General features: G+C 65.9%; 239 protein-coding genes, 1 tRNA gene and 3 pseudogenes (2 of these 243 cut by a window edge). 142 read left to right on the top strand and 101 right to left on the bottom strand.

Annotation, left to right across the window (positions count from 1 at the left end; translation table 11 throughout):
- Positions 1–1,560 carry the 5' portion of a Glu-tRNA(Gln) amidotransferase subunit GatE gene (gene gatE / locus G9465_RS09455; RefSeq protein WP_166969311.1) on the bottom strand. Its footprint begins 315 nt before the window's first position, so the window shows 1,560 of its 1,875 coding nt (coding positions 1–1,560); it begins with the start codon at positions 1,558–1,560; its stop codon lies beyond the left edge, outside the window.
- An 81-nt stretch (positions 1,561–1,641) separates the two neighbouring features.
- On the opposite strand from gatE, the gene G9465_RS09450 reads away from it, so the two are divergent.
- Positions 1,642–2,430 (top strand): hypothetical protein, encoded by a 789-nt coding sequence (locus tag G9465_RS09450; RefSeq protein ID WP_166969309.1) that lies wholly within the window; start codon positions 1,642–1,644, stop codon positions 2,428–2,430.
- A gap of 110 nt (positions 2,431–2,540) precedes the next feature.
- On the opposite strand, the gene G9465_RS09445 is transcribed toward G9465_RS09450, so the two are convergent.
- A complete protein-coding gene (locus G9465_RS09445; protein ID WP_166969307.1) occupies positions 2,541–3,947 on the bottom strand; it encodes an aspartate ammonia-lyase in 1,407 nt (468 codons plus the stop codon).
- 432 nt (positions 3,948–4,379) lie between these two features.
- Between G9465_RS09445 and G9465_RS09440 the strand changes: the two genes are divergently transcribed.
- From G9465_RS09440 to G9465_RS09425, 4 genes are read left to right on the top strand one after another with little or no spacing between them, the layout of a single operon-like run.
- Positions 4,380–4,682: a hypothetical protein gene (locus tag G9465_RS09440; RefSeq protein WP_166969305.1), complete on the top strand. Its 303-nt coding sequence runs from the start codon at positions 4,380–4,382 to the stop codon at positions 4,680–4,682.
- A 7-nt stretch (positions 4,683–4,689) separates the two neighbouring features.
- Positions 4,690–5,760: a carbohydrate ABC transporter permease gene (locus G9465_RS09435; protein WP_166969303.1), complete on the top strand. Its 1,071-nt coding sequence runs from the start codon at positions 4,690–4,692 to the stop codon at positions 5,758–5,760.
- The gene (locus tag G9465_RS09430) at positions 5,757–6,683 is read left to right on the top strand and encodes a carbohydrate ABC transporter permease (protein WP_166969301.1); all 927 of its coding nucleotides are present in this window, start codon (positions 5,757–5,759) and stop codon (positions 6,681–6,683) included. Before G9465_RS09435 ends, G9465_RS09430 begins: the two co-directional genes overlap by 4 nt.
- 18 nt (positions 6,684–6,701) lie before the next feature.
- Positions 6,702–7,844 (top strand): ABC transporter ATP-binding protein, encoded by a 1,143-nt coding sequence (locus tag G9465_RS09425; RefSeq protein ID WP_166969299.1) that lies wholly within the window; start codon positions 6,702–6,704, stop codon positions 7,842–7,844.
- A 27-nt stretch (positions 7,845–7,871) separates the two neighbouring features.
- Here the strand turns inward: G9465_RS09425 and fen are convergent, their stop codons facing one another.
- Positions 7,872–8,852: a flap endonuclease-1 gene (fen, locus tag G9465_RS09420; protein ID WP_166969297.1), complete on the bottom strand. Its 981-nt coding sequence runs from the start codon at positions 8,850–8,852 to the stop codon at positions 7,872–7,874.
- An 80-nt stretch (positions 8,853–8,932) separates the two neighbouring features.
- Here fen and G9465_RS09415 point away from each other — a divergent pair, with 80 nt between their 5' ends.
- The gene (locus G9465_RS09415) at positions 8,933–9,739 is read left to right on the top strand and encodes a hypothetical protein (RefSeq protein WP_166969295.1); all 807 of its coding nucleotides are present in this window, start codon (positions 8,933–8,935) and stop codon (positions 9,737–9,739) included.
- On the opposite strand, the gene G9465_RS09410 is transcribed toward G9465_RS09415, so the two are convergent.
- Positions 9,736–10,260, bottom strand: a complete 525-nt coding sequence (locus tag G9465_RS09410; protein WP_166969293.1) for a GNAT family N-acetyltransferase — start codon at positions 10,258–10,260, stop codon at positions 9,736–9,738. The two genes, G9465_RS09415 and G9465_RS09410, sit on opposite strands and share 4 nt — an antisense overlap.
- Before the next feature lie 79 nt (positions 10,261–10,339).
- Here G9465_RS09410 and G9465_RS09405 point away from each other — a divergent pair, with 79 nt between their 5' ends.
- Positions 10,340–10,921, top strand: coding sequence for a class I SAM-dependent methyltransferase (locus G9465_RS09405; protein ID WP_166969291.1), 582 nt, complete (start codon positions 10,340–10,342; stop codon positions 10,919–10,921).
- A 20-nt stretch (positions 10,922–10,941) separates the two neighbouring features.
- Positions 10,942–11,361, top strand: coding sequence for a DUF3054 domain-containing protein (locus G9465_RS09400; protein WP_166969289.1), 420 nt, complete (start codon positions 10,942–10,944; stop codon positions 11,359–11,361).
- An 84-nt stretch (positions 11,362–11,445) separates the two neighbouring features.
- Here the strand turns inward: G9465_RS09400 and G9465_RS09395 are convergent, their stop codons facing one another.
- Positions 11,446–11,613, bottom strand: coding sequence for a hypothetical protein (locus G9465_RS09395; RefSeq protein WP_166969287.1), 168 nt, complete (start codon positions 11,611–11,613; stop codon positions 11,446–11,448).
- A 511-nt stretch (positions 11,614–12,124) separates the two neighbouring features.
- Between G9465_RS09395 and G9465_RS09390 the strand changes: the two genes are divergently transcribed.
- Both G9465_RS09390 and G9465_RS09385 read left to right on the top strand, forming a co-directional pair.
- Positions 12,125–12,346 carry a hypothetical protein gene (locus G9465_RS09390; protein ID WP_166969285.1) on the top strand — a complete coding sequence of 74 codons (222 nt, stop codon included), beginning with the start codon at positions 12,125–12,127 and terminating at the stop codon, positions 12,344–12,346.
- 83 nt (positions 12,347–12,429) lie between these two features.
- Positions 12,430–13,427: pseudogene (locus G9465_RS09385) on the top strand (ornithine cyclodeaminase family protein).
- Here G9465_RS09385 and G9465_RS09380 read toward each other — a convergent pair.
- From G9465_RS09380 to srp19, 3 genes are read right to left on the bottom strand one after another with little or no spacing between them, the layout of a single operon-like run.
- Positions 13,424–14,431, bottom strand: a complete 1,008-nt coding sequence (locus tag G9465_RS09380; protein ID WP_166969283.1) for a presenilin family intramembrane aspartyl protease PSH — start codon at positions 14,429–14,431, stop codon at positions 13,424–13,426. The pseudogene G9465_RS09385 and the gene G9465_RS09380 overlap by 4 nt on opposite strands.
- A 60-nt stretch (positions 14,432–14,491) precedes the next feature.
- The gene (locus tag G9465_RS09375; protein ID WP_166969282.1) at positions 14,492–14,719 is read right to left on the bottom strand and encodes an H/ACA ribonucleoprotein complex subunit GAR1; all 228 of its coding nucleotides are present in this window, start codon (positions 14,717–14,719) and stop codon (positions 14,492–14,494) included.
- On the bottom strand, positions 14,716–14,994 hold the full coding sequence (gene srp19 / locus G9465_RS09370) for a signal recognition particle subunit SRP19 (RefSeq protein ID WP_166969280.1): 279 nt from the start codon (positions 14,992–14,994) through the stop codon (positions 14,716–14,718). Before srp19 ends, G9465_RS09375 begins: the two co-directional genes overlap by 4 nt.
- A gap of 101 nt (positions 14,995–15,095) precedes the next feature.
- Between srp19 and G9465_RS09365 the strand changes: the two genes are divergently transcribed.
- Positions 15,096–15,890: a CAP domain-containing protein gene (locus G9465_RS09365; protein WP_166969278.1), complete on the top strand. Its 795-nt coding sequence runs from the start codon at positions 15,096–15,098 to the stop codon at positions 15,888–15,890.
- A 68-nt stretch (positions 15,891–15,958) separates the two neighbouring features.
- Complete coding sequence (locus G9465_RS09360; protein ID WP_166969276.1) at positions 15,959–16,222, top strand: hypothetical protein; 264 nt, start codon at positions 15,959–15,961, stop codon at positions 16,220–16,222.
- Here the strand turns inward: G9465_RS09360 and G9465_RS09355 are convergent.
- The gene (locus tag G9465_RS09355) at positions 16,219–16,650 is read right to left on the bottom strand and encodes a MaoC family dehydratase (RefSeq protein WP_166969274.1); all 432 of its coding nucleotides are present in this window, start codon (positions 16,648–16,650) and stop codon (positions 16,219–16,221) included. The two genes, G9465_RS09360 and G9465_RS09355, sit on opposite strands and share 4 nt — an antisense overlap.
- 60 nt (positions 16,651–16,710) lie before the next feature.
- Complete coding sequence (gene coxB / locus G9465_RS09350) at positions 16,711–17,478, bottom strand: cytochrome c oxidase subunit II (RefSeq protein WP_166969272.1); 768 nt, start codon at positions 17,476–17,478, stop codon at positions 16,711–16,713.
- A 188-nt stretch (positions 17,479–17,666) separates the two neighbouring features.
- Between coxB and G9465_RS09345 the strand changes: the two genes are divergently transcribed.
- The 7 genes from G9465_RS09345 (at position 17,667) to G9465_RS09315 (ending at position 28,776) form a co-directional block, all read left to right on the top strand.
- Entirely contained in the window at positions 17,667–19,079 is a 1,413-nt protein-coding gene (locus tag G9465_RS09345; RefSeq protein WP_166969270.1) for a heme o synthase, read from the top strand.
- Positions 19,076–19,762, top strand: coding sequence for an ABC transporter ATP-binding protein (locus tag G9465_RS09340; RefSeq protein WP_166969268.1), 687 nt, complete (start codon positions 19,076–19,078; stop codon positions 19,760–19,762). Before G9465_RS09345 ends, G9465_RS09340 begins: the two co-directional genes overlap by 4 nt.
- A gap of 33 nt (positions 19,763–19,795) precedes the next feature.
- The gene (locus G9465_RS09335; RefSeq protein WP_166969266.1) at positions 19,796–20,026 is read left to right on the top strand and encodes an Rdx family protein; all 231 of its coding nucleotides are present in this window, start codon (positions 19,796–19,798) and stop codon (positions 20,024–20,026) included.
- 49 nt (positions 20,027–20,075) lie between these two features.
- On the top strand, positions 20,076–21,017 hold the full coding sequence (locus G9465_RS09330; protein ID WP_166969264.1) for an ABC transporter ATP-binding protein: 942 nt from the start codon (positions 20,076–20,078) through the stop codon (positions 21,015–21,017).
- Entirely contained in the window at positions 21,014–21,754 is a 741-nt protein-coding gene (locus tag G9465_RS09325) for an ABC transporter permease (protein WP_166969262.1), read from the top strand. Before G9465_RS09330 ends, G9465_RS09325 begins: the two co-directional genes overlap by 4 nt.
- Before the next feature lie 354 nt (positions 21,755–22,108).
- Entirely contained in the window at positions 22,109–26,953 is a 4,845-nt protein-coding gene (locus G9465_RS09320) for a glycoside hydrolase family 97 catalytic domain-containing protein (protein WP_166969260.1), read from the top strand.
- Positions 26,950–28,776 (top strand): PQQ-binding-like beta-propeller repeat protein, encoded by a 1,827-nt coding sequence (locus G9465_RS09315; RefSeq protein WP_166972991.1) that lies wholly within the window; start codon positions 26,950–26,952, stop codon positions 28,774–28,776. The genes G9465_RS09320 and G9465_RS09315 overlap by 4 nt, the downstream gene beginning before the upstream one ends.
- Positions 28,777–28,879: 103 nt before the next feature.
- On the opposite strand, the pseudogene G9465_RS09310 reads toward G9465_RS09315, so the two are convergent.
- Positions 28,880–29,459 (bottom strand): annotated as a pseudogene (locus tag G9465_RS09310) (DUF420 domain-containing protein).
- A gap of 74 nt (positions 29,460–29,533) precedes the next feature.
- Positions 29,534–30,748: a proteasome-activating nucleotidase gene (locus G9465_RS09305; protein ID WP_166969258.1), complete on the bottom strand. Its 1,215-nt coding sequence runs from the start codon at positions 30,746–30,748 to the stop codon at positions 29,534–29,536.
- A 153-nt stretch (positions 30,749–30,901) separates the two neighbouring features.
- Between G9465_RS09305 and G9465_RS09300 the strand changes: the two genes are divergently transcribed.
- Positions 30,902–31,639 carry an NAD(P)/FAD-dependent oxidoreductase gene (locus G9465_RS09300; protein WP_166969256.1) on the top strand — a complete coding sequence of 246 codons (738 nt, stop codon included), beginning with the start codon at positions 30,902–30,904 and terminating at the stop codon, positions 31,637–31,639.
- Between the two features lies 1 nt (position 31,640).
- Here G9465_RS09300 and G9465_RS09295 read toward each other — a convergent pair whose 3' ends face one another.
- Positions 31,641–32,681 (bottom strand): M48 family metalloprotease, encoded by a 1,041-nt coding sequence (locus G9465_RS09295; protein WP_166969254.1) that lies wholly within the window; start codon positions 32,679–32,681, stop codon positions 31,641–31,643.
- Between the two features lie 108 nt (positions 32,682–32,789).
- Between G9465_RS09295 and G9465_RS09290 the strand changes: the two genes are divergently transcribed.
- The 20 genes from G9465_RS09290 to hpt all read left to right on the top strand — a co-directional run bounded on the left by G9465_RS09290 (position 32,790) and on the right by hpt (position 51,838).
- Complete coding sequence (locus G9465_RS09290) at positions 32,790–33,797, top strand: DUF4129 domain-containing protein (RefSeq protein WP_166969252.1); 1,008 nt, start codon at positions 32,790–32,792, stop codon at positions 33,795–33,797.
- Positions 33,794–34,570 carry a hypothetical protein gene (locus G9465_RS09285; RefSeq protein WP_166969250.1) on the top strand — a complete coding sequence of 259 codons (777 nt, stop codon included), beginning with the start codon at positions 33,794–33,796 and terminating at the stop codon, positions 34,568–34,570. Before G9465_RS09290 ends, G9465_RS09285 begins: the two co-directional genes overlap by 4 nt.
- Positions 34,567–35,877 (top strand): DUF58 domain-containing protein, encoded by a 1,311-nt coding sequence (locus tag G9465_RS09280; RefSeq protein ID WP_166969248.1) that lies wholly within the window; start codon positions 34,567–34,569, stop codon positions 35,875–35,877. Before G9465_RS09285 ends, G9465_RS09280 begins: the two co-directional genes overlap by 4 nt.
- The gene (locus G9465_RS09275; protein ID WP_166969246.1) at positions 35,874–37,376 is read left to right on the top strand and encodes a hypothetical protein; all 1,503 of its coding nucleotides are present in this window, start codon (positions 35,874–35,876) and stop codon (positions 37,374–37,376) included. The genes G9465_RS09280 and G9465_RS09275 overlap by 4 nt, the downstream gene beginning before the upstream one ends.
- A gap of 39 nt (positions 37,377–37,415) precedes the next feature.
- Positions 37,416–38,594 carry a bifunctional phosphopantothenoylcysteine decarboxylase/phosphopantothenate--cysteine ligase CoaBC gene (coaBC, locus tag G9465_RS09270; RefSeq protein ID WP_166969244.1) on the top strand — a complete coding sequence of 393 codons (1,179 nt, stop codon included), beginning with the start codon at positions 37,416–37,418 and terminating at the stop codon, positions 38,592–38,594.
- Positions 38,595–38,734: 140 nt separating this feature from the next.
- Positions 38,735–39,733 carry a monovalent cation/H+ antiporter subunit E gene (locus G9465_RS09265; protein WP_394353977.1) on the top strand — a complete coding sequence of 333 codons (999 nt, stop codon included), beginning with the start codon at positions 38,735–38,737 and terminating at the stop codon, positions 39,731–39,733.
- Positions 39,726–40,001: a cation:proton antiporter gene (locus G9465_RS09260; RefSeq protein ID WP_166969240.1), complete on the top strand. Its 276-nt coding sequence runs from the start codon at positions 39,726–39,728 to the stop codon at positions 39,999–40,001. Before G9465_RS09265 ends, G9465_RS09260 begins: the two co-directional genes overlap by 8 nt.
- Positions 39,998–40,318: a monovalent cation/H(+) antiporter subunit G gene (mnhG, locus tag G9465_RS09255; RefSeq protein ID WP_166969238.1), complete on the top strand. Its 321-nt coding sequence runs from the start codon at positions 39,998–40,000 to the stop codon at positions 40,316–40,318. Before G9465_RS09260 ends, mnhG begins: the two co-directional genes overlap by 4 nt.
- Positions 40,315–40,854, top strand: coding sequence for a DUF4040 domain-containing protein (locus tag G9465_RS09250; RefSeq protein WP_166969236.1), 540 nt, complete (start codon positions 40,315–40,317; stop codon positions 40,852–40,854). The genes mnhG and G9465_RS09250 overlap by 4 nt, the downstream gene beginning before the upstream one ends.
- Complete coding sequence (locus tag G9465_RS09245; protein ID WP_166969234.1) at positions 40,851–41,321, top strand: Na(+)/H(+) antiporter subunit B; 471 nt, start codon at positions 40,851–40,853, stop codon at positions 41,319–41,321. Before G9465_RS09250 ends, G9465_RS09245 begins: the two co-directional genes overlap by 4 nt.
- Positions 41,318–41,686, top strand: a complete 369-nt coding sequence (locus G9465_RS09240) for a cation:proton antiporter subunit C (RefSeq protein ID WP_166969232.1) — start codon at positions 41,318–41,320, stop codon at positions 41,684–41,686. Before G9465_RS09245 ends, G9465_RS09240 begins: the two co-directional genes overlap by 4 nt.
- Positions 41,679–43,208 carry a monovalent cation/H+ antiporter subunit D family protein gene (locus G9465_RS09235; RefSeq protein WP_166969230.1) on the top strand — a complete coding sequence of 510 codons (1,530 nt, stop codon included), beginning with the start codon at positions 41,679–41,681 and terminating at the stop codon, positions 43,206–43,208. Before G9465_RS09240 ends, G9465_RS09235 begins: the two co-directional genes overlap by 8 nt.
- The gene (locus G9465_RS09230; RefSeq protein ID WP_166969228.1) at positions 43,205–44,899 is read left to right on the top strand and encodes a cation:proton antiporter; all 1,695 of its coding nucleotides are present in this window, start codon (positions 43,205–43,207) and stop codon (positions 44,897–44,899) included. Before G9465_RS09235 ends, G9465_RS09230 begins: the two co-directional genes overlap by 4 nt.
- Complete coding sequence (locus G9465_RS09225; RefSeq protein ID WP_166969226.1) at positions 44,899–46,692, top strand: Na(+)/H(+) antiporter subunit D; 1,794 nt, start codon at positions 44,899–44,901, stop codon at positions 46,690–46,692. Before G9465_RS09230 ends, G9465_RS09225 begins: the two co-directional genes overlap by 1 nt.
- A gap of 142 nt (positions 46,693–46,834) precedes the next feature.
- Positions 46,835–47,317 carry a type IV pilin gene (locus G9465_RS09220; protein ID WP_166969224.1) on the top strand — a complete coding sequence of 161 codons (483 nt, stop codon included), beginning with the start codon at positions 46,835–46,837 and terminating at the stop codon, positions 47,315–47,317.
- Between the two features lie 122 nt (positions 47,318–47,439).
- Positions 47,440–48,012 carry a hypothetical protein gene (locus G9465_RS09215; protein WP_166969222.1) on the top strand — a complete coding sequence of 191 codons (573 nt, stop codon included), beginning with the start codon at positions 47,440–47,442 and terminating at the stop codon, positions 48,010–48,012.
- 268 nt (positions 48,013–48,280) lie between these two features.
- Positions 48,281–48,760 (top strand): type IV pilin, encoded by a 480-nt coding sequence (locus G9465_RS09210; RefSeq protein ID WP_166969220.1) that lies wholly within the window; start codon positions 48,281–48,283, stop codon positions 48,758–48,760.
- Between the two features lie 92 nt (positions 48,761–48,852).
- On the top strand, positions 48,853–49,338 hold the full coding sequence (locus G9465_RS09205; RefSeq protein ID WP_166969218.1) for a hypothetical protein: 486 nt from the start codon (positions 48,853–48,855) through the stop codon (positions 49,336–49,338).
- A complete protein-coding gene (locus G9465_RS09200; RefSeq protein ID WP_166969217.1) occupies positions 49,335–51,224 on the top strand; it encodes a hypothetical protein in 1,890 nt (629 codons plus the stop codon). Before G9465_RS09205 ends, G9465_RS09200 begins: the two co-directional genes overlap by 4 nt.
- A 44-nt stretch (positions 51,225–51,268) precedes the next feature.
- A complete protein-coding gene (hpt, locus tag G9465_RS09195) occupies positions 51,269–51,838 on the top strand; it encodes a hypoxanthine/guanine phosphoribosyltransferase (RefSeq protein ID WP_166969215.1) in 570 nt (189 codons plus the stop codon).
- 243 nt (positions 51,839–52,081) lie between these two features.
- Here the strand turns inward: hpt and G9465_RS09190 are convergent.
- From G9465_RS09190 to G9465_RS09180, 3 genes are all read right to left on the bottom strand, one after another.
- Positions 52,082–52,156, bottom strand: a tRNA-Met gene (locus G9465_RS09190).
- Positions 52,157–52,224: 68 nt separating this feature from the next.
- A complete protein-coding gene (locus G9465_RS09185) occupies positions 52,225–52,716 on the bottom strand; it encodes a GtrA family protein (protein ID WP_166969213.1) in 492 nt (163 codons plus the stop codon).
- Positions 52,713–53,480, bottom strand: a complete 768-nt coding sequence (locus G9465_RS09180; protein ID WP_166969211.1) for a glycosyltransferase — start codon at positions 53,478–53,480, stop codon at positions 52,713–52,715. Before G9465_RS09180 ends, G9465_RS09185 begins: the two co-directional genes overlap by 4 nt.
- Before the next feature lie 114 nt (positions 53,481–53,594).
- Here G9465_RS09180 and G9465_RS09175 point away from each other — a divergent pair, with 114 nt between their 5' ends.
- Positions 53,595–55,913 (top strand): DUF2298 domain-containing protein, encoded by a 2,319-nt coding sequence (locus G9465_RS09175; RefSeq protein WP_166969209.1) that lies wholly within the window; start codon positions 53,595–53,597, stop codon positions 55,911–55,913.
- A gap of 18 nt (positions 55,914–55,931) precedes the next feature.
- Here G9465_RS09175 and G9465_RS09170 read toward each other — a convergent pair whose 3' ends face one another.
- Entirely contained in the window at positions 55,932–56,204 is a 273-nt protein-coding gene (locus tag G9465_RS09170) for an HAH_0734 family protein (protein ID WP_166969207.1), read from the bottom strand.
- Positions 56,205–56,348: 144 nt separating this feature from the next.
- On the opposite strand from G9465_RS09170, the gene G9465_RS09165 reads away from it, so the two are divergent.
- From G9465_RS09165 to G9465_RS09140, 6 genes are read left to right on the top strand one after another with little or no spacing between them, the layout of a single operon-like run.
- Entirely contained in the window at positions 56,349–56,627 is a 279-nt protein-coding gene (locus G9465_RS09165) for a 50S ribosomal protein L44e (protein WP_166969205.1), read from the top strand.
- A gap of 2 nt (positions 56,628–56,629) precedes the next feature.
- Positions 56,630–56,803: a 30S ribosomal protein S27e gene (locus G9465_RS09160; protein WP_166969203.1), complete on the top strand. Its 174-nt coding sequence runs from the start codon at positions 56,630–56,632 to the stop codon at positions 56,801–56,803.
- 1 nt (position 56,804) lies between these two features.
- Positions 56,805–57,605 carry a translation initiation factor IF-2 subunit alpha gene (locus tag G9465_RS09155; RefSeq protein ID WP_166969201.1) on the top strand — a complete coding sequence of 267 codons (801 nt, stop codon included), beginning with the start codon at positions 56,805–56,807 and terminating at the stop codon, positions 57,603–57,605.
- A gap of 2 nt (positions 57,606–57,607) precedes the next feature.
- Positions 57,608–57,790: an RNA-protein complex protein Nop10 gene (locus G9465_RS09150; RefSeq protein WP_166969199.1), complete on the top strand. Its 183-nt coding sequence runs from the start codon at positions 57,608–57,610 to the stop codon at positions 57,788–57,790.
- A 5-nt stretch (positions 57,791–57,795) separates the two neighbouring features.
- Entirely contained in the window at positions 57,796–58,554 is a 759-nt protein-coding gene (locus G9465_RS09145) for a proteasome assembly chaperone family protein (RefSeq protein ID WP_166969197.1), read from the top strand.
- Positions 58,555–58,594: 40 nt separating this feature from the next.
- Positions 58,595–59,194 (top strand): J domain-containing protein, encoded by a 600-nt coding sequence (locus G9465_RS09140; protein ID WP_166969195.1) that lies wholly within the window; start codon positions 58,595–58,597, stop codon positions 59,192–59,194.
- On the opposite strand, the gene G9465_RS09135 is transcribed toward G9465_RS09140, so the two are convergent.
- The 3 genes from G9465_RS09135 to G9465_RS09125 all read right to left on the bottom strand — a co-directional run bounded on the left by G9465_RS09135 (position 59,195) and on the right by G9465_RS09125 (position 61,676).
- Positions 59,195–59,980: a hypothetical protein gene (locus G9465_RS09135; RefSeq protein ID WP_166969193.1), complete on the bottom strand. Its 786-nt coding sequence runs from the start codon at positions 59,978–59,980 to the stop codon at positions 59,195–59,197. It abuts the gene before it with no gap.
- A gap of 68 nt (positions 59,981–60,048) precedes the next feature.
- On the bottom strand, positions 60,049–60,507 hold the full coding sequence (locus tag G9465_RS09130; RefSeq protein ID WP_166969191.1) for a DUF6653 family protein: 459 nt from the start codon (positions 60,505–60,507) through the stop codon (positions 60,049–60,051).
- A gap of 41 nt (positions 60,508–60,548) precedes the next feature.
- A complete protein-coding gene (locus G9465_RS09125; RefSeq protein WP_166969189.1) occupies positions 60,549–61,676 on the bottom strand; it encodes a pyridoxal-phosphate dependent enzyme in 1,128 nt (375 codons plus the stop codon).
- A gap of 82 nt (positions 61,677–61,758) precedes the next feature.
- Between G9465_RS09125 and G9465_RS09120 the strand changes: the two genes are divergently transcribed.
- Positions 61,759–63,018 (top strand): NAD(P)/FAD-dependent oxidoreductase, encoded by a 1,260-nt coding sequence (locus G9465_RS09120; RefSeq protein ID WP_166969187.1) that lies wholly within the window; start codon positions 61,759–61,761, stop codon positions 63,016–63,018.
- A 29-nt stretch (positions 63,019–63,047) separates the two neighbouring features.
- On the opposite strand, the gene G9465_RS09115 is transcribed toward G9465_RS09120, so the two are convergent.
- Together G9465_RS09115 and G9465_RS09110 are read right to left on the bottom strand one after the other, a co-directional pair.
- Positions 63,048–63,203: a hypothetical protein gene (locus tag G9465_RS09115; RefSeq protein ID WP_166969185.1), complete on the bottom strand. Its 156-nt coding sequence runs from the start codon at positions 63,201–63,203 to the stop codon at positions 63,048–63,050.
- A gap of 102 nt (positions 63,204–63,305) precedes the next feature.
- A complete protein-coding gene (locus G9465_RS09110; protein WP_166969183.1) occupies positions 63,306–63,986 on the bottom strand; it encodes a metallophosphoesterase in 681 nt (226 codons plus the stop codon).
- 83 nt (positions 63,987–64,069) lie between these two features.
- Here G9465_RS09110 and G9465_RS09105 point away from each other — a divergent pair, with 83 nt between their 5' ends.
- From G9465_RS09105 to G9465_RS09070, 8 genes are all read left to right on the top strand, one after another.
- Positions 64,070–64,840, top strand: coding sequence for a winged helix-turn-helix transcriptional regulator (locus G9465_RS09105; RefSeq protein ID WP_166969181.1), 771 nt, complete (start codon positions 64,070–64,072; stop codon positions 64,838–64,840).
- Between the two features lie 33 nt (positions 64,841–64,873).
- Entirely contained in the window at positions 64,874–65,053 is a 180-nt protein-coding gene (locus G9465_RS09100; RefSeq protein ID WP_166969179.1) for a hypothetical protein, read from the top strand.
- A gap of 60 nt (positions 65,054–65,113) precedes the next feature.
- Positions 65,114–66,277, top strand: a complete 1,164-nt coding sequence (locus G9465_RS09095; protein WP_166969177.1) for a thiolase family protein — start codon at positions 65,114–65,116, stop codon at positions 66,275–66,277.
- A gap of 152 nt (positions 66,278–66,429) precedes the next feature.
- A complete protein-coding gene (locus G9465_RS09090; protein WP_166969175.1) occupies positions 66,430–67,554 on the top strand; it encodes a pyridoxal phosphate-dependent aminotransferase in 1,125 nt (374 codons plus the stop codon).
- A gap of 178 nt (positions 67,555–67,732) precedes the next feature.
- Positions 67,733–68,011, top strand: coding sequence for a winged helix-turn-helix domain-containing protein (locus tag G9465_RS09085; protein WP_166972989.1), 279 nt, complete (start codon positions 67,733–67,735; stop codon positions 68,009–68,011).
- A 43-nt stretch (positions 68,012–68,054) separates the two neighbouring features.
- Positions 68,055–68,351 carry a hypothetical protein gene (locus tag G9465_RS09080; protein ID WP_166969173.1) on the top strand — a complete coding sequence of 99 codons (297 nt, stop codon included), beginning with the start codon at positions 68,055–68,057 and terminating at the stop codon, positions 68,349–68,351.
- A gap of 58 nt (positions 68,352–68,409) precedes the next feature.
- Positions 68,410–68,781, top strand: a complete 372-nt coding sequence (locus G9465_RS09075) for a hypothetical protein (RefSeq protein WP_166969171.1) — start codon at positions 68,410–68,412, stop codon at positions 68,779–68,781.
- Between the two features lie 58 nt (positions 68,782–68,839).
- Positions 68,840–69,694, top strand: coding sequence for a UbiA family prenyltransferase (locus G9465_RS09070; RefSeq protein WP_166969169.1), 855 nt, complete (start codon positions 68,840–68,842; stop codon positions 69,692–69,694).
- On the opposite strand, the gene G9465_RS09065 is transcribed toward G9465_RS09070, so the two are convergent.
- Positions 69,691–70,869 carry a redox-regulated ATPase YchF gene (locus G9465_RS09065; RefSeq protein WP_166969167.1) on the bottom strand — a complete coding sequence of 393 codons (1,179 nt, stop codon included), beginning with the start codon at positions 70,867–70,869 and terminating at the stop codon, positions 69,691–69,693. The two genes, G9465_RS09070 and G9465_RS09065, sit on opposite strands and share 4 nt — an antisense overlap.
- An 89-nt stretch (positions 70,870–70,958) precedes the next feature.
- The gene (locus G9465_RS09060) at positions 70,959–71,999 is read right to left on the bottom strand and encodes a polymer-forming cytoskeletal protein (protein ID WP_166969165.1); all 1,041 of its coding nucleotides are present in this window, start codon (positions 71,997–71,999) and stop codon (positions 70,959–70,961) included.
- 144 nt (positions 72,000–72,143) lie between these two features.
- Here G9465_RS09060 and G9465_RS09055 point away from each other — a divergent pair, with 144 nt between their 5' ends.
- The 3 genes from G9465_RS09055 to G9465_RS09045 all read left to right on the top strand — a co-directional run bounded on the left by G9465_RS09055 (position 72,144) and on the right by G9465_RS09045 (position 74,056).
- Complete coding sequence (locus G9465_RS09055; protein WP_166969163.1) at positions 72,144–72,341, top strand: DUF5800 family protein; 198 nt, start codon at positions 72,144–72,146, stop codon at positions 72,339–72,341.
- A gap of 165 nt (positions 72,342–72,506) precedes the next feature.
- Positions 72,507–73,673 (top strand): beta-ketoacyl synthase N-terminal-like domain-containing protein, encoded by a 1,167-nt coding sequence (locus G9465_RS09050; RefSeq protein WP_166969160.1) that lies wholly within the window; start codon positions 72,507–72,509, stop codon positions 73,671–73,673.
- Positions 73,670–74,056 carry a Zn-ribbon domain-containing OB-fold protein gene (locus G9465_RS09045; RefSeq protein WP_166969158.1) on the top strand — a complete coding sequence of 129 codons (387 nt, stop codon included), beginning with the start codon at positions 73,670–73,672 and terminating at the stop codon, positions 74,054–74,056. Before G9465_RS09050 ends, G9465_RS09045 begins: the two co-directional genes overlap by 4 nt.
- 10 nt (positions 74,057–74,066) lie before the next feature.
- On the opposite strand, the gene G9465_RS09040 is transcribed toward G9465_RS09045, so the two are convergent.
- The 7 genes from G9465_RS09040 to G9465_RS09015 form a co-directional block, all read right to left on the bottom strand.
- Positions 74,067–75,008, bottom strand: coding sequence for an alpha/beta fold hydrolase (locus G9465_RS09040; protein ID WP_166969156.1), 942 nt, complete (start codon positions 75,006–75,008; stop codon positions 74,067–74,069).
- Between the two features lie 154 nt (positions 75,009–75,162).
- Positions 75,163–76,203: a methylmalonyl Co-A mutase-associated GTPase MeaB gene (gene meaB, locus G9465_RS09035; RefSeq protein ID WP_166969154.1), complete on the bottom strand. Its 1,041-nt coding sequence runs from the start codon at positions 76,201–76,203 to the stop codon at positions 75,163–75,165.
- Positions 76,200–76,622 (bottom strand): cobalamin B12-binding domain-containing protein, encoded by a 423-nt coding sequence (locus tag G9465_RS09030; RefSeq protein ID WP_166969152.1) that lies wholly within the window; start codon positions 76,620–76,622, stop codon positions 76,200–76,202. Before G9465_RS09030 ends, meaB begins: the two co-directional genes overlap by 4 nt.
- 78 nt (positions 76,623–76,700) lie before the next feature.
- Positions 76,701–76,835, bottom strand: a complete 135-nt coding sequence (locus tag G9465_RS26060; protein ID WP_255491979.1) for a hypothetical protein — start codon at positions 76,833–76,835, stop codon at positions 76,701–76,703.
- A 48-nt stretch (positions 76,836–76,883) separates the two neighbouring features.
- Entirely contained in the window at positions 76,884–77,306 is a 423-nt protein-coding gene (locus G9465_RS09025; RefSeq protein WP_166969150.1) for a hypothetical protein, read from the bottom strand.
- A 42-nt stretch (positions 77,307–77,348) separates the two neighbouring features.
- A complete protein-coding gene (locus tag G9465_RS09020) occupies positions 77,349–79,841 on the bottom strand; it encodes an alkaline phosphatase PhoX (RefSeq protein ID WP_166969148.1) in 2,493 nt (830 codons plus the stop codon).
- 217 nt (positions 79,842–80,058) lie between these two features.
- Entirely contained in the window at positions 80,059–80,346 is a 288-nt protein-coding gene (locus G9465_RS09015) for a hypothetical protein (RefSeq protein WP_166969146.1), read from the bottom strand.
- A 60-nt stretch (positions 80,347–80,406) separates the two neighbouring features.
- Between G9465_RS09015 and G9465_RS09010 the strand changes: the two genes are divergently transcribed.
- Together G9465_RS09010 and G9465_RS09005 are read left to right on the top strand one after the other, a co-directional pair.
- Positions 80,407–81,861, top strand: a complete 1,455-nt coding sequence (locus G9465_RS09010; RefSeq protein ID WP_166969144.1) for an HTTM domain-containing protein — start codon at positions 80,407–80,409, stop codon at positions 81,859–81,861.
- Positions 81,862–81,919: 58 nt separating this feature from the next.
- Complete coding sequence (locus tag G9465_RS09005) at positions 81,920–82,219, top strand: helix-turn-helix transcriptional regulator (RefSeq protein WP_166972987.1); 300 nt, start codon at positions 81,920–81,922, stop codon at positions 82,217–82,219.
- A gap of 1 nt (position 82,220) precedes the next feature.
- Here the strand turns inward: G9465_RS09005 and G9465_RS09000 are convergent, their stop codons facing one another.
- Positions 82,221–83,363 carry an acyl-CoA dehydrogenase gene (locus G9465_RS09000; RefSeq protein ID WP_166969143.1) on the bottom strand — a complete coding sequence of 381 codons (1,143 nt, stop codon included), beginning with the start codon at positions 83,361–83,363 and terminating at the stop codon, positions 82,221–82,223.
- An 85-nt stretch (positions 83,364–83,448) separates the two neighbouring features.
- The gene (locus tag G9465_RS08995; RefSeq protein WP_166969141.1) at positions 83,449–84,306 is read right to left on the bottom strand and encodes a 3-hydroxyacyl-CoA dehydrogenase family protein; all 858 of its coding nucleotides are present in this window, start codon (positions 84,304–84,306) and stop codon (positions 83,449–83,451) included.
- A gap of 267 nt (positions 84,307–84,573) precedes the next feature.
- Between G9465_RS08995 and G9465_RS08990 the strand changes: the two genes are divergently transcribed.
- The gene (locus tag G9465_RS08990) at positions 84,574–85,449 is read left to right on the top strand and encodes a class 1 fructose-bisphosphatase (protein ID WP_166969139.1); all 876 of its coding nucleotides are present in this window, start codon (positions 84,574–84,576) and stop codon (positions 85,447–85,449) included.
- Here G9465_RS08990 and G9465_RS08985 read toward each other — a convergent pair.
- Positions 85,443–87,455 carry a PKD domain-containing protein gene (locus tag G9465_RS08985; protein WP_166969137.1) on the bottom strand — a complete coding sequence of 671 codons (2,013 nt, stop codon included), beginning with the start codon at positions 87,453–87,455 and terminating at the stop codon, positions 85,443–85,445. The two genes, G9465_RS08990 and G9465_RS08985, sit on opposite strands and share 7 nt — an antisense overlap.
- A 112-nt stretch (positions 87,456–87,567) precedes the next feature.
- Between G9465_RS08985 and G9465_RS08980 the strand changes: the two genes are divergently transcribed.
- Positions 87,568–89,343, top strand: a complete 1,776-nt coding sequence (locus tag G9465_RS08980; protein ID WP_166969135.1) for an acyl-CoA carboxylase subunit beta — start codon at positions 87,568–87,570, stop codon at positions 89,341–89,343.
- Positions 89,344–89,347: 4 nt separating this feature from the next.
- Here the strand turns inward: G9465_RS08980 and G9465_RS08975 are convergent, their stop codons facing one another.
- From G9465_RS08975 to G9465_RS08960, 4 genes are read right to left on the bottom strand one after another with little or no spacing between them, the layout of a single operon-like run.
- Complete coding sequence (locus G9465_RS08975) at positions 89,348–89,557, bottom strand: molybdopterin-binding protein (protein ID WP_166969133.1); 210 nt, start codon at positions 89,555–89,557, stop codon at positions 89,348–89,350.
- Positions 89,558–89,613: 56 nt separating this feature from the next.
- Entirely contained in the window at positions 89,614–90,024 is a 411-nt protein-coding gene (locus G9465_RS08970; RefSeq protein ID WP_166969131.1) for a DoxX family membrane protein, read from the bottom strand.
- A 43-nt stretch (positions 90,025–90,067) separates the two neighbouring features.
- Positions 90,068–90,913, bottom strand: coding sequence for a CPBP family intramembrane glutamic endopeptidase (locus tag G9465_RS08965; protein WP_166969129.1), 846 nt, complete (start codon positions 90,911–90,913; stop codon positions 90,068–90,070).
- A 2-nt stretch (positions 90,914–90,915) separates the two neighbouring features.
- The gene (locus G9465_RS08960) at positions 90,916–91,365 is read right to left on the bottom strand and encodes a MaoC family dehydratase (RefSeq protein ID WP_166969127.1); all 450 of its coding nucleotides are present in this window, start codon (positions 91,363–91,365) and stop codon (positions 90,916–90,918) included.
- A gap of 88 nt (positions 91,366–91,453) precedes the next feature.
- On the opposite strand from G9465_RS08960, the gene G9465_RS08955 reads away from it, so the two are divergent.
- The 4 genes from G9465_RS08955 to G9465_RS08940 all read left to right on the top strand — a co-directional run bounded on the left by G9465_RS08955 (position 91,454) and on the right by G9465_RS08940 (position 94,661).
- Positions 91,454–91,876, top strand: coding sequence for a hypothetical protein (locus tag G9465_RS08955; protein ID WP_166969125.1), 423 nt, complete (start codon positions 91,454–91,456; stop codon positions 91,874–91,876).
- Positions 91,877–91,941: 65 nt separating this feature from the next.
- Positions 91,942–92,778, top strand: coding sequence for a CoA ester lyase (locus G9465_RS08950; protein ID WP_166969123.1), 837 nt, complete (start codon positions 91,942–91,944; stop codon positions 92,776–92,778).
- 74 nt (positions 92,779–92,852) lie between these two features.
- Positions 92,853–94,109: a Glu/Leu/Phe/Val dehydrogenase gene (locus G9465_RS08945; protein ID WP_166969121.1), complete on the top strand. Its 1,257-nt coding sequence runs from the start codon at positions 92,853–92,855 to the stop codon at positions 94,107–94,109.
- A gap of 66 nt (positions 94,110–94,175) precedes the next feature.
- A complete protein-coding gene (locus G9465_RS08940) occupies positions 94,176–94,661 on the top strand; it encodes an SRPBCC family protein (RefSeq protein WP_166969119.1) in 486 nt (161 codons plus the stop codon).
- On the opposite strand, the gene G9465_RS08935 is transcribed toward G9465_RS08940, so the two are convergent.
- The gene (locus tag G9465_RS08935) at positions 94,658–95,200 is read right to left on the bottom strand and encodes a hypothetical protein (protein ID WP_166969117.1); all 543 of its coding nucleotides are present in this window, start codon (positions 95,198–95,200) and stop codon (positions 94,658–94,660) included. The genes G9465_RS08940 and G9465_RS08935 overlap by 4 nt on opposite strands.
- A 133-nt stretch (positions 95,201–95,333) precedes the next feature.
- Here G9465_RS08935 and G9465_RS08930 point away from each other — a divergent pair, with 133 nt between their 5' ends.
- Both G9465_RS08930 and G9465_RS08925 read left to right on the top strand, forming a co-directional pair.
- Positions 95,334–95,885, top strand: coding sequence for an NAD(P)/FAD-dependent oxidoreductase (locus tag G9465_RS08930; RefSeq protein WP_166969115.1), 552 nt, complete (start codon positions 95,334–95,336; stop codon positions 95,883–95,885).
- Positions 95,882–96,772: a DMT family transporter gene (locus G9465_RS08925; RefSeq protein WP_166969113.1), complete on the top strand. Its 891-nt coding sequence runs from the start codon at positions 95,882–95,884 to the stop codon at positions 96,770–96,772. Before G9465_RS08930 ends, G9465_RS08925 begins: the two co-directional genes overlap by 4 nt.
- Here G9465_RS08925 and G9465_RS08920 read toward each other — a convergent pair.
- Positions 96,765–97,562: an RIO1 family regulatory kinase/ATPase gene (locus G9465_RS08920; protein ID WP_166969111.1), complete on the bottom strand. Its 798-nt coding sequence runs from the start codon at positions 97,560–97,562 to the stop codon at positions 96,765–96,767. The two genes, G9465_RS08925 and G9465_RS08920, sit on opposite strands and share 8 nt — an antisense overlap.
- Before the next feature lie 78 nt (positions 97,563–97,640).
- Here G9465_RS08920 and G9465_RS08915 point away from each other — a divergent pair, with 78 nt between their 5' ends.
- Both G9465_RS08915 and G9465_RS08910 read left to right on the top strand, forming a co-directional pair.
- Positions 97,641–98,780, top strand: a complete 1,140-nt coding sequence (locus G9465_RS08915; protein WP_166972985.1) for an acyl-CoA dehydrogenase family protein — start codon at positions 97,641–97,643, stop codon at positions 98,778–98,780.
- 76 nt (positions 98,781–98,856) lie between these two features.
- Positions 98,857–99,135, top strand: coding sequence for a hypothetical protein (locus G9465_RS08910; RefSeq protein WP_227015765.1), 279 nt, complete (start codon positions 98,857–98,859; stop codon positions 99,133–99,135).
- Between the two features lie 29 nt (positions 99,136–99,164).
- Here G9465_RS08910 and G9465_RS08905 read toward each other — a convergent pair whose 3' ends face one another.
- Both G9465_RS08905 and G9465_RS08900 read right to left on the bottom strand, forming a co-directional pair.
- Complete coding sequence (locus tag G9465_RS08905) at positions 99,165–99,575, bottom strand: universal stress protein (RefSeq protein ID WP_166969109.1); 411 nt, start codon at positions 99,573–99,575, stop codon at positions 99,165–99,167.
- Positions 99,576–99,630: 55 nt separating this feature from the next.
- Complete coding sequence (locus G9465_RS08900; RefSeq protein WP_166969107.1) at positions 99,631–101,091, bottom strand: RtcB family protein; 1,461 nt, start codon at positions 101,089–101,091, stop codon at positions 99,631–99,633.
- A gap of 216 nt (positions 101,092–101,307) precedes the next feature.
- Between G9465_RS08900 and G9465_RS08895 the strand changes: the two genes are divergently transcribed.
- The 3 genes from G9465_RS08895 (at position 101,308) to G9465_RS08885 (ending at position 102,726) form a co-directional block, all read left to right on the top strand.
- Positions 101,308–101,832 (top strand): DoxX family protein, encoded by a 525-nt coding sequence (locus tag G9465_RS08895; protein ID WP_166969105.1) that lies wholly within the window; start codon positions 101,308–101,310, stop codon positions 101,830–101,832.
- Between the two features lie 15 nt (positions 101,833–101,847).
- On the top strand, positions 101,848–102,135 hold the full coding sequence (locus G9465_RS08890; RefSeq protein ID WP_166969103.1) for a hypothetical protein: 288 nt from the start codon (positions 101,848–101,850) through the stop codon (positions 102,133–102,135).
- Positions 102,136–102,261: 126 nt separating this feature from the next.
- Positions 102,262–102,726 carry a redoxin domain-containing protein gene (locus tag G9465_RS08885; protein WP_166969101.1) on the top strand — a complete coding sequence of 155 codons (465 nt, stop codon included), beginning with the start codon at positions 102,262–102,264 and terminating at the stop codon, positions 102,724–102,726.
- Here G9465_RS08885 and G9465_RS08880 read toward each other — a convergent pair.
- The gene (locus tag G9465_RS08880) at positions 102,723–103,256 is read right to left on the bottom strand and encodes a GNAT family N-acetyltransferase (protein ID WP_166969099.1); all 534 of its coding nucleotides are present in this window, start codon (positions 103,254–103,256) and stop codon (positions 102,723–102,725) included. The two genes, G9465_RS08885 and G9465_RS08880, sit on opposite strands and share 4 nt — an antisense overlap.
- 112 nt (positions 103,257–103,368) lie before the next feature.
- On the opposite strand from G9465_RS08880, the gene nth reads away from it, so the two are divergent.
- Positions 103,369–104,055, top strand: a complete 687-nt coding sequence (gene nth / locus G9465_RS08875) for an endonuclease III (protein ID WP_166969097.1) — start codon at positions 103,369–103,371, stop codon at positions 104,053–104,055.
- Positions 104,056–104,073: 18 nt separating this feature from the next.
- On the opposite strand, the gene G9465_RS08870 is transcribed toward nth, so the two are convergent.
- The 3 genes from G9465_RS08870 to G9465_RS08860 are packed head-to-tail and all read right to left on the bottom strand — an operon-like array spanning position 104,074 to position 105,352.
- Complete coding sequence (locus tag G9465_RS08870) at positions 104,074–104,592, bottom strand: universal stress protein (protein WP_166969095.1); 519 nt, start codon at positions 104,590–104,592, stop codon at positions 104,074–104,076.
- 39 nt (positions 104,593–104,631) lie between these two features.
- Positions 104,632–104,820, bottom strand: a complete 189-nt coding sequence (locus tag G9465_RS08865; RefSeq protein ID WP_166969093.1) for a hypothetical protein — start codon at positions 104,818–104,820, stop codon at positions 104,632–104,634.
- A 49-nt stretch (positions 104,821–104,869) separates the two neighbouring features.
- Positions 104,870–105,352, bottom strand: coding sequence for a hypothetical protein (locus G9465_RS08860; RefSeq protein WP_166969091.1), 483 nt, complete (start codon positions 105,350–105,352; stop codon positions 104,870–104,872).
- A gap of 86 nt (positions 105,353–105,438) precedes the next feature.
- Here G9465_RS08860 and G9465_RS08855 point away from each other — a divergent pair, with 86 nt between their 5' ends.
- The 8 genes from G9465_RS08855 to G9465_RS08820 all read left to right on the top strand — a co-directional run bounded on the left by G9465_RS08855 (position 105,439) and on the right by G9465_RS08820 (position 110,625).
- Positions 105,439–106,308 carry a hypothetical protein gene (locus tag G9465_RS08855; RefSeq protein ID WP_166969089.1) on the top strand — a complete coding sequence of 290 codons (870 nt, stop codon included), beginning with the start codon at positions 105,439–105,441 and terminating at the stop codon, positions 106,306–106,308.
- A gap of 61 nt (positions 106,309–106,369) precedes the next feature.
- Positions 106,370–107,035 (top strand): halocyanin domain-containing protein, encoded by a 666-nt coding sequence (locus G9465_RS08850; RefSeq protein ID WP_166969087.1) that lies wholly within the window; start codon positions 106,370–106,372, stop codon positions 107,033–107,035.
- Complete coding sequence (locus G9465_RS08845) at positions 107,035–107,454, top strand: hypothetical protein (protein WP_166969085.1); 420 nt, start codon at positions 107,035–107,037, stop codon at positions 107,452–107,454. The genes G9465_RS08850 and G9465_RS08845 overlap by 1 nt, the downstream gene beginning before the upstream one ends.
- Position 107,455: 1 nt before the next feature.
- Positions 107,456–108,316, top strand: coding sequence for a ubiquinol-cytochrome c reductase iron-sulfur subunit (locus tag G9465_RS08840; protein ID WP_166969083.1), 861 nt, complete (start codon positions 107,456–107,458; stop codon positions 108,314–108,316).
- A 3-nt stretch (positions 108,317–108,319) separates the two neighbouring features.
- On the top strand, positions 108,320–109,123 hold the full coding sequence (locus tag G9465_RS08835) for a cytochrome bc complex cytochrome b subunit (RefSeq protein ID WP_166969081.1): 804 nt from the start codon (positions 108,320–108,322) through the stop codon (positions 109,121–109,123).
- Between the two features lie 4 nt (positions 109,124–109,127).
- On the top strand, positions 109,128–109,895 hold the full coding sequence (locus G9465_RS08830; protein WP_166969080.1) for a cytochrome bc complex cytochrome b subunit: 768 nt from the start codon (positions 109,128–109,130) through the stop codon (positions 109,893–109,895).
- A gap of 126 nt (positions 109,896–110,021) precedes the next feature.
- A complete protein-coding gene (locus G9465_RS08825; RefSeq protein WP_227015764.1) occupies positions 110,022–110,360 on the top strand; it encodes a hypothetical protein in 339 nt (112 codons plus the stop codon).
- Positions 110,353–110,625: a hypothetical protein gene (locus G9465_RS08820; RefSeq protein WP_166969078.1), complete on the top strand. Its 273-nt coding sequence runs from the start codon at positions 110,353–110,355 to the stop codon at positions 110,623–110,625. The genes G9465_RS08825 and G9465_RS08820 overlap by 8 nt, the downstream gene beginning before the upstream one ends.
- A 149-nt stretch (positions 110,626–110,774) precedes the next feature.
- Here the strand turns inward: G9465_RS08820 and G9465_RS08815 are convergent, their stop codons facing one another.
- Genes G9465_RS08815 through G9465_RS08805 form a run of 3 tightly spaced genes read right to left on the bottom strand, consistent with a single transcriptional unit; the run spans position 110,775 to position 113,298 of the window.
- Positions 110,775–111,236, bottom strand: a complete 462-nt coding sequence (locus G9465_RS08815) for a hypothetical protein (protein ID WP_166969076.1) — start codon at positions 111,234–111,236, stop codon at positions 110,775–110,777.
- A 51-nt stretch (positions 111,237–111,287) separates the two neighbouring features.
- The gene (locus G9465_RS08810; protein ID WP_166969074.1) at positions 111,288–112,007 is read right to left on the bottom strand and encodes an NAD(+)/NADH kinase; all 720 of its coding nucleotides are present in this window, start codon (positions 112,005–112,007) and stop codon (positions 111,288–111,290) included.
- Between the two features lie 55 nt (positions 112,008–112,062).
- Positions 112,063–113,298, bottom strand: coding sequence for a digeranylgeranylglycerophospholipid reductase (locus G9465_RS08805; RefSeq protein WP_166969072.1), 1,236 nt, complete (start codon positions 113,296–113,298; stop codon positions 112,063–112,065).
- Between the two features lie 126 nt (positions 113,299–113,424).
- Between G9465_RS08805 and G9465_RS08800 the strand changes: the two genes are divergently transcribed.
- Positions 113,425–114,579, top strand: a complete 1,155-nt coding sequence (locus G9465_RS08800) for a hypothetical protein (protein ID WP_166969070.1) — start codon at positions 113,425–113,427, stop codon at positions 114,577–114,579.
- A 4-nt stretch (positions 114,580–114,583) separates the two neighbouring features.
- Here G9465_RS08800 and G9465_RS08795 read toward each other — a convergent pair.
- Positions 114,584–115,951, bottom strand: a pseudogene (locus G9465_RS08795) (cryptochrome/photolyase family protein).
- A 385-nt stretch (positions 115,952–116,336) separates the two neighbouring features.
- Here G9465_RS08795 and G9465_RS08790 point away from each other — a divergent pair.
- On the top strand, positions 116,337–116,612 hold the full coding sequence (locus G9465_RS08790) for a hypothetical protein (protein WP_166969066.1): 276 nt from the start codon (positions 116,337–116,339) through the stop codon (positions 116,610–116,612).
- Here the strand turns inward: G9465_RS08790 and G9465_RS08785 are convergent.
- Complete coding sequence (locus G9465_RS08785) at positions 116,609–117,472, bottom strand: 2-oxoacid:ferredoxin oxidoreductase subunit beta (RefSeq protein WP_166969064.1); 864 nt, start codon at positions 117,470–117,472, stop codon at positions 116,609–116,611. The two genes, G9465_RS08790 and G9465_RS08785, sit on opposite strands and share 4 nt — an antisense overlap.
- A complete protein-coding gene (locus G9465_RS08780) occupies positions 117,469–119,247 on the bottom strand; it encodes a 2-oxoacid:acceptor oxidoreductase subunit alpha (protein WP_166969062.1) in 1,779 nt (592 codons plus the stop codon). The genes G9465_RS08785 and G9465_RS08780 overlap by 4 nt, the downstream gene beginning before the upstream one ends.
- Before the next feature lie 142 nt (positions 119,248–119,389).
- On the opposite strand from G9465_RS08780, the gene G9465_RS08775 reads away from it, so the two are divergent.
- The gene (locus G9465_RS08775; RefSeq protein WP_166969060.1) at positions 119,390–120,025 is read left to right on the top strand and encodes an FAD-dependent oxidoreductase; all 636 of its coding nucleotides are present in this window, start codon (positions 119,390–119,392) and stop codon (positions 120,023–120,025) included.
- A 44-nt stretch (positions 120,026–120,069) separates the two neighbouring features.
- Here the strand turns inward: G9465_RS08775 and G9465_RS26055 are convergent, their stop codons facing one another.
- The gene (locus G9465_RS26055; RefSeq protein WP_255491978.1) at positions 120,070–120,195 is read right to left on the bottom strand and encodes a hypothetical protein; all 126 of its coding nucleotides are present in this window, start codon (positions 120,193–120,195) and stop codon (positions 120,070–120,072) included.
- Between the two features lie 90 nt (positions 120,196–120,285).
- On the opposite strand from G9465_RS26055, the gene G9465_RS08770 reads away from it, so the two are divergent.
- Entirely contained in the window at positions 120,286–120,576 is a 291-nt protein-coding gene (locus G9465_RS08770; RefSeq protein WP_166969058.1) for a transcriptional regulator, read from the top strand.
- A gap of 31 nt (positions 120,577–120,607) precedes the next feature.
- On the opposite strand, the gene G9465_RS08765 is transcribed toward G9465_RS08770, so the two are convergent.
- Positions 120,608–121,024: a Rieske 2Fe-2S domain-containing protein gene (locus tag G9465_RS08765; protein ID WP_166969056.1), complete on the bottom strand. Its 417-nt coding sequence runs from the start codon at positions 121,022–121,024 to the stop codon at positions 120,608–120,610.
- Between the two features lie 98 nt (positions 121,025–121,122).
- On the opposite strand from G9465_RS08765, the gene G9465_RS08760 reads away from it, so the two are divergent.
- Both G9465_RS08760 and G9465_RS08755 read left to right on the top strand, forming a co-directional pair.
- Positions 121,123–122,181 (top strand): trans-acting enoyl reductase family protein, encoded by a 1,059-nt coding sequence (locus tag G9465_RS08760; protein WP_166969054.1) that lies wholly within the window; start codon positions 121,123–121,125, stop codon positions 122,179–122,181.
- A 263-nt stretch (positions 122,182–122,444) separates the two neighbouring features.
- Positions 122,445–123,743 carry an alpha-amylase domain-containing protein gene (locus tag G9465_RS08755; RefSeq protein WP_166969052.1) on the top strand — a complete coding sequence of 433 codons (1,299 nt, stop codon included), beginning with the start codon at positions 122,445–122,447 and terminating at the stop codon, positions 123,741–123,743.
- Positions 123,744–123,798: 55 nt separating this feature from the next.
- On the opposite strand, the gene G9465_RS08750 is transcribed toward G9465_RS08755, so the two are convergent.
- From G9465_RS08750 to G9465_RS08730, 5 genes are read right to left on the bottom strand one after another with little or no spacing between them, the layout of a single operon-like run.
- Positions 123,799–124,671, bottom strand: coding sequence for an aminotransferase class IV (locus G9465_RS08750; RefSeq protein ID WP_166969050.1), 873 nt, complete (start codon positions 124,669–124,671; stop codon positions 123,799–123,801).
- Positions 124,656–125,324, bottom strand: a complete 669-nt coding sequence (locus G9465_RS08745) for an aminodeoxychorismate/anthranilate synthase component II (protein WP_166969048.1) — start codon at positions 125,322–125,324, stop codon at positions 124,656–124,658. The genes G9465_RS08750 and G9465_RS08745 overlap by 16 nt, the downstream gene beginning before the upstream one ends.
- Positions 125,321–126,793, bottom strand: a complete 1,473-nt coding sequence (pabB, locus tag G9465_RS08740; RefSeq protein ID WP_166969046.1) for an aminodeoxychorismate synthase, component I — start codon at positions 126,791–126,793, stop codon at positions 125,321–125,323. The genes G9465_RS08745 and pabB overlap by 4 nt, the downstream gene beginning before the upstream one ends.
- A 48-nt stretch (positions 126,794–126,841) precedes the next feature.
- Positions 126,842–127,309 (bottom strand): helix-hairpin-helix domain-containing protein, encoded by a 468-nt coding sequence (locus tag G9465_RS08735; protein WP_166969044.1) that lies wholly within the window; start codon positions 127,307–127,309, stop codon positions 126,842–126,844.
- Between the two features lie 50 nt (positions 127,310–127,359).
- Positions 127,360–128,157, bottom strand: a complete 798-nt coding sequence (locus tag G9465_RS08730) for a shikimate dehydrogenase (protein WP_166969042.1) — start codon at positions 128,155–128,157, stop codon at positions 127,360–127,362.
- Between the two features lie 138 nt (positions 128,158–128,295).
- Here G9465_RS08730 and G9465_RS08725 point away from each other — a divergent pair, with 138 nt between their 5' ends.
- The 7 genes from G9465_RS08725 to G9465_RS08695 all read left to right on the top strand — a co-directional run bounded on the left by G9465_RS08725 (position 128,296) and on the right by G9465_RS08695 (position 134,954).
- Positions 128,296–129,657, top strand: coding sequence for a sodium:calcium antiporter (locus G9465_RS08725; RefSeq protein WP_166972979.1), 1,362 nt, complete (start codon positions 128,296–128,298; stop codon positions 129,655–129,657).
- Positions 129,657–131,012, top strand: coding sequence for a D-aminoacyl-tRNA deacylase (locus G9465_RS08720; protein WP_166969040.1), 1,356 nt, complete (start codon positions 129,657–129,659; stop codon positions 131,010–131,012). The genes G9465_RS08725 and G9465_RS08720 overlap by 1 nt, the downstream gene beginning before the upstream one ends.
- A gap of 103 nt (positions 131,013–131,115) precedes the next feature.
- Positions 131,116–132,276 (top strand): cell division protein FtsZ, encoded by a 1,161-nt coding sequence (gene ftsZ / locus G9465_RS08715; protein WP_166969038.1) that lies wholly within the window; start codon positions 131,116–131,118, stop codon positions 132,274–132,276.
- Between the two features lie 123 nt (positions 132,277–132,399).
- Complete coding sequence (locus G9465_RS08710; RefSeq protein WP_166969036.1) at positions 132,400–133,938, top strand: methyl-accepting chemotaxis protein; 1,539 nt, start codon at positions 132,400–132,402, stop codon at positions 133,936–133,938.
- A gap of 69 nt (positions 133,939–134,007) precedes the next feature.
- Positions 134,008–134,274 carry a hypothetical protein gene (locus tag G9465_RS08705; protein ID WP_166969034.1) on the top strand — a complete coding sequence of 89 codons (267 nt, stop codon included), beginning with the start codon at positions 134,008–134,010 and terminating at the stop codon, positions 134,272–134,274.
- A gap of 58 nt (positions 134,275–134,332) precedes the next feature.
- Positions 134,333–134,512: a protein translocase SEC61 complex subunit gamma gene (locus tag G9465_RS08700; RefSeq protein WP_166969032.1), complete on the top strand. Its 180-nt coding sequence runs from the start codon at positions 134,333–134,335 to the stop codon at positions 134,510–134,512.
- A 4-nt stretch (positions 134,513–134,516) separates the two neighbouring features.
- The gene (locus G9465_RS08695; protein ID WP_166969030.1) at positions 134,517–134,954 is read left to right on the top strand and encodes a transcription elongation factor Spt5; all 438 of its coding nucleotides are present in this window, start codon (positions 134,517–134,519) and stop codon (positions 134,952–134,954) included.
- Positions 134,955–135,095: 141 nt separating this feature from the next.
- Here the strand turns inward: G9465_RS08695 and G9465_RS08690 are convergent, their stop codons facing one another.
- Positions 135,096–135,386 (bottom strand): hypothetical protein, encoded by a 291-nt coding sequence (locus tag G9465_RS08690; RefSeq protein WP_166969028.1) that lies wholly within the window; start codon positions 135,384–135,386, stop codon positions 135,096–135,098.
- A gap of 101 nt (positions 135,387–135,487) precedes the next feature.
- Between G9465_RS08690 and G9465_RS08685 the strand changes: the two genes are divergently transcribed.
- Positions 135,488–136,249 carry a PHP domain-containing protein gene (locus G9465_RS08685; protein WP_193571747.1) on the top strand — a complete coding sequence of 254 codons (762 nt, stop codon included), beginning with the start codon at positions 135,488–135,490 and terminating at the stop codon, positions 136,247–136,249.
- Here G9465_RS08685 and G9465_RS08680 read toward each other — a convergent pair.
- Together G9465_RS08680 and G9465_RS08675 are read right to left on the bottom strand one after the other, a co-directional pair.
- Complete coding sequence (locus tag G9465_RS08680) at positions 136,246–136,752, bottom strand: metal-dependent hydrolase (RefSeq protein ID WP_166969024.1); 507 nt, start codon at positions 136,750–136,752, stop codon at positions 136,246–136,248. The two genes, G9465_RS08685 and G9465_RS08680, sit on opposite strands and share 4 nt — an antisense overlap.
- Before the next feature lie 37 nt (positions 136,753–136,789).
- A complete protein-coding gene (locus G9465_RS08675) occupies positions 136,790–137,299 on the bottom strand; it encodes a CinA family protein (RefSeq protein ID WP_166969022.1) in 510 nt (169 codons plus the stop codon).
- An 80-nt stretch (positions 137,300–137,379) separates the two neighbouring features.
- On the opposite strand from G9465_RS08675, the gene G9465_RS08670 reads away from it, so the two are divergent.
- The 6 genes from G9465_RS08670 (at position 137,380) to G9465_RS08645 (ending at position 143,734) form a co-directional block, all read left to right on the top strand.
- Complete coding sequence (locus G9465_RS08670; protein WP_166969020.1) at positions 137,380–137,520, top strand: hypothetical protein; 141 nt, start codon at positions 137,380–137,382, stop codon at positions 137,518–137,520.
- 132 nt (positions 137,521–137,652) lie between these two features.
- A complete protein-coding gene (locus G9465_RS08665) occupies positions 137,653–138,927 on the top strand; it encodes a tyrosine-type recombinase/integrase (protein WP_166969018.1) in 1,275 nt (424 codons plus the stop codon).
- 62 nt (positions 138,928–138,989) lie between these two features.
- Positions 138,990–140,501, top strand: a complete 1,512-nt coding sequence (locus G9465_RS08660; protein ID WP_166969016.1) for a twin-arginine translocation signal domain-containing protein — start codon at positions 138,990–138,992, stop codon at positions 140,499–140,501.
- A 122-nt stretch (positions 140,502–140,623) separates the two neighbouring features.
- Positions 140,624–141,583, top strand: a complete 960-nt coding sequence (locus G9465_RS08655) for a hypothetical protein (protein ID WP_166969014.1) — start codon at positions 140,624–140,626, stop codon at positions 141,581–141,583.
- The gene (locus tag G9465_RS08650) at positions 141,580–143,274 is read left to right on the top strand and encodes a hypothetical protein (protein ID WP_166969012.1); all 1,695 of its coding nucleotides are present in this window, start codon (positions 141,580–141,582) and stop codon (positions 143,272–143,274) included. The genes G9465_RS08655 and G9465_RS08650 overlap by 4 nt, the downstream gene beginning before the upstream one ends.
- 76 nt (positions 143,275–143,350) lie before the next feature.
- Positions 143,351–143,734 carry a hypothetical protein gene (locus tag G9465_RS08645; RefSeq protein WP_166969010.1) on the top strand — a complete coding sequence of 128 codons (384 nt, stop codon included), beginning with the start codon at positions 143,351–143,353 and terminating at the stop codon, positions 143,732–143,734.
- A gap of 236 nt (positions 143,735–143,970) precedes the next feature.
- Here G9465_RS08645 and G9465_RS08640 read toward each other — a convergent pair whose 3' ends face one another.
- The 4 genes from G9465_RS08640 to G9465_RS08625 form a co-directional block, all read right to left on the bottom strand.
- Positions 143,971–144,897 (bottom strand): hypothetical protein, encoded by a 927-nt coding sequence (locus G9465_RS08640; protein WP_166969008.1) that lies wholly within the window; start codon positions 144,895–144,897, stop codon positions 143,971–143,973.
- Between the two features lie 2 nt (positions 144,898–144,899).
- The gene (locus tag G9465_RS08635; protein ID WP_166969006.1) at positions 144,900–145,628 is read right to left on the bottom strand and encodes a hypothetical protein; all 729 of its coding nucleotides are present in this window, start codon (positions 145,626–145,628) and stop codon (positions 144,900–144,902) included.
- Positions 145,625–145,918: a hypothetical protein gene (locus tag G9465_RS08630; protein WP_166969004.1), complete on the bottom strand. Its 294-nt coding sequence runs from the start codon at positions 145,916–145,918 to the stop codon at positions 145,625–145,627. The genes G9465_RS08635 and G9465_RS08630 overlap by 4 nt, the downstream gene beginning before the upstream one ends.
- A gap of 233 nt (positions 145,919–146,151) precedes the next feature.
- Positions 146,152–146,712, bottom strand: a complete 561-nt coding sequence (locus G9465_RS08625; RefSeq protein ID WP_166969002.1) for a hypothetical protein — start codon at positions 146,710–146,712, stop codon at positions 146,152–146,154.
- 221 nt (positions 146,713–146,933) lie between these two features.
- Here G9465_RS08625 and G9465_RS08620 point away from each other — a divergent pair, with 221 nt between their 5' ends.
- The 7 genes from G9465_RS08620 (at position 146,934) to G9465_RS08590 (ending at position 153,949) form a co-directional block, all read left to right on the top strand.
- Positions 146,934–147,200 carry a hypothetical protein gene (locus tag G9465_RS08620; protein ID WP_166969000.1) on the top strand — a complete coding sequence of 89 codons (267 nt, stop codon included), beginning with the start codon at positions 146,934–146,936 and terminating at the stop codon, positions 147,198–147,200.
- Complete coding sequence (locus G9465_RS08615) at positions 147,197–147,388, top strand: hypothetical protein (RefSeq protein ID WP_166968998.1); 192 nt, start codon at positions 147,197–147,199, stop codon at positions 147,386–147,388. The genes G9465_RS08620 and G9465_RS08615 overlap by 4 nt, the downstream gene beginning before the upstream one ends.
- A 451-nt stretch (positions 147,389–147,839) precedes the next feature.
- Positions 147,840–149,006, top strand: coding sequence for a hypothetical protein (locus tag G9465_RS08610; RefSeq protein ID WP_166968996.1), 1,167 nt, complete (start codon positions 147,840–147,842; stop codon positions 149,004–149,006).
- Positions 149,003–150,868 (top strand): UvrD-helicase domain-containing protein, encoded by a 1,866-nt coding sequence (locus tag G9465_RS08605; protein ID WP_166968994.1) that lies wholly within the window; start codon positions 149,003–149,005, stop codon positions 150,866–150,868. The genes G9465_RS08610 and G9465_RS08605 overlap by 4 nt, the downstream gene beginning before the upstream one ends.
- Complete coding sequence (locus tag G9465_RS08600; RefSeq protein WP_166968992.1) at positions 150,865–152,088, top strand: bifunctional DNA primase/polymerase; 1,224 nt, start codon at positions 150,865–150,867, stop codon at positions 152,086–152,088. Before G9465_RS08605 ends, G9465_RS08600 begins: the two co-directional genes overlap by 4 nt.
- A gap of 116 nt (positions 152,089–152,204) precedes the next feature.
- Positions 152,205–152,810, top strand: a complete 606-nt coding sequence (locus G9465_RS08595; RefSeq protein ID WP_166968990.1) for a site-specific integrase — start codon at positions 152,205–152,207, stop codon at positions 152,808–152,810.
- Between the two features lie 17 nt (positions 152,811–152,827).
- A complete protein-coding gene (locus G9465_RS08590; RefSeq protein WP_166968988.1) occupies positions 152,828–153,949 on the top strand; it encodes a pyridoxal phosphate-dependent aminotransferase in 1,122 nt (373 codons plus the stop codon).
- Between the two features lie 191 nt (positions 153,950–154,140).
- Here the strand turns inward: G9465_RS08590 and citE are convergent, their stop codons facing one another.
- The 5 genes from citE to glmS are packed head-to-tail and all read right to left on the bottom strand — an operon-like array spanning position 154,141 to position 159,481.
- A complete protein-coding gene (gene citE / locus G9465_RS08585; protein WP_166968986.1) occupies positions 154,141–155,187 on the bottom strand; it encodes an L-malyl-CoA/beta-methylmalyl-CoA lyase in 1,047 nt (348 codons plus the stop codon).
- Positions 155,184–156,272: a 2-methylfumaryl-CoA hydratase gene (mch, locus tag G9465_RS08580; RefSeq protein WP_166968984.1), complete on the bottom strand. Its 1,089-nt coding sequence runs from the start codon at positions 156,270–156,272 to the stop codon at positions 155,184–155,186. Before mch ends, citE begins: the two co-directional genes overlap by 4 nt.
- Positions 156,269–157,594, bottom strand: a complete 1,326-nt coding sequence (locus tag G9465_RS08575; protein ID WP_166968982.1) for a methylaspartate ammonia-lyase — start codon at positions 157,592–157,594, stop codon at positions 156,269–156,271. The genes mch and G9465_RS08575 overlap by 4 nt, the downstream gene beginning before the upstream one ends.
- A complete protein-coding gene (locus G9465_RS08570) occupies positions 157,584–159,038 on the bottom strand; it encodes a methylaspartate mutase subunit E (RefSeq protein WP_166968980.1) in 1,455 nt (484 codons plus the stop codon). The genes G9465_RS08575 and G9465_RS08570 overlap by 11 nt, the downstream gene beginning before the upstream one ends.
- Positions 159,039–159,040: 2 nt before the next feature.
- Positions 159,041–159,481, bottom strand: coding sequence for a methylaspartate mutase subunit S (glmS, locus tag G9465_RS08565; RefSeq protein ID WP_166968978.1), 441 nt, complete (start codon positions 159,479–159,481; stop codon positions 159,041–159,043).
- A gap of 121 nt (positions 159,482–159,602) precedes the next feature.
- Here glmS and mct point away from each other — a divergent pair, with 121 nt between their 5' ends.
- The 4 genes from mct to G9465_RS08545 all read left to right on the top strand — a co-directional run bounded on the left by mct (position 159,603) and on the right by G9465_RS08545 (position 166,986).
- Positions 159,603–160,793, top strand: a complete 1,191-nt coding sequence (mct, locus tag G9465_RS08560) for a succinyl-CoA:mesaconate CoA-transferase (protein ID WP_166968976.1) — start codon at positions 159,603–159,605, stop codon at positions 160,791–160,793.
- A 260-nt stretch (positions 160,794–161,053) separates the two neighbouring features.
- Entirely contained in the window at positions 161,054–162,964 is a 1,911-nt protein-coding gene (locus tag G9465_RS08555) for a methyl-accepting chemotaxis protein (RefSeq protein WP_227015763.1), read from the top strand.
- A 129-nt stretch (positions 162,965–163,093) separates the two neighbouring features.
- Complete coding sequence (locus tag G9465_RS08550; RefSeq protein WP_166968972.1) at positions 163,094–165,538, top strand: ATP-dependent DNA helicase; 2,445 nt, start codon at positions 163,094–163,096, stop codon at positions 165,536–165,538.
- A gap of 371 nt (positions 165,539–165,909) precedes the next feature.
- Entirely contained in the window at positions 165,910–166,986 is a 1,077-nt protein-coding gene (locus tag G9465_RS08545; protein WP_166968970.1) for a TRC40/GET3/ArsA family transport-energizing ATPase, read from the top strand.
- A 1-nt stretch (position 166,987) separates the two neighbouring features.
- Here G9465_RS08545 and G9465_RS08540 read toward each other — a convergent pair whose 3' ends face one another.
- The 4 genes from G9465_RS08540 to G9465_RS08525 form a co-directional block, all read right to left on the bottom strand.
- Positions 166,988–167,809 carry an SDR family NAD(P)-dependent oxidoreductase gene (locus G9465_RS08540; RefSeq protein WP_166968968.1) on the bottom strand — a complete coding sequence of 274 codons (822 nt, stop codon included), beginning with the start codon at positions 167,807–167,809 and terminating at the stop codon, positions 166,988–166,990.
- Between the two features lie 54 nt (positions 167,810–167,863).
- On the bottom strand, positions 167,864–168,676 hold the full coding sequence (locus G9465_RS08535; protein WP_166968966.1) for an endonuclease V: 813 nt from the start codon (positions 168,674–168,676) through the stop codon (positions 167,864–167,866).
- 1 nt (position 168,677) lies between these two features.
- Positions 168,678–169,631 carry a rhomboid family intramembrane serine protease gene (locus G9465_RS08530; RefSeq protein WP_166968964.1) on the bottom strand — a complete coding sequence of 318 codons (954 nt, stop codon included), beginning with the start codon at positions 169,629–169,631 and terminating at the stop codon, positions 168,678–168,680.
- 75 nt (positions 169,632–169,706) lie between these two features.
- Positions 169,707–170,639, bottom strand: coding sequence for a response regulator (locus tag G9465_RS08525; RefSeq protein WP_166968962.1), 933 nt, complete (start codon positions 170,637–170,639; stop codon positions 169,707–169,709).
- Positions 170,640–171,069: 430 nt separating this feature from the next.
- On the opposite strand from G9465_RS08525, the gene G9465_RS26050 reads away from it, so the two are divergent.
- Positions 171,070–171,204 (top strand): hypothetical protein, encoded by a 135-nt coding sequence (locus tag G9465_RS26050; RefSeq protein ID WP_255491976.1) that lies wholly within the window; start codon positions 171,070–171,072, stop codon positions 171,202–171,204.
- A gap of 52 nt (positions 171,205–171,256) precedes the next feature.
- Here G9465_RS26050 and G9465_RS08520 read toward each other — a convergent pair whose 3' ends face one another.
- Positions 171,257–173,338 carry a hypothetical protein gene (locus G9465_RS08520; protein WP_166968960.1) on the bottom strand — a complete coding sequence of 694 codons (2,082 nt, stop codon included), beginning with the start codon at positions 173,336–173,338 and terminating at the stop codon, positions 171,257–171,259.
- A 131-nt stretch (positions 173,339–173,469) separates the two neighbouring features.
- Here G9465_RS08520 and G9465_RS08515 point away from each other — a divergent pair, with 131 nt between their 5' ends.
- The 3 genes from G9465_RS08515 to G9465_RS08505 are packed head-to-tail and all read left to right on the top strand — an operon-like array spanning position 173,470 to position 176,117.
- Positions 173,470–173,922: a DUF5788 family protein gene (locus tag G9465_RS08515; protein WP_166972977.1), complete on the top strand. Its 453-nt coding sequence runs from the start codon at positions 173,470–173,472 to the stop codon at positions 173,920–173,922.
- 1 nt (position 173,923) lies between these two features.
- The gene (gene polX, locus G9465_RS08510) at positions 173,924–175,660 is read left to right on the top strand and encodes a DNA polymerase/3'-5' exonuclease PolX (protein ID WP_166968958.1); all 1,737 of its coding nucleotides are present in this window, start codon (positions 173,924–173,926) and stop codon (positions 175,658–175,660) included.
- Positions 175,653–176,117: a Mut7-C RNAse domain-containing protein gene (locus G9465_RS08505; RefSeq protein ID WP_166968956.1), complete on the top strand. Its 465-nt coding sequence runs from the start codon at positions 175,653–175,655 to the stop codon at positions 176,115–176,117. Before polX ends, G9465_RS08505 begins: the two co-directional genes overlap by 8 nt.
- Here the strand turns inward: G9465_RS08505 and G9465_RS08500 are convergent.
- From G9465_RS08500 to G9465_RS08480, 5 genes are read right to left on the bottom strand one after another with little or no spacing between them, the layout of a single operon-like run.
- A complete protein-coding gene (locus G9465_RS08500) occupies positions 176,112–176,996 on the bottom strand; it encodes a hypothetical protein (RefSeq protein WP_166968954.1) in 885 nt (294 codons plus the stop codon). The genes G9465_RS08505 and G9465_RS08500 overlap by 6 nt on opposite strands.
- 46 nt (positions 176,997–177,042) lie before the next feature.
- The gene (locus tag G9465_RS08495; protein WP_166968952.1) at positions 177,043–177,906 is read right to left on the bottom strand and encodes a hypothetical protein; all 864 of its coding nucleotides are present in this window, start codon (positions 177,904–177,906) and stop codon (positions 177,043–177,045) included.
- A 38-nt stretch (positions 177,907–177,944) separates the two neighbouring features.
- Positions 177,945–179,084: an ABC transporter permease gene (locus G9465_RS08490; RefSeq protein ID WP_166968950.1), complete on the bottom strand. Its 1,140-nt coding sequence runs from the start codon at positions 179,082–179,084 to the stop codon at positions 177,945–177,947.
- Complete coding sequence (locus G9465_RS08485) at positions 179,077–179,778, bottom strand: ABC transporter ATP-binding protein (protein WP_166968948.1); 702 nt, start codon at positions 179,776–179,778, stop codon at positions 179,077–179,079. The genes G9465_RS08490 and G9465_RS08485 overlap by 8 nt, the downstream gene beginning before the upstream one ends.
- Positions 179,775–181,352, bottom strand: coding sequence for a hypothetical protein (locus tag G9465_RS08480; RefSeq protein WP_166968946.1), 1,578 nt, complete (start codon positions 181,350–181,352; stop codon positions 179,775–179,777). Before G9465_RS08480 ends, G9465_RS08485 begins: the two co-directional genes overlap by 4 nt.
- Positions 181,353–181,449: 97 nt before the next feature.
- Between G9465_RS08480 and G9465_RS08475 the strand changes: the two genes are divergently transcribed.
- Entirely contained in the window at positions 181,450–181,929 is a 480-nt protein-coding gene (locus tag G9465_RS08475) for a DUF5797 family protein (RefSeq protein ID WP_166968944.1), read from the top strand.
- Here G9465_RS08475 and G9465_RS08470 read toward each other — a convergent pair whose 3' ends face one another.
- Together G9465_RS08470 and G9465_RS08465 are read right to left on the bottom strand one after the other, a co-directional pair.
- Entirely contained in the window at positions 181,930–182,967 is a 1,038-nt protein-coding gene (locus G9465_RS08470) for a DUF5787 family protein (protein ID WP_166968942.1), read from the bottom strand. It lies immediately after the preceding gene.
- 95 nt (positions 182,968–183,062) lie between these two features.
- Entirely contained in the window at positions 183,063–183,482 is a 420-nt protein-coding gene (locus tag G9465_RS08465; protein ID WP_166968940.1) for a hypothetical protein, read from the bottom strand.
- 171 nt (positions 183,483–183,653) lie between these two features.
- Between G9465_RS08465 and G9465_RS08460 the strand changes: the two genes are divergently transcribed.
- Positions 183,654–184,016 carry a hypothetical protein gene (locus tag G9465_RS08460; protein ID WP_166968938.1) on the top strand — a complete coding sequence of 121 codons (363 nt, stop codon included), beginning with the start codon at positions 183,654–183,656 and terminating at the stop codon, positions 184,014–184,016.
- An 18-nt stretch (positions 184,017–184,034) separates the two neighbouring features.
- Here G9465_RS08460 and G9465_RS08455 read toward each other — a convergent pair whose 3' ends face one another.
- Positions 184,035–184,475 carry a bis(5'-nucleosyl)-tetraphosphatase gene (locus tag G9465_RS08455; protein WP_166968936.1) on the bottom strand — a complete coding sequence of 147 codons (441 nt, stop codon included), beginning with the start codon at positions 184,473–184,475 and terminating at the stop codon, positions 184,035–184,037.
- 212 nt (positions 184,476–184,687) lie between these two features.
- On the opposite strand from G9465_RS08455, the gene G9465_RS08450 reads away from it, so the two are divergent.
- Entirely contained in the window at positions 184,688–185,020 is a 333-nt protein-coding gene (locus tag G9465_RS08450) for an uS10/mL48 family ribosomal protein (protein ID WP_166968934.1), read from the top strand.
- Between the two features lie 24 nt (positions 185,021–185,044).
- Positions 185,045–186,313 (top strand): amidohydrolase, encoded by a 1,269-nt coding sequence (locus G9465_RS08445; protein WP_166968932.1) that lies wholly within the window; start codon positions 185,045–185,047, stop codon positions 186,311–186,313.
- 40 nt (positions 186,314–186,353) lie between these two features.
- Here G9465_RS08445 and G9465_RS08440 read toward each other — a convergent pair whose 3' ends face one another.
- On the bottom strand, positions 186,354–187,727 hold the full coding sequence (locus tag G9465_RS08440) for a geranylgeranyl reductase family protein (RefSeq protein ID WP_166968930.1): 1,374 nt from the start codon (positions 187,725–187,727) through the stop codon (positions 186,354–186,356).
- A gap of 91 nt (positions 187,728–187,818) precedes the next feature.
- Between G9465_RS08440 and G9465_RS08435 the strand changes: the two genes are divergently transcribed.
- Both G9465_RS08435 and G9465_RS08430 read left to right on the top strand, forming a co-directional pair.
- Complete coding sequence (locus G9465_RS08435) at positions 187,819–188,142, top strand: 2Fe-2S iron-sulfur cluster-binding protein (protein WP_166968928.1); 324 nt, start codon at positions 187,819–187,821, stop codon at positions 188,140–188,142.
- Between the two features lie 184 nt (positions 188,143–188,326).
- Positions 188,327–188,929, top strand: coding sequence for a hypothetical protein (locus G9465_RS08430; RefSeq protein ID WP_166968926.1), 603 nt, complete (start codon positions 188,327–188,329; stop codon positions 188,927–188,929).
- Positions 188,930–188,943: 14 nt separating this feature from the next.
- Here the strand turns inward: G9465_RS08430 and G9465_RS08425 are convergent, their stop codons facing one another.
- Complete coding sequence (locus G9465_RS08425; RefSeq protein WP_166968924.1) at positions 188,944–189,552, bottom strand: stage II sporulation protein M; 609 nt, start codon at positions 189,550–189,552, stop codon at positions 188,944–188,946.
- A 134-nt stretch (positions 189,553–189,686) separates the two neighbouring features.
- Between G9465_RS08425 and G9465_RS08420 the strand changes: the two genes are divergently transcribed.
- From G9465_RS08420 to G9465_RS08410, 3 genes are all read left to right on the top strand, one after another.
- Entirely contained in the window at positions 189,687–190,664 is a 978-nt protein-coding gene (locus G9465_RS08420) for a phosphoadenosine phosphosulfate reductase family protein (protein ID WP_166968922.1), read from the top strand.
- A gap of 647 nt (positions 190,665–191,311) precedes the next feature.
- Positions 191,312–191,875, top strand: a complete 564-nt coding sequence (locus tag G9465_RS08415; protein ID WP_166968920.1) for a PH domain-containing protein — start codon at positions 191,312–191,314, stop codon at positions 191,873–191,875.
- The gene (locus G9465_RS08410) at positions 191,872–192,465 is read left to right on the top strand and encodes a PH domain-containing protein (RefSeq protein ID WP_166968918.1); all 594 of its coding nucleotides are present in this window, start codon (positions 191,872–191,874) and stop codon (positions 192,463–192,465) included. Before G9465_RS08415 ends, G9465_RS08410 begins: the two co-directional genes overlap by 4 nt.
- Here the strand turns inward: G9465_RS08410 and G9465_RS08405 are convergent, their stop codons facing one another.
- Positions 192,466–192,672, bottom strand: a complete 207-nt coding sequence (locus G9465_RS08405) for a hypothetical protein (protein ID WP_166968916.1) — start codon at positions 192,670–192,672, stop codon at positions 192,466–192,468. It abuts the gene before it with no gap.
- A gap of 26 nt (positions 192,673–192,698) precedes the next feature.
- On the opposite strand from G9465_RS08405, the gene G9465_RS25595 reads away from it, so the two are divergent.
- Together G9465_RS25595 and G9465_RS08395 are read left to right on the top strand one after the other, a co-directional pair.
- The gene (locus G9465_RS25595; RefSeq protein ID WP_166968914.1) at positions 192,699–192,905 is read left to right on the top strand and encodes a hypothetical protein; all 207 of its coding nucleotides are present in this window, start codon (positions 192,699–192,701) and stop codon (positions 192,903–192,905) included.
- 112 nt (positions 192,906–193,017) lie between these two features.
- Positions 193,018–194,208 (top strand): MFS transporter, encoded by a 1,191-nt coding sequence (locus G9465_RS08395; protein ID WP_166968912.1) that lies wholly within the window; start codon positions 193,018–193,020, stop codon positions 194,206–194,208.
- 6 nt (positions 194,209–194,214) lie between these two features.
- Here the strand turns inward: G9465_RS08395 and G9465_RS08390 are convergent, their stop codons facing one another.
- Positions 194,215–196,248: an AMP-binding protein gene (locus G9465_RS08390; RefSeq protein ID WP_166968910.1), complete on the bottom strand. Its 2,034-nt coding sequence runs from the start codon at positions 196,246–196,248 to the stop codon at positions 194,215–194,217.
- Between the two features lie 118 nt (positions 196,249–196,366).
- On the opposite strand from G9465_RS08390, the gene G9465_RS08385 reads away from it, so the two are divergent.
- Positions 196,367–196,954 (top strand): GNAT family N-acetyltransferase, encoded by a 588-nt coding sequence (locus G9465_RS08385; RefSeq protein WP_166968908.1) that lies wholly within the window; start codon positions 196,367–196,369, stop codon positions 196,952–196,954.
- 1 nt (position 196,955) lies between these two features.
- On the opposite strand, the gene G9465_RS08380 is transcribed toward G9465_RS08385, so the two are convergent.
- On the bottom strand, positions 196,956–197,429 hold the full coding sequence (locus G9465_RS08380) for a peptidylprolyl isomerase (RefSeq protein ID WP_166968906.1): 474 nt from the start codon (positions 197,427–197,429) through the stop codon (positions 196,956–196,958).
- Between the two features lie 108 nt (positions 197,430–197,537).
- Between G9465_RS08380 and G9465_RS08375 the strand changes: the two genes are divergently transcribed.
- The 3 genes from G9465_RS08375 to mce all read left to right on the top strand — a co-directional run bounded on the left by G9465_RS08375 (position 197,538) and on the right by mce (position 200,145).
- Positions 197,538–199,220 carry a methylmalonyl-CoA mutase gene (locus G9465_RS08375; protein WP_166968904.1) on the top strand — a complete coding sequence of 561 codons (1,683 nt, stop codon included), beginning with the start codon at positions 197,538–197,540 and terminating at the stop codon, positions 199,218–199,220.
- 122 nt (positions 199,221–199,342) lie between these two features.
- The gene (locus G9465_RS08370) at positions 199,343–199,711 is read left to right on the top strand and encodes an SHOCT domain-containing protein (protein WP_227015762.1); all 369 of its coding nucleotides are present in this window, start codon (positions 199,343–199,345) and stop codon (positions 199,709–199,711) included.
- Between the two features lie 44 nt (positions 199,712–199,755).
- Positions 199,756–200,145, top strand: coding sequence for a methylmalonyl-CoA epimerase (gene mce / locus G9465_RS08365; RefSeq protein WP_166968902.1), 390 nt, complete (start codon positions 199,756–199,758; stop codon positions 200,143–200,145).
- Between the two features lie 18 nt (positions 200,146–200,163).
- On the opposite strand, the gene G9465_RS08360 is transcribed toward mce, so the two are convergent.
- A complete protein-coding gene (locus tag G9465_RS08360; RefSeq protein ID WP_166968900.1) occupies positions 200,164–200,931 on the bottom strand; it encodes an NUDIX hydrolase in 768 nt (255 codons plus the stop codon).
- 86 nt (positions 200,932–201,017) lie between these two features.
- On the opposite strand from G9465_RS08360, the gene G9465_RS08355 reads away from it, so the two are divergent.
- The gene (locus tag G9465_RS08355; protein WP_166968898.1) at positions 201,018–201,986 is read left to right on the top strand and encodes a sugar phosphate nucleotidyltransferase; all 969 of its coding nucleotides are present in this window, start codon (positions 201,018–201,020) and stop codon (positions 201,984–201,986) included.
- Positions 201,987–202,001: 15 nt separating this feature from the next.
- Here the strand turns inward: G9465_RS08355 and merB are convergent, their stop codons facing one another.
- Complete coding sequence (gene merB / locus G9465_RS08350; protein WP_166968896.1) at positions 202,002–202,616, bottom strand: organomercurial lyase; 615 nt, start codon at positions 202,614–202,616, stop codon at positions 202,002–202,004.
- 77 nt (positions 202,617–202,693) lie between these two features.
- Between merB and G9465_RS08345 the strand changes: the two genes are divergently transcribed.
- Positions 202,694–203,038, top strand: coding sequence for a helix-turn-helix domain-containing protein (locus G9465_RS08345; protein WP_166968894.1), 345 nt, complete (start codon positions 202,694–202,696; stop codon positions 203,036–203,038).
- Positions 203,039–203,043: 5 nt separating this feature from the next.
- Here G9465_RS08345 and G9465_RS08340 read toward each other — a convergent pair whose 3' ends face one another.
- From G9465_RS08340 to G9465_RS08325, 4 genes are read right to left on the bottom strand one after another with little or no spacing between them, the layout of a single operon-like run.
- A complete protein-coding gene (locus G9465_RS08340) occupies positions 203,044–203,766 on the bottom strand; it encodes a diphthine--ammonia ligase (RefSeq protein WP_166968892.1) in 723 nt (240 codons plus the stop codon).
- Between the two features lie 35 nt (positions 203,767–203,801).
- A complete protein-coding gene (locus tag G9465_RS08335; protein WP_166968890.1) occupies positions 203,802–204,926 on the bottom strand; it encodes a DUF373 family protein in 1,125 nt (374 codons plus the stop codon).
- Positions 204,927–204,969: 43 nt separating this feature from the next.
- Positions 204,970–205,965 carry a signal peptide peptidase SppA gene (gene sppA, locus G9465_RS08330; RefSeq protein WP_166968888.1) on the bottom strand — a complete coding sequence of 332 codons (996 nt, stop codon included), beginning with the start codon at positions 205,963–205,965 and terminating at the stop codon, positions 204,970–204,972.
- Complete coding sequence (locus G9465_RS08325) at positions 205,965–206,705, bottom strand: proteasome assembly chaperone family protein (RefSeq protein ID WP_166968886.1); 741 nt, start codon at positions 206,703–206,705, stop codon at positions 205,965–205,967. The genes sppA and G9465_RS08325 overlap by 1 nt, the downstream gene beginning before the upstream one ends.
- Positions 206,706–206,948: 243 nt before the next feature.
- On the opposite strand from G9465_RS08325, the gene G9465_RS08320 reads away from it, so the two are divergent.
- Together G9465_RS08320 and G9465_RS08315 are read left to right on the top strand one after the other, a co-directional pair.
- The gene (locus G9465_RS08320; protein ID WP_166968884.1) at positions 206,949–207,857 is read left to right on the top strand and encodes an RsmB/NOP family class I SAM-dependent RNA methyltransferase; all 909 of its coding nucleotides are present in this window, start codon (positions 206,949–206,951) and stop codon (positions 207,855–207,857) included.
- Positions 207,854–208,360 carry a hypothetical protein gene (locus tag G9465_RS08315; RefSeq protein ID WP_166968882.1) on the top strand — a complete coding sequence of 169 codons (507 nt, stop codon included), beginning with the start codon at positions 207,854–207,856 and terminating at the stop codon, positions 208,358–208,360. Before G9465_RS08320 ends, G9465_RS08315 begins: the two co-directional genes overlap by 4 nt.
- Before the next feature lies 1 nt (position 208,361).
- On the opposite strand, the gene G9465_RS08310 is transcribed toward G9465_RS08315, so the two are convergent.
- Complete coding sequence (locus tag G9465_RS08310; RefSeq protein WP_166968880.1) at positions 208,362–208,571, bottom strand: dodecin family protein; 210 nt, start codon at positions 208,569–208,571, stop codon at positions 208,362–208,364.
- A 94-nt stretch (positions 208,572–208,665) separates the two neighbouring features.
- Positions 208,666–210,237, bottom strand: coding sequence for a DUF790 family protein (locus G9465_RS08305; RefSeq protein ID WP_166968878.1), 1,572 nt, complete (start codon positions 210,235–210,237; stop codon positions 208,666–208,668).
- 36 nt (positions 210,238–210,273) lie between these two features.
- Between G9465_RS08305 and G9465_RS08300 the strand changes: the two genes are divergently transcribed.
- A complete protein-coding gene (locus G9465_RS08300) occupies positions 210,274–210,474 on the top strand; it encodes a hypothetical protein (protein ID WP_166968876.1) in 201 nt (66 codons plus the stop codon).
- 6 nt (positions 210,475–210,480) lie between these two features.
- Here the strand turns inward: G9465_RS08300 and G9465_RS08295 are convergent, their stop codons facing one another.
- From G9465_RS08295 to G9465_RS08285, 3 genes are all read right to left on the bottom strand, one after another.
- Positions 210,481–211,752 carry a TIGR00341 family protein gene (locus G9465_RS08295; RefSeq protein ID WP_166968874.1) on the bottom strand — a complete coding sequence of 424 codons (1,272 nt, stop codon included), beginning with the start codon at positions 211,750–211,752 and terminating at the stop codon, positions 210,481–210,483.
- Positions 211,753–211,894: 142 nt separating this feature from the next.
- A complete protein-coding gene (locus G9465_RS08290; RefSeq protein WP_166968872.1) occupies positions 211,895–213,229 on the bottom strand; it encodes a DEAD/DEAH box helicase family protein in 1,335 nt (444 codons plus the stop codon).
- A gap of 42 nt (positions 213,230–213,271) precedes the next feature.
- A complete protein-coding gene (locus tag G9465_RS08285) occupies positions 213,272–214,051 on the bottom strand; it encodes a YihY/virulence factor BrkB family protein (protein ID WP_166968870.1) in 780 nt (259 codons plus the stop codon).
- 122 nt (positions 214,052–214,173) lie between these two features.
- On the opposite strand from G9465_RS08285, the gene G9465_RS08280 reads away from it, so the two are divergent.
- From G9465_RS08280 to dnaK, 4 genes are all read left to right on the top strand, one after another.
- Positions 214,174–214,365 (top strand): DUF1328 domain-containing protein, encoded by a 192-nt coding sequence (locus G9465_RS08280; protein WP_166968868.1) that lies wholly within the window; start codon positions 214,174–214,176, stop codon positions 214,363–214,365.
- 51 nt (positions 214,366–214,416) lie between these two features.
- Positions 214,417–215,037, top strand: coding sequence for a hypothetical protein (locus tag G9465_RS08275; RefSeq protein ID WP_166968866.1), 621 nt, complete (start codon positions 214,417–214,419; stop codon positions 215,035–215,037).
- A 42-nt stretch (positions 215,038–215,079) separates the two neighbouring features.
- A complete protein-coding gene (locus G9465_RS08270; protein WP_166968864.1) occupies positions 215,080–215,754 on the top strand; it encodes a nucleotide exchange factor GrpE in 675 nt (224 codons plus the stop codon).
- 156 nt (positions 215,755–215,910) lie between these two features.
- Positions 215,911–217,824: a molecular chaperone DnaK gene (dnaK, locus tag G9465_RS08265; protein WP_166968863.1), complete on the top strand. Its 1,914-nt coding sequence runs from the start codon at positions 215,911–215,913 to the stop codon at positions 217,822–217,824.
- Between the two features lie 131 nt (positions 217,825–217,955).
- Here dnaK and G9465_RS08260 read toward each other — a convergent pair whose 3' ends face one another.
- Positions 217,956–219,030, bottom strand: the 3' portion of a protein-coding gene (locus G9465_RS08260) for a Rieske 2Fe-2S domain-containing protein (RefSeq protein WP_166968862.1). The gene runs 665 nt beyond the window's last position; the window shows 1,075 of its 1,740 coding nt (coding positions 666–1,740); the start codon falls outside the window, past its right edge; the stop codon is at positions 217,956–217,958.

Here is a 219,030-nt window from a genome sequence, read left to right as displayed (position 1 = left end):
AAGGTGTTCGTCGGTGAGCGCCGCGACCGGCACGTCGTCACGGCGCAGTTCGGTCAGCGTGGATTCGAGGGTCCCCGCGGCGAGCGTCGGGTCGACCCCGTCGGCGACGACAGCCTCGAACAGCGGCCAGCGCTGGCCGTAGGCGACTTGCTCGGCCAGTCCCGAGTCCAGTCCGAACTCGCTCTCGTAGCGAGCGACCTTCTCCGTGAGCAGTTCCGGCGTCTCGATTTCGGTCACATCCGGCTCGACCGGCGGCACGTCCGTCTCGGGATACATCCGTGCCGCACCGGGGAGCGGACGGAGGTAGCGGGAGGTGCCGTCTTCGAGCGCGTCGCGCGTCTCCTCGGGGACGCCCTCTAGTGCCGTCTCCGCTCGCTCGACGACGGCGTCGATGGCGAGTTCGGCCGTCTCGGGGTCGTCGGCCACGAGCGCCACGGCGTCCTCCGGACCGGCACCGACCGCCTCGCGGAGCGCTTCGACCTCCGCTTCGGTGACGCCGTAGGCGGGCAGTTCGTCCGTGTGGAAGATGCCGCCCGCGCCGTGTCGCTTGGCGTGGTCGGAGAACTCCGTCCCCAGCCGTCGGTCGGGCTGAATCTCACGACCGACGAGGCCGTCGAACCCTTCCAGGAGGACCGCCTGCACGCGCCCCCCGCTGTCGAGTGCGCCAGCGATGACGCCGGAGTCGGTGTCCTCGAACGTCTCTGTCACGTCCGTCGGGTCGCCGACGGCCGCGTCTCGCTCGGTGAGTTCCTCGGCGATGTCGACGAGTTCGACCTGTCGCCGGACCTCGTTTCGGACGAGGTCGTCGATGTCGTCGAGGCTCTGGACGCCCTTGAGTTCGATGCGGGCCCCCTCGGCGATGGAGACGTTGACGTCCTGCCGGATGGTGCCGAGACCACGTTTTACCTTCCCCGTCGAGCGAAGCAACATCCCGATTCGCTCCGCGGCCTCGCGGGCCTGTTCAGGGGAACTGATGTCTGGCTTGGTGCCGATTTCGACGAGCGGGATACCGAGACGGTCGAGCGAGAAGCGGACGCCGTCGTCGGTCTCCTCGACGCGCTGGCAGGACTCCTCTTCCAGCAGCATATCCTCGATACCGACCGGGCCGTCGCTCGTCTCGATTTCGCCGTCGTTGGCGACCAGCATCGAGCGCTGGAACCCGGTGGTGTTCGACCCGTCGACGACGATCTTCCGCATCACGTTGACCTGATCGACGACGTGCATGTCCATGAGCTGGCCGATCTCCATGGCCGTCTCCATGGCCTCGCGGTCGACCCGGTGGGGCGGTTCGTCGTCCTCCTCTACGAGACAGGTCGTGTCGTACGCGAGGTACTCGAACTCCCGGTCGACCATGCTCTCTTCGAGGGCGGCGTCGTCTATCTCGCCGAGTTCGCTCTTCGTCGGGTGGAGATAGCGAGTGAACGAACGCTCGGACGCCTCCGGTTCGCGCAGTTCCGTCGGGCAGTCACAGAACAGTTTCGTGGCCGTGTCCAGTTGCTGGTGAATCTCCAGCCCGGCCACGAGGCCAAGGTCCTCGTAGTCGAAGTCGGCAGCAGTCATAGACGAGTGTCCGGAACCGGGGGGCAAAAAACGCACCCTTCCGGCCCTCGTGCTTTTGTCCGACGCAACCTTGCACCACGTGTGCGTCGGCATCCGCTACTACTCGCCGGTCTGCTCGTCCTGAGTGCGGGGTGTAGCGGTATCGTCGGTCTCGGTGGGAACCCGGACGAGGTCGTCACGCCGGCGCCGGTGCCCGAGTCAGCGACGGACAGGCAGACGAGTTCCGACCCGCCGTCGGGTATCGGCGAGGCCGGTATCGAGCGCGTCCAGACGCTCGCTGCCGGCCACCGGGTGGCCCTCTGGAACCGGTCGTACACGTTCTACGAACGGTACGAAGAGACGACCGAGACGTCGAACGGCACGGTCACGCTCCTCCGGAACGAGGCGACGCGAGTCGCCGGCCCTCGGCGATATCTCCACCGACTGCACCGACAGCGGTACCGGGCCAACGAGACCCTCGGGCAGTACGAGCAGACCGAGTTCGCCGACGGCGAGCGCTGGTACGAACGCCGGGACGACGGAACCGTCACCGAGACGTCGGGCACGCTTCAGTTCACACAGGACCAGTTCGCCGCCGAAGCCGCGTTCTACATCGAGCGGTACGTCACCGTCAGCGAGAGCCAAACGCGACGTGTTCGCTGGAACGGGGCGGAGTGTTTCCGCGTGACCGGGTCGAACGGCACATCCCCCGCTGGACGGGACGTCCAGTCGTACACCGTCTCTCTCGTCGTCGACAGTGACGGGCTGATTCACCGGCTCGACGTTCGGTATCGGACCGAGACGAGGACGGTGCGGTACAGTTTCTGGTACCAGCGCGTCGGTCACACGGACGTCCCCTCGCCGCGGTGGGTCGGTGCCGACGAAGGCTGAGGAACCATCGCTCCAGTCGTCGCCCGCCCCCCATCCTCCACGGCTCCCGATGGTGGCCGTTCGCTATTCGAGGACCGACTCCCGCACTATCGTTCGGTCGTCGCTCCTCGCTACTCGTCGCCCAGAATCCCTCGCTCGGTCATCTTCGCCGGGTCAAGCACCTCGTCTACCTCGTCTTCGTCGAGGTAGCCCTCTTCGAGGACGACTTCTCGAATCGTCTTGTCCTCGGCGAGGGCCGTCTTCGCCACCTTGCTGGCCTTGTCGTAGCCGATGGCGGGGTTGAGCGCCGTCGCGAGCGCCATGCTCTGTTCGACGCGCTCTGCGCAGTGGTCCTCGTCGGCTTCGAGTTTGGCGACGAACTTCTCGGCGAACACCTCGCTGCCGTTAGCGATGAGGCGGGCAGACTGGAGGAAGTTCGAGGCGAGCACCGGCTTGTAGAGGTTGAGGTCTATCTGGCCCTCGGCGGCGCCGGCAGAGACGGCGGCGTCGTTGCCGACGACCTGCTTGTGGACCTGGTTGACGGCTTCGGCGACGACCGGGTTAATCTTCCCGGGCATGATAGAGGAGCCGGGCTGGTTCTCCGGTTGGTCGATTTCGCCGAGTCCGTTCCGCGGCCCCGACGCGAGTAGTCGGAGGTCGTTCGCGATCTTGTTCAGCGATCCGGCGACGGTGCGAAGCGCGCCGTGGGCCTCGGACATCGCGTCGTGGGCGGCCTGTGCCTCGAAGTGGTTGTCGGCCTCACGGAAATCGACGCCGGACTCCTCGCTGATGTACTCGGCAGCTTTCGCGGGGAACTCGGGATGGGTGTTGAGACCGGTGCCGACGGCCGTCCCACCGAGAGCGAGTTCCGAGAGTCGCCCCTGAACGTCCTGTACGCGCGAGATGCCCTTCTCGACTTGCGTGCGGTAGCCCGAGAACTCCTGCCCGAGCATGATAGGCGTTGCGTCCTGCAGGTGTGTGCGGCCCGTCTTGACGACGTTCTCGAACTCGTCTTCCTTCGCTGCGAGGGCGTCACGAAGCGTCTTCAGCGCGGGCACGACGTCCTTTTCGACGGCCTCCAGTGAGGCGACGTGCATCGCCGTCGGGATGACGTCGTTCGATGACTGCCCGAAGTTGACGTGGTCGTTCGGGTGAATCTCGCGGGTGCCGATTTCGCCGCCGTAGAGTTCCGTGGCACGGTTCGAGATGACCTCGTTGGCGTTCATGTTCGAGGAGGTTCCCGACCCCGTCTGGAACACGTCGACCGGGAACTGGGCGTCGTGGTCGCCAGCGATGACCTCGTCTGCGGCCTCGATGATGCACTCGGCCTTGTCTTCGGGAACCGTCCCGAGGTCACGGTTCGCCTGTGCGGCGGCCTTCTTGACGATACCGAGCGCGCGGATGAAGCGGCGCCCGAAGGTGACGTCGCTGATGGGGAAGTTCTGTATCGCGCGTTGGGTCTGTGCGCCCCAGTACGCGTCGGCCGGAACCTCCATCTCACCGAGACTGTCCCGTTCGGTCCTGAACTCGTCGCTCATACGTACGGTGGGTCGAACGCCCTCTCGTAAAACCCACCGGTACGCACTGGCACAGTCCATCGATTCACGTCGCGCCTGTAGAAAGACCGAGGTACTATTTCAACACAAATTTGCCAAATTCCAGTCGAAACAGGGGTTGCCGAACGCCCGTAGATGAACGGCGGTCGGTCGAGAGTCATACTCGGTATCGAGTAAATAATTCCCAAGTAGGCATCGCCTGAAAATCGGCTCGTTCGGCCCCATAATTCCGATATTCTACACCATGCTACAATCAACCACACGGCGTGAAGATACATTCACTATTTTTCACAATAAATCCCCGAGACTGCTGAATTCGGGCGTATGAGGGGGTGGAAATCATGCATGAATATTCGGAAGCATTAAGTGTTGCGTGTATCCACTTAGGATGAGTTCGACTCCACGGTGACACTCATGATTGACGACCCCGTCACACACCTGTCACGTTCTCGTCCGGTCGGTTCGGGAGCGTCGTCGGGTGCGTGTCCCGTCGTCGGTCGTGACGGCCGCGTGGCCGGCGACCGATACGGCGGAACGACGACGGGCGACAGTGGTACACCAGCGGTTTCGACGGCGGGCAGACGCGTTCACTGGTGGGTGAACGACACGACAGCAGGCAGCGGCGGACCCGTAACAGTGGCGTCCCGCTCGAAGTGTACGCAGGGCGCCCGCACCGCCGAAGTGGTGTACGACGAACTCACGTCCGCGTACGACTGACACAACTATGCGCGAGATACTCAATAGACTCAGAACTGCCGGAGATTCACTCCGGTCGGTGGTATCGAGAGACGAATCGGACGGGCAAACACTTGCGACTGATGGTGGGACCCAAGCGGCGGTGGGCGAACGGCGGCGTGACACCCTCCGGAACTCCCTGCCAGTGCAGTGGGAACTCATCGAATCCGCGCCGTTCTGGCTCCCCCCTGTGCTGCTGGCGGTGTTCTTCGTCTACGGCGCTATCGCCTGGAACGCCGTCCTCTCGCTGACGGACTTCCAGGGGCTCGGAGAGCCGAGTTACAGCCAACTGGACTTCAGCATGTACGTCCGGATGGCGAGCGATGGCGCGTTTTGGCAGGCGACACAGAACACCCTCGTGTTGCTGGTGGTGTTCACCATCCTCTGTCTGGCACTCGGGCTGCTCGTCGCCATCCTCATCGACCAAGGCATCCGGTTCGAGAACACCTTCCGGACCATCTACCTGCTCCCGATGAGCCTCTCGTTCGTCGTGACGGCGACGATGTGGTCGTGGGTGTACAACGCGAAAAACGGCGTGTTCAACCAGTTGCTCCGCCTCTTCAATCTGGAAGGTCTCGTCATCACGCTGTTGAAACCGGCGGCGGTGAACGCCGACGTCATCCAGTGGCTGTCGTGGCACACGACGGCGCTGGCGGCGATCATCTTCGCGCTCATCTGGCAGTTCAGCGGCTACGCGATGGTCGTGTTCCTCGCCGGACTGCGCGCGATTCCCGACGAACACTACGAGGCCGCTCGCGTCGACGGCGCGTCGACGGTGCGGATGTACATGCGCGTCATCATCCCACAACTGCGAGCCTCCGCCGTCTCGGCGTCTGTGGTGCTGATGGTGTTCGCGCTGAAAGCGTTCGACTTCATCTACTCGCTCCGCGGCTCTCAGCCGGGTGCGAACATGGACATCCTGGCGACGATGATGTACCGCGTGGCGTTCGACAGCCTCCGGTGGGCGTACGGGTCGGCCATCGCCATCGTGCTGTTCCTGCTCGCGCTACTCGTCATCGGGCCGTATCTCTACAGCGAATACAAGCGAGGTGAACTATGAGTACGTCTACACGCAACCCCATCGAGTCCCTGCGAGACATGGAGAACAGCCGTATCGGGCTGTACGTCGTCCTACTGTTCGGCATCGTCTTCTATCTCTTCCCGATGGAGACGGCCGTCATGACGATGTTCAAGACGCAAACCGAGTTCGTCGAGACGGTGCCGTTCGCACCGCCAAGCCCCGACGGCTTCACGCTCGGTGCCCTGATGACCGCGTGGAACACGCTCCGGCCGGGGCTCATCAACTCGATGCTGATGGCCATCCCGGCGACCATCTTCTCGGCGATGGCCGGGAGTCTGGCAGCCTACGGGCTGACGACTATCAGTTGGCGGGGACAGGTCGCTGTGTTCAGCATCGTGCTCGCGGGTATCTTCATCCCGTACCAGGCCGTGCTGGTCCCGCTCGCGCAGTTCTGGTACCAGATTCTGCCCGACCTGATGAACGGCTTCGTCAACACCGCTTTTGGCTTTATCACCGGCGGTAACTGGACGTACCCGATCCGAAGCGGGTACATGCAACTGCTGCAGCTATCTATCACCCACGCGGCCTACGGGACGCCGATGTGTACGCTGCTGTTTCGCTCGTACTACAAGGGCATCTCCGACGAGATGATAGAGGCCGCACGCCTCGACGGCGCCACGGCGTTTAGCATCTACAAGAACATCATCCTCCCGCTGTCGCTCCCGATGTTCGCCGTGACGCTCATCTACCAGTTCACGCAGGTGTACAACGACCTGCTGTTCGCACTGGTGCTCGTCAACGAGCCAGCGTCACAGGTGGCGACCCAGCGACTGGCCGCCCTGACTGGCGGTGTCGTCCAGTCGTTCAACACGACGATGGCCGGTGCCATCGTGGCCGCGCTACCGACGTTGCTCGTGTACATCTTCTTCGGAGAACAGTTCGCGAAAGGTGTCGCCGAATAGACGACGGAGGACTACACAATGGCACAACTCACACTCGACGACGTAACGAAAATCTTCCACGACGACGACGAGGGCGAAATCGTCGCCGTCGACGAGGTCTCGGTCGACATCGAGGACGGCGAGTTCCTCTGTGTCGTCGGCCCCTCGGGCTGTGGCAAGTCCACGACGCTCCGGATGATCGCCGGACTCGAAGACATCAGTTCCGGCGAGATTCGACTCGGCGGCGAGGTCATCAACGACCAACCGCCCGCACAGCGTGACGTGGCGATGGTGTTCCAGTCATACGCCCTCTATCCGCACATGACCGTGCGGGAGAACATGGCGTTCGGACTGGAGCAATCGACCGATATATCCGAAGAAGCGATAGACCAGCAGGTCACCGAGGCGACCGACCTGCTCGGTATCGACGACCTCATCGACCGGAAGCCCGGTGAACTCTCGGGCGGCCAGCAACAGCGCGTCGCGCTGGGCCGGGCTATCGTTCGGGACCCGGAAGTGTTCCTGATGGACGAACCGCTGGCGAATCTGGACGCCAAACTGCGTGCGGAGATGCGGACCGAACTCCAGCACCTGCAGGAGCGACTGGGCGTAACCACGGTCTACGTCACGCACGACCAGACCGAGGCGATGACCATGTCCGACCGCATCGCGATTCTCAACGACGGCATCCTCCAGCAGGCCGCGACGCCGCTGGAGTGCTATCACGAACCGAACAACATGTTCGTCGCCGGGTTCATCGGCGAACCGTCGATGAACTTCTTCGACGTCGAGCGGCAGGGTTCGACGCTCGTCGCCGACGACTTCGAGTACGACCTCTCCGAGGAGACGGCGCGTGAACTGGGCGACAAGACTGACCTGACGCTGGGTATCCGTCCGGAGGACATCGAGGTCATCGACAGTCAGTCCGGGCGCCACGACTACGAGGGCGTCGTCGACGTCGTCGAACCACGCGGGAGCGAGAACACGGTCCACATGATGTTCGATACGAGCGACAGCGCGACCTTCATCGCCACCGTCGACGGGATGCGAGACATCGACTGGGGCCAGCACGTCACCGTCCGGTTCCCGGAAGAAGCGATCCACGTCTTCGATACGAAGACCGGCGAGGCGGTTCGGAACCGCAAACTCGACTCCGTCGAGAAAGTCGAACCAGTCGTCTGAACACGCCGAGTTTTTCGCTGTTCGGCCTCAGGTCCAGCGGTCCAATCCCGTCTGGACGACTGATTCCTCGATGCGCTCGAACCCACGAGCGACTTCGTCGGCGTCGACTTCCCACTCCTCGGTGACGAACCGCCGTGCGGCGTCGAGGTCGGGGTCGACGTCGGTCGGAATCTCGTACTCGTCGGTGACAGCGGGGTCGAGGAACAGGGACCGAATTCTGTCGGCGTGGTCGATGTGGTCTCCACGGGCCTCTAGCACGCCGTAGAGGTCGCCGTGTTCGTGAATCTCCGTGACCGCCGTCTTGGGGCCGATACCCGAGATGCCCTCGTTGAAGTCGGTCCCCATGAGGATGGCGGCGTCGACGAGTTGCTCCCACGTGAGGTCGTGTTTCGCCAGCGTCGCCTCGAAGTCCATCAGTTCCGGGTCGCCGCTGGAGGTGAGTTGGCGCAGGGTGTACGGCGCCCCGAAGAGCAGCGCGTCGTAGTCCTCGGTTCCCACGTAATCGACGTCGCCCTGCCGGGCCATGTAGGCCGCTTGCCCCTCGCCCTCGGCCGGGGCGTCGACGACGGGCACGTCGAGCAGACCGAGCAGTTCCCGCGTCGTCTCGACGATGGTGTCGGTGAGCCGCTGGGTTCGAGACTCCAGTTTCGCTACGCGGGTCGCGTCGCCGGCCTCGCGGGCATCTTCGAGTTGGTCCTCGTAGCGCTCACGCTGTTCGCGACGCTTCGCCACCTCGTCGTCCTTGAGGTCGGTGACGGCCCCGTCGAAGACGAACACGGGCGTCAGGTCGTGTTCGAAGAACTTCGGCAACCCCTGCACGACGCCGATGAGGTTCGCCACCTCCGTGCCGTCGGCCGTCGTGTACTTCGCGTCGCTCGTGAACTTGACCGTCGTCGTCAGATAGCGATAGAGCCAGTTGTGGGCGTCGACGGCGACGATGCCCCCGTCTAAGTCCTCGAACGACACGTCTTCGATGACCGCCAGCGAGCGAAGGTCTGCGTTTCCCATTGCCGGCCGTTGGTCAGACAGCGGTTTGAATCTCCCGGGACGAGCAAGATACAAACGGGTGGCTGTCACATCCAATAGATATGACAGTCGTCGACACGCTCCGTCGACCGGAGTACACCGGTGCGAACCGCTGTCTCCCGTGTACGGTCGTCAACAGCCTCGTCGCCGCGGTCCTCTCGATGCTGGCGGCCGGTGTCGCCGTCGAGGTCGGGGCGACGGCACTCGCTGTCCCGGCCGCACTGGCCGTCGCGCTGCCGGCGGCGGCGGCCATCTATCTGCGCGGCTATCTCGTCCCGGGCACGCCGACGCTCACGAAGCGATATCTCCCGACGCGAGTCCTGCGACTGTTCGGGAAGAACCCGACGGAGCAGGCACACAGTCCCGACCCAGTCTCGGAGATAGACGTCGAGAGTGTGCTACTGGAGGTGGGCGCCGTCGAACCCTGCGGTGACGACCTGTGTCTCACCGAGTGGTACAGCGAGGCGTGGCAGGACGCGGTCGACAGTCTCGACCCGGACCGAGCGGCGTTGCTCGAACGACTGGGCGTCAAAGCGTCGTCGGTCGAGTTCGAGGAGTACGGCGACGCGTTCCGCGCGTACGTCGACGAGCGCCACGTCGGGACGTGGGAGTCACGCCCGGCGTTCGAAGCCGACGTCGCCGCAGCGACGGTACTACAGGAGCGGGACGACGACTGGGACACTCTCTCGGTCGAGCAGCGCGGACAGGTGCTCAACGGTCTTCGACTGTTCATCGATACCTGTCCGCGCTGTGGCGGCACGCCGACGTTCGGCACCGAGACGGTACAGTCGTGCTGTAGCGAACACGAGGTGGCAGCGGTCACCTGTGGGGACTGTGAGGCGCGCCTGTTCGAGTCCAACCCGGTCTAAGCGGGCGCGGGAACCACGGCGGGCGGGTCGGCGTCGCGTTTCTCGGCGAGGAACGACGCTTCCGCCTCGGAGAGGTCACGGTCGCGAAACAGGTCGAGTCCGGCCCGATACTGGACAGGGTCACGGTCACCGGGCCATTCGAGTGCCAGTTCCCCGAGACCGCGTTCCTCGCCGCTGAAGCAAAACCCCGCTCGGTACGCCGCCTGATACGAGAACGGGTTGTTGACGCCGATGGTCACCCGGTCGTACCCTCGCTGTACCGCCCGGCCGCGGACGAATCGGAGGAGTTCGGCGCCGAACCGCTCGCCCTGTCGGTCCTGTCGCACGGTGATATAGCGGATACACAGGGTGTCGGCGTCGGTGTGGTCCGCGTCGAACGCCGCCGCCGCCACGACGCCGTCGTCGCCGACGACGGCCTTCCCCGTGGAAGTCATCACGAACTTCCCGGCGTAGGCGAACCGTTCGTAGTCGAGGCGGAGTCGATGGCTGTCATCGGGCCATCCGAGCAGGGCGAACTCCATACGACTACTGGCGTCGTCCAGCGAGTTGTACCCTGCGGACGCCAGAGCTACTTTGTGGTCGCTCGGAGAAAGCGAACGTATGCACGGTGACGTCGGGGCGTTCGACCGGTTCGCTCCGGTGTACGACCTCGTGATGCCGCCGGCGCGGGCGAGCAAGTTACGACGCGGACTCGCGCTGGCGACCCGAGAGGTCGACCGAGTCGTCGACGTAGGTGGCGGCCCCGGGCGGGCCATCAGACGACTCGACCTACCGGAGCGAATCGTCGTAGACGCCGCCCCCGGGATGCTCCGGCGAGCACGCAGTCACGGCCTCGTCGCCATCGTGGGTGACGCCGGGCGTCTCCCGCTCGCGGCCGAGAGCGTCGACGCGGTGCTGATAGTCGACGCGCTCCATCACATGGCGCAGGTCGACGCCGTCATTTCGGAGGCCGCGCGGGTCCTCCGTCCCGGCGGCGTCCTCGTCGTTCGGGAGTTCAATCCCGCGACGCTCCGCGGCCGGGGACTCGTCGCGGCAGAGCATCTCGTCGGGTTCGCTTCGGTCTTTTTCACGCCGGACGAACTGACGCGGCGGGTGGCGACGGCGGGACTGAATCCGACAGTCGTAGAGCGCGGCTTCGGCTACACCGTCGCCGGCGTCAGGGAAAACGAGAGAGAAAAGTGATTCCGGGCCGAATCGGTGCTATGAGCGTCTCGACGGTCGGTCGGAGTCGTATCGAACTGTCGGCCACGTCGGCGGCACTCGCAGTCGGCGACGTCGCCGCGATACTCCTGTTCGTCGCCGTCGGCGAGTACACGCACGGGTACAACCCGTTCGTCGCCGTCGGCCGCGTCGCCGGGACGCTGGCACCGTTTCTCATCGGGTGGGTCCTCGTGGCCGGGGTCGCAGGGATGTACGCCAGTGACGCCACGGTAGACCTCAAGCGATCGCTGAGCGTCACCATCGTGAGCTGGGTCCTCGCCGTCGTCGTCGCACAAGCCTTGCGCGCGACGGCGTACTTCCACGGTGACGCCGCACTCACGTTCGCTGTCGTCTCCGTCGGTATCGGCGGGGCGCTCCTGTGTCTCTGGCGAGCGAGTGCGACGGTCCTCCTCTCGTCGTGAAAATGCGGTATTAAACCAAGCGTGTCGGTGCTGGTGTCCCCTCGTCAGCGGGCCACCGGCCAGTGGCCGAGCGTGGCGCCACGATTATCTAAGCTGGCCTACGTCGAGTGACAGCGTGGACTGAATCCACGCCTGATGGTTCTCTCGGTCGTAGATGACGAACTCCTCGTCACCGATGTTCAGCTCGGCGTATCGCCGTGCCGATTCGTCCGTCCCGGCATCACTCGTGTCGTCCGTGGCGTTCGTGCTCATTGTCCTGATGGCAGTCGGCGCCGCCCGCCTCACTGCCGTGATAATGCGGTATTTCACCGTTGTTAATAAGCACTATCCTCTAGTTATCACTCCGAAAAACCAGCCGATCGGGCATTAATCACGACCAAACGACGTTCTCAAAGACTGAAAACTACAAGTAGAGGCGCATATACTCCGCGAATCCGAGGAGGCGTTCGAACGCCTCGGGTTCGTCCGGTGACCGAAACGAAGCCCGCCCTACTGACACACCTCTCGCTCCGTCGACCCTCCGACAGCCCAGTCCCGTCAGTCGTAGAACAGCTATCGTGTGGCTTTCCCTCACTACTGCTCGCCTGAACAGAAACCAGCGGTACACCTCCTCTAACCGGATATTCCGACGATCTATATCTCCATAAGTTATGGAAATGGCTCAGAAACTCTTTGTACAAAGTATCAGATGCCTACATAGAATACTATGCAAAGATTACGGGAAACACTTATGTGCCCATAGTACGAAGTATAATTCACACTTATGACGGGTTACTACGACGTTGTCCTTGGACTCATCCCGCTCGCAATGGCTGGAATCACCGGTGTCCTCTCGGTCGCTGGCTTCGCCCTGACGACGGCGATTCCGATGGCATCAGTCGTGGCTGTGGGCCTCATCGGCCACGCGATGTTCGTCCGCGCTCCCGTCGACCCGGTTCCGGTCGACTCTCGGGCACAGTCAGACGCCGTCCAGACGGCGGACTGAGAGTACGCACCCGTCACAGATTTCTACTGCTGTCTCCGCGTGTCGCCACCGAGGTTAAGGACCGGTCGGCCGAAGACGGACGTATGTCGACCGACGCGACAGCGCTGTTCCTCACGAGCGACGAGATAGCTGACCTCGCCGGTCCGGACGAGTACGTCGACCCCGTCCGGGCGGGCTACAGAGAACGGGGCCACGGCGCCCAGCGAAACCCGGACGACGCTTTTCAACGACGCCCCGCCGGGATGCTCACGGGCTATCTGGCAATCCTTCCCGAAACGGGGCGATGGGAGGCTACACTTACGCCGCGGGATTCGAGGGCCGTGACGCCCACTTCGCACTCCCCATCTTCGACGCCGACTCGGGCGAACCGCTGGCACTGCTCGACGGCGCGAGCATGAATCCGCTGAAGACCGGGGCGGCGGGCGCCGTCGGTCTCGACGCTCTCGCACGGGCCGACGCCACCGACCTCGCGGTCATCGGAAGCGGTACACAGGCACGAGGGCAGGTCCGAGCGGCCGCGAGCGTTCGGGACCTAGAGCGCGTGGAAGTGTTCTCGCCGACACAGGAACACCGAGAGGCGTTCGCCGCCGAGATGAACGAGGCCCTCGATGCGACGGTGGCGGCCGTCGCCTCCTCTGCCGCCGCTGTCGAGGGCGCCGACGTCGTCGTGACGGCGACGAACGCCAGCGACCCGGTCTTCGACGGCGACGTCCTCGAACCGGGGACACACGTCACGGCGATGGGACAGTACCACCCCGCAAAGCACGAACTCGACACGACGACCATCGAGCGTGCGACCTACGTGCCCGACCTTCGGGCCCGCGTGACCCAAGACGCCGGGTCGTTCATCCACGCGATGGAGGCGGGAGCGGTCGACGAGGACGACATCCACGCCGAGCTAGGCGAGGTACTCGTCGGCGACGCGCCGGGCAGAGAGTCCCCGGAGGACATCACCGTCTTCGATTCGGGCGGGACGGCCATCGAGACGGTGGCCGCCGGCAAGATGCTGTACGACCGCGCCCGCGAGGCCGGTATCGGTGAGGAGATCCCCTTCGCGCCCGCGAGTAGCGCGATGGACTAAGCGAGGTAGGGTGCGATGCCCAGTGCCTCGACGAGCGTGATACCTGCGGCGAGCGACCCGAGGATGTAGCCGGCGATAGTACCGCCGTTGAGCAGCGGTAGCCCGGCGTGCGCTCGGCCTTTCAGGACCATCCAGAGGAGTATCACGAGGCCGACGAAGGTGCCGACCATTGCGGTCACGGCCGGGAGTGGAATGCCGAGTACCATATCGACCGTCGCCGGCGCGAAGAAGGCGGCACTCGCTACGAGTACCGTCGGGATGACGGCGTCGCCGAGGCCGATGAACAGCGCGTCACGGTCGAGCGGCCCGGCGTCCTCGTCGGCCGCGCCGTCCGACTCGTCGCCTGCGTCGCCGCCAGCGGCCGCATCGTCATCGTCGCCCGTCGGGTCCGGCGTCGTCGCATCGAGGAACGAGTACGACAGCGAGAGCGGGATGACGAGGACGACGGGCACCTTGAGGTCCATCACTCCGGACGCCAGCGTCAACATATGTTCGGTGCCGTAGACGCTGATGGCGTCGTAGACGGCAAGTACAGAGAGCAAGACGAGCGCCGGGAGGACTCCGAAACTGATGCCGAACAACCCGGCACCCGCCGCGCCCATCACCGCGCCCGCAGCGTCGATGACGTACCATTCCGGGTGGACGAGCAAGCCGAGCCCCAGCAGGACCGCAAGTCCGACCGCGAGGACGTTGACGTCCTCGACGACGAGGAGCGGCGGAACCAACACGCGAAAGACGTACAGCGAGAGCCAAGCCCCCGAAAAGACGATGAGCGCGCGGATCAACTGGTCGGCCTCGTAGCGAAACGCCAGCAACATCACGGCGGTCGCCACCAGAATGGCTCCGATGTAGAGGATGCTGTTCGTCGGGTCGGAGGGGTCCTCGACGGCCTGATAGCCGGCGGATTTGAACGGCTCGACCAGTGCCAGCGCCCCCAACTGAACGAACAGGAAGATGAGTCCGATGAGTCCACATCCAGCGACGACGCGCCAGCGCCTATCCATGCGACAACCTCCGACAGGACCGGGTTTGAGCGTTACGGAGACGCTTGCCCCCGCAGACGGTCACCGCGCGTACAGCGCCGCGCCGACGAGGGTGGGAAGGTGAACGCCGTCGTCGGGCGAGACGGCCATGTACGGTCGGTCGACGGGGCCGAACACGTCGACTACGTCACCGACCGTCTGGAGTTCCTCGTCTACGAGTGCCGTCCCGAGCGAGGCGTGACTGTCGTCGGGTGAGCGGACGATAGCCAACCCCTGTGCAGTCCTGACGACGGATCCGACGCGTTTCATTCGCGAAGGGCCTGCATGTACGCGGCCACTGCCCCGAGGAGGTCCGTCTTGGTCGCGTCGTCGGCGTCTTTCACGATCACGCGGCCACGCGCCTCGTACTCGCGTGGGTAGGCTTTGTCACGCTCTATGACCGCGTCGTAGCCGACCTGCTGGACGGCCTTTGCTATCTCGTCGACTGTCGGCTCCGTGATGGCGAGGTCACGGGGGACTCGGCGCCCTTCGCTGCGTGAGCGGTCCGCGTCGAACGCTGCGGGCCAGATGACGTTCTCGACCATACCGGGAGTGGCCCCCGCGGGCTTATGTGCCTTTCCGACGGAGGGTCCGAGAACACAGTAGGGGGAAACTTACATTACCAACTGGGATATGAGTGGGAACCATGGTTAATAAATCGGTGTTGGGGGTTTCGATCGTGGTGCTCGTCGCTGCACTCAGCGTCGGCATCGTGGTCGGGATGCAACTCGGCGGGTCGACCGCCGCCCCGCAGGACGAAGGCGGAGCACAAACTGAGACAGCCGGCGACGGCGCGGCCGACGACGGCGACGGCGGTGCCAGTACTTCGACGCCGACCACTGAGACGCCGACGACCGAGACCGCGACGGCGACGGCGACACCGGTGGAGACGTCGACGCCACAGCCGACCGAGCGCGAAGCGTACGTGCCAGCGAGATACTACAACGAGACCAAAATCGAGGAGTTGGTGGTCAAGTTCGTCAACGAAGAGCGACAGGAGCGACGGCTCGACCCGATGTCTGCAGAGGGGCGAACCGCACGCCAAATCGCATCGATGGCCCGAGGCCACAGTGTGGCGATGGCCGGAGAGGGAGCGACTGTCCACGAGATAGACGGCGTCGACAGCGCCGACCGATACCGGAAAAACGACCTCTATACCACCTGTACGTTCCAGGCGGCCGGGAAGCAGTTCACCCGCCGGCCAGACGGCAACGACTTCGAAGCGATCGGAAAGACCGTCGCCGGTCGAACCTACACCGAAGACAACCAAGAGCAGTTCAACGCCGGCAACCGCGAAGTCGCGAAAGCCATCGTCGAGAACTGGTTCGAGACCCGACCGTACCGTGAACGGCTGAGCTACGAGAACGCCGAACGGATGGGCGTCGGCATCAACGTCACCGAACAGGGTGACGTCTACGCGACTGCAAACATCTGCGGATAGGGCGTCGGCGCTCGGACTCGCCGACACGTTTAAGTTCTGGGCACCGAACTATCGTGCTAGACGTTACCATGCAACAACCAACTGGAGACTCTTCGGCCCCGGTCGACCGGGCACTCCTGTGGGCACTCGCCGAGGTCGGGCCGAACTCCCCGACCGTCGCCGCTGCCCGCTGTCCGCTCTCGGTCGAATCGCCGCGGCCTCGGTTCGTAGCACTCGCAGAGCGAGACCTCATAGAGCGCGTCTCACACGAACCGGTCTACCGGATTACCGACGATGGCCAGCAACTACTGGCCGCCGGGAGCGGAACGCCGCAATCGGTCACGGGTGACTAGCGACGGCGCCAGAGAACCTGTCCGATCATCGAGAGAACCGTCTGGTCGGCCTGCGTGGTCGTGGTCACCTCGATGGCGACGCGCCCTCGGTCCTCGTCCCACACGTCCTTTTCGGCGACTTCGGTCCTGACCGAGAGCGTATCGCCCGGGTAGACCGGCGTCGGCCACCGGAGCGAGTCGACGCCGAGCGCCCCCATCGCGCCCGACCCCGATAGCTGATGCTCGACGAGCAGTCGCATCGTCATCGCCGCGGTGTGCCACCCGCTGGCAACGAGACCGCCGAACATGGACTCCTCGGCGGCGTCTTCGTCCGTGTGAAACGGCTGTGGGTCGTACTGGCCTGCGAAGGTGGTTATCTCCTCGCGCGTGACCTCGTAGGCGCCAAACTCCCGTGTGTCACCGGCTGTGAGGTCCTCGAAGTACTCCATGGCGGACACAGTCTGTGCTGCCGCCTAACAGTTGCGACGAACGGATACGAACCGCGAGAATCAGTTACTGGTCTGGTTCTGCTGGCTGCCGTTACCGCTCGACTGCTGGTCGGCGATCCACTGGTCGTACTCGTCCTGTGGCATCACCTGCACGGTACCGAGCATCTTCGAGTGGCCGGAGCCACAGTACTCCGCACAGTAGAGCTGATAGGTTCCGGGCTCGTTCGGCACCGTCCGCAGGCGGTTGTACTGGCCGGGGAACGCGTCGGCTTTCAGGCCGAGGCTCGGGACGTGGAAGGCGTGGAGCCAGTCGCGTGACGTCACCCGCAACACGACTTCCCGATCCGCCGGCAATCGGAGCGTCCCGGTCGACGTCGCTTCGGCGGTGTTACTGAAGCTCGAACCGTTGTAGTAGAACGACCACCCGTAGCGGTACGCCTGCACTTCGATGCGTTCGGGGTTCTCCTGCTGGAGAGCCGCCTGATCACCCGCTTCGGCGGTGACGTAGGGGGTCGCCATCACCTGATACGAGGCGACGCCCACGAACAGGAGGATGATTGCCGTCGCGATGGTCCACGTGATTTCGAGGCGGCGGTTCTCCATCGTCGGGAGCGGTTCGTCCTGATTGCGGAACCGCCAGACGGTGTAGATGAGAATCCCCTCGACCAGCACGGTAATCGGGATAGCGACGTAGAGCAGGTTCAGGTTCAGATCCCAAATCTGTCGTACCGTCGTCGAGGCGGACGGCTGTGCTGCGACCGGTTCGGCGGCGAGCGCGAGTAACGCAGCGCCGAACAGAGCGACCAGACCGGCGCGTCTCCGGGTCATGTGCGCGGCTTAGGATTTCGGGGATAAATAACTGCTGTCTTGCCCTCACCCCGTCTCCGTCGGTGACTCTCTGTGCAGTCGTCTCCCACTCGGAAACGGACCGCTACACCGCCAAATAAAGGGTGTACGTCTGCGGGGGCGGCTGGAAAAGCGAGGAGTCTAAGTGTCCGCCGCCGAAGGCTACACCAATGGCAGAGCGCAGGGCGTTCTCGGGACTGCTGGCCGCCACGGCCGTCGGCGTCTATCTGCTGGTCATCGCCGGTGCGACGGCCGCAATCACCGACGCAGTGACAGCATGCACGACGTGGCCGCTGTGTCAGGGACCAGTCACGCTCGAGAACCCCGACCTGCTGATAGCTCGCGGACACCGACTGACCGCCGCCGCAGTCGGCGTCCTCACGCTCGTGACCGTCGGCGTCGGCCTCCGGACGGCGACCCGACGCCGCGTCAAGGCGGCGCTCGTGACCGGCCTCGCACTGTATCCGGTGCAAGTCGCCCTCGGTGCCTTCGTCGCGACGACCGGCGCTGCGGGACAACTCCCCAGTGCCCACCTCGCTACGGGGATGGCCATCTTCACGTCGTTCGTCCTCGCGCTCGCGTGGCATCTGGAAGCGGAGACGGGCAGCGACGACGACGAACGTGTCGCGAATCCCGAACCCGACCCGATGCCCGACGACGGGGGCGAACCCACACCGACCCCGACACTGTCGGGGCGAGACCGATTCGTCGCCACCGTCGGCGCTTACTTCCGGTTGATGAAACCACGCCTGATGTGGCTCCTGTGTCTCGTCGCCGGAGCGGGGATGGCACTTGCGGCGGACCCGGCACTGACGTCCGGTTCGGGACTCACCGTTCGTACCGTCGTCCTGACCCTCGGCGGTGGCGTCCTCGCAATCGGTGCCTCGGGAACGTTCAACCACGTCCTCGAACGGGACATCGACAAGCGGATGGACCGCACCTCGGACCGCCCCATCGCGACCCACCAGATTCCGGTTCGGAACGCGCTCACCTTCGGCGTTGGATTGGCGCTCGCGGCGCTGGCCCTGTTCTGGCAGGTCAACGTCCTCGCCGCCGCCCTCGGCCTATCGGCGATTCTGTTCTACAGCGTCGTCTACACGCTCGTGTTGAAGCCCAACACCGTCCAGAACACGGTCATCGGCGGGGCCGCGGGGGCGCTCCCCGCGCTCATCGGTTGGGCCGCCGTCGACGGGACCATCGGCCTCCCGGGACTGGCGCTGGCCGGCGTCATCTTCCTGTGGACGCCGGCACACTTCTACAACCTCGCGCTCGCGTACAAGGACGACTACGAGGCCGGCGGGTTCCCGATGATGCCCGTCGTCCGCGGGGAGACGGAGACGCGCAAACACATCGTCTACTACCTCGGCGCGACGCTCGTCGCCTCCGGCGTGCTGGCGTCGCTGACGTCGCTCGGATGGCTGTACGCGCTTACCTCGGCGGCACTGGGTGCCGTCTTCCTCTGGGCCGTGGTGGAACTTCACCGCAAACAGACCGAGGCCGCCGCGTTCCGCGCGTTCCACGCCTCGAACGCCTACCTCGGGATGCTACTGCTCGCCATCGTCATCGACGCCCTCGTCCTATGAGCACGACCACCGCGACCCTCGCCGACGGTTTGCCCGATCAGGAGACGCTCGTCCGGTGGGGTGCCGTTCTCAACACCGAGGTCTTGCTGGTGCTTGCCTACGTGAGCCTCGCTGACGCACCGACCACAGACCCGGTCACGCTGGCGTTCCCGTTCGTCTGGTTGAACGCGGCCGCGCTCGTGTTCGCGACGGTTCGCCCGCCGACGGCGTCGGCGCGGCGCAAGGGGGCGGCTTTCGCCGTCGCGATCGGCTACTGGCTCGTACTGGCGTACGTGGGCGGCGTGTTCGGGACCGGGGGGCAAGGGACCGGCCTCAGGTGGATTCTCGCGGCCCCGCCCGGGTTCTCGCCGGGTCTGGTGTACAGCGGCACGACGCTCGCGGCGGTGGTCCTGCCCTGGAAAGTCGCGGGCTACCTCTCGCTGGCGTACCTACTGTACGTAACCGTGCTGGACGCGAGCGGGGGTCTGGCCGGCGGCATCCTCGGTCTGTTCTCCTGCGTGAGCTGTGTTCTCCCTATCGTGGCTTCGGTCGTCGGCGGTGCCCTCGGCGTCGGGGGTGCGCTGTATCAGGCGGCGATGGCCCAGTCCTACGGCGCGTCCACGCTGGTCTACCTCGTGTCGGTGGGGCTGCTGTACGCCGCCCACCGGTTCGACGTGACGCTGGTCGGCCGCCTCCGGAACTGAAGCCGTTTTGTGCCCGGCCCTCGAAGCCCGGGTATGAGCGAAGTCAGCATCGAGTACTGCGTCCCGTGTGGGTTCCGCGAGCGTGCGTTAGACGTAGAGCGGGCCATCTTGAACGGCGTCGAGGGTGAACTGGACCGGATGAGTCTCGTGATGGGCGACCACGGCGTGTTCCGCGTCGACGTCGAGGGCGAGACAGTGTACGACAAGGACGAGCACGACTACGACGTCGACGACATCGTCCGTCGCGTGCGGGACCGACTGTAACCGCAGACAGAGCGGAACGGCTTTCGGCGGCGGTACCCGACGGTGGGGTATGGACGAGGTACTGGTCGCCGAGGACGTCCGCCGGGCGTACGGCGACACCGTTGCGCTCGACGGCGTGTCGCTCTCCGCGACGGCGGGTGAAGTGCTGGCGCTCGTCGGGCCGAACGGGGCCGGAAAGACGACGCTCGTTCGGGCCCTGACCGGGACGACCGACGCCGAGGGCCGCGTCGAGTTGTTCGGGACGCCACCGACCGCCGTCGAGCGAGACCGTATCGGACTGCTGCCACAGTCGTTTTCACCGCACGAGCGTCTCACTGCTCGCGAACTCGTCGCCTACTACGCGGGTCTGTACGACGAGACCCGGGACGTAGACGCCGTGCTCGCGGACGTTGGACTCGCCGACACCGCAGACACCACCTACGAGAACCTCTCTGGTGGGCAACAGCGCCGGACCTGCGTGGCGACGGCGCTCATCAACGACCCGGACCTGCTGTTTCTGGACGAACCGACGACTGGCATCGACCCCGCCGGTCGGCAGTCACTCTGGGACCTGCTGGAGGGGTTGGCCGACCGCGGCGTCACAATCGTCGTGACGACACACTACATGGAGGAGGCGCGGCGACTCGCGGACCGGGTTGGCCTGCTCTCGGAGGGACGACTCGTCGCGCTCGACGACCCGGAGACGCTGATAGCCGACCACGGCGGTGACAGCCAACTGCTCGTCGACGGCACCTTCGACGAGGGGGTGCCGGACGCCATCGACTACCCCGCTCGGACCGCACTTCGAAACGGAACGCTCGTCGTCTACGGCGTACGCCCCGAGTCCATCGGGAGCGTCGTCGACGAACTCGACGCGGCGGGCGTCGGCTACGACAGTCTGACGTGGACAGAGCCGGACCTCGAAGCGGTCTACCTCGAACTGACCGGCACTGGCGTCGGCCACGGCGGCGAACCGCGCGGTGACGAGGCGACGGCGGGGGGTGCCCGATGAGCAGACTGGGACGACTTCGCTCGGAGTCTCGCGCGGCGGCGCTGGCGTTCCTTCGGCGGCGGACCGCCGTCTTCTTCACGTTTTTCTTCCCGCTCATCATCGTCGTCATCTTCGGCGTCCTCGTCCAGACCCGACCCGGCGGTGGCGGCCTGTTCACCGAACCGCCGGCCTACTACGCGCCGGGCTACCTCGCCGTCGTCGTCCTGTTCACGCCGCTCTCCCGGGTCGGAAGCGAAGTCGCACGACACCGCGACGGGAACCGCTTCGAGAAACTGGCGACGACGCCGTTGACCCGGCCCGAGTGGCTCCTCGCCCAGACGCTCGTCAACGTCGTCATCATCGGCCTCGCTGGCATCGTCCTGTTGGGCCTGATGGTCGTCCTCACCGGGGCGAAGATAGCGTTCTCGCCGCTCCTGCTCCCGTTCGTGGTGCTGGGCGTGGCGCTGTTCTGTGGCGTGGGCGCGATGCTCGGGAGTCTGGCCGACTCACAGGACGGCGTCATCTCTGCGAGCAACGGCATCGCGCTCCCCTTACTCTTCCTCTCGGAGACGTTCGTGCCGCCGTCGCTCCTGCCAGCGTGGCTTCCGACGTGGCTCTCGCCGCTGACGTACTTCTCGCGCGGCGTACGGGCGGTGACGACCGGGGTCGGCGACTCGCTGGTCCCGCTCGCCGTCCTGACGGCGTGTGCCGTCGTCGGGTTCCTCGTCGGTGCGCGACTCCTCCCGCGGACCGACTGAGCACCACCCCGGTGCGTGGTTCCGTGCGGAGCAACTCGCGACGTACCCGACCGACCTCGGCGGCCGCCAGAGGGTGACCGGCATTGCGGTACTCACGCCCCGTCGGAGTCGCCCGAGCCCCGACTGCCTCCTGACACCCTCTCTTTTCTACCGCTCGCTCGTGATTGAGTCGAAGTAGGCCGGCAGACGCGTCTCCGCCAGCGTTGCTACAGATCAATTGCGAAAGCGACCGCTCACTTCCGACGGGTTTCGGATTTTTGTCATCGATATTTTATTTCTGCGTCGGCCCTAGACTGTCATAATCGAACATAACCGTTGGATTTATGTTGCACAACTCGTCTTACTGAGGTGGAAATGGTTAGTAGACAATCCCAACAAACACTAAACGCTCTCGGTCGTCGAGAGTTCCTCGGCGGCGTGGCGTCGCTTCTGGCAGCAGCGGCGTACACGCAAGACGTGCCCGAGGACGTAGCCGCACAGGTCACTGGTGGGGACGACAGTGACACACAGTCGGTTTCGTCACCTGATGGCAGCATCGGGGTGACTGTCGACGTGTCGGGGGGGACGCCGACGTACAGCGTCGCGTTCAACGGCGCGACGTACGTCGACTCGTCGACCCTCGGCTTCGACTTCCAGAATCAGCCGACGTTCGGCGCCGGTTCAGACGGCAGCACTGGTACGAACATCACCGTCACGGGGAGCGAGAGCGGCACCGAGACGGAAAAGTGGACACCGGAGTGGGACCAGTACGCTTCCGTCTCGCAGGACTACAACTACCTCCGTCTCGGACTGGAAGAGACGAACAGTCCGGGGCGGTCGGGGAACCTCGAGTTTCGGGTCTTCGACGACGGCATCGGGTTCCGGTTCGTCTTCGACGACGACTTCGCGGCCAACAGCGGCGCCCTCGTCGTCAGTTCGGAGAACACGCAGTTCAACTTCGCGGGGGACTACACGGCGTGGTGGATCAAAAACGAGTTCGTCAACCCGCGTTTCGAATCGGAGTACACGGAATCGAAACTCAGCGAAATCGACGCCGGGACGCGGACCATCCGGCCCAACGACAACGAGATTCGAACCGGCGCACACACCCCGCTGACCATCAAGGCGGGAGAGAACGCGTACATGAGCGTCCACGAGGCCAACTTAGACGACTACTCGACGGCCTCTATCGTCGCACAGTCCGACAGCGGTGGGACGGACTTCACGACGCAACTCGCGCCGCTTCCGGACAACACGAAGGTGTCCCTGCAGGCACCGAACATGACGCCGTGGCGGACCATCCAGTTCGCCACGAGTCCCGGAGACCTCGTGGAATCCTCGCTCATCCCGCTGTTGAACGCGGACCGCGACGACTCCGCGTTGCCGAGCGACGGCAACGGCGGCGTCGACACGAGTTGGCTGACCCCGAAGAAGTACATCGGCATCTGGTGGACGATGATCGCCGGCAACGCCAAGTGGGAGTACAAGACCGACAGCGAGATATCGAACAACGGCAACGACCCGGCCACGTACATCCACGGGGCGCGCACCGAGCGGATGAAACGGTACATGCGCTTTGCCAGCCAGAACAGCATCGACAGCGTGCTGGCCGAAGGCTGGAACAAGGGGTGGGACTCCTACGGGTCCGACGCCAGCGACACCGGCGCGTCACTGGAGATGGGCGTGGCCGATTCGTACCCTGATTTCGACGTGTCGACGGTGACCAACTACGGGTCGTCCCTCTCGAACCCTGTGGAGTTCACCATCCACAACGAGACGTCGGGGAACATCCCGAACTACGAGACCGAGATACTGAGCGACGGCATCTTCTCGCAGTACGACGACGCCGGCATCCACTCTATCAAGAACGGCTACGTCTCGGACCCCGGCCTGTTCGGGGACAACCAGTCGACGCCGAGTCACAACCAGCACTGTCAACTGGCGGTCAACCACCATCGGACCGTCATCGAGGAGGCTGCCGGCGAACGCCAGATGCTGGAGATTCACGAGGGCATCAAACCCACGGGTGAGCGACGCACGTATCCGAACGTCGCCGCCCGCGAAGTCGTCAAGGCACAGGAGTACGACGGCTTCGGTGCGCTCGGCTCGAACGTCGGCCGGGAACACCACGTCACGCTCCCGTTCACCCGGATGCTTGCCGGCCCGACGAGTTACCAGCCCGGCATCTTCGACATCACGTTCAACGACTCGACCGGCGATCAGGTGCAGACGACCCGTGCGAAGCAACTCGCGATGTACCCCACGTACAACGCGGGCATCCAGATGGCCGCAGACCGGGTCGAGGCGTACATCAGCGACGAGTTCGAGGTCGGCGAGTACGTCCAGGCCCCGTCGGGCACGCTCGACGGAATGATCACCGCGGACGACTGGCGCAACGCCTTCGGGACCCATTACGTCCCGGTCGACCCCAACCGCGAGGCGTCGGGGTCGAAGGTGTCGTTCACGGTGAAGAACGTCCCGAGCGCGGGCACCTATACGCTCCACCTGCGCTATGCCAGCGACGACACGGAGAACGCCCAGCGAGTCATCGACAACGGCAACCCGCAGTTCACGCTCGACGTCAACGGCTCGACACAGACCGTCACGCCGTCGTTCACCGACTACTGGGACGACTGGCAGATTCACTCGGTCGACGTCGAACTCACTCAGGGCGACAACACCGTCGCTATCGTCGTCGACTACGACGACTCCGGCGACACGTTCACGGGCGACGTCGGCGGCATCAACGTGAACACGGTCGGCATCACAGCGAAGGGCGCCAGCGCGCCGTTCCCGGCGACCTACACCGACCTTACCGACAGTCAGGTCGCAAACGAGAACGTCGAGTCCGAACCGGACTTCGAGTACATCGAGGACGTGCCCGCCGGTGGCTGGGACGAGACCGTCGTCGTCGACTCGGCCATCGGCGACTACATCGTCACCGCCCGCCGCAAGGGCGAGGAATGGTACGTCGGCGCGATGACCGACGGTAGCGGGCGCGCGGTGGAGGCGCCGCTTGACTTCCTCGCGTCGAAGGCGAACGGGTGGAAGATGGAGATGTACACCGACGCGGCCGGGACGGACGTCGATACGAACCCGACAGAGATTCGCTACACCGAGTCCATCGTCACCACCGGCGACACGGTACTGGCGACGATGGGTCGCAGTGGTGGGGTCGCACTCCGCTTGACACCGGCGACGTCGAGCGAGGCGTCGAACCTCTCGGCGTACGCCCAACCGACACAGACGATAGACAGCGTCAACTTCACTACGACCCAGCCGGGACTGGGCAAGTCGTTCATCGAAGTCACGGCGTCACACGACGGGAACAACGACTTCGTCGGCGGGACGCCAATCGACATCCAGATCGGTGGCGAGACGGACGCAATCGAGAACATCCGGCTCGCACCCTCGGCGACGGCCGGGGAGACGTTCACCCTTGGCTACAACATCACGCAGGCGGGCTCCTACACGGTCACGCTGGTCGACCGATTGACGGGCACCCAACTAGCCCAACAGAGTATCACCGTCCAGCCGGGCGACCTCGTCGCCGAGTACACAGACCCCGGCGACGACGGACTCGGTGCCGGTTACGGGTTCCCCGAGAGCCAGAAAGGGTCGACGTTCCGTGACGGCGCGTTCGACCTCGAGAAGTTCACCATCTACGAGGACGAGTCGAAGTACTACTTCCAGTACGACGTCGCGAACCTCTACGACGTGTTCGGCGGCGATTTCTCGCCGCACTACTTCGTGCTGTGGGTCCGGGACTCGACCCGGTCTGACGGAAGCCTGACCGAGAACGGGGACATCGGCCTGCAGGCGAACTTCGCGTCGGCGTGGCACTACCGCGTCGCAGTGAGCGGGTTCGCTTCGAGCGCCATCGACAGTGATGGAAACGACCTGACTACCGGCAGTGGAACGGTCAGCATCGATCCGTTCGTCAACCGTGACAGCAACACGGTCATCCTGCCCGTAGAGAAGGCGGCGTTCGACGACATCAACGTCGCGGACATGGAGGTCCTTCCGGTCGTCGGGTCCGAGCGGTTCGGCGGTTTCCGTCCCGTCGTAAACAGCGTCGACGACGTCGGGTTCAGTGACCCCATCGTCGGCGCGAAAGCCGGTGCCGCCGACAACGCGCCACGCGTCATGGACGTACTCGTCCCGCCGCGGTCCGACGAGACGCAGGACGAACTGCTCTATTACGACGACGACACGCGCGCGACCCTGCCGTTCACACAGGTGTACCGAGCGGAACTCGGAACGGACACCGAACGTGTCGCCACGCTGGCCGACGACACCGGCGACCCGTACGGGCCGGCCACGTCCTCCGACGGGGCGAACGCGTTCAGCTACCCCTCGACGGACGACATAACCCCCGAAGACTACGATATGGAACGGGTGGTCGTCTACGACGACGGGTCGAACTACCGGTTCCACGTCCATCTCCCGAAGCTTCGGGACCCGTTCGGTGGGGACTACGGCTACGGGCTCCAGCACATCCAGATATACGTCCGCGATACGGGTGCAACCAACTCGAACACCTACAGTCGAGAGGGCGTCCACGCCGGTGGCAGTGCCGAGAACATCTTCGAGGAGGCCTACCACCGTCGTATCGTCGCACACGGGTTCGCTGCGAGTACCGACGTCCCGAACAGCACCGCGAAGATTCCGGTCGTCGAGGACGGGAGTTGGAACGTCGTCGCCGACGCGGACAGCGGGGTGAGTACGAGAGCGGTCGACCTGTTCTCCGCGATCGAGATTACGGTTCCGAAGTCGACTATCCCGTCCGGCATCCGCGGGGCAGATATCGTCCCGATGATGTTCAGTTACAACGGCTTCGGAACGGCCGGCATCCGGCAGGTGCAGGCGAGTAGTGGCAGCTACGCGTTCGGTGGTGGCTCCAACGGGAACCACAACAACATCATCGACGTCATCCTGCCCGACGGCGTCTCGCAGGCCGACATCCTCGACCCGACGGCAAGCGACATCACCGGCGACGACGACTTCGACGGCTACGACATCCCGTTCGTCGACGGGGACGCTGTCGCGAACAGCATCCGAGAAGCGGTCGCCGGGGCCGACGACGCCCCAGTCTCCAGCACTCACTTCGAGACGGTGCGTGACGCCTACGAGTCAAACAGCGCGGTGCCGGGCACGGGAGGACTGGTACCCGACTACAGCGACCTCCGCGATATCGCCTCGGAGGTGGCGGACCAATGAGCGACGCGCCCGAGCGCAAGCTCCTCGCGCTCTCGGTCGCAGTGCTCGCGGTGTTTGCGATTCCCGCGGGCTTGCTCGCGCCAGTCGGGTCGGCGAGCGCGGTCGGCAACGCGGCCGGCAACTGGCAGACCTTCCAGTTCGACCAGCAAAACACCGGGAACGCCTCCGACGCACCCGACTACGCCAGCGTCACGAGCGGTTGGCGTGCAGGCAATCAGGGAACCGACGTCGCTTCCGGACCGACCGTCAGCGGCGATACGGTTTACGTCGGTGACGGCTCGGCCGTGAAGGCCTACGCCGAAGGCGACGGCTCGCTGTCGTGGGAGACCAGCGTCGACGGGCCGGTGTTCGGCTCGCCCGCCTACGACGGCGGCAGCGTCTACGTCGCGACAGACGGCGGCAGCGTCTATGCACTGGACGCGGCCACCGGTGCCGTCACGTGGCAACGTAGTACCGACAGCAACGGCGCCGACTTCGGCTCGTTCGCCGGTTCCGTCACCGTCGGGGACGGCGGGAGCCTCTACGTCGCGAGCGAGGACGGTCACGTCTACAAGCTATCGAACGACGGCACGCAGGTCAGTGCCGCCTACGACATGGGCAGTCCCGCCGGCGCGATGACGCCGGCAGTGTACGGCGACCGCGTCTACGTCGGTGACCGCAGCGGCACCCTGCACATGCTCTCTGCGGGCGACCTGAGCGCCCAGAGTACGAACGACGTCACGAGCGGGGCGCTGAACTCGCCGGCCGTCACCGAGGACGGCCAGCGAATCGTCGTCACCGCGAGTGACGGGACGGTCGCGGCCTACGACACGGACGGCAACCAGCAGTGGGCCGACACCAGTTCGTACGGCAGTAGCTTCGCCAGCCCCGCCATCCACAAAGGGGTGGCCGTCGTGGGGACGACCGACGGCACCGTCGCCGCACACGATATCGATAGTTCCGGGAGTCAGCAGTGGACCGCGACTGTCGATACCAAAAACACCTTCGGCGCGTCGGTGACGACTGCCAACGGGACCGTCTTCGTGGGTACCGACACCGGTGACGTGTCCCTGCTCGACGCCAGTGACGGCAGTACGAAGGCGCGTGCGACGGCGGCCTCGTCGGCGATGGCGACCGCACCGACCGTGGCCGACGACGCGCTGTACGTCGGTACCGACGACGGCGCAGTCGTGCAGTTCCTCGACGCCAACGCGGCCTTCTCGGTCACGAGCATCAGCGCTCCCGGTGGCGTCACCGAGGGTGATATCGGAACCGTCGAAGCGGACGTCTCGAACGCCGGGACGGCAGACGGGACCTACACCGCACGACTGACCGTCGACGGACAGGTCGTCGACACCGAGCGCGTCAGTATCGCGAAAGGGTCGAGCAAGACGGTGACCTTCGACCACAAGTTCGTCACCGTCGGGTACCCGACGGTGTCGGTCGGGTCACAGTCCACGACGATCACTGTCGCTTCTGGATCGAGCAGTGGCGGTGGTGGCGGTGGCAGTGACTCCGGCGACGACCCGACGACCACCGAGACGTCGACGCCCGAGGGGACGGATGCGACCGCCACGCCGGCCGAACCCGACGACGGCGACGGTTCGGAGACGACGGCGACCGCGACCACCGAGGGTTCGACGGCCACCGAGGCGGTCACGGACACGCCGGAATCGACCGGCACAGCGTCGACTGACACGCCTGATTCTACAGATCAGAACGAGGGATCGGACGACGGCGGTGACGAAGAAGCCACGTCCGGGAGCGGACCCGGCTTCACGGCGGCTATCGCACTGCTGGCCGTAGTGGCAGCGACACTCCTCGCCGCCCGCCGCGAGAACTAATCGGTCAGGCCGTCACCGACGGTCTGCTTTCGACGCTGGGTTCGGAAGTGGCGACACGGCTGTCGGCGGCGACGGAGCGCGGAAAGAACGGAGGTACCGCGACTCAGCGAGGCACCCAGCCGTAGACGTGGTTCAACATCACGTACGTGACCAGTCCGAGGAAGAGGCTCAAGCCCCACGCGGTGACGGCGATGCGACCGACGCGTGCGTGGGCCGTCTCGCGGAGTTCCGCGACGGAGTGAGAGAGCCCTAACACGACGGCGTGGACGACGACGGGAACCGACACCGCCGACAGCAGGATGTGGACGGCCAGCATCACGATGTAGGCCCCCCAGACGAGGCCCTCGGCCTGTATCTCCTTCTCGAAGCCGCCACCGACCTTGAGCAGATACAGCGTGAGGAAGGCGAGGATGAGTGCGAACGCCGTCAGCATCGCCCCACGGTGCTTGCGAATCTGGTCGGTCTTGATGAAGTAGACGCCAGCGACGATAGCACTCAGTGCGGCCGCGTTGACCACCGCGATGGCGTCCGAGAGGAGGATGACTGTCTCGTTGCTTATCGAGGGAAGGGGAGCAGGCCCCGAACGTCCCGAGGACGAGAGCGTAGCCGACGATGGAGACGGTGGCGGTGACGCGTCTCGGAGATGCACGGGCACGCGACTGGAGTCTATCTGCGACGGCCATACTACCACGTGAGAAAGCGAGCGGTTTCTGTGTTCTGGAACCCGATGCGGACCGCGTCTACCGGGCCGCCACAGTCAGGCGAAGGTCCGGGAGATGTCTTCGTCTTCGGTTTCTTCTTGCTGGATCTTCTCCCAGGCGTCGAGGAAGTCGTCCATCGTGACCTCGGTGCGGTCGTCGCGGATGGCGAACATCCCGGCCTCGGTACAGATGGCCTTCACGTCGGCCCCGGAAGCCTCCTCGACGTCTTCGGCGAGACCCTCGAAGTCGACGTCGTCGGCGACGTTCATGCCGCGCGTGTGAATCTTGAATATCTGCTTGCGGCCCTCGAAGTCGGGCTTTGGCACTTCGATGAGGCGGTCGAACCGGCCGGGGCGGAGGATGGCGCGGTCGAGCATGTCGAAGCGGTTGGTGGCGGCGATGATGCGGATTTCACCCCGGTCGTCGAAGCCGTCCATCTCCGAGAGCAGTTGCATCATCGTCCGCTGGACCTCGGCGTCGCCGCTCGTCTTCGATTCGGTCCGCTTGGCGGCGATGGCGTCTATCTCGTCGATGAAGACGACCGCCGGTTCCTCCTGCCGGGCGAGTTCGAAGAGGTCGCGGACGAGTTTCGCGCCCTCGCCGATGAACTTGTGGACGAGTTCGGACCCGGCCATCTTGATGAAGGTGGCGTCGGTCTCGTTGGCGACGGCTTTGGCCAGCATCGTCTTGCCCGTGCCGGGCGGACCGTGGAGCAGGACGCCGCTCGGCGGGTCGATGCCGACGTCCTCGAACATCTCGGGACTGATGAGCGGCATCTCGACCGTCTCGCGGACCTCTTCCATCTGTTCTTCGATGCCACCGATGTCGGCGAACGTGACGTCCGGCGACTGGTCGACCTGCATCACGCGGGCACGCACGTCCGTCTCGTTGTCGAGTTGCTTGACGATAGAAAGAGAGTTGTTGACGGCGACGCGGTCGTCGGGTTCGAGGCCCTCGCGCATCTCGTCGGTGACCTCGGTGAGTGCCTCCTGATTGTTGCCGTGCTGTTTGATGATGACGCCGTCGTCGCTGAGTTCCTGCACGGTGGCGACAAACAGTGGCGACTGCTTGAGCTTCTTGTTCTCGTGGGTCAGCCGTTCGAGCTTCTGCTGGTACTTGTTGTTCTCGGCGTTGGCGTCCAGCAGTTTGTCGCGCATCTCCTCGTTCTGTGCTTCGAGCACCTCGAGTCGCTCCTGCAGCGCCTCGATCTTCTTCTGCTGTGAGGCGTCCTCGTCGTAGGGCAGGTCGACCTCGTCGACGGTGTCGGTCATTACGCCACCTCTAGTGGGTGAATCATTATGAGGCTTCGGGTAGTGCCAGCATTCGATACGGCCATTAGAGGAGCCTAGAACACCGTTCTCGACATTCGAGGAGATTCACACCGAACCGGTAGGTTTCTGTCGCGGGGCAAGCAACCGCCGCGTATGTCCGACGAACCAGAATCGGTCGTCGTGGTCGGCGGCGGCGTCGCCGGCCTCTCGGCGGCGATATACACCGCACGCGCCGGTCTCTCGACCCGAATCGTCTCGACCGGAGAGTCCATCCTGAACCGCAACGCCCATCTGGAGAACTACCCCGGTTTCCCGGCCGGTGTCAACCCGCGTCTCCTGCTCGAACTCATCCGCGCACAGACCCGCCGAGCGGGGGCGTGGTTCGTCGACGGACGGGTCCAGCGAGTCACGGCGACCGACGACGGGTTCGAGACGACCGTCGAGAACGGCGAGACGTTCGAATCCGACTACGTCGTCGCGGCCTCGTGGGCCGACGCGACGTATCTGGACGGCCTCGACGTCGACCTCGTCGACCGCGGGACCAAGGAGTTCGTCGGCGTCGACGACTGCGGGCGAACCGCCGTCGACGGTCTCTACGCGGCGGGCCGACTGGCCGAACAGCACCACCAGACCATCGTCGCCGCGGGCCACGGTGCGCAGGTCGGCCTGACGCTCATCGAGGACAGCGACGTCGACTTCTATCACGACTGGACGGCCCCGGAAGGGTACTTCACCGGACGGGACCGCGAGGTGCCACCGGGCTGTGAAGAGATCGACGAGGAAGAGCGCAAGCGCCGCGAGCAGGAGTCACTGGAGATGATGCAGCGGTACTTCGAGGAACCGATGCCGGGCGAACCGACGATGCACCCCAGCGTCGCCGACGAGGAGTAACTCAGAGGTCCCCGGCTACCTCGCCGAGGCGCTCGATGCGGTCGGCGGTCGGCGGGTGCGAACGTGTCTCGACGTGGAACTCGTCCTCGCCCGAGTCCTCGAACCCGTACGGGAGGAAACAGAGCCCTCGGACGCCGTCGTAGGCCCGTCGCTTGTCGGTCTCCGGGGTCGGCGTCGCGTCGGCGTCGAGCGTCTGGAGGGCGCCGACGAGTGCCGAGGGGTTCCCGGTGAGTTTCGCGGCGCTCCGGTCGGCAGCGAACTCTCGCGCACGCGAGAGCGACCGCGCCAGCACGACGACGGGCGCGGTGAACACGCCCAGCAAGACCCCTCCGAGGACGACTGTCAGGCCGAACACCACGAGGAAGCCGACGGTAAAGGAGACCGACCCGAAGGGGGCGTCGAGGAAGCGGGCGCTGAGGACGTAGGCGACGGCGAGTCCGACCGCCGCGACGAGAAGCCGACTCCCGCGAGCACCCGGGAGCAGGTCGTCGAGCGGGCCGTACTCGCCGTTGGTGAGCGCCGGCAGGAAGTTCGCCAGCGTCATCACCGTCGCGTCACGGTTCGAGACGTGCATCAACTCGTGGGCGAGGACGGCGTCGAGTTCGTCGCCGTCGAGGGTCGCGAGCAACCCCTCGCTGACGACGACGGTCGCACTGCCCAGCGTCCCGACGGCGAAACTGTTCGGCACGTCGCGCTCTGCCACGGCGAGCGTCGGCATCGTCAGGTCTGCCTGCTGACAGAGACGCTGGACCCGGTCGTGGAGGTCGGGGAACTCCTCGCGTGAAACCTCGCGTGCGTCCGCCTCGGCGAGCGTCTGCGCGCGCGTGTACCGTAACTGCGCCCAGACGAACGCGACGAGGGCGGGCGAGACGACCGCGACCCACCACGCGACGCCGGAACCGACCGGGAGAGCCGCCGCGACGGCGTCACGTAGCGGGGAGAGCCACGGCGTCAGGAGGTACGCGACTGTCGCGACGACGGCGACGTCGACGGCGAGCAACAGCGAGAGGGTCAGGAGGATACGGCGGGTGAGTCTCCGCATAGGGCGTACTGATACCTTACTGTCAACACGTCAAAATCCTTCTGGTGGGTTAAGACGAAGCCTGAACAAGGACAATACTTTAGACTGGTTGGCAAGAAATCAAGGGTAGTGCCTTCCAGCCTCATCCGCGCCGCTCTGGCCCTCCTCTGTGCCGGTGCCGTCATCTACGCGACGGCGCTGTTCCCCGCCGCGCTGGACGTGGAACTCCAGCAACAGGCCCCCGTCGACGGGACAGAACCGACACCGACCCCGGCGCCCGACACGCCGACGGCAACGCCGACCCCAACACCGACGGCAACGCAGACGCCAACGCCGACGCCCGCGCCGCCTGACCGAGGCGGTGGCTCCGGCGGCCTGCCGGACCTATCGTTCCTCCCGACGTTGGTCGCCTTGCTCGGTCTCACTGCCGTCGGCTACGTCGGCGTGGTACTCGTCCGGGCCAGCGACGGCTACGGCGGAGCCGACATCACGCTCCCGTGGATCGGACGCGTCTCGCTGCCCCTTGCGGGCGTCATCCAGCGGATTCCGCAAGTCACGACAGCCGTCCTGCTCACAGGCGGGGCTGGCCTCGCTCGAGTCACAGCGGGCGTCGGAACGGTCGTCAGCGGCGTCGGAAGCGGCCTCGCGGCCGGTCTCGTCCCATTCGCCCGGATGGCCGGACGGTCGCTCACCGCTCTCCCGACCGCGCTCGTCGCTATCGCCGTTGTGCCGGTGCGGTCGCTCGCTGGTCTGACCGGCGGTGGCCTGTTCGCGTCGTTCCGGCGTGGGTTCGAACGACCCGAGTTCATGGAACCGGACGACCCGACGACGGAGGACGCCCGGACCGCCTCGTCGGTCCCAGCGGGCACCGACACGGACGACGATCCCGGTCCGCCCTCGATACGGGAGGCCTGGGAACGGTTGACCGACGCCGTCCCCGTCGACAACCCGACTGCGACGACCCCCGGCGAGTACGCACGCAGGGCGACCGACGTCGGCCTGCCGGAAGGGCCGGTCTGGCGACTGACCGAGTTGTTCCGGGCCATCACGTACGGCGGCGAGTCGCCGTCGGCCGGACGAACCGAAGCCGCTCGCGACGCCCTCGAAGACATCTTCGGCGGAGGTGACGACTCGTGAGCGAAACCGTGACCACCGACACACCGACGGAACAGACCACCGACGACGCGCCGGCCTCGGTCAGGGCCACCACAACGGACCCAGACGAGGCCATCACGGCGACGCGGTCGGCACACGCGAGAATCGACGGCACGGTCGAGCGCGACGACCCGGGTCGCTGGTGGCGCGTGTTCGCCGCCGTCGGTCTGGCGTCACTGGTCGCCGCCGTCGCCGTCGCGACGGTGCCAGGTCTGGCCGAATCACTGGTCAGCGTTGGGACGACTGCGACGCTCCGTGCCGCTATCCCAGCGGCCGCCATCGTCGTCGCGCTGGTTGGCCTCTCCGGCGTCGTCAGCCGTGACCACGCCGAGGAGCGCGACCGGGGAGACCCGGTCGAACTCCCGACGGCCAACCCCGAGTCCATGCAGGGACCCACACAGTCCGTCGTCGGCACCGACATCGACGAGGCGCTGGACCGAATCGACGGCCGTGTCGACCCGTACAACGGCATCGAAGCGAGTTACGCCGCCGACGTGCGACGGCAACTCCGCGAGACGGCCGAGCGAACGCTGGTCCGTCGAACCGACGCGAACCTGATCGACGCACGGGCCGCCACCGAGCAGGGGACGTGGACCGAGGACCCCCGCGCCGCGTCGTTCGTCGGCGGCGACGAGGTTCCCGACCCGCCGCTCGGCCTGCAGTTGCGCGACTGGGCCAGCGGCGAGGGGTTCGACCGCAAGGTCGAGGTGACGCTGAACGAGATCCGGCGCTTGCGGGGAGGTGAGCCCGCGTGACCGAGCGACGGCGCGCGCGCCGCGCGGTCGGCCTCTCGGTGGCGCTGGTGACCGGCGCCGTCGGACTCGTCACGGGAAACGCGGCCATCTTCGTCGCGTCGACGGTAGGGCTGGTGTACGCCGCCTACGAGAGCGCGACCCGGCGGCCGGAACCCGAACTGACGGTCGAGCGGACGCTCGAACCGGCCACGCCGCTCCCGGGCGACGAGGTGACGGTGACCGTGACGGTCCACAACGACGGTCGGTCGTATCTCCCCGACGTGCGTATCGTCGACGGCGTTCCCGAACGCCTCCGAGTCGTCGAGGGGGCACCCCGGTTCGGGACGACGCTCGACGCCGACGACAGCGACTCCTTTAGCTACACCGTCAGGGCGCGACGCGGCGAGCATCCCTTCGGCGAGACGACCGTCGTCTGCCGCGACCTCGCAGGGACCGAGGAGTGCCGCGAGTCCGTGACCGTCGAGACGACCATCGACTGCAGCGCCGACGTGGAGTCGATCCCGCTCTCGACACAGATGCTCCAGCGGACGGGACGAACCCGGACACAAGCGGGCGGCGACGGCGTCTCGTTCTACGGCATCCGAGAGTACCAGTCGGCGGACCCGATGCGACGCATCGACTGGAACCGCTTTGCCCGGACGAGCGAACTGGCCACGGTCGAGTATCAGGAGACTGCGGCGGCGACCGTCGTCCTGCTACTCGACACGCGACACCCGGTCGCGCCGCGGCCACGGGACCCCAACGCGGTCCAGTTCTGTACGTACGCCGCCGAGCAACTGGCGCGGACGCTGCTGGCCGAGAACGACCGCGTCGGCGCCGCCACCTTCGACGACTGCGCGTATCTCCGCCCGGCCGGTGACAGGAGTCAGTACCGGCGCCTGTGTGAGTTCCTCGCGGCAGAGAGCGGTGACGATGCAGTAGCCTCCGAGTTCCTCGATGACGCGAGCGGGCGCCACCTCTTCCAGTCGTTCGCCGACGTGGCGAGCGCCGACCCGGTCGCGGACGGTGGCGACCCCGTGGGGACGCTCGACCGTCGCTTCCCCGACGAGGCACAGGTCGTCTTCTGTAGCCCGTTGCTTGACGACCGAGCGGCCGGCGCGGCCAAGCGCCTCGCGGCGTACGGCCACGACGTGACCGTCGTCAGTCCCGACGTGACGGCGTCGGAGACGCCCGGTGGCGCCCTCGCCGGGTTCGACCGGAGCGAGCGCATCGACGACCTCCGCGGGACGGTCCGCGTGGCCGACTGGACGCTGACCGATCCGCTCGCGAAGACGCTCGTGCGGGCCACGGAGCGGTGGTCGGCATGAGCGGTCTCGACACTCGCCCGGTCGAATCCACGGCGGCCCTGACTGGGACGCTCGCGGTGGTCGTCGCACTCGCTATCGGCCTCGGCATCGGTACCCCGGTGCCGGTCGCGACGAGCGTCCTCGGGGGGTTGGCACTCGCCGGCGGCGCATGGTCGCTGGACCAAGAGACGAACGCGCGAATCGCGGCCGGGAGCGTCGCACTCCTCGCGGGGTCGCTCTGTCTCGGTGCAACGCTGTTCCTCGGCCGCGGGAGCTACGCGCTACCCGTGTACGTCGGTCTGGCCGTCGCCGTCGCCGTCGTCGCTATCGACGCCACGACCGGACTGGTCGAAAACGAGCCTCTCGGGACGGCATTGCGCGAGAGCGGGAACGCGCTCCTGATCGGTATCGTCCTCGCCGTCCTGTTGAACCTGAACGCCGAGTTCGGAGTCCTGGTAGCGTTCTTCGGGACACTGCTCGCGGTCTCGGTCGCCACCCCGCTGGGCGCGTTCGTCACGCTCCAGCTAGCAGTCCTCGGCGTCCTCGGCCTGCTGACACGCGTCGTCCCGGTGCTCTCCGGGTGGCTGCCCGACACGGGCACCGACGGACCGCTCGATACGTTAGACGACGTGGCCGTCTCGCCCAGACGACTCCCGAGAGCGGTCTTAGCCGTCCTCGCTCTCGAAGTCCTCGTCGCGTTGAGTCCCGTGGGCCGGTCGCTGTTTGCCCTGTTCCTCGACAGCGTCCCCGTCGTGGGGCCGCTGCTGGAACTGGCGCTCAGTTGGCCGCTGCACGTCCTCGTGGGACTGGTCGGCGCGGCGCTGTGCTGTGTCCTCCTCGCCGATGCCCTACAGGTATGGGTGGTCGACTGGCTTGGCGACGACCCCGCTCGGACGCTGGCGTTACAGGCCGGCGGCTTGCTGACTGTCGCCGTGACCCTTGTCGGTACCACCGTCGCGTCGGTGTTCGGTGTCACGCTCCTGTCGGCGGACACCACGGGTGTGGCGTCACTGGTCGGCCCGGCGGGCATCGTCCTCGGCGGGACCGTCTCACTGCTGTTGCTCGTCGGCATCGTCCTCCAGACGCCGTCGTTGCTGTCGGCCTACGGACTGGTGCCGGCGTCGACGGCCGGATTCGCGACTGGCAGCGCGCTCCTGTTCGTGACGACGCTCGCCGCCGCCGAACTGGGGCTTGCCACGCCGCTGGTCGTCCTCGGTGTCGCCGGGGCGATACTCGTCTGGGACGTCGGCGCACACGCGAAAAGCATCGGTGTCCACCTCGGGCGGGCCGCCGACTCGACGGACAGCCAGTTCGTCCACGTCACCGGAAGCGCACTCGTACTGACCGGTGGGGTCGCCGTGGCGCTCGCCGCACGCTACCTGCTCGTCCCGATACTCGCGCCCGCCGCCGACCCGACGGCCGCGCTCAGGTCGGCCGTCGCGCTCGGACTGGTCGTCGTCACGGTCCTCGCGTTCGCCGCCGCCATCATGGCCCGTGAGGGTCGCCCGACGGCGGAGTGAGGACCGTACCTTTTAGGCCGTGACGGCGAAGGGTGAGTCATGTTGCAGGGAGTCAACGTCGTACTCGGGGTTTCGGGCTCCATCGCCGCGGTCAAGACGGTGGAACTGGCCCACGAGTTACGCCGACAGGGGGCGTCGGTTCGGGCGGTGATGACCGGCGCCGCGACGGGCGTCGTCCACCCGTGGGCCGTCGAGTTCGCCACCGAGAACGACGTGGTGACGGAACTGACCGGCCGGGTCGAACACGTCGACCTGTGTGGCGTCGACGGGTGGGGGGACGTGCTCCTCCTCGCGCCCGCGACGGCTAACACCGTCGGGAAAGTTGCGGCGGCAATCGACGACACGCCGGTGACGACGTGTGCGACGACGGCGCTGGGAGCGGGCCTCCCGGTGGTCGTCGCGCCGGCGATGCACGAACCGATGTACGACCACCCCGGTGTCTTAGACGCCATCGAGCGCGTCGAATCGTGGGGTGTGGAGTTCGTCGACCCGCGCATCGAGGAGGGCAAAGCGAAGATAGCGACGGAGGAGGCCATCGTCACCGGCATTGCCCGTGCCACCGGGGACCGGCCGCTCGACGGCCGGCACGTCGTCGTCACCGCCGGGGCGACCACCGAGTCGGTCGATCCAGTGCGGACGCTGTCGAACCGCGCGTCGGGACGCACCGGACGGGCGGTCGCGCGGGCCTGTTACGTCTATGGCGCGGACGTGACGCTCGTACAGGACGGGCCGGACGTGCCCTACGCCACCGTCGAGCGAGTGGAGTCGGCCACAGAGATGACGGCCGCCGTCTCGAACGTGGCTCCGACGGCCGACGCACTCGTCTCCGCCGCGGCCATCTCCGATTACACCGTCGAGGCCGCAGACGAGAAGATACAGAGCGGACAGGACGACCTGACGCTGACGCTCGAACGGACGCCGAAACTCATCGACACCGTCCGCGAGGACAACCCCGACCTCCCTATCGTCGGCTTCAAGGTGGAGTCGGCCGGTGACGACGAGACGCTGGTCGGCCGGGCCCGCGAACTGCTCGATAGGGTCGGTCTCGCCTTCGTCGTCGCCAACGACGCGAGCGTGATGGGCGAGACTGACACCCGCACACTCCTCGTCCGGGCCGACGAGACGAGCGAGTACGTCGGCGACAAGCAGGGCCTCGGCGTGCGGGTGGCTGGAGAACTCGCTGACGAACTGGGTGAACGCCCATCGACAACCGAATGATTGCGAAATAGTTTTGCGTATCCCGTTGCTCGCTTTCGGTAACGACTGTAGCGCGCGTCAATCACCCAGAGATAGGATTCTCACAAATTACCGTGACTGCATCTGACGCCCACCGTCTACTGGTGCCGGTCGACGACTCCGTGACGCTTCGTAATACCGTCGCCTACGTCGTCGACGAAGCCAAGACGGCGGTCACCGACGGCCCGGTCGAACTCCACTTCGTCGACATCGCCAGCACCCGATCGGTCGACCCGGACGCCCCCGAAGAACTCGCCGAGGCCTCCGAACTGCTCGAGCGAGTCGAGCTGTGGGTCGAAGAGGACCTCGGCGAGGACCCGCCGGCGGGTATCAGCGTCGAGACGGCGGTGCTGGGCGCCGACCGCTATCTCTTCGGTCCCGGCGACTACGCGGACGCGATCCTCGAATACGCCGCCGACGTTGGAGTCGACCGGATCGTCCTCGACCCGGAGTACAGCCCCGGTGGCGCGACGCCGATGTTGCGACCGCTGCAACTCGAACTGACACGTGGCGACGTCGACGTAGCGGAGGCACCCGTCGAGCGGCGGACCGAGACGACCGTCCTCACGCGGGCCGCCTCGCTCCCGAAGTACGTCACCGTCTTCGGCGCGTCGTACCTGTTCTATATGTTGCTGAGCGCGTGGAAGCCGCTCGATTTCCTCACCGGCTTCCTCACCGCGACGCTCGCGGCGGTGCTGTTGGCACCCGTCGCCTTTAGCCAACAGCCATCCGTCGTCCGCGTCGGGAAGCAACTCGCTCGGATGCTGCTGTTCGTCCCGTACCTCCTAAAGGAGATCGCCGTCGCGAACCTCCAGATCGCCTACGTCGTGCTCCACCCGAACCTGCCCATCGACCCGAAGATAGTCGAACTGCGGGCGGCGGTATGGGGTGACGCCCCGGTGACGACGCTGGCAAACAGCATCACGCTCACGCCGGGGACACTGACGGTGAGCGTCTCCGACCGCGCGTTCGACATCCACTCGCTGACCGCCGGGTCCCGCGAGGACCTGTTCGGAGGCAGCTTAGAGCGTGCGGTCAGGTTCGTCTTCTACGGCCGCGAAGCCGCCGCCATCGCGTCGCCCCGCGAACGCGGGGACGGCGGGGAGGGACAGGATGGTTGAGCTTTCGACGGCCCTGCTGGCCATCGCGGCCGCGTTCGTCGTCTTCGCCCTCGTGGCGCTGTACCGGGTGTTCGTCGGTCCGACCATCCACGACCGGGTCATCGCGGTCAACGTCATGGGGACCAACACCGTCATCGCCATCGCACTGGTCGCGGCGGCGTTCGACCAGTCGGTGTTCTTAGACGTGGCCCTGGTGTACGCCCTGCTCAACTTCCTGCTCTCGATAGCGTTCTCGAAGTTCAACGTCGAGCACGGGGGTGTGCTATGACGCCGGTCGAGTGGGGCATCGTCGCCCTCGCGCTCCTCGGCGCGTTCTTCGGTGGGGTCGCAGCGCTGGGCATCGTCCGGTTGCCGGACGTCTACACTCGCGCACACGCGGCGTCGAAAAGCGACACGCTGGGTGCCGTCCTCACCGTCGGCGCCGCCGCGCTGGCCCTCCAGTCGGGCATCTCGACGGCGAAGGCCATCTTCCTCCTCGTATTCATGTTCCTCACGAACCCGACGGCCGCCCACGCCATCGCCCGGGCGGCACAGGACCAGGGTATCGAACCGTGGACGCTCGACGACGGGGAGGGAGAGAGATGACGCTGACCGTCCTCGAAGGCACACTGCTCCTGTTCATCCTAGGGTGTGCGCTCGGGGCTGCCCTGCTCCGTGATACGCTGGCGTCGGTGATGTCCTTTGCCGCCTACAGCCTCGGGGTCTCCATCCTCTGGCTCATCCTACAGGCGCCCGACGTGGGCCTGACCGAGGCCGCAGTCGGGGCCGGCATCATGACCGTCCTGTTGCTCGTGGCACTTGCAAACACCGTCACGCCGAACGCAGACCGTCTGCTCGAGTCGATTAACCCACGGACGCTGGTGCTCGTCGGTGGGTTCGTCCTCGTGATGGGGGCAACAGTGCCCGCGCTGCCGGCCATCGGCGACCCGACGGCGCCCGTCGTCGGCGGCGAGGTCACCCAGTACTATCTCGACAACGCCTACAAACAGACCGACGTGAAAAACGCCGTCACCGCCGTGCTGGCGGCCTACCGCGGGTTCGACACGCTCGGCGAGGCCGTCGTCGTGTTCGCGGCCGGCGTCGCCGCACTGACCGTCCTCCGTCGGGAGGTGTTCGCATGAGCGTCGACGACCGACCCGGACTCTACGTCGAGAGCACCATCATCATGACGACGGTGCGCGTCGTCGCACCGTTCGTCCTCACGTTCGCGCTGTTCATCATGTTCCACGGCGCGGACTCGCCGGGCGGCGGGTTTCAGGGCGGCGTCATCGCCGGGTCCGTCGTGATGATGCTCGCGTTCGCCTACGGTATCGAATCCACGCGACAGTGGCTCGACGTGCGCGTCGTCGTCGCACTCGCGGCCGGGGGCGTCCTCACGTTCGCGTCTATCGGCCTCGGCACCATCGTACTGGGCGGGCAGTTCCTCCAGTACGAGGAGTACGAGGTGCTGCTCTCACACGCCAGCAAGTACGGCATCGAACTGGTCGAACTGGGCATCGGCGGCATCGTCGCCAGCGTCGCCATCGGCCTGTTCTTCCTGCTAGCCGCAGGATTCGGCCACGTCGTCGACGAGGAGGGTGAAGCATGACGCCGTTACAACTGGACCTGCTGACGACGCACTACAACTACTACGCCGTCGTCCTGCTGTTAGGCATCGGTCTGTACATGCTCGCGGAGTCGGCGAACCTCGTGAAGAAGGTCATCGGGATGAACGTCTTCCAGACGGGCATCTTCCTGTTCTTCATCACGCTGGCCTACCGCACCGGTGGAAACCCGCCGGTCATCACCGACGGCGGCGGCCCCTACGTCAGTCCGCTGCCGCACGTCCTCATCCTGACGGCCATCGTCGTCGGCGTGAGTCTGACGGCGGTAGCGCTCGCGCTCATCGTTCGCATCTACTCGGAGTACGGGACGCTGGACGAAGACACACTGGAGCAACTCTACTATGATTGAGCATCTCCCCGTCCTACTGGTCGTGTTGCCCATCGTCGGCGGGACCGTCCCGCTGGTAGCTAGCCTGTTCACCGACCGCGCCGGATGGCTCGTCGCGACGGTGACGGTCCTCGTCCACGCGGCGCTCGCCGGACTGCTCGGCTGGACCGTCTGGACCGAGGGCGTCGTCTCCTACGCCGTCGGCGGGTTCGCCGCACCGTACGGCATCGAGTTGGTCGTCGATGGCCTCTCTGCATCAGTCGTCGTCCTGATAAGTGCCGTCGCGCTGGGCGTCCTCGCCTACGCACGCCACGCTGGCCCGCACTCGAACGCCTTCTACAGCCAGTTCCTCCTGTTGGTCACTGGCCTCACGGGGATGACCGTCACCGGCGACGTGTTCAACCTCTACGTGTTCCTCGAAATCACCGGGCTGGCCGCGTACGGCCTCGTCGCCAGCGGCCGCGAAGCGAGTTCGGCCGTCGCCGCGCTGAAGTATCTCATCATCGGAACCGTCGGGGCCTCGCTGTACCTGCTGGGCGTCGGCTACGCGCTGGCGGCCACCGGGACGCTGAACATGGCCGACCTCGCGGACAAACTGGCGACCGTCGGCTACGACTCGACGCTCGTCCTGACGGCGTTCGGCCTGATGGTCGGCGGCCTCACGGTGAAAGTGGCGCTGTTTCCCTTACACACGTGGCAACCGGACGCCTACGCGAACGCGCCGGACAGCGTCAGCGCGTTCATCTCCGCGCTCGTCTCGACGGTGTCGGCGTACGCGCTCGCCCGCCTGCTGTTCTCGGTGTTCACCGTCGACTTCCTCGAAGCGGTGCCCGGTGCCCGCTGGGCACTGCTGGCGCTTGCCTCGGTGAGTATCGTCGCCGGGAGCGCGCTCGCCGTCTCACAGACCAACGTCCAGCGGATGCTCGCGTACTCCTCTGTCTCGCAGTTCGGCCTCGTAATCGCCGGGTTCACCATCGCGACGCCCATCGCCGTCGTCGGCGCGACGGTCCATCTGCTGGGCCACGCCGTCATGAAGGGCGGCCTGTTCGCCGCCAGCGGGGTCATAGAGCGTGAGACCGGTGCGACCACGCTCGGCGGATACGCCGGCATGGCCGCACGGACGCCCATCGCCGCCGGTGCCTTCGCCGTCCTCGCACTGGCGATGGTCGGCGTCCCGCCGGCCGTCGGGTTCGTCGGGAAGTGGTACATCGTCGTCGGTGCCGTGGAGGCCGGCCTCTGGCCCGTCGTCGCCGTCCTGCTTGCGAGTACGCTGCTGACGCTGGCGTACTTCGCCCGACTGGTCGAACGGCTCTACTTCGCCGAACCGACCATCCGCGAGGAGGCCGCCGTCGCCGACGGCGGTGAGGGGACCGACGGTCCCCGATCCTCGTCTGGCTATCGGCCAGACGGCGGCGCGAGCGTCTCGACGGGGATGATTGCCGTCGTCGTCCTCGCGGCCGTCCTCGCGGTGGCGCTCACCGCCGCCGTCCCCGCGCTCGAACAGTTGCTCGAACAGACGCTCCCCCCACTTCTGAACCAATGACAGACGTCGCATCCATCCGACCGCTGCTCGCAGTGCTCGTGTCGGCCGTCGCCATCCCGATTATCCTCTCGCTGAAGGGGCGACCGAACGTCCGCGAAGGCGTCACGCTCACCGTCGCCGCGGCGAAGTTCGCCATCGTGGCGAGCATGGTTCCGGGCGTGCTCTCGGGGACGGTGTACGTCTTCTCCTTCGGTCAGTTCGCGACGGGCATCCAACTCGCCCTTCGTGCGGACCCGCTGGGCCTCCTCTTTGCCGCGCTGGCGAGTCTGCTGTGGATCGTCACGAGCTTTTACTCCATCGGCTACATGCGCGGGCTTGACGAACACGCCCAGACCCGGTACTTCGCCTCGTTCGCCGCGAGTCTGGCCTCCGCGGTGGGCGTCGCCTTCTCGGCGAACCTGCTCACGCTGTTCGTCTTCTACGAACTGCTGACGGTGTCGACGTACCCGCTGGTCACCCACGACGAGACCGACGAGGCACGTGCGGCCGGTCGGAAGTACCTCGCGTACACGTTCGGCGGCGGCGTCGCCGTCCTCGGTGGCACCGTCCTCGTGTTCTTCCTCACCGGGACGACGGCGTTCACGCCCGGCGGCATCGAGGCGTTGGCGACGGCCGACCCGACGCTCGCCCGCGCGGCGTTCGCACTGCTTGCCGCCGGGTTCGGCGTGAAGGCGGCGCTGATGCCCGTCCACTCGTGGCTCCCGGACGCGATGGTCGCGCCGACGCCCGTCTCGGGCCTGCTCCACGCCGTCGCCGTCGTCAAGAGCGGCGTGTTCGGCATCGCTCGTCTCGTACTGGACGTGTACGGGACGGACTTGATGAGCGACCTCGGCGTCGACCTGCCGTTGGCCGCCGTCGCCGCCTTCACGCTCCTGACCGCGAGCGTCATCGCGCTCCGACAGGACAACCTCAAGCGACGGCTGGCGTACTCGACGATTAGCCAGCTATCGTACATCGTGCTGGGACTCGCTCTGCTCGAAGGGCAGGCGCTCGTCGGCGGGTTGCTCCACATCCCCGCCCACGCGTTCATGAAGCTCACGCTGTTCTTCTGTGCCGGCGCGATTCACGTCGAGACGCACACCGACGACATCAGCGACATGGCCGGCATCGGGACGCGGATGCCGCTGACGATGGCCGCCTTCGGCGTCGCGGCCGCCGGCATGGCCGGCATCCCACTGGTCGCCGGGTTCGTCAGCAAGTGGTACCTCGTCATCGGCGCGTTAGAGGGCGGTGGCCTCGTCTTCGCCACCGCGCTGCTCGTCTCGGGCGTGCTCAACATCGCGTACTTCTGGCCCATCGTTTATCAGGCCTACTTCGAGTCGCCCGGGAGCCACGACGAGAAACCGCTCGTCGAAGCCGTCCTCGGCGGTCGGTCGGTTCGAGCGGACGGCGGTGACGCCGAGACTATCGACCCGGCGACCGAGGCAGACGGTGACGACGAGGATACGCCGGCACCGGAACACGTCGACCACCTCGGGAAACACCACGAGGACGTCGAACACCACGGCGGGCCGCCGGCCAGTGGCTGGGACCAACGCAACTGGCGCGGCGCCGAGAGCACGTGGTTCATGCTCGGCCCCATCCTGACGGCAGCGACGCTCTCGCTGTTGCTCGGGGTCGTCCCACGGGGCGTCGTGTTCCTGCGAATCGTCGAGACTGTCGTCGGGAACCTGCCGGGGGTGGTGCTCTGATGGCGGCCGGACCGCTGACGATGGTGCCGCCAGTGGCCGTCTTGCTCGCGGTCGCCGTGCTGGTGGCGTTTCTGCCGCGACGGGCGGGCCACGCCCTCGGCGTGGCGGCGACTGGGGCAGCGACCGTCTGGGCGTGGGTCGTCCCGTCGGGCGCACACCTCCAGACGACGTTCCTCGGCTTCGAAGCCGTCTTGCTCAACGTCGACGATTTCTCGCGGCTGATGGGACTCATCTTCGGGTTCATCGGTGCGGCCGCCGTGCTGTACTCCTACGCCAGCGAGGCCGAGAACGTCCAGACGGCGTTCGCGCTCTCGTACGTCGCGACGAGTTTCGGCGCCGTCTTCGCCGGGGACTGGCTGACGATGCTGTTCTTCTGGGAACTCATGGCCGTCACCAGCACACTGCTGGTGTGGCACTACCGCGGCGCGGCGGTTCGCGCCGGGTTCCGGTACGCGCTGTTCCACGGCATCGGCGGGACGCTCCTGATGGCGGCCATCCTCCAGAACTACGTGGCCAAAGGGACCTTCCTGTTTGCCTCTGTCCCCGGTGGTCCCGAGACAGCCGGCATCACGGCGGGGCTCCCCGCCGCGCTGGCGGCCGTCGGCATCGGCGTCAACGTCGGCTTCATCGGCCTGCACGCGTGGCTCCCCGACACCTACCCGCGACCGCACGTCGCCGCGAGCGTCTTCCTCTGCGTGTTCACGACCAAGACCGGCGTCTACGGGATGTACCGTGCCTTCCCAGAGGGGAACGTCGCCATCGCGTACATGGGCGGCGGCATGGCCGTCTTCGGCGCGATGTTCGCGCTGTTCCAGAACGACATGCGCCGCCTGCTCTCCTATCACATCCAGTCGCAGGTCGGCTACATGATCGCCGGCGTCGGCATCGGCGGTGCCCTCGGACAGGCGGGCGCGTTCGCCCACGTGTTCAACCACATCCTCTACAAGGGTCTGCTGTTCATGACCGCCGGCGTCGTCATCTACCGGACGGGCGAGCAGAGCCTGAAGAAACTCGGCGGCCTCTGGCGAGAGATGCCGATCACCGCGGGAGCCTTCTCCGTCGCAGCACTCTCTATCGCCGGGTTCCCGTACTTCAACGGCTTCGTCAGCAAGGGCATCGTCATCTCGGCGAGCCACTACCACTTCTCGAAGGGGCCGCTGCCCATCGGCGAGTTCTACACGCTCGAGTGGCTGCTCCTGCTCGGCGGCGTCGGCACGTTCATGTCGTTCATCAAGTTCGGCTACTACGCCTTCTTCCACGGCGAGTACGAGGGCAGCGTCCCCGACGCCAACCGCCTGCAGAGCGTCGCCATGCTGACCGTCGCGGCGCTGTGTGTCTTCTACGGCGTCTTCGACCACGCGCTGTTCGACCTCCTGCCCTTCGACGTGACCGACGGCGACGTGGTCTCGCACGTCTATCACACCTACACCGTCGGCCACATCGTCGAGGGTCTCGCCCTCGCCGTCCTCGGACTGCTCGGCTTCGCGGTGACGAAGAAACCCCTCTCGAAACTCGGCCGTGTACCCGACGTCGACTCGCTGTACAATCCCGCGGTGTTCTACGGCACACGTGCGCTGGTCGTCGGCGTCACGGAACTGTACGCCGCGGTCGACGGCGCAGTCGTCGGCGCGACTCGCGTACTCACCGCCGCAGTCACCGACCCGAACGCGCTCTACGGCCGGGTAGTCGGTGCCGACGAGGACGACCCAGCCTACCCGCTTCGGGCCGGTATCGGATTCAGTATCCTCGTACTTGCGGTCTTCGTCACAGTTGCGTTGCTGCTGTTACCCTGATAGCTACGGGTATTTTCACAGTGGATAATTAGTGCCGTCCATTTATATGCATACGCGCTGTTTACCGGCTAAGGACACTTCGGGACGAGCAGCGCCTCGTCGTTCCCTGTTCATCTCGAACGTGTCGGACACAAGATTAACCATGGACATCAAACGATTCTTCGACGACGACGGCGCCGTCTCGCCGGTCATCGGCGTCATCCTGATGGTCGCCATCACAGTTATTCTCGCAGCGGTCATTGCAACGTTCGTGCTCGGTCTGGGTGACCAGGTCAGCAACACCGCGCCGCAGGCGAGTTTCAGTTTTGATTACACCGAGGAGAGTACGGTGACAGCGTACGACGGGGACACAGACAGCGCAGACGGCTCGCTGAACATCACGCACGACGGCGGTGACAGCATCGTCGCCAGCAACCTCTACGTCCGGGGGTCACAGGACGATGGCGCGTGGGACACACTAACGAAGCCCGGTGGTGCAAGTTGGTACAGTACCCAGTCGAATATCAAGGCCGGTAACCGCATCGCGGTCAACGTCAACAGCGGTGACACAGTCCGCGTCGTCTACGAGTCCGCAGAGGGCAGCAACTCCGCGACGCTCGCCGAGTGGAGCGGTCCGGACGCCTAAACACGTAGCAGCCTTTCTTTCGGGACGGACCGCAGACGGCTAGCGGACCGTACCCATTATTACCGTCGACTCGCATCACTACGACACATGATTCAGGCCGGGCGGAGGGGCGTGACCCGTTCATGAGCCAGCAGGGACAGGCCCACCCGGCCGACGACTCGACGGACGCGCTCTCGAAGGGCGAGATTTTCGACGTGCTCCAGAACGAGCGCCGACGGTACGTCCTGCAGTACCTCCGGGAGAACGGCGGGCCCGTAACTCTGGGCGACCTCGCCTCGCACGTCGCATCGCGGGAGTACGAGTGCGAGTCGGTCGACGTCTCCAGCGCACAGCGCAAGCGCGTCTACACGACGCTCCAGCAGACCCATCTGCCGCGCATGGACGAGACGGGCATCGTCGAGTACGACGCGGACAGCGGCATCATCTCGACGACGCCACAGACGAACGAACTGACGGTGTATCTCGAAATCGTCCCCGGCAGCGAGTTCCCGTGGCGAGAGTACTACCTCTCGTTCGGTGCGATCAGTCTCGCCGTCGTCGTGGTCCTGTGGGTCGGCGTCTACCCCTTCACGCTGTTGCCGCCGCTCGTATGGGCGACGGTGATGGCCGTCGTCCTGACTGGCTCCGCGCTGTATCACACCGTGCTGGGTCGCGAGATGACGCTGACCGAGTTCGTCGACGACGAGGACATGTGACGACGGCCAGTATTCACGAGCAATAATCGGCGGTCGCTCGGACGGTTTTATCTACGCCGCTGTCGAGCCCGGTTTTGCGGTTTACAGGTGGGTCTTGAGGGGTTTCAGGCCGTCCTTGAAGGTCTAAAACGTGGTGTGGGTATAAGTACGCCCACCCCATGGGGATGAGACAGCACACCTTCACGAGCGATACTCCCTCACGTGGTGGGGTTAAGAACGGATTATCGCTCGGGAAACGACACACTGCGGTGTGCGCGGATACATACACATGGATCTGAAACAACTGATCAACGACGACGACGCTGTCTCGCCCGTCATCGGGGTCATCCTGATGGTGGCTATCACAGTCATCCTCGCGGCGGTCATCGCGTCGTTCGTCCTCGGACTCGGCGACCAGGCACAGCAGACGACACCACAGGCGAGTTTCGCCTTCGACTACGACGAGAGCGTCGGGGGAACTGACGAAGGTGTACTAACTATCACGCACGACGGTGGTGACACCATCCAAGGTAACAGCCTCTACCTGCGTGGGAGTGGGTTCGTCTCTAGTTGGGGTGGCCCAGGGATAGACCTAGATGCTTCTAACAGCAGCGATGACTGGCAAACCGCAGAGGGTCTGACTGAAGTGAGCGCCGGTAGCTCTATCGACGCCGCTCTCAACGATGACTACCAGGTTCGTGTCGTCTACGAACCGCCGGAAGGCGACACGTCTGCAACGCTTGCAGAGGACGACGGACCCGAAGCGTAATCGATACGCTTCCCTTTCTCGTATTTTTTCAGCCCGGTAGCGACGGCCACGCCGCGATGCTTTTATTTACACTTCTTCAGAGCTACGTAACGATGGATTACGCGCGCGCCGTCGTGTTGGGGGTGGCGAGCGTCGTCGTCGTTACTGCGCTCGTCTCGGGACCGCTGGTCCCCGGCGTCTCGCTGACACAGGAACGAGACGTCGCCTACGGAACGGGGAACGTGACAGTCGCGGAGGTGCAGTTTCCCGACCGGGTGACGATAGAGCGCGCCTCGTTCGGACAGGACGGGTACTATCTCACCGTCCCGCCAGCGACGGTTCGCTTCTCGACGCTGACGGGGTCACCGACGATGGTGTACCGGTTGGCCATCGACGAACTCGGCTACACCCGGTCGACCGTCCACTTCCTCAGCGAGTCGGTCGGGGAGCGCTACGAGGCGACGATACAGTCCGACAGTTTCGACGAGAACGAACTCACGAACGAGACGTACCACGGTACGGTCGGCGTCGTCGTCGAGGACTCCCGTAGCCGTCGGGTCGTAGCCGAACGGGCCGTCACCGTCGAGGTGGTCGGATGAGCGCAGACACGGTACCGAACCGGCGCTTCCACGCCGACGTGCGGTCGTCGGCGTGGGTGACGTTCCGGTCGGTCCTGTTCGGGGACCGAATCGGCCTGTGTCTCTTCCTCGCGAGCCTCTGTCTGTTCGCCCTGTTCTGGCGGACCACCGTCTTCATCACCGACACCTACACGCTCGCGAACGGGCTGTACAGTCTCTCGAACGGGAACGTCTTCCTGACCGAGGCTGTGTACGGACCGGGGCTGAATACGCCGGGGGCCGAGAAGTACGGCGGGTCCGTGATCGCACGCAACTACGGGGTACTCGTGCTCTCGCTGCCGTTCCTCTGGGGTCTCGAAGCACTCGACGCCGTCGCCGACCTCCGCATCGCGCTCGTGGCGCTCTGGTCGCTGGTGCTGTTGGCACTCATCGTGCAGGTGGGCCGTCTCACAGAGCGCCGCGAGGTCACGGCTGGCGGCGCCGTGGCGGTCCTCTGTCTGTTCGCGTTGAACGTCGCCATCGCCCGGCCGATGGACCCCGCTCCCCACCTCCACGCACTCCAGTTGTTCCACATGGCCGTCGCTGCGTTCGCGCCCGTGCTGCTGTATCGACTGGTCGCGCGGCTACACACCGTTCGAACTGGCTCACTGGCGGCGGTCCTGTTCGTGTTCGGGACCCCGCTCGCGTTCTGGGCGGCGATCCCGAAGCGCCACGTCGTCACCGCGACTGTCGTCCTCGGTGTCGCGTACGCACTCTATCGGAGTCGAACAGCCGCCGACGGCGTGCTTGTGTCCCGCCCACTGGCGTTTCGATCACTCTCGTACGCTCTCGTGGGCCTCTACGCGTGGGTTCACGCGCCGGAATCCCTCCTCTTTGGCGTCGTTCTCGCGGCCATCGACGTACCGACTGCGGCGGACAATCGCCCGCAGACGCTGGCGGTGCTCGCAGCGGCGTTCTCGCTGTCGCTCGTCCCGTTTATCGTGACGAACACACTCGTCGCCGGATCGCCACTTCGCCCGCCGCGACTGATTGCGGCGGCAGGCGAAAGCGGAGCGAGAACCGTAGAGAGTTTCGCTACCGGCGGCGGGTCCGGACGTGGCGGTGCAGTACTCTCTCCGCTCGCACCCGTAGTCGGGCTACTGGAGGCAGGTATCACTCCCCTCGTCGTCCTGCTCCGAGAGTTGTTGGCCGGGGCCAGAGCGCTCGTCACCGACCCCATAGACGTATCGCGGACGTTCGTTCGCTCCGGGACGTTCACCACGAGTTTCAATCAGTCCGACGGCGAAGCAGTCAACCTCTCGTTGCTGGAGTCCGCGCCGCTGTTGGCGGGCGTAGCCGCCGTCGTCCCCGTGCTTCAGACGTGGTCCCGACCAGAGCCGCTGACCGGGCGAACGCTGTCGGCGGCTCGCGTGACCGACGTCTACGTTACGCTCACCGCCGTTTGCGTCGCGCTCTTCTACACGAGTCGACTCCCGATTCACGCACAGGTGACCGTCAGGTACCTGTTCCCCCTGTTCCCGCTGGGCGTCTATCTCCTCGTCCGGTTGCCGACGGTCCGGCGTGTACTGGACGTCCACTGGCGAGCGTTCTGCTGGACGCTGGCAGCCGGGATACTGCTCGGCGGGCAGTTGGTCGTCGTCGCCGTCGCCGTCGGTGTGAACGGTATCGGAGCGGCGTTCCAGTTGCACGCCCTCCTCTCGCTGTCGACGGCACTCGCACTCTCGGCGTGGGCACTCACGGGTCGCACCGAGCGATGGAGTGGGCGTATCGGAGCCGTGCTGCTTGGACTCGCCACGAGTTCGGCAGCACTGTTCAGCATCCTGACTGCGGTGGAGTACTACGCGCTCGGCGATACACACGCGCTCCCGATGGTTCGTGCCCTCGGTGAACTGCTTCGACTCATCTAAGTCGTTGACGACGAATTTTTGTACGGCCTCGCAGTACCGCCAGCATGGACCTGCTAAAGAAGTCGCTCCTCGACGCGCCGATCATCGAAAAGGACGGCTATCACTACTTCGTCCACCCCATCAGCGACGGCGTCCCGATGCTGCGTCCGGAACTCCTCCGCGAAATCGTCATCAAGATAATTCGGAAGGCAGAGCTAGAAAACGTCGACAAAATCGTCACGCCCGCGGCGATGGGTATCCACCTCTCGACGGCCGTCTCCCTGATGACCGACATCCCCCTCGTCGTCGTCCGTAAGCGCCAGTACGGGCTCGACGGCGAAGTCGCGCTCTCTCAGGTCACGGGCTACTCCGAGAACGAGATGTACGTCAACGACGTCTACGAGGGCGACCGCGTGCTGGTGCTCGACGACGTCCTCTCGACGGGCGGTACGCTCGCGGCCCTGACCGGCGCGCTCGAAGACATCGGCGCCGACATCCGCGACATCGTCTGTGTCATCAAGAAAGCCGACGGCGAGAACCGACTCGACGAGGCCGGCTACGGCGCGAAGACGCTCATCAACGTCCGCGTGGAGGACGGCGAAGTCGTCATCGTCGACGAGTACGGCGACGGGTAGCCCCGAAGCCTGCGGTTTTGCAGTCCGTCACGCGGGTACCGGTTCGGTTGCCCGTGGCATAGTTCGAATCTACGCGAACGGTTCGTGGCTCACGGACTTGTGTGCGATAGAATATAGCAGAGAGAGGTTCGAACTGCGAGAACACCCTCGCCATCGCTCGTCTCGTTCGAACTCTATGTGCCGTACACACGCACTAACGTCTCGTCACGTGGACGACGCTTCGGAGCGTAGTTCGCTGAGAAGTAGCGGGAGGTAGATTTGAACTACCGATCTGCGGGTTATGAGCCCGCCGGAATCTCCTGGCTATCCCATCCCGCTACCTGTTCATACCCGAGCCCCCTCATTAAGGGTTGTGATTCGAGTGCCGTCCGTGAATTAGTGACGCGCTATGTGGCCCCGTCGCGGTGGACCTGCCACGTGAACAGACTCTCGAAGACGTAGTTGACGACCATCGCGATGGCGATGGCGATTGGACTCGCAGCGATGAACCAGAGGTCCGTTTCGAAGACGACGAGTTCGATGGCGAGGTACTGTGTCAGGAACCAGTAGACGAGTAGCTGGACCGTGACCCCGCCCGACCGGACGATGTGGGACTTCACCAGTCGCTTCAGGAACGGGCCACGACCGGTGGCACCCATCGTCGAGAACGTCCAGTGTTCGTTGACGAGAAACATCACCAGAATCGCCGTCTCGATGCCGGCCGCCTTCGCCCAGAGGTCGGGCACGCCGAAGACGAGACCGAGGATGGCCAGTACGGTGTTGTCGCTGATCGCGCCGACGACGCCGACGGAGACGAACTGTCCGAAGCGGACGCCGGAGACGAGCGACTCGAAGCGGTCGGGCAGGAAGTGCCGGAGGCGGTCACTCGGTCCGCTCATCGGTCACGTTCGACGAGCGCCGTCGGGTCCTCCCGACGTGCGGCGATAGCGGTGTGGAGGCGGTCGTTACTGAGTTGTTTCGCCCGGTGACGAGCGGCCAGCAGTGCCCGGAAGAGGGCAACAGAGTCCCTGACCGGCGAGACGGTCGACCCCGGTCTGTCCTCCCACGCTATCGGCACCTCGACGACGCGGAGGTCGAGCGCCCCCGCCATGGCCACCAGTTCGACGTCCCACGCGAACCCGGGTTCGTAGATGTGACGCCGGACCTGCCCCCAAGCGTCGGCGTCGATGGCCTTCGCGCCGCATTGATAATCGTACAGTGAGACGTCGAGCAGGCGGCCGGCCAGCCACGCGAACGCGTCGCCGAGGAACCGCCGGGCGAACGTCTGGTGGCTGGCGACCGCAGCGTCGGGGTGGCGTCGGGACCCCACGGCGAGGTCGGCGCCGCCGTCGACGACCGACGACACCACTTCGGCGAGCGAGTCGACGGGGGTCGACCCGTCCGCGTCGGCGAACACGAGCACGTCCGTCGAGAGCGTCTCGAACCCGGCGGTGACGGCGGCGCCCTTCCCCCGGCGGTACGGCACCGTCTCGATGCGCGCCGGCAGGTCGGCCAGTCGCTCGGGCACGTCACGCTTCGGGGCGTCGAGTTCGACCACGATGGTCTCCGGGTCGAGATACTCGTCGATAGCGGTGACGTACGTCCGCAACTGGGCGACGTCTGGGCGGTACGCCGGGACGACGATACCGACGGAACGCGACATCGTGTTAGCTTCCTCCGTGGGTGAGTAAAAACAGTTCGAAGACGCACGACACGGTGCAAAACAGGGGCGGGCGGTGCAAAAGACGTATAGGCCCGCGTCGCACTCTCTCGGGTGATGGAGTACGGCCTCGTCGTCCTCTGGCTTGCGCTCTACCTGTTGCTCTGTTACGTCGGCGCGACGGTCGCCGCCGCCCTGTTCCCGCGATTCGCGAACCGCGGCGTCGCCTTCGGTATCCCGGTGGCGCTGACGATACTGTGGCTCGTCACCTACTTCGTCGGCCGCCTCTCGCTGACCGCCGGCATCTACCTCGGCCTTCTCGTCCTCGTCGCCGCCGCGGTGGTCGCCGCCGTCCGGGGCGTCACCGTCGACGGACGGGCCTACGCGGAGGTCGCGGCCGTGTTCACGCTCGCCTTCGGTTTCTTGGTCGCCGTCAGAGCCCTCGACCCGGCCATCGTTCCCATCGGCGGCGAGAAGTTCCTCGACTACGGCCTGCTGAAATCGCTGCTGCGGGCCGACACGCTCCCGCCCGAAGACATGTGGTTCGCCGGCGAACCGGTCGCGTACTACTACGGCGGCCACCTGCTTGCGGCCATCCTCACGCGTCTCACCGGGACGGCCGGCCAGTACGCCTACAATCTCGCGCTCGCGGGGTTCTACGCGACGCTGGTGACAGCCACCTACGGGCTTGCGGGCGCCATCGCCGCCGACAGAGGCGTCCCGAAACGGCTGGCTGCGGGACTCTCCGCCTTTTTCGTTGGTATCGCCAGCAACCTCTCGACGCCCACGCGGTTCCTCATCTGGCTCCTACCGGACGGTGCCGGGCAGTGGTTGGCCGGTGCCGCCGGATACGAAGTGGAGGGACTGGCAACGAGCCCCGACCGCTTCAGCTACTGGGACGCCAGCCGCGTCATCACCGACGACGCCGGCGACTTCGTGACCTACGACCCCAGTGCGGCCTTCGTCATCGACGAGTTCCCGCTGTTCGCGTGGCTCAACGGCGACATGCACGCCCACATGATGAGTACGGGCTTTCTGCTGCTGGCGGCCGCGCTGTGTTTCAGCTACTACCAGACGCCGGCCGTCGAGTGGCGCCGCCGACTGGCACTCCTGTTCGGTGCGCTCCCGGCCCTCGCTGGCCTGATGGCCGTGACGAACACGTGGTCGTTCCCCTCGGTCGCCGGCCTCGCGATGCTGACTGTCGTCCTCGCCCCGTCGGACCCGACGACGCTGTTGCCCAACGGCGTCAGCCAGCGATTCCGGACGACCGGCCTGACACACGAGGCCGTCCGCATCGGCGTCGCACTCGCCGTCGCCGTCGGCATCGTCGCCCTCGGATTGCTGTGGTCGCTCCCGTTCTGGCTGGGCGCGGCGAGCGGCCGCGAGATAGCCGTCCTCCCGGACCGCACCTCGCTGTTGGAACTGCTCTCGGTTCACGGCATCTTCCTCGTCCCGTTCGGGCTCTACCTCTACGCGCAGGCCGGCAGAGCGCTCGGCACGGACCGGGCGCGGGCAGTCGGCGCGGCGACGGTGGGCGTCGTCTTCCTCGGCGCGACGGTCGACCTCGCCGCGGTCGGGCTACTCGTCCCGCTCGTCGCCGGCGCGTGGCTGTTCGCCCGGTCGCCGTCGCTGAGTCGGTCGCTGGAGTCGGTGCCCGCGCTCACCGACGGCGGCGACCGGACTGTCGACTTCGAAGTCGTCCTGATTCTGGCCGGTGCCGGCCTCGTCTTGCTCGTGGAGTTCGTCTTCGTGAAGGAGAACATCGGCCGGATGAACACCGTGTTCAAGACGTACATGCAGGTGTGGGTGCTGTGGGCGGCCGCCGTCGGTCCCGTATTGGCGTGGCTCCTCGCCCGCTGGCGGCCCGACGGGGAGACGCGCCGAGTGGCGACGACGACCGGCGTGCGCGCGTTCGTTGCCCTGCTCGTCCTCTCGACGTCGGTGTACGGCGCGTTCGCGCTCTCGAACCACGTCGGTGCGGCCGGTGAGCCGACGCTGGACGGAACCGCCTACCTCGACCGCGAGCATCCGCGAGAGGCCGAGGCAATCCGCTGGCTGGACCGGACCGTCGAGGGGCGACCGACCATCGTCACCGCCGCGCCCGCCGGCTACCGGTGGAACCCCGACGAGGGGAAAGGCTCCAGCGCCCCGGCGAGTCTGACCGGACTACCGACGGTCGCTGGCTGGTACCACGAGGCCCAGTACCGCAACGACACGGTGTATCAGACGCGCGTCGAGGACGTCAGGACGATATACACCGGCAGCGCCAGCGACCAGATAGCTCTCTTGCGGCAGTACGACGTGCGGTACGTCTACGTCGGGCCGGCAGAGCGCGCCCGCTACGGCGAGATAACGGTCGACCACGTCTCGGGTGTGACGGCGGTAAAACGGACCGACGGCGTGGTGGTCTACCGCGTCCACCAGGAACAGCTCTGAGAAGCGACGGGGCCGAGTCTAGGCTTCGGCGCTCGGTTCGCCGCGTTCGCGGAGGACCGTGACCGCTTCGGCCTCGACGTCCTCGGTGTCGAGGTGGTTCGGGATGTAGTCCTGTCGTTTGAACGTCTCTTCTTCGTCTTCCTGCCCGATAGTACACCAGAGCTGCGGCCGGTCCGGCCCGTGCCAGTCACCCTGTCGAGCGACGGCGAACACCTCGTACTCGTCGCCGTCGTACTCGATGCGGCCGCCCTTCCGGAGGCCGGGATCCCCGTGGATGATGAGCTTCTTCATGCCAGCCACTTCGAAAACGGCGTACTTAGTGACTTCGAAGGCGAGCGAGAGAACGGTCACCACACGATGCGGGGACGGCGACGCGACTCCGAACCAAACGGGTTTTAAGCGGCCACACCAAATCGCTCCGTAAGGTCGATATCTATGGAGATGCCGCGACGCTTCAATACGTACTGTCCGCACTGTAACGAGCACAACGAACACGAGGTCGAGAAGGTCCGTTCCGGCCGCGAGACCGGGATGAAGTGGATCGACCGCCAGCGCAAGCGCAACTCCGGTATCGGGAACGACGGGAAGTTCTCGAAGGTCCCGGGTGGGGACAAGCCCACCAAGAAGACGGACCTCAAGTACCGCTGTGGCGAGTGTGGCAAGGCCCACCTCCGCGAGGGATGGCGCGCCGGCCGACTGGAGTTCCAGGAGTAATCATGGCTGGAAGCTTCGTCACCGTCGCCTGTCCGGACTGCGAGAACGAACAGACCCTCTTCGAGAAGGCGTCGAGCGAGGTCTCGTGTGCCGTCTGTGGCCACACCCTCGCCCGTCCCACCGGTGGGAAGGCCGCCATCGAAGGCGAAGTGACCGACGTCGTCGAGGCCCGATAGGATGAAATACAGCGGCTGGCCCGAACCGAGCGAACTCGTCGTCGGCAAGGTCGACGAGATCGAGGACTTCGGCGTGTTCGTCGACCTCGAAGAGTACGAGGGCAAGCGTGGCCTCTGTCACATCTCCGAGGTCGCCAGCGGATGGATCAAGAACGTCCGCGACCACGTCAACGAGGGTCAGACGGTCGTCGCCAAGGTGCTAGACGTCGACGAGGAGTCCCAGCAGATAGACCTCTCTATCAAGGACGTCAACGACCACCAGCGCAAAGAGAAGATTCAGGAGTGGAAAAACGAGCAGAAGGCCGACAACTGGATGGAACTGGCCTTCGGCGAGGACCTGGACGACGAGACCTACGGCGCTATCGCGAACGCGCTGTTGGCCGAATTCGGCTCGCTGTACGACGGGTTCGAGGCCGCCGCCATCCACGGCGCCGACGCCCTCGACGAGACCGACCTCGACGAGGACGAAGTCGAAGCCATCGTCCAGACGGCCCGGAACAACGTCTCGGTGCCCTACGTCAACGTCACGGGCTACGTCGACCTCGAGTGCCCGACCCACGACGGCGTCGACGTCATCAAGGAGGCACTGAAAGCGGCCGAAGGGAACGGCGAGGTGCCCGAAGAGATTCAACTCGAAGTCACCTACGTCGGGTCGCCCGAGTACCGCATTCAGGTGCAGGCGCCCGACTACAAGACGGCCGAGGGCGAACTCGAAGAGAGCGCCGCCCGCGCGAAGGCCGTCGTCGAAGAGCACGGTGGGACCGGCGAGTACCACCGCGAGCGGACCGAAGACGACGAGTAGCGATGAAGTCTGACATCCGGGTATGTTCGGCGTGGGACGCCGAACACGACGGCCCGGTGTACACCCTCTCCGATTCCTGTCCCGAGTGTGGTGCCGACGCCGTCAACAGCGCTCCGGCGCCGTTCGACCCGACGGACCCCCACGGCGAGTATCGACGTTCACTTAAGCGCCGCAACCGCACGTAGGCGGTATGGACGAATTCGACATCGAAGTACTCGCCGACCCGGACCTGGAGGACCCCGTCCTCGTCGAGGGACTCCCCGGTGTCGGGCACGTCGGAAAACTCGCCGCCGAGCACCTGCTGGAGGAACTGGACAGCGAACTCGTCCGGCGCGTCTACTCGACGCACTTCCCGCCGCAGGTCAGCATCGACGACCGGACGGCCCAGTTGGCGTGTGCCGAGTTCCACGCCGTCACGCCCGAGGAGGGACGGGACATGCTCGTCCTCTCGGGCGACCATCAGGCACAGGACAGCGAGGGTCACTACGGCCTGACCGACGCGTTCCTCGACGTCGGCGAGGACTTCGGCGTCGAAGAAGTGTTCGCGCTGGGCGGCGTCCCCACCGGCGAACTCATCGAGGAGTACGACGTGCTGGGTGCGACGACCACCGACGAGTTCGCCGACACGCTCGAAGAGTCCGGCGTCGTCTTCCGCGAGGACGAACCCGCCGGCGGCATCGTCGGCGTCTCCGGTCTGTTGCTGGGCCTCGGTGGCCGACGTGACATCACGGCGGCCTGTCTCATGGGCGAGACGTCCGGCTATCTGGTCGACCCCAAGAGCGCACAGGCCGTCCTCGAAATCTTACAGGACGTCGTCGGCTTCGACGTGGACTACGAGTCCCTAGAGGAGCGTGCCGACGAGATGGAAGAGGTCGTCCGGAAGATTCAGGAGATGGAACAACAGAACGCGCCGTCGCCGGCCGACGAGGATCTGCGGTACATCGGATAACAGCGAGAATTTCTTACCTCGGCGTCCCCAACAGGGTCGCGTGCAGGCAGATCCGAGTACGGTACCGGAGTGGTTGGTCCTCGGCGTACTACTCGGTGCCGGCGGGAGCGTACTGGTCGCTGGGTTGTTCGTCGTCGCAGACAGACTCTTCCCCGCCGACCAGCAGTCGCGGCAGGTCCGCGACGGCGGTGAGGAGCGCCGACGCGCGGAGTTACGGGAGTACCTGCAGGCCATCGACGAGCAGTTCGCCGAGAACCACTTCGTCGAGGGCCAGCACGTCGCCTTCTACCTCCCGAAGCGAGACGTGGCCATCACGTTCGACGCCCGGGCGTACTACCGCATCGACCGGTCGCCGACGCGGCCGGTCCTCGTCGAACACGAGATGCCGGGCGTCCATCTGGGGGCGCGCCTCCCCTTCGAGACGCCGGAGGTGTCGCTCGGTCCGGACCCAGAGCAGTCGGCCGACCCCACGCTTCAGGCGTTCGCCGAACTCGGACTCCGACAGACGGCGACGCTCTCGGAGGTGAAGGCGGCCTACCGCGACCGAGTGAAGGAGGTCCACCCGGACCACGGCGGCGACGAGGAGGAGTTCAAGCGAGTCCGCGAGGCCTACACGATGGCGAAACAGCACGCCTCGTAGTCACGGCTCCGGGGACGGGTAGTTCCCTCGACCCGCCTCGGTGTGGCCCGACGCGTTGACCCACCCGTCCCGTGCCCCGGTTGCGTTGGCGTGGACCCGGTCGGCGTAGCTGTTGCCCGTCCAGCCACCGGAGAACCATTCGTTGGAGCCCACGAGCATGACGCTCGCGTCGACGCGAGCGGTCGCTGGCGCGTCGTAGGAGAGAAACACCGGCGCGTCGTAGGTGAAACAGGCCGTCTCGTCGCGGTAGGGGAGCGAACAGTCGGTGAGCGACCGGGTGACCCCGTCGCCGTAGAACGTCGGTGAAGTGCCGACGGGCGTTCGCGTCTCGATGGGGTAGGTGGTGTCCCGAAGCACCGACGTCGAGGTGGTGCGGCGCGTCCGCTTCGCGTGGTTCGGGTTCTCCGGGTCGTACTCGGCCTCGGATATCTTCTCTTGCCGGCCGACGCCGTCCGCTTCGACGTAGCGGTAGTACCGCGTCTCGACGGTGAACTCGTCGGTGGTGAGTTCCAGCATGGGACCGTACTCGGTTTCGACGACGCGCGTATCGAACGTCCCTTCGAACGTACCGTTCGGTGCGACATCTGTCTCCTCGAACGTGGCGTTGCCGTCGACCTGTGGCAACGGCACGCGGATAGTGACGTTCCGGAGCGTCTCGTCGGCATCGACGCCGACGCTGAGGTCGTAACTGCTCGAATAGCTGTCCGGGTTCGGGCCGAAGAACGAACAGCCAGCGGTGAGTGCGAGACAGATAATCAGCAGCGGCAGGAGGAGACGACGGGACATAGTTGATAATCTCAGTGTCACGTCAGTTCCCCCGCGGTTCACAAAACCGTTCGGGCGCTCCGGGGCAGTCACCCACCGGCGCTAGCGTCTCGTTCGGCCTCGTACAGGTGGACCATCTCGGCGACGAACCAGAGTTTCAGCGCCATCGCCAGCGCCGTCGCGAGCGCCGTCTCCGCAGGGCGACGGCGGACGGCGGCGTAGAGTGCGTACAGCGCCGCCACGCCGGTGAGATAGTTCAGGACGGTCGGGTAGCTAGTCGCGTCGTGGTGCCGCTTCGTCCAGAGTCGCTCGCCGTACACCCCCTTGGTCATCCACGCGCTGTCGTCCTCGGGCGGCGCGAACAGGAACGGGTTGACTGCGACGAACGCGAGCGTCAGCGCGAGGCCGCGCCAGTCCCGCCGGTAGAGACAGGTAATCAGGAGCGGTAGCGTCGGAACGCGGGACCACCCGCTCTTCGGGTTGGCGTGGCGCGCCCAGAAATAGCGGTCGAGCGCCGAGTCGTCGGTAGGGAGCGGGGAGTGGGCCATACCGAACGGTCGGCTGGCCCCACCAAATCCCTACCGACGGTTCAGAGACCCTGACTCATGAGGTGTGAGCGCAAGAGGTCGGCCTCCTTGCTCCCGGCGACGGAGTTGACGAGTACCACGTCCTCGTCCGGGGCGAGAGCCTCTCGGTCGGTGAGCGCTCGGACGCCGGCGACGGCCGTCCCGCCGGTCGCGCCGATTTCGGGCCCCATCTCGCACCCGTCGACGGCACCCTGCAACACGTCTTCGTCGGGCACCGCGACCGCCCCGCCGTCGGTCGCGTGCAGGGCATCGATAGCGGCGGTCCCGGCGGCGGGATCGGGGATTTCGAGCGGGCCGACGATCGTATCGGGGTGTTCGACCGGCGTCGGGTCGGCCGCACCGTCGCGCACCGCGTCGGCGATAGGGGCCGACGAGTCTGGCTGGGCCGCGTAGAGTCGAGGCACAGCGTCGACGAGGCCGGCCGCCGCGGCGAGCGCGAACCCGCGTTCGAGGCCGACGACCGTCTCGCCGTGACCGGTCGGGTGGACGACGGCGTCGGGTGCGGTCCACGCGCGGTCGTCGAGGAGTTCCAGCGCCAGCGCCACGCCGCCGGCGACGCGGAACGGGTGGCCGGGCGCGACGGACGTGAACGTCTCGTCGCTGTCCTCGAATGCCGCGACTGCGTCGGGGTACCGGCCCTCGACGACGTACATGTCGCCGCCGTGGACGTTCACCATCGCCTTGTTGAGGAACGGACAGCGCGAGGGGACGAACCCCTTCGAGTCGGCGTCGGCGCGGGCGGCGTACGCCGCGGCGGCCTGTGCGCCGTTACCCGGCGAGGGCGTCGCGACGCGTTCGGCGCCCTGCTGGACAGCCGCCGAGACGGCGAGCGCCAGTTTCCGGTCGGCGAGCGACCCGGTCGGGTTGCGACCCTCGTCCTTGACCGCGACGCTGGCGACGCCGAGTTCGTCGGCCAGCGTCGGCACCGCGACGAGCGGCGTCGCCCCCTCGTCGATGCTGACGGCCGCGTCGGTCGGGAACGGTCGGGCGTCGTCGGCACTCGCCACCTCGTCGGCGTCGTATTCTGGGGCGAGGACGCCGCCGCAGTCGGGACAGCGCTCTTCGTCGGGGTCGGCTGACGCGCCACACGCGGTACAGGAGAGGCCACGGAACGCCGCTGTCGTCTGCATACCCGGCCGTGCGGACGGCATCTACAAGTGTCGTCCGGTCCACTCCAGCATCCTCATGAGCCACGAGTCCGAACCACGGCCCATGACAGACGTGGTCGTCGTCGGCGGGGGCCTCGCGGGACTGGTCGCGGCCCGCCACCTCGCCGAGTCGGGACTGGACGTGACGGTGTTCGAAGCGAGCGACGGCGTGGGTGGGCGGGTCCGGACCGCCCGCGAGGACGGCTACACGTTCGACCGGGGCTTTCAGGTGCTGTTCTCGGCGTATCCGGCGGTACAGCGCGAACTCGACGTCGAAGCACTCTCGCCGCGACCCTTCACCCCGGGCGCGACCATCGCCCGGCCGAACCACCGGTCGGTGCTGTCGGACCCGCTTCGGAACCCGACGGCCGCACCGCAGACGCTGTTCAACACGGACGTCCGGACGGCCGACAAACTCCGACTCTTTACGCTTCAGCGGGAACTGGCGGAGCGGGACCCCGAGACCATCCTCGACGGCCCCGGTGGCGGGCAGACCATCGCCGAGTACCTCGCCGAGAAGGGGTTCTCGAAGCGCTTCGTCGAGCGATTCGCGGCGCCGTTCTACGGCGGCATCACGCTCGACCGCTCGCTGGGCACCGACAGCGCCGTCTTCGAGTACACCTACAAGATGCTCAGCGAGGGCGAGATATTCGTCCCCGCGGCGGGGATGCAGGCGATGCCCGAGCAACTGGCCGACCGGGCCGTCTCGGCTGGGGCGACCATCGAGACGGGCCGCGAGGTGCAAGCCGTCGAGGGCACCGACGACGAAGTGGCCGTCGAGGTGGACGGCGAGACGGTGACGGCGGACGGGGCCGTCGTCGCGACGGACCCGGCGACGGCCACGGAGTTGACCCGGGTCGACGCCATCCCGACGGACACGCTCGGCTGTGTCACCCAGTACTTCTCGCTCCCGACGAGCAAGGCCCCCGACATGGGCAAGCGCATCGTCCTCAACGCGGCCGACGACCGCCCGAACACCGTCGCGCCGATGTCCGCCGTCGCGCCCGAGTACGCCCCCGAGGGGATGGAACTGTACAGCGCGACGTTCCTCGGCGTCCCGGACGGCGACGACGCGGCGCTGGCGGCGGACGTTCGAGAAACGCTGGCGTCGTGGTACCCCGCGGCTGGATTCGACGCGCTCGAACACCGCCGGACCGACCACGTCCCCCTCGCGCAGTTCGCCCAGCCACCGGGGTTCCGGGCGAACCTGCCCGCCCCGGACGCCCCCGACGGAAACGTCGTGCTGGCCGGCGACTACACCCGCTGGTCCTCGATACAGGGCGCGTTGGAGAGCGGGAAAATCGCGGCGGAGCTACTGTTCTAACGCGGTCTGTCAGAACCGTCGCGGCGGGCCTACGCTGCGGGTCCGCCGCTACTCGTGTTTCCCTCGTGACCCTCCTCGTCTTCGAGGAGGACCGCCGAGACGTACTTTATCGTCGCGAAGTACAGCAACAGCAAGCAGAGCAGCGTTATCGCGATAAGCGCGAGCGCGGCACCAGTCTGAACCATATCCGTGCGTCCACCGCGGTAGCCCAAATACCTACCGTTATACGCTCCGATTCCGCGCGTCACCGCGCCGTTCGAGGGCGTCTCCCGCCGGTCGACGCCTCGTTACAGCATCCGCCGGAACTCCCCCAGCGGCGGGAACGACCGGGTCTGGCGGGCGCTCTCGTCCCAGACGATCGGTTCCAGTCGGTCGACGTCGGTGAGAAGCGGCGACTGGAAATCGGCGGCCGACATCTCGTTGACGACGACGCCAGCGTTGAGGCGGTTGAACGAGGGGAGCATCACCACGTCGCTGCCCTCGTACTGCCCCGTCCCGACCAGATAGCACGGGCGGCGCTGGCCCTCGATGACGATGGTCGGGTGGTCGTGGCCGACGACGTAGCGGTCGGCGTCGCTCTCGGGGGCCTCGTGGCCGTGCAGGACGACGGTGTCGCCGATTCGGTACTCTCGCTCAACCGGCCCGTCCCACACCGAGTCCAACATCGTGTCGTGGTTCCCCGGCGTGACGACGAGGCGAGCACCGCCGTCGCGGCACGCGGCTTTCAGGCCCGCCACGGTGTCCTCGACGGTTCGTGGGACCGTCCGGAAGGAGTGGAGCAAGTCCCCAGCGACGACGGCCGTCGCGGGGTCGTGTCGCTCGACCAGCGAGCGGAACCGCTCGACGACGTCGGTTCCCGACCCGACCGGGAACTCGAGGGTCCCGCCGGTGCCTCGGCCCACGTGGAGGTCGGCGACGACGAGTGTGTCGTCGATGACCAGCGCCCTGTCGTCGTATCGTACGTCCATCGGGTCGGCATCGGGGCTACGCGCACATATCGCTGGCGTCCGCAGGACAGAGGTATTTTTAGCTGTGCCATCTACGGACCACTATGGTCGACGTCCTCGAGAACAAACGGGCCGCGACGCGCTTTCGCATCCTCGTGGAGATAGCGGAGCGCCAACCCGCGGTCAGTCAGGGCGAGATAGCTGAGGCCGTCGGAGTGACGAGTCAGGCGGTCAGCGAGTACATCCGGGACCTCGTCGACGAGGGCCTCGTCGAGAAGGAGGGGCGCTCGCGCTACCGGGTCACGAAGGAGGGCGTCGACTGGGTGTTCCAGTCGGCCACCGACATGCGGCGGTTCGTCGACCACGTCACCGACGACGTCCTCGGGAGCGTTCAGGAGGACGCCGCGATAGCCGAGGCCGACTTGGCGGAAGGCCAGACCGTCTCGCTATCGCTCTCCGAAGGCCTGCTCCACGCCGCGCCCGGTGACGACGGCGGGGCGACGGGCGTGACGACGACGAGCGCCGAGGCCGGGTCGGTCGTCGGCGTCACCGGCTTCGAGGGCGTCATCGACCTCGAACCCGGCCACGTCAGCGTGTTGCAGGTCCCGCCGGTCCGGTCGGGTGCCGCCACGGACACGGCCGACATCGCCTCGGCCTGCGAGAACGTGTCTATCGTCACGGCGGCGGGCGTCGAGGCCGTCGCCGCCCTCCGCGAGGCCGGCGTCGAACCGACGACGTACTTCGCGGCGGGCGAGGTGGCCGCCGACGCCGCCTCTCGCGGGATGGACGCCGTCGTCGTCGCGACACAGGACACGGTCGGGCGTGTCACCGACGCCCTGCGGGACGCGAGCGTCGGCTACGACGTCACACAGTGAAACCTTTTCCCGCCGAGAGTCGTCTGGTCCGGTATGAGCAACGGCGACGACAGTTCCGACGACGTGACGGACGCGGTCCAGACGTTCCTCGGCGAGGCCGACGCGGCCTACGAGGAGTACGACAAGGGGTACACCGACGCCGACGCCATCCTCCGCCGTCTGGAGACGGCGATAGAGTCGCTACGCGACGCGACCAGTGACGACGGCGAGTGACCGCCCGGTAGGTTCGCCAACGGGGCCAACAGTATTGTAGCCTCGGCATCATGTCGGGATATGACCGACGTGGTCGTGGTCGACGGCGCGCGCACAGCACACGGGAGCCTCCTCGGCGCCCTTTCAGAGAAGTCGGCGACGGACCTCGGACGAGCGGCCGTCGAGGGCGTCCTTGACCGTACCGGCGTCGACGACGGCCTCGTCGACTGGGTGTGTCTGGGCAACGCCGTGCAGGCCGGCGTCGGGCAGGTGCCAGCCAGACAGGTCGTCGTCGACTCGCCGCTACCCGATCGGTGCCCGGCGACGACGACAAACGAGGCCTCCGGGTCCGGACTCCGAGCCATCGCGAACGCCGTCGACCGCATCGACGCCGGCCGGGCGTCGGCCTGTCTCGCCGGCGGGATGGAGTCGATGTCGAACGCGCCCTATCTCGTCCGGGAGATGCGCGGCGGCCGCCGATACGGCAACACCACGCTGGTCGACGCGATGGTTCACGACTCCCTGTGGGACAGTAACTACGACGCCCACATGGGGACCTTGACCGACCGCATCGCCGAGCGCTTCGATGTCAGCCGCGAGCGACAGGACGAGTACGCCCGGCGGAGCAACCACCGCGCCGGCGAGGCTATCGCCGAGGGCCACTTCGAGAAGGAGATGGTCCCGGTCGAAGCCGGGGACCACCTCGTCACCGAGGACGAGGGGCCACGGCCAGAGACGACGATGGACGACCTCGACAGACTGCCCCCAGCGTTCGGCGAGGATGGGACCATCACTGCGGGCAACGCCTCGAAACTCTCGGACGGCGCGGGAGCGGTCCTCTTGGCCGACGCCGAGACGGTCGACGACGCCGGCCTCGGCCCGATGGCCCACGTCGAGGACTACGCCGTCGCCTACCGCGACCCCGCGGAGTTCTCGCTGGCGGTCTGTGACGGCGTCTCGAAACTGCTCGACCGGAACGGCCTGACCGTCGACGACGTCGACCACTTCGAACTCAACGAGGCGTTCGCCGCCCAGATGGTGTACGTCGCCGACGAACTCGGGATACCCCCGGAGAAGCACAATCCGCTGGGCGGCGCGGTGGCGCTAGGCCACCCCATCGGCGCCAGCGGCGGCATCCTCACGACGACGCTCGCCTACGCGATGGAACGCGAGGACCACGACAGGGGCGTGGTGGGGATGAGCATCGGCGGCGGGGGCGCTATTGCTATGTCGTTGGTACGGTAGGACCGCCCGACGGCGGGACACAGAGCGAGCACCCCGGGCCCTGCGACCGGAGGCGTCCGAGTCTTTTCGAGCGACGACGACTGTGTCGGGCCCGACAGATACGGCTCGGCGAATCGGGAAGAATTATCGGCCACCGGCCGAAGGGAACGAACATGACCGAATTCTCCAGCCGCGTCGAACAGGTATCCATCTCCGGAATCCGCGAGGTGTTCGAGGCCGCCGGCGAGGACGCCATCAACCTCGGCCTCGGGCAACCGGACTTCCCGACGCCGGACCACGCCCGCGAGGCCGCCGTCGACGCCATCCGCTCGGGCAAGGTCGACGCCTACACGTCGAACAAGGGGACACTCGAACTCCGCGAGGCCATCGCCGAGAAACACGACCGGGACAACGACTTAGCCGTCGACCCGGAGGACGTCATCGCCACTTCCGGCGGGAGCGAGGCCCTGCACATCGCCTTGGAGGCCCACGTCGACGCGGGCGACGAAGTCGTCTTCCCCGACCCCGGGTTCGTCTCCTACGACGCGCTGACCCACCTCGCCGGTGGGACGCCCAAGCCCGTCGGTCTGCGCGAGGACCTGACCATGGACCCCGCGACGGTCGAAGACGCCATCACCGAGGACACGGCGGCGTTCGTCGTCAACTCGCCGGCCAACCCGACCGGAGCGGTCCAATCGCCCGAGGACATGCGCGAGTTCGCCCGCATCGCGAGCGACCACGACGTGCTCTGTGTCTCCGACGAGGTGTACGAACATCAGGTGTTCGAGGGCGAACACCGCTCGCCGGCGGAGTTCGACGAGACGGGCAACGTCGTCGTCGTCAACGCCTGCTCGAAGGCCTACTCGATGACCGGGTGGCGACTCGGGTGGGTCACGGGGTCGAACGAGCGCATCGAGCGGATGCTCCGCGTCCACCAGTACGCACAGGCCTGTGCCTCCGCGCCGGCCCAGTACGCCGCCGAGGCGGCGCTCACCGGCCCACAGGACCCCGTGGTCGAGATGCGCGAGGCCTTCGAGGCCCGCCGTGACGTCCTGCTAGAGGGGTTCGAAGAGATGGGGCTGGAGTGTCCCACGCCGAAGGGTGCGTTCTACGCGATGCCGAAGGTACCCGAGGGCTGGGTCGAGGAAGTCATCGACCGCGGCGTCGTCGTGGTCCCCGGCGACGCTTTCGGCGAGAACGGCGACGGCTACGCCCGCATCTCCTATGCGACGGACATGGAGACGCTGAAAGAGGCCATCGACATCATGGCGGAGGCGACGGCCGCGATTCGCGAGTAGTCCGAATTTGGGACAGTCTCGGAAGAGAGTTGTAAGAACTGTTTTGGCCGTGGCTAGCGTCCCTCCGCCCGAACTTGCCGTGGTCCACGCACACGACAGCGACCGGCGGGGCGTCGACGGGCGGGCCGCCGAGAGACAGACCTTTGAGACAGGCACGAACAGTCAGGACACGAGAGGGATGGAGAAAGCGCTCTGGTACCTGCTGACGGCGACGCGCGGCGGTGCCAACAGGGCGCGCATCATCGACGCCCTCACGGAGCGACCGATGAACGCCAACGAACTCGCCGACGAACTCGACGTGGGATATAAGACGATACGCCACCACATGGAGCAACTCGAAGAGCACGACGTCGTCGAGTCCGGCGACGAGGACTACGCCAAACTGTACTTCCTCACGGACCGGTTCGACCAGTACCGGGACACCTTCGAGGACATCGTGGAGCAGATGGACAGATGAGCACGAGGACTCCACACGGACGGCACCCGGGGGCGAGAGACTGATGGCGATGGGGACGCTCATCACCGCCGCGGCGGTGCTCGCGGGTATCAACGTCCTCCTGCTGATACCCCTGCTCGGCGTCTGGGTGCGCAACTACGCTACGTTCCGGACCGGACTGGTCGCGGGGCTGGTGGCCTTTGCCCTCGCGATGCTCGTCGAGAACGCCGTCGCCCTGTACTTTTTCTTCTCGATGCAGAGCTTCTACGCCGGCGACCCACACGTCCAGCAGGCCGTCCTCGTGTTGCGAGCGCTCCAGTTCGTCGCCATCGCCGGTCTGAGTTACACGACGTTACGGTAGCCATCGTCTATCGCAGTAGCCGAAGGGTCGATACGGGCCGGGCCCATACAGTTCTCCGATGGACCACCTCGCACCGTCGAACGTCCCCGTCTACGCGACGCGCGACGAGCAACAGGCACTCTGGGAGCGCTGTGCGAACCGCGGGCAGCCCGTCGTCGCCGTCCGAGAGGCGACGCGTGGCTACATCGTCCGCTACGACCTCCAGCACCTCGACCAGCAACTATCGCCGACCACGCTCCAGCGGTTGCGCGACCGGGTACGCTCCCGTCGGCCGTATCCCACGGGTACCGACCCCATCTCCGAGACGGAGGGCGTCGGCGGCGAGGCCGGTCCGGTCTCCGGTGAACTCCACACCGCCAGCGAGGACGCGGGTCGAGAACTCGCCTCCCACATCGCCTCGTTCGTACTGGACCGCGACAACTGGCAGTAACGCTCCTCGCGGCGGGAGCGCACGAGACTTTTTGACACGCCGGTCCCTGTATCGCGGTATGGCAGTCGCCCGACACGATTCTGGGCCCGTCGCTGCGGGCCGCGCCCTCGCCTCGCAAATTCACCCGGTGTTCATGCTCCCGCCGCTGGCGACGTCCCTGTTCGGTGCGTTGCTCGCTGGCGAAGTCACGATCGCCGTCGCCGCGCTCCACGCGGCGGCGATGTTCTTCGCCGTCTACACCGCTCACGTCAAGGACGGCTACGTCGACTTCCACGTCCGCGGCGAGGACGACGACCACCCGCTTACGGTCGGTGGATGCCGGGGGGCGCTCGTCGTCGCTGGACTCGCCTTTCTGGCCGCCGTCGCCGGCCTGTGGCTGCTGGTCGGCCCAGGCGCGGCTCTCCTGACGCTCCCGACGTGGGTCATCGGTTACACGCACGCGCCCCAACTCGACCTCAATCCGGTGGGGGCGACGATGGGCTATCCGACCGGTATCGCGCTGGCGTTACTGGGTGGGTACTACGCGCAGGCCTCGGCGCTCAGTCCGCGAGTGCTTGGGCTGGCTGTCGTCTTTCTCCTGTTGCTGACCGGCATCAAGATTATCGACGACGAGAAGGACTACGACTACGACCGCTCCATCGACAAACGGACCGTCGCCGTGGTGGTAGGGCCGCAGCGAGCGCGGCGACTGGCCCGGTCGCTGCTCGTCACGGCGATGCTCGGCGTCGTCGGCCTCGCGTTCACGCTGCCCGGGGTCCCACCGAGTGCGGCCGGCGCTGCGGTGGTGTTCGGGGTCGTCGCCGCCGTTGCCCACCGCGCGGAGTCGGAACTGGCGACGAAGCTCCTGATTCGGGGCACCTACCTCTTTCTGGCGGTGCTGGTCGCCGCGGTGTGGTCCCGACCGCTCGCTTAGTTCTCGCTGATTATCTTGACGACCGCCCCCTCTTCGAGTTCCGTCTCGTCGCTGATGCGGCGGTTCTCCCGGGCGTCGACGGCGTGGGTGTAGCCGTCGCCGATGTCCGAGTGGACGGCGTAGGCGAGGTCCTTCGGCGTCGACCCGCGGGGGAGCAAGTGCGCGTCGGGGAGGACGTTCCCCTGTCCGTCGGTCCACTTCGTGTCGTTCTGGACCGGGTACGCCGTGATGTGATCGAGCAGGTCGTAGACGGCGGCGTCCATCGCCTGCTGGACGCCGGTGCCGCCGTACTCGGCCATCACCTCGCGGATGCGGTTTAGCCCCTGTCGCTGCTGGTCGCTCACGTCCCCCAGAATCTCGAAGTCCGAATCCCCGGGGTCGTAGTCGACGACGCCCGCCTCCGCGGCCTTCCTGAGTGCGAGTTCGCCGTCGGCCGTCGCCGGAACGACCATCTCGGCGGCCGCTCGCAGTCGTTCGACGTTGTCCTCGGGCGCGACGTCGGCCTTGTTAGCGACGACCACGATGGGTTTCGTCCGCTCGCGTATCTCTCCGGCCAGCGCCTCCCGGTGTTCGTCGGTCCACGCGATGGGGTCCTCGGGGTAGTCGAGTTCACGCAGCGTGCGGGCCACGTCGAGTTCGCTCGCGCCGACGCCGGCGAGCAAGTCGAGCAGTGCCTCGTCTAAGTCGAAGTCCGGCGAGCGAGACTGGCGCTCGACGGACTCCCAGTTGCGGTCGACGATGCTCGCCAGCCAGAGGTCCATCTCCGTCTCGACGAAGTCGACGTCCTCGACCGGGTCGTGTTCGCCCACTTCGACGGGCTCGCCTTCCTCGTTCGTGCCGCCGGAGGCGTCGACGACGTTCAGGATGACGTCGGCGTTCGTGAGTTCGTCGAGGAACTGATTGCCGAGGCCCCGGCCCTCGTGGGCGCCGGGGACGAGGCCGGCCACGTCGATGAGTTCGACCGGGACGTAGCGCTTGCCGTCCCGACAGTTGTCGTCGCCACAGCGCTCCTCGCGGTCGAGACAGGGGCACTCCGTACGGACGTGACTCACGCCGCGGTTGGCGTCGATGGTCGTGAACGGGTAGTTCCCGACGTCCACGTCGGCCATCGTCGCCGCTTTGTAGAAGGTAGACTTCCCGGCGTTGGGTTTGCCAGCGAGTGCGATAGAGAGCATGCTACCCCCTACCAGTGAGGGCGGAAAGGGGGTTTCGGTTCGAGCGGTCGAATCGGCGGGGCACGCTCGGGGAACCGCGTGGCGCGGTTTCAGTCCGAGGCTTCGGCGGTGTCCTCTCGGTCGCTGGCGTCGGCCGCCGTCTCGGTCTCGTCGGGCGGGTCGTCGCCGGAGTCGTCGTCGTCGCCGTCCTCGGGTGCGCCCACGTCGGTTTCGGTCGGGGTGTCGCTATCGCTCTCCAGTTCCTCGGCCATCTCGGCCATCGCGGCGGCGGACTCGTCGGGCCGGTCGAGCACTTCGTCGGTGTGCATCCGCATGCCCTCGCGGGCGCGAATCTTCCCGTCGACGGTGGCGTTCTCGTGGAGTTCGACGGTCTTCGCGGAGATGTCACCCCAGACCTTCGTGCCGGGACCGACCCGGACGTCGCCGTTGCGGGTCGTCACGTCGCCTTTGATTTCGGTCCCCTTGCCGACGAGGACGTCCTCGCGGGCGCGGAGACTGCCGAAGACGACGTTGTCGCGGCCCACTTCCATGGATTCGGCGCGGATGTTACCGTGGAGGCGGCAGTCGTCGCCGATGGTCGCCGGGGTGGAGACGCGCCACGCGTCGTCGGAGACGCTCGCGCCCCGCGGGACGAGTATCGGGTCGTGGTCGTCCGCGTCGTCGCCGAGCATCTCGTCGACGAGGCTCTGTGCGGCCTCGTCCTCGCCGATGCGCAGGAGTTGCGAGAGGTAGACGAACAGGAAGACGATAGTCGGCATCGGGTTGCGGATGACTATCCAGCCGTTGGCCTCGAACCCGTTCTCGATGTCGACGTCGTCGCCGATGTCTAAGTCGCCGGCGACGCGCAACTCGCCGCCGATGTGGACGCGTTCGCCGATGTAGGCGTCCTCGCCGACGAGGACGTTGTCCTCGACGTCACACCACATGTCGAGGCGGCAGTCGCCCTCGGCCTCGATGTGGCCGCCGAAACGGACGCGTTCGTCGGCGATGACCGAGCGGCCGCGGACGCCGAACTCGACCGTACTCTGCCCGCCGATGATGACGTCGCCGTCGGTGACGAGGTCGTGTTCCTCGACGGTGGTCCCGTCGGGAATCGCGAGTTCGGAGAGCGGGTCAGAGCCGATTGGCACACCATCTAACGCGTTTTCGACGGTCTTAAAGCCTGAGGGCGCGCACGACGCGCGTCTGACGGTCGTCTGACGCGCGTGTGTGACTGATTGGCGAGCACCCCACGAGAGACTACACTTTTATTCTGAACAGCCGTATCTACCGCCATGACTGTTCTCTCGTTCGACGAGCAAGGCGTCGACGTCGTCTACGACGGCACCGAGTTCCGGTTGGAGAAAGAACTCATCGAGGACGCCATCGATAAGTCCTACCCCGACGTCACCGACCACGAAGTGCTCCAGATAGTCGAACCCGACCCGTCGCTCTCCGGAGAGCCACAGCGCATCGCCGAGATCGTCGACTGACCCGCACGCCATAGCGCGATACCCACGAAGGGTATATATCCCTCGTAGGGACCTGTTCGGTTATTTATATAAGTGTCGCAGTCTTGCGTTCTCGGACGGGTGAAATCGTGGCAAAACCCCACACAGTCGGCAGGCATTTAAGAACGCGGGGCCCACTGTGTGGTAATGTCAGACCCACGAGTCGCAGGGGCCGGTGTCACGAAATTCGGGAAACACCCCGAGCGCACGGGTCGCGACCTGTTCGCCGAGGCGGGCCTGGAAGCGCTCGACGCCGCCGGCGTCGCCCCGGACGACGTCGATGCGCTCTACTACGGCAACTTCATGGGCGAACTCGCCGAGCATCAGGGCCATCAGGGGCCGCTGATGGCCGAGGCTATCGGCGTCGACGCGCCGGCAACCCGGTTCGAGGCCGCCTGTGCGTCCGCCGGTGCGGCCGTCCGGTCGGCGGTGAGAGACCTCCGCAACGGCGAAGCGGACGTAATCGTCGTCGGCGGCGCAGAACGGATGACCAACATCGGGACTGCCGCCGCGACGGACGCGCTCGCTATCGCCGCCGACGACCTCTACGAGGTCCGCGCGGGGATGACCTTCCCCGGGGCGTACGCGCTGATGGCGCGGTCGTACTTCGACCAGTACGGCGGCTCTCGGGAAGATTTGGCCCACATCGCCGTGAAGAACCACGAGCACGCGCTGGTCAACGAGCACGCCCAGATACAGAAGGCTATCACCGTCGAGGACGCCATCGAGGCGCCGACCATCGCCAGTCCGCTCGGTCTGTACGACTCCTGTCCGATTACCGACGGAGCGGCCGCCGCAGTCCTGACCACCGAAGCGTACGCAGAGGACCACGACATCGATGCCCCCGTCGCCATCACCGGCACCGGACAGGGCGGCGACAACCTCGCGTTACAGGACCGGCCACACCTCGCACAGACGCCCGCTGCGGACAAGGCCGCCGAGGAGGCGTACGGGGACGCTGGCATCGGCCCAGAGGACGTCGACGTCGCCGAGGTCCACGACTGTTTCACCATCGCCGAGGTTCTGGCTATCGAGTCGCTGGGCCTCTACGAACGCGGCGAGGGTATCCACGCGGCGACGAACGGCGAGACGGACCGCCACGGCGAGATGCCGGTGAACCTCTCGGGCGGCTTGAAGGCGAAGGGCCACCCGGTCGGTGCGACCGGCGTCGCCCAGTTGGCGACCATCGCGTGGGTCTTAGACGGGACGCACCCGCGGGCGGACGCCGTCCCCGACGGCACCGTCGGCGTCGCACACAACGCCGGCGGCACCGTCGCGTCTACCACGGTCCACGTACTGGAGGTGAAAGCATGACTGAACCCGCCCCCGACGGCCAGTACGACGAATGGTTAGACGCCATCGAAGCGGACGACGGGTACTACGTCGAGTGTGCGAACGGCCACGGCTGGCTGCCACCCCGTCGCGTCTGTCCCGAGTGTGGATCCAGAGAGCTGAGCGACGAACCGCTGCCCGACAGCGGCGACATCGTGACCCACACGACCATCACCGTCGCCACGCCGCAGTTCGAGGACGACGCCCCCTACGTCACCGCTATCGCCGACTTCGGTCCGGTGTCGGTGACGGGACTCGTCCGCGGGGTCGACCCCGAAGACGTCGAGATGGGGGCGGTCGTCGGCATCGAAATCGGCGAGCGAGAGACGACCGGCGACCGGGCCGTCGTCTTCCGGCAGCGATAGCCCGACGTCGCTACGTCTCGACGCGAATCCCCTCTGTCCGGCCCCGGACTACGTCGACGAACTCGGCGGGGTGTTCGACGTGCGGGAGCAACAGCGAGTCGCCGAAGACGACCAGCGTCGAGTCGGCCCGTTCGGCCAGATCGCGCCCGTCGTCGAGCGGTGAAATGTCGGCGTCCTCACCCCAGACCAGCGTTATCGGGACGTCGAGGTCCGCCAGCACGTCGCCGAGGTCCTCCTCCGGGTCCAAAAAGCCGGAGAGGAACGACGCCGGTGCGAACCGCGCGCCCTGCTGGTGGCCGCTCTGCCACTCGTAGTCGACGACTTCGTCGGTGAGGTTGGTCATGTCGTAGTAGCCGTGGTCGTCGTGGAAGTGGCGGATGGAAGCCTTCGAGACGACGAGGTTGAACAGCGCCTGTCCGATGACCGGCGACCGGAGCAGCGACCGGACCCAGACGTTCCGGTTGCCCATCGAGGAGTCCGTCGGGCAGACGAGGACGAGTTCGGCCACGTCGACGTCGCGGGCGGCGATAGCGGCGTAGGAGCCCGAAAGCGAGGAGGCGACGACGGTGGCGTCATCGGTCTCGGCTTCGAGGAAGTCGCGGACGAACGTGGTCAGGAGCGACGCCGAGTACAGCAGCGGCGGCCGGTCCGAGTGGCCGTATCCCGGCAGGTCCGGCGCGAGGACGTGGTACTCCTCGGATAACCGCTCGAAGACGGCGTGGAACTCGTGGCTGGAGGCCGCCGCGTTGATGCCGTGCAGGAGGACCAGATCGGGGTCGTCCGGATCCCCGGCCTCCGTGTAGGCGACGTCGAAGCCACGCCAGCGGTAGGTCCGCTGGTCGCCCGGCAACAGCGGTTCGAACTCGTCGGCACGCGACTGGAGGACGCGATTGAGGAGTGCCGTCGTCCCGACCGCACCGACGGCGACACCCAGTGCCTTTCGGAGCTTCATACTCCGGTATACGGGCCGGACCCTGTTTATACGTGGTGGGGAGGGGTCGAAACGGCCCGGACGGTGGATGGGATGTTATAAGGGAACCCCGGAACAATCCCCGTCTGCCGCGCGCTGACGAGGCGTCGTCATCCGCGTGGTTTCCCTTTGCCCCTCACGGGGCGTTCTCGGCGTCGAGACACTCACGGAGCGGCGCGAGAACCTCGTCGACGACGGTGTACGGGTCCGTCTCGCGAGCCATGACGGCGTCGACGGCCGACTCGATGCCGCCGTGGCGGTCGAGTTCGCCGGACACCAGTTCGTTGGCGTCCTCGCGCAACAGCGTCCGTATCTCCGCGGCGAACCGGTCACGGGCCTGTTGCTCTCGCTTGCCGGTCCGGTCGAGGTAGTCCGCGTGGTCCTCCAGCACCGAGATGAACTCCTCGACGCCCTCGCTCCGGTTCGCCACCGTCTCGACGATGGGCGGGTCCCACCGCTCGTCGGCCGCGTCGCCCTCGGTGTCAGGCCCCACCCCGCCCTCGTCCGTGGCCGCCATCGCACCGTGGTGGCCCGCCCCACCGCCCCGGCCCTGTAACATCTCCCGTAACTGCTGGACCGTGCGGTCGGCGCCGTCTAAGTCGGCCTTGTTGACGACGAACACGTCGCCGATTTCGAGGATGCCGGCTTTCAGCATCTGGACGTCGTCGCCGCTCCCCGGCGGGACGAGGACGGCCACCGTGTCGGCGGTCCGGACGATGTCGACCTCGTTCTGGCCGGCGCCGACCGTCTCGACGATTATCACGTCCTTCCCGAAGGCGTCTAGCGCGGTGACGGCGTCCGTCGTCGCCGTCGATAGCCCGCCGAGCGACCCGCGGGCCGACATCGACCGGAAGAACACGTCCATGTCGCCGGCGTTCGAGGCCATGCGGATGCGGTCGCCCAGCACCGCCCCGCCGGAGTACGGCGAGGACGGGTCGATGGCGATGACGCCGACCGTGAGGCCGCGGTCGCGGTACTCGGCGGCCACCTTGTCGACCAGCGTGGACTTGCCGGCGCCGGGACTGCCCGTGACGCCGACGACGTCGGCGTGGCCGGTGTGCTGGTGTAACTCCGAGACGGTTTCCCGGTAGCCCGGCGCGCGGTTCTCTATCTTCGTGATGACTCGCGCCAGTGCGCTGTGTTTGCCCGCTAGCAGGTCCGCGACGAGGTCGCTCATCGATCGGGTGCGTGTTCGCGGATGTACGAGATCATCTCCTCCATCGACGCGCCGGGTCCGAATATCTCGTCGACGCCCAGCCCGCGGAGGTCGGCCTTGTCGTCGTCGGGGACGATGCCGCCGACGAGGACGAGTCGGTCGTCGAAGGCGTCGTACTCTTTGAGGCCGTCGAGAATCTTCGGGACCAGCGTCTTGTGTGCCCCCGAGAGGATGGAGATGCCGACGACGTCTACGTCCTCCTGGACCGCGGCCTGCACGACTTCGTCGGGGGACCGGTGCAGACCGGAGTAGATGACTTCGAACCCGGCGTCGCGGAGTGCTCGTGCGATGACGTGGCCCCCTCGGTCGTGGCCGTCGAGGCCGACTTTCGCGACCAGACACCGGATGGTACGCTCGCCCTGCTCCTGCTCGACACTCATGCCACCTGCTACCACGGCATGCGGTTTGACTCTTGCCCCCGCCCCACGGGGGAAACGAAGAACCGGGTACCCAGCGGACTACGCAGGGAAGACCAGATACGGCGCGACAAACAGCAGGAGAAACAGGAACAGCAAGACGAGGCCGTAGCCCGCGAGCGTTCCGGCGGCGGTCAGCCACGCGGGGTGGTCGAATTGGTCGAGTGTCGTCGACATACCGACGTCGTCGGCCTCGCGTGCTATAGTTGTTCGGGCGAAACGCGGTCAGTCCAGCCCGCGCTCTCGGATGCCACTCCGAATCTTCTCGGCCCGTTTCCTGACGCGGTTGGCGTAGCGCTGGACCTTCTCTGGTTTCGCACCGTAGAAGGACGCCACCCAGTGGACGTCGACGTCGGATTGGGTGAGGAAGTACGCGACCAGCGTGTCGCGACCGGCCTGAATGATCGCCGGCGGGACGCCGCGCTCGCCGGTGCCGGCCTCCTCGAAGCCGTTGACGTCGAAGTAGACGTCGGCGTACAGCGTCGCCGTCTCCTCGTCTTCGAACTCGATACCGCAGTGCTCTGGCGCGTCGAACCGATACCGAGTCTCGCCGGCCGCGGTCTCGTACTCGACGATTCGCACGCCGAGGACGTACTCGCGGGAGAGGGACTCCGTGTCGGTCGTCGCCGGATCGTGAGTCTGGGACATTGAGTGGAGAGGATGGGCTAATCGAGCCCGAGAGGTCGCGTGTTAGTTCTTCTCCGGCCCACAGACGCCGGGACCCTTCCCGGGCTTGTCGTCGGACTGCCCCGGCGGTATCGAGGTGACCTGCCCGGTTCGCCCTTCGACGTCGATAGCGTTACCGTCCTCGTCCGCGAGGGAATCGACGGTGACCGACAGTTCCGTCTGTCCCTTGCTCTGGCCGGTGAGTTCGAGCGTCGCCAGCGTGACGTCCATCGCACCGGCCTGTACGGTACCGACCGGGTCGCGTACGCTGATGGTCGCCGTGGTGCCGTCGCCGCTGACGGTCGCCTCGGCGGCGTCGAGGTCCTCGGGCACCGAGACGCCGGTGATGTCGGCCACCCGAGCGTCCTCGACGGAGACGGTCATCTCGGCGGCGGTGAAACCGTCGGGGAGCGAGGACGCCGTCACGGCCGCCTCGGCCGTCGACTTGATGGCCGTCTCGACGGACGCCACGTCCACGACGAGGTTCGGTTCGTAGACGTACAGGCAGTCGTTGGGGTACGAGCGCGCCGGGCCGCCGAACCCGTCCTCACAGCAGAGGACACGGCCGTCGTCCATCACGTAGAGGTTGTCGATGTTGCGGAGGGCGCCGTCGGCGTCCGCGGGCGCGTCGGTGAAGTCCGGACCGACGATGACCGGTTCGAGCGTCGAGACGTTGTAGTCCGGTTCGAGTTCGGCGCGGTAGACGACACCGCCGTCGACGCGGTCGAGTTGGACGTCGCCCTCGTCGTTCGCGAGGTCGTCGTTGAACTCGGAGATGCCGAAGTAGACGAAGTCACCGGGGCCGGCGCCGTCGATGCTGTCGACGCCCTCGGCCTTGTTGAACTCGATGGACGCGCCGATTTCCTTCGCGGCGGCACGGGTTTCGAGGAACGGAATCTTCCGGAGGTCCTCGTCCACCTTGTCGGGCCCTTTCGACTCGTACTGCTCGGCCCACTCGACGATCTCCTCGTTGGTGACGTAGTTCTGGTTGCCGTTCTCGACGACCGCACGGTCGGCCTCTTCGAGGGCCGCGTCGAGGTCAGACTCCCAGTCGGTCTCTGCGTGCGTTTCGAGGTAGTCGATCTGCGTGATGTCGTCGTACTCGGCGATCCACGACTCGATCTCGCGGTTGCTCGCGTGGCCGAGTTCCAGCCACTCGATTTCGAGCGGCGTGTCGGCCGGCGAGTTGCGGGTGCCTGCCTCGGTGGCGTTGGCAGCGTCGTTCGTAATCTTCGGGGCATAGAGCGTCCCCTCGACGTCCATCGGGTCGTCGTAGCTCGGAATCGGCTCGTCGGCGACGAACTTGTAGATGCCCTTGCTGTCGCCGTCGGAACAGCCGTAGACGGTCTGCTCGTCGGCCTGAATGTTCGGCGACTCCCACGCGGCCCGCCCCATGACGTAGTACTTGATCGGCTGTGGGGTCTCGGCCGTCGGCTCTCGAATGTCGACGTGATACCCGTAGCGGTACGGGTTCGGGTAGGCGTCGCCGATAGGTTCGGTCGTGTTGGCGTCCTCGGCTTGGTCGACCCGGTCGGCGCCCAGATAGTACGCGAGGAACTCGACGCCTTTCATCGCCCAGGAGCCCTGGACGTACCACGACTCGTCGCCGTAGTACTCGTCGACGGCGCTCTGGATGCCGGCCGGGTTCGGGCGGTTCCAGAACTGACACGCGCCGAGCAGGCCCTTGCCGGTGCCGGCCTCGACGACGTCGCCGACCGTCGCGGTCAGGGAGACGCGTACGTGGGCGTAGTTTTCCTCGGAGGAGATCATCGTGTTCCACGGGCTCCGGTCGCCGTAGCAGTTGATTCGGGTCCCGCCGAGTTCCCGGAACGGGTCGGTGTTTGCGAGGTTGATGGCGTTCTCCAGATCGGCCTCCCACTCGCCGTCCTCGGTCTTGCTGAGCGGAATCCGCGAGACGTTGCCAGGGCTGTTCTCCCAGTTGGTGAACAGGTACCCCTCGGTCCCGTCGTCGTTCGACGGGACGAACTGGTTGCAGTCGGGGTTCGTTCCGGCCGCCCCGTACTGACTGCCGTCGAAGTTGTCCCACGAGATGTCGGTGCCGTCGGGCGTCTGTGTGACCCCGAGACGCTCTGCACCACCGTTTATCTCGTCGCGTCCCTGACCGAACAGCGTGTACTCGCCGTCGGCGGCGCGGATCTGCCGCTGTTCCGTGTCGGACTGTGGCGTCGACAGTTCGTCGAAGTCGTCGTTGTCCCCGTCGAGTTCGAACTGGAACCCGCTGAAGTATCCGACTCCGGCCGTGTCGAACGGCGGTTGGTTGTTCTCCGACGGGTGCTGGAGGCTGTACAGCAGCGACCCGTCCTCGAAGACGAACGGACCGGTGACCTCGGCACCGAACGCCGTCGAGGAGAACCGCTTTAGTGACCCCTTCACGCGGGGTGCGCCGGGAGTGTTCGTCTCGGCGACTTCTTCACCGCTCGCGACCCCGGCGACACTTGCCCCCAGTGCCGCAGCGACCGTACTAGAAATCAGTGTCCGTCGAGTCAGATCGACCATGCACGTGTCCGCTGGCCATCGGACGTAAGAATCGTTTATATGACTGCAGTATATGGCTATGGCTGATACGTAGACGAACGTACCTGAATGGTCAGTGCTAGCCGAGCGAAACCGCCAGCCCACGACGGAGTCGGGAGTGACACGGCCCTGATGCGACCGGGTACTGGCGGGACACTCTCAGGGCACATCTCGCAGAAGGGCGCCTCGTATCGGTCGCCTACATCCCCATGTCGGCGGCCGCCTCGGGGACCGGCAGTGCGTTCGGCGATGTCCCGAGCAACTCCGCGGCGTGGTCGAGCGCCATGTCGAACCCGTAGTAGCGTTCGAGTTCGTCGCCGTCGGCGCTGGGCCTGACCTTCAGCATCGCGTACCCCTCGACGTTCTGGGCGATGGCGGCCGTGCGGCCGTCCGCCTCGAACGTGAGCAGTCGCTCCGTCTCGGTCTCTCGATAGCGAGCGGTGATATCGTCGGCCGTCGCTTCCGTCGGGTCCTCGGTGTCTGCCATCGGTTCGACGTTAGGACCACACCCAATGAAATCTGTCGGTGTACGGCAGGTGGAAGACTTATGTCCGCGACTGCGCTGACTCCGGACATCGTGACGTCGACAGTCCGCGAGGCGCTCGCTCGTCGGTTTGCCATCGACCGCCGGGCTCTCGCCGCGTTTCGTATCTCGCTTGCGTTCGTGATCCTCGTCGACCTCACACGCCGCTTGCCGGACCTCGTCGCCTTCTACACCGACGCCGGCGTCCTCCCTCGGTCGGTGTTGGGCGCGCTCTACCCCGGGTGGGACGTCCTCTCGTTACACGCGCTCTCGGGGGCCGCGTGGGTACAGGGACTCCTGTGTCTCGCCGCCGCCGTCGCTGCGCTATCGCTGCTCGTCGGCTATCGGACTCGACTCGCGACGTTCGTTTCGCTCGTCCTCCTCGTCTCGATACAGGTCCGGAACCCGTTCGTGCTCAACAGCGGGGACATACTCTTGCGCCGACTGCTGTTCTGGGGCCTGTTCCTTCCCCTCGGGAGCCGCTGGGCCGCCGACACCACCGAGGGGGCGGCCGACGACCACAGCGTCGTCGGTCCCGCCACGGTCGGGTTGCTGGCACAGATTGTCGTCGTCTACGCCACAAACGCCGTCGTCAAACTCAGAGCCGACGTGTGGCTTCGGGGGGACGCGGTCCGCTATGCCTTCCAACTGGACCACTTCACCGTCCTGTTCGGTGACGTCGTCGCCGGGTGGACGCCGCTCCTGACGCTCGTCGACTGGCTCTGGGTAGGGATGTTGCTGACCTCGCCTTTGCTCGTCGTCCTGACCGGGTGGCGTCGGGCGGCGCTGGTCGGCGCGTTCGTCGGCGCCCACCTCGGGATGATGCTGACGCTCTCTATCGGCGTGTTCCCGCTGGTCTCGGCGACGGGGTTGCTCGCGCTGTTCCCGAGCGTCGTCTGGGACCGCGCCGCGGACCGCCTCCGACCGCTGGCGTCGCTCTCGGCAGTCGGGCCGGAACGAACGCCGCTGGCCGACCGCGTTCCGACGCTCTCTCGCATCGCCCGCGCTCTCGCGGTCTGCTGTCTGGCCGTGATTCTGGTGACGAACGCCGTCGGCCTCGGCGTCGTCGCCGCGCCGGCGGGCACGCCGGACCGACTGACGGACCGTTCGTGGGACATGTTCGCGCCGTCGCCGCCGCTGGCGACGTGGTGGTACGAAGCCCCGGCGAACCTGACCAGCGGCGAGCGCGTCGACGCACTCACCGGGGAGCAGTACGACCGCTCGCGCCCGACCGAGGCCGCGTCGCGGTACCCGAACGAGCGCTGGCGGAAGTTCCTCGACGACGCCCGTACCGAACCCAGACTCCGCCGCTCGCTGGCGACGTTCCTCTGTGAGCGGTGGAACCGAACCCACGGCGACGAGATGACGGCGGTGAACCTGTGGGTGGCGACGGAACGGACGGACCTCGACGGCCCCGAGACGGTCGAACGGGAGCGATTGGGACGCTACCGCTGTGGCGCCGTCCGGCCCGGTCGGTGACCGCCGTGACCGGCGCGAAGTCGAAACACCCGAAGGGGTGCCCGACGTGAGTCCGGCCATGGCGAAGTGGTTCCAGAGCGGGCGGCGGCGGGACATGTGCGTCATTCTCGCCGGGGCCGAGGACGGCGAACTGACGGGCCAGCGTCTCAAGACGCGCCTCGAACGGCGGTACGACGCGCGCATCGAGCCCAAAAGCTTCTACGGGGCGCTGGAAGCGATGGCGGACGCCGGGTTCGTCGAACACCGGACCGACGGCATCGCCGACAAGTACTCGCTCACCGAGGGCGGCGAGCGTCGCCTGCGCGAGCACTACGCGTGGATGGGCGAGAATCTCGGAGAAGCGGGCGGCGAACAGTAACTCAGTCCAGCAACTCGTCGGCGATGGTGTTGCGAAGGATTTCGCTGGTCCCCTCGTATATCTCGTTGAGTTTGGCGTCGCGGTAGAACCGCTCGACCGGGAAGTCCTTCGTGTAGCCGTACCCGCCGTGGATCTGGATGCCCTCGTTGGCGACCTCGCGGGAGACTTCCGAGGCGTACAGTTTGGCCTGTGCGGCCTCCTTGACGAAGTTCTCGCCGCGCATCTTCAGGTCGGCGGCCTGATGCATCAGCAGGCGGGCGGCCGACGTCTTCGTGTCCATGTCCGCCAATTTGTGCTGGATGGCCTGAAAATCGGAGATGGGGCGGTCGAACTGCTCGCGGTCCTGTGCGTACTGCAGGGCTTCGTCCAGCGCTGCCTGTGCGATGCCGACGCCCCGGGCGGCGATGGTGATTCGGCCGCCGTTGAGCGTCTTCAGCGCGTGGACGAAGCCCCGACCCTCGTCGCCGAGGCGGCGCTCCTCGGGGAGGTACATGTCGTCGAAGCGAAGTTCCGCGGTGGGACAGCCCTTGTCGCCGAGTTTGTGCTCCGTGCCCTCCACGATGAACCCGTCGTCCTCCTCGGGGCGGACGACGAACGAGGAGATGCCCTTGTTGCCTGCCTCTGGGTCCGTCTTCGCGAACAGGACGACGGTGTCGGCGACCGAACCGTTGGAAATCCACAGTTTCCCGCCGTTTACGACGTAGCCGTCGCCGTCCGGTTCGGCCGTGGTCGTCATCGCGGGCACGTCGCTGCCGGCGCCGGGTTCCGAGAGCGCGAACGCGCCGACCTCCTCGCCCTCGGCCATCGGCGTGAGGTACGTCTCCTTCTGGGCCTCGTCGCCGAACTCGTAGACCATGTTGCAGGCCAGCGAGATGTGGGCGGCGACGATGGTGCCGAGGCCCCCGCTCCCGCGGGATATCTCCTCCAGTGCCATCGCGTAACTGTGGTAGTCGAGACCGGCGCCGCCGTACGCCTCGGGGATTGGCATCCCCATCAGCCCCAACTCGGCCATCTGGTCGACGAGGTCCCACGGGAACTCGTCCGACTCGTCTATCTCGGCCGCGCGCGGAACCACCTCCTCGTCGACGAACTCCGCGACCATCTCCCGAATCTGACGCTGCTCCGCTGTGGGACTGAAGTCCATGTGTCAAGGTATCGAGGCCCGTGACTTTACTGTTCGGCAACGCCCAGTCGGTTGTCCGCTATCGTATTCCGGCCGCCACGGCGGGTCACTCGTACTCGTAGAACCCGGTACCGGTCTTCTTCCCGAGGTCGCCGGCGGCGACCTTCCGCTTGAGGAGGTACGCCGGCTTGTAGCGGTCCCCGAGTTCCTCGTGGAGCGTCTCGCTCGCGTCGAGGACGACGTCGAGACCGATGTGGTCGGCCAGTTCCAGCGGCCCCATCGGGACGTTCGTCCCGAGGGTCAGTCCGCGGTCGATGTCGGCCATCCCGGCGACGCCCTCGTCGTAGGCCCGGATACCCTCGTTTATCCACGGCATGAGGACACGGTTGACGACGAAGCCGGGTTTGTCGTCGGCCTCCCACGTCTCCTTACCGAGGTCCTTCGCGAACGCGTGTCCCAGTGTGAGCGTGTCCGTGCCCGTCTTCTCGCCGACGACGACTTCGACGCCTTTCATCACCGGGACGGGGTTCATGAAGTGGAGGCCAAGCACTCGCTCGGGCCGGTCGACGACGCTGGCGATGGTGGTTATAGAGAGCGTACTGGTGTTCGTCGCGAGTACCGTCTCGGTCCGACAGGTGACCGAAAGGTCCTCGAAGACGGACTGTTTGACGTCCATATCCTCCGTGACCGCTTCGACTACGAGGTCACAGTCGGACAGGTCGGCGAGGTCCGTCGTCCCTTCGATGCGGTCCCGGGCGCGGTCGGCTTCCGACCGGGTCAGTTCGTCCCGGGCGACGAGACGACCGAGGCTCTCGTCGATGTCGTCGAACCCCGCGGAGACGAACTGCTGTTCGACGTCGCGCATCACGACGTCGTAGCCCGAAGCGGCGGCGACCTGCGCGATGCCGTTGCCCATCGTGCCGGCACCCACGACGCCGACGCGGTCGATGTCGTCGAGTTGCATACCCAGCGGTTCGACCCGTGTTCGTGTAAGTCTGCCGACCTTAGACGAATAGTAACTACCCTTACCATTCAATAAATGTGTGACTAACCACCATGCTCAAACCCAACGAGGGCGAGGCTGCCGAATAATTGACTCGTTCCGTAGTAAATGTCAGCAACAAGATACTTATGGTGTGGGGCAGAAGCAGGGAGTGACGACACACTGGGAATCACTCGCCGGACGACCCCACTCCCGAACTGACCGGCGCGCCACCCAGCCCCACCATAGATGAGCAAATCACTCGACGCCCCGGCCACCCAGGCCGATCGGACGGTCGCACAGGTCATCGACACAATCGCGGACGCGGCGAGCGACGTTCGAACAGCCATCGCGACGGAGCGTGAACACAGCGGTACCGTCAACCCCAGCGGCGACGAGCAACTGGCGGCCGACCTCCGGGCGGACGAACTGTTCGAGGAGCGCATCCTCGGCATCGACGGCGTCGCTACCTACGCCAGTGAGGAACGCACGGAGATGGCGACCAGCGACGGACGCCTGCACGTCGCGATGGACCCCCTCGACGGGTCCTCGAATCTGGAACCCAACAGCGGCATGGGTACCATCTTCGGCGTCTACGACGAGCGCCCGCCGACGACGGGCCGGAACCTGCTGGCCGCCGGGTTCGTCATCTACGGGCCCGTCACGTCGATGGTCGTCGCCCGCGACGGCCGCGTCAAGGAGTACATCCTCGGCGACGAGCAGCGACTCGTCGACGACGACGTGACCATCCCCGAGGACCCGACCGTGTTCGGGTTTGGCGGCGGCGTCGACTCGTGGACGGACGACTTCCGGACGTTCGCCGAGGAGATTCGCCGCGAACTCAAACTCCGCTACGGCGGCGCGATGATAGCCGACATCAATCAGGTTCTCACGTACGGCGGCATCTTCGCGTATCCTGCCCTGCAGTCCCGACCCGAAGGGAAACTACGTCTCCAGTTCGAGGGCCAACCGATGGCCTACATCGTCGAGGCCGCCGGTGGCAGGTCCTCGGACGGCGAACAGTCGCTCCTCGACCTGAACCCCGACGAACTCCACGAGCGTACGCCGCTTCACCTCGGTAACGCGTCGCTCATCGACCGCCTCGAATCCGAGAGCGGTCAGTAACCGAGGTATATCGCCAGCGCTTTTAGAATGCCGTAGACCACGACGACCAGTCCCACGAGGGCGCTCAGTATCGTCCCGACGATACCGCTGGGCCACAGTGCCAGCGGGTTCGGCACGGACGGGAGCGTCGGGACGCCCGGCAGTGCGACCCCGTCACCACCGCTACTGACGGTGGCGACTCGCCGGCTTCCGACTTCGAGTGGACCGCCCTCGGGCAGTTCTCTGGCGAACTCCGTCGTGCGCGCCTCGCCCGCCGGCACCGTCACTTCGCGGGTGGCGAGCGTCGAATCATTCAGGAAGAGGGTGACGAGGTAATCGCCCGTCGCGGTCCCGCGATTCGTGAGATTCACCGTGACGACGGCCCGGTCACCGACCGAGAGGTTGGCGGCGTCGGCGGTGGCGTTCGTGACCCGGATGTTCGGTGTCCCCGCTCGGTCCGTCCGCTCGGTCGGCGTCTCGGTGACCTGTTCGGTCGGCGTCTCGGTGACCTGTTCGGTCGGCGTCTCGGCCGTCACGGCGGCGGTCCGTGATCTGTCGAGGCCCACAGCGAACCGCGAGAGCCCCGGCGCAGTCGCCCGGTAGACGACGCGCGATTCGCCGCGCTCGACGACGGTCGTTTCCAGCGCCGCCCAGCCACCGTCGTCACGGTACAGCGTGACCGCCTCGGGGGCGACGCCGGAGCGGTCCAGCGCCGCCCGGTCGACGGCGAACCGGAGCGTCACGCCCTCGGCCGGCACGCCGCCGTGGTCGATATCGAACAGTGCGAGTCCAGCGTCGCCCGTCGCCGTCGCGAGCGAGGGCGGCGTCCGATTTCGCGCCGCGAGTGCGACCGGAACAGTCCCGTTGTCGGGCAACGAGGCCGTCACTCGCAGCAACGAGGCATTGGTTCCGGACACGAGCGGTCTGTCGTCGGACGGCCCGAGCGTCTGTGCGAACCCCGTCCCGTCGACCGTCGCCGTCGCGTGGGTCGCGTTGACCCGTGTGAGATTGACAGTGCCGGAACTGCCGTTGGCCGTGGCGACAGTCACGGTCTTCGTGGCGACGGCAGTGTTGCCGAACGGGTCCGTCACTTCGACGGCTATCTCGTGGGTACCCGGCGTCGCGAACGCGACGCGAATCGACTCGCCCGGGATGATGGTGCCGCCGTCGACGCGCCAGCGGTAGCGCTCGATTCGCTGGTCGTCCGTGGAGTTGGCCGCAGAGAAGTTCACCGGGTCGCCGACGGTGGCGTTCTCGGGGCCTTCGAGCGTGACGTTCGGCGCGGACCCGTCGTAGCGGAACTTCTTCAACCGGCTGAACCTGATGCTGTTGTTGTAGCGGTCGGTGGCCGACATCCAGAGAACCGCGTACTGCCCCTCCTCCGGGAACGTATAGCGAGCCGTGTACACCGCCGTGTCGCCGACGGATTCGGTGAAGTTCGAACGGTTCAGTTCGTCCGTCGCAGGCCCGCCGATGCTGACGCGGAGGTCGGAGAGTCGTTCGTTCGTCTCGGCCTGAATCTCGACGGTCGACTCGTTCACGCGCCGCAACTCGAACGAGCGATACCGCGGCGTCGTGGAGTCCATCCCCGAGACGGTGACAGTGCCTTCGTCGAGTTCGTTACGCGCACTGTCCTTGATAGCGGCGCCGCTCCGGATGCCGATAGAGACGTTGTTGGTGTCGACTCGGTCGTCGAGAAACAGGGAAACGCGGGCTCCGGTGCGGTTCTTCCCGTCGACGTCGAGTGACGTGACGGAGACGTTCGCGACGGACCCGGCAGTCAGGGCGAAGTCTTCGGCCTGAATGCTCTCGGGGTCCAGCGTGCCGTTGTCGTAGACGGTCACGTGGATAGTCGTCGCGTTCCCCTTCGTCGCGTTCCCCCACTCCGGCGGCGTGGTGTCGGCGGCCGCGACGGCCCCACTTGCGACGACGGTGAGGGCGCCGAGGAGTATCGCCGTGAGGAGACCGAGACGAATCCACCCGGCAGCATGACGGCCTCGCTTCACCCCGACGCTGGCGACGCTCATTGCCAGCCAGTTGCCTACGACCGGTTATCAATCGACCGGCGACATTACGAGCGATGATAATCGAGCCGCGAGCGGGGCAAGGACTGTGACCCCTGGGGCCGTGGGACACGGTATGAAGGTTCGTATCGCCGCAGACGCGAGCCGCGACGAGGCGTCGGCCATCGCCGCCGCCGTCGCCGAACACGTCGGGGAGCGAGTCGAAGTGTACGTCGGCGACAGCGACGACCCCACGTTCGTCGAGGATATCACGGAGACGGCAGCAGTGAGTGACGGGGCCGAGAGGCATACAGAGGCGGCCGACGACTCCGGACCGACCGAGCGCGAGGAGCGACTCCGCGAGGAGATAGCCGACATCGAACAGGGGGGGCCGGAGAAGTACCGCGAGCGCCTCGCCGAACAGGGCAAACTGTTCGTCCGCGACCGACTCGAACTCTGGTTCGGCGAGGACGGACTGGACTTCGAGGACGGCCGGTTCGCCAACTTCGACGCGTGGCACGCCGACAGCCCCGAGGTCGAGGAGTACGACGACGGTACTCGCCTCCCCGCCGACGGGATGCTCACCGGCGCGGCGACGCTGGACGGCCGCAGGGTCCACGTCGCCGCCAACGACTTCACTGTCAAAGCGGGCTCGGTGGCCGAGCGCGGCGTCGAGAAGTTCCTCCGCCTCCAGCAACGCGCCCTCAAGACCGGGCGGCCCGCGCTCTACCTCGTCGACTCCTCGGGCGGTCGCATCGACCAGCAACGGGGCTTTTTCGCCAACCGCGAGGGCATCGGGAAGTTCTACTACAACCACTCCATCCTCTCCGGCGCCGTCCCGCAAATCTGCGTGCTGTACGGCCCCTGTATCGCCGGTGCGGCCTACACGCCAGTGTTCTCGGATTTCACCGTGATGGTCCGCGGGATGAGCGCACTGGCTATCGCTTCCCCGCGGATGGTCGAGATGGTCACCGGCGAGGACATCGACCTCGAAACGCTGGGGGGCCCCGACGTCCACGCCCGACACTCTGGCAGCGCCGACCTCGTGGCCGACGACGAGGAACACGCCCGCGAACTGGTCGCGGACCTCATCACCTATCTGCCGGACAACGCCGAGCAGAAACCGCCGAGTGCGGAGACCGTCGCGCCGACGAAGTCCCCCGAGGGGCTGGACGGCGTCGTCCCGACGGAGCCAAACAAGGGGTACGACATGCATCGGGTCATCGAGCGAGTGGTCGACGGGGACACCTTCTTCGAACTCCAGCCGGAGTACGGCAGGGAGGTTCTGACCGGGTTCGCCCGCATCGACGGCCGCTCGGTCGGTATCGTCGCCAACCAACCGGCCCAGCGTGCGGGCGCTATCTTCCCGGACTCGGCCCGCAAAGCCGCCGAGTTCGTCTGGAAGTGTGACGCCTACAACGTCCCGCTGCTCTATCTCTGCGATACGCCGGGGTTCATGGCCGGGTCGGGCGTCGAGAAAGAGGGGATTCTGGAGGCCGGCAAGAAGATGATCTACGCAACGTCTTCGGCTACCGTCCCGAAGCAGTGTGTCGTCGTCCGAAAGGCCTACGGCGCGGGCATCTACGCCATGTCCGGGCCGGCCTACGACCCGGAGGCGACGCTCGCGCTCCCGAGCGGTGAAATCGCGATTATGGGTCCGGAAGCGGCCATCAACGCCGTCTACGCGAACAAACTCGACGCCATCGACGACCCCGACGAGCGGGCCGAACGCGAACGGGAACTCCGCGAAGAGTACCGCGAGGACATCGACGTCCACCGGATGGCGAGCGAAGTCGTCATCGACGAAATCGTCCCCCCCAGCGACCTGCGGGCGGAACTGGCCGCCCGCTTCGAGATGTACGAGACTGTCGAGAAGGACCGTCCCGAAAAGAAACACGGAACCGTCCTCTGATGCCTCACTCGGCGTCGATCATCACGTCACTGGCCTTCACGACGGCGCTGATCTCGTCGCCCGGAACGAGGTCGAGGCGTTCGGCCGACGACCGAGTGATAGTCGACGTCACGTTCTGTCCGTCGTCGAGTTCGACCACGACTTCGGCCATCACGCCGTCCATCTCGACGGCCGTCACGGTTCCTCGGAGGGTGTTTCTGGCACTGAGCGCCATGTGTCTTGTTGGCTGTTCTACCATATGTGCCTCCCGTCGGGACTCGTATCGCCGCCTCACGAAGACGGCGCCAGTGACCGCACCAGCACCGCCGACGCGAGCGCCGTCAGGCCCACGTCGCGTATCATCACGTCGACGAACAGGCCGCCCTCCGTGACGCCGACGATAGCAAGGTATGCGGTCGTCGCGGCCAGCGAGACGGCCGCCACCGCCGCCGCGGCCAGCGTGTAGCGGTCGGCGACCAACACCGCGCCGAACCCGATTTCGAGGACGCCGTTGACCAGCATGAACTGAACCGGAGTGACGAGGAGCAACGGAGCCAGCCAGTCCACCACGTACGCCGCCCATACGTCCGGCGCGAGGAGTTTGTGGACGCCAGCGAGCACCAACATCGCGCCGAGACCGATGCGGGCGACGGCGTCCGGGTCCAGCCTCTCTGCGAGTGCGGAAGCGCGTGCGGCGGCCATACTCGATTCGAGGACCGCCGGAGAGAAAACCGCTCGGACTGGCTCACCCGTTCCCGAGTGCTCCCCGAGTCAACTCGGGCGTCCCGCGGACCCCGACCACCGCCGTCGCCAACCCGAACGCCAGCGCACCCGCGAGGCCGACCGGACTGGCGACGAGTTCGTTCAACACGGGTCGTTCTGTGACGGCGTAGACGACCACGAGTCCGGCGGAGCCGTTGAACACGCCGTGGAACAGCGCCGCGGCCAGCACAGATTCGGCACGGAGAACGACGTAGGTGTACAGCGGCGAGAACGCCACGCAGGCCACGACCATCACGCCGACGCCGAGGACCGGAAACGAGGGGAAGTTGTAACCGTCGAGGATGATAGGGGCGTGCCAGAGCCCCCAGAGCGCGCCGATGACGCCCGACGCCTTCCAGAACCCCAGCGGTGCGAGTTCCCACAGGAGATAGCCCCGCCAGCCGAACTCCTCGCCGAAGGCGAACACGGCGTTGACGGTGGTACCCAGCGCGAGGACGAGGCCGAAGGTAACGAGGACGCCCGCGACGCCACCGGGTAGTGCGATACCGGGAAGCGCGTCGGCGCTCGGATCGAAGGCGATGCCCGGGACGGCTACCGAGAGCGCCAGCGTCAGTCCGACGAGGGGCAGCGCCAGCAGCGCCGCGACGGCCAGCCACCGGCGGCGACCGACGCGCAGTCCGACGGTCCCCGGGGCGAGGCCGGACGTGAGCGTGGCGAGGAGGCCGGCGACCATCGGTGTGAACATGTACACCGGTGCCAGCGCGACCATCCGGACGCCGGTGCTCAGCGAGACGGCGACGAGGGCCGCCGCCAGACCTACGAGCGTGAGGCCGAACGTGGCAAGTCGCCCGCGGTCGGGCACGGTCATCGTCAGTCCTCGGCGCGCTGGACGAGGGCCGTTCGCTCGAAGGAACACACCAGCGTGTCGTCCTGCTTGTACACGTCGACCCGCATGGTGACGACGCCACGTTCCTCGTCGCTGGTCAGTCGCTTGTCCGTCACCGTCGTCTCGGCGCGGATTGTGTCGCCGTGGAACACCGGCGAGGGATGCTCCACGTCGTCGTACGAGAGATTTGCGACGATGGTGCCGTCCGTCGTGTCGGGAATCGTTAGGCCCACGGCCAGCGACATCGTGTAGAGGCCGTTGACGAGGCGCTCACCGAACTGCGTCTCGGCGGCGAACTCGGCGTCTAAGTGGAGCGGTTGCTGGTTCATCGTCAGGTCGCAAAAGCGCTGGTTGTCGCTCTCGCTTATCGTCCGTCGCTTCGCGTGGTCGATGGTCTCGCCTTCGGTGAACTCCTCGTAGTACAGGCCGCTCATGCGGTGGCCGACGCCCGCCGGTCCCTTAGACTGTGGGGGCGATGAACGATGGCCTACTTTCTTAGTCACTGGGCCGGAATTTTCGAGGGTGTCCCTCCGCTCGATTGCCGCTGGATGGCTCCCCGAGGCTCCGCCGACGTGGGACCAAGTCATCGTGACCGCCCTCGCGTCCGTGTCGACGGCCCTCACTATCTACGAGACCGATGCTGTCTCGTGGGCGGCCCTCGGGGGAGCCTTCGCCGTGACCGTCGCTGTCGCCGGGCCGGTGGCGCAGTCGTCGGTCGGACGGCGACTTCGACAGCGAGCGCCCAGACTCGGGCGCCGCGCCGTGGCCGTCGGTATCGCCGTCTTCGCCGTCGTCGTCTGGGTGACTGTACAGACCATCGCCGTCCCGGCGTCGGTCGTCACAGCGCTTGGAACCGGCATCGTGCTCGGGGTCGCGGTACTGGTGGTGTTTCAGGCCGCCTCCACCGGGACAATCTCCGGGTGGTCGGAGCGGCGACCGAAGTGAGAGGGTCGCGTCGGGCACCACCACCAGCGCCGACACTTACGGGCCGGGGAGCCAAACGAGAGAGTATGCCCCGCAGAAGCGTCCTGTTCTCCCCCGGTGACGAACCCGAGAAGCTACGGAAAGCACCGCGTAGCGACGCCGACGTGGTCGTCTTCGACCTCGAAGACGCCGTCGTCCCCGACGCTAAAGCCGCCGCCCGCGAGACCGTGCGGGACGCACTCGCCGAGGTACTGCCGGCCGACTGCGAGGTCTGTGTCCGGGTCAACCCCGTCGGCGCGGGGGCGGCCGACGACCTCGCCGTCGTCCTCGCCGGGCCAACACCGGACAGCGTGATGCTCCCGAAGACTCGGAACGCAGCGGACGTCGAGTTGCTGGCCGACCTCCTCGAGGAGGCCGACGTCGACTGCCCGATACTCGCCCTCGTCGAATCCGCGGCGGGAATCCTCCACGCCGAGGCTATCGCGGCCGTCGAGGCGACGGACGCGCTGGTGTTCGGGGCCGAGGACCTCGCCGGGGATATCGGTGCGACGGGGAGCGAGGACCGCAGCGAAGTCGCCCACGCACGCCAACACGTCGTCCTCGCGGCACGGGCGGCCGGCGTGACGCCCATCGACACGCACTTTCCCAACTTCACCGACGACGCGGGCCTCCGTCGGGACACCCGCCGGGCGCTCCAGTTGGGGTACGACGGGAAACTCGCCATCCACCCCGCGCAGGCGACGGTCGTCAACGACGTGTTCACGCCCGACGACGACAGGGTCGAGTGGGCCGAGCGGATTCTACGCGCCCGCGACGAAGCCGACGGGGGCGTCTTCGTCGTCGACGGCGAGATGATAGACGCCCCGCAGATTCGACAGGCCGAGCGCGTCCTCGAACGAACGGGCGTCGACCGGTCACAGTAGTCCGGTTCCCACGAAGGCGGGCGCCGACCATGGCCGGCGGCACCCTTTTGTCGCCACTCTTCGACGGAGTACGTATGTCTGACGAGGTGAACCCGTTCGAGAGCTTACAAGAGCAGATCGACGACGCCGCCGCCTATCTCGAGTACTCCACGGACGTTCTCGAACGCCTGAAACACCCCGAACGCGTCCTCGAAACGAGCCTCTCCGTCGAGATGGACGACGGTTCGGTCGAGGTGTTCAGGGCCTTCCGCTCGCAGTTCAACGGCGACCGCGGCCCGTACAAAGGCGGGATTCGGTATCACCCGCAGGTGTCCCGCGACGAAGTGAAAGCCCTCTCCGGGTGGATGGTGTACAAGTGCGCCGCCGTCAACATCCCCTACGGCGGCGGGAAAGGCGGCATCAAGTTCGATCCGCGCGAGTACTCCGACAGCGAAGTCGAACGCATCACGCGGTCGTTCGCGAAGGAACTCCGGCCCATCATCGGCGAGAACAAGGACATCCCCGCGCCCGACGTCAACACCGGCCAGCGGGAGATGAACTGGATAAAGGACACCTACGAGACGTTAGAGAACACGACCGAACCCGGCGTCATCACCGGGAAGGCGCCCGAGTCCGGCGGGAGCGCTGGCCGGGTCGAGGCCACGGGTCGCTCGGTGATGCTGACGACCCGCGAAGCGTTCGAGTACCTCGGCAAGGACGTCGAAAACGCCACCGTCGCCGTGCAAGGGTACGGCAACGCCGGGTCCGTCGCCGCGAAACTCATCGACGATCTGGGTGCGAACATCGTCGCCGTCTCTGACTCCTCTGGGGCCGTCTACAATCCCGACGGGTTCGACGCCCGCGCAGCGAAAGACCACAAGACCGAGACCGGATCCCTCGCCGGGTTCGAGGGGGCGACCGAGGAACTGAGCAACGAAGCCCTCCTGACGATGGACGTCGACCTGCTGATTCCGGCGGCACTGGAGAACGCAATCGGCGAGACGGTCGCCAACGACGTACAGGCCGACATAATCGTCGAAGCAGCCAACGGCCCGCTGACGCCCCGGGCCGACGACGTCCTCTCGGAGCGTGACGTGGCCGTCTTTCCCGACATCCTCGCCAACGCTGGCGGCGTGACGGTGTCGTACTTCGAGTGGGTCCAGAACCGCCAGCGGTTCTACTGGGACGAGAGCCGCGTCAACGACGAACTGGAGCGGATCATCACGACGGCGTTTGGCGACCTCGTCGATACTTACGAGCGCACCGACGCGCCGAACTTCCGAACGGCGATGTACGTCGTCGCCATCGAGCGGGTCGTCAACGCGGCCGAAGAAGGCGGCATCTGGCCCTGATCGGCCGCCTCTCGACGTAGTGTCTGGCACCGCCGCAGTTTTCCCCGTGTCGCCCCAAACCCCGGTATGCCCGTCTTCGAGCGAGAGGTCCGCGTGTCGGCGCCGCTGTCGGAAGTCTGGGAGTTCCACTCGACGGCCGACGGCCTCGTGGCCCTCACTCCGGACTGGATGCACCTCAGGGTCGAGGAGACGCGCGGTCCGGACGGGGAACCAGACCCCGAGGTACTGGAACCGGGGTCGGTCGTCGTCTCCTCGGTCAAGCCGTTCGGCGTCGCGCCGCGCCAGCGCTGGGTCTCCGAAATCGTCGCCCGCGATGAGGGCGAGGACGAAGCGATGTTCCGCGACGTGATGACCGAGGGACCGTTCCCCGAGTGGGAGCACACCCACCGGTTCCGGGCTGACGGCGACGACGCGACCATCGTCCACGACCGGGTGGAGTACGAACTCCCCGGCGGACCGCTCGGACGTGTAGCGGGGCCGCTGGGCTTTTTCGGGATGGAACCGATGTTCCGGTACCGACACCGGGAGACTCGGGCGTTGCTCGAAGCCTAACCGTCCAGATACTGCGTCTCCGTCTCCTCGACGGCGACCGGGACCTCGCGAACCGCCGACCGGCCGTCGAGTTCGACTGTCACAGTCACCGTCCGGGGGGCGACCGACAGCACCCGGTCGAGCGGAACGGTCGGTTCGCTCACGACCTCACCGTCACGATTCCGCGTGATACCGTAGTCGACGGTGACGACGAGTCCGAACACGAGGCTGCGTACCCCCCGACCGAGACCGGCGTCCGGTTCGTCGAGACGGTCCTCGACGGTCGGAACGACTGTCTCGGCGGCGTGTTCGAACGCCGTCCAGCGGACCCATTCACCGAAGGGTTCGGTCCCGCCGTCCTCGCGGACGGCGTCGCGTTCAGGGAGGTACGTGACGGCGTCGGCGTCGACAGTCTTCGTCGTCTCGACCGGGGCACCGCTAGGCCGGTGGAGGGTCCCGTCCGCGGCGATGTCCGCTCTGGTCGCGTCCGCGACCGCGGTGGCACCGACCAGCGCCGCTAGCCCGCCGCCGATGCCGGCGAGGTATCGTCGTCGGTTCATGTCTGTATACTGGACGAATCGGGGAATAAGCCTTCAGATGGGTCAAGCGGCGTTTGTAGCGTCGCTCCGGCACGGTCGCGTACCGGCCACCGGCGGGCGTACATTTATCCACCACTGTGACCCACTGACACACATGACGGACGTACTGGTCGTCGGCGGCGGCCCCGCCGGCCTGAGCGCCGCACTGTTCACTGCCAAGAACGGTCTCGACACGGTGGTCTACGACACCGACGAGACGTGGCTTCACAGTGCACACCTGTTCAACTACCTCGGTATCGAGTCGAAGGACGGAGAGGCGTTCCTCGAAGACGCCCGCGAACAGGTCGAAGGGTTCGGTGTCGACCGACGCGACGGCGAGGTGACGGGCGTCCAGCAGTCCGACGGCGGATTCATCGCCACCACCGAGGACGGCGAGACAGAGGCGACGTATCTCGTCCTCGCGACGGGCACCGACCGGTCGCTGGCGGAGGAACTGGGCTGTACGTTCGACGGCGACGTGGTAGACGTGACCGTCTCGATGGAGACGAGCGTCGACGGCGCCTACGCCACCGGCGCGATGGTCCGCGACCAAGAGTGGCAGGCCATCATCTCGGCGGGAGACGGCGGCGCCGCCGCACTGGACATCCTCTCGAAGGAGGAGGGCGAGCACTTCCACGACTTCGACACCCCGGACGACGCCGAGTGAGCGACCCGGAGATAGATCCCCGAATCGCCCTCGTCGTCGCCGTCCTCGCGGTCAGTACCAGCGCGATTCTGGTCCGAGCGAGCGACGCCCCCGCCAGCGTCGCGGCGCTCCATCGGGTCGTCATGACGACGCTCATAGTCGCGCCGCTGGCGGTGGTACACGACCCCGGCGCGTTCGACCGGCTTGCGCCGCGTGACGTGGTCGCCGCCGCGGCGACTGGCGTGGCGCTCGCGGTCCACTTCGCGACGTGGTTCGAGAGCCTCGCGTGGACGAGCGTGGCGGCCTCCGTGACGCTCGTGCAGTCCCAACCGCTGTTCGTGGCACTCGGGGCGTGGGCGCTGCTTGACGAACGCGTCACGCGGGGGACGACGGCCGGTATCCTGCTGGCCGTCGCCGGCATCGTCGTGATGTCACTCGGCGAACTGCTCGGCGGGGGTGGCGTCGGCGTGAACCCGCTGTACGGGAACGCGCTGGCACTCGTCGGCGGGGTGATGGCCGCCGCCTACGTGCTCGCAGGGCGGTCGCTCCGCCAGCGGTTCCCCTTGCTCCCGTACGTCACCGTCGTCTACGCCGTCGCCGCCGTCTGCTTGCTCGTCTTCGTCGTCGGCAGCGGCCACCCGGTCTTTGCGTACCCGCCCCGTGAGTGGCTCCTGTTCTTCCTGATGGCCGTCGGGCCGGGCCTGTTCGGTCACACCGTGTTGAACTGGGCGCTAGGTCACGTCGAGTCGAGTCTCGTGAGCGTCTCGCTGCTGGGCGAATCCGTCGGAAGCGCGCTGCTGGCGCTGTTGGTGCTCGCCGAGATACCCGGCCCGTGGACGCTCGTCGGCGGTGTCGTCGTACTCGCGGGCATCGGCGTCACAGCCCGGTCCCAAAAGCAGGTCAGTTAGCCCGCTGTTCGACGGCGCCGCGGATGGCGGCCGCGTCGAAGTCGTGGTCCGGGCGGAGGTTCACGAAGTCGAGGAACTCCTCGGCGCCGAGCAGTTCGTCGGCCGAGTAGTATTGTGCTGCCGCGTGGACGACCCGGCGAGCGCCGGTCAGCGGTTCCAGCGCACCCAGCGCGCAGGCGAGGTCGTACGCTCTCGCGTCGTCGATAGCGTCCTCGCGGACGCTGGTCGCGTCGATGAAGTACACCGCGTCGTCGGCGACGAGGACGTTCTCACACCGGAAGTCACCGTGAGCGAGGCCGGCCTCGTGCATCCGGTGGAGGTAGTCGAACACCGTCTCCGCGTGGTGGTCGATAGTCTCGGTCGACAACTCGTCGAGCGTCTGGAAGTCCCGAAGGTACTCGAAGACGAGGACGCCCATCCCCTCGTACTCGAAGGCTTCGATGGGTTCGGGGGCGTTCACACCCAGTTTGCGCATCCGCTCGGTCGCGTCGAGTTCGTGGTCGGCCATCTGGGCCGGCGTCCCGAAGTGTTCGAAGAAACCCTCGGTGCCCGAGGAGAACGCACCGAGGTTCCGGCCGGTCGTCAGGAGCGCGTGGACCAGCGAGTTCTGCTCGGTGATGACCTTCACGAACCAGCGGTCGGAGACGACAAAGGGCGTCGAGAGCCAGTTGTCGGCGTCCAGAAACACCACGCGACCCGACGGTTCGTCGTACCGCTCCAGCACCGCACGGGCGACGCCCTCCAGTTGGCCCCACGGGACCGTTCCCCGGAGGAGTCGTCGAAACGCCATCGTCAGGACGGAAGCGGGGCGGGCAGATAGGGTTTGTGCCCCCCATGGTATTTGATGGCAGGATACGTACCCGGTGGCATGGACTTCACCCTCCCAGCGGAACATCGGATGATTCGAGACTCGGTACGGGAGTTCTGTGACGAGGAGATAGCGCCCATCGCCCAGGACATCGAGGACGAACACCGATTCCCCGCCGAGGTGTTCGACGAACTCGCCCAGTTAGACGTGATGGGCGTCCCCATCGGCGAGGAGTGGGGCGGACTCGGCGGCGATCAGTTGATGTACGCGCTGGTCTGTGAGGAACTGGGCCGAGTCTCCGGCTCTATCGGCCTCTCCTACGCCGCCCACGTCTCGCTGGGGTCGAAGCCCATCGAACTGTTCGGCACCGACGCCCAGAAGGAGCGCTGGCTCGAACCGCTGGCGACCGGCGACCACCTCGGGTCGTGGGCGCTGACCGAACCCGGGAGCGGCAGCGACGCCAGCGACATGGACACGACGGCGGAGAGGGACGGCGACGAATGGGTGCTGAACGGCACCAAGCAGTTCATCACGAACGCCTCCGTCGCCGGGTCCATCCTCGTCAAAGCTGTCACCGACCCCAACGCCGGCTACGACGGCATCTCGACGTTCGTCGTCGGCCCCGAGGACGACGGCTGGGAGGTCACGACGGAGTGGGAGAAGATGGGGCTGAACGCCTCGCCCACCTGCGAACTGCTGTTCGACGACTGTCGGATACCCGAGGACCGCCTGCTCGGCGAGGCAGGCGACGGCTGGGACCAGACGCTCGAGACGCTCAACGGGGGCCGCATCTCCATCGCCGCGCTCTCGGTGGGGCTGGCACAGGGCGCGTTCGAGGCCGCGAAGTCCTACGCCACCGAACGCGAGCAGTTCGGCCAGCCCATCTCGAAGTTCGACGCCGTGCGGGACAAGATAGTCGAGATGGACCGCAAGATAGAGCGCGCGCGACTGCTGACGCACAAGGCCGCGACGATGTACGACGAGGGCGAAGACACGACGCGCATCTCGTCGCTCGCGAAACTCGACGCGAGCGAAATCTGTCGGGAAGTCGCCGAAGACGCCGTGCAAGTGCTGGGCGGGTACGGCTACACCACCGACTTCGCACCACAGCGGTTCTACCGCGACGCCAAACTGATGGAGATAGGCGAAGGGACCAGCGAGATTCAGCGACTGGTCCTCGGTCGCGAGTTGGGCCTCTAGTGGGCCCCAGTTGCGGCCGGATACTATCGGCTTGCCTGCTGCCGGTTTCCGGTAAGTTCCCACAAGAGGAACGCCTATGACGGAAGGCGTAACCTACCACAGCATGGACCTGCCGAACCTGCCACTGCCGAACGCGGACACCCTCGACCAACTCGCGGGGGTCACCGGACTCGGATGGACGACGTCGCTACTGGGCTTTCTCACGACGCTCATCGGGTACGGGAACAGCCTCCTCAGTCGGTTCGCCGCAGAACCGCAGACGCTCCTGTATCTCGGCGTCGCGTTCTTTCTGGCGACACTCGGTCTCGATAAACTCTCCGAGTCGATGCGAGAGCGACGACCGACGTCAGAGTAGGTCCCGTATCTCGTCGGCGGGAGCGTGAGTCACGCGTCCGTATTCGGGACGATAGTGACCGGCACCGACGCCGCGTCGACGACGGAGAAGGCGGCGTCGCCGGACGCGAGTCGCCCTCTGAGCCCCTTCGGTTCGTGGCCCATGACGATGTGGGTGATGTCGACGTCTGCCGCGACTTCCAGCAGTTCCTGTCCGATACGGGTCCCCTCACGAGCGTTCGACCGGCCGACGTGTTCCAGCGCCACCGTCGCGACCACTGTCTCGTCTGCGAGACGATTTCGGAGCATGTCTCGCACCTGTTTGGCCTCCGCGTCGGCGAGTTGGTCGTCCAGCAGGTGAACGACGTACAGTTCCGCATCGAACGCCTCACCGAGTTTGACGGCGGTGTCGAGGACCTCCTCGGACACCGCGTCGTTGGCGACGGCCACGAGGATGGTCATATGCGAGTGCACGAGTCGAGACAGCATAGTAGTTTTCGGCTGGCTAACAGGACTGTCAGGACGTTGCTTTCAGATTGTGGACGGCGTCTAACCACTCCACGACCGCCGCGGTCGGTTCGAGGGCGTCGACGATTCGCCGGGCGTCCTTGTAGGCCATCGGTGCCTCGTCGCGGACGCTCTCGACGACGGACTCGGAGTAGACGTCGGCCATCGCGTCGGCGAAGTCGTCCATATCGACCACGTCGTGGGCCTCGCTCCGACTCATCACCCGCCCCGCGCCGTGCGGGGCCGTCTGGTGGTACGCGTCGTTGCCCTTCCCGCGGGCGAGGACGGACCCCTCGGCCATGTTGAACGGGACGACGAGTCGCTGGCCCTCGCGGGCCGGGGTCGCACCCTTCCGGATGGTCAGGTCGCGGAAGTCGACGTAGTTGTGAATGCTCTGGAACCGGTCGACCGGGTCGACGCCCAGCGACTCACAGATGGCGTCGCTCATCAACTCGCGGTTCCAGCGGGCGTACTGCTGGGCGAACAGCATGTCGACGTAGTAGCCGTGGGCCTCCCGCCCCTCCAACCAATCGAGGTCACTGTCGCGGTCCTCGTCGTCCCCACCCACGTGCGGGCCGAGTGACCCCAGTGCGTCGAAGGCGTCCTCGATGTCGCGTCCGTCGAGTTCCCGGCGGAGTCGGTCCTTTCGGATGTGGGACTCGCCCTTCCCGCCCGTGACCCACTCGTAGAGGTCCGGGTCGCTCACCGTCTGGGGGTCGAACTTCAGGAAGTCGGTGTATCGCTCGGGAATCCGCTCGCGGATAGCGCCGATGGCGCGGCGGTCCGTGGCTTTCGACTGCCAGTACTCGGCGACAGACTTCCCCAGATAGCGCGAGCCACTGTGGACGACCACCCAGTAGTCACCGCTCTCGCGTGCGCGTGCGAACTCCACGAAGTGGTTCCCGCCGCCGAGCGTCCCAGCGCTCTGGATGACGTGTCCCATCCCCTGTCGCTGGTCCGCGAGGACGCGGTCACACAGCGACTCGAAGTACTCGCCGTCGTAGCCGTCGAAGTCGAACTCGATGGGGTCGACGCGCTCGCCGAACCGCTCGGCGAAGGCGTCGTCGAACTGCTCGAACACGCGGTTGGCACGCTCGAACGGGAATTCGTCGACGAGGTGCGGGGCGTCGTCGTAGTCGTGGACGTCTCGTCCCATCGGGACACCCTCGCGGACGCGGCGCTCTCGCTCGGCGTCAGACAGCGGCAGGTCCGGGCCGATGTTCGTCGCCGCCATCCCACACCCCACGTCGACGCCGACGATGTTGGGGACGATGCGGTCACCCAGCGGCATCGTAAAGCCGATGGGCGCACCGGCGCCCCAGTGGGTGTCGGGCATCACGCGAACCGGTTCGGTGAACGCCGGGTGGTCGACGAGACGCTGGATCTGGTCGCGACAGCCGGCCTCGACCAGCGACTCGTCCTCGACCATCACACGCGCCGTCGTGTACGAACCCTCCAACTCCAGTACCATCTCGATGGTGGGTAGTCGAGTCGGTGTGTTGAACCTCACGGTGGGGTGTCGAGCAGTCCCATCCACGTTCGACATAAAAACCCGTAACCGAACGGGGCCGTGTCACCGACCATCCGCAATTCACCATTCTCAGCCGCTCAGAACCGTTTTCAGTCGGTGGGAACGCACTTCTGATTATATCAGTATAGCATGCGGACGTCTATATGTGAGGTAACGATGTCCTATCAAGCAACCAACCCCCTGGCCGACGAGTTCGAACTCGCACTGGACGGGCCGTTGACGGCGTACTGGCTGGCGTTCCTGCGAGTGGTCACCGGATGGTGGTTCTTCCACGCCGGCGTGACCAAACTCATCGAGGACGGTCTGGCCTTCAGCTACGGGCCGGCCTACATGCAGCAGATGACCGGCACCGCGCTGGGTCCCATCCCGGTCTGGATGGGCAACAACCTCGCGTGGCTCATCGCGCCGGGCGTCCCGCTGTTCGAGACGCTCATCGGGCTGGCCCTGATGGTCGGCGCCCTGACCCGACTGGCGGCCTTCGGCGGGGTCATCTTCATGGTCCTGTTCTGGGTCGGCAACGCGGGCTTCGGGCACGGCCTCGTCAACGGCGACCTGATGGGCCTGCTGCTGTTCGCCACGATGATGGTCGTCGGCGCCGGCCGGTACTACGGCCTCGACGCCGTCGTCGAGAAACTGGCGTTCGTAGAGCGCCATCCCAAACTCCGCTACATACTCGGCTAACGAGGTGACAAAACCATGACTGACATAATCGACAAGGCGGCAATGGCACTGAGCGGCGGACTGATGCTGCTGGGCATCGTCGGACTGGGCATCGTGGAGATACTCGCCGGCCCGCCCTACGGGGCGGCCCCAGTGACGAACGACGCGGGCGAAATCGTGGCGACGCCGATGGTCGACCCGACCATCCGGACCGGGCTGGTCATCGCCGGACTGGTCGTGCTGGGCCTGTACGCGGCCTACAAGCTAGCGACTCCGGTCGAGGAGGCCGACACGGCGAAAGGCGCCGAGACGATGGCCGACTGAGAACCGTGCGGCCCGACTACCGGCCCTGATTCTCCTCCGTTATCGCGACGGCGACGAGCGACCGCTGTCCGCCGACCGAACACCACCCGCCCGTAGACTTTTTTCGCCGCCGCGCGTCCGGCCGATATGCTCGACGCAGGTGACCCGGCACCGGACTTCGACCTCGACGGCACTGCCGGTGCCGGTGTCGGTTCGTACCGCCTCTCCGCCGCGAGCGAGCAGGTCCCCGTGGTCGTCGCGTTCTACACCGAGGACTTCGCGCCGGCCTGTACCGAGTACCTCGAAGCCCTCCGTGACACCGACTGGGGGTCGCTGACCGACGCTATCGCCGTCTTCGGCGTCGCGCCCGGCACGCTGGACGACCATCGGGCGTTCGCCGCGGACCTCGACCTCCCGTTCCCGTTGCTGGTGGACCACTCGGGCGTCGACGCCCAGTTCGGCGTCCAGCGACCCGACGGCAGCACGCGCCGGTCGGCGTTCCTCGTCGACGCGACCTGTCGAGTCCAGTTCGCGTGGGCCGACGACCCGGAGCGGCCGTCGGACGCGCCGCCGGACATCGGTCCGGTGCACGAAGCCGTCGCGTCGCTCTAGTCCCGCCACTCCGATTCGAGGAGACCGTAGACGTGGACGTCCTCGTGGGTGCCATCGCGGTACCAGTGGTCCCGAAGCACGCCCTCTCGCTCGAACCCGACCTTTTCGAGGACCCGCTTCGAGGCCGCGTTACCGGCGAAGGCCTTCGCCTGTATCCGGTGCAGACGCAGTTCGGTGAAGGCGTAGTCGGCGAGGGTCCGTGCCGCGTCGGTGGCGTAGCCGTTTCCCCACGCGTCGGCAGCGACGTAGTACCCGAGTTCGCCGATGCCGGCCCGTTCGTCGACGCCGTCGAGGCCGACAGTGCCGACCGGGTCGCCGTCGGCGCAGATCAGGAGGTGTACGTCGTCGGCGTCGGGGCCGGCGACGGAGTCGACCCACTCGCGCTCTGCCTGTGCGGTCTTCGGGCGGGCGAAGGCGAGTCCCGCGCGGACCGCTGGGTCGTTGATAGTCTCACAGAGGAAGTCGACGTCAGCGTCTTCGACGACGTGCAGCGTCACGTCCTCGCCGTGGAGGAAGGCTGGGCCGGGCATACGCCCCACATCGGTGGTATCGGGCAACAACGTTTCGCTGCGGTGACACGGAGCGACACACCAGCCTGCCGCGAACGATAGCCCAAAGAGTGGGCCGTCCCGTCGTGGTACCATGGGAACACCGCTGGCGAGTCGCGAGGCACAGGCCGAGGAAGTCGTCGAGCGACTCCACGAGGAGTACCCCGACTCGACTATCTCGCTGAATTACTCGAACCGGTTGGAACTGCTCGTCGCCGTCGTCCTCTCGGCACAGTGTACCGACGAGCGAGTGAACGAGGTCACGGAAGACCTCTTCGAGAAGTACCGGACCCCGGAGGACTACGCCGCGGCAAGCGAGGACGAACTGGCCGACGACATCTACGGCATCACGTTCCACAACAACAAGGGCGGCTACCTGAAAGGCATCGGCGAGACGATCGTCGCCGAACACGACGGCGAGGTCCCCGACACGATGACGGCGCTGACCGACCTGCCGGGCGTCGGCCGCAAGACGGCCAACGTCGTCTTGCAACACGGCCACGACGTCGTCGAGGGCATCGTCGTCGACACGCACGTCCAGCGGCTTTCGCGCCGTCTCGGTCTGACCGAAAAAGAGCGGCCCGAAGCCATCGAGCAGGACTTACTCGACGTGGTGCCCGAGTCGGAGTGGCAGCAGTTCACCCACCTGCTCATCGACCACGGGCGAGCGGTGTGTGGCGCTCGGTCTGCCGAGTGTGATGAGTGCGTGCTGGCCGACATCTGCCCCTCGGAGAAGGGCGACAGCGACGTCGACCTCGCCTCTGGCGAGGCGTGGAACTAGCGCTCTCGGGGCCGGGGATTACGAGTCTTCGGACCCCTCTTGCAGACGGACGGTCAGGACCGGGACGTCGGCGCTCCGGACGACCTTCTCGGTGACGCTACCCAGCAGGAACCGGTCGATACCGCGTCGGCCGTGGGTCGGCATGACGACGAGATCGACATCGGCGTCCTCGGCGTAGTCGATGATAGCCCGATACGGGTTACCACGACGGACAGACGTGACCGTCTCGACGTCGTGGTCCGCGAACACGTCGGCCGCCGCAGCGACGAGTTTCGTCCCTGCCGCCTCTAGCTCGTCCATCCTGCCGCTTCCCGTCTCGGTCATCCCCGACTCGCGCTCGATCTCGTCGGGTTTGACCATCCCGGAGAAGCCGGTGTCGTCGTCGCGCATCACCATGTGCGAGACTTCGTTCTCGCTGTCCGCCACGTAGAGCACGTGGACCGTCGCCCCGCACAGCGACGCGAGGTCGATAGTCTGGTTCATCGCCGCTTCGGCACCCGGGCTCCCGTCCGTCGGAAAGAGGATTCGGTCGTACATGGGCCGTCACCTAACAGTTCGGCTGGCGTTGTTGTCAACCTACCGTCGTTTCTGCGAGTCCGACCGGCGAATCTGGGGCTGTGGGAGCGCTCCGTACAGAAACATCACGAGTCGTCCAGCGATGTAGACGACATCTTTGACGAGCGTGTACAGTGCCACCGTGCCAACGGCGACCTGCGACAGCGTCGCGGTGTCGACGGTCGCTACGTCCACCGACTCGCCGGCCATACGGTGTCGACGGTCGGCGGCGTCAAAAAGAGGTGGCGAGCGCTCCATCTCACACGACGTAACGCAGGACGTACCGGGAGACGCCGACGACGTACGCCAGCATCCAGAAGATGACGTACCCGAACACGCCGATCCGGAGGCGTGAGCGCCAGTGGCTCATCTGGTCGCCGCCGATTTCGTCCAGCAACAGGTCCTCGTCGTAGTCGTTGTACAGGTCGTGTTCCCGTTTGGCCCGGAAGATACGGACGATACCGGTGCCGCCGAACAACAGGAGGGCGTAGGCCTGCAAGCCGAGGTAGGCGTGGACCGCGGACAGCCCCCCCAGTTGCTCGGGCAACCGTGGAGCCATCCAGACCAGCATCGGTACCGTCGTCAGGACGAGTCCGGTGACGACGAACTTCAGGTGGTGCAACAGGACGTCCCACGTGACCGGTTCCGTCTCGATGATGTAGTACGCGCCGTAGACGAAACAGGGGAAGCTCAGGCTCACCGACACGAGTACGACAGAGGCCACGACGCCGTCCGACACCATATCGCGGCGTTAGGACAGGACGCGCTAAAACGTGCCGGATACGGAAGGTCAGAAGGCGTAAGTCGGAGGAAACCCTACCCTCGCCAATGGCAGACTCCGACTCGACGTCGCCCGAGGCGGACGCTGACGCGGACAGCGACGCCGACCGGTCGCGGCCCGCACAGGCGGCGAGCGAGGGGCGGGAGACGGACGAGATGGACACCGAGGCGCTCCGCAAACAGGTCGAAGAGAAGTACGACTTCGACGACTTCGGTCCGGCCGACATGGCCGAGATGACCGCCGAGGAGTGGGACGTCGCCTTCGACGAGGACTCGTGGATAACCGGCGACGAACTACTCGACCGAGTGACCCGGGACCTCCGGAACCGCGTCTCGACCCGCGACGTGTTCGCGCGCATCGAGCGCCACCAGACCCCGCCGCGAGTGCTCGCGTACTCCGACGAAGGGTACGCCATCGTCTATCCGGACGGGAGCGTCGAGGGCGAGGGGACGGTGTTGCGGGACGTCAAGCCGACCGTCGCGCTCTGCTCGATGGACTCCTACGACGTGCCCGAGTCGGTGCCGGACAATCCGCTTCCGGACCCCGACGCGGTCCCGGAGGGCGGCGGCGAACTCGGCAACCGGATGTTGCAGGTCATCGCCGGCGCCCAGTTGCTTGCCGGCCTCGGCCTCCTCGCCGGTGGCGTCCTCGCCGTCGCGGGCGTCGTCGGCGGCCCGGGGGCAAACATCGTCGCTCTGTTCGTCGCCGGACTGGCGTTCGTCGGCATCGCGCTGGTCCTCTTTTTCACCGTCGCGAACGCTCGGCTCTCTGATAAGTTCCGGGCCGAGGAGTACCGCGACCGACTCAGAGCGGTCGGCCTCGAAGACGGGGAGCGACCCGACTTCGTTCCCGAGCTAGCCCCCAAGAACGGAGGGGAGAACTCGGAGAACGACGAGACGGACGAAGCCGCGGCGTGACGGTGCCTGCGGGCGGTATCCGGTGGGTTTATACAAACACAGTCCTGACTTCGGGACGTACATGAACAGGCGGGAGTTCGTCCGGACTGCAGGGGGTGCCGCAGGCGCTGCGGCCACCCTCGGCGCCGCCGGCACAGCCGCTGCCCAGGAAGAGGGCGGCGGTGACGGCGGCCAGACAGCACCGGACTACGGCGGCTATCTCGATCAGGTCGGGAACTTCTCCGGCCCCGCGAGCACTGTCGACGCGACTGGACAGGACACTGCCACCGTCGAGGTCGGTGTCAACGCGAACGGCGGGGCCTACGGGTTCGGCCCGCCCGCGATTCACGTCGACAACGGCGCGACCGTCCAGTTCGAGTGGACCGGCGAGGGCGGCGGCCACAACGTCAAGTCCGACGGTGACGGCCCGCTGGACTCCGGATCGACAGTCGCGTCCGCCGGCGTCAACTACGAACACACGTTCGAGAACGACGGTATCTACCCGTACTACTGCGCCCCACACGAGGGGCTGCAGATGAAAGGAGCCATCGTCGTCGGGGAGGACTACCCCACACAGACCATCGGTGGCGGCGGACCCAAGGAGGTCAACCCCCACGAGGCGGGGGTGCCGATTCAGCCCCACTACGTCGGCTTCGGCGCCGGGCTGGCGGTCATCATCCCGCTCATATTCACCTTCTTCCAGTTGAAGTACGGTGAATCGCCGCACACCAGCGGAGGGAACAACTGATGGCATCCGAAGGCTCCACCTACGGCGACATCCATCGGTACGAACCGCCACGCGAGAGTACCGCAGCGGCGGTCGGCATCGTCCTCCTGACGGTCATCCAGATCGTACTCGTCGGGTTGTTCACCTACGGGATGCTCACTGGCTGGGCGTCCGGTATCGGGACGTCGTTGACCGTTCGCCTCATCGAGGCCAACATGTTCCTCGGTGGCGTTCTGACCGCTATCTTCCTCGACCTGGCGTTCATCATGCTCCTGTACCGCAAGGAGTTCCTCCCAGACGTGATGATCGTCAAGAAGCGCCGTCGCAAGTGGGAAGACCTCTACATCCGACAGGAAGACGTCGAGGGCGAGACGCTCGCAGACGAAGAGCAGCTAGTCGAGACAATCAAACGCGCAGTCTACCCCTACTACAAGAAGTAATATGCCACTAGACGAAGACAAGTATCCAGCCGAGACGGGTCGGCGTCGTTTCGTGAAGGGCGTCGTCGGCAGCGCGGCCCTCACCAGCGTCGGTGTCGGTGGGGCCGCCGCCGTCGACGCGACGACGGACGCCGCCGGCGAAGGTGGCGGGACGACGACGTTCGTCGGTGTGGAGAACACCGACGGGCCGGCACCGCGCGGGATGCCCATCATCCCCATCCAGATAGACGGCGGCGAACTGAAGGGCCTCTGGCCCGAGTTCGACTCCGAAGCCGGCGTCGCCATCGCTCGGGACTTCGGCGGTAGCGGCATCGACTACTCCTCGGCTTGGTTCCAGTACTGTGGTATCCAGAGTTCTTCGGGTATCTACCCGCAAGCCGATCGAAACAACGCCTTCCTCAACAGTCCCGGTTCGTTCACCTGGCAGGGCGAAATCGAACAGGGCGCTCCGCTCACCGTCGACATGTTCGAGGACTATCAGGAGTGGGGCAACGGCATCGGGAAGACCGGCCTCGGGAAACCGGCGAGCGCCAACTGGCGCGACGGCGATGGCGGCGGCGTCCCGGTACAGCTGATCCGGTCCGTCGAAGTCGAGAAGATGGCAAACGGTGAGGGCAAGTACGGTGACCTCCCGAACAACGTCCAGAGCTTCATCTCGGAGGCCACACAGGACGGGTTCATCGCCTGGCTCAACAAGTGTACGCACTTCTGCTGTGTCCCCGGTTTCAAGACACAGGAAGGGAGTGCGAACTTCGGCGCCGAAGACAGAATCTACTGCCAGTGCCACCAGTCGGTGTACAACCCGTTCAGCCCGGTCCAGAAACAGTTCGTGGCGCTTCCACGCCCGCCACAGGAGGGCTAACCCATGAGCTTAGAACGCAAAGACGAACACGACCACAAAGGCTGGATGGAATCGCGCGAGCTGTCACCACTCGAATCGATATACCTGACCACGCTCATCTGGCTCGATAAGCGCCTGCGCGTCGTTGACTACCTCGAGATTCTCGAGGACCTGTACTACAAGGTCAACATGCAGATGCCGAAGAGCCACACTGAACAGTACAACCTCGACAACAAGTTCTGGTACTGGTACCCACTGTACGCGCTCGGGTCGTTCTCCACCATCGCGTACGTTGTGGCTGCCATCTCCGGCGCGTTGCTCGGGTTCTACTACGCCCCGGCCGCAGCGGCCGCCGACGGGTCGCCGACCGTGGCCTACGACTCGGTGATGCTCATCATGGGCCAGTTGAACCTCGGGTACTTCCTGCGCTCGGTCCACCGCTGGGCCGCGCAGGTCATGGTCGCGGCGGTGTTCCTCCACATGCTCCGTGTGTACTTCACGGGCGCGTACAAGGAGCCCCGTGAGCTCAACTGGCTCATCGGCATCATCCTCATCTCGCTGACGCTGGTGTTCGGGTACACGGGCTACCTGCTCCCGTGGAGCCAGCTATCGTTCTGGGCCGGCCAGATCGGCGTCGAGATGTCACTGTCCATCCCACTCATCGGCGAGTGGGTCGCACAGCTGATGTTCGGAGGGTTCACCCTCTCGCAGGCCACGCTACAGCGGATGTACATCCTGCACGTGTTCTTCCTCCCGTTCATCACGACGGCACTGATCGCCGTCCACATCGGCATCGTCTGGATGCAGGGCATCGCGGAACCACACTGATACAATGAGCACCAACGACACAGACGACGAGGTTCGCACAGACGGCTCGGGCGGCGGTATCGTCGCGCCTGACGACGAGACGCCGACGTGGTCCGAGCGCAAACAGCGGTCACAGGGCCTCTCACGACTCACCTACGAGTACTTCGAGCGGGCCCGTCGTGAGGATCAGGACCTGCGCCAGCAGTCTGACTACGTCGAACGCGACGTCCTCGCGTTCCCGGCGTGGCCCCACGAGATGATTCGGAACCTCGCTCTGACGAGCTTCTTCGTCGGGATGATCCTGTTTCTCGCGGCGACGCTCCCGCCAGAGATGCCGAACCCGGCGAACTCCGCGGTGACGCCGGCCATCATCCTGCCGGACTGGTACCTCTACTGGTCCTTTGGCCTGCTCAAGCTCGGGCCGCTGAACCCCGACCTCTCGATACTGGGCGGACAGAAGCTGATGGCCGACCGAACGTACGGCGTACTGGCCAACGTGGTCGTCGTCGGCTTCGTCGCCATCGTGCCCTTCATCAACAAGGGGTCGGCGCGACGACCGGTCGAGCAGCCCTTCTGGGCCGCCGTCGGGATGTCCGGCGTCATCTTCAGTCTGACCATCGCCGCGCTGTCCATCAAGAACCTCATCCCGATGGACTCGCACCTGCTGTTCGACCTGACGTTCCTCGTCCCCATCGTCAGCGCCACCATCACCTACGCGGTGCTGAAGACGATGCGCGAGGGCTACATGTTCGACCTCAACCGCCGGTACTACCGGCTCCGACCGCCGAAGTAACTCGTCGCCGTTTTCTCCCGCCTTCGTCCCGACGTGACTGCGCTTCGAGAGCGGTCGCCGTCTCCATCGCCGACCGACTTGCCCCGTCTCGCCGCAGTAAAGTACCTCGCGTCCCTAGCTATCGTGATGACCGAGGACCAGTCGGGCGTGCCGACGACAGAGGCCGAGACCACGGAGGACGCCGGGCGGTCCCGGGAGGTCGTGGTCCCGCTTCGCGTCTACAAGACCGTCACGGTGTTCTCGACGCTCATCGCGGTTTTCAGCGTCGTCGGTGGGTTCATCCTAGTCGACGTCGCGACCAACCGAGCGTCGGCACCCGCCTCGGAGATAGACGTCCCGGTGGCTATCGCCGGCATCGGCCTCATCCTATTGGGCACCGTGGTCTATGCCTTCTCGACGCGATTTCGCACCGAAGAGATGGGAAAGTCTAAAGACGACGCTGACGAACTGTCCGATAATGGCTGACGAGTTCATCAAAGGGTTCGCCGCGCTGATGGTCGGCGGACTCGGCTGGATGACCATCGCGGGCTGGTACCGAACACCGAGTTTTGAGGGCGCGCAACTCATCGGCGAACTGCCCCCGGCGGAGACGCGGACGGTGTTCGACAACATGGCCATCGCCATGATGGACGTGTTCTTCTGGTTCGCCGTCCTCGGCTGTCTCACCTTCTGGGTCCTCATCCCGCTGTTCGAGGGGGCCCGCAACTACTTCAGCGAGCGTTCGGCCTGAGGCGATACTTCTCCCCGTTGTCGACACGTCGAGTAGCAGCGGCTACAGTCGGCTGCTGTGGCGAGTCGTCCGGCAGCGTCGGTGCCGTCTGACGATACGTAGCGCGACCGCTGGCGAGCGAGGAAAGCGCGGAGAACGCTGTCGGCCCGTCAGACGATGGCGGACCAGGGGCCCTTGATGACCCAGAAGAGGCTCTGGTAACCGGCATAGAGGAAGGCCACCATCGCGGCGACCAGTGCGCCCTTCGGTCGTTCGAGGGTGAGGTCACGGCGCGCTTCGACCTTGCGGGACTCGAACTCGAAGAAGTCGGTAATGACCACGCCGAGGACGAGCACCGACAGGACCATCCCGCCGTGGTGAGCGAGAGTCAGGTAGTAGAACGACGTGACGACCAACAGAACGTTGCTCACGACGTGGACCGGATGCCGACTGATGGCCTCGGCCCCACCGTCATCGTACTGAGCGGTGTAGCGTCTGTGTGCCAGCATACGCGTCCCGAAGTTGGCGACCACCAGCGCGAGGAGGACGTACTCGACGAGGAGCACGCCACCGGGACCGGTGGTCCCCATGATGGTGTCCAGTGGCCCGAAGAGGGTGACGGATGGCTGCATACGCAATCCTCTGTCCGAGGGCCATTAGTGTCTTTCCAATCTCAGCAGGAATCAGGCGAAGCGGGACCGGCTCTCGGTGACGACGGCGACCCGCATCGTCCCGGTCCGCGAGATGGAGATCGTCTGTCCGCAGGCGACGGTACCCTCGTCGACACCGTCGACGTACAGCGCAACGGTCGCCTCGTCGCGTTCGACAGAGACGGTGAGGTCGTCCAGCGGGAGTACCCAGTGGTCGGGGTTCGTCGCGAATGGCGCGATTGGCGCAGTGACGCCGACCGCTCCCTCCGGTCCCAGCACCGGACCGCCGACCCGGCGGGCGTACTCCGGCGACCCGGCGGGCGTCGCGATAGTGACGCCGTCAGCGCGGAACTGGCCGACTGAATCCGTCGGCGTCGCTACTGCGTACTCGGAGATCCGGGCGGCGTCTGCGGTGACGGCAGTCACGTCCCACACCGCCTTCCCGACCGTGTCGCCGGCGGTCGTGACCGACACGACGGGATGTCGCTCTACCTGGGCGTCGTCCATGGCTCGGACGGCCGCGAGAACGGCGTCCCGTGTCACCGATCTGACGCCGCGCCCGGCGGCGACGGGGAGCAACAGCGGGTCGTGGCCGCTCGTCCCGACCCCACTCACGGCCGTCTGGCCGACGGCGACGACCCGGTCGGTACTCGGCGGGTCCGCCGGCGACCCCGTCACGACGGAGACGCCGACGTCGCGGAGGCGGTCGGCGACGGCCTCGTCTCCGACGACACCGAGCGCGCTGTCGCTCATTGTCAGAGGGTTCGACCGGCCGGAGAAAAAGTTGCCGCACCGGATTCGCCTGCCATCAGCTCGTCAGGCGCCGGCGGGCGTATCTGGCCAACAGCGGGACGTCAGAGAGGTGCGTGAGCTTCGCGATGGCCCGACGGTCGCCGTTGTTTATCTGCGTGAGCGTATCGTCGTCGGTCCGCCGGAGGTCGGCCATCAACTGGTCGTATCGCTCGTTCGGCGCGAGATACAGCAGTTCGGTCATCATCAGGCGCGAGGATTGCTTCGGGGCGACCTGACTGTGCCACAGTTGGTCGTAGACCGACAGCGACTCGGCGGAGGTGTCCGGCGTCTCGGGTGTCAGCGCCGCGTCGACGGTTGCAGCGGCGGCCCGGGCGGACTTCATGCCCTTGTGGATGCCTTCGCCCCACAGCGGGTCGATAGTCGGGACGGTGTCACCGATAGCCATGAAGTTGTCCGTGCTGAGCGACTTCGGCGGCTGGATGTGGGCGGACCCGCGGTGGGCCTGCGTGCCCTCGATCTTCTCGGCGTCCTCGAATCGCGGGTCCGTATCGAGCCAGTAGTCGAGATAGTCGTCGATGCCCATGCCGTCTTTGGCGTACTCGTGGTGAGACGCGTTCTGGATGTAACAGAGGCCGACCTTGGCGGTGTCCTCGCCGGTGTGAAAAATCCACGAGTAGCCGCCGGGCGCGAGGTCGTGGTCCAGTCGGAGCATCATCGCGTCCCGCAGGTCGGCGTAGCCGTCGTGGTTCAGGTCCACGTTCTCGAACTCGTACTCGATGCCGATGGCCTGATGGTCGCGCTTGAGGTCACAGACGCCGAGTTTCTTCGCCAGCGGCGCCGCCGGTCCGGTCGCGTCGATGACGATGTCGGCATAGACCTCTTCGTCGCCGTCGTAGCGGACGCCGACGACTTCGCCGTCCTCCATGATGGGGGCCGACACCCGCGAGTCAAAGCGGTAGGTCGCTCCCTTCTTACGGCTGTCACGGACGAGGAAGCGTTTGAAGTCGGCGAACTCCAGGACGGCCCCGGTCTGGGTTCGGACGTAGTGGTCGTTCGGGGATTCGAGGACCACCTCGTCCGTGTACTGCATGACCACCTCGTCCGGGATGGCAAAAGAGGTCATCGCGGAGGGGAAGGTTCCGGCGGTGGACTTGTTGCTCTGACGCGGGAACTCCGATTCCTGCTCGGTCTCGAGTACCAGCACGTCGTAGTTCCGCTCGGCCAGGTCGCGAGCACACTGCCCGCCAGCGGGCCCGGCCCCGGCTATCACCACGTCAAAGCGGTCGCGCATGATTGTGGGTTACTCGTGTGCGTAATCAGTCTTGCTTTATCCACTTCCGACCCGAAGCAAGCGCCGCCTCTCGAAAGGGTAAAGGAGCCACCAACCACACCAGTTGCCAGACGCGGGAGACGATACATGGTTCTCAAGACAGGTGCTGGCGTACTCGCCGATAGGCCGAGGTTACCGACCGCCGTTCGGTCGGTGCTGGGGTACTACGCCGACTCGGGCGTGTTCGACTACGCTAGCCTCGCACTCAAGTCCGAAATCGACGACCGAACCGAGCGGATGATGGCCGACGTCTACGACCGCGTCGAGACCGCGCTCGAAGCGGAGTTCGGTCAGCCAGTGTCCTTTAAGTACGACACCAAACTCATCCTGCCCGCGCAGTTGACGCTTGGCTACGTCTACCGCGAGGCAAGACGGGCAGCCGACGGCGACCCCGTCACCGAGGAGATAGCGACTGGCGTTCCGCCCGTCGAGAGCGCGGCGCTGAGCGGCGACACGCCGGACCTCTCGCCCCGCGAGATGGTCGTCCGGGCCGAGCAGATGACCCGGCTCTCTATCGAGGCGCTGGTCGACGGCGACATGCGTGATGCCATCAACGACGACGAGTTCGAGGACTTCGAGACGGACGTGGACGTCGACCCCCGACGGGTCGCCGAGACGGCACAGGCGGCACTCCAGTCCCACCTCGACGGCCTCTTAGACGAGATGCCGTCCATCGTCGCCGATGCCTACCAGTGGGCCGTCGACTACTCCGAGGCCCATCAGGACCGGGACGAGCACTTCCGGGCACTGCTGGAAGCGGCCGAAGACGGCAACGAGGACGCACGTGAGGCCATCCGCGAGGAGTACAAGTTCGCCGACTACGAGGAGGAACCGGCGACGCTCACCGACGCCGAGAAGGACCTCCCCTACAGCAAGACCCAGTACGCCCGCGTCGGCGTCATCTACGACGGCATGCTGGACCTCTACCGGCTGGCCGGCATCGACGTCGACGACGACTTCGCGAAGGCCATCGTACTGGCCATCATCGGCGCGCAGGTGTGGCTCGACGACGTGGACGACTACGCCGACGACCGCGCCGAGGGGCAGTTGACGCCGGTGACCGCCGAGTACGTCCTCGCGCCGGACGACCGGGCGGCCTACAACCGCGTCGTCGACGTCACCGAGCAGTATCTGGACCTCGCGAAGGCCTACGCCACCGACGCCGACTCGCCGCTGACCGGCATCGCCGTCGAGTACATCTACCGCTCGGGGGACCCGAGCGTGTTGCCGGGCTACCACTGACCGGCTATCGCTTGCCGAGCGCCCGCTCGAACACCCGCTGGGCGCGCTCGTAGGCGGCGTTTCGGTCCACGATGGGGTGTGGGTAGTCTGGAGCCAGTTCCTCGCGTTCGGCGTCGGAGAGGGTCGGCCAGTCGACGATTTTCGAGGCCGGGACCCCGCGTAGTTCGGGGACGTACTCGGTGACGTAGTCGGCGCCGTCGTCGTACTTGCTCATCTGGGCCACCGGGTCGAAGATGCGCACGTCGACGGAGTCCGTGCCGGTGGAGGCGGTCCACTGCCACCCGGCGGCGTTTGCGGCCGGGTCGTGGTCGAGGAGCCGGTCGGCGAAGTGGCGGGCACCCACCCGCCAGTCGACCAGCAGGTGTTTCGTGAGAAAGGAGGCGACGTTCTGTCGGGGGCGGTTGTGGACGTACCCCTCGCGTTCGAGCTGGCGCATGCCGGCGTCGACCAGCGAGTAGCCCGTCTCGCCGCGTTTCCACGCCGCGACGTGGTCGGGGTCGTTCTCCCACTCGATGGCGTTGGGGAACTGCTTGTAGTTCTCCGTCAGCAGCGTCGGAGTGTAGTACAGCAGGTGGTAGCTCTGCTCGCGCCACGAGAGTTCGTAGCGGTACTTCTGGACGTTGCGCCGGGCGTCGCCGGTGGCCGCCGCGTGGCGCTCGCTGGCGTCGCGCCACAGTTCCCGGATACCGACCATCCCGGCGGCGAGGTACGGCGACATCCGCGAGACGGCCCCGACCGGGCGCTCGACGGCCGCCCGCATGTCGTCGCGGGTGTCGGCGTAGGTGTCGATGCCGTCGGCGAGAAAGCGCTCCCAGCGCTCGCGGGCGGCCTCGTACCCGCGTCGGGAGGTCGATGTCGGCCTCGATATCGGGGCCGTCTTCGGGTCCGAGAAGTCGGCCAGCGAGTCGTCGTCGGCCACCTCGACCGGCGGGCGTTTGTCGTGGGCCTGCCAGTCGTCGTAGAAGCGGCTGTGGTTCTCGTAGCGGGCGTCCAGTCCCGCCGGGTCCACGAGGACGAGGTCGGTCACCGACGCCGTCGGGAGCGCGTCGTCCACCCGGCGCTGGCGGTTACGGCGCGCCGGTCGGTAGTGTTCGTTGTAGTAGACGCGGTCGGTGCCGAACTCGTCGAGGACCGTCGAGAGCACCTCGGCGGCCGGGCCCGTCCGGACCAGAAGGTCGCTGCCGCGTCGGCGGTACGCGCGTTTCAGCTCCCGGAGGCCGGCCATCCAGAAGGCCCGCTGGCGGGTCCCGACCGCACTCAGAACGTCCGAGTCGACGACGTAGACCGGGAGGACGGTGTCGTCGCCGGCGGCGACCGCCAGCCCCCGGTTGTCCGGGATGCGGAGGTCACGCTGGTGCCAGAAGACGTGCATACCGGACGTAGGGCACGCCCGGATATGGCTTCGGTCCCAACGCTGTTGGGTGTGTCACCCGTCCTCCCGGGACCAGAGATAGGCCTCGACGACCCGGAGTTCCTCGTCCACCCGCAGGGTCAGCGTCTCGCCCCCGTGGTCGAAGGTGAGCCGAGCGTCCGCAGGACCTTCAGGCGCGTCTCGTTCCCGAGGACGGCGAACGCCTCGTCGGGCGCCAGCGGCTCGCTGTCGTCGGACATGTCACCGGCTACGAACTACGGGGCGGTAAATCGCAGTCACAGCGCGGTGAAACCTCCGCGGGAGTTACAGAAGGGAGCTTCGGCAAGCGAGTTTACAGAAATATCCGTCAGATTATACTTTTCTGGGCGGGCGTCCATCGTCACGTATGCGCCATCCATTCGACGCCGACGACCGACAGTCGCTGCACGCCCGCCCGACTCTCCGCGGGAGCGTCGGCCTCACGGTGGTGCTCGCGGCCGCGCTCGTCGCGGTCAGTCACCCGCTGCCGACGCTGGCGGTCGGACTCGCAACTGCGGTGGTGCTGTCGACTGCCAGACTGCTGGCCGGGGGCGACGCCGGGGCGCGTCGCCCGGGCCGGTGGTTCGAGGGCCGTGCCGGCCCCGACCGACCGGACCGCGACGGGGTTGACACCCCCGACTAGTAGAACTCTCGCACCAGGTCCATCGCGCCCTCGGGGGCGCCGTCGGGAATCTCGGCCATCGAGCCCTCGACGCCCTCACGCTTCTCGAAGGGCACCGAGTCTTCGTCCTGGTAGAGCACGCCCATGTACTCCTTGTCGCTCTCCAGAATCTTGTCCTTGGCCTGGTCGCGGTTGTTCGAGTCGTGGTCCGTCTCGCCTAGGTCCACGATGGTATCGCGGAAGTAGTCGTAGGTGTCGACGTCGTTGAACGTCACGCAGGGGCTATAGACGTTGACGAAGCCGAAGCCGTCGTGTTCGATGGCCTGCTGGACGATTTCGGCGTGACGCTGGGAGTTCGAGCTAAAGGACTGGGCGATGAACGTCGCGCCCGAGGCCAGCGCCAGTGCCTTCGGATTGACCGGAGGCTGTTGGGGCCCGTCGGGGGTGGTACCCGTCTCGAAGTCCTCGCGCGAGGTCGGCGAGGCCTGCCCCTTCGTCAGCCCGTAGATGCGGTTGTCCATCACGACGTAGCTCATGTCGACGTTCCGGCGCACCGCGTGAATGAAGTGGCCGGCACCGATGGAGTAGCCGTCGCCGTCGCCGCCGGCGACCATCACTTCGAGGTCGGGATTGGCCATCTTCACGCCGATGCCCACCGGCAGGGCGCGGCCGTGGACGCCGTGCAGCGCGTAGCTGTGCATGTACGTCCCGATTTTCCCGGAACAGCCGATGCCGGCGACCACGAACGTGTTGTCCGGGTCGTTGCCCGTCTCGGCCAGCGCCTTCATCATGCCGTTCATCGTCCCGAAGTCCCCACAGCCGGGACACCACGTCGGTTGCTTGTCGGACTTGAAGTCTGTGAATCGAACGTCTGAGCTCATTCTGCTTCGACCTCCGTTGTCGTGCCCGCGTCACCAGCGAGCGTCTGTTTGATCTCGTCTGCCAGCTCGTCCGCCTTGAATCGGACGCCGGTGTACTTGTTGATGCGGTCGACGCGCTCTAAGACGTCGTGTTCGATGACGTCCGCGAACTGGCCTGTGGCGTTACATTCGACGACGATGACGTCGTCGGCCGCTTCGACCTCCTCTGTGAGGTCCGGGCGTGGGAAGATGTACGGCACCGAGATGAAGCGGATGTCGTAGCCGTCTTCCGCTAAGAACTCCAGTCCCTCGCGCATCGCGCCCTCGTTGGACCCCCACGAGATGACCAGCGTGTCGGCGTCTGGGTCGCCGTACTCGCGGTAGTCGAAGTCCTCCTCCTCGCGGGCGGTCTGGACCTTCCGTTCGCGCTTGTCGACCTGTTCGACGCGAACCTCGGTGTCCTCGGTCCGCCGGCCCAGTTCGTCGTGTTCGAGGCCGGTCGTCATGTGTGCGCCGTCGGTGGTGCCGGGGAACGCCCGCGGCGAGATGCCGTCGGCGGCGGGGAAGTGCGCCTGGAAGCGGCCCTTCTCGTCGAGCCACGCGTCGATGTCGTTCTCGTCGACGACCTTGCCGCGGTCGACCTCGACCTCGTCCATGTCGAAGGCCTCCGGCGGGAACGTCTGTTCGGTGACCGCCATCGCGAGGTCCGAGACGAGGAACACCGGCGTCTGGTACTTCTCGGCGAGGTTGAACGCCTCGACGGTCTTCCAGAAGCACTCGGAGATGTTCGTCGGCGCGACGACGAACCGCGGAATCTCGCCGTGGCCGCCGTACAGCGTCATGTTGAGGTCGCCCTGTTCCTGTTTCGTGGGCATCCCCGTCGAGGGACCCGAGCGCATCACGTCACAGATGACCATCGGCGTCTCGCTGGTGGCGACGAGACCGAACGTCTCGGTCATCAGGTCGATGCCCGGCCCGGAGGTAGCGGTCATGGCTCGCGCCCCGGCGCGGGCCGCACCCATCGTCATGTTGATAGCCGAGAGTTCGTCTTCGGCCTGAACGACCTTGCCGCCGAACTGGTCGATACGGCCGGTGAGGTACTCCATCACGTCCGTGGCCGGTGTGATGGGGTAGCCGGCGTAGAACCGACAGCCAGCGGCGATGGCGCCCATGCCGATGGCCTCGTCCCCGTTCAGCAGGACGTAGTCCTCGTCGGTCGTTTCGAGGTCGTAGCCGAACTCGTGGTCGAACTCCTCTTGGACGTACTCCTGACCCATCCGAGCGGCCTGCTTGTTGTTCTCGACGATGGCCTCGCCCTTGTCGCCGAAGCGCTTCTGGAGGCTCTCGTCTAGGTTCTCGATGGGGAAGTTCGTCACTTCGCAGGCCGCGCCCAGCGCGACGACGTTGAGCATGATGGCCCCACCCGCGTCCTCCGCGAGGCGCTTGAGCGGGACTTCCAGCGCCGTGGCGTCGCCGGGCACCTCGACGTCCTGCATCGTGGTGCGCTCGCCGTCGTAGATGATGACGGAGTCGTCGTGCAGTTCGTCCTCGTTCTCGTGGATGGTGCGCTCGGTCAGCGCGATGAGGATGTCGAGGCGGTCGACGACGCTTTCGACGCGGTCCACCGAGGTCCGAACTTTGTACGCGGTGTACCCGCCGCGAATCCGTGAGGCGAAGTCTTTCGACGTGAAGACGTGTCGACCGGCCCGGGAGAGCGCCTGTGCGAATATCTTCCCGGTCGAGTCGATTCCATCGCCGGCCTCCCCGCCGATGGCCCAGTTGAGGTCGTCTGGCATACTACCGCATGGGTAGCAAACCGGGGGTGAAAAGGCTTCTGTGTGTGCCCGCGCGCGTGCCTACTTGGTTTTGAAATAATGTTCGATACATCCGGCAGAACCAACCGAAATCCCCTTATCGGGCCCCAGCTTTGTCGGTGATATGGACGAACGTTCACTCCCCGTCACTGCAGTCAGGTCGGTGGGCCCAGACGCCGTCGCCATCGACATCGAGACGCCGTCGGCCTTCGACGCGCAACCGGGCCAGTTCGTCAAACTGACGCTCTCCGTCGACGGCGAGGACGAGTCACGCTTCTACACCATCTCATCGCCCGACGTCGAGGGAGTGTTCGAGATTACCGTCGGTATCGACCCCGAGGGGGCCGTCGCGCCGTTGCTCGCCGACCTCGACGCCGGCGATTCGGTGCGCATCGCCGGCCCGTTCGGCTCCGACTACTACGAGGGTGAGGCCCGCGCCGTCTTGCTCGCGGGCGGCCCCGGTATCGGTCCCGCCGTCGGCATCGCAGAGCGCGCGCTGGACGAGGGCAACGCGGCGGCCATCGTCTATCAGGACGCAACGCCCATCCACGAGGACCGGTTGGAAGCGCTCGAAGCGGCCGGTGCCGTCGTCCACGTACTGGACGGCGATGCGGACCTGACCGACGCCGTCGCCGACGCCGTCGCGGACGGCGGACAGGTGTTCATCTACGGGTTCGCCGACTTCCTCGACGACGCGACGGCCGCACTGGAAGCCGCCGGCGTCGACACAGACGACGCGAAGGTCGAGAACTTCGGATAAACGAGGGAGACCCCAGTTCGTCACGACTCGCGGCCGTCGCGTCGTCAGTTCGTCGGGCACTGGACCCCGGAGACCGGAACCGCGTGTGGTGAGACATCGCCGGCCTCGCCGAAGCCGAGGGGCGCGTCTCGCTCGTCGGCGTCCATCTCCACCGGCGTCGTCTCGGCCATGCCCGCGTATTGTGTTGGGGAGGTAATAAATATCGGCGGGGGACGGGGTCGGGGAACAAGACCTATTGTCGACGCCTGCCAAGGTATTCCATGCGCGAGGCAAGTCGCACGACGCGCCAGCGCATCGCCGACCGATTGCGCGACGAGGCGATGGCCGCAGGGACGATCGCGAACACGTTCGAGATACAGACCAGCACCGCGCTCACGCACGTCGAACACATCGCGAAGTCACTCGACGCGACAGACGAGCAACTGCTCGTCGCGCCGCCGGAGTGCGAGCGCTGTGGCTTCACGGACTTCGACGACCTGACGAACCGACCGAGTCGGTGTCCGGAGTGTAAGTCCGAGAGCGTCGCCGAACCCGCCTATCGGATCGGATAAGCGAATCGCCGCCGGGTGGCGAGGGGCCGGCTTACTGGCCCGAAAAGCCGATGCGCCCGCGCGAAGACCGGTCGTACTCGCCAGACGGCCCCTGCTGTTCGAACTCGTATCGGTCGTCGGTCAGGTACACCGCGCCGTCGTCGACGGCGACGGCTATCTCTTCGAGGACGGCCCCCTCACACGGCCCGAACGTGCAGGTCCCAGTGTCCGATTCGAACGTCGCGCCGTGTTTCTCACAGATCAGCTCCGCGTCCCGCATCGTTGCACCGCTGCCCTTGTCCAGACGAACGTCTGTCCAGTGGGGGCAGTAGTTCTCGAAGGCGACGACGCCGTCGGTGAGTCGGACCAGAATCGCCTCTTCGGTGTCGAACCCGTCCTGGACGGTAAAGAGGAAACTGCCGTCCTCTGGGACGTCACTGACTGCCGCGATTCGACTGTCCTCGTCCATGCTGCGTCAGGGTATGTGAGTCGTCGGTTTCAATGCCCCGGTCGGAAAACCGACCACGCCGCTACCCTTTATCCGCGCCTCCGCCGAACACCGCGGGCATGGGCGAGTTCGTCATCTACGGGTCCTACGGCTACACCGGGTCGCTCGTCGCGAACGCGGCGGTCGACCGGGGCCTCGACCCGGTGCTGGTCGGGCGCAACCGCGAGAAGGTCGACAGACAGGCCGCCGAACTCCAGTGTGACTTCGAGGTGGTCGGACTGGACGAACCGAAGGTCCTCGACATGGTGCTGGAAGACGCGACGACGGTGCTTCACTGTGCCGGCCCGTTCTCCCGGACGTGGGGACCGATGGTCGACGCGTGTCTGCGGACCGGGACGCACTATCTGGACATCACCGGCGAACTCGACGTGTTCGAGGCCATCCACGCCCGGGACGGCGACGCCGAGGACGCGGCCGTGATGCTCATGCCGGGTGTCGGGTTCGACGTCGTCCCGACCGACTGTATCGCCGCCCATCTCGGCGCACGACTGCCCGACGCTGACACGCTCGAACTCGCCTTCCACGCCGAGGTCGGTCTCTCCCGTGGGACGCTGAAAACCGTCGTCGAACACCTCGACGCTGGCGGGGCGGTCCGCCGCGACGGCCGCATCGAACGGGTCGGTCCGGCCCACGAGACACGGACCATCGATTTCGGCTGGGGACAGGATGGGCTGCATGCCGCCGCCACGCCGTGGGGCGACGTCTCGACGGCCTACTACACCACCGGCATCCCGAACGTCACGGTGTACATGTCGATGCCCGAGAGCGCGGTACGGGTGCAACGGCTCACCGGCACGCTCTCGCCGCTCCTCGGTCTGCCACCGGTGAAAGCCGCGCTGAAGTGGTACGTAGAGCAAACCACAGACGGGCCCGACGCCGAAGAGCGGGCGAGCGAGCAAAGCTACGTCTGGGGCGAGGCAACGACGCCGGACGGGGGCCGTGCGGTCAGTCGGCTTCGAGGCCCACACACGTACGACCTCACCGTCGAGACCGCACTAGCCGTCGTCGACCGAGTCCTCGACGGCGACGCGCCGACCGGGTTCCAGACGCCCGCCGGGGCCTACGGCGCCGATCTGATTCTGGACGTCGACGGCGTCGAGCGAGAAGACGTTGTCTGAGAGGGTGGGGGGCGGGCCCGGCAGCAGCCAGATTTCTCTTGGGTTGTCAACAGTCGACCATCGACGAGTCGAATGGCTCGCCGAAAACGGCCCTCACAGACCATCTAACACGATTCAACAGTCATTCTAGTTGTGAGTTTATTACGTTTGTCTACAAATATATTACTATTAGATTACATCCTCATCTTTAATGTTATGTAGGATTTCATCATAAGTTGTGGTTTGGCAGTCCGAACCACATTCGGCCAAGGGAAACCACGCAGATGACACGACACTTCACAAGGGGAGACGTGAACGTCTCCCGCCGTGACGTACTCAGAGGAATGGGCGCACTCGGCGCGGCAGCGACGGGTGCTTCACTAACGACTGGCGGTGCCGAGGCGGTCGGTTCCAGTGCGGTGTATCAGTACTACCACACCGACTGGAATCAGGTCAAGAGCAACCTCTCGACCATCGCAGACCAGGGCTACGACGCGATTCAGGTCCCGCCGGCACAGTACAGCCGTCTGGACCGGAGTCACCAGCAGGGGGTCACCGACCCGCCACTGGGATATCAACCGGTCGACTTCAAGAACTTCAACAGCGTGTTCGGCACCGAAGCCGAGTACGAGGATATGGTGGCCGAGGCCCACGCACAGGGACTCGACGTCATCGCCGACGCGATTATCAACCACATGGCCGCCAACGACGATTTCCGCGGTGCGCCGGGCATCTCCTTTGCGGACCTGCCGTACTTCAGCGAGCAGGACTTCCACCCCGAGTCGTCGATAGACTACAGCGATCCAGAGTCCGTCGAGAACGGCTGGCTCGTCGGGTTGAAAGACCTCAAACAGGAGTCCTCGTACGTCCGCGGTCAGCTAAAGGACTACGTCGAGAAGTACGCGGCCCTCGGCGTCGACGGCATTCGGTGGGACGCCGCGAAACACGTCCCCGAGTGGTTCTTCAGCGACTACGCCAACCAGTGGGCAGACGACCTGGGCCTCTACAAGGTCGGCGAGGTCCTACAAGGCGACGTGGGCTACTGTCAGGGGTACGCCGACACCGGGATGTCTGTCACGGACTACCCGCTGTACTACACGATGAAGGAGGACGTGTTCCACCAGAACGGTGATATGCGCGCCCTCGACGGCGCCGGACTGGTGAACCAGTCGCCGTTCCAGGCGCTGACCTTCGTCTCCAACCACGACAGCAGCCCGCCGCAGTACGAGAAACTGGCCTACGCGTACATCCTCACCTACGATGGGTATCCGCGGGTCTACAGCAACCGCATCGCCGTCGACGACAGCGACATCCAGAACCTGCTGTGGATAAAGAACAACCTCGCCGGCGGTGCGACCTACACGCGCCACGTCGACCAGAACCTCTACATCTACGAGCGGAACAACAACCTGCTCGTCGGCCTCAACCGTACCGGTTCGTGGCAGAGCAAGTGGGTGTACACCACCTGGACCAGCCAGTCGCTACACGACTACACCGGCAGCTCCGGCGACGTCACCACCAACGGTGACGGCTGGGTCCAGATTTCGATTCCGCCACAGGGGTGGGTCTGCTACGCGCCGTAACGCGCCGATACGCTCTCGCCGGCCGGCGGAGCGGGCCGCCGGCCCGGTTCCGTTTTCAGTAGTGTTCGGTCTCGACGCGTTCGTCGTAGAGCCGCTGGAGCAGTTTCGTCATCGGACCAGACCCGACCTCCATGCCGTCGACGGCCGCGATCGGTCGGATCTCCCACGTCGAGTTCGTGAGAAACGCCTCGTCCGCGTTCCGGACGGCGTCGAGCGAGTAGTGGCCCGTCTCCACCGGGAACTCCTCCTCGCGAGCCAGTTCCATCACGACGTCGCGGGTCACTCCCGGAAGGAGGTCGAGGTCCTCACTCGGCGTCCGGAGACCGTTCTCCGTCACGAAAAAGAGGTTGCTCGTCGCGCCCTCCGCGACGTGTCCGTCGACGGTCCGCATCAGGCACTCGTCTGCGACATCGCCGTCGATGGCGGCCCGCCGGAGTTCGAGTCTGCCGAGGATGCCGTTGAGGTAGTTGTGCGTCTTCACGTTCGCCGGAATCGCCTCGCTGGGGGCCCGTCGGGTCCGCACCGTCTGGACGTCGGCCGGTCCGTCCCACACTCGCTCCCCGTCGCGGCCGCCACGCGGGAGTTCCTTGACGACGACGACTACCGTCGGGTCGACGTCGGGGTCCGGCGTGAGTTTCCCGGGCTGGACCCCTCGCGTCACCGAGACTTTGACGTACGCCTCGGTGAGGTCGTTCGCGTCCAACGTCTCGTCGACACGCTCACGCAGGTCGCCGGGGACGGCGTCGGCAAACCCGAGCGTTTCGGCGGTGTGCTGGAGCCGGTCACGGTGGGCGTCCCACGCGAACGGGTCGCCGCCGTACGCCCGGAGCGTCTCGAACGCCGCGTCGCCGTACATGAACCCGCGGTCGAGTACCGATACCGTGGCCTCGTCGGCCGGAACGACCTCGCCGTCTACGTGATAGTACATAGTTGACAGAAGTTCTCGACCATCTGTTTCCCGTGGTCGGTGAGGATGCTCTCGGGGTGGAACTGGACGCCGACGTGGGGGTGGTCGCGGTGCCGCACGCCCATGACGATTTTCGCCTCGTCTTCGGTGTATGCCGTCTCTTCTAGCACGTCGGGCAGGTCGTCTCGCCGCACCGCCAGCGAGTGGTACCGGCCCACCTTCACGGGGTCGGGGACGCCCTCGAAGACCCCCTCGCCGTCGTGGGTCACGAGCGAGGACTTGCCGTGGACGACGGCCTCGGCGTGGCCGACGGGCGACCCGTTGGCCGCACATAGCGCCTGGTGGCCCAGACAGACGCCGAGCGTCGGATAGCGGAGTTCGGCGAACGTCGGCATCGAGACGCCGGCCTCGTCGGGCGTCCCCGGACCGGGTGAGACGACGATACCGTCCGGGGAGAGGTCGTGTATCTCCTCGACGGTGACGGCGTCGTTGCGCCGGACGACCACGTCGTCCTCGTCACCGCCGAGTCGACAGACCACCTCGCCGACGTACTGGACGAGGTTGTACGCAAAGGAGTCGTAGTTGTCGACGACGAGGACGGTCGGCGCGAGGTCGTCGCTCGGCGGTGTGCCCCGGCCACGCCGCCGGCCCTCGCTCCCGATGGGGTCGCTCATCGCGACCCCTCCACGGAGAGGTCCGCCCGCCGACCGAGCGCTTCGTCGACGGCTGTGACGAGCGCTCGGCCTTTATCGAGCGTCTCGTCGTACTCGCTGTCGGGGTCCGAATCGTGGACGATGCCGGCCCCGACCCGGAGGTGGTACTCCTCGGCGTACCGCACCAGCGTGCGGATGACGATGTTCAGCGTCGCCCGGCCGTCGAACCCGAAGACGCCGATAGAGCCGGTGTACGGGCCGCGACGAGTCCGCTCGACCTCGTCGATTATCTCCATCGTCCGGGGCTTGGGCGCGCCGGTGATGGTCCCGCCGGGGAACACCGCCGCGATGGCGTCTTCGAGGGTCGCTCGCTCGCGCATCTCGCCGGTCACCTCCGAGACCAGATGCATCACTTCGGAGTAGCGGTCGACGCGGCGGTAGTCGGTCACCTCGACAGTGCCAAAGCGACTCACCTTCCCGAGGTCGTTTCGCTCTAAGTCGACCAGCATCGCGTGTTCGGCCCGTTCCTTCTCGTCGTCCAGCAGGTCGGCTTCGAGTCGGTCATCGGCCTCGGGAGTATCGCCGCGGGGACGGGTGCCAGCGATAGGTTCGGTCACGAGGTGGTCGCCGTCGCGGTGGAGCAGTAGTTCCGGACTGGCACTGACGAGGTCCACGCCCGGGAACTCCACGAGGGCGGAGTAGGGGGCCGGATTGACCGCCCGGAGTGCGTCGAACGCCTCGACGGGGTGGACCGCCGCCGGGGCGCTCAGTCGCTGGGAGACGTTCGCCTGAAAGGTGTCGCCGTCACGGATGTACTGTTTGACCGTCCGGACTCGCTCGGCGAACGCTTCGCGGGTGCAGTCGCTCTCGAACCGGGCGGTGTCCGTCTCCACGGGCGGGTCCCCGACGGACGGGTCGCCCTCGACGGCCTCGCGGGCGAGGTCCAGTGCGTGTTGCTTGCCGAACTCGTAGGCCAGTTCGGCACTGTCGTGGTCGTCGAGTCGGGGACAGGCAGTCACGGTGAGCGTCACCGGGCCGTCCCCGCGGGGCTCCGTCCACGCCGCGACGCGGTCGTAGGTCGCCAGCTGCAGCTGTGGGAGCGCCCGGTCGGCGACGGCGCTGTCCGACAGCGTCTCCAGTTCGCGGACGACGTCGTAGGAGAGCCAACCGATGGCGCCACAGGGGTAGGGGACGTCGCAGTCGCCCCGGACCAGCGTCTCCTCGTCGAGCAGTCCGGCGAGCGTTCCGAGTGTGTCGCCCTCGTCGGGAGCCACCTCGGTGAAGTCGGCCGGTGCGGTCGCGAAGTAGCCCCACCCCGACTGCCCTCCGGTGGTCGACAGATAGACGCCACCGACCGAACCGCGCGCCCGGCGATAGGCCTCGAACGGGTCGTCGACGGTTGTCCGGACCGCGACGGGAATCCGGGCCGTCTCCGGCGCGTCCGCTGTGAGGCGCTCGAAGGTGTCCCGGTCGGTCTCGACCGTTGGCATTACGCAGAGAGAACAGGTGCGAGAGTAATTCGCTTGCGGTTCGGGCAGTCAGTACGCCCGGGCCCGTTCTATCCAACCCTCGACTCGGCTCTCTGAGAGGTCCGTCTCGGACGCGATTTCGGCGGCGTCGGCCGCGGCGAGTTCGCCGACCGTCTCGATGTCGAGCCCCGAGAGGCGTTTCGCGTACGCCGGGCCGATGCCCTTGATCTCGGTGACCGGGTCGTCGCTCCCTTCGGGCACCGCGGGTTCTGGCTCTTCATCGGCGTCGTCCGTCGCGTCCGGTTCGGCTTCGGGAACTGTCGCGTCGATGTCCGCTGCCGTCTCGTCGGATTCGGCCGCCCCGACGTCTGATTCGCGCTCGGTCGTCGCCGTCTCAGTCCCTTTGACCGCGTCTTCACTCTCAGTAGATGGTTCGCGCTCGACAGTGACGTCTACGTCACCAGACGACCCCGCCGCAGACGTAGATTCTGCCTCGTCGAGTCCGAGTGCAGATTTCAGTTTCTGAAGGAGACCCATATCCGGTCATACTGCCCCCCGGCACTAATCTCTTGCTGGTACGCTATCGGTTACAGGCCGCTTCGTAACGCCTCGTTCATGGGGTCGACCGGGGCGTCTTCGCCGGTCCACAGTTCGAACGCCTCGACACCTTGATACAGTAACATCCACGCGCCGTCGACAGTCGTCGCACCGACGGCGGCCGCCTCCCGCAACAGACGCGTCTCGATGGGCGAGTACACTGCATCGAGAACCGCGAGGTCGGGCGTGAGTGCCGACTTCGGCACCGGCGTCTCGTCCTCGTCCATCCCGACGCTGGTGCAGTTGACGAGGACGTCGGCGTCGGCGAGCAGCGCATCGAAGTCACCGAGTCCGTGGCCGGTGGCGTTCGGAACCTCGTCCGCCAGCGCGTGGGCCTTCGACGCCGTGCGGTTGGCGATGCGGACCGACATCCCCTCGTCTGCGAGGCCGAAGGCGACGGCGCGGCCGGCCCCGCCGGCACCGACGACGACGGCCGTTCCCGATAGCTCGACCCCGTGGTGGTCGAGCGCCCGGACCGCACCGACGGCGTCCGTGTTGTACCCCCGCGGCGTCTCGCCGGAGAAGTCGACGGTGTTGACTGCGCCGATACGTGCTGCCAACGGGTCCGGGTCGACGGCGTCGAGTACGTCCTGCTTGAACGGAATCGTGACGTTCAGTCCGGCGACGCCGAGTTTGTCGGCTGCCTCGACGGCGGCGGCGCCCTCGTCTGCCGGTGGTTCGAACGTGACGTACTTCGCGTCCAGTCCGAGCGCCTCGTACCCCGCCTCGTGCATCGGCGGCGACAGCGAGTGCCCGACCGGGTTTCCGATGAGACCGTAGACGTCCATACACCCGCCAGCGCGCGCCTCGGATATGAACGCCACGCTCCCGCCCCGCCGGGGGTTCGGTGGTCGTCCGGGCTTTCGCAAGTTTTTCACGCTGACCTGTGCTGTCCTCACCTAGTGAGTCGTCTACGTCATCCCCTGGTGCAGGTCTCACTCGCGGGGTTGCTGACTGTCGGCTGGGTCGGTGTGAGCCTCCTCGGTATCGGCCTGACCACGGTCGCGACTGTCGCGGTGAGTGGACTGGCCGTCCTCGGTGCCTCCTTCCTGCTGGCGTGGGGTGCCGAGACGGCAGAGAAAGACGTCCCGCGTGCGTTCGCTATCGCCGTTCTCGCGGTGCTCGCCGTCGCCCCGGAGTACGCCGTCGACGCGCTGTTCGCGTGGAAGGCCGGCGCCGGCGGGGCGACGACCGAGGCGTGTACGAGGCTCTCGGCTGCCGCTATCGAGGCCGGCGAGACGCCGCTGGCACGGGCCTGTCACGACGCCAACCTCGCCATCGCCAACATGACGGGGGCCAACCGCATCCTCATCGGTATCGGGTGGGCGGGCATCGCCGCGTTCACCGTCTGGCGGGCCGCGACGACGCAGGACCCTGCCGTCGAGAAGCGAGACGGCTTCCTGGCTGACGTCGTCAAACTCGACACCGACATCGCGACGGAGATTACGTTCCTGCTGGTCGCCACGGCATGGGCATTCGCCGTACCGCTGGGCGGGGGTATCGGTGCGCTGGACACGCTGTTCCTCGTGGGACTGTACGTGGCCTACATCGGCCTCGTCCTCAAGTCCGATATCGAGGCACACGACCACACCGTCGGCGTCCCCCGATACTTTCAGGAGTGGTCGCTGCCGTGGCGACCCATCGCCGTCCTCGTGCTCTTTGGCTACTCCGGGCTGATGATTTTCACCGCCGTCGAACCCTTCGCCCACGGGCTAGAGGAGATCGGCCTCCAGATCGGCGTCCCCTCCTTTTTCATGATCCAGTGGATCGCGCCGCTGGCGAGCGAGTCGCCGGAACTCATCGTCGTCGCCGTCCTCGTCAACAAGGCCCGGTCGACGGCGGGGTTCAACGCGCTCATCTCCTCGAAACTCAACCAGTGGACGCTGCTCATCGGGACCATCGCGGTCATCTACTCCATCGCGCTGGGCCGGTACGGCGTCCTCCCGTTCGACGCTCGACAGGCCGCGGAGATCTGGATTACCGCCGGTCAGTCGTTCTTCGCGCTGGCACTCCTCTGTAACTTCGAAATATCCATCCGCGAGGCCGTCGTGCTGTTCGCCCTGTTCATCAGTCAGGTGCTCGTCGAGTTCGCGCTCATCCGGGACCTGCTCGTCTTGCCGATAACGAGCCACGACCTGTTGTTGGGCTACACGGCGCTGTACATCGTCGCCGGCGTCGTCCTGTTCGCGCTGCGGTGGCAGTCGTTGAAACACCTCCTCGGACTGGCCGGTGACGCCTTCCGGACGGCGATAGGCAACGACCCGGTCCACATGGACAAAGCCGACTGATGCTCGCTATCGTCGTCTCCCGGGCCGACGAAGCGTCGACGCACATCGGCGAGCACCTCCTCGAACTCGCGCCGTGGACCGAGACGACCGACGAGGACCGGGCGGACGGCGAGGGCGGCGGGACCGTCTACCGGACGGACGGGGCCGAACTCCGCGAGTTCGACGCGCTCCACCTCGAACTCGACGGCGTCGCAGACGCCTTCGACGACCCGGACTGTCTCGTGTTCGCCTCCCGGCACGCCGGCGAGACGGACGAGTTGCTGACCGCCCACCACGCGGGGAACTTCGGCGCGGCGGAGTTCGGCGGCGAGGGCGGCCACTTCGCCCGCGCGTGTCCCAGCACACACCGTGCGGTCGTCCACGCGCTGACCGACCACGCCCCCGAGGAATATGAGGTGGGCATGGAGTGTACACACCACGGCCCGACCGAGGTGGGCGTGCCGTCGATGTTCGTCGAAGTCGGGAGCGCCGAACCGCAGTGGCGAGACCCAGACGCCGCCCGCGCCGTGGCACAGGCTATCCTCGACATCCGCGGCGTCCCAGCAGACGCCCCGAGGGAGAACGGCACCCGTCGACACCTCGTTGGCTTCGGCGGCGGCCACTACGCGCCTCGGTTCGAGCGCGTGATCCGCGAGACGGACTGGTCGGTCGGCCACGTCGCGGCGGACTGGTCGCTGGACGCACTCGAGGAGTGGGCCGACGACGAGACTGAGCGTGCCGCAGTTCTCGACAGGGCTTTCGACGCCAGTGTCGCCGACTACGCGCTGCTGGAAGACGACCGGCCGGCCCTCGTCGAGACGCTGACGGCGCTGGGTTACCGTGTCGTCGACGAGACGTTCGTCCGGGAGACCAGCGGCGTCCCACTCGACCTCGTCGAGGCGCTTGAAGGGGCGGTGACACCCGTCGGTGACGGCCTCCGCTTTGGCGACCCGGCGACGGAGTACGCCGGCGAGTGGACCGTGGTCGACCTCCCTGGAGACCTGCTCTCGGAGGCCACCGGGATCGACGAGGCGGCGGTCCGGTCGTGGCTCGACGGTCACGCGCTCGCGTTCGACACCGAACAGAACGGGACCGTCGTCACCGGCCCCGTCGTGTTGCCCGCCGACCGCTCGCACGACGACGTCGTCACGGCGCTTGCCGACGTCCTCCGTCAGCGCTACGACAGTGTCGAACGCGACAGCGGGCAGCTAGTCGCTCGGGAGGAACGGTTCGACCCCGACCTCGCACGCACCGCGGGCGTTCCGGAAGGGCCGAAGTTCGGAAAGCTCTCTGCGGGCAAGCCGGTGGAAGTCGATGGTGAAGAGATCGGCCCCGAACGGTTCCAACGTGAACGTATACGCCGATTTACGTTGTAGAAAACGGCCCGCAAAACGCCCGAAGGCGGCGACCAAACCGTCAGACGAGTGTCAGACACAGGGGGAAAACTAATGAGTGTTCGTCTGTAACGGGGATTTAAATATGGACTCGATTATCGACGACGCCATCGACGAGGCCGAGGAGGAACAGGACGTGGCCTCCGACGGCGAGACGGCGACCGAGACGACGCCGAGCAGAGAAGAGATGTCGACTTCGGGAACGATGACCGACGACGAACTCGCGAACGTCGTCAAGGACCTCGAAACGAAGATCACAGTGGTGGGGTGTGGCGGTGCCGGCGGCAACACCGTCACCCGGATGATGGAAGAGGGCATCCACGGGGCGAAACTCGTCGCCGCGAACACCGACGCCCAGCACCTCGCCGACGAGGTGAAAGCCGACACGAAGATTCTCATCGGCCGGAAGCGCACCGGTGGTCGCGGTGCGGGGTCCGTCCCGAAGATCGGCGAGGAGGCCGCACAGGAAGACATCGAGGACATCCAGCAGTCTATCGACGGTTCTGACATGGTGTTCGTCACCGCCGGTCTCGGCGGTGGGACCGGGACCGGGTCCGCCCCCGTCATCGCACAGGCCGCACAGGAGGCCGGTGCCCTCACTATCTCTATCGTCACTATCCCCTTCACTGCGGAAGGCGAGCGCCGGCGGGCCAACGCCGACGCCGGCCTCGAACGCCTGCGTGCGGTCTCGGATACAGTCATCGTCGTCCCGAACGACCGACTGCTCGACTACGCGCCGTCGATGCCTCTGCAGGACGCGTTCAAAATCTGTGACCGCGTGCTGATGCGCTCGGTCAAGGGCATGACCGAACTCATCACCAAGCCCGGTCTCGTCAACGTCGACTTCGCCGACGTTCGCACCATCATGGAGAACGGCGGCGTCGCGATGATCGGTCTCGGCGAGTCCGACTCCGAGAACAAGGCCCAGGACTCCATCCGCTCGGCGCTTCGCTCGCCGCTTCTGGACGTGGAGTTCGACGGCGCCAACTCCGCGCTCGTCAACGTCGTCGGCGGCCCCGACATGAGTATCGAGGAGGCCGAAGGCGTCGTCGAGGAGATATACGACCGCATCGACCCCGACGCCCGCATCATCTGGGGCGCGTCCATCAACAACGACTTCGAGGGCAAGATGGAGACCATGATAGTCGTCACCGGCGTCGAGTCCCCGCAGATCTACGGCCAGAGCGAGGCCGAACAGGAGAAGGCCGCCCAGCAACTGGGCGACGACATCGACTACGTCGACTGAGTGGACCCGTCACGGGCGGCGCTGTTTTCGTCGTAACCGGTCCGCCGTCGAACGACCCGCTCGACGTCCTGTTGGTAATTAGAGATAAGTATTATACGAGTACATCTGGCTTTGTTCAGGTATATGGGAACAGGTCGGTCGGCATCTCACGAACAATCGGACTCGGAAGTTGGCACAGAGGAGACACAAATCACCGGTGGCGGGACAGCCGGCGGCCCGCTGGACTACCGGCTCATTCTCGACCACGTCGATACCCCAATTTTCGTCCTCGACGGCGACGGCGATATCACGCACTGGAACAGGTCTATCGCGGCGCTGACCGGTGAGTCACAGGCCGAGGCCGTCGAACTCGCCGAGGAACACGGCGTCGTCGGGCCGGCGTTCTACCACGACGGCCGCCGGTCGATGACCCTCGCGGAGAAGGTCATCGAGGCACCCGAATCCGCCGACGAGGAGTACGGCGTCCCGCGGATCGAAGACGTCGACTACACGCTCTACGCCGACCAGAGCGTGATGAAGGACGCCCGCGGGGAGGACCGCCACATCCGGTTCAGCGCGGCCCCGATGTACGACGAGGACGGCACGCTCACCGGCGTCGTCGAGATGATACAGGACCGGACCGAGGACGCACGCCGGCAGGACCAACTCCGGGGGATGGTCGCGGAACTGCAGGGGACGATGGCCGACATCGAAGCCGGAAACCTGCAGGCCCGCGCGTCCGTCACCGAGACCGACTACGTCGACGACGAACTGCTCGACGTCGTCGACTCGCTCAACCAGATGGCCCAGCGACTGGACGACATCGTCACCGACGTCGCCGGACGGACCGACAGCCTCCACGACTCCGTCGAGACGGTCGCGGACAGCAGTGAGCGGGTCTCCGAACTGTCGACGGAGCAGTCCGAGACGCTCGCGACCGTCAGTCAGGAGGTCGAATCGCTCTCGGCCACGATAGAGGAGATAGCCTCGACGAGCGACGAGGTCGCCTCGACGGCACGGAACGCAGACGACGCCGCTACGGAGGTCCAGGAGACCGCAGAGGAGACGGAACGGGTCATGCAGGACGTCGGCGAATCCACAGACCGGGTCGCCGACGACGTGTCCGCACTCCGTGACCGCGTCGACGAGATAGACGAAATCGTCGCCGTCATCGACGACATCGCCGACGAGACGAACATGCTGGCGCTGAACGCCTCCATCGAGGCCGCACGCGCCGGTGAGGCCGGCGAGGGGTTCGCCGTCGTCGCCGACGAGGTCAAGAGCCTCGCCGAGGAGTCCCAAGAGCGCGCGTCCGAAATCGAGGCGATGGTCGGGCGAATCAAGGCCGACACGCAGGACACCGTCGAGAACCTCGAAGAGACGAACGAACAGGTCAAGCGTGGTATCGAACAAGTCGAGAACTCGACCGAGGCGTTGACCGACATCGTCGCCGCCATCGAGGAGACGGCGAGCGGCATCGAACAGGTCTCGGAGGCCACCGACGACCAAGCCACGAGCACCGAGGAGATAGCGAGCATGCTTGACGAAGTCGTGCGCCGGGCGGAAGCGGTCTCGACCGAGATGCAGGACGCCGCGGCCAACACGCGCGAGCAGACCAGACAGGTCGAAGAGATAAACGAGACAGTCAGTCGTCTGTCCGACGGACAGTCGACGAACCGCTGACTCGGTCGGCCGTCGATTCCTAACTCGTTAGGTACCCAAGCGAGGTTCGACGACCGTGTAGCACTGTGTATGACCGAAACCGGCACAGACGGCGGTACCGACGTCGGCGACGCGCTATCGGCACTCGGCGACTCGATGGAGCGACTCAGCACCAACACCACTGGTCTCGGAGATGCCGTCGAGCGGTTGCAGGCGTCCACGCAACGGCTGAGCGCTCAGCAGTCCGACATCGCCGAGCGGATGACCGAGACGGCCGACACGCTCGGTCGGGACGACACGACCCGACAGCCGTCGTCGAGGCGTTCGCGCGGTCGGTCGGCGGTTGCGGACGACTGACACCCGCAGGCAGTCGCGCACCACAATATAGAAAAGCCACCAGTGGGTACGCCTCGGTATGGACGTCCCGTACGACCTCACCTCCTACGTTCGCGTACTCAAACTGGCGAGTACGCCGTCCTGGGAGGAGTTCTCGCAGATCGCAAAGATTGCCGGTGCCGGCATCATGCTCGTCGGCCTCGTCGGCTTCATCATCTTCGCCATAATGACCTTCGTCCCCGGCAGCAAACCGGTGTAAACAGATGGGTATCTACGCAGTCAAGACGACGGCGAGTCAGGAACGCACCGTCGCGGACATGATCATCAACCGCGAGGAGCCAGACATCCACGCGGCGCTGGCCCCGGATTCGCTGACGAGTTACGTGATGGTCGAGGCAGACGACCACGCCGTCTTCGACCGTATCTTAGACGAGATTCCACACGCCAACGGCGTCGTGCAAGGCGAGTCCTCCATCGCGGAGGTCGAACACTTCCTCTCGCCGAAACCCGACGTCGAGGGTATCGCCGAAGGGGACATCGTCGAACTCATCGCCGGGCCGTTCAAAGGCGAGAAGGCCCAGGTCCAGCGTATCGACGAGGGCAAGGACCAGGTCACTGTCGAACTGTACGAGGCGACGGTCCCGATTCCGGTCACCGTCCGTGGCGACCAGATTCGCGTCCTCGACTCCGAGGAGCGGTAAGCGAACATCCGGCGGCGACGCCGCCGGGTCACTGTCGACGAGCGACGCGAGTCAGCGGCGTTTTTCCCGCGTGTTTGCGAGAAGGGTTCCAAACAGTCGTCGAAGGCGGCCGAGGAAACCCGACAAAATAAAAATCGGTCTTTAGCCTTCGAGTCGATCGATGACCTCGCTCATGTCGGCGGTGGCCTCGACGGATTCCTTGATGTTCTCACGGCGGCGGACCTCGGCGGCGGAGGCGTCGTAGGCGCGGACGTACTCCGCACGCGAGTGTTCGTCGAAGGCGTGTTTGATGGCGAAGTAACCGTCGGGGACGACGGTCCCACACACCTTACACGAGACGCGGTCGTGTTCGGTCGACTGGTGGACGATGAGGTCCTCGACGCGGTCGAACTGGCTGTCGTCGCCCTCGATGGCGCACTCCCAGCGTGGCATTGCTGAGAGGCAGGCCGTGCGACACCAAAAGCGTTCGCCACGACGCCGGACGACTTCCGTAAATGGAAACCTCTAATTGTGACACCGGGATAGCGAAAGCCGTGACGAGTGAGGGGTTCCACGTCGACCTACACGTCAAGATTATGGACGAGCGTGTCGTCCAGCGAGCGAAGGCACGGGGACTCGACGCCCTCGTGTACGCCCCACACTTCACGCGGTTGCCGGACATCCGTGCGAAAGCCGAGCGGTTCTCCGACGAGGAGTTGACCGTCATCCCGGGTCGAGAGCTGTTCACGGGGACGTGGCAGCGTCGCCGGCACGTCCTCGCCGTCGGCCTCGACGAGCAGGTCCCGGACTTTCTGACCCTCGACGGGACGATGGCCGAGCTAGAGCGACAGGACGCCGCCGTCTTGGTCCCGCATCCCGGGTTCCTGAGCGTGAGCCTCGGCATCGAGGAACTGCGGACGTACGCCAGTGTCATCGACGCCGTGGAAGTGTACAACCCGAAACACCTCCCACACCACAACCGGCGTGCGCGGCGGTTCGCCCGCGAGACGGACCTGCCGACGTTCGCCTCCTCGTACGCGCACCTCCACGGGAGCATCGGCGAGGCGTGGACGGCGTTCGACGAGGCCTTGCAGACGGCCGACGAGTTGGCGCGGGCCCTGCGAGACGAGGTCCCACGCCGCATCGTCCACCGCGACGGCCTGCGCCACACGCTCCGCCGCGGGCTGGAGTTCGCACACTTAGGGTACGAAAACAGTTGGGAGAAGTTCGACCGGGTGATGTTGCAGGGGACGGCACCGACCCACCCGGACCACGTCGCCTACGACGGGAAGTTCGACGACATCAAGGTGTACTAGGCGACGAGCGCCGTGCTCTCGGCGAGTGCCTGTGTCACTTCCGGCGGGAGGTACTGCGGCAGGACGTGGACCAGTACCGCGATGGCCGCGAGTTCGAAGACGGTGATGGCCACCGTGACTATCTCGGCCCGGTCGCTAGACGTCGTGACGCCGGACGGGAAGCCGTACTCCGTGTCCGAGAGCGGGTAGAACAGGGCGATACCCCGCCGCGACCCTAGATAGTCGAGGACGTAGTGGGTCAGCACGCCGAGCCACACCCACTGGAGGTTCCCGCCGTGGTAGATGGGATGTGCGAGAAAGAGTAGCAGGACCGGGAGGTTGTGCAGCGTCTTCCGGTGTTTGCCGAAAGCCGTGTCGACGTCGGGAAACAGCGCTCCCAGCACCACCGGGAGGAACACCTCCGCGATGGTCGCGAACGTCGAGACGTCCCCGGAGGGGTCGAGGACGTACCCCAGCCCGATGCTCAGCAGGACCGCGTTCAGAACGTGCCCGCGTTTATTCATCTACGCGGTCCGATGGCCGGCCGTCCGATAGGTTTTGCTACTCCTCCTGTGTGGCGTCTAACAGGTCCGTGAGCGACTGTCTGGCGATACGGTGCTTGACCTCGGTTCGTGACCCGTCGAACTCGTAGTGAGTGACCGTACAGTCGGAGTCGTTCGTCTCCCACGGCGCGGCGTGCGCGACGGCGATGTAGACGGTGCCGACCGGCGTCTCCGGAGAGCCACCGGTGGGACCGGCGACGCCCGTCGTCGCGACGCCCCAGTCGGTCCCCGCGGTGTCTCTGACCGCTTGGGCCATCTCGCGGGCGACGGGTTCGGAGACGGCGCCGTGGGCGTCGAGTGCCTCGCGGGAGACGGCCAGCAGTTCCTGTTTCGCGCGGTAGGAGTACGAGACGATGGAGCGGTCGAAGTAGTCGCTAGAGCCCGGAACGTCGGTCAACAGCGACCCGACGAGGCCGCCGGTGCAGGACTCGGCGACGGCGACTGTCTCCTCTCGGTCCCGGAGTACGTCGCCGACGCGCTCCTCGATAGGTGTCCCGTCGTCGGTCATAGCCGGTCGTTGTACGCGGCCGGGAATAAGCGTTCAGTCGTCGGCCCCGGACCTTTCCGTCTCTGTCACCAACACGTCGTATGGCCTACCAGACCACGCTCGGTTGGTCGCTCGTCTCCTCCGGTATCGTGACGCTCGTCCTCGGTTCCTGCCCGGTCGGACCTCCTGTGGGGTTGGTACTCCTCGCGCTCGGCGTCCTGACCCTGTACGTCCGGCAGTAACGGAAAGAAAGACGGCCGCGGAGCGTCGAGCGACGGTATGGACTACGAGACGCCACAGTTTTTCCGGGTGCTACACTGCATGTGGCGCAAGTAATCCAAACGATTATGCGCCACCCATGCGATATATTTCGCATGGTCGCCGATAGCGAGAAACCTCGAATCCGCTACGAGAATCAACGTGAGACGATAATCGACCAGTTCACTACGGAGGACGCGGATGCAATCCTCGAATTTCTCGATGCGTACGATCCGAACTTAGAGACGCCACGCCCACCGGAAGGCGACCAGACAAAGGCTATCACGACGCTCTACAACTACGCACGCGACCTAACGAAGGTCGGGGAGTGCATCGACACGCCACTCACTCAAGCGACAGCAGACCACCTTAACGACACGTTCAAAGCACTGTACCGAGGGACGCATCCGGAAGCGAAAGACGGCGGCTACTCGCAGAACACTGTGAGAGCATATCAGAACAACACAGTCAAATTCTACAGCTATTACGACGGCGAACCCGTCGACCCTGACGACCTGTTCCGCTACTCCCGCGACCAAACGCCGGTCGATGAGCGGGATATGTTCACCGAGGACGAGATCGAGGCCATGCGGGATGAGATTGAACACCCACGCGACCGGGCGATCTTCGAGCTGCTACTGAATACAGGCCAGCGTGTGAGTGCGATTCAGAAGCTCCGAGTGAAAGATATCGACGTCGACGAAGGCCTGCTGTATCTGAACCACGAAGAGGGACAGCACAAGAACGCGAGAGGCAAACGCCCGCTGCTCGGTGCCGAACAGGCCTGCCGTGAGTGGCTTCGCTACCACCCTACGGGCGAACCGGACGACTATTTCATCACACAACGGGACGATTTCCGTGGACCGGGCAAGGACCCCGGAAGCCAGCTCCACACGACGAATATCTGGCGAGCAGTGAAGAAAATCGCCGACAAGGCTGGCGTCGAGAAGGACGCGAACCCGCACGCGTTCCGACACAACTTCGCCACGATCTGCGCCGGTGACTACGATATGTCACCGGACACGATCAAGCACCTGCTGGGGCACTCAGACTCAAGCACGACCTTCGAGGAGGTATACAAACACATCTCCGACGGAACGTATGTCGAGAAGGCGGAGGTCGCTGCAGGCAAGCGTGAGGAGAAAGAGGAAGACGACCGACTCTCCCCGAACATCTGCCACTGCGGCCAATCACTCCCGTCCGACGCGAAGGCGTGCCATGCGTGCGGGACTGTGTATGCACCGGACGCACAGGCCGCGAAAGAGCGGTTAGACGATGATACCGACGAGAAGAAGGACACTGCCGAAGACATGGATATCCTCCGGGCGATCGACCGCATCGACCGACTCCGGGAAGAAAACCCCGAACTGCTCGAAGAACTGGGTCTGTAGCCTGCCGAAAATCCCCTGGCCTTCCTGCTTTTTCCTAGTCCAGTCCGTATCTACATCTAGATATGTCGAAGAGCGAAACAGGCGGTACGAGCCCGCTGCACGATCTTTCCAACGAGGAGCTTGAGGCGCTGGCGGAGCTCGCACAGGCACGAGTCGAGCGGCGGGTGTCTCGTCGCGACGTGCTGAAAGGTGCTGGTGCACTCGGCGTCGGGGGGCTGCTGGGCGGCGGCGCGACCTCGGCGGCGTCCGCTGATGCGAGTGATACCGACAGCGTGCCCGACGTCGGGACGCCGTCGAATCCCGTCGACGTGTTCGGCGACGGTATCAGCGCTAATTCGGTCAGTACAGAGAACACGATTAACAACCGCGTTCAGGTCAACCCCAATGATGATCTGCAAACGAGGGTGAATGATGCCGGCACCAATGGGATTCTGGAATTTGAACCGGGGACGTACACAGCCGACCTCGTTACCGCTGCCGACGGACAAACGTGGATTGTCGGCAAGGGCGTTGAGTTCCAACCTTCGGCGGATAACGCCGCGTTCGAGTTCAACGTATCCGATTTCACTGCCTCGGGGACGTTGAGGGTTGCAGACCCGAACAACAACACTACGTCGGCCCCTGGCGTCAAATTCGACGGCACTCGATTCTCTCATTTTGACTTCGTCGATATTTCGGGGACCTTCAAGGGAGCAGTCTTCGACTCCGTGAACCGAGATACGCGCGAGAACAACATTGGCGGCCTCCGGGTCTCAAGCCACCGTAACGGCGGAATCGACGTGCTCGGCGAAACTCACGACAACACCATCAACGCGATTTGGTTGCTCGGGCAGAACGCATCGGGCAACGGCCTCCTCTGGAACACGTCTGGAGTTGACGGAGGGAACCGCATTCACTCCCTACTCGCCTTAGAGCACGGTGGTAACGGCCTCTCGATAGAGGGAGGCGAAATGGAGGCATGGTTCGGGAGTGTACTCACTGACAAGGCCGGCGGATCTGGCGTCTACATCGGCGCTGCTGGGATGCACCGAATTTTTATCGGCCAGCTCTGGGCGTCGACCAACGGGAACAATGGAATCTATTTCTCGCCCGGATCTGGCAACACGATCAGCGAAATCCAGATTTCCCAAGCCTATGCGTGGAACAACACCAATTTCGGCGTGCTGTTCGACAGTGGCACGACGGAGGCGCTGGCAGTCGGCTCTCTCATCGCGCAGTCCAATGACACGGCGGCAAACGGTAATCCGAACGTCCGGGTCGCTGGGACACTTAAAGACTCCTACATCGGCTATCTGCGCTCCTACGGCGCGAGTGGCGTCGATGTGACCGGCACGGTGTCGGACAGCCACATCGTCCGGGAGCACGTCGACGATGGGTTAGAGTTCTCGGCGTTTACGTCGGTCAACGGCGACGAAATGCCGGAGGACCTGACCGCGAGAACAGGGAACTACCCGAACGAGTTCGCGCGCCATGACGGAACAGATGGGACGAACACGAACGCCCCAGAACCCGCATACTGGGAAGCGTCCGCTGGAGAGTGGCGAGGTCTCTACAGCGGCACGGTGATCGCCTGATCGGCAGGTAATGAGACACACTGACCAGAGATCCACACCCGCAATCGCGAAATTGTAACTGCCCCCGCCGTGGTTCTCCCTGGCGTTCTCGTTTTTTACGCTTTTAGGCCGTCTTGTTACGTATGAGTGGGAACCCCACCGAGGCCGGTGATACCTTCACCGAGGCCTTCCGCGAGGGCGGGTCGGCCGCCGAGCGGCGACGACTCCTCGAAGAATCGGACAGTTACAACACGGACGACGACGGCCCCGACCGTGACGACGACGGCGGCGGTGGCGGGTCGAGCGGCGGCGGCCGGGCTACGCCGGTCGCCGGGTCGGACCGCGGCCTGCGTAATCTCGCCGACGCGGCAGCCAGCGACAGCGGGTCGGGCGGTGGTGGGTCGGGTGACGGTGACAGCCAGCCGCCACAGGAACCACCGGGCCTGCAATCCGGCCGTGTCGGCGGGTTCGAGGGCGGTAGCTACGACGACTCGGCGGGTGGCGGTATCGCCGATCCGAACAACGGAAGCGGTGGGGGCGGCAGTGGCCCCGACCGCCCACAGTCCGGGCAGGGTATCGGCGGCCCCGGCGTCACGGACCCGAGCGCCGCGCCGTCGGAAGAACTTGACAGTCCCGAGCGTACGTTTCAGCCAGAAGCCACACAGACGGGCGCGGTCGAGAGTCAGGGCGGCCGTGTCGGCGAGCAGGCCCAGAGTCTGGAGCAAGAGGTAATCGGCCAGCAAATTAGCGACCTGTCGGGCGACCTGCGACAGTCGGGCGCGCAGTTGCGCGAGGAGGACGTCATGGTGACCCGCGAGGGTGACGAGTTACAGGCCACCCTCTCGCCCGTCGGGCGCGAGCGGGTCGAGTTCGTCGCCGAGGGCCAGCAGGCCCAGCAGGCAGAGGTGGCGGTCGAGCGGGAGCTAAACCGGCCGTTCGCCAGTAGTGACGTGACGGTGGGGGCGGGCGGGCAGGTGTCGGTGTCGGGTGACGTGCGGGCCGAGGCGCGGCGGCAGGCCCGTGACGATGCCGCGGCGGCCGACTCGTCGACGGCGACCGCGCCGGCCACGCCGGCCGAACGTGGCGGGGCGGCGGTGGCGTGACGGGCGCGGACGTGCCGGCGGGCGACGTGCTCGCCGAGACGTTCGGTGTCGACCCGGGCGCGGCGGTCGAGCGCGGCCAGCAGGACCGTGATGCCGAGACGGGCGAGGCCTTCGGTGGGCAAGGCGTGGTCGAGCGTGGGTTCCGCGACGTGCTCAACAGCTACGAGGACGCCGTGGTTGACCCGGCCGCCGATACGGCGGGCGATGTGGGCCGGTTCGTCAACGACCCGTCGGCGCGGCCGGGGTTCCTGCAACCAGTCACTCAACCCGGACAGGACCCGGAGGACGTGACAACGGGTGTCGGTATCCCGAATGAGGCACAGGCCGAGGCGGCGGTCCGAACGGTCGGGAACCTGCCGCGCCTCGGTCTCACTCCGATAGAGGCGGGTGAGTTCGTTGTCGAAGGGGCCGAAGCGGCGGCGACCGGCGAGGGCGGCGAGTTCGTCGAGCGGGCCGGGGGCGCGGCCGCCGTGACGGCCGCCGAGATGGGCGTGGCCGCCCAGCAGTCGCCCGACCGGTTCCTGTCGACGCTCGGGGCGAGCACGCTGGGCACGGCCGGGATACTCCGCGGGGCACGTGCGGCCGGCGGTGCGCGTGGGGCGCGGGCGGCGGCGACGACGATACAGCCCGGCGAGGAGCTGGCGATAGCGGCCGCTCGCCGAGGCGTGCCAGGCACGTCACGGTTGGCCGGTGCTATCGGTGACGTGGACGTTCGGCGGCGGGCCGGGGAGTTCCGCCGAGACGAGAGCGGGCAACTCGGCCGGTCGCGTGCCGGTGAAAGTGACGGGTCGAGTGGGTCCGGTGGGTCGAGCGACACGACGCCGACGATCTCGGCCGAGGACCTGTCGGGGTCGCGGGCCACGGTTGACCCGACCCGTGGCGGTCGGTTCGGCACGCGGCCGACTGGCGGCCGGTCGCCGGAGTCGCGGCCGGAGCGCATCGCCGAGGGCGAGCCGGGCGCGGGCAACGTTCGTGGGTTCCGGTCGGCCGAGACGGAACAGCAGCGTGGCGGCGTGGCCGCCGACCGTGGCCGGGTGCCGGATAACGACCTTCGAGAGCGCGCCCAGCGGCCGGAGGTGCGACCGGCGGGCGGGCCGCCATCGCCGCGCGAGGCGCTATTCGGTGCCGTGCGGACCGAGGCGACGACGGACACGGCGACGGACGCCCAGCAACGGACCGAGGCGGCCCAGGAGGCCGAGGTGCGACCCGGCGCGGGTGTCGGGGCCGGTGTCGGGCTGGGGTTGCGGCCGGACGTCGACGTGGGACCCGCCGAGGTTGAGCGGGCGCGGGTTGAGCCGTTTGCCGGGTTGCGGTCCGAACCGCTCGCCGGCACGCGGGGCGAGACGCGGCAGGACACCCGGCAGGACACGCGGACCGAGACGCGGACCGAGACGCGGTTCGACACCCGGAAAGACACGCGGAGCGAGAGTCGGCAGGAGACGCGGGCCGAGGCACGGGCCGAGGCGCGACGGGAACCGCTCGCCGACCCGGTGCGGGGCGGCCGTGGCGACGACGATGAGGAGCGGTCGGGGTTCCTCGGCACGGTCGATGAGATACGGACCGAGTTCCGCAATCCCCTCACTGGCGACGTGCTGCAGGGCGGTTCTGGAGACGCAACCCCCACACCTGACGGGCCGGAAACCGGTCTGCAGCTGCCCGGACTGTCGGGATTCCCGGGCTTTGAGGGGTGACCGATACAGAAAGTGTGTTGATGGATGGCCTGTTTAGGAGTTAACACTAAGGGGGAGTGTTCTGGTAAGTAATCACATGGATGAAATGGAAAATCCAAAAGCATACCGTTGGCATATGTACACTACGATTTTGATTTGGGTTGGTGGACTAATTCTACTGATACCAGTTCTGGCATTTCCAGATTCTGGATTTAGCGATGTTTCGGTGATACTCTACTTACCCCTCGGGCTCGCATTATTTGTAACCAATATTCTGTCACTGGCGGGTTACTACAAGGATGCAAAATACCTGGGGGAGTCGGAGGCCGTCTATAAACCTTGGTGGTTCCTCTGGATATTGGCGCACTTGTTCTTGGGCGCGCCGTGGATTGCTCCCGCCTATCTACTACGGCGGCGAATGAAATTAGGCAAGAACGATTACAGTGGGACTCTGCTTGCCCGTGCCCGCAAGCTGGTGTAGCCTTTCACTTATTCAAGCTACTTGAGCGGGCTACAGTGTTCGTGCGTGCGTGATAGGTGTGTGTGTGTTGTGCGGTTCCCTCCGGCCCTCGACGATGGCGGGTGGGAGAGATCTTCTGCTGTTGTGAGAAAATGACGATGCCCGTGGTGGCGGTCGTTGGTGGCTTTCTGCCAGAAATCAGCATTACGCGCGTTACTATACTAACTGTATGCGCTCCGGCCGTGTGTGTAACCTACCTACGTGTGCTGCTGTAACTCTTCTGTGTCGTATTGCTCTTCAAGCAGACTCTTAACCGTGCGAGCGTCCCGATGTGTGATTTCATACTCAGCCCGGATTAGGTCCGCATTTATATATGGGCGGTTGTTCTGGTTGTGGCGACCGACGACAGCGCCTATACCATCGTTGGCCACCTGTGCGGCCACCTCTTTCACCGTTAGGCCGCCGTCTTCTTCCTCTTCCTCAGCGTCTTCGAGGCTTTCAATCGTCTCTTCGTACACACTATCCTGAAACTCACCCTTCCGCCGTTCATAGGTCGACACAAGTTCGGTATCCTCCGGCGGGGCGAACGTGTTGCGAGTGATTCGCTTCTTGTAGCCGTTCTGTAGGCGGCGAGGATACTTCTTGAGAATATTGCCGCTCGAATCAATCCGGTCCGGGTCGATGAACTTCCACTTGAGCCGAACCCACTCGTCGGGGTTCTTTTTCGTGATTTCGAGCACCGCTTGTAGTCGCCCCTGTGTCTGACTGTCGAGCTCCGAGAGCCGCGGCAGGGTGAAGATGAGGCCGAGATTGTGGCTACGAATGAGCTGCAGAGCCTGGTTCGCGAGAATCTGACTGCGGTCTTGCCACGTTCGCCGGCCGAGCGAGACGCCGGCTTCGTCGAGGACATAGAAATTCCCGGGTTCGTGGTCGCCGTTCTTCAGCACCTTCAGCAGCTCCGCGACGTCGAATATCACGCGGTCGGCGTTGAACGACGGGTCAAGACTGTTTGCGATTTTCAGCGCCGTGTAGCTCTTCCCGCTCCCCTCACGGCCGACGACAGTAGCCATGAAGTGCTCATTGTCACGGTTCACGCGGTCCCAGACGCGGCGGAGCAACCATGCAGTATGGTTCTCGTTGGGCTTCTGTAGCCGTTCTGGCGGCGAATTGGTGCCTGTAGACATGGTTAGAATGCGCTCTCGTCGGGATCGTCTTCGGACTGATAGCCCACGTCGATGCTAATCCCGGCTTGTTGCAGAAATTCGTCAGCGATTCGGACGCTCTTCTCCAACCATTCGCGCCGGAGTGGTGTCTGGACCGTGGGATATACCGTGTTTTGTTCTGGTGGAATCGTGTCGGGATTCGTCGTGATAGCCCACTCTTTTCTGATTCCGTTTGTCTCTAACACGTCATATAGGCCGTGTAGAGTGACTTCCTTCGGTTCCGGCGGGGCGAATGCACGGGAGAACTGGTTGTGTTGATGGCTGGCAATAGCCTCTCGCGTGCTCACATCCGGGCGATAGAACAACGACCAACGGTAGTTGTGTGATTCCCGTCCATTTGCTTTGGATGAGTTTTCAGGCGGATATTTCCCGTCTGGCGGGTATAGCGTCTCTTCAACAACCGGTGCTTTTCGGTAGTAGTACGTGCTATTCTCGACTTCCTCGGAGCGGAGCAGTGGCTCTATGGCCCGGAGATACTGCTTGACCGCTGTGGACCAGATTCGCACGAGCTGAGGGCGTTTCAGCCGCACTCCTTCAAGCGGGGCTTCGACGAAACAGGAGTCTTCCCGTTCGTCGACGCGGTTGCGAGCAGCGATGATTCTGTCCTTGAGTTTCTGGTCGACAGAGCCCTCTTCGTCGCGGACGCGCTTTCCGCCGTCGTCGTTGTCGTCGTTGTCGAAAGGCGGGGTCATAGCAGATAATGCTCCGTATCTGGTTCTCCAAATCCGTTCATCCGGCGCTTCTCCCCATTCACGCACGCAAGACCCGTCTTGAGTTTTGGATCTTCGCCGGGGACGTCGGACTGTACTTCAACCAGTTCGTGAGTGTAGAAGTCGCCCGAGGAGGTTAGATATGGATTCCCACAGTGCGGACACAGTGGCTCTTCGAGGTCGCCGTGCTCCCCGATCTGTTCGGTCTCGTGCTCGTTCGCTATGACCTGCTCGTCGTTGGGGATGAACCACTCGGGCATGTCGTGTTTCATGCCCCTCCTCCCGGAAACACCGGCTCTTCTCCGAGATACTCGGCGCAAATCCGTGCCAGAACTTCGCCCTCGCGTGCGCTGTCTCCCATCTCCTCGCGCGCCTTTCGCTCCGCCTTTTGCCACAGTTCCATTTCCCTGCTGTTACGGTGGACAGCGAGCATTTTTCGCGGCATTACAGCTTACAGTACGTTTACAAGCACCCTAAAACAAGGAGGCCGGGCGGATTGCGTTCCTCAGCCGTTAGCGAGTTCGTCTTCTACGATCTCCAAAGCGCGTTCCCTCTCAGGCCACACATCTTCAAAGAATTCTCTTATCACATCGTCATCTGTCGCACCAACCAGATGCAACACGTCCGTAATCACGGTGGTGACGTTCCGGACGAACATCTCTTGAACTTCCCTTTCCACTTCTTCAGTGTCTTGCCACGACGAGCCGATATCCAAATCTTCCAGATTTTCAGCGAAGTTGTTTATCGTATCTCCGTAGATTTTCGTTTGAGCCCGAACGCCAGAAATCCCGTTCTCGCGGCCTTCTATGGACAACGGACTGAGGACTGCGGTGTTATTGTTTGCGTTTCTAAACACCTTCGCGAAGTCGTCAGATGTCCAATATGGGGATGCTTCTAACAGTGCCATATCTTCGTAGACGCCCGTGATGCTATTTCGTACCCTTTTCTTCCATTCAGATACATTTGAGTAGTCTTCTAAACTCTGCTCGCCGGTTAGCTTCTCTCGGTCCCCCGGGGTCAGGAAACCATTACTACGTGGCATATCTAACACTATAGTGTTACTCATATTTTAATCTTTCCCCAATAACACGCTAAGGTGTTAGACCTGTCTGCTTACAAGCGGCTTACATCCGTTGCTCCAGTTAGTCAGACAGACGCGCCGCTTGTCGGTGCGAGGGTGTGACCCCGCTGGGACGGGGCCGAGAACGACTGTGCATGCGGTAGTTCGTTCTCGTCTCCTAAGAATCCCACCGGCCAGGCCCATTCTGTTCTGGCGAATCCGGAACAATGAGCACGAAACACGAATCTCACGGCCTGACGGCGAACCCTTCCAAAGATGCACCGTCAGACCGCGTTCGGGACGTCCGTGAAGACGCCCAAAATGACGATACGGACGAACAGGCAAATAACCCGCCGAACCACGGCCTCCCCACGCACAGCAGCGCGCGATTCCTGTGGGAGTGCCCGAAGGACACGCCTATCTCCGAACTGGGCGAGGCCTACAAGAAGTGGCAGGGTGGCGAGCAATCCGACCTGACGAGGTGGTCGGAGTGAAAGCGAACCTCACCTGCTACAGGAGTGCGTGTCACGGTGAGTTTGCACCCACCGGCGCGGGCGACGACGCCCTGTATCGGTGCGAACTGTGCGGCGCTGAACTGGAACAGACTGGCGTCGAGCGGCTAGCCGAAGATGATGGACCGGTCGGGCAACTGGCGCAGGTTCTGCTGGAGGGTGCACAATGAGCCTCAGACACAGGCTGGAACGGTTGGGACGCGGTGAATGTCCCGACTGTCGCATCGATCTCCACGGCGACGTCTGCCCGGACTGTGGCACGAGCTGGCCGCTTGTCGGAGGTGACGGCGAATGAGCGGGCCGAACACTGTCGACACGTCGACTACGTGCCCGCGCTGCCGGCGATCCATCTCCGAGCGGTCGAGCAGCCTGGTTGACGACAGTGGTTGCCCATTCTGCCGGGAGGTTGTCGAGTGATGTGTGAGGTTTCTACCTTACTATACCCTTTCGCGGGGGATGAGCGAAGCGAGAGGCTGTTTTATATACCCCCAGCGGACAAGGGTTGTGTTGACGAAGGGATCGCGGGGGCAGGAAGTGTGAGCCCAACTACCTCTATCGCCTCACCCCCCGAGAAAGGGTCTATAGAAACGGCCAGCGTGCCCGTCCGAGAGGGTCCCGTTCATGACTGACGACGAACAGGACCAAAGTAATGCGGACGGTACCCCGGCGGGACGCGCCCGGGATGCGATGAAAACCGCTGTCGGTGAGTTGGAGGAAGCTCACGCGGACGCTGATAACGCGGCAGCGGCGGGCATCGCCGAACAGGAGCAGGTTAGCAAGTTCGTCGATGAGATAGCCCGGGCGCTCGCGGACGGGATGAATCAACCCGTGGGCGCGTTCGCCGGCCCTGTCGCCCAGCAGACCGAGTTTTTCACGAAGACAGATCTGAAACAGCAAATCAAGGACGCGGTTGAGGAGCACCGGGGCGCAGACAAGCAGCCCCTCGACGAATTTGTTGAGGAACGGTTAGAGTCGGTGACGGTCGTCAAGACGACGGACCACCGACAGGGCGCTGAATACATTTGGGATTTCGGGACGTTCAAAGTCGAAACCCGTAGCGGGAAGGACGGGCGCGGCCATTTCGCTTTCCCCCAATTCCGCGATCTAATCCATGAGTCGGGCGGCGTGAACACCGCGAAGCCCGTTCAAGATCGCCGGGGCGGTGAGGAATGGCGCGACTTCATGGCTGAGATGATAGATGCGCGCGGCAGCACGACCTACACGCGCGGCGCTCGAACCAAAGCGTTCGAGACACTCAGGAACAAAATAAAGCGACTCACGGGATACGGAACGCCCGAAAGTGCGCTCGACCATACCGGGATATGGGTTGTCCGAGAGAACTACGACCTGCCCGGGTGGTGGGCGGACCTGCCCGCAAACCCGCTTGCCCCCACCGACGACCGCGACTTACTCGACGGCTCCGTGAAAGAGATCCGCGTCCATGAGTCGGTGATTGAGCCCATCTTAGACGACGCCGAGATAACGCGGGCGGCGTTGTACCACGAGCTGAACGCCCGGAACCTCACCGTCCCCGGAACGTCCGGTGCGTCTATGAGCGAGTGGGTGAACGGCAGCGATGAGCGGTTTTGGACGCTGTTACCGGATATAGGGACGCCACGGACCTACGTACCCGACCCGAACGCAGGCGTTACAGTTCGTCAGGGCTCGGCGTTCCTCGACGATGGACAGGACGATAAACAACAGGAAACTACAGAACCCGTCGAATCGGGCGCTGATGACGCCCAGGACGACGGTGACGGGTTCGATAGCGTTGGTGATACTGCATGAGTGACTTGAGTTTAGACGACATTGAGATTACCGGGATAGACGAGCGCGCGGCGGACGAAAGCGTGAAACTGAACGGGCCGCCCGGGACCGGGAAAACCACGGAAAGCGCGGCGAGAGTGGCCCGACTCCTCGACGACTATGATTACCAGCTTAATGATGTGCTTTGGGCGACTTACCGCCACTCCCTCGCTATGGAAACGCTCGAACGTCTCGCCAATTGGGGGATAATCCCCGAAAGTGAACTGTCCGACCCAACGGACGGACCTACGCGCTACATAGCGACCACTCACGCATGCGCGAACCGTATGGTGGGCGGAGTCGGGGACATGGTGACTTGGTACGATAAAAAGAGCTTCGCAGAGGGGCGTAGCCTGAGGTTCGACAAGCGGAACCCGTGGGACGACCCACCGGGGCAGCTACTCTTTCAGGTCTTCGACTACGCCGCGAACAACTTGTTAGACCTGCATGAGCAAACGGACCGCGAGAAAATCCCCATGATGGACGATCTCAGGGACAAATACCCGGGCAACGTGGCGCGGGCGTTCGACGACTGGCAGGATTGGAAAGCCCAAAACGACAAATTCGACTTTTGGGAACAGCTACGCGCCCCGATAGACCAGGGCGTCCAGGCGAACAAGGACGTGGTTGTTATCGACGAATACCACGACGCTACGCCGCTCATGGCGAAGCTAAGCGAGCGGTGGATAGAGCAGGCAGAGGTGGCGATAGTCGCCGGAGACCCGCTACAGGTAGTCAACACCTATGCGGGGGCGGACCCCGAGTTTTTCGAGCGTTTAGACGTTCCTGAGGTTCTACTACCGAGAGCCCACCAGCGACCCCCTCGACAGCATTGGGCAGCGGCGACGACGGTATTGGAGAACGCCCACATCCGCCCGCCCGTCGAGATCGACAATTCTGGTTCGTTCCACACTGGCAGCTCGCCCCGGTTCAGTCACTCGGGCGAAAACGGGTGGAACGTCCCAAGCCCCGATACACCGCGTTCACCCGCGCACATGGTAGAGAACTACGGAACGGATATGATGTTTCTCAGTCGGACCCAGCGACAGGCGGCAGGCGTGGCCCGTGCGCTGGAAAAGGCGGGGATACTGTTTGAGGTTCAAAACAGTATGGACGTGGACGGTTGGGGCGCGAAAGAGGAAATGGCGGAACGGACAGCGCTCTATAACGCCTTACAGCGTCTCGAAGGTGTAACACCGGGGAGTAGCGGTGGCTCGGGGCTAATGGCCTACAGTGACAGCGACAGCGGCAGTATGACCCCATCAGACGTGAGGCTTCGAGCGCGTGAGGCAGCCGCTCTCCTCGACCATACGAACCACCAATATCTGAGCGAATCCCGGTCCGATGTTACCCAGGCGGCTAATGAGATCGTGGGCGCTGAGGTGGTGGTCCACGGTGACGAACTAAACGAGTACGTCGAGGCGGAGTTTTGGGATGTCTACACACGCGGCAGCGGGACAGTCCGGCACCTGAACAATTCGGGGGCGTCCGACATGGGCAGCGCCATAGACGACCGGGACCGTGAGGCGATGAAAGCCGCCCTGAACAAGAATGACGACCCCGTTAGAGGTGTCGAGACGAAAGTGTACACAATCCACGCCTCGAAGGGTAGCGAGGCGAAGAACGTCGTTGTGTACGATGGGATAACCCGGACGATTGAGGAGGGGATGTTAGAAAGCGAGAAAACGCGAAAGAACGAGTACCGGACTTGGTACGTGGCGCTAACCAGGTCCCGTGCTAATCTGTTCGTGTTGCGGGACGGGTTCGAGTGGACTAGCCCGTTTCTGCCCGAGACGCTGTTAGAGGCGGCTAAAGACGCCCATGAACAGGGGGCAAACGCATGAAATTCCCGTTTGAAGACTTGCATTACCTCAAGGCACGCGGCGACGGGAGCAAAAGACCGGCCGAAGCGTGGGGCGGCTACGGTACGCCACTCGCCGAAAACGACAAGGTGTATAGCCACGGCGATGTTGAGAAATTCCCGCGCGAGAGTTGGTTACTGAACGGTATTCGGGACAGAGAGCACATGAGCCACAAGTTGCTTGTATTCGACTTAGATATCCACAAAGCGCCCGACAACTTCGACCCCGGGCGTGTGGGCGTGCCCGAAGATACGCCGGTCGTTAGAAGCCAAAACGGCGGGTTTCACGTCTACTTTGTCGTGAACACCCCCGAGACGGGGCAAGAGTCTGACTTTCGGACGGTCGACGAGCTCCCGTTTGGTATAGACGTTCGGGGTGAATACGTGAAACATCACGTTGTGGCACCGGCCGATATACCGGGCGTTGAAAGCAACTACGAGATAGTGAACGACGAGACGATAAAGCACTATTTCGACCCGGCCGAAGCGGCCGAACGCATCACTCTCGACGGCGAACCGGCGCTAATCCACGACTCGGGCTATTCCGGTGCTGGGGGATACGAGCGCGACGAGATCGACCCGCCCGCGGACCTGCCGAAGTGCTACGCCGCCGGTCTGTCGCTTCGAAAAGAGGCCCCAGACGACGAGAATCTAAACACCCACAAAGTGAACGTGCTGACCGGTATGCTGGGACTTGCGGCCGGGTATAGCGTCGACGACGTGGTTACGCACTTCGTCGAGGATTATTACCCTGGCGGCCCCGACGACGCCGACCGCGAGCGGACGACGTACCACGTCGAAGATATCGCCGAACGGCTTGATAACAGGTACTCGCCGCCGGCCGTCTCGACACTCAAAGAGTACGGCATACTCCCGAAAGACGAGTCGTGCACCTGCGGCCTCCCAGGCCATACGCAGGAGAATATGGCCAAATCCGACTATTACAACGCCGGACTCGAAGGCGTGGCACGGGCGGAGGGTTACGGTGACCCGTTCGAGGACAACTTGGCGATGTTGAAAACCTGCCTCAAAGTCCGGGAAGAGACTGGATTAGCAGACGCTAAGCCGCCTTACTCAGCGCTACAGGCTGTCGCAGACCATTGCGGGCTGAACATGGAGGACCGCGAAGAGGGCATCTTAGGAAAGTCGAGTTACAAAGTAGCGCGGAGAATATTCGACGACTTGGCTCCCGGCGACCTGTGATAGATTTTGCGCGTTTCCCCACAAGCGCGCAACAGTAGCCCCGACACACCCCGATATCGGAGTGTAACACGTCCCCGGCCGTCTGGACTTTTGCACGTTCCCCATGAAAAGCACGTATGCGAACTGTGCGGAACAAAGACGGCACCTGGAACGTGTGGATGAGCCGCGACGAGTACCGCGAGCTGCCGAGAGCGACCGACACGTTTCAGCAGGAAATCGCTCTTCGCTTGATGGGCGACTGTGGCCTGCGCGTGGCCGAAGTTCTCGACGTGACGCCAGCACACATCTCCCGCCGGTCCGACGGTCGGCACTTCGAGCTGGAAGTGGTCGCTGGAAAGGATACGACAGGCGAATACCGTGGGGGTAAGCACCGCGAGACGTGGCTTCCACGGGAGTTTGAAGCGCAAATCAACCGCTACCGGCAGGAGAAAGAGATAGCCGACGATGAGCCGCTGGTCGACCGGGCGAAGCGAACCGTGCAAGATTGGGTAGACCGAGCGGCCGACCAGGCCGCCGACAGCACAGGAGACGACGACTACCGGCGCGTGTCGAGTCACGATCTCCGGCGGTGCTGGGCGAACCACCTACTCGTCGAGGAGAACGTATCGCCGAGAATCGTGATGGCGCTCGGTGGGTGGTCGAGTTACGACGCCATTGAACCGTATCTGGCGGCACCCACGGAGGACAACATTAACGACTCCATGGCCCAAGTGTCACTGTAAGGGAAACGCCGAAATCTATGGATACATACCGCAAACCCCAGTTTTTCCGGGTGATGCAGTACGCGGCCCGGGCCGACCGAGACGTGGTCGACATGGTCTCGGGCAACCCCGACTGGGACCCGCCCGAGGGGCTCCGGGACGGCCTCCGAGACTACGCCGAGGCCGACGCCGACGAGTTCCAGTACGCGCCGAGTCGTGGTCTCAAGGGACTCCGCGAGGAGATAGCCGCCAGACGCGACGTCGCCGTCGACCGCGTCGTCGTCACGAACGGGGCGGGCGAGGCCAACCACCTCGCGATGACCGGTGGGTTGGACCACTTCCCCGGCGGCGAGATTCTGCTGACCGACCCCGTCTACCCGTACTACGCCGGCCGGGCGAACTTCCTCGACGCCGAGACGACGTTCGTCCCCGTCGCCGGGGACGGCCACCTCGAACCGGACGCCGTCCGGGCCGCCGCCAGCGAGGAGACGAGCGTCCTCGTCGTCAACTCGCCGAACAACCCGACCGGCGCGGTGTACGGCGCCGACGCCATGGCCGAGTTCGTCGCAATCGCCGAGGAGTACGACGCCCTCCTCGTCAGCGACGAGGTGTACGACCACTTCGACTACGCCGGACGGTTCACGTCGGCGCTGGAACAGGACTCGCCGAACGTCGTCGCGACCAACTCCTTCTCGAAGTCGATGGCTATCACCGGTTTCCGGGTCGGCTACGCCGTCTTCCCGTCGCCCGACGGCCCGACCGGTGATATCGTCGACCGCGCCGGCACACGACACATGCTGACCAACGTCAGCGGGAGTCGCCCCGCCCAGTACGCCGTCGAGCGAGCCTTGCAGACCACCTCGCCGGAGTACTACGCGAAGTGCCGCCGCCGCCTCGAACGGCGCATCGATACGTTCTGTGCGGCGCTGGACGCCGCAGGCGCCGAGTACAATCGACCCGAGGGCGGGTTCTACGTGATGGCTCGCTTCCCGGAGTTCGCCGGCAGTTTCGAGAACGTCTACGAACTTATCGACGACGCCGGCGTCGCGGGGATGCCCGGCGAGGCGTTCGGCGAGTCGCGGTCGGACTGGATACGGTTCGCACTGGTAACGCCCCGCGTCGAGGAAGCGGCCGAGCGACTGGCGGCCTTCTTCGAGTAGGTCAGACGGCCTCGACGCGGACCACGTCACCGACCAGACCGTCTTTCAGCGAATCAAGCGCATCGAGTGCGACGACGCTGCCGTCGTCGACGGCCACGAGGTCGCCGGAGGCCGCGTCAGTCCGTCCACCGCGATGGCGTTCATCGACGGCTAGAAGCGCTGGACGGGCTTGAGGGTTGGTCCGTCGGCGGTCAGTTGAAGACGAGCTCCACGTCGAGTGCGCGCTCCAACAGGGCGTCGTCGTAGTACTCGCCGGTCTGGTCCGGGTGAGTCTCGTCGATGGCTCGCACCGTCAGGACCGTGTTGGCGAAGTTCTTGTAGGTCGCTTCGTCGACCATCTGACCGTCGACGACGACGGCACCGGTGCCCTCTCGCTTGGCCTCGTTGAACGACTCGATTTTCGAGAGGTCCCGGTCCAGTTCCTCGGTACTGGGCATGTGGATACGGTTGGCCTGCGCGGTCTGTTTGGGGTGGAGCGACCACGACCCGTCGATACCGATGGTCGCCTCGTGTTCGACTTGGTCGGCGTACCCCTCGGCGTTGTAGTAGGTGACGCCCGCGCGCTCGTGGAACAACTGGTCGAACGGGCCGCCGATGGAGACGATGCCCGCGGCGCTCGTCTCGTTGGACATCGCTTCGAGTAGCCCGTCCCAGCGTGGACGCTCGCCGTGTAGCGCCCGGCCGCCGAGTTCCGCCGTGTAGTCGACGGGGCCGAAGACGATGCCCGAGAGTCGGGAGTCGGTGGCGAACTGGCAGATCTCCCGGAGGTCCGAGCGGGCGGCCGCGGTTTCGAGGATGATGGCCATCTCCAGCGACCCGTCTTCCAGACCCGCCTCGCGTTCGGCGTCGGCCAGCACCCCGGCGGCCTCGCGCACGTCGTCGAGACGGCCGACCTTCGGGAAGACGACGCCGTCGAGGTGCTCGCCCACCTCGTCGGCCAACCGGCTGACCTGCTCGGTCCCGCGCTCGCGGAACTGTGCGCCGTCGTAGGCCCACTCTACGCGCGGGAGAATCTTCCCGGCGAACTCCGGCGCGTGATCGGGGACGCGCTCGACGATGTTGTCGACGGCCTCGTCTTTCATCGACGGCGCGGTTCCGTCCTCGATGTCAGGCACCAGCCAGTCCGGCGTGTTGAACCCATCGCTGGTGAGGCCGGATTCGAGGAACTTCGCGCTGTCGTCACGCGGGACGGCAGCGGGTGCGGTCTGGAACGTGCGGCAGAGTCGTGTGTCTGTCATTGGTATCGCTGAACGAGTGCGGTTCGCCGGCCGCTGTAGACCGGGGTGTTGTCCTGATTGAACGCGACGTGTTCGAACGTGACCGCACCGGCCACCTCGGGGCCGGCGTCGGCGTCACAGCCGAGGACGCGGGTGAAGCCGTATATCGTGTCGCCGAGCGTGACGAACGTGTGGAACCGTTCGTCCTCGAACCGGCGCTCGCGGTAGGTCGCCTCGTCCGAGCGAGCGTGTGCCAGCGCGATAGAGCGCGTCACGTCGCCGTAGGCGACGATGTCGCCCGAGGGCGAGTCGGCCATCTCGTCGCGGTTGTGGTGCTGACGGGCGGTGTTGAGCGTCGCCAGCGGTAGGCCCGCGACCAGTCCCTCGTCCATCGTCCGCCCGCGTTCGTGACGGTAGGCGACGGCGGCGCTCTCCGCCTCGGCGTCGTCGAGGGCGTCACGGAAGTCCTCGAAACGACCTCCTTCGGGCGCGAGTAGTGTCTCGGGCAGGTCCGGCCCACCGTCTGGGTCGTCGGGACGGCCAGTGGCCTCCCCGCCGCCGTCCGTCGCCGCCGGTTCCCGGCGCGGAATCATGTTCGTCCGCTCGTAGGAGACGAGCGTCTCGCCCGTCTCGCGGTCCCGGCCTACCGTCTCCCACGTCACGATGCCGTAGGCCGGTCGGGACGAGGAGGTCCGGGTGTCGACCACGCTGGAGGTGACAGCGAGTTCCGCCCCCGGATACGCCGTCCGGTGGAACTCGACGTCCGTGCGACCGAGGAAGTACCCGCCCTTCTCGGAGAGGTCTTCGACGGTGACGCCCATCACACACGCGAGCAGGTAGTCAGGGTGGACGGGCACGTCCTCGAACCCGCGTTCGCGAGCGGTATCGGTTCGCCAGTAGACCGGGTCGTGGTTCAGCGTCTGGCCCATCCACTGCTCGCTGCCGTGCTTGGAGAGACACAGTCCGGGGTCGTGGGTGAGTTCGTCGCCCTCCGAGAAGAACTCGAAGTAGTGGCCCTTCTCGCGGGTGTCGGCACGGTCCAACAGCGCGTCGAACGTCGTCTCGTCCGAGCAGTCGAAGGCGTCTGGGTCGCTCCAGTCAGTCATCGGCCTGCCCCTCCCGTCGGTCGCCACGCCTCACGGCTGCCGCCGCTCGGCCCTCCGGCGGACTCGCTCCCGGTGGGCGCTGTGTCCGCCCGAGCGAGCGCCCGTCGCATCTCGTTGGTGACGACCATGAATCCCTCGTCGAAGCCCATGCCGGGCTTGGCGAGGACCTGTGCGGCATCGGTGGCGAGTGCGACGTGGGCACAGGCCCGCGCCGAGGTGACCGTCTCGTTGCAGGTCCCGCCGAGATACGCGCGGGTGTCCGTGCCGTCGCAGTACAGCACGGCCTCTGCGGAGCGCTGGACGCCACCGAGGTCGGGCGTCTTCACCTGCACCACGTCGGCCGCGCCCGCGTCGACGAACGCCTGCACGTCCTCGAAAGTGTTGCACCACTCGTCGGCGACGATGTCGACATCGACGCCCGTGTCTCGGAGTCCGTCGCGGAGTTCAGACATCTGCGCTATCTGCTCGGTGCGACCGCCGGCGTCCATCGGCCCCTCGACCTGTAGCGGGTACGGCGCAGCGGCCTCTCGCAGCGTCTCGAAGTAGTCGGTGACTTCGCTCCGGTCGTACGGCGGGCCGAACACTTTCCCGAGGATGCCGTAGACGTCGACGTGGAAGCGCGGCGCGTAGTTCTCGGGGCCGAGTTCGACCGCTCTGTCGGAGAGCCACGCGAGGTACTCGCGCAGGCCCTCGCCGTCCTCGCCGACCTTCTCGACGCTGTTGAACAGGCCGTGGGGGAGGACCGGGACGCCCTTGATGAGCATCTTCTCGGCGTTGGTCCGACGCTCGTCGCCCGACTGGCCGAACACCGGGACGGGCGTCGTCGCCGGGTCGGTGTCGTAGGCCGCCGCGAGGACGGCCGTCGGTGTCTGTCCCCGGGCGCGAGCGGCGGCGTTCAGGAGCGCCTGCGAGACGCCGTAGCGGACCGCCGTGTGAAGGCGGTCGCCGCCCGAGCGCTCTGGGTCGATAGCCTTCAGCGCCTCCGCGTTCTCCCGGAACAGGGTCGCGTCCCGACCCCGGAGCGTGTCGGCGACGACCCCCTCGACGACCGGACGGTATTCGCTGGCCCGAAAGAGCGGGTCCCGACCGCCCGCGCCGGAGTACTGGACGGCGGCACAATCGCCCGTGACGACGGAGCCGTCGGCGAGTTCGAGTTCCACGATGAGACACTCGCCGGCCTCGCGGACGCGTTCGAATCCGTCGGTCTTCGGTTGGCCGTCGTAGGCAAAGCCCCGCTGGGTCGCGCCGTCCTTGATAGCGCGCTGGTCGTCGAAGAAGAACCCGGAGAGGCCCGGCACCGCACGGACTTCCTCAATCCGCATCGCTGGCACCTCCCTGTTTGCCGCTCGGTCGCCCGATGAGTTTCCCGTCGCTGATGGCGTCGACGTCGTCGGCGACCATCCGGAACGACTGGTCACGGCCCTCCGTGCGGGCGCGTTCGCCCAGTCTGGCCTTGTGGGTCTCCTTGATGTCGTCTGGGAGTGCGAGGTCCGCGAACTCGAAGATGCGCACCCGGCCGTCGTCGTCACGGGCCGGGAGGACCGCACCGGCGGCGGCGTCGCTCGGCGCGAACGGGACGTCCATCGCGCCGGAGTCGAACGCCTCGATGACCCCCTGTGCGACGTCGCCGTCGCCGGCCTCGTAGATGGCGTCCATCAGGTGGCGGGTCGCACGCTCGATGAGTTCTCGTTCCTCGGCGATACCGTTGAGGTCGATGTCTTGCTCTATCATCATATCGATGAGCTGTCTAGTAGTGCGCAAGCCGGAGGCGTTGGCCTCCTTCGTCGGGACGCCCTGGAACTCCTGTGGGGACTTCGTGATGACCTTGTCCGGTTTGGCGACGGCGGCCGTCGCGCCGCCGAGGCTGATGACGCCGTTGGCGCGGGCCTCGTCCGGCGGGAACCCGCCCATCCACTCGTGGAAGACGGTGGTGACGGTGACCGAGTCTGGCAGGAACTCCTCGCCGAGTTTCCGCAAGGCTCGGAGCGCGGCGACGTCCTGTACGACGTTGCCGACCTGTCCGTAGCCCAGCGTAATCGAGCGGACACCCTGTGTCGCGGCGAGTTGGCCCTCCACGAGCATCACCGCGATGGCGATACACGGCGGGACGAGGGTCCCGGTCAGCGGGCCGAACGGTTCGCGGTTGATGGTGACGCCGCGCTCGGTGTAGGCGCCACAGAGCCGGTCGACGAACTGCCAGTGTTCGATGGTCGTCGCCAAGTCGTGCCGTTTCGTGTAGGGGATGTTGTAGGAGATGGGGCCTCCCTCGAAGGACTGGAACCCACCGGCGAGGGTGACCATCGCCAGCAGGCGGGCGTCTGGCGTGCCGTGGCGCACCTCTATCGGGGCGTCCAGTGCGCGGATGAGTCGGCGACAGTCCTCGACGCCGTGGTTCACCGCGGGGAAGCCGTTGAGTTCGTCCGTGTCACCGTTTCGGGAGGCTGCGAGGCCTTCCTCCGCTTTCTCGTACTGGTTGTCGCGCGTGTACGAGTCGATGGTGGTGGGCAACAGGTCGGCACCACCCTCTTCTTGGAGGTAGCGGAGGAGGTCTATCTGGTCTTCGAGCAGGGGAACGCCGGCGCGGGGCTGTAGCAGCGGCCGGTCTGCGGATTCGAGGACCGGCGCGAACTGCTTGCTCGCGGGAAGGGACTCGTGGAAGACGATAGCCTCCTCGAAGTCGACTTGCCGGCCCGTGTGCCAGTTGTCCCGCAAGTCGTTCGCGATGTGCTGTAGCTCGTCGGCGTCGAGCTTCGTGTCCGTGAGCATGGTCAGCTATCGACCCTGACCTGCTCGCCCTCGGTGGTCGTGAGGTTGAGGTCCCTGCGGAGGTCCGCGATGGCGTCTTCGGGGTCGGTCTCCGCGTCGAAGACCCGGTCGAAGCCCATCTCGCGGAACGTCTCGCGCGTGGACTCGAAGTCGTCCTGCCCGACGGCGAGGTTGCCGCCGACGTACGTCAGGACGTCGAGCCCTTCGGACTCCAATAGGTCGTGGAACCCCTCACAGTCCTGCCGGGCGTGCCCGTACAGCGAGGAGACCAGTACAGCCTCGGCGCCGTGAGCTTTCGCAGCGTCGGCGAACTCGGCCTGTGAGGTCTGGACGCCGAGGTTGACGACCTCGAAGCCAGCGGCCGAGAGCGCCTGCTCGAGAATCGTGATACCGACGACGTGGGCGTCGGATCCAATCACGCCGAGAATGACGGTCCGGGGCATGTACGACACTCTGGTCGCGGCGGCAGTATAAACTTAATGGTCTTTCATGATAATACGCCCCTAGAGAATATATAATGATTTATCACCAAGATTTATCACGGCGCCGGCTGTCGGATTCGTCATGGGTGCGCTTGCCGACCTGCGGGTGCTCGACCTGACGCAGGTCCTGTCCGGACCGTACTGCACGATGCTGCTCGCGGACATGGGCGCAGACGTGGTAAAAGTCGAGCGACCCGGCGGGGACATGATTCGCTCGAACCCGCCGTTCGTCGACGACCCCGAGGCGGAGGCCTACGGCGGCTACTTCCAGAGCGTCAACCGCGGCAAGCGCTCGCTGGAACTGGACCTGCGGACCGACGAGGACCGCGAGGCGTTCCTCTCGCTGGTCGACCGCGCCGACGTCGTCGTCGAGAACTTCAAGGCCGGGACGATGGAGAAGTTCGACCTCGGCTACGAGACCCTACGCGAGCGGAACCCCCAGTTAATCTACTCCTCGATTCGGGGCTTCGGCGACCCGCGTACGGGCGAGACACATCGGCAAGGGCAGCCGTCGTTCGACCTCATCGCGCAGGCGCTCGGCGGCGTCATGGAGATAACCGGCCCCGAGGACGGCCCGCCGACGAAGGTGGGGCCGGGCGTCGGCGACATCTTCACCGCGGCGCTGAACGCCGTCGGCATCCTCGCCGCCGTCCACCACCGGGAGCGGACCGGCGAAGGGCAGTACGTCGACACGGCGATGTACGACGCGATGGTGTCGCTGGCCGAGCGGACCGTCTATCAGTACTCCTGTGACGGCGAACCGCCGACTCGACAGGGGAACTCCCACCCGACGCTGTTCCCCTACGACGCCTTCGAGGCCGCCGACGGCCACGTCGTCGTCGCGGCGTTCAACGACCGCCACTGGCAGACGCTCTGTGAGGCGATGGACCGGCCCGACCTCGCGGCGACGTACCCGGAGACGCCCGACCGCCTCCGCAACCGCGAGCAGTTGCGCGCCGAAATCGCCGAGTGGACCCGCCAGCAGACGACCGACGACCTCGTGGAACTCCTCGACGGCCGCGTCCCGGCGGCACCGGTACAAGACACCGGCGAGATATTCGAGGACCCGCACGTCCACGCCCGGGAGATGCTCGCCGACGTCACCCAACCGGGTGCCGACGACGAGATGACTGTCGCCGGTAGTCCCATCAAGATGACCGAGACGAATCCTCGTCCTCGTGGTCGCGCTCCCCTGCTGGACGAACACCGGGAGGAACTGCTCGGGGACGAGGAGTCTACGGGCGACCGCCAGCGTGCGGAAAGCGACGACTAACGCCGTTCGTCGTGAAGCGTCGGGGCGTCCCCGTCTACGGCACGGCGATGCTTCTGGCGATGATAACCATGGTTCTGCCCCTCGTCGCCGACGAGTCGAACGCAGCGAGACGCCGTATACGATGACTGGGTAGTGGTGTGATTACAATTATTGATAACACGCCCCATTCCCTTTTGTCGAATTGTGGCGAGCCTAGTGGTATGACAGGCGCTACTTCGAGGTCCGAAGTCAACGTCCCCGGTGTGAATCGGTGGAATCAGATGCTTCGGGACTTTGTCACGTATACCCCGAACGGTGACTCGATTCCCGCGGAGACGTGGCGGAGTCGGCACCGAAAAATCGTCGGCCTCGTGCTGGCACACGTCCCGTTTCTCCTTCTCCTCGGGCTGTTCGAGGGGACGGAGACGCTCGTCACGGGTGCGACGATTCCGTCGGTTCCGCTGTCTACCGCCCTACTCGAACTCGGTCTCATCGTCGCTATCGTTGCCGTCTCGACCGTCTCGCGACTCCCACGTCGGCTACGGACCGCGCTTGCCACAACAGGACTCCTCTCGACGTCCGTCGTCCTCGTTCACTTCTCCGGCGGGTACATCGAGGCGCACTTTCACTTCTTCGTCGGGATGGCCGTCGTCGCCGTCTACGAGGACTGGGTGCCGTTCGCCCTCGGAATCGGATACGTCGTGCTGACACACGGCGTCTTCGGGATGATCAATCCGAGTCGCGTCTACAACCATACCCCCGCCATCAACAACCCGTGGGTCTGGGGCCTCATCCATGGGGTGTTCGTCCTCGCGCTCGCCATCGCGTTGATGTCTCACTGGTACTCGACCGAGCGGTCGCGCGAAGAGGCAAACGAGCGACTCCAGCAAGCACAGGAGAGAAGTCAAGAGATAGCCGATCTCGAAGCCAAACAGGCGGAGATAGAGGAGGCCAGGGCCGAAGCCGAGGAACTGAAAGCCGAGGCCGAGGCCAAACAGCGAGCCGTCGAGCAAACCAACGAGACCCTCGAAGCGAAAGCCGACGCCTACAGTGCCGCCATGGCACGGGCGGCCGACGGCGACCTCAGCGTCCGGCTGGACGCCCAGAGCGAGAGCGAGGCCATGGCCCAAATCGCCGAGTCGTTCAACGAGATGATGGCCGAGACGGAATCGGCGATGCGAGAGATACAGACGTTCGCAGAGGAAGTCACGGCCACCAGCGACGAGGCGAACGTCGGCGCGGAAGAGGGAAAGCAGGCGAGTGAGGAGGTGAGTCGGTCGATTCAGAAGATTGCCAGCGGGGCGAGTGACCAATACGAGATGCTCGAAACCGTCTCCGCCGAGATGACGGAGCTATCCGCGACGGTCGAAGAAGTCGCCGCGTCGGCCGAGACAGTCTCCGAGGCGGCCAGTGAGACGACCGAGATTGCCGACACCGGCGAACAGACCGCAGAGCGAGCGCTCGACGACGCACGGGACGTGCAGGCGGCCATCGATACGACACTCGAGAACGTCGAACGGCTCGACGAACAGATGGCCGAGATCGGTGACATCGTCGAACTCATCGGCGATATCGCCGAGCAGACGAACATGCTCGCGCTGAACGCGAACATCGAAGCCGCGCGGGCCGGTTCCGGCGGCGAGTCGACGAGCGGTGACGGCTTCGCTGTCGTCGCCAACGAAGTCAAACAGTTAGCCGAAGAGACGCAGACGTCCGCGACGGAAATCGAACAGCTCATCGAAGAGACACAGTCCCAGACGGAGACGACCGTCGAAGAGGCCCGAGCGGCCGAGCGGTACATGGAAGAAAGCGCCGAGGCGGTCGAGGAGGTCGCCGACGCGTTCACCGACGTCGCCGAGAACGCCCAAAAGACGGACAGCGGTATCCAGGAGATAAGCAATACGACCGACGAGCAGGCCGCGAGCACGGAAGAAGCGGTGTCGATGGTCGAAGAGGTGGCCGATATCAGTCGGACGACTGCCAACGAGACCGAGACCGCGTCCGCGGCCGCAGAGGAACAGGCCGCCTCGATGTCGGAGGTCAGCGGCAACGTCGAATCGCTCAGTGAGCAGGCCGAGCGCCTCCAGTCGCTGCTGGCAAAATTCGACGTGAGCGGTGCGAACTCGACAGGACGGTCCGATTCTGTGACGGGTGCGGCGACCACTATCGAGGACGGCGGACAACCAGAGTAGTCCGGCGTCGTCCTCGACCCGTTTTTCGACCTGTCTGCAGTCACTGCGTCGTCCGCGGTCGAGGCGTGATGTCGCTCCGATACCGGCGAACCCGGCGGTTCAAATACCGGGCCGCCTAATCCTGTGCCGATGCGGGACACGGCCTCGTCAGGCGACGAGTCATGGCGGCAGTACTTCGGCTTCGAGGCACCGTACGAGAACCAAGCCGACGCCGTCGAACGCACAATCGAGGCCGGGAAATCGCGAGGCTTTCTGGCGATGGAGGGACCCTGTGGCACCGGCAAGACGATGGCGGCGCTGACCGCCGCGGCCCACCTCGTTCGGGACACCGACCGCTACGAGCGAGTCGTCGTCGTCACGCCGGTCAAACAGCAGTTACAGCAGTTCGTCGACGACCTGCGCACGCTGAACGCCGGCGTCGAGGACCCGTTCGACGGCATCGCGCTGGTCGGGAAGACCGACCTCTGTCCGTACGGACGCGAGGGGCAGTTCCCCGACGACGTGGGCACCCACGACCGCTGTGAGGACTTGCGCGAGGCGACGGCAAGACTCGTCGAGGACGACGGGCGCGGCGACGGCGGCGCCGTCGCCGAGACGGCCATCCAGAACGAGATAGACGACGAGGACCAGTGGTGGGACCCGCGCAAGGGCCAGAACCTCGCTGCGGCCGCCAGACCCGATGCCACCTCGCAGACGCGACTCGGCGAGGACACGCTCTCGACAGCGGGCGCGGCCTCGCCGTACCGCCCCGAACAACCCACAGCACCCGAGTCGATGGCCGAGAGCGACGACCCGCCGCTGTACTGTCCGTTCGAGGCCGACTGGTACGCACGGAACAAGGGGTCTCCGGTGGACTTCTCGGCCGGGCCGAACAACGTCGTGACGCTGGAGAACTACCTCCCAGCCGCCGTCGAACGGGGGACCTGCCCCCACCGGGTGATGAGTGTGATGCTGGAGCAGGCCGACGTGGTCGTGGGCAACTACAACCACCTGTTCGACCCGACCGCGCGACCGCTCTTGTCGTCGGTTCTCGACGACCAGACGTTCGTCGTCGTCGACGAGGCCCACCGCCTCGAAGAACGGGTCCGGGACCTGCTCTCCGATAGACTGGGCAGACAGACCATCACGCAGGCGCGCAACGACTGTAACCTGCTGGTCCAGCGCGCCCAGCAGAGCGCCGACCACAAGCAACAAGTCCGGGAGATCCTCTCCGCCCGCGAGGTACCGCTGGAAGCGGTCGACCACGCCCGGAAGTTCTACGACGATTTGGGCCGCTGGCTGGACGACCGCGTGGCGTCGTTCCTCGACGCGGAACACGAGGGGTGGCGGGCGAACCCCGAGATACTGCCCGAGCACGACCGAGAGATACCACTCCGGGACCCCGACACCGTCGAGCAGGACGAACTCACCGAGTGGGCCGAAGAGAAGGGGTACGACGGACAGCTCTGGCGCTCGCTGTCGAAAATCGGGGCGGCCGTCGAGGACGCCATCGACCAACTCGGACTGGCCCGCCAACCGGTGTGTGCCGCCGTCGGCGTCATCGCCGGACAGTGGTGGGAGCGCGACCACTCGACGTTTTTGCGGGAGATAGAACTCGAACACTCGCCTAAGGACGGCCGGAGCACTGACGCCGACTACGAGGCCGTCTACACGGCGGGCCTGCTCTGCTACAACTGCATGCCGGCGATGGCGCTGCGGGACGCCTTCGACGAGTTGGGCGGGGGCGTACTGATGAGTGCGACGCTCGAACCGCTCGACGTGTTCACGCGCGTCTCTGGACTGGACGCGTTGGCCGAGACGGACGACGGCGACGACGCGGACGACCTGACGCGCCCGGTCCGGACGACCACGTACGACCTCCCGTTCCCGCAAGCGAACCGCGCGTCGTACCTCGTGGACGCGCGGCCGTTCACCGCTCGCAATCGGGGCGACCCCGAGGCGATGAAACCGCTCGGCGAGAACTGGAACCCGACCCGCGACGAGTACGCACAGGCACTCCGGGCCATCGCTCGCTCGCCGGGCAACGTCATGGTGGCGATGCCGAACTACCGGGAGGCGCGCTGGGCGGGGGCGTATCTACAGGAGGCCGTCGAGAAACCCGTCGTCGTCGACGAGTCGTCCAGCAACGAGGCGACCGAACGCCGCAAACAGGAGTTCTTCCGCGGTGACGGGAAGGTGCTGGTCACGTCGACCCGGGGGACGCTGACCGAAGGCGTCGACTACGACGGCGAGAAGCTGTCGACCTGTGCCGTCGTCGGCGTGCCGCTTGTCAACATCGGCTCACCTCGGGTCCGGGCGGTCCAGCGGGCCTACGGCGACGCCTTCGGCGACGAGAACGCCTTCGAGTACGCGCTGACCGTCCCGGCCGTCCGCCGCGCGCGTCAAGCCATCGGTCGCGTCATCCGCGGGAGCGAGGAGGTCGGCGTTCGTGCGTTCGTCGGACGGCGGTACACGCCGGACGCGCGCCACTCCGTCTATCCCTTTTTGCCGGAAGGCGAACGCACAGAGTTCACCCGCATGACACCGACGTTCCTCGCCGACCAACTCGATTCGTTCTGGCGAAACCGCGATTAATGCCGGGTAGTTCGCCTGAAAGGAGTTATTAACCGGAGGTTTTGGTTGGCAACAAAAAGCCTATACAGAATCATTCGAGTGTTATAAGAGATGCCCGAGTGTCAAAACTGCGGTGAGTTCGTAACCGAGCAGTACGTGCGGGTCTTCACACCAGAAGCCTCCGAAGCACACGGGCCCAGGGTCTGCCCGAACTGCGAAGACAAACTGCGCGACGGTGCCGAAGTGCGCGAAGCACGGTCCTCCCGCCAGTAGCGCCGCCCGGTCCCCGTGGGTGGTCCCCCGTCGGACGACGCACCCGACGCCGGGACGGCACACCGGACCCCTCGCGCCGTTTTCGGGAAGTACTCAAGGCCAGAGACGTAGCCCCGGGTATGAACAACCTCGACGTCGAGGCAGTCGACGACATCGACGCGCCGACCGGTGTCGACGCACCGGACTACGTGCTATACGGCGGCAAAGGCGGTGTCGGCAAGACGACGTGTGCCGCCGCCACCGCACTGGCCTCCGCCCGCGACGGGACGGCGACGCTCGTCGTCTCGACGGACCCCGCCCACTCGCTGTCGGACACGCTGGAGACGCAGATTCCCGCGAACCCGACGCGAATCCGAGACGACGTCCCGCTGTTTGCCGCCGAAATCGACCCCGAGGAAGCCGTCGGCGAGGGCCCCCTCGGCATGGAAGACGACGCGCTGGGCGGTCTCGGCGGGATGCTCGGCGGGGACGACGGTCCGCTCGGCGGCGGTGGCGGCGCCAGCGACGGCGATCCCGTCGGCGGCGAGGACGGCCTGCTCGGCGGGTCGATGCCCGGGGCCGACGAGGCGGCCGCGATGCGTCTCCTGCTCGATTACATCGACGACGACCGGTTCGACCGCGTCGTCGTGGACACCGCACCGACCGGCCACACGCTCCGGCTGCTGGAACTGCCCGAGACGATGGACTCGATGGTCGGGAAGATTCTCCAGTTGCGCGAGCGCTTCTCGGGGATGATGGGCAACCTCACCGGGATGTTCGGCGGCGACGAGGAGGTCGACCCCGAGGAGGGCATCGAGGACCTGCGCGAACTCAGCGACCGCATCGAGCACCTGCGGGCGATTCTGCGCGACCCGACGAAGACGGACTTCCGTATCGTGATGGTTCCCGAGGAACTCTCCGTCGTCGAGTCCGAACGTCTGCTCGGGCAGTTACGGGAGTTCGACATCCCCGTCGGCACCGTCGTCGTCAACCGCGTGATGCAGGACCCCAGCGAGGTACTGGGCCGCGACGTCGACATCGCCGGGCCGAACCACGACGACTGCGAGTTCTGCGCGCGGCGCTGGCAGGTCCAGCAGGACGCACTGGCGCGCGCACAGGACCTGTTCCGAGGCCACGAGGTCCGCCGGGTCCCGCTGTTCGCAGAGGAGGTCCACGGCGAGCGACTGCTCGCCGTCGTGGCGGCCTGTCTCGACTGAGTCAGTCCAGCAGTTTCCGGACGACCGAGAACGCGGCGTCGCGCCACCGGGCGGGGACGTGCCGTGCGAGCAGGAGGAGTTTCGCACCCTCGCCGACGGGGTAGCGAGGGGCGGGGTCGCTGGCGTTGGCGGCGTCGCGGACGGTCAGCGCGACGGCGCCCGGCGTCACCGAGACGGCGTCCCTGACGCCGGCGAGTCGCGAGTCTTCCCGTGCCTGATAGAGCCAGTCGTACGCCCCGGTCGATTCGGCGTTCGGTCCCCGTTCTGCTTCGTCCTCGCCCGCGGTCTGAACGGGGCCGGGTTCGACGACGACCACGTCCACGTCGAACTCCGCCGCCTCGACGCGGAGCGCGTCGCTCAGACCCTCGACGGCGAACTGGGAGGCAGCGTAGCCGCCCTGTCCCGGGAGCGAGAGGCGGCCCGCAACGCTGGAGACGGTGACGATGGTCCCGTTCTCCCGGGCACGCATGTGCGGCAGCACTTCACGAACCATCCGGTGAGTGCCGAGCAGGTTGCGGTCGAACTGCGCCTCTAACTCGGCCGTCGAGACGTCCTCGACGGCGCCGAACTGCGCCGTCCCCGTAGCGTTCACCAGACAGTCGATGCGTCCCGTTTCGTCGACCACGTCCTCGACGACGCGTTCGCACTCGCGCGCGTTCGTTACGTCGAGTTCGGCCGTCTCACAGCCGTCCTCGGCGAGGGCGGTCAGGTCGGCCTCGTCGGCGGCCGTCGCCCACACGCGCCAGTCGTCGTCCAGAAACGCCTCGGCGGTCGCGCGACCGACGCCGCCGGCCGCACCCGTAATCAGCACCGTCTTGGCCATGGCGGGCCCGACACGCCCCGGACAATTAAGCCCACCCGGTCGCGGTCGGCCGTCTTACACGTCGGTCTTGACCTCGTCGGCGTAGGTATCCGCCAACCGGGTCGGCTCGGGGAGCTTGTAGCCAGCGGCCGTCGCCAACACGAGGTCCGCGGCCGTCTCAGCGCTGACGCGGTGGCCGGGACTGACCAGAAGCGGGTTGACGTACTGTGTATCTGACTCGTACTGCCGCGTCTGGACGGCGTAACCGATGCAGACCCCGTTTTCGGCCGTCTCCACTTCGTCGTCGGCGTCGATCGGGACTCGCGCGCCTTCGGGGAGTTTGCGGTCCAGCGACTCGCGGGGGGTTCCACAGAGGAGGTTCTTCGCGACGCCGACCGTCGGCACGTCGAGGGTGACGCCGACGTGCGTCGCGAGGCCCGCCTCGCGGTAGTGGATGCGGCCACTCCCGTCGACGAACACGATATCGGGGTCGTGGTCGAGTTCGGCGAACGCCGAGAGGATGGCCCCGCCCTCGCGGAAGGAGAGCAATCCGGGGACGTACGGAATCTCGGTCGGTTCGACGGCGTACACCCGCTCTACGACCGCGCGGCCGCGCAGGACGACGACGGCCGAGACGGCCCGGTCACCGACGAACGCTTGGTCGACGCCCGCGACGAGTGGTCGGTCGGCGTCCGGTTCGTCCACAGGCCCGTCGCCGGCCTCGCCGAGGGTCGACTGTCCGACCGGCCCGTCGATGGCGACCGATTCGGGGTCGACAGCGTGGTCGTCTTCGAAGACGGCCGCTCGGGCGATGTCCCGCTGGAGCGTCTCCATCTCGGCCGTCGACAGCGACGGGTCGGGGACGAACTCGGGGCGAAGGACGTCCATCTCAGAAGGGGCCGCGTCCACCCGGTCCACCCGGTCCACCCGGTCCACCCGGGCCGCCGGGGCCACCACCGCCCCGCCCGAACTGGAGTTGGCTGGGCACGCGCATCTGGCTCTTGAACTTCCGACCGTACCAGAGGCCGATGCCGAGACCGATGAGGTGGGCGGTGTGGGCGATGTTGCCCCCGAGGAGGCCGACGGACCCGGGAGACAGCGATCCCAAGATACTGAACAGGAGATAGAACCCGGTGATGGCCCAGATGGGCACCGGAATCAGGAAGTAGAGGTACACGCGGAGTCCGGGGTTGAGGACCGTGAGGAACGCCAGAATGGCCAGTGCGGCCCCGCTCGCACCGAGGACGCCGTACGCGCCGGTCCCCTGCACGACTTGCAGGGCAATCTGGCCGAGGCCCGCGAGCATCCCCGAGACGAGGAAGAACACCGTGAACCGCTTCGACCCCAATTGCTGTTCGACGATGCGGCCGAAGAAGTAGATGATGATGCCGTTCCCGAGGATGTGGTAGAACCCGCGCGGAGAGTGTGCGAAGACGGAGGTGACCCACGTCCAGACGTACTCCGGGTTATTCGGGTGGAGGACGAACAGCGTCTGAAACAGTTCTCGACCGGCTATCCCGAGAACCACCTGCTCGGCGATGAAGGTGATGGCCATCGCCGCGAGGAACACGTAGGTCATGTTCCCGCGGAAATACGCCATCGGTCCGCCGGGGCCGGTGTCGAACCCGAGTCGGCCCGTCAGTCCGCCCGACTGCGACGACTCGCCGCTGTCGACGCTGTCGTCGAACCCGCTGTCGAACACGCCTTGCGGGTCGTTCCAGTTGTCCAGTCCCGCACAGTTGTGGGACTCGGGCAACCGGTGTTCGGCACAGAAGGTCCCCCCGCAGTGCCCGCACTGGTAGGGCATGTTTTCTTGCTTACCACAGACGTCACACTCCGACATTGTCGGCTCTTCGGGTGGGCCGTGCAAAGGGGTTGTGCTTGTGCGAGACCGCGACAAAAGCGAGCGACCGAGGCCCTAGTCCTCGCTCCCCGGGTAGTCGTCTGTCGCCCGGAGGATGCCGATCCACGCTGGCGCGTCGTCGTAGTCGATAGCGCCACCAGAGACTTCGACGGTCACCCGTTCGCCGTCGGCGCGGATACCGGTGAACGTCGACTCGAGCGCCTCCAGATCCCCGTAGTTCTCGGACTGGACGTCCTCAAAGAAGGAACCGTCGTCGGCGGCAGTGATACGCGCGGGCGACGCACCGACGAGTTCGCTCTGCGTGTAGCCGAACGTCTTGGCCAGTTTCCGGTTCACGTAGACGAACTCGTGGTTCTGAACGATGCAAACGCCGGCTATCTCCTGTTCGACGAGGCGCTGATACCACGACAGCGCGTTCCAGAACTGCTGTTCGGTTCGACGTTTCTCGACGGCGTTCTCGACGCGGTTTGCGAGGACTTCGTACTGGTCTGTTCCGGTCCCCTTCTGCATATAGTCGGTGACACCGGCCTGAATCGCCTCACTCGCTATCTCCTCGCTACCGTGCCCGGTAAAGAGGATAAACGGAAGGTCGGGATACTGCTCGCGGACGATTTCGAGGAACTCCAGCCCGTCGGTGTTGGGCATCTGGTAGTCGCTGACGACGCAGTCGATGTTCTCCTCGCGCAGGCGGTCGAGCGCGGCCACGGCGCTCGTCTCGCTGACCACGCAGAACTCGTCGTTTACCCGTTCGAGGAACGTCTCTATCAAGTCGCCTATCTGCGGGTTGTCGTCGACGTGCAGAACGCGAATCTGCTGGTCCGTCTCGACCTTCGCCAGCGGAATCGGCACCTCAGACTGCATCTCCTCGGCGGAGTCAGACGACTCCGTTCGGATGAGCGGGGCGTTCCGGTTCGAAGCGCGATGGCTCCCGCGAAGGACGTCGCGCGACAGTTCGATCGTGCCGCCAGCGGTCCCGTCAGTCGTCATGTGCCACCTGCCGACAGCCCGTTCTCGCTGTCAGTACGCCACAGCCCGTCGCTATCGAAACTTCGATTGCGAGCCAGTCCGGCCCCGCAGTGGGTTGAAATCGGCGACTGCAAGCGGGTGACGTTCGTATGCTCGTAGTTTGCCATCTGTGCGTAGCTCTACACGACTATCTAGTGGCCGGTCACAAAACAATACTGATAGTGCTGGTAGTGACCAATTACCAATAGACGATAGCTAGCAAGACACTACGACCGCCAGCCGGGACGGGAGTGACCGTCGGAGTCCGGCCAATAGGGCAAATATCGTCTCTGAAAGCTCTAACAGTAGGATACAGCGATCCTACTTATGATTTCGACTTAATACAAATTTATATATGTCTGAACACTTCAGAAATATTTAATATAAACTGCGCTGATTGTTTTGCTGTATCATGTCCGATACCACGATGCGAGAGTACCTCGCTGAACACCCACGCATGGCTGGCGCACTGTTTACGATTCTCCTCCTGCTCACGCAGGCTGGAAATGCAGCAGCAGCGAATAGTGCGAGCATCAGCGGCCCTTAATTTCTAGTTTTTATTGCTGCGGTAGAATTACACTGAATGCCGTTTAGCCGCGTTAGAATAGAGTGTCAAGAGAAACTGAAAAACTCCAGTTGAGGCTTCCGTCTATTCGCACTGGCACGTTCTGTAAGCCTAAGAATTGGGCTAATTCATCTGAAGAAACCTGAAATGACCCAATCGTTCCGGAACTGAGAAAATACGTATCGATATTCGAAAGGAATGGCATAAATATGGTACCAAGTCCCCTGTCATCTGTCTCATAGGTAGTTATATCGACGGTAAATTCGCCGCCTTGCTCTTCAATTTCGATGAGATTCGGCGTCCCACTTTCCGGTTGCGTCACCGTAATCCCGCCGTCGCCGACGACGATGTATTGGCCGCCGAGGATGCTCTCTTCGCGGGCGATTGTGAGCGCGGCACGGAGCGGGAACCCGCTGTTGAGTAAGCGGGCGACGGACTCGCCGATACGGACGGCGCCATCGTTGAGTACCTCGTTGAGCGTGACGATGCCGCCGATAGCGCCCTTTTCGACGAGCGTCAGGCCCTGATGGTAGGAGTTGCAGGCGTTGAGGAGGAAGGTGTCGACGCCGACGTCGTCCAGTGTCGCGGCGTCGAGCGTGCCGTCCTCGCAGGTGAACCCCTCGCGCTCGATGTGGCCGATGTAGTGGAAGAAGTCGGCGTCGGTCGTGAGGACCGTCGCGAGTTCGTCGGTCGTCAGGTTCTCGTGGACGGTGATGTCGAACGGCAGGTCCGAGCGGTTGCCGTACACCTCGTCGGCAACCTGGCGTTCCTCGGCCATTCGGGCGTCGTTCTGGACCACCCTGATAGTGATGTCGCCCTCGGTCGTCTCGCGGTCCAGTCTGTTCTGGAACGCCTCGGGGACGAGTTTAGTCGCGCCAATAGGGACGCCGTCGCCGATCCACGCCTGTTCGAGCGTGTCGTCGGACTGCGGTTCGACGTAGTCCAATCGGTCGTGGTCCGCCTCGGCGTCGGCGCTCGCAGACCGCGTGAAATCGGTCGACCGGGAGAGCGCCTGGTCGACGCCAGCGGGTGTACTGGTACCCGTCCGCTGGGTCGTCTGGTGGGTCCGGACGATAGCGAGGTCGTCGACGACGAACGGCAACTGCGGGGCGGTGGTCGCGGCGGGGTCGACGTGCGTCGTTAACCGCCACTCGGGGACGTGGTCCTCGATGATTTCGTAGGGCACGTCGAGGTAAGCGGCGAGTTGGGCAGTCAGCGGTCGGTCATAAAGCGCCGCGAAGTCGAGGTCGAGGTACGGTTCCACGGCGCGGCGCTCGTGGAGGTCTATCTGGTAGAGCCCCTCGGTCCGGGTCAGGCAGTCGAGGAAGAACAGTTGCTTCAGCGTCCGTTCGACCTCGTGTTCGTAGCCCCTCGGACCCGACAGCGAGTACTCGAAGCCGTCGTCGGTCCACAGGCGCGGCGCCGGCCCGGGGCCGACCGACGCGCCGAGGTAGTACGCGAGGGGGGCGGCGACGTAGACAGACCCGAGGTCCGGTGGGAGTTCGAGGTGGACGCCCGTGTCGGGACGCTCGATAGACGACGGCACGTCGAGGCTGTCGCCGAGTTCGAGCGCCGGCGGGTGGCCCCGAAGCGTGGGATACGAGCGCTCGGGGTCGGTCGTCTTCAGCGCCGACCCGAACGTCTCGACCGCGGCCATCATGTCCACGGGGTCCCCGGTGGTCGTGACCGTCGCCGCAGGCCGTTCGTGGCGCGAGCGGGCACCGACCCGTACCTCGGTCGGGTCGCCGAAGTCGATGCGTGTCTGTTCCATGTCGACGCTGACCTCGAAGCCGGTGTCGGCCCGGAGATAGGTCTTGATGCGCGTACAGAGGTCGACGCTGTACGCGCCGTCGGGAACCGTCTCGGCTTCGAACTGCTTGACCTCTGCGACCGTCTGGCCCGCCGTGTCACGGACGTAAACCGGAACGACGGTCGGGAGGACGATGCTGCTCGTGTGAATGCTGACCGCCGACCCGACGGGGAACCGGAAGCCGTCGGTCGAAACCGGCGTCGGCGAGACGGGCGAAGAGGTGTGCAGTCGGTAGCGCTGACGCTCGACCGGGTCGATTATTTCGACCCCCGGCTTGTCCGCTGTCGTCTCGAACGTTAGGGACATCTTACTGTGAGCCACCGAACTGTCGACGTTCGTTACGTACTAATATAGGAATCGAGAGAACGAAAAAGATACCGACGCGGTCACTGCCCCGAACGAAGCGGGTAAGACCCCGTGGGTCGAAAGGAATGGTAGTGCAAGAGTTCGAGCGCAAACAGCTGTTAGAGCGCATCGAACGGGATGGTGCAACCGTCGGTATGGCGATCCCCGACGAGATCACCGTCCAGGGGGAAGCGATAGACCTGCAGTCGTTCGTCTTCGAGATAAAGCGCCGGGACACGATACCGCGCGGCGAGCGCGAGCGGGTCGACCGGGCGAAGAAGAACCTCCGACGCGAGCGTATCGAGCGCAAGGACCTGATAGAGGACGGAGAGATAAGCTACGAGCGCGGCGAGGAACTCGCCGAGGCCATCATCGGCATCGACCGCGCGCTGAACGCGCTCGAACAACTCGGTCCAGCGGACCTCGAAGCGGAGGCGAAGGCACAGGAGACGGCCGACACCAAACGCTGGATGAAGTTCCTGCGGAAGGCACTGGGCCACGAGGACGCAGATTCCGGCACGGGCCGTGCCGGTCGAGGGAGATAACATGAGCCGGAACGACGAAATCGCGACACGACTGGAGGAGTTCGCCGACCTGCTGGAGGCGACTGGCGTCGAGTACAAACCGCGTGCCTACCGGCGCGCCGCCGAGAACATCCGGGAGCACCCGGCGGCCATCGAAGGCCTCACAGCGGAGGGGGAAGACGCCGTCGGCGAGATAGAGGGGGTCGGCGACGCCATCTCCTCGAAGGTCGTCGAGTACTTCGAGACAGGCGAAATCGAAGAGCTAGCGGAACTTCGCGCGGAACTCCCGGTCGACATGGCGGCGCTGACCGCCGTCGAAGGCGTCGGCCCGAAGACGGTCGGCACGCTATACGAGGAACTCGGGATCACGACGCTGGAGGAACTCGAAGCGGCCGCCGAGGCGGGCGAGATTCAGGACGTGAAGGGCTTTGGCGCGAAGACCGAGCAGAACATCCTCGACAACATCGACTTCGCGCGGACGGCCCACGAGCGAACCCTGCTCGGCGATGCCCGACCCTACGGCGAGCGCGTCGAGTCGTTCATGCGCGACGTCGAGCACGTCGAGAAGTGTGCGCTCTGTGGGTCGCTCCGCCGCTGGAAGCCGACAATCGGTGACGTGGACGTACTGGTCGGGAGCGCGGCGGACGAGGCCGTCGTCGACGCCTTCACGGACTGGCCCGACGTGGACCAAGTCATCGAGGCCGGCGAGACGAAGGCCAGCGTCCGGGCCGGCGGCGTCCGCGTCGACCTGCGCGTGGTCGTCCCCGAGGAGTTCGGCGCGGCCCTGCAGTATTTCACCGGGAGCAAGGACCACAACGTGGCGGTCCGCAACCGCGCCATCGAGCGAGACCTGAAGGTCAACGAGTACGGCGTCTTCGACGTCTCTGACGTGGAGGACGACGACCAGCGTGCGGGGGAGCGCATCGCCGGCGAGACGGAGGAAGGCGTCTACGAAGCCCTCGACATGGACTGGATGCCGCCGGAGATGCGCGAGAACCGCGGCGAGGTCGAAGCCGCGGCGAACCGCGAACTGCCGGACTTGCTCGTCGAGGACGACGTTCGCGGCGACTTGCACACCCACACGGAGTGGTCCGACGGCCGCAACACCGTCGCGGAGATGGTCGAGGGCGCCGCCGCGTTCGGTCACGACTACATCGCTATCTCGGACCACGCGACGGGGCCGGGGATGGTCGGCGGCGTCGGCGTCTCGGACGAGGAGTTGCGCGAGCAACTGACCGAGGTGGAGGCAGTCGCGGCGGACGCCGACATCGACGTGTTCACCGGTGTCGAAGCCAACATCGCCGAGGACGGCAGTATCTCGGTTGCCGACGACCTGCTGGCCGAGCTAGACGTCGTAGTCGCCTCGCCACACGCGGCGTTGGACGGCGACGGCACCGACCGACTGGTCGCGGCCGCCGAACACCCGGCGGTGAACGTCATCGGGCACCCGACCGGGCGATACCTGAACCGACGCGCAGGGCTGGACGTCGACGTCGAGCGACTGGCCGAGGTGGCCGCCGACAATGGGACGGCACTGGAGATTAACGCCAGTCCTGCCCGTCTGGACCTCAGCGGGAGCGCCGTCAAGCAGGCCATCGAGGCCGGCGCAACCATCGTCATCGACACCGACGCCCACAGCCCCGGGAACTTCGAACAGATACGCTACGGCGTCCACACGGCCCGTCGCGGGTGGGCCGAGGCCGGAGACGTCCTGAACACGCGGGACTCAGCGGGCGTCCGGGAGTTCCTCGATGAGTGACGCCGACCGACGGGACCCCCTCTTGCTCGATGCGATGCTGGGCAAACTGGCGTCCTATCTCCGGATGTGCGGGTACGACGCCGCCTACGCGCTGGACCGCGGGGCGGAGGCCGACGAGGACGTCCTCGCACTCGCCCGGACCGAGGGCCGTCGGCTGGTCACGCGAGACGAAGGGCTGGCCCGGCAGATGGACGACGCGCTGTTGCTCACGCGACGCGACGTCGAGGACCAGCTCCGAGAGCTGTCGGGGGTAGGGTTCGACCTCAATCTCTCGGACGAACCGGTCCACTGTGGCACCTGCAACGCCCCGGTCGAACGCGTCGACCGAACCGAACCGACGCCGGACTACGCCCCGGACCCCGCCGAGGAGGCCGTCTGGCGGTGTCGGAACTGCGGGCAGCACTTCTGGCGAGGGAGTCACTGGGACGACGTCGCCGACACCCTCGCGGAACTATAACCGTCGGAACTCGACGTCGTAGCGCAGCGACTCACCGACGGTTTCGAGCAGGGCGGTCACGCGTTCGTAGTCGGCCGGTGACGGGTCCAGCCGCTCGGGCGGCGTCTCTCGAATCCGCTCGACTGCGGCCCAGACCACCCGCCCGAGCGACGACGATGCCGCCGAGCGCGGCGTCTCCCACTCCAGATGGACGCACCCAGTCGCCGAGTCCGCCACGGCGGTCTCCAGTTTCCAGTAGGGGAAGAACATGGTGTCGCGTTCGGGGTGTGTGCTTCTGAGGCCGGTGCCGGTGAGCAACGCTCGCGCCTCGTCGACGGCGGGGACCCGAATCGGCGGCGACGGCGCCAGCCCCGCAGCGGGAATGGCATCGAGGACCGCTTCGAGCGCCGTCCGGAACGACGCTGGCGGGTCCGCGACGGCCCGCGTCGTCTGCTGCCGTGGCACCGAGTAGTACCGCCAGTCGTCGCCGTCGACTGCGGCGAGTTCGGTGACGCCCGTCGTTCGCCACCCACTCTCTGTCGGTCGAGGGCTGTCTTCGGGCCGCTTCGACAGGTCTCCGACGGAGAGGGCACGAAACAGCGTCTCGGCGTCGTCGGACGTGGCGCGGAACGCAGTCAGGTCGGTGTCGAGGACGTCGGACCCGGTCTCCAGCGACCGCAGCGCCGCCAGCGTCTCCGGTACGTGTTCGTCCAGCACCGCCTCGTCGACGGCGACGTGGACGGTGTGGCCGTGGTCGAGACAGGTGGCCAATACGGCGTGTTCGGCACGGACCCACGCAGCCGCGGGCACGCAAGCGGCGGCACCGTTCCAGAGGAGGGCGTGACTCGCCGCTTCCGGTGAGGGGTCAGGGACCAGCACGACCGTCACTCGTGCGGCCACGCACATAATTCCGGACCGATTCGAGCGCAAACCACGCGTCGGGGCGTCACCTGCGCACGCTGGCCGCGACACCCGCCTGTCGGCGGACCTCGAAGTCCTGACAGAGACGGTCGGCGACGAGTTCGTAGGCCGTCGCCGCCGCCTCCAGTACGGCGTCGTCGGGTGGGTGGAGGAATCGGGGCGGCGACTCCTTCCGACGGTCGAGGAGTCGGCCGACAACCCGACCGAGCGACGAGGACGCGCCGTCACGCCGCGTCGGCCACGTGAGGACGAGTTCGCAGGCCGCCGGGTCGACGACGACGCCCTGCAACGTGTCGTGGGGGTACCACTGGGTCTCTCCGTCGGCCCGGACGAGCCACAGTTCCTCGGCGGTGAGTTCGACGCTGATGTCGGCGACGGTCCACGTAGCCAGCGTCCCGTACGGGAACAACCCGGTACAGGGCACGTCGGCGATAGTCGACCGAATCGCGGCCTTCAGGTCGGGGCTGGGGTCGTCGAGGACCCGAACCGTCTCCTTGTTCGGAACCGAATAGTACCGCCACGCGCCGCCGTCGACGGCCGCGATGCGGTCGATGCCCCGGACCCGCCAGAGCGAGGGACGCTCGCCGCGCCCGATACCGAGCGCGTTCAGCACCCGGTTCCGGTCGTCCGGCGTCGCTCTGACGACTGGACGACCCGTCTGGAACACCGGTTCGTCGACAGACGCCAGTCCGCCGAGGGCGTCCGCCACGGCGGGCGCGTGGGCGCGGAGCAGGCCGAGGTCGAGCGCGAGTTCGACGTCGAGGCCCGCGTCGAGACAGGCCCCGAGCGTGGCGTTCTCCGCGCGGACCCACGCGTCGTCGGGCGCGACATCGCGGTTGGTAACCAACTGATGTGAGGGGGTAGGTGACCGAGTGGCGGACGGCTGCACGGGCCGAAGTGGACAGCCGTTCGACAAAAACGCCCCGGTCAGCCGCGGAGCGCCTCGACCGGCGGTTCCCACGCGGCGCGGTAGGCGGGGTAGAGGCCGCCGACGAGGGCGACGAGGACGCCGAAGGCGAATGCCCCGAGGGGGACGAGGGCGTTCCCGGGCAGGAGGACGGCCCACAGCGGCAGTTCCGTCTGCGTGGCCGTGACGACGACGGCCACGACGCCCAGCACCGCCCCGACGGCCCCCCCGACGACGCCCAGCAGCGTCGCCTCGACGAGCAGGGTCCGCAACACCTGCTTGCGGTGGATGCCCACGGCCCGGAGGACGCCTATCTCGCCCCGGCGCTCGGAGACGGTCATCAGCATCACGTTGAAGATGCTGACGCCCGCGACGACGAGCGAAACGCCCGCGACGGCCAGCAGGAAGCCGTTCAGCAGGTCGAAGAACTCGGTGATGCGGTCCAGCACGCTCGTCAGCGAGAAGACGCTGACACGCTCCTGTCTGGCGTTTAGCCGTCGGTCCACCTCGTCGGCGACCGCGCGGGCGTCGGCGGCCGAGTCCGCCCGGACGACCACCTGCGAGTACCCCGACGTGGCGAACTCGTCCGGCGGGAGGACGACGGCCGAATCGGGCTGGAGCGGCGAGATGCTCTGGACCTCCGGCAGGACGCTGACGACCCGGTACTCGTTCCCTTCGACGGTGATGGTGCTGCCCGGCCGCAGCGACAGGTCCTCGGCGACGTCCGCGCCGACGATAGCGCCCTGCCGGTGGAACGCCGGGACGACGCCGCTCCCGTTCCCGAACAGCGCCTGCGGGCTGTCGGTGCCGTACACCTGCGCGACGGTTCGACCGCCGCTCGCTCGCACCGTCCCACCCGTCGTCTTCAGCGGAACGACGGTGCCCCGGCCGTCGGCGGCCCGCTGGACGGCCGCGAGATCGCGGGCGTCCAGTGACTCCGCGTCGCTTCCCTCTGCCGGACTGACGATGACCTGATCGCCGAGGCCCCCCAGTTCCTCAGTTGCGGCGACGCTCAGGGCGTTGCCAAGTAGCCCGAGCGTGACGACGGCGAACACACCGATGACGATGCCGAGCGCCGCCAACCCCGCCCGGAGCCGCTGTCGTGAGAGGTTCCGCGTCGCCAGCGACAGCGCCGGGAACCGATGCCCGTTCTCAGCCATCCTGAATCACCCCGTCGACGAGTTCGACGGTCCGGTCGGCGTAGTCGGTCACGAGGTCGTCGTGCGTGACGGCGACGACGCCCACGTCTTCCTCGTCGGTGATGCGGCGAATCTCCTCTAAGATGCTCGTTCCCGTCTCGCGGTCCAGATTCCCCGTCGGTTCGTCGGCCAGCAACACGTCCGGTTCGTTGACGAGCGCCCGCGCGATGGCGACGCGCTGTTTCTGGCCGCCGGATAACTCGTCGGGCGTGTGGTCCAGTCGGTCGCCGAGGCCCACCCGTTCGAGTAAGTCCCGCGCCCGGTCGGTGGCGTCGCCGGGCAGAAACGCCGTCGGGAGCCTGACGTTCTCCAGCGCGGTCAGCGTCGGCAGGAGGTGGAAGTCCTGAAAGACGAAGCCCAGCGACTCCCGTCGGGCGTCGGTGCGCTGTTTCTCGGTCAACCCGACGGTGGGTTGCCCACGGAGTTCGACGCGGCCGCTCGTGGGTTCGTCCAGCAGGCCGAGGATGTTGAGCATCGTACTCTTGCCGCTGCCACTGGGGCCGATGACCGCCACCATCTCACCGTACGCGACGGCGAAGTCGACGTGTGAGAGCGCGACTACCTCGCCGCCGGCGCCGCTGTCGTAGCGCTTGCTCACGTCGACGAGGCGGAGCGGCGGCGCGAGTTCGACCGGACTGGTCTGGACCGCTCTCATCGGTCACGGGCGCGGCGGGCAAACAGTGTCACGGCGACGGTGATACCCAATCCGACAGCCACCGCCAGCGCGATACCGAGCGACTGCTGATCGCTGCCCCTGTTCGTGCCGTCCTCGGCCGGAAGCGGTACCTCGGTGGTGTCGCTGACTCGCTCGCCGTCGACGGTGTAGTCGACCCTGACGATCACCGACGTGGCGTTCTCGGTGTCGGCCTGCGCGGTGAGTTCGAACGGCGCGAACTCGCTACTGGCGACATTGCCGACGAAGTAGTTGCGCTGTGGGTACGCCGGTTCGACGTACCGAGTGGGCTGGACGGCGACGACGGCGCTCGTGACCTCGCCGTCCCCGACGTTGGCGAGGTTGCCGTCGACGCGTACGCGGCCGTCGTCATCGACGGTGACGTCGAGGCCGGTGACGGCCGCCGCGCCGCGCTTCGCGGCGTAGTCGTAGCCGACGGCGCTCTCGGTCCGCCCGGTCGGCGCGTCGTAGTGGGCGACGAACCGTACCCCGTCGGTGGTGCGCACGCCCGAGAGGTCGACCGTCACCGTCGTCGACTCGCCCGGCGCGAGTTCGTCGGTGAGTGCGAACCTGCCGACCGAAGAGAGGACGGTGCCGTCGGGCGTCTCGCCGGTGAGGACGACGTTCTCGACGGCTGCGTTCCCGAAGTTCGTCACGGTCACGTCGGCCCGCGACTCGCTCGTCGAGTCGTCGCCGGACTGTGGCTGGAGCGCCCCGTCACCGCCGCCACCGCCGAGGATGCCGGGCAGGCCACCGGGGACTTGCTGTGTGTCGTCCCCCTGTGCACGCTGTGCGCGGACGCCGACGTCGGTGGACAGCGGCGCGACGGTCACTGTCTTCGAGAACGTCGAGGAACTCTCGACGCCGTTGGGCGTGACGAACGTCGTCGTCACTTCGAGGGGACGTTCGCCCGGTTCGGGGGCCCTGACCGAGAGGTTCACCGTCTGTGATGCCCCGGCGGCCAGCGTCGGAATCGCTCGGCGGGTCCGCTCGCCCGTCGCCGGGTCGGTCACCCGGAGTTCGATGCCGCGGAGCGGTGCCGTCGTCGGGTTCGAGACGACGGCGGTCACGGGCGTGTCGGCGCGGGCGACGAGGCCGTCGGTCCGGAGTTCGACCTGTGGCTGGCCGCGTTCGACGCCGACGGTCAGCGGCCGGGTCGCACGCACCGTGTCGCCGTCCGCGTCCGACCCGACGGCCACGAGTCGCAGGTCGTACGACCGGGGCCGGTTCACGGTGAACGTCACCGGGACGGTGAGCGTCTCGCCGGGCGAGAGGCGCCCGAGGTCCGTCGCGTTCCCGAGTGTCACGTCCTCGCCGATGTCCGGCGAGCGGACGACGCGAACGCTGTCCAGTGCGAGCGACGTGTTGCTACCGCCGGAGAGCCGAACGGTCGTCTCGGCAGTTATCGGTGCTCCAGCGGTCGGCGTCGCCGGCGTGACCGTCGTGTCGGTGAGGGTCAGGCGGGCGTCGGCGCCGGCGGCCGGCCCGACAGTCGCCAGTGGTCCGATGACGACGAGGACGACCAGTACGGCGACGAGGAAACGAGAACGCACCATCTACGGCCCTAAGGGGCCGAGCGTCCAAATATCCCTCGCCGGCCGTGGCCGCGCGACTCCAGAACGCTTGTAACCACCGTGGCGCTACACTCGGACAATGACCCTCTCGGAGGCGGCCCGCGAGCGACTCGCCGACATCGTCGCCAACCAGCCGACGAAGAACGGCGAACTACAGGACCTGTGGGGCATGGACAGCGGCAGTGAGGTCCACCAGTACCTCGAATCCGAACTGAAGGAGTACTACTACCGTAACGAGGACAGCCTCATCTGTGCGACGCCGGAGGCGACGGAGTTGATAGACGGCGAAGGCTCCGACCGCGTCCAGACGATGCGGGTCACGCCGTTACAGCAGGCCATCGTCGACGTCATCGCCGGCCCCGACGAGGAGAGCCAGAGCGTCGTCTCGGTACTGCACGCGCTCCGCGAGGCCGGCGAGGACCCCGAGGTGGACGACGTTCGCTCGGCGCTCCGCGGACTCACAGACAAGGGCCTCGTCGAGACGGTCCAGAAGACGGTACCCACCTTCCGATTGGCTATCGACCGCGACGACGTCGACGTCGAGGTCACCGACGCGTAGCTACTCCTCCGGTAAGCCGGGCCGCGTCCGGCGACGACGGCGGTCCAACAATCGCTTGATACCCTTCCCGGGGCCGCCGTCGATGGGCCACCCCTTCGCTCGCCACGCGGGCGGTTCCGGTTCGTACTCGGGACACGAGCCACAGCACTCGCTCTGGGTCGGAACGCGGGCTTTCGCCGCACAGGACGGCACGAGACCCGTCTCGTCGGCCCGCAGTTCGAAGTGCCGACAGTCCGGCCGCATCGTCGACGCGTAGGCCCGCCAGCCCCGTTCGTAGGCTCGTTCGGCTATCGCTCTTCGCTTCTCTGCTTTCCACTGGGGGTCGACGTACTCGAAACGGGCGGCGCTGGCGTCGTCGGTCGGCCGCTCGATGATTCTGGTGCCCGGTGCGTCCGTGTCGAGGGTCCGTGGCTCCCACACCGTCTCTGCGGTCCCCGTCGTCGGATCGACGGTCAGCACGCCGGCTGCGGCGGGGAGGTCCGCGAGCAGTATCGGTTCGACGCGCTCGTCCGTCTCGGCCGTCGCTACCCACACCTCGTCGGCCAGTCCCAGCGCCACGTCACGCTCTATCTGTCCCGCGAGGTCACGGGCCGCGCTCGCAGTTAAGTCCGGTTTGTTCTCGATGGCGACGACCCGGCGCACCCAGTCGGGGTACGCGTACCGGCGACGAATCTCGATGCGGTTGCCCCGCTTGCGCGTCTCGATAGCGTCGCGGTCGGCGGCCGTGTGGATCGCGTCGCGGACGTACCGCCACGGATAGCCGGGGTCGGGCAGGGCGTCGCGGTAGAACGTCCACTCCGCTGGCGCGTGTTCGAGGACGTACAGGAGGTCCGAATCGAAGGCGTCGGGGCCGAACGCCGCCCGCCTGCGGAGGCCATCGGGGTCGCATTCGAGGACCACCGTGTCCCAGCGGCGGTACTTCGTCCCGAGTTGGCGGGCGACGACGACGGCCGAGTCCGCTCGCCGTGGTGTCCACTCGCGTTCGGCCCACTGACAGACACACAGTTCGAAGGCGAACTCGGAGGCGACTTCAGGCACACCGCACGTTGGACGCGCGGGACTAAAAGATGCAGTCGAACGGGAGCAAGAACGACACGACGCGTGCCACCGGACCCACACCCCAACCTGTCACCTCACTGGTTCAAGACGCCGCCGAGTGCCCCACCGATAGTGTAACCGATCGGCGACATGAAGATGAGGCCGATGAGGTTCGAGAGGGCACCGAGGCCCGCAAGCATCGCCATCCCGCCGGCAGCATCGCCGGTCCCGCTGCTCGCACCGAGGATGCCACCGAGGACGAACGACCCCGGAATGTAGATGACGTTGAACGCGACGGCGGCGATCATGCCGGTCACGAGTGCGAACTTGATCGCCGTTTTGGTGTCCTCGATGTTGGTGAATACCGCAACGACGGCGGCCCCGAGGAGAACCTCCTTGAACAGCGGGACGATGCGAACGAGGCCGATGATCGGTACGAACCCAACGATGAGCAAGACGACGAAAATTGCTACCGTCGATTTCTTGAATTCAGACTCGCCGAATCCAAATATCATAGTCCATTAGGCGGTATTCCAACATGATATATAAAACCACGGCCACGATAAACCATCGCAGGAAGGCGTAGTAGCTACCCGCCGAATACGGCGGTCTGTGTGGGCGGCCGGCCGTTGGTGACCCGTGCCCAAAACAGGCACTCTTCGTTGGGGCTCTCTGTCGACCCAGCAGTGGTGGGCGGTACGTTCGACCAGTACACGACGATACAGTGGGTTGCAGCCTTCATCGTCGGGATCTTGACGTTCCCCATCGGACTCCTGATTCCGATTTACTTCTACATCAAGACGAACAACGGAACCGCGAGTGAACAGGGCGCGTGGGAAGCGTGGGCCGTCATCCTCGTCGGTATCATCGGTATCGCCGCCGTCGAACTCGGCGGCGAGACAGGGGCGAAAATTGCGCTTTCGCTCCTGCTGGTAATTCCGCTACTCATCATCATCGCGGCGGTCCTCGGAAGCTTCGTGCTGGGTGTGGGAAGCAGCACACAGGCGGCACTCCTGCTCACGACCGCCCCGGTAGCGCTACCGGGTTAACGCGCCGCCGTCGACGTTTTACTCTTCGTTCTCTTCGTCCTCGAACTTCTCGTCGAGGAACTCGTGTGCGTCTTCAAGTATCTCGCGCGGGCCGTCCTGCGTGACGGTGTTTACGGCCTGCTCGTAGTCGCGCCACTGCAGGTCCCGATGTTCGGTCGATAGCTCTGCCGATGCTTCGAACGACCGTGCGACGAACAGGTGGACCGTCTTGTGGATGGTGTTGCCGTTCGCCTCGAACACGTAGTCGTAATCTTTGCGGAAACCGTCCAAGAGCCGGAAATCGCCGATTCCGGCCTCCTCTTTCACTTCGCGTATGGCGGTCTGCTGGAGTTCCTCGTCGCCCTCGACGCCGCCCTTGGGGAATTCCCAATCACCGGGACGGCTCTTGAGCAGGAGGTACTCCCGCCGGCCACGCGTATCGCGAAAGAGGATGGCTCCCGCGCTCGTGGCCTCTATCATTGCACGAATTTACATCGTCAGTACTTAAGAGAATATCGGAGGCGCGACCGCCACCGGCTGCGAAGCCGAAACACCAGTTTTCAGCTCGGAGCGTCCGGGAGAAAACGGTTTAGCCGCCGCCCGGTAGTGTAACTTGGGCTACGTTTCCGCCGAAGACCCGGCGCGTGAAACGGAGGGCCTTTTACACCTCGCCGGTGAGAGTCAGGCCAGAGATGCCCTTCGTCACGACCCTAACGCTCACGAGTGGGGACCGCCACCGTCTCGACGACGTCGTGGCGGACATCAAGGAACGCGCCGAACGGAAAGGCGTCGAACTGAAGGGGCCACACCCGAAGTCACCGGACGAACTCCGGGTCCCACAGTCGAAGACGCTGGGGCCCGACGGCGGCCGCTTTGACCCGTGGAACTACACTGTCTACACTCGGACTATCGAGATCGTCGGGTACGAGACGTTCGCCCGGTCGGTGACCGAAGAGGCGTTTCCCGACGGGGTCCACGTCGACGTCGGCGTGGAGCAACGCACCCAACTCGGGAGCGGGTCATAAGTCCCTCCGGGGCCTTTGGTCCCCATGGACGACGACAGACACGAGCGACTCGTCGCGCTGCGGCGTGACCTCCATCGACACCCCGAGCCGGCGTGGCGCGAGTTCTACACCACCAGTCGCATCGTCGACGAGCTGGAGCGCATCGGCGTCGACGACCTGCGACTCGGCCCGGAGATGCTCGACGGCGACGCCCGCATGGCCGTCCCCGACGACGCCGAAATCGCCGAGTGGCACGAGCGTGCCCGCGAGGCGGGCGCCCGCGAGGACGTCCTCGAACGGACGGCGGGCGGGTTCACAGGGGCACTCGCCACGCTCGACCGCGGCGACGGACCGACCGTCGCGCTACGGGTCGACATCGACGGCCTCCCCATCACCGAGTCCGACGAGACGACCCACGTGCCGGCGGACAGCGGCTTCCGCTCGACCAACGAGGGGTACATGCATGCGTGCGGGCACGACGCCCACGCCGCCTTCGGCGTCGGCGTCCTCGAAGCCGTCGCCGAGAGCGAGTTCGAGGGGACGTTCCACGTCCTCTTCCAGCCGGCAGAGGAGGTCATCGGCGGCGGGAAGGCCGTCGCCGAGAGCGGGGTACTGGACGACGTGGACCGACTGCTGGCCGTCCACGTGGGCCTCGACCACCCGACCGGCGAAGTCGTCGCCGGCGTCGACGGGTTCCTCGCGGTCCGACAGTTCGAGGTGACGTTCACTGGGGAGTCGGCCCACGCCGGCGCGAGTCCGGGGTCGGGCCGAGATGCGGTGCAGGCCCTCGCGACGGCGGTCCAGAACCTCCACGCCATCCGCCGGCACGAGGACGGGGCGACGCGGGTCAACACCGGCGTCGTCGAGGGCGGCACCGCGACGAACATCGTCCCCGAGAGCGCTCGCATCGAGGGCGAAGTCAGGGGTGAGACCACGCACCTGAAAGAGTACATGAGCGACAGAGCCGACACCGTCGTCGAAAACGCCGCCGCGATGCACGACTGCGAGTCGCGTATCACGACCACTGCGGAGGCGCCCAGCGCCGAGAGCGACGACGAACTGGCCGACGTCGTGGCCGACGTGGCCGCCGGCGTCGCGGGTGTCGACTCGATTCTCCAGCGTGACGACCTCGGCGGGAGCGAGGACGCCACGTACCTCATGAACCGCGTTCAGGAGCACGGGGGTCTCGCCAGTTACGTCGGCATCGGCACCGACCACCCCGGCGGCCACCACACGCCGACCTTCGACGTGGACGAGCGGTCACTGGCCATCGGTGTGGAGGTCCTCGCGGGTGCTGTCGGCCACTGTTGGTGACCGGCTCTGTGCGTCGGAAAGCGAGGCGAAGAGAACGGACTCAGTACTTCGGCTCTGCGCCGGTGGTCTCGTAGATGTCGTCCATGATGGCGTCGCGTTCGCGTTTCCACGCCGCGAACCCGCTGGGATCGTCGGGGTAGTCCTCGTAGTGAGACAGCAGGCGGTCCGCGAGGCTCTTCGTCCGGTAGAGGTCGTAGATCAGCCCCCAGTGGCCGAAGCTCTCGATAGCCGTCTTCAGTTTCAGGCCGAGGCCGACGTTCGTCGACCCGGAGTACAGCGCCTCGGCGAGGTTGGTCGCGGGCAGGGACGCCAGTAGCCCCATCAGGTCGTCGACCTCCTGTGCCGTCACGAAGATGTTGTACACGTCGAGTGCGGCGTACCGCGCTCCGAAGTGGTCCATCACGTTGACGTTGTACTCCCAGAGAACCGACTCGTCGTCGGTGCGGTCGTCCTCGATAGCCTCGATGGCCTGCTCTGCGGCGTACTGCCCGGCGTAGGCCGCCCCGGCGATGCCGCCGCCGGTCGTGGGATTGACGTGCGCGGCGGCGTCGCCGACGGCCATGTAGCCCGGTGCGACCGCCGAGTCGTAGGGCCTGCGGGTCGGAAGCGCGGCACCGAGTTTGTCCTTGACTTTCGCGCCCTCGAACTCCGCTCGGTTCTCGAGGTCGGCCTTCAGGTCGTCGACGAGTTCCATCGGTTCCTCGTTCATCTGGAAGCCGAGACCGACGTTTATCTCGGTGTCCGTACGCGGGAAGTACCAGAGGTAACCCGCCGCACGGTCGGTCGGTTTGAACACCAGCGCGTCGTCCCACACGACCGGGTCCTCGACTTCGACCACCTCGCGATAGGCCGAGCAGAACTGCGAGTAGCGGACGTTCGTATCGAACGTGGCGTCCTCGAAGTCCGCCTTGTCCTGCAGGAGCGAAAGCGCCCCCGCTCCGTCGATGACGATGTCAGCCTCGTAGGTGACCGGGTCGCCCTTTCGGATGGCCTCGAAACCGGTCACCTCGCCGGTGTCGTCCTGCAGGACGTCCTGCACGACGGTGTCGTAGTGGAACTCCGCGCCCGCCTCGTCGGCTCCCTCGATGAGACAGCGACCGTACTCCCAGCGGTCGATGACGGCGAGTTCGCCGGGCACCGGAATCTCCAGCACCGTGTCCTCCTGTGGGATCTCGAAGCGCCCGTGGTCGACGTCCGTGTTCGTGAAGGCGGGTTCGAGTTGGGACTTCGGGATGGCCTCGGGGAAGTCACTCGCCCCTTTCAGAGCGTCCCCGCAGGCGATGTGCCCCGCTTCCTCTGCGTCCTTCCGTTCGACGACGACGACGTCGTAGCCCGCGTCAGCGACTGTCGCGGCGGCGTAACAGCCCGACGTCCCCGCCCCGACGACGGCTACGTCGTACTGATGAGTGGTCATGCACCCTCGTCCTAACCGGAGAGAGAAAATCGTTCCGACTGTCGCCGTGGTGGGGATAAAGAGTTTTGACGGACGCCCGAAAAGCCGGAGTATGACCGAGTACACCGTGGAGTTCGTGGGGACGGGCGAGGAGATTACCGTCTCCGAGAAGGAGACCATCCTCTCACGCTGTATCGAGGAGGGGATCGCACAGGAGTACTCCTGTCGCGTCGGGATGTGTCTCGCGTGTTCTGCCAAAATCGTCGAGGGCGAGGTGACACAACCGGCCGCGCGTGGCCTCACTGAGCAGGAGCGGGGGGACTACGCCCTGACCTGCATGGCACGACCGGCCTCCGACCTCCGACTGGATCGGGGAAAGTATCCGCCCAGCATCGAAGCCGACGCGACCGGCGACACCGCAGCGGCCGACGACTGAGTGCTGGCCGTTCGTCGTCCCGACTGTTCTAATGTGCTACCAATCCCCACGAGCGGCATTCACACGCACACATACGTCTGCCACACCCAGAATGAAGGGCAGGTCATATAAGCACGTGGGTCCTACATAGAAGTGACACCAGCGTCAGCGGACGGCCGTCGACGATTGACACACGCTCCCAACCATGACCAGCCGCGTATACAGACTTCATTCGACGCTCGAACTGCCACTGGAAGACGCCTACGACTTCTTCGAGGATCCCAACCTTCCACCTGAAATCGCTGACGTAGAGATCACCCGTCGGAACAACACGCTCATCGTGAGTGCCGTCGCGAAAGACGACACCATGAGCAAGTACACACCGACGGCCCAGCTCAAAGCCAGCGTGACAGAGAACCGGGTCTACGAGGAGGACCCGGACGAGATGGGGCCGCCCGGCGCCGCCAGCACCGGTTCGACCGGTGGCGGCCCACAGTGGGGCACACTCGAAGAGGAAGAAGAAGAGATAGAGTCGGAACTCGTCGAGTACGCCTGTTTCAAGGGCGACCGCGAGACGGTCCTGCAGAACACTGCGCTCCAGTACGCGATGTTTGAAGTCCTCTGTGAGGTCGCGAAAGTCGCCGAAAAGGGGACGCTGACCGCCATCGCCGCGGTAGACGAGGAACTAGAAGCCATCCGCATCGTCGACGGCGAAGAGCATCCCGCCTCCATCAACGTCGTGGAAGACCCGACCGACGAGGACGAGGAAGACGGGGTCAACTGGCGCGACAACGAGTTCATCAGCTAATTCTCCGGCCGTTCTCAGACGCTCGCGAGGTCCCGACCAGCCACTTGCTCGGCGATTTCGAGCGTTATCGTCGCCTCGACGTACGCAGCGACCAGAATCAGGACCGCCGCGACGGCGACCAGCCACCCGGCTTCGCGCACGTCTCGTTCCGTCACCAGTTCGTCTTCGAGGCCCCGGAGATACCGGACGGTGAGCCGAGCGAACCGGAGACCGACGGCCGCGACGATGAGGAGCGCCGGTATCTCGATGACGCCGTGCGGAAGGATGAGTGCGGCGACGACGATGGGTTCGACCTGCTGGAGGGCGATGCCGACGACAGCGCCGATGATGAGACCGTTCAAAACCAGACCGACCACGGTAACGATGCCAAGCGACACCGCACCGAGCAGTATGACGAACATCGCGATCAGGTTGTTGAGAGCGATGGAGTAGGTGGTCAGTTCGTCGGGGAAAAACGGATTCGACCCGCCCTCTGGCGCAGTCGGAAGCGACTCTATCGGCACCGCACTGCCGAGGAGGAACCCGACAGCGGTACTCACGCCGAGCAACAGGGCGGCGACGGGGACGTAGAGTGCGAGCCACCGCCGGCAGACGGCCCACATCCTCGCGTAGCGAGACGACATTCGTGAGTGAATGCACGCGCGGAAGCGTGAAAAAAGGTGGAGGCGTCTCGGGAGTGAGGGGATGTGGTAACCGTCCACACCCCGCACAACTATCCAAAAAGTACTTACAACGCCTAATTATATCTCATTACACGATGTCCGAGACAGCCGAGTTCCCCGACTACCTCGACGTCGATTACACCGACGGCGAGGGTGAATCGCCCGAGGAGTACCCGACGATCAACCACAAGATCGAGAAGGCAATCGAGGTCACGAAGACCGGCCTCGAAGAGTACGAGAACCCGGTCGTCATGTGGACCGGCGGGAAGGACTCGACGCTCACGCTGTACTTCGTCAAGGAAGTCGCCGAGCGATTCGACCTCGAAGTCCCGCCCGTCGTCTTCATCGACCACTACCAGCACTTCGACGAACTCATCGAGTTCGTCGAGTACTGGGCCGACGAGTGGGATCTCGACGTCATCTGGGCACGTAACGAGGACGTCGGCGAGTACGTCGACGAGAACGGCCTCGAACCCGGCGACGACATCCCGGTCGACGCGCTCTCGGACCACAACCAGCACCACATCCGCAACATCCTCGAGTACGAGGAGGACACGTTCCCGTTCCTGCTCGACACCTACGTCGGCAACCACCTGCTGAAGACGGTCGCGCTCAACGACACCATCGAGGAGCACGACGTCGACGGCATCCTCTCGGGTATCCGCTGGGACGAACAGGAGTCCCGTGCCGACGAGACGTTCTTCTCGCCGCGACACGACCCCGACATCTACCCGCCCCACGACCGTATCCAGTCCATCCTCCAGTTCGCCGAGGCCGACGTCTGGGAGGCCTTCTGGAACTTCGTCGTGCCGGACACCGTCGAGGGCTACCCCGAAGAGGGCTACGTCCCGCAGGGGCAGGACGACCTGCCCGAGGGCATCGAGAAAGAGGACGTCCCGGTGTCGCCGAAGTACTTCGCCGGGTTCCGCTCGCTCGGTAGCGAGGTCTCGACGGATAAGTCCGCCGAGGAGCCCGCCTGGCTGCAGGACATGGAGAACACGACCGAACGCGCCGGCCGCGCCCAGGACAAAGAGGACCTGATGGAGCGCCTGCGCGACCTCGGCTACATGTAAGGTCGGCCACTCGAATACACCCTGGTCACCCGTCTCTCACCTTTTCAGCGCACCGGACTCCGCCAGCGACCGCGGTAGCCAGCGCGCGGGGGACACGCTTCGATTCAATTACACTTCGACGACAGTCGATGTGCGTCGCCGTCGTCGGTAACACCGCGTCGACGGCGGTCGCCACCACCGACACGCGCCGATGACTGCGCTTGATGTCCCATGGCGAACGACGAGACTGCGACGACGGGGCCGGTGTCAGACGGGCGGCGTGCCGGTCGTCACCGCACCGGGACGCGACTTTCGTCCTCGGTGGCGCGACGTGCGGCGTGTCTCACGGGTAACGACAATCGTCGTATAAAGATTTAGATGCTGTCGAATTGTAGTGGTCGGTGATGGCCGCAAGTCAGTACAAATGCCCGCAGTGTGGCGAGGAGATGAGCTACGTAACGACGAAACACACGGGCTGTGACAACTGCGGGTTCGTCCCGCCACACAGCGCCGAGTGAGGACCCGTCCCAGCAGAAGGCCCATTCGGCAGCGACGGAACCCGGTTCGACAGTAGCCGCGGGCTGTCGTCGGGGGGCGAGCGTAGTCGCCTGCTTCGGGTCCCGAGACTATCGGATAGACTTTTCAGGCAGGTGCGTGGACCCGAACGCATGAGTGTCGACTACGATTGGCTTACGCTGGACGACGACGAAGACGTCGTCTGGTCGGGCCAGCCCTCCAGCGAATCGCTCTACGGTGCGTACCTCTTCGGTGTCCCGATGATACTCCTCTTTGGTCTGGGGATCGTAGTCATCGCCTCGGCGTACCTGCGCCAGCAGAACACCGACTACCTCATCACGACGAAAGGCGTCTACAAGAAGACGGGCATCTTCAGCCGTGCCGTCACGGAGATCGAGTTCGAGAAGGTGCAAAACACCTCCTTCTCCGTGGGCGCTATCGGCCGGTACTTCGGTTACGGCGACGTGATGATAAGCACCGCCGGCGGGTCCGGTGTCGAGATGACGCTGCAGGGCGTCGAGGACCCACAAGCGGTGCAGAAACAGCTCTCTCGCCGAGTCAAGCGGGCCCAAGGCGAGACGGCGGACGCGGCCGACGGCGAGTCGAAGGCCGACGTACTCGACGAGATTCTGGTCGAGTTGCGCGCGATACGCCGGTCGCTCGACGCCGGGACGACCCCGGGCGGAGACGCCAGCGCGGACGACCCGCACCGATGAACGCCGTCGACTGGGTGTCGCTGGCGGACGACGAGACCGTAGTCTGGCAGGGTCAGCCACGGCGCCGCGTCGTCCTGCAGGGGGTCGCGACGGGACTCGTCAGCGCCGCCGTCGTCGCCGCCGTCGTCTGGGCGGCGCTCTCGGCTGTCGGCGTCTCGCTCGCAGTCTCGCTCGCCGTGACGGTGCCGCTGGCGGTAGTCGCGCTCGCCGTCCCGACGGCTGCCGTCTGGCTCTGGCGGCGGACCACCCACTACCTGCTGACCGAGCGAGCGCTGTACCACCGCACTGGCGTCCTCTCCGTGACGGTGACGGAACTGTCGCTCCGGAAAGTCCAGAACACGGCCTACGAACAGGGCGTCCTCGGCACCGTCTTTGGCCACGGCACCGTCACCGTGGACACGGCCGGGAGCGAGGGCGCCGAACTCACGCTTCGCGCAATGAACGACCCCGGGTCGGTCCAGCAACGCATCGCCGAGCAGGCTTCGCGTGTTCGCGGCGACGACGCCGACGACGTGCCCGGATCGGTCGAGCAGTGGCAGGCCGTCCGCTCCGAGGCGCGTGCGATTCGGACGGCGCTCGGCGAGCGGTAGCTACGCCTCGTCCGTCGGCCGGTACTGGTCTCCGTCTTGCTCCAGTCGCCCCTCGGCGACGGCACGCTTCAGTGCCCGGTCGACCTCCCGTTTGTCGATGGTGGTCGCCCCCATGAGCGAGTCGACCTGGGCTCGCGAACACCAGTCGTCGTCTCCAGTCACGTCCCGTATCGTCCGGACGACCCGCGTCGTGATATCGGTCGGCATCGGCTGAGAGGGCGGGCCAGACACACTTGAACCTGCGGCCGGGCGACCCGACCAAGCGGGTACAGTTGCTCGGGGCACCCGTGGCGTATGGACCGCAGTCACAGCACCGTGCTCTCGGGTGGCTGCGAGCCACGTTCCTCACCCGGAAAGGGGTCCTCGACCGGTTCACGGCGCTCTCGGCGGCCTCAAGCGGCGCGCTCGGGATGGACCGCTCCTCGCTATCGCCGTCGTGACGCCGCTGGTCGCCGGAGTGCCGAGTGTGGCGGTTCGCGGTCTCCTGCCGCCGAGCGAGTGCGGAGTCGCCTGTTCGACACGTATTTTCGTCCGTCAGTCCTACCGGCCGGTGTGAGCGTACACCGAGAGCGGGTGGCCCTCGCCGGGGTGGTCTTCGCCGTCCTGCTCGCACAGGTGTTGTTGTATCCCGGCGTCGACACCCTCGTGCGAGCGCTGGGGGCCACGACGGACCTCGATGCCAGCATGTGGTTCTTGGCCGCCGAGTTCGCCGCCTTCGTCGCCTTCGCCGGCGTCTGGGGCGTGGTGAGCGACGCCACCGGGCGGCGGGTGCCGTTCATCGTGGTCGGTGCCCTAGGCGGCGCAGTGTTCTACGTCGCGCTGGCGTGGCTCCCGACGCAGATTCGCATATCCTTCGAAGGCATCATCGTACTACGGGCGCTGCAGGGCGCGATGACCATCGCCGCGTTCTCGCTGGCGATGACGATGCTGATGGACCTCGCAGGCGGACACGGCAAGAACATGGGTGCGGCGGGCATCGCCATCGGCGCCGGGACGGCCCTCGGCGCGCCGCTGGGCGGGCAACTGTACGGCTTCTCTCCCACGCTCCCGCTGTACGTCGCGGGCGGTCTGCTGTTCGCCGTCGCCGGCCTCGCCGCGACGGTGACCGACCGCGCGCCCTCGAACACCGACGGCCGACTCGCCGCCGTGACTGCCCGCCTCCGTGAGACGCCGGCACTGGGAATCCCCTACGCCTTCGGCTTCATCGACCGCCTTACCGCCGGCTTCTTCGCCCTCGTCGGGACGCTGTACTTCCGACAGACGTTCTCGCTGACCCCCGGCGAGACGGGGCTGATGCTCGCACTCTTTTTCGCGCCGTTCGCGCTGCTCCAGTACCCTTTCGGCGTCCTCTCGGACAGCATCGGGCGGACCGTCCCCATCGTCGCCGGGTCGTCGCTCTATGGCCTCGCCGTCGTCGCCGTCGGCCTCGCCCCCAGCGTCCTGACGGCCGGCATCGGCATGGTGGTCGTCGGCGTCATCGGGGCGCTGATGGCGCCGGCGACGATGGCGCTCGTGACCGACCTCGCCGGCGAGAGCGGCCGCGGGACGGCGATGGCCGGGTTCAACGCCTTCGGGAGCGTCGGCTTCCTCGCCGGCATCCTCGTCGGTGGGTTCGTCGCCGGCGAGTTCGGCTATCTCGCCGCCTTCCTCGTCGCCGGCGGCGCGGAACTGGGCCTCGCGATAGTGTCGGTGCCGCGACTGCTCGCGCTCGACGTACCGACGGCGGACCGGCCGGCCGACTGACCCGTCTCAGCGGGCGTCGGCGACGGCGTCCAGCGCCTCCGGGTTTTCGATGCTGGACATGTCCCCCAACTCCTCGTCCCGATAGACGGCGCCGATAGCTCGCCTGAGTATCTTCCCGCTCTGCGTCTTCGGGAAGGCGTCGACGAACAGCACCTCCCGCGGGCGGAACGGCTTGCCGAGTTCGTCGCCCACCGTCGACTGGATGGCTTCGCGGAGCGAGTCGGTGGGGTCGTGGCCCGCTTCGAGGACGACGTAGAGGACGACGGCCGTCCCGGTGGTGTCGTCGGGCGCGCCGACCGCGGCGGCCTGATTCACCGCCGGGTGTTCCATCGCCGCTCCCTCTACCTCCGCGGGGCCGACCTTCCGCCCGGCGACGTTCAGCGCGTCGTCGGCCCGGCCGTGAAGGAACCAGAGGCCGTCTTCGTCTTTCTGTGCCCAGTCGCCGTGGTCCCAGCGGTCGTCCCAGGTCGACCAGTACTCCTCCAGATAGCGCCCGTCGCCGCTCCAGAGCGACTTCGTCATGGAGGGACAGGAGTCCCGAGCGACGAGGAACCCGCGTTCGTGGGTGTCGGCGATGGACTCGCCGCTCTCGTCGACGATGTCGACGTCCATACCGAGGCCGGGGCCGCCGAGCGTACAGGGCTTGAGTGGCTGGATGGGCATCGGCATCAGGAAACAGCCCATTATCTCGGTGCCGCCGGAGATGTTGATGATGGGGCACTCGCCGCCGCCCACTTCGTCGTAGAACCACTGCCAACTCACCGGGTCCCACGGTTCGCCCGTCGACCCCAGCAGTCGGAGCGAGGAGAGGTCGTGGCCCGCCAGCCACTCGTCACCTTTCTTGCGAAGCGCGCGAATCGCCGTCGGCGAGACGCCGAAGACGGTGAGGTCGTGGCGGTCTATCATCGCCCAGAAGCGGTCGGGGTCGGGGTGGTCAGGCGCGCCCTCGTACATGAAGACGGTGCCGCCCAGCGCGTGGTTGCCAAGCAGCGTCCACGGCCCCATCATCCACCCGATGTCGCTGACCCAGAAGAAGCGGTCGCCGGGCTTGTGGTCGAAGCCGAAGTAGATCTCCTTGGTCGCCTGCAACAGCGCTCCCGCGTGCGTGTGGACGATGCCCTTCGGTTCGCCCGTCGTCCCCGAGGAGTACAGCAACATCGACTCCGCGTCGCTCGGGAGCGACTTCGTCTCGTAGCCGTCGGCCGCCGTCTCGATAGCCTCGTCCCACCACTCGTCGCGCCGGGTCCACGTCATGCTGTCCGTCGGGTCCTCAGCGGTGCCGATGCGGTCGTAGACGACGACGTGTTCGACCGGCGTGTCACCACTCTCGGTCAGGTCTGCGGCCTCCCGGACGGCCTCGTCGGCGGTGTCTTTGAGATGGACCTTCGACCCGCGGCGGTAGAAGCCGTCGCCGGTGAACAGCACCGAACACTCCGCGTCGGCGATGCGCGTGGCCGTCGCGTCGACGCCGAACCCCGAGAAGATGGGGACCGCGATGGCGCCGACCTTCAGACACCCGTAGAGGATGCTCGCCACCTCGGGAACCATCGGCATGTAGAGACCGACGGTGTCGCCCGTCCCGACGTCCATCGATTCGAGATAGTTCGCCACGCGGTTGCTCTGCTGGTGGAGGTCGTGGTACGTGATCTGGCGGACGTCGCCCGGTTCCCCCTCCCAGATGAGTGCGACGTGATTCCGAGCGCCGTTGTCGCGGGCGGCGTGCCGGTCGACGACGTTGTGGGCGGCGTTGAGTTCGCCGCCGGGGTACCAGTCGGTGAACTGCGGCCCGTCGGAATCGTCGCGTACCGCGTCGTAGTCCTCGAAGAACTCGATGCCCAGATAGTCGACCAGTTCGTCCCAGAACCAGTCGACGCCGGATTCGTCGACGCCCTCGACGTCCGTGGACGTCCGCTCTATGAGTGCGTCGTAGTCGTCGATATCGTACGTCTGCATGAACTGCCAGACGTTGGTTGATTCGACGAACTCGCGTGACGGCTCGTGGACGACGTGGTCCAGTTCTTCGAGTGACTCCGGAGCCATGGTATGTGATTCGATGACAACGCACTAAGTAGTTGCGTGGCGGTGTCCCGGACAGACACGGCCTCCCGGAACGCAGACGCTGCAAACCCTTTTTACCGCGGACGGCGAACCGCTACGTATGTACGTCCGGGATGCGAAAAACCGCGAAGAAGTCTGGTTGCTGGACCGCATCGAAGAGATGGGGCTGGACGACACAGCCTTCCGCTCCCGCGACTACGTGCTCGCTATCGACGAGCACGACCACCAGAAGGCCGGGTTCGGCCGCATCCGTATCCACAAGCCCGAGGACGGAGACCCCGTCTGTGAGTTGACGAGCATCGGCGTCCTGCCGGAGTGGCGCAATCAGGGCGTCGGTGCACACATCATCGAGCGACTGGTCGAGTACGCCAGCGACGAGGGGTTCGACGTGGTGTACTCGCTGACGAGCGCCGACAGCTACCTCGCCCAGTTCGGTTTCGAACGCATCGAACCCGAGCAGTTGCCCGACCGCTTACGGGAGCGACTGGAGACGAAACGGGAGAACATCCAGCCGGATGCCGTGCCGCTGCGCCTCCAGAGAGAGCGGTTCCGGATGCCCGAGCGGTTGCGTGAGCAGTTCAAGAACGCCTCGGTCCACGAACCGGTCGAGTCCGAACCGGAAGACTCCCCCGAGGACTTCGGTATCGACCCCGACGAGGCGACGTACAAGTACGATACGGGGCGCTGAGCTACCTGACGTCGACGACTTCGACGTCGAATACCAGCGTCCTGCCGGCGAGTTCGTGGTTGAAGTCCACGGCGACGGCGTCGTCTCGCACCGCCGTCACGTCCCCGTGGAGGCCGTTCTCCGCCTCGACGTGGAGACCAACTTCCGGAGCCTTGCCGACCATCGCCTCGAAAGTCTCCGGGTCGTATTCCCGAACCTTCGCGTCGTCGGCCTCGCCGTAGGCCTTCTCGGTCGGAACCGTAATCGTCGCTTCCTCGCCTTCTTCCATGCCGACGAGGGCCTCGTCGAGTCCCTCGATGATGTCGCCGGCACCGACGGTGAAGGCGAGCGGTGCGTAGTCCCGTGGGTCGGCGTCCTGTGCGTCCAGCAGGCCCTCCGCCTGCGCGACGTCGAGCCGCGAGGTGTCGAAGACGCTCCCGTCCTCGAAGCGGCCGACGTACTCGATGGAGACCTCGTCTCCGGGTTCGATTGCCATGCTTCCGAGTGTGGGGAGCAGAGAGATAAATCCCGGGACACGGTAAACTCGTGAACAATCAGGAAGGATTCGCGAACGCTTAAGCCGGGCCCGGTCCACGATACCCCCATGTTCGACCCCGACGAGCTGGACGAAATCCGCGAGGCGAAAGCCGAGTGGGAAGCCGAAGCCGTCCAGCCGACCGTCGACCGGTTCGGCGAGCGCAAGGAGACGTTCACGACGGACACCGAGGGGCACGAGGTAGACCGCCTGTACACGCCCGCAGACGTCGCCGACCTCGACTACGAGGCGGATCTGGGCTTCCCGGGTCGGGAGCCGTACACCCGCGGAGTCTACTCGACGGGCTACCGAGGCCGTCTCTGGACGATGCGGCAGTACGCCGGTATGGGGACCGCCGAGGAGACCAACGAGCGGTTCAACTACCTACTAGACGAGGGACAGACCGGCCTCTCGATGGCGTTCGACCTGCCGACCCAGATGGGGTACGACTCCGACGCCGCGATGGCGGCCGGCGAGGTGGGGAAGACCGGCGTCGCCATCGACTCGCTTTCGGACATGGAGACGGTGTTCGAGGGCATTCCGCTGGACGAGGTGTCCACATCGATGACCATCAACGCGCCTGCCTCGGTGCTGCTGGCGATGTACATCGCCGTCGGCGACAAGCAGGGCGTCGACCGCGAGGAGCTACGGGGAACCATCCAGAACGACGTCCTCAAGGAGTACATCGCCCGGAACACGTTCATCTACCCGCCCGAGCCGTCGATGCGGCTCATCACCGACATCTTCGAGTTCTGTGCGGCGGAGGTGCCCAACTTCAACACCATCTCCATCTCGGGCTATCACATCCGCGAGGCCGGCTCGACCGCCGCACAGGAGGTCGCGTTCACGCTGGGCGACGGTATCGAGTACGTCGAGGCGGCCATCGAGGCCGGACTGGACGTCGACGAGTTCGCCCCGCAACTGTCCTTCTTCTTCGCATCCTACAACAACATCTTGGAGGAGGTGGCGAAGTTCCGCGCCGCCCGTCGCCTCTGGGCGAAGATCATGGACGAGCGCTTCGACAGCGAGAACCCCAAGTCGAAGCAACTCAAGTTCCACACGCAGACCGCCGGGTCGACGCTGACCGCCCAGCAGATAGAGAACAACGTCGTCCGGGTCGCCTATCAGGCGCTCGCGGCGGTGCTGGGCGGCACGCAGAGCCTCCACACCAACGGGAAAGACGAGGCTATCGGCCTGCCGACCGAGGAGTCCGTGCGGACCGCCCTGCGGACCCAGCAGATTCTCGCCCACGAGTCCGGCGCGGCCGACACCATCGACCCCCTCGCCGGGAGCTACTACGTCGAGTCGCTGACCGACGAGTTAGAACAGGAGGCCCGAAGCATCATCGAGGACGTGGACGAACGCGGCGGGATGCGCCGGGCCATCGAGAACCAGTGGGTCCAGCGCCAGATTCAGGACGTGGCCTTCGAACGACAGCGCGAACAGGAGGCCGGCGAGCGCATCATCGTCGGGGTCAACGAGTACGAGGTCGAGGAGGAGGGCGAACAGGACATCGAGGAGGTCGACGAGGTCGTCGAGGCGGCCCAGCAGGAGACCGTCGCCGCCGTCCGCGAGGAGCGAGACGACGAGGCGGTCGAAGACGCGCTACAGGCTCTCGCGGAGGCCGCCACTGGCGACGAGAATCTCATGCCCTACATCGTCGACGCGGTGAAAGCCTACGCCACGACCGGCGAAATCTGTGACGTGCTGCGGGACGTCTTCGGCGAGTACCAGCCCGGGTCCTCGATGTAGGCGGCTTTCGAATCGAAGGTTTTCCACGGCGTTCTGTTCAGTATCGTAACAGGAACCGCATTGAACGTGGAGCGTGTACTTCTAGGTATGTCTCCGAATCGACACGCTGGCGGTGTCCGACCGTGACCGCGACCGAACGAGATAGCCGACTCGTCGTCCTCGTGTTGCTCGTCCTCGGTGCACTGCTCGTCCTCCCGGCACTCGCGATGGGATTTGGCATGATGGGGTTCGGGATGATGGGCGGCGGGATGTGGGGCGGTGGCGGGATGTGGGGTGGGACCACATCGGGATGGATGTGGCTCGTCGGTCTCCTGTTCCAACTGCTCTTCCTCGCGGCCATCGTCGGCCTGGGCTATCTCGTCTATCGGGCGGTCACCGGCGGTGACGGCGGCCGTGACGCGGCCGTCGCGGAACTCCGGAGAGCGTACGCTCGCGGTGACCTGAGCGACGAGGAGTACGAGCGACGGCTCGAACGGTTGCGAGAGGAGTGACAGCGGGACAGAGACTTATACGTCGGCCGGGCGAGGGACCGAACATGCAGTTCGACCACGCCGGTGTCGCCACCGACGACACCGATACGCTGGCGGCGCTGTACGAGACCGTCTTCGACGCACCGGTCGCCCACGAGGAGGAGTTCGACGGGCTACGAGTGACGTTTCTGGACCTCGGCAACGGCTACTTCGAACTCCTCGAACCACTCCCGGACGCCGAGGGAGCGATTCCCCGCTACCTCGACCGGAACGGGCCCGGTCTCCACCACGTTGCCCTCGCGACCGAGGACATCGCGGCCGCGTTGGAGGCCGCCCGCGGCGCGGGCGTCGACCTCATCGACGAGACACCGCGAGAGGGCGCGTGGGGCCACGACGTCGCGTTCTGTCACCCGACGTCGACTGGCGGCGTCCTCGTGGAGTTCGTCGAGCACTGAGACAGTCAGTCGAGTCGGTCAGGCCGCGTCGTCGGCCGCTGTGTCGTCGCGCTCGCCGTCGAGTTCGTCGCCCCGGTCGCGCGCTTCGAGGAACCGCTTCCAGAGGCGCTCTGCGCCCTCGGTCATGTGTTCGGGTGGCTCGGCGAACCACGCCGCGCCGACGAGTTCGGACTCGTCTACGTCTATCGACCCGCTCGCGTACTCGGCCCGGAAGTAGACGTCGAGCGTGTGGACCGAGCCTTCGGCGTCGGTGTCGGGGTAGTACTTTCGGTGGAACACCTCGTCGACGTCCTCGATGGTCCCGCGGACGCCAGTCTGCTCGGCCATGCGACGGAGCGTGGTTCCCTGCATGGACTCGTACTGCTGTCCCTCGCCACCGCCCGGGAGCGCCCACAGGTCGGCCCCGCGACCCAGCACCATCAGCACGCGGTCCCGCGTGTCGTGACCGGCCTGTTCCGGGATGTTCTCGCTCAGCTCCGGAAACATCTCGCCGTCACGGGTGAGGAAGGCGACGCTGTTGCCGTCATAGCCCGTGCTGTTCGTCGCGGCGAACACCTCCGCGTAGTCGCCGGCCGAGAGTTCGTACGTCTCCTCGGTCACCGGCAGGTCGCCGTACATCGCCCGGAGGTCGTCGAGTTTCCGCTCGACGTTGATCTGGTTTACCTTGTCGATGACGTTCTCGCCGGCCTCGGCGGCCTGCTCGGCCGGGTCCGACCCGAACTGCTCGTCTGTGTCGGCTGCGGGTTTGTCGCCACCCACGTCCTGCGTGCCGTCGTCCCCAGTCATACGTTGGACGTTCCCGTGGACGCCGATAAATGGACCGGTGCCGTCAGATGAAAAGGAACTTGTCCGTCGGCGGTGTCGCCCCCGGTATGAAAGCGATAGTCCTCGCCGGTGGGTACGCGACGAGACTGTGGCCGGTCACGAAACACCGGCCCAAGATGCTCCTCCCGGTGGGCGACTCTACAGTCATCGACCGCATCCTCGCTGACTTAGAGTCGGACGATCGCATCACGGACGTCTTCGTCAGCACGAACGAGCGGTTCGCCGACGACTTCAAGGACCATCTCGCGGCGAGTTCCTATCAGAACGTCTCCCTGACGGTCGAAGAGACCAACGAGGAAGACGAGAAGTTCGGCGTCGTCGGGGCGCTGGCCCAACTCGTCGACCGCGAAGAACTCGGGGACGAGGACCTGCTGGTCGTCGCCGGCGACAATCTCATCAGCTTCGACATCTCGGCGTTCATCGACCACTTCGAGCAGTACGGGGACCCGACGCTTGCGGCCTACGACGTCGGGTCGCTAGAGAAGGCGAAGTCCTACGGTCTCATCGAGACGGAAGGCGACGAAGTCGTCGACTTTCAGGAAAAGCCCAGCAACCCAAAGAGCACGCTCGTCTCCATCGCCTGCTACGCTTTCCCGGCCGACGCCATCCGTTTCGAGGAGTACCTCTCGGAGGGGAACAACCCCGACGAACCCGGCTGGTTCATCCAGTGGCTCGTCGGGAACGGGACCGTCCGCTCGTTCACCTTCGACGAGGCGTGGTACGACATCGGCACCCCCGAGAGCTACCTGGAAGCCGTCGGCTGGGAACTCGAAGGCGAGAACGTCGTCGCCGAGGACGCCACCATCGAGAACACGACGCTGGGCGACAACGTCCACGTCCTCTCCGGCGCGGAAGTCGTCAACTCCAGTCTGGACAACACGGTCGTGTTCCCGAACGCGACCATCGTCGACGCCGACATCCGTAACTCCATCATCGACAAGGACACCCACATCGAGAGTCTGGACCTCGCCGGCGCGCTCATCGGCGCACACACGCAGTTGACCAACGGCGGATAGCGCCGCCGACTCTTTTCACGCCCCGGTCTCGAACAGCGTCGTCGCCAGTGCGCCAGCGAGCGCGACGCCCGTCGAGACGGGAACGCTCGTCGTCGCGGCGTCGACGTCGTCGGCCCACGCCTCGTACTCCTGTTCGTCGGCGAAGACGTGGACGTAGCCACACACCTGCCGATAGATGCGCTCTAGGGTCGGGTCCGTGTCGGGGTCGACGTGGTCGGAGACGCCCAGCGAGACGACGGCGTCTGCGTGCGACCGGGCGATACCGTCCGGGGCGATGCCGATCTCGACCGTCTCGCCGCGTTCCGGCGTGGTCGACCGGATCGTTCCGGGTTCGTCGCGCAGGAACGGGACGACGAGTGGGTCGAGCACGCAGACGTACTCCTGTCGGTGGTCGGCCCCGACGAACGCGTGGCGACCGTCGTCGGTCGTACAGAGGTCGTCCGCGGTCGGATTTCGGCCGTCCAGCGCCCGCTTGACTGCCCGCATCTCGGCGACCCACTCGGCGGCCGTCTCGGGCGGGTCCGACCCGAAGAGGGTTCCGAGGTTCGCCGCCACGGCCGGCGGGAGGGCGAAGTCGTCGAGGTCCAGTTCCAGTCCGAGGTCGTCGGTGTCGATCATGTCGTCGGCCATTGCGCCTCCACTTTACTATGCGAAGCTATTAAGCTGTGAAGTCCAAAGTAATAGAGTAAGTCCACAGAGACGAAGCTATGGAAGGATTCGACTGTGCCACCGACGACCCGCGGTGTTACTGCCTGCTCTCGGACGTACTTGACCTGCTGGGCCGAAAGTACGTGATGGACGTCGTCTGCGTCGTCGCCGTCCACGGAACGGTGCGGTTCGGGACGCTCGAAGCCCACATCCCGGAAGCGAGTACGTCGACGCTGTCGGCTCGCCTCGACTCGCTGGAAGACGCCGGCCTGCTCACCAGAGAGCAGTACGACGAGATTCCGCCACGGGTGGAGTACGAACTGACCGACGACGGCGCGGAACTCGCCGAACGGCTCCAACCAGTGCTGGAGTGGGCACAAGAACGCGATTCAGCGACGGCCTGAGTCAGCTACTCGGCCAGCCACGCGTCGGTAATCTGCAGCGTCCCCCGCGTTCCGTCCCACTCCGTCTCGGACTCCAGTTCGATGCGCCGGTCCATATGCGGCCCATCGGTCACCAGCGTCTCGAACTCGCCGCCTTCGCCGAGGATGTGGACGCCGTACTCGTCGTTGAGCGCTTCGAGTTCGTCGAGTGCGTCGGCGTCGAGGCGTCGACCCAGCCACGACTCGTCTAAACCGTAGGCGGCGACGCGAATGATGCGAATCTCGAACCCGGCGTCGAGCATCGCGTCGGCGAGGTCGCGGGGGTTCTCCTGCCAGAGGGGGGCGAAGACGTTCGCTTCGAGACGTTCGGCCATCGCCTCGATGCGGGTGGTCTGGTACTCGCTCTCGACGGCCCCGGCAGTGATGCCGCCCACGCCGTCGGGGAGGTCCGCGTCGAGTTCGTTCAGTGCGGCCTCCAGCGGTTCGAGTTCCGCGTCGCCCTGCAGGCCCGAGTCCTCGACGGCCTCGGCCTCGAAGTCGTCGGGTTCGACCTCCAAGAGCGGGATACCGATGCTCTCGGCGGCCAGCGACGCCAGCCGCGTCGCCGGGACGTGGTACATGTAGGAGTCGCCCTCGGGGTGGACCGTCACCAGTCGTTCGACGGGATAGCCACGTTCGAGGGCCCGATACAGCGCCCACGAGGAGTCCTTGCCGCCGGAGAACAGCGAGACCCACGCGCCGTCTGTCATGGCCGCCCGTAGCTCTCGACCGCCTAAATCGCTGTCTATTCGGCCAGTTCCTGCTCGATGTCGGACTGACTGACGTAGGCGGCGACGCGGACGCCGACGAGGCTGATGAGGATGCCGGCGAGGATGAAGATGGCGAGGCGAGTGCCCGCGTCCATCGGGAAGCCGTTGATCTCGACGATGTCGAAGTTCATAGAGGGGACGCGAAACGAATCGAAGACGCCGGCCCGTTCGAGGAAGTACGCCGAGAAGCCGCGGACGACGAGACCGACGGCGACCGCACCGAACGGGAGGTTCACGTACGCGCTCCGGACGCCGTCTCGCTGGAGGAGTTCGTCCAGTAACCGGCCCAGCGAGGCAGCGAGCGCCGCCGCGGTCAGCCACGGAACGCTCTCGAAGAGGAACCGGTTGGCGAGGATGAATGGGCTAGTCGACCCGACCGAGGAGATCTCCAGTGCGCCGGCGAATATCCCGACGACGGAGAGGCCGGCGGCGACGACGTAGGTGACGAGTGACACCTGTCCGGAGTACAGGGCCTCGCGAATCTGGCCCGGCAGGCGCGAGAGGTAGGTGTCGATACCCAGCCCTTTGTAGATGAGGAACACGCCGAGGGCGGCGGCGATGGCGCCGACGGTGATAGTGGTGCTGTCGGCGACGATGAGCAAGATCGGGAACGCGAGCAGTGCCAGACCGAGGGGAACCAGCACCGTTTTGCGCAGTTCCTCGTCGGCGAGGAACTGCTTGAGGAGGTAGTACGTAGACTCGATGTCGCGGGCCTGTCGGACGACGACGCGGTCGACGGCGTCGACGCGGACGCGACTCTCGATAATCGGGACGAGGCGCTCGTCCTCGGCGCTGTCGACGACGACGACGGCCGATTCGGGGTCGTACTCGGCGACGAGGTCCTCCGTCTGGTCGGCTATCCGACGGTCGGTCCCGACCGAATCCCCGCCGCCACCGACCACCGCGACGACGGTGTCGTCCCCGTCGGCTTCGAGGTCGTTCGCCACGCGAAGACCTTCGAGCAGGCAGTTGATTCGGCTGTCCTCGGGGTCGACGATACCGGTCTCGGTAATCATCGACTCGACGGCGTCGCTCCCGACTACCGGGCACTCGTCCGCTACCGGGCTGTCCCGATCGATACACACCACCAGCGTGGTCACAGTAGCCGAGAGTGGGTCACAGGGTAAAAAACCCTCGCGCGACTCAGCGCCGGAAAGAAAGGCCGTCGACGTCACCGCCGACCGTACTCGCAAGGCCGGCACCGAACGCGAAGGCGACCCGCTGGGCGCCCCCGCGGAGTCGCCCCATCAGCCCCCGTTCGGGTTCGAACTCGGTGACGACGACCGGTTCGCCGATGCGGGCTTCGAGGCGGTCCTCGACGTCGTCTCGGGTACCGATGTCGTCGACGAGTCCCCGTTCGTGGGCCTCGGTCCCGAGGAAGATGCGAGCCTCGGTCTCTCTGATGGTCTCGTCGTCCATCTCGCGACCCGCTGCCACCGTCTCGACGAACTGGTCGTAATAGTCGTCGACGATGCCTTGCAGGTACTCGCGTTCGTCGTCGGTCATCTCCTTCAGCGGCGTCCCGGCGTCCTTGTACTCGCCGGCGGTGAACTGCTCGTAGGAGAGGCCCGCCTGATCGGCGAGGTCCTTGGCGTTGACCCGAGAGCCGATGACGCCGATAGAGCCGACGATAGAACCCTCCCGCGCCCACAGTTCGTCACAGCCGGCAGCGATGTCGTAGCCGCCGCTGGCACAGACGTCGGTGGCGTAGGCGACGGTCGGGCCGTCGAAGCGCTCCGCGGCGAGACGGATGTCCTCGCTCGGGACGATCTGGCCGCCGGGCGTGTTGAGTTTCAGGAGGAGCGCCTCGGCGCCCTTGTCCTCGTCGGCCCGCTCTATCTGCTCGACCACGTCGTCGGCGCTGGCGCCGGTCGGCGGACTCGCGATGCCGCCACCGCCGTCCCGCGTGATGGGTCCCTCGACGGCGACTTCGGCCACGTTGTGGGCCGGGACGAGCGACCCGGCCGCGTTGCTCCCGATGCGGGCGGCGACGACCACCGTCGCCAGCACCAGTACCACACCGATGAGTTCGGCGAAGTCGTCGGGCACGACGACGAAGACGACCCAGCCGAGCAGTACCGCGACGACGACGACGGCGAGGACGATGCCGCCGCGTTCGAGTGCGTCGGCATCCACCATTACTGATACATCCCCAGCGGTCGAGCGCTCGTGCTCTCCTCGTCGGCCTGTTGCATCTGCTCTGCCAGCCGCTCTTTGGCCTTGCCTATCTCCTCGGCCTGTTCGACGAGCGCCTCCGTGTCCACCTCGAACGAGCCGAGCGGGCCGATAGCGGTCTTCAGGAGTGCTCTTGCGGCTTCGGGGTCCGGGAACTGCGGGTCGGCCTCGACGATGAGGCCGACGCCGGTCAGGCCGACTCGCTGGGCCTCGTGGACCAGCGCTCCCGTCGGCCCGGTGACCGCCCCGGACTCCGTGGGCGGGCTTACGTCGGCCTCCGCCAGCAATGCCGCCCCGTCGCCGGTCGCGATGCCGTAGACGTCGGGGACGTCACCGCTTTTCTCCGCGGGCATCCCGCTGAGGAATATCGGCGTCACGTCGTGGCTGACGAACCAGCCGACGATGCAGGTGGCGAACTCCTCGGCCGCCGACGGCGAGACGGGCGCGTCGCTCTGGAGGACCAGCAGGTCTCGGTCCTCGTCGGCGTAGATGCGCACCGGCGCCTTGACCGTCGGGTCGCCCTCGCTGTACACCGCTATCTCCGGAAGACCATCACAGTGGGCCGTCCCGTAGTGGACCATGTCGTAGGCGTCGACCAGATGGTCGGCCGCTATCTTGCCGACCAGTCCCACCCCGGGGAGCCCCTCGACGAGTGTCGGGTCGTCGAGTTCGACGTCGTCCCGATGGACCTGTACGTGTGCCATACCCCGAGAGAGGACCGCCGTCGGCTTGAAAGGCAGGGCTACTCGGGGGTGACTCATGGGTCGCTGCCGGCGGAACGGGGTCCGGCGTCGACAGCCAGGAGGTCCCCGCCCCATGAATCGGCCAATCGGGTGGGACCGAAAGGGGCCGCTCGTTGTCGGTCGCAATCGTAGCGGTAAGACGGAGAGAATCCGCTGTGCCTAGCTTCGAAACCCACAAACAGACCCCCGACGAACCACGGGCCAATGGAACCCATCGAACGGTATCGCCCCATCGTCGACGACTGGGAGGCGTTCCGGGCGGCCTGCGACCGGCCGTTACCGTCGGCGATTCGGGTCAACACCCTCAAGGCCACCGTCGAGGACGTGCGGACGGCGCTCGACGAGGCCGGCGTCACCTACGACCCGGTCGAGTGGCACGACCTGCTGTTCGTCCTGCCGGAGGACTCGCCGGGCCGGAATTGGCCGTACTTCCACGGATGGATTCACGGGCAAGAGGAGGTGTCGGCGGTTCCGGCCACCGTCCTCGACCCCCAGCCGGGCGAGCGGGTGTGGGACGCCTGTGCCGCCCCGGGGACGAAGACGACCCAGTTGTCGGCGCTGATGGACGACACCGGCGAGGTGGTGGCGACGGACAACAACCTCGGGCGCATCTCGGCGCTGCGGACGAACACCGAGCGACTCGGCGCGACGAACGTCGCCGTCACGCACGAGGACGGTCGCAACCACTCGCTGAAACCCTTCGGCGGCGAGGAGTACGACCGAGCGCTCGTCGACGTTCCCTGCTCCTGTGAGGGGACCATCCGCAAGAACCGCGACGCCTTCGACGACTGGTCGCTCTCGCACGTCGAGGGCATCTCGGGCGTCCAGAAGGGGATCCTCACGCGCGCCGTGCAGGCGACGAAGCCGGGCGGTACCGTGGTCTACTCGACGTGTACGTTCGCCCCGGAGGAAAACGAGGCAGTGCTGGACTACGCGCTGGCCGAGGAGGACTGCAGAGTCGTCGACTACGACCTCGACCTGACCCACCGCGAGGGCGTCACGGAGTGGCAGGACGACGAGTTCGACCCGAGCGTGACGAAGGCAAAGCGCATCTACCCCCAACACAACGACACGGGCGGGTTCTTCTGTGCGAAATTGGAGGTGACGGAATGAGCAACGACAGCACGCAGTTCACGCGCCTGCCGGAGACGGCCGACGAACGCGAAGACGAGGGCCGCGCGACCCGCGAGGAGGTGCTGGACTTCTGGGCGGAGCGCTTCGGCGTCCCGCCGGAGACGTTCGCCGACCACACCTTCTGGGAGCGCGGTGCCGGGAAGATATGGCTCTACCGCGGCGACCCGCCGTCGCCCGTCGACGTCGAGGGACTGGGGATGACGTTCCTCCGAACCCGACAGGAACACTGGAAGCCGACGCTGGAGGCCGTCCAGCGTTTTGGCGACCACGCGACGAAGAACGTCATCCACCTCTCAGAGGGCGAGGCCACGGCCTTCGCGGCCGGCCACGATCAGGAACTCGACTGGGAGGGAGACTGGGGCTACCTCGTGGTCACCCACGACCTCGCGGGGCAAGTCGAACCCATCGGTGTCGGCCTGTACGTCTACGGCGAACTACGCTCGCAGGTCCCCAAAGGGCGGCGGCGGGACCTCGACGACTAGGTCACTGCTGGTGGTGGACGGGGAACGCCACCTCGACGGTCGTCTTGTACTCCGTTATCTGTCCGTCCTCGACGGTCGCCGTCCAGTCCTCGATTTCGACGCCGTGGATGTCCTCGATGGTCTCGCTGGCCTGTGCGACCGCCTCGTGGGCCGCGTCCTCCCACGACTCGGTCGACGTGCCCAGCACCTTGACAATCTTGACTGCTGTCATGCGGTCTCCAATCGAGAAGGGGGCGACTTAGCTATGCTTCGGCTATCGGCGACCCCGAGGGGTAGGCCGGTGTTAGCCGCGTCCGGGACCGACCCTACTCACCGGCACCGTTCTCGCCCGACCCGTCCGCTCGTTCTCGGACGGTCCCGCCGCTCAGGCCCGTCCACTCCACGCGGTAGCCGAGGCGTGCGAGGACGGCGCTGTCGTCGTCGACGCCGTACTCGTCGAGGACAGTCTCCGCGTCAGAGAGGGTCATCCCCGCCTCGATTTCGTCGCCGAGTACGTCGAGGACGCTCGGCCGGATCAGCGTGCGCCCGACGCGTTCGTGGGCCGGGAACGACTTGTCCTCGACGGCGTCCTCGCTGACGCCGTACTCCGCAGCGAGGCCGGCGAGCGACACAACGTCGGCGTCGGGCCGCAGTGCTTCGGGGATGTCGGCCGCGCTCTCGGCGACGAGTTCCGACTCGTAGGGCCGGAGGGCGTCCCGAACGTCCTTGACCCGCACCGTCCCGGCGTACGGAATCGCGCGGTGGTCCCGTGCCTCGACGGCCTCGCCGACGCCCAGCGACTCGTCGACGGCGACCAGCATCTCGACGTCGTCCATCGCGTCGAGGCGGTCGAGTTTCTTCTCGACGTACTCGGGCGTCCAGAACCCCATCACCTCGAAGAAGACGCGGAACGGGGCGTCGGGGTCGGTCGTATCGCGGACAGTGGCGTCGCCGCCCGGTGCCCACTCGAAGGCGAAGTCCGGGACGACGACGTGTTCGCCGGCCGCGAGCGGTTCGGGTTCACGAACCAGCCGCCAGTCCAGCCCGAGCGCCGAGAATCGAGCGGCGAAGTCCGCCTCGACGCCGCTGTCGTACGTGACTTCGGCCACGGGGTCGGTGCCGGGTGCGGAGACGTCGACGTCCGAGAGGCGGAGTTCGCGCTCGGTCCCCCGGTCGTCGATGGTCGCGGTCAGGTCCCACTCGGCGGCTTTGATTACGGTCCGGAGAAGGCGCGCAAAGCGGGTTCCGTACCGGCGCGTGTTCGAGAACAGCGCGTCCGGACCGGTGATTATCACTTCACGGCCCGCCGGCGTCTCGCGTATCTCGTACATGAGACGGAGGCGTTTCACTGCGGAGACGAGCGCTTTCGGATCCGACGATCGAACCCGGACCTCGGTGGCGTCGAACAACGCCGTCTGGGCCAGCGAGAGGTTGTACTGCGTGACGAGTTCGGCTGGCGTCCAACGGGCGTCCACCTCGGTAAGCACCTGCCGGTCCGCTAAATCGGCGTACAGCGACGCCTCCGTCGCGTCGGCGTCGACGCCGAGTCGGTCCGCCGCCCGGTCGATGGCCGCCGCTCGCTCCGCTTCCGTGACGACGCCGACGGCTTCTGCCGCCTCGAACACCCGTTTGCGTGCCCGTTCCGGCGGGACTGCCGACCGCGTCTCGAAGGTGGCCTCTCGCTCGACGAGTTTGGCGACCCCCCGGACGAGTTTGAAGTCCTCGGCCTCGGCTTCGAGGTCCGTCAGCGCCGCCTGCAGTTCCGCCCGCGTCTCGCCGACGTGGCCCTGATACACGCCGAGGACGCGGGCGGCGAGTCGCTCCCGCGACCCGTCGATGAACTGCGGACGGTAGCCGCCGCCGGCCCGAGAGACGCGCAGGAGGTCCTTCGTCAGCACGACGGACACTCCGGCACCAACGGACAAAAACGCCCCGTGTCACTCGGGCGTGGCGGCGGCGATCCAGAGGCCGGTCACGTAGCCGTCGGTCTTGGCGGGTTCGACGCTGTTCGTGACAGCGTCCCGACGGAGACCCGGCAGTTCGACGCCGATATCGTCGACGAGTCGCGACAGGGGACGGGAGAACGGCTCGCCGGTCGCCGACTAAAAGGCGTGACGGTTCGAGGCGCGTTGTAGCGACCGCTAGGTCGCCGTCTGCCGGTCGACGAACGTCACCTCGACGCTCGACTCCTCGTCGATGGCAGCCGTGACCGCCGCCTCCAGTCTGGTTGCCAGTCTGGGATACGCCGTGTCGTCGGGCCGACTCACCTGCACCGTGACCTCACGGTCGAACCTGTAGACGCTGACGCCGCCGAAGCGGGTCCGCACCGACAACAACCGGAGGTCCTCGTACGATTCGTCGGCGAGCGTCTCCTCGACGGCATCGTTGACCGACGTCTCGACCTGCATCTGTCGCACCGTCACGGTGCTCGCACCCGCAAACGTCGCCAGCAGGACGAGCAGCGCCATCACGGTGGGCGCGTACTGCCGGACCGTCCCGAGATTCGGCCACCCGTGTCCCCAGTCCCGAGGTCGGAACCCGAGGCCCCAGAGGACGAGAAAACCAGTGAGGTTGATAGACGCCGCGTTCACCAGCAGAAGGATGCCCGCCCCGAGTGCCACCGCGGGGAGGCCCCACGCGATGCCGACGCCGACGGCGGCCGCCGCGGGGATGAGCGCCGCGGCGATCATGACGCCGACGAGCGAGACCGGCAGCGCTGTCGCGAGGCCGACGGCACCGGCGGCCCCGGCACACAGCCCGACGGCCAGCGAGAGGAATCCGGGGGAGATGCGCTGAGCTATCTGCTGGACCGTCGTCACGCGCAACTGACCGGGTACGAACCCGGCGTGCCGCACGAGAAATCCGAAAGTAGCCGCGCTCGCCACCGCAAGCAACAGTCCGAGTATCTGGTCGCGAAACCCCTCTTTCACCAGCGGTCGGTCGTCGAGCGTCGTCCCGACGGCGGCGATGAGCGCCGACCCGACCTGCGGTGCGATGACCATCGACCCGACGACGATAGCTGGCGAGTCCAGCAAGAGACCGGCCGTCGCGACCACCGCGCTCAGGATGGTCATTCCGTAGTACGTGACGGCCCCGGGGTTCATCCCGACCGCGCGGCCACGGAGTTCGTCGTGGGAGATGCGGTCCGCGTGACTCTCCGCCGCGACGGACTGGTCCGGCCGGGCCGTCTCCGCGGTGGCGACGACGGCGTAGCGGTCGGGGTCCAGCCCCGCCGATTCGAGTTCCTCGAACACCTCGTCGACGGCCTCTGGCGGAATCGGGAACTGGATGAGCGACGCCTCACCGCCGGCGCTCACCTCGTCGGTCTGTACGTAGCTTATCTCGCGGTCGTCGAGCACCGCTTGAACGGTGTCGAGGTCGCCGTCTTCGACCCGTATCTGTATCAGGCGCACCGCTCGCGCCTCCACAGGACGGTCTGTGCCAGAGAGAACAGAGACTGCATCCAGCCGAACAGACCGGCCCGAAGCCGTTATTTATGCAGCCCTTAGGCAACCGTGACTCGGCTTACCGATTCCGCAGCGGTGTGAGTGGGGCCTAGCGGCGCCGACGCGCGACCCGTTCCTCGGCGGTCGCCTCCGTGACGAGTTCGTACAGCAGCGCTCGTCCGCCGTCGGCCTTCGGTCGGAGAACGCGCCCGAGACGCTGGGTGAACTCCCGTTCGGACCCGCTCCCCGAGAGGACGACGGCGACGTTGGCGTCGGGGACGTCCACGCCTTCGTCTAGGACGTTCGCTGTCACCACGCGCGAGTACGTCCCGTCGCGGAACCGCTCCAGAATCTCGCGGCGCTCGCTCGCGCCCGTCTCGTGGGTTATCGCCGGGAGGAGGAACCGTTCCGAGAGGCGATAGACGAGGTCCGTGTAGGCGGTAAAGACGATGACGCGGTCGTCGCGGTGTCGGTCGAGGATGTCGGCCAGTCGGTCGACCTTCCGACGGGCGTTCATCATCACCTCGCGGGCGCGCTGCTTCGCAAGCAGGGCCTCCCGGGCCGCGGGGTCGGTGCCCGAGCGCTTGACGAGTTCCTGATAGTCACTGCCCGAGCGCAACTGGATGTTCGACCGTTTCAGGTAGTCCGTGAACGTGCCCTGTTCGGCCTCGTAGCGTTCCCGTTCGTCGTCGGTGAGTTCGACCTCGACGCGTTTGATGTCGTAGTCGGCGAGGTGGTCGCCCGCCAGTTCATCGACCGAGAGGTCGTAGACGAGGGGGCCGACCAGTTCCTCGACGACCTCGTGGGCGCCGTCGGGGCGTTCGAACGTTGCCGTGAGGCCCATCCGCGCCGGTGCGGCGAGCAGTCGGGCGATGTCCCGGTATCCCTCGCCGCCGAGGTGGTGGACCTCGTCGAAGACGACGAGGCCGAACCGGTCGCCCAGTTCGTCGGCCCGGAGGTACGCCGAGTCGTAGGTGGCGACGGTGACCGACTCGACGCGCTGTTCGCCGCCGCCCAGACGGCCGATAGGGCGGTCGAACTCCCGTTCGAGTTCGCGTTGCCACTGTTCCAGTAGGTCGATGGTCGGGACGACGACGAGCGTCGGGGTATCGAGTGCCACCATCGCGGCGATGCCGATGACCGTCTTCCCGCTCCCGGTCGGCAGTTCGAGACAGCCACGGTCGCCGGCCTCGCGCCACGCCGACAGCGCCGCCGCTTGGTACTCGCGCAGGTCGTACGTCGTCGAGAGCGAGAGGGGGGCGGTGTCGAGAACGTGGTCGGCGTAGTCGACTCCGCTGTTGGCTACCGCGGCCCGGAGTTCCGCGTAGCGGTAGGCCGGGGCCCGGGCGCTCTTCGACCGGTCGTCACGCTCGACGCCCGGCAGGCCCGGTGGCACGTCCCCGTCGAGTCGGACGGTGCCCGACTCGAAGGTCAACTCCAGCACGGACTGCGGTTCGTCGGGGTCGCCGATAACGGTTTCGCGGCGTCACCGACGGCCGGCGACGACGGCGTTGAGGAGTGCGCCCGCGAGGACGAGCGAACTGCCGAAGAACAGCCACGTCACGAACAGGACGACCGCACCGAGCAATTCCGAGACCGTGCGCGGTCCGACAGCGAGGTAGAGGTCGAAGCCGAGGCGGAGGAGTTCCCATCCGCCCGCGGCGAGGACAGTCCCGGGCAGCGCCTCCGTCACCGAGAGGTCCACGTCGGGGAGCGTGTAGTACAGCGGCCAGAGGAGGACAGCGACGACGAGGACGCGAACGAGCGCTACTGCCGGGCCCGTCACCGTCGTTCCTGTGAGGCTAACGGCGAGGCGAACGCCGAGGACAGCGGCGACGGCCCCGCCGACGCCGACCATCGCTACGAGGCCGTTGGTAAACCGACCGCCGACCGACGACTCTGTCCGGTACACCTTCGCGAACGCGGCGTCCAGTCCTCGGAACAGTCGCAACACGCCCCACAGGAGGACGACGGCGCTCCCGAGGGAGGCTTGCCACCGACCCGACGCGCCGGTGACGGCCTCCCTGAGCAGCCGAGTCCCCACCGGAGAGAGCGCCGTGCCTGCGGCGCTGACGAGCGCGTCTGCGACAGTTTCGTCCCAGAGTGCGGTCACGGCGGTCATCGTGAGGACGCTGGCGGGGACGAGCGCCACCAACCCGTAGTACGCGAGCGCGGCCGCCGTCAGTCCGAACTCCATCTCGCGACTGGCGAGGACGACACGACGCCCGGTCTCGCGGAGCGTCTCCGGTCGGTCGGGAGCGCCCATACGTCGATGGACGCCCGTCGGTGGTTAGCTATGGTCAGCATACCGCCGAGGCGCCGAATAACGACGCAATTACCCACCTTTACCAGACTGATAACTAATGTCTAGGCGCCCGAAGGACCGTTATGATCCGTTCTCTGGCCGTCGTTCCGCTTCAGTTCAGTGGCGGGTTCCTCGAGTACGCGCTCGTCTTCCTCGTCCTCGCAGTGATCGCCGGACTGGCGGGGTTCCGCGGTGTCGCCGGCCTGAGTATGAGTATCGCGAAGATACTCGTGGTCATCTTCCTCGTTCTCATGGTCGTCTCGCTGCTCCTGTGAGCCACGTTTCACCGAAACAACATCTATAACCCTGTGTCTCGAACTGTCGATATGGACCGGTGGGTCGACCCCGACGAGACTGACCCGGCGACGTGGCGTGGTAGCGGGCCACACGATGACCTCCGACGGGGTGAAGACGTCGGGTCCGTCCTCGAACGAGCGGCGCGGACCCCGCTCCCGTACCAGTACGAGGAGGACCGACACTACAGCGAGGCCGTCGCGGAGATATTCCGAACGAGTCAGTTCTCGAACGCTCGCGTCGTCTACAACTGCGGGATCGACGCCCACCGGCGTATCAAGGTGCTCACTCGGGGGTTGCTCTGGGGTGGCGGCGAGGACCACCAGCGGTTCAAGGCCCAGTACCGCCGCCCACCGTCGCCGACCGAGACAGTCCCGTTCGGGGAGTACACTGTCTGGACGCGCTTTCAGTACGGACACATCGTGCGAACGGACGACGGCGTGACCTTCTCGCCGGGCGACAGCGCACCGGAAGAGAAACTCGAAACGCTGGCGTGGGCCGACCTCTATGAACCCGTCCGGCAGCGACTCGTCGAACTCGAACTCGTCCGGAACCCGCCGTTCGCGAAGTACCGCCTGCAGGAACTCGACGAGTGGGAGGAGTACCGCACCCAGTTCCGGTACGACGCCGACGCGTTCGCGCTGGGCCCGTGACGTTTCTGAATCCTTTTATTCGTGTGACGACTCCTATCGTGTATGACTGAGCAGGACGCCGCCGAGGAGGAGACGCCCCCAAGCGACGACGCTCCGGAGGACGTCGAGGTGGAAGCGGCCCCCGACGATATCGACGCCGACGACATCGACCTCGACGACGTGACCGGGGCGGACGAACCGGCCGACGAGGAACTGGTCGACCGCGTCGCCGAGTCGGACCCCGAAGACGTGGCCCAAGAACTCGCGGCGCTCCGGACCCGTGCCGACAGTCTGGAGAGTCAGGTCGAAGCCCTCGAATCCGAGACCGAGGAACTCGAAGACAAACTCAAGCGCAAACAGGCGGAGTTCCAGAACTACAAGAAACGGATGGACAAGCGCCGCGAGGAGGAGAAACAGCGCGCGACCGAGGACCTCGTGACCCGCATCTTAGACGTTCGCGACAACCTCGAACGTGCCCTGCAACAGGACGAAGACACCGACATTCGCAGCGGCGTCGAGTCGACCCTGCGCCAACTCGACGACGTCCTCGCGGCCGAGAACGTCGAGGTCATCGACCCCGAACCCGGCGAAGACGTCGACCCGACCCAGCATCAGGTACTCGCTCGCGTCGAGAGCGACGAAGCGGCTGGCTCGATCGCGGACGTGCACCGCCCCGGCTACGAGATGGCCGAGAAAGTGCTCCGAGAGGCGCAAGTCACCGTCAGTGAGGAGGAGTGAGGCGACGACGAACGGTCGGATTGCGGTACTTGATATACTCTCCGGTCGTCGCCGGCGTGAGCATCGAAAACCGCCGGGAGGCGGCCACTCGTCGCGGTTCGTGAGTCATCCCATCTAGCAACTTTTAACCGGCCGAGTCCGCTATCAGCGGGTAAGATGGCGAGCAACAAGATTCTGGGTATCGACCTCGGGACCACGAACAGTGCGTTCGCGGTCATGGAAGGTGGCGACCCCGAAATCATCGTCAACGGCGAAGGCGAGCGGACGACACCCTCCGTCGTCGCGTTCGACGACGGGGAGCGCCTCGTCGGGAAGCCAGCGAAGAATCAGGCCGTTAAGAACCCCGACGAGACGATTCAGTCCATCAAGCGGCACATGGGCGAAGACGACTACTCGGTCGAACTCGACGGCGAGGAGTACACGCCCGAGCAGGTCTCGGCGATGATCCTCCAGAAAATAAAGCACGACGCCGAGGAGTACCTCGGCGACGAGGTGGAGAAGGCCGTCATCACCGTCCCGGCGTACTTCAACGACCGCCAGCGACAGGCGACGAAGGACGCCGGCGAAATCGCCGGCTTCGAGGTCGAGCGCATCGTCAACGAACCGACCGCGGCCGCGATGGCCTACGGCCTCGACGACGAGTCCGACCAGACGGTCCTCGTCTACGACCTCGGTGGCGGGACCTTCGACGTCTCCATCCTCGACCTCGGCGGCGGCGTCTACGAGGTCGTCGCGACCAACGGGGACAACGACCTCGGGGGCGACGACTGGGACCACGCCATCATCGACTATCTGGCCGACGAGTTCGAGGCCGAACACGGCATCGACCTGCGCGAGGACCGACAGGCCCTCCAGCGCCTCACCGAGGCCGCCGAGGAAGCCAAGGTCGAACTCTCCTCGCGCAAGGAGACCCGCATCAACCTCCCGTTCATCGCGACGACCGACGACGGGCCGCTCGACCTCGAACAGAAGCTCACCCGTGCGAAGTTCGAGTCCCTGACCGAGGACCTCATCGAGCGCACCGTCGGCCCGACGGAGCAGGCGCTCTCGGACGCCGGCTACAGCAAGTCCGACATCGACGAGGTCATCCTCGTCGGTGGCTCGACCCGGATGCCCCAAGTCCAGGAGAAAGTCGAGGAGATGACCGGACAGGAACCGAAAAAGAACGTCAACCCCGACGAGGCCGTCGCGCTGGGTGCCGCGATTCAGGGCGGCGTCCTCTCGGGCGACGTCGACGACATCGTCCTACTGGACGTGACGCCGCTCTCGCTGGGCGTCGAGGTCAAGGGCGGCCTGTTCGAGCGCCTCATCGAGAAGAACACCACGATTCCCACGGAGGAATCGAAGATATTCACCACGGCCCAGGCCAACCAGACGCAGGTCCAGATCCGCGTCTTCCAGGGCGAGCGTGAGATCGCCGAGGAGAACGAACTGCTCGGCGCCTTCGCCCTGTCGGGCATCCCGCCGGCCCCCGCCGGAACGCCGCAGATAGAGGTGTCGTTCAACATCGACGAGAACGGCATCGTCAACGTCGAAGCCGAGGACAAGGGCTCGGGCAACAAGGAAGACATCACCATCGAAGGCGGCGCCGGCCTCTCCGACGAGCAGATAGAGGAGATGCAGGAGGAGGCCGAACAGCACGCCGAAGAGGACGAGGAACGCCGCAAGCGCATCGAGGCCCGCAACGAGGCCGAGGCCGCCGTGCGCCGCGCCGAGACGCTCATCGAGGAGAACGAGGAGGACATCGACGAGGACCTCGTCGCCGACATCGAGGAGAAGATAGCGGACGTCGAGGAGACCCTCGAAGACGAGGACGCCGACACCGAGGACTACGAGGCGGTCACCGAGGCCCTCTCCGAAGAACTGCAGGAGATCGGCAAGCAGATGTACGAAGGACAGGCCCAGCAGGCCGCCGGCGGTGCCGGTGGCGCTGCGGGTGCCGGTCCGGGCGGCATGGGCGGCGCCGGGCCCGGTGGCGCTGCCGGCGGTGCCGCGGGCGGTGCGGCCGGACAGGGCGAGGAGTACGTCGACGCCGACTTCGAGGACGTCGAAGAGGACGACGACGAGTAAGTCGGCGTCCTCTTCGGCTCGTCAGAGCTTGCTCTGACGGTGTTTCGAAAAGCGAGCGGAGCGAAGTTTTTCGAAGTAGACACGAGTAACGTGACGGACGCTTCGCCGACCTCACCTCCGTTCTTCGAGCGCTACTCCTCCCCGTGAATCGTCTCCCCCCGGAACAGGCGGTGGGCGATGGTGAACGTCTGTTCGCGTTCGCGGCGGGTCGGGAAGTGCGCCGCGAGATAGCGGGCGGTGGCGATCAGCGGGAGGCGTCGCTCGTCGTTGGATTCCGCGAACGCCACCTGCCGGAACGCGGCCTCGACGTTCTGGAGTTCGTGGAAGCCGGCGTCCTCGCGGAGCAGTCCCTCGCCGAGCGTCCGCTTGATCGCCACCACGTCGCCGCCCGCGTCGAAGTGCTCGCTGACCAACGCGCCGGCCTCGTTCACCCGGCCCTGTTCGTCGAACGTCGCGAGGAGGGCGTCGCGAATCGCCTCGGGGTCTCGATCAGACTCGGCAGGGTCCGGACGTGGTGCCGGCGGCGTGTTGAGAAAGCGGTCCAGATACACCGACATCGCGCCGTCGAAGCAGGGTCTGTACGCGTCGATGGCGTCGGTGCGAGTGGCCAGTGCGTGGGCGGCGTTGGCGTAGCTGAACGTGTGGTGGACCGTGTTCCAGTCGCTGAACTCGTTGCTGGTAGCGAAGTGGACGACGCGACGGGCCGCCGCCAGCGCGACGGCACGAGTCACCTGTCCGGCCGTCGCGCCCTCGCGGATGGCGTTCCGAAGCGCGTCGAGTACGGTTTCGGGGTCGTCGGCGAGCAACGTCTCGACGAAGTCGTCGGGTCGGTCCCACTCGTGGCCCTCGCCCGCGGCCACGAGATCCGGGAGGGCGTCGTGCGCGTCGAAACACAGGGCCGCCACGTCGATTGGCTGGCGCCACTGGGACAGTTCCTCGCTCCTGCTGGCGTCGGTGAACTGGTCGACCGTCGAGGCGAGGACGTCCTCGGCGTGCGCCCAGCCGACGTGGTCCAGCGTCTCGACGGCCTTGTTCACGAAGTCGAGCGTGTGGCCGGCGTTCATGTAGAGGTGGTCGGTGGCCGCGGCCAGCAATATCTCGATCACGTCCTCGCGGGGTAGGACGGCGGCCGCGGTGCGGAGACAGCGCTCTGCGCCGTCGTCGTCGCGGACCTCACACGTTTCACGGAACCACGACTTGAGGCGG

The organism is Haloarcula sp. JP-L23 (genome assembly GCF_011602445.1).
GTDB classification, from domain to species: domain Archaea; phylum Halobacteriota; class Halobacteria; order Halobacteriales; family Haloarculaceae; genus Haloarcula; species Haloarcula pellucida.
This window is presented reverse-complemented; position numbering and strand designations above follow the sequence as displayed.

What these genes read in the sequence shown, in the direction of transcription:
- G9465_RS09445 (WP_166969307.1), bottom strand. Translation starts at nt 3,947, where the DNA reads ATGAGCGACGAGTTCAGGACCGAACGGGACAGTCTCGGTGAGATGGAG.
- G9465_RS09440 (WP_166969305.1), top strand. Translation starts at nt 4,380, where the DNA reads ATGATTGACGACCCCGTCACACACCTGTCACGTTCTCGTCCGGTCGGT.
- G9465_RS09435 (WP_166969303.1), top strand. Translation starts at nt 4,690, where the DNA reads ATGCGCGAGATACTCAATAGACTCAGAACTGCCGGAGATTCACTCCGG.
- G9465_RS09430 (WP_166969301.1), top strand. Translation starts at nt 5,757, where the DNA reads ATGAGTACGTCTACACGCAACCCCATCGAGTCCCTGCGAGACATGGAG.
- G9465_RS09425 (WP_166969299.1), top strand. Translation starts at nt 6,702, where the DNA reads ATGGCACAACTCACACTCGACGACGTAACGAAAATCTTCCACGACGAC.
- fen (WP_166969297.1), bottom strand. Translation starts at nt 8,852, where the DNA reads ATGGGAAACGCAGACCTTCGCTCGCTGGCGGTCATCGAAGACGTGTCG.
- G9465_RS09415 (WP_166969295.1), top strand. Translation starts at nt 8,933, where the DNA reads ATGACAGTCGTCGACACGCTCCGTCGACCGGAGTACACCGGTGCGAAC.
- G9465_RS09410 (WP_166969293.1), bottom strand. Translation starts at nt 10,260, where the DNA reads ATGGAGTTCGCCCTGCTCGGATGGCCCGATGACAGCCATCGACTCCGC.
- G9465_RS09405 (WP_166969291.1), top strand. Translation starts at nt 10,340, where the DNA reads ATGCACGGTGACGTCGGGGCGTTCGACCGGTTCGCTCCGGTGTACGAC.
- G9465_RS09400 (WP_166969289.1), top strand. Translation starts at nt 10,942, where the DNA reads ATGAGCGTCTCGACGGTCGGTCGGAGTCGTATCGAACTGTCGGCCACG.
- G9465_RS09395 (WP_166969287.1), bottom strand. Translation starts at nt 11,613, where the DNA reads ATGAGCACGAACGCCACGGACGACACGAGTGATGCCGGGACGGACGAA.
- G9465_RS09390 (WP_166969285.1), top strand. Translation starts at nt 12,125, where the DNA reads ATGACGGGTTACTACGACGTTGTCCTTGGACTCATCCCGCTCGCAATG.
- G9465_RS09380 (WP_166969283.1), bottom strand. Translation starts at nt 14,431, where the DNA reads ATGGATAGGCGCTGGCGCGTCGTCGCTGGATGTGGACTCATCGGACTC.
- G9465_RS09375 (WP_166969282.1), bottom strand. Translation starts at nt 14,719, where the DNA reads ATGAAACGCGTCGGATCCGTCGTCAGGACTGCACAGGGGTTGGCTATC.
- srp19 (WP_166969280.1), bottom strand. Translation starts at nt 14,994, where the DNA reads ATGGTCGAGAACGTCATCTGGCCCGCAGCGTTCGACGCGGACCGCTCA.
- G9465_RS09365 (WP_166969278.1), top strand. Translation starts at nt 15,096, where the DNA reads ATGGTTAATAAATCGGTGTTGGGGGTTTCGATCGTGGTGCTCGTCGCT.
- G9465_RS09360 (WP_166969276.1), top strand. Translation starts at nt 15,959, where the DNA reads ATGCAACAACCAACTGGAGACTCTTCGGCCCCGGTCGACCGGGCACTC.
- G9465_RS09355 (WP_166969274.1), bottom strand. Translation starts at nt 16,650, where the DNA reads ATGGAGTACTTCGAGGACCTCACAGCCGGTGACACACGGGAGTTTGGC.
- coxB (WP_166969272.1), bottom strand. Translation starts at nt 17,478, where the DNA reads ATGACCCGGAGACGCGCCGGTCTGGTCGCTCTGTTCGGCGCTGCGTTA.
- G9465_RS09345 (WP_166969270.1), top strand. Translation starts at nt 17,667, where the DNA reads ATGGCAGAGCGCAGGGCGTTCTCGGGACTGCTGGCCGCCACGGCCGTC.
- G9465_RS09340 (WP_166969268.1), top strand. Translation starts at nt 19,076, where the DNA reads ATGAGCACGACCACCGCGACCCTCGCCGACGGTTTGCCCGATCAGGAG.
- G9465_RS09335 (WP_166969266.1), top strand. Translation starts at nt 19,796, where the DNA reads ATGAGCGAAGTCAGCATCGAGTACTGCGTCCCGTGTGGGTTCCGCGAG.
- G9465_RS09330 (WP_166969264.1), top strand. Translation starts at nt 20,076, where the DNA reads ATGGACGAGGTACTGGTCGCCGAGGACGTCCGCCGGGCGTACGGCGAC.
- G9465_RS09325 (WP_166969262.1), top strand. Translation starts at nt 21,014, where the DNA reads ATGAGCAGACTGGGACGACTTCGCTCGGAGTCTCGCGCGGCGGCGCTG.
- G9465_RS09320 (WP_166969260.1), top strand. Translation starts at nt 22,109, where the DNA reads ATGGTTAGTAGACAATCCCAACAAACACTAAACGCTCTCGGTCGTCGA.
- G9465_RS09315 (WP_166972991.1), top strand. Translation starts at nt 26,950, where the DNA reads ATGAGCGACGCGCCCGAGCGCAAGCTCCTCGCGCTCTCGGTCGCAGTG.
- G9465_RS09305 (WP_166969258.1), bottom strand. Translation starts at nt 30,748, where the DNA reads ATGACCGACACCGTCGACGAGGTCGACCTGCCCTACGACGAGGACGCC.
- G9465_RS09300 (WP_166969256.1), top strand. Translation starts at nt 30,902, where the DNA reads ATGTCCGACGAACCAGAATCGGTCGTCGTGGTCGGCGGCGGCGTCGCC.
- G9465_RS09295 (WP_166969254.1), bottom strand. Translation starts at nt 32,681, where the DNA reads ATGCGGAGACTCACCCGCCGTATCCTCCTGACCCTCTCGCTGTTGCTC.
- G9465_RS09275 (WP_166969246.1), top strand. Translation starts at nt 35,874, where the DNA reads ATGAGCGGTCTCGACACTCGCCCGGTCGAATCCACGGCGGCCCTGACT.
- coaBC (WP_166969244.1), top strand. Translation starts at nt 37,416, where the DNA reads ATGTTGCAGGGAGTCAACGTCGTACTCGGGGTTTCGGGCTCCATCGCC.
- G9465_RS09260 (WP_166969240.1), top strand. Translation starts at nt 39,726, where the DNA reads ATGGTTGAGCTTTCGACGGCCCTGCTGGCCATCGCGGCCGCGTTCGTC.
- mnhG (WP_166969238.1), top strand. Translation starts at nt 39,998, where the DNA reads ATGACGCCGGTCGAGTGGGGCATCGTCGCCCTCGCGCTCCTCGGCGCG.
- G9465_RS09250 (WP_166969236.1), top strand. Translation starts at nt 40,315, where the DNA reads ATGACGCTGACCGTCCTCGAAGGCACACTGCTCCTGTTCATCCTAGGG.
- G9465_RS09245 (WP_166969234.1), top strand. Translation starts at nt 40,851, where the DNA reads ATGAGCGTCGACGACCGACCCGGACTCTACGTCGAGAGCACCATCATC.
- G9465_RS09240 (WP_166969232.1), top strand. Translation starts at nt 41,318, where the DNA reads ATGACGCCGTTACAACTGGACCTGCTGACGACGCACTACAACTACTAC.
- G9465_RS09235 (WP_166969230.1), top strand. Translation starts at nt 41,679, where the DNA reads ATGATTGAGCATCTCCCCGTCCTACTGGTCGTGTTGCCCATCGTCGGC.
- G9465_RS09230 (WP_166969228.1), top strand. Translation starts at nt 43,205, where the DNA reads ATGACAGACGTCGCATCCATCCGACCGCTGCTCGCAGTGCTCGTGTCG.
- G9465_RS09225 (WP_166969226.1), top strand. Translation starts at nt 44,899, where the DNA reads ATGGCGGCCGGACCGCTGACGATGGTGCCGCCAGTGGCCGTCTTGCTC.
- G9465_RS09220 (WP_166969224.1), top strand. Translation starts at nt 46,835, where the DNA reads ATGGACATCAAACGATTCTTCGACGACGACGGCGCCGTCTCGCCGGTC.
- G9465_RS09215 (WP_166969222.1), top strand. Translation starts at nt 47,440, where the DNA reads ATGAGCCAGCAGGGACAGGCCCACCCGGCCGACGACTCGACGGACGCG.
- G9465_RS09210 (WP_166969220.1), top strand. Translation starts at nt 48,281, where the DNA reads ATGGATCTGAAACAACTGATCAACGACGACGACGCTGTCTCGCCCGTC.
- G9465_RS09205 (WP_166969218.1), top strand. Translation starts at nt 48,853, where the DNA reads ATGGATTACGCGCGCGCCGTCGTGTTGGGGGTGGCGAGCGTCGTCGTC.
- G9465_RS09200 (WP_166969217.1), top strand. Translation starts at nt 49,335, where the DNA reads ATGAGCGCAGACACGGTACCGAACCGGCGCTTCCACGCCGACGTGCGG.
- hpt (WP_166969215.1), top strand. Translation starts at nt 51,269, where the DNA reads ATGGACCTGCTAAAGAAGTCGCTCCTCGACGCGCCGATCATCGAAAAG.
- G9465_RS09185 (WP_166969213.1), bottom strand. Translation starts at nt 52,716, where the DNA reads ATGAGCGGACCGAGTGACCGCCTCCGGCACTTCCTGCCCGACCGCTTC.
- G9465_RS09180 (WP_166969211.1), bottom strand. Translation starts at nt 53,480, where the DNA reads ATGTCGCGTTCCGTCGGTATCGTCGTCCCGGCGTACCGCCCAGACGTC.
- G9465_RS09175 (WP_166969209.1), top strand. Translation starts at nt 53,595, where the DNA reads ATGGAGTACGGCCTCGTCGTCCTCTGGCTTGCGCTCTACCTGTTGCTC.
- G9465_RS09170 (WP_166969207.1), bottom strand. Translation starts at nt 56,204, where the DNA reads ATGAAGAAGCTCATCATCCACGGGGATCCCGGCCTCCGGAAGGGCGGC.
- G9465_RS09165 (WP_166969205.1), top strand. Translation starts at nt 56,349, where the DNA reads ATGGAGATGCCGCGACGCTTCAATACGTACTGTCCGCACTGTAACGAG.
- G9465_RS09160 (WP_166969203.1), top strand. Translation starts at nt 56,630, where the DNA reads ATGGCTGGAAGCTTCGTCACCGTCGCCTGTCCGGACTGCGAGAACGAA.
- G9465_RS09155 (WP_166969201.1), top strand. Translation starts at nt 56,805, where the DNA reads ATGAAATACAGCGGCTGGCCCGAACCGAGCGAACTCGTCGTCGGCAAG.
- G9465_RS09150 (WP_166969199.1), top strand. Translation starts at nt 57,608, where the DNA reads ATGAAGTCTGACATCCGGGTATGTTCGGCGTGGGACGCCGAACACGAC.
- G9465_RS09145 (WP_166969197.1), top strand. Translation starts at nt 57,796, where the DNA reads ATGGACGAATTCGACATCGAAGTACTCGCCGACCCGGACCTGGAGGAC.
- G9465_RS09135 (WP_166969193.1), bottom strand. Translation starts at nt 59,980, where the DNA reads ATGTCCCGTCGTCTCCTCCTGCCGCTGCTGATTATCTGTCTCGCACTC.
- G9465_RS09130 (WP_166969191.1), bottom strand. Translation starts at nt 60,507, where the DNA reads ATGGCCCACTCCCCGCTCCCTACCGACGACTCGGCGCTCGACCGCTAT.
- G9465_RS09125 (WP_166969189.1), bottom strand. Translation starts at nt 61,676, where the DNA reads ATGCAGACGACAGCGGCGTTCCGTGGCCTCTCCTGTACCGCGTGTGGC.
- G9465_RS09120 (WP_166969187.1), top strand. Translation starts at nt 61,759, where the DNA reads ATGACAGACGTGGTCGTCGTCGGCGGGGGCCTCGCGGGACTGGTCGCG.
- G9465_RS09115 (WP_166969185.1), bottom strand. Translation starts at nt 63,203, where the DNA reads ATGGTTCAGACTGGTGCCGCGCTCGCGCTTATCGCGATAACGCTGCTC.
- G9465_RS09110 (WP_166969183.1), bottom strand. Translation starts at nt 63,986, where the DNA reads ATGGACGTACGATACGACGACAGGGCGCTGGTCATCGACGACACACTC.
- G9465_RS09105 (WP_166969181.1), top strand. Translation starts at nt 64,070, where the DNA reads ATGGTCGACGTCCTCGAGAACAAACGGGCCGCGACGCGCTTTCGCATC.
- G9465_RS09100 (WP_166969179.1), top strand. Translation starts at nt 64,874, where the DNA reads ATGAGCAACGGCGACGACAGTTCCGACGACGTGACGGACGCGGTCCAG.
- G9465_RS09095 (WP_166969177.1), top strand. Translation starts at nt 65,114, where the DNA reads ATGACCGACGTGGTCGTGGTCGACGGCGCGCGCACAGCACACGGGAGC.
- G9465_RS09090 (WP_166969175.1), top strand. Translation starts at nt 66,430, where the DNA reads ATGACCGAATTCTCCAGCCGCGTCGAACAGGTATCCATCTCCGGAATC.
- G9465_RS09085 (WP_166972989.1), top strand. Translation starts at nt 67,733, where the DNA reads ATGGAGAAAGCGCTCTGGTACCTGCTGACGGCGACGCGCGGCGGTGCC.
- G9465_RS09080 (WP_166969173.1), top strand. Translation starts at nt 68,055, where the DNA reads ATGGCGATGGGGACGCTCATCACCGCCGCGGCGGTGCTCGCGGGTATC.
- G9465_RS09075 (WP_166969171.1), top strand. Translation starts at nt 68,410, where the DNA reads ATGGACCACCTCGCACCGTCGAACGTCCCCGTCTACGCGACGCGCGAC.
- G9465_RS09070 (WP_166969169.1), top strand. Translation starts at nt 68,840, where the DNA reads ATGGCAGTCGCCCGACACGATTCTGGGCCCGTCGCTGCGGGCCGCGCC.
- G9465_RS09065 (WP_166969167.1), bottom strand. Translation starts at nt 70,869, where the DNA reads ATGCTCTCTATCGCACTCGCTGGCAAACCCAACGCCGGGAAGTCTACC.
- G9465_RS09055 (WP_166969163.1), top strand. Translation starts at nt 72,144, where the DNA reads ATGACTGTTCTCTCGTTCGACGAGCAAGGCGTCGACGTCGTCTACGAC.
- G9465_RS09050 (WP_166969160.1), top strand. Translation starts at nt 72,507, where the DNA reads ATGTCAGACCCACGAGTCGCAGGGGCCGGTGTCACGAAATTCGGGAAA.
- G9465_RS09045 (WP_166969158.1), top strand. Translation starts at nt 73,670, where the DNA reads ATGACTGAACCCGCCCCCGACGGCCAGTACGACGAATGGTTAGACGCC.
- G9465_RS09040 (WP_166969156.1), bottom strand. Translation starts at nt 75,008, where the DNA reads ATGAAGCTCCGAAAGGCACTGGGTGTCGCCGTCGGTGCGGTCGGGACG.
- meaB (WP_166969154.1), bottom strand. Translation starts at nt 76,203, where the DNA reads ATGAGCGACCTCGTCGCGGACCTGCTAGCGGGCAAACACAGCGCACTG.
- G9465_RS09030 (WP_166969152.1), bottom strand. Translation starts at nt 76,622, where the DNA reads ATGAGTGTCGAGCAGGAGCAGGGCGAGCGTACCATCCGGTGTCTGGTC.
- G9465_RS26060 (WP_255491979.1), bottom strand. Translation starts at nt 76,835, where the DNA reads ATGTCGACGACACTCGACCAATTCGACCACCCCGCGTGGCTGACCGCC.
- G9465_RS09025 (WP_166969150.1), bottom strand. Translation starts at nt 77,306, where the DNA reads ATGTCCCAGACTCACGATCCGGCGACGACCGACACGGAGTCCCTCTCC.
- G9465_RS09020 (WP_166969148.1), bottom strand. Translation starts at nt 79,841, where the DNA reads ATGGTCGATCTGACTCGACGGACACTGATTTCTAGTACGGTCGCTGCG.
- G9465_RS09015 (WP_166969146.1), bottom strand. Translation starts at nt 80,346, where the DNA reads ATGGCAGACACCGAGGACCCGACGGAAGCGACGGCCGACGATATCACC.
- G9465_RS09010 (WP_166969144.1), top strand. Translation starts at nt 80,407, where the DNA reads ATGTCCGCGACTGCGCTGACTCCGGACATCGTGACGTCGACAGTCCGC.
- G9465_RS09005 (WP_166972987.1), top strand. Translation starts at nt 81,920, where the DNA reads ATGGCGAAGTGGTTCCAGAGCGGGCGGCGGCGGGACATGTGCGTCATT.
- G9465_RS09000 (WP_166969143.1), bottom strand. Translation starts at nt 83,363, where the DNA reads ATGGACTTCAGTCCCACAGCGGAGCAGCGTCAGATTCGGGAGATGGTC.
- G9465_RS08995 (WP_166969141.1), bottom strand. Translation starts at nt 84,306, where the DNA reads ATGCAACTCGACGACATCGACCGCGTCGGCGTCGTGGGTGCCGGCACG.
- G9465_RS08990 (WP_166969139.1), top strand. Translation starts at nt 84,574, where the DNA reads ATGAGCAAATCACTCGACGCCCCGGCCACCCAGGCCGATCGGACGGTC.
- G9465_RS08985 (WP_166969137.1), bottom strand. Translation starts at nt 87,455, where the DNA reads ATGAGCGTCGCCAGCGTCGGGGTGAAGCGAGGCCGTCATGCTGCCGGG.
- G9465_RS08980 (WP_166969135.1), top strand. Translation starts at nt 87,568, where the DNA reads ATGAAGGTTCGTATCGCCGCAGACGCGAGCCGCGACGAGGCGTCGGCC.
- G9465_RS08975 (WP_166969133.1), bottom strand. Translation starts at nt 89,557, where the DNA reads ATGGCGCTCAGTGCCAGAAACACCCTCCGAGGAACCGTGACGGCCGTC.
- G9465_RS08970 (WP_166969131.1), bottom strand. Translation starts at nt 90,024, where the DNA reads ATGGCCGCCGCACGCGCTTCCGCACTCGCAGAGAGGCTGGACCCGGAC.
- G9465_RS08965 (WP_166969129.1), bottom strand. Translation starts at nt 90,913, where the DNA reads ATGACCGTGCCCGACCGCGGGCGACTTGCCACGTTCGGCCTCACGCTC.
- G9465_RS08960 (WP_166969127.1), bottom strand. Translation starts at nt 91,365, where the DNA reads ATGAGCGGCCTGTACTACGAGGAGTTCACCGAAGGCGAGACCATCGAC.
- G9465_RS08950 (WP_166969123.1), top strand. Translation starts at nt 91,942, where the DNA reads ATGCCCCGCAGAAGCGTCCTGTTCTCCCCCGGTGACGAACCCGAGAAG.
- G9465_RS08945 (WP_166969121.1), top strand. Translation starts at nt 92,853, where the DNA reads ATGTCTGACGAGGTGAACCCGTTCGAGAGCTTACAAGAGCAGATCGAC.
- G9465_RS08940 (WP_166969119.1), top strand. Translation starts at nt 94,176, where the DNA reads ATGCCCGTCTTCGAGCGAGAGGTCCGCGTGTCGGCGCCGCTGTCGGAA.
- G9465_RS08935 (WP_166969117.1), bottom strand. Translation starts at nt 95,200, where the DNA reads ATGAACCGACGACGATACCTCGCCGGCATCGGCGGCGGGCTAGCGGCG.
- G9465_RS08930 (WP_166969115.1), top strand. Translation starts at nt 95,334, where the DNA reads ATGACGGACGTACTGGTCGTCGGCGGCGGCCCCGCCGGCCTGAGCGCC.
- G9465_RS08920 (WP_166969111.1), bottom strand. Translation starts at nt 97,562, where the DNA reads ATGGCGTTTCGACGACTCCTCCGGGGAACGGTCCCGTGGGGCCAACTG.
- G9465_RS08915 (WP_166972985.1), top strand. Translation starts at nt 97,641, where the DNA reads ATGGACTTCACCCTCCCAGCGGAACATCGGATGATTCGAGACTCGGTA.
- G9465_RS08910 (WP_227015765.1), top strand. Translation starts at nt 98,857, where the DNA reads ATGACGGAAGGCGTAACCTACCACAGCATGGACCTGCCGAACCTGCCA.
- G9465_RS08905 (WP_166969109.1), bottom strand. Translation starts at nt 99,575, where the DNA reads ATGACCATCCTCGTGGCCGTCGCCAACGACGCGGTGTCCGAGGAGGTC.
- G9465_RS08900 (WP_166969107.1), bottom strand. Translation starts at nt 101,091, where the DNA reads ATGGTACTGGAGTTGGAGGGTTCGTACACGACGGCGCGTGTGATGGTC.
- G9465_RS08895 (WP_166969105.1), top strand. Translation starts at nt 101,308, where the DNA reads ATGTCCTATCAAGCAACCAACCCCCTGGCCGACGAGTTCGAACTCGCA.
- G9465_RS08890 (WP_166969103.1), top strand. Translation starts at nt 101,848, where the DNA reads ATGACTGACATAATCGACAAGGCGGCAATGGCACTGAGCGGCGGACTG.
- G9465_RS08885 (WP_166969101.1), top strand. Translation starts at nt 102,262, where the DNA reads ATGCTCGACGCAGGTGACCCGGCACCGGACTTCGACCTCGACGGCACT.
- G9465_RS08880 (WP_166969099.1), bottom strand. Translation starts at nt 103,256, where the DNA reads ATGCCCGGCCCAGCCTTCCTCCACGGCGAGGACGTGACGCTGCACGTC.
- nth (WP_166969097.1), top strand. Translation starts at nt 103,369, where the DNA reads ATGGGAACACCGCTGGCGAGTCGCGAGGCACAGGCCGAGGAAGTCGTC.
- G9465_RS08870 (WP_166969095.1), bottom strand. Translation starts at nt 104,592, where the DNA reads ATGTACGACCGAATCCTCTTTCCGACGGACGGGAGCCCGGGTGCCGAA.
- G9465_RS08865 (WP_166969093.1), bottom strand. Translation starts at nt 104,820, where the DNA reads ATGGCCGGCGAGTCGGTGGACGTAGCGACCGTCGACACCGCGACGCTG.
- G9465_RS08860 (WP_166969091.1), bottom strand. Translation starts at nt 105,352, where the DNA reads ATGGTGTCGGACGGCGTCGTGGCCTCTGTCGTACTCGTGTCGGTGAGC.
- G9465_RS08855 (WP_166969089.1), top strand. Translation starts at nt 105,439, where the DNA reads ATGGCAGACTCCGACTCGACGTCGCCCGAGGCGGACGCTGACGCGGAC.
- G9465_RS08850 (WP_166969087.1), top strand. Translation starts at nt 106,370, where the DNA reads ATGAACAGGCGGGAGTTCGTCCGGACTGCAGGGGGTGCCGCAGGCGCT.
- G9465_RS08845 (WP_166969085.1), top strand. Translation starts at nt 107,035, where the DNA reads ATGGCATCCGAAGGCTCCACCTACGGCGACATCCATCGGTACGAACCG.
- G9465_RS08840 (WP_166969083.1), top strand. Translation starts at nt 107,456, where the DNA reads ATGCCACTAGACGAAGACAAGTATCCAGCCGAGACGGGTCGGCGTCGT.
- G9465_RS08835 (WP_166969081.1), top strand. Translation starts at nt 108,320, where the DNA reads ATGAGCTTAGAACGCAAAGACGAACACGACCACAAAGGCTGGATGGAA.
- G9465_RS08830 (WP_166969080.1), top strand. Translation starts at nt 109,128, where the DNA reads ATGAGCACCAACGACACAGACGACGAGGTTCGCACAGACGGCTCGGGC.
- G9465_RS08825 (WP_227015764.1), top strand. Translation starts at nt 110,022, where the DNA reads ATGACCGAGGACCAGTCGGGCGTGCCGACGACAGAGGCCGAGACCACG.
- G9465_RS08820 (WP_166969078.1), top strand. Translation starts at nt 110,353, where the DNA reads ATGGCTGACGAGTTCATCAAAGGGTTCGCCGCGCTGATGGTCGGCGGA.
- G9465_RS08815 (WP_166969076.1), bottom strand. Translation starts at nt 111,236, where the DNA reads ATGCAGCCATCCGTCACCCTCTTCGGGCCACTGGACACCATCATGGGG.
- G9465_RS08810 (WP_166969074.1), bottom strand. Translation starts at nt 112,007, where the DNA reads ATGAGCGACAGCGCGCTCGGTGTCGTCGGAGACGAGGCCGTCGCCGAC.
- G9465_RS08805 (WP_166969072.1), bottom strand. Translation starts at nt 113,298, where the DNA reads ATGCGCGACCGCTTTGACGTGGTGATAGCCGGGGCCGGGCCCGCTGGC.
- G9465_RS08800 (WP_166969070.1), top strand. Translation starts at nt 113,425, where the DNA reads ATGGTTCTCAAGACAGGTGCTGGCGTACTCGCCGATAGGCCGAGGTTA.
- G9465_RS08790 (WP_166969066.1), top strand. Translation starts at nt 116,337, where the DNA reads ATGCGCCATCCATTCGACGCCGACGACCGACAGTCGCTGCACGCCCGC.
- G9465_RS08785 (WP_166969064.1), bottom strand. Translation starts at nt 117,472, where the DNA reads ATGAGCTCAGACGTTCGATTCACAGACTTCAAGTCCGACAAGCAACCG.
- G9465_RS08780 (WP_166969062.1), bottom strand. Translation starts at nt 119,247, where the DNA reads ATGCCAGACGACCTCAACTGGGCCATCGGCGGGGAGGCCGGCGATGGA.
- G9465_RS08775 (WP_166969060.1), top strand. Translation starts at nt 119,390, where the DNA reads ATGGACGAACGTTCACTCCCCGTCACTGCAGTCAGGTCGGTGGGCCCA.
- G9465_RS26055 (WP_255491978.1), bottom strand. Translation starts at nt 120,195, where the DNA reads ATGGCCGAGACGACGCCGGTGGAGATGGACGCCGACGAGCGAGACGCG.
- G9465_RS08770 (WP_166969058.1), top strand. Translation starts at nt 120,286, where the DNA reads ATGCGCGAGGCAAGTCGCACGACGCGCCAGCGCATCGCCGACCGATTG.
- G9465_RS08765 (WP_166969056.1), bottom strand. Translation starts at nt 121,024, where the DNA reads ATGGACGAGGACAGTCGAATCGCGGCAGTCAGTGACGTCCCAGAGGAC.
- G9465_RS08760 (WP_166969054.1), top strand. Translation starts at nt 121,123, where the DNA reads ATGGGCGAGTTCGTCATCTACGGGTCCTACGGCTACACCGGGTCGCTC.
- G9465_RS08755 (WP_166969052.1), top strand. Translation starts at nt 122,445, where the DNA reads ATGACACGACACTTCACAAGGGGAGACGTGAACGTCTCCCGCCGTGAC.
- G9465_RS08750 (WP_166969050.1), bottom strand. Translation starts at nt 124,671, where the DNA reads ATGTACTATCACGTAGACGGCGAGGTCGTTCCGGCCGACGAGGCCACG.
- G9465_RS08745 (WP_166969048.1), bottom strand. Translation starts at nt 125,324, where the DNA reads ATGAGCGACCCCATCGGGAGCGAGGGCCGGCGGCGTGGCCGGGGCACA.
- pabB (WP_166969046.1), bottom strand. Translation starts at nt 126,793, where the DNA reads ATGCCAACGGTCGAGACCGACCGGGACACCTTCGAGCGCCTCACAGCG.
- G9465_RS08735 (WP_166969044.1), bottom strand. Translation starts at nt 127,309, where the DNA reads ATGGGTCTCCTTCAGAAACTGAAATCTGCACTCGGACTCGACGAGGCA.
- G9465_RS08730 (WP_166969042.1), bottom strand. Translation starts at nt 128,157, where the DNA reads ATGGACGTCTACGGTCTCATCGGAAACCCGGTCGGGCACTCGCTGTCG.
- G9465_RS08720 (WP_166969040.1), top strand. Translation starts at nt 129,657, where the DNA reads ATGCTCGCTATCGTCGTCTCCCGGGCCGACGAAGCGTCGACGCACATC.
- ftsZ (WP_166969038.1), top strand. Translation starts at nt 131,116, where the DNA reads ATGGACTCGATTATCGACGACGCCATCGACGAGGCCGAGGAGGAACAG.
- G9465_RS08710 (WP_166969036.1), top strand. Translation starts at nt 132,400, where the DNA reads ATGGGAACAGGTCGGTCGGCATCTCACGAACAATCGGACTCGGAAGTT.
- G9465_RS08705 (WP_166969034.1), top strand. Translation starts at nt 134,008, where the DNA reads ATGACCGAAACCGGCACAGACGGCGGTACCGACGTCGGCGACGCGCTA.
- G9465_RS08700 (WP_166969032.1), top strand. Translation starts at nt 134,333, where the DNA reads ATGGACGTCCCGTACGACCTCACCTCCTACGTTCGCGTACTCAAACTG.
- G9465_RS08695 (WP_166969030.1), top strand. Translation starts at nt 134,517, where the DNA reads ATGGGTATCTACGCAGTCAAGACGACGGCGAGTCAGGAACGCACCGTC.
- G9465_RS08690 (WP_166969028.1), bottom strand. Translation starts at nt 135,386, where the DNA reads ATGCCACGCTGGGAGTGCGCCATCGAGGGCGACGACAGCCAGTTCGAC.
- G9465_RS08680 (WP_166969024.1), bottom strand. Translation starts at nt 136,752, where the DNA reads ATGAATAAACGCGGGCACGTTCTGAACGCGGTCCTGCTGAGCATCGGG.
- G9465_RS08675 (WP_166969022.1), bottom strand. Translation starts at nt 137,299, where the DNA reads ATGACCGACGACGGGACACCTATCGAGGAGCGCGTCGGCGACGTACTC.
- G9465_RS08670 (WP_166969020.1), top strand. Translation starts at nt 137,380, where the DNA reads ATGGCCTACCAGACCACGCTCGGTTGGTCGCTCGTCTCCTCCGGTATC.
- G9465_RS08665 (WP_166969018.1), top strand. Translation starts at nt 137,653, where the DNA reads ATGGTCGCCGATAGCGAGAAACCTCGAATCCGCTACGAGAATCAACGT.
- G9465_RS08660 (WP_166969016.1), top strand. Translation starts at nt 138,990, where the DNA reads ATGTCGAAGAGCGAAACAGGCGGTACGAGCCCGCTGCACGATCTTTCC.
- G9465_RS08655 (WP_166969014.1), top strand. Translation starts at nt 140,624, where the DNA reads ATGAGTGGGAACCCCACCGAGGCCGGTGATACCTTCACCGAGGCCTTC.
- G9465_RS08645 (WP_166969010.1), top strand. Translation starts at nt 143,351, where the DNA reads ATGGATGAAATGGAAAATCCAAAAGCATACCGTTGGCATATGTACACT.
- G9465_RS08640 (WP_166969008.1), bottom strand. Translation starts at nt 144,897, where the DNA reads ATGTCTACAGGCACCAATTCGCCGCCAGAACGGCTACAGAAGCCCAAC.
- G9465_RS08635 (WP_166969006.1), bottom strand. Translation starts at nt 145,628, where the DNA reads ATGACCCCGCCTTTCGACAACGACGACAACGACGACGGCGGAAAGCGC.
- G9465_RS08630 (WP_166969004.1), bottom strand. Translation starts at nt 145,918, where the DNA reads ATGAAACACGACATGCCCGAGTGGTTCATCCCCAACGACGAGCAGGTC.
- G9465_RS08625 (WP_166969002.1), bottom strand. Translation starts at nt 146,712, where the DNA reads ATGAGTAACACTATAGTGTTAGATATGCCACGTAGTAATGGTTTCCTG.
- G9465_RS08620 (WP_166969000.1), top strand. Translation starts at nt 146,934, where the DNA reads ATGAGCACGAAACACGAATCTCACGGCCTGACGGCGAACCCTTCCAAA.
- G9465_RS08610 (WP_166968996.1), top strand. Translation starts at nt 147,840, where the DNA reads ATGACTGACGACGAACAGGACCAAAGTAATGCGGACGGTACCCCGGCG.
- G9465_RS08605 (WP_166968994.1), top strand. Translation starts at nt 149,003, where the DNA reads ATGAGTGACTTGAGTTTAGACGACATTGAGATTACCGGGATAGACGAG.
- G9465_RS08600 (WP_166968992.1), top strand. Translation starts at nt 150,865, where the DNA reads ATGAAATTCCCGTTTGAAGACTTGCATTACCTCAAGGCACGCGGCGAC.
- G9465_RS08595 (WP_166968990.1), top strand. Translation starts at nt 152,205, where the DNA reads ATGCGAACTGTGCGGAACAAAGACGGCACCTGGAACGTGTGGATGAGC.
- G9465_RS08590 (WP_166968988.1), top strand. Translation starts at nt 152,828, where the DNA reads ATGGATACATACCGCAAACCCCAGTTTTTCCGGGTGATGCAGTACGCG.
- citE (WP_166968986.1), bottom strand. Translation starts at nt 155,187, where the DNA reads ATGACAGACACACGACTCTGCCGCACGTTCCAGACCGCACCCGCTGCC.
- mch (WP_166968984.1), bottom strand. Translation starts at nt 156,272, where the DNA reads ATGACTGACTGGAGCGACCCAGACGCCTTCGACTGCTCGGACGAGACG.
- G9465_RS08575 (WP_166968982.1), bottom strand. Translation starts at nt 157,594, where the DNA reads ATGCGGATTGAGGAAGTCCGTGCGGTGCCGGGCCTCTCCGGGTTCTTC.
- G9465_RS08570 (WP_166968980.1), bottom strand. Translation starts at nt 159,038, where the DNA reads ATGCTCACGGACACGAAGCTCGACGCCGACGAGCTACAGCACATCGCG.
- glmS (WP_166968978.1), bottom strand. Translation starts at nt 159,481, where the DNA reads ATGCCCCGGACCGTCATTCTCGGCGTGATTGGATCCGACGCCCACGTC.
- mct (WP_166968976.1), top strand. Translation starts at nt 159,603, where the DNA reads ATGGGTGCGCTTGCCGACCTGCGGGTGCTCGACCTGACGCAGGTCCTG.
- G9465_RS08555 (WP_227015763.1), top strand. Translation starts at nt 161,054, where the DNA reads ATGCTTCGGGACTTTGTCACGTATACCCCGAACGGTGACTCGATTCCC.
- G9465_RS08550 (WP_166968972.1), top strand. Translation starts at nt 163,094, where the DNA reads ATGCGGGACACGGCCTCGTCAGGCGACGAGTCATGGCGGCAGTACTTC.
- G9465_RS08545 (WP_166968970.1), top strand. Translation starts at nt 165,910, where the DNA reads ATGAACAACCTCGACGTCGAGGCAGTCGACGACATCGACGCGCCGACC.
- G9465_RS08540 (WP_166968968.1), bottom strand. Translation starts at nt 167,809, where the DNA reads ATGGCCAAGACGGTGCTGATTACGGGTGCGGCCGGCGGCGTCGGTCGC.
- G9465_RS08535 (WP_166968966.1), bottom strand. Translation starts at nt 168,676, where the DNA reads ATGGACGTCCTTCGCCCCGAGTTCGTCCCCGACCCGTCGCTGTCGACG.
- G9465_RS08530 (WP_166968964.1), bottom strand. Translation starts at nt 169,631, where the DNA reads ATGTCGGAGTGTGACGTCTGTGGTAAGCAAGAAAACATGCCCTACCAG.
- G9465_RS08525 (WP_166968962.1), bottom strand. Translation starts at nt 170,639, where the DNA reads ATGACGACTGACGGGACCGCTGGCGGCACGATCGAACTGTCGCGCGAC.
- G9465_RS26050 (WP_255491976.1), top strand. Translation starts at nt 171,070, where the DNA reads ATGTCCGATACCACGATGCGAGAGTACCTCGCTGAACACCCACGCATG.
- G9465_RS08520 (WP_166968960.1), bottom strand. Translation starts at nt 173,338, where the DNA reads ATGTCCCTAACGTTCGAGACGACAGCGGACAAGCCGGGGGTCGAAATA.
- polX (WP_166968958.1), top strand. Translation starts at nt 173,924, where the DNA reads ATGAGCCGGAACGACGAAATCGCGACACGACTGGAGGAGTTCGCCGAC.
- G9465_RS08505 (WP_166968956.1), top strand. Translation starts at nt 175,653, where the DNA reads ATGAGTGACGCCGACCGACGGGACCCCCTCTTGCTCGATGCGATGCTG.
- G9465_RS08490 (WP_166968950.1), bottom strand. Translation starts at nt 179,084, where the DNA reads ATGGCTGAGAACGGGCATCGGTTCCCGGCGCTGTCGCTGGCGACGCGG.
- G9465_RS08485 (WP_166968948.1), bottom strand. Translation starts at nt 179,778, where the DNA reads ATGAGAGCGGTCCAGACCAGTCCGGTCGAACTCGCGCCGCCGCTCCGC.
- G9465_RS08480 (WP_166968946.1), bottom strand. Translation starts at nt 181,352, where the DNA reads ATGGTGCGTTCTCGTTTCCTCGTCGCCGTACTGGTCGTCCTCGTCGTC.
- G9465_RS08475 (WP_166968944.1), top strand. Translation starts at nt 181,450, where the DNA reads ATGACCCTCTCGGAGGCGGCCCGCGAGCGACTCGCCGACATCGTCGCC.
- G9465_RS08465 (WP_166968940.1), bottom strand. Translation starts at nt 183,482, where the DNA reads ATGATATTTGGATTCGGCGAGTCTGAATTCAAGAAATCGACGGTAGCA.
- G9465_RS08455 (WP_166968936.1), bottom strand. Translation starts at nt 184,475, where the DNA reads ATGATAGAGGCCACGAGCGCGGGAGCCATCCTCTTTCGCGATACGCGT.
- G9465_RS08450 (WP_166968934.1), top strand. Translation starts at nt 184,688, where the DNA reads ATGCCCTTCGTCACGACCCTAACGCTCACGAGTGGGGACCGCCACCGT.
- G9465_RS08445 (WP_166968932.1), top strand. Translation starts at nt 185,045, where the DNA reads ATGGACGACGACAGACACGAGCGACTCGTCGCGCTGCGGCGTGACCTC.
- G9465_RS08440 (WP_166968930.1), bottom strand. Translation starts at nt 187,727, where the DNA reads ATGACCACTCATCAGTACGACGTAGCCGTCGTCGGGGCGGGGACGTCG.
- G9465_RS08435 (WP_166968928.1), top strand. Translation starts at nt 187,819, where the DNA reads ATGACCGAGTACACCGTGGAGTTCGTGGGGACGGGCGAGGAGATTACC.
- G9465_RS08430 (WP_166968926.1), top strand. Translation starts at nt 188,327, where the DNA reads ATGACCAGCCGCGTATACAGACTTCATTCGACGCTCGAACTGCCACTG.
- G9465_RS08425 (WP_166968924.1), bottom strand. Translation starts at nt 189,552, where the DNA reads ATGTCGTCTCGCTACGCGAGGATGTGGGCCGTCTGCCGGCGGTGGCTC.
- G9465_RS08420 (WP_166968922.1), top strand. Translation starts at nt 189,687, where the DNA reads ATGTCCGAGACAGCCGAGTTCCCCGACTACCTCGACGTCGATTACACC.
- G9465_RS08415 (WP_166968920.1), top strand. Translation starts at nt 191,312, where the DNA reads ATGAGTGTCGACTACGATTGGCTTACGCTGGACGACGACGAAGACGTC.
- G9465_RS08410 (WP_166968918.1), top strand. Translation starts at nt 191,872, where the DNA reads ATGAACGCCGTCGACTGGGTGTCGCTGGCGGACGACGAGACCGTAGTC.
- G9465_RS08405 (WP_166968916.1), bottom strand. Translation starts at nt 192,672, where the DNA reads ATGCCGACCGATATCACGACGCGGGTCGTCCGGACGATACGGGACGTG.
- G9465_RS08390 (WP_166968910.1), bottom strand. Translation starts at nt 196,248, where the DNA reads ATGGCTCCGGAGTCACTCGAAGAACTGGACCACGTCGTCCACGAGCCG.
- G9465_RS08385 (WP_166968908.1), top strand. Translation starts at nt 196,367, where the DNA reads ATGTACGTCCGGGATGCGAAAAACCGCGAAGAAGTCTGGTTGCTGGAC.
- G9465_RS08380 (WP_166968906.1), bottom strand. Translation starts at nt 197,429, where the DNA reads ATGGCAATCGAACCCGGAGACGAGGTCTCCATCGAGTACGTCGGCCGC.
- G9465_RS08375 (WP_166968904.1), top strand. Translation starts at nt 197,538, where the DNA reads ATGTTCGACCCCGACGAGCTGGACGAAATCCGCGAGGCGAAAGCCGAG.
- mce (WP_166968902.1), top strand. Translation starts at nt 199,756, where the DNA reads ATGCAGTTCGACCACGCCGGTGTCGCCACCGACGACACCGATACGCTG.
- G9465_RS08360 (WP_166968900.1), bottom strand. Translation starts at nt 200,931, where the DNA reads ATGACTGGGGACGACGGCACGCAGGACGTGGGTGGCGACAAACCCGCA.
- G9465_RS08355 (WP_166968898.1), top strand. Translation starts at nt 201,018, where the DNA reads ATGAAAGCGATAGTCCTCGCCGGTGGGTACGCGACGAGACTGTGGCCG.
- merB (WP_166968896.1), bottom strand. Translation starts at nt 202,616, where the DNA reads ATGGCCGACGACATGATCGACACCGACGACCTCGGACTGGAACTGGAC.
- G9465_RS08345 (WP_166968894.1), top strand. Translation starts at nt 202,694, where the DNA reads ATGGAAGGATTCGACTGTGCCACCGACGACCCGCGGTGTTACTGCCTG.
- G9465_RS08340 (WP_166968892.1), bottom strand. Translation starts at nt 203,766, where the DNA reads ATGACAGACGGCGCGTGGGTCTCGCTGTTCTCCGGCGGCAAGGACTCC.
- sppA (WP_166968888.1), bottom strand. Translation starts at nt 205,965, where the DNA reads ATGGTGGATGCCGACGCACTCGAACGCGGCGGCATCGTCCTCGCCGTC.
- G9465_RS08325 (WP_166968886.1), bottom strand. Translation starts at nt 206,705, where the DNA reads ATGGCACACGTACAGGTCCATCGGGACGACGTCGAACTCGACGACCCG.
- G9465_RS08320 (WP_166968884.1), top strand. Translation starts at nt 206,949, where the DNA reads ATGGAACCCATCGAACGGTATCGCCCCATCGTCGACGACTGGGAGGCG.
- G9465_RS08315 (WP_166968882.1), top strand. Translation starts at nt 207,854, where the DNA reads ATGAGCAACGACAGCACGCAGTTCACGCGCCTGCCGGAGACGGCCGAC.
- G9465_RS08310 (WP_166968880.1), bottom strand. Translation starts at nt 208,571, where the DNA reads ATGACAGCAGTCAAGATTGTCAAGGTGCTGGGCACGTCGACCGAGTCG.
- G9465_RS08285 (WP_166968870.1), bottom strand. Translation starts at nt 214,051, where the DNA reads ATGGGCGCTCCCGACCGACCGGAGACGCTCCGCGAGACCGGGCGTCGT.
- G9465_RS08280 (WP_166968868.1), top strand. Translation starts at nt 214,174, where the DNA reads ATGATCCGTTCTCTGGCCGTCGTTCCGCTTCAGTTCAGTGGCGGGTTC.
- G9465_RS08275 (WP_166968866.1), top strand. Translation starts at nt 214,417, where the DNA reads ATGGACCGGTGGGTCGACCCCGACGAGACTGACCCGGCGACGTGGCGT.
- G9465_RS08270 (WP_166968864.1), top strand. Translation starts at nt 215,080, where the DNA reads ATGACTGAGCAGGACGCCGCCGAGGAGGAGACGCCCCCAAGCGACGAC.
- dnaK (WP_166968863.1), top strand. Translation starts at nt 215,911, where the DNA reads ATGGCGAGCAACAAGATTCTGGGTATCGACCTCGGGACCACGAACAGT.